The sequence below is a fragment of the Leptolyngbya sp. CALU 1928 genome (assembly GCF_056784215.1).
The window spans coordinates 1902255-2132940 of sequence record NZ_JBXBCE010000001.1; the positions used below are offsets into that span (position 1 = coordinate 1902255).

Annotated in this window: 211 protein-coding genes, 3 tRNA genes and 2 riboswitches (2 of these 216 only partly in view); of the genes, 109 read left to right on the plus strand and 105 right to left on the minus strand. The window is 48.4% G+C overall.

What is annotated here, in order from left to right:
- Positions 1 to 184: the 5' end (the start) of an FAD-dependent hydroxylase gene (locus tag AC1S5B_RS08860; RefSeq protein WP_482035307.1), read on the minus strand. It extends 1124 nt beyond the left edge of the window; only the first 184 of its 1308 coding nucleotides appear in the window; its start codon is at positions 182 to 184; its stop codon lies beyond the left edge, outside the window.
- 227 nt (positions 185 to 411) lie between these two features.
- Between AC1S5B_RS08860 and AC1S5B_RS08865 the strand changes: the two genes are divergently transcribed.
- Positions 412 to 855: a hypothetical protein gene (locus AC1S5B_RS08865; protein ID WP_482035308.1), complete on the plus strand. Its 444-nt coding sequence runs from the start codon at positions 412 to 414 to the stop codon at positions 853 to 855.
- 229 nt (positions 856 to 1084) lie between these two features.
- On the opposite strand, the gene asnS is transcribed toward AC1S5B_RS08865, so the two are convergent.
- Together asnS and AC1S5B_RS08875 are read right to left on the minus strand one after the other, a co-directional pair.
- Positions 1085 to 2473 carry an asparagine--tRNA ligase gene (gene asnS / locus AC1S5B_RS08870; RefSeq protein WP_482035309.1) on the minus strand — a complete coding sequence of 463 codons (1389 nt, stop codon included), beginning with the start codon at positions 2471 to 2473 and terminating at the stop codon, positions 1085 to 1087.
- A gap of 355 nt (positions 2474 to 2828) precedes the next feature.
- On the minus strand, positions 2829 to 4388 hold the full coding sequence (locus AC1S5B_RS08875) for a hypothetical protein (RefSeq protein ID WP_482035310.1): 1560 nt from the start codon (positions 4386 to 4388) through the stop codon (positions 2829 to 2831).
- Positions 4389 to 4522: 134 nt separating this feature from the next.
- Between AC1S5B_RS08875 and ccmP the strand changes: the two genes are divergently transcribed.
- Both ccmP and AC1S5B_RS08885 read left to right on the plus strand, forming a co-directional pair.
- On the plus strand, positions 4523 to 5161 hold the full coding sequence (gene ccmP / locus AC1S5B_RS08880; protein WP_482035311.1) for a beta-carboxysome protein CcmP: 639 nt from the start codon (positions 4523 to 4525) through the stop codon (positions 5159 to 5161).
- A gap of 67 nt (positions 5162 to 5228) precedes the next feature.
- Entirely contained in the window at positions 5229 to 6035 is an 807-nt protein-coding gene (locus AC1S5B_RS08885) for a pentapeptide repeat-containing protein (RefSeq protein WP_482035312.1), read from the plus strand.
- A gap of 17 nt (positions 6036 to 6052) precedes the next feature.
- On the opposite strand, the gene AC1S5B_RS08890 is transcribed toward AC1S5B_RS08885, so the two are convergent.
- Positions 6053 to 6796: an SAM-dependent methyltransferase gene (locus AC1S5B_RS08890; RefSeq protein WP_482035313.1), complete on the minus strand. Its 744-nt coding sequence runs from the start codon at positions 6794 to 6796 to the stop codon at positions 6053 to 6055.
- A gap of 82 nt (positions 6797 to 6878) precedes the next feature.
- Positions 6879 to 8009 carry an iron-containing redox enzyme family protein gene (locus AC1S5B_RS08895; RefSeq protein ID WP_482035314.1) on the minus strand — a complete coding sequence of 377 codons (1131 nt, stop codon included), beginning with the start codon at positions 8007 to 8009 and terminating at the stop codon, positions 6879 to 6881.
- A gap of 147 nt (positions 8010 to 8156) precedes the next feature.
- Here AC1S5B_RS08895 and AC1S5B_RS08900 point away from each other — a divergent pair, with 147 nt between their 5' ends.
- The gene (locus tag AC1S5B_RS08900; protein ID WP_482035315.1) at positions 8157 to 10145 is read left to right on the plus strand and encodes a glycoside hydrolase family 10-like protein; all 1989 of its coding nucleotides are present in this window, start codon (positions 8157 to 8159) and stop codon (positions 10143 to 10145) included.
- 64 nt (positions 10146 to 10209) lie between these two features.
- Here AC1S5B_RS08900 and AC1S5B_RS08905 read toward each other — a convergent pair whose 3' ends face one another.
- Positions 10210 to 11118 (minus strand): AAA family ATPase, encoded by a 909-nt coding sequence (locus tag AC1S5B_RS08905; protein ID WP_482035316.1) that lies wholly within the window; start codon positions 11116 to 11118, stop codon positions 10210 to 10212.
- 559 nt (positions 11119 to 11677) lie between these two features.
- On the opposite strand from AC1S5B_RS08905, the gene AC1S5B_RS08910 reads away from it, so the two are divergent.
- From AC1S5B_RS08910 to AC1S5B_RS08925, 4 genes are all read left to right on the plus strand, one after another.
- Positions 11678 to 12856 (plus strand): response regulator, encoded by a 1179-nt coding sequence (locus AC1S5B_RS08910; RefSeq protein WP_482035317.1) that lies wholly within the window; start codon positions 11678 to 11680, stop codon positions 12854 to 12856.
- Positions 12857 to 12940: 84 nt separating this feature from the next.
- The gene (locus tag AC1S5B_RS08915) at positions 12941 to 14761 is read left to right on the plus strand and encodes an ABC transporter ATP-binding protein (RefSeq protein WP_482035318.1); all 1821 of its coding nucleotides are present in this window, start codon (positions 12941 to 12943) and stop codon (positions 14759 to 14761) included.
- Between the two features lie 188 nt (positions 14762 to 14949).
- The gene (locus AC1S5B_RS08920; RefSeq protein ID WP_482035319.1) at positions 14950 to 15195 is read left to right on the plus strand and encodes a DUF1902 domain-containing protein; all 246 of its coding nucleotides are present in this window, start codon (positions 14950 to 14952) and stop codon (positions 15193 to 15195) included.
- A complete protein-coding gene (locus tag AC1S5B_RS08925; protein ID WP_482035320.1) occupies positions 15196 to 15393 on the plus strand; it encodes a type II toxin-antitoxin system HicA family toxin in 198 nt (65 codons plus the stop codon).
- Between the two features lie 174 nt (positions 15394 to 15567).
- Here the strand turns inward: AC1S5B_RS08925 and AC1S5B_RS08930 are convergent, their stop codons facing one another.
- Positions 15568 to 16524 carry a pentapeptide repeat-containing protein gene (locus AC1S5B_RS08930; protein WP_482035321.1) on the minus strand — a complete coding sequence of 319 codons (957 nt, stop codon included), beginning with the start codon at positions 16522 to 16524 and terminating at the stop codon, positions 15568 to 15570.
- A gap of 189 nt (positions 16525 to 16713) precedes the next feature.
- Between AC1S5B_RS08930 and AC1S5B_RS08935 the strand changes: the two genes are divergently transcribed.
- Positions 16714 to 17430 carry a potassium channel family protein gene (locus AC1S5B_RS08935; RefSeq protein ID WP_482035322.1) on the plus strand — a complete coding sequence of 239 codons (717 nt, stop codon included), beginning with the start codon at positions 16714 to 16716 and terminating at the stop codon, positions 17428 to 17430.
- Here AC1S5B_RS08935 and AC1S5B_RS08940 read toward each other — a convergent pair.
- From AC1S5B_RS08940 to AC1S5B_RS08965, 6 genes are all read right to left on the minus strand, one after another.
- Positions 17387 to 19000 carry a cation:proton antiporter gene (locus AC1S5B_RS08940; RefSeq protein WP_482035323.1) on the minus strand — a complete coding sequence of 538 codons (1614 nt, stop codon included), beginning with the start codon at positions 18998 to 19000 and terminating at the stop codon, positions 17387 to 17389. The two genes, AC1S5B_RS08935 and AC1S5B_RS08940, sit on opposite strands and share 44 nt — an antisense overlap.
- Positions 19001 to 19567: 567 nt before the next feature.
- Entirely contained in the window at positions 19568 to 20329 is a 762-nt protein-coding gene (locus tag AC1S5B_RS08945) for a sterol desaturase family protein (RefSeq protein WP_482035324.1), read from the minus strand.
- Positions 20330 to 20362: 33 nt separating this feature from the next.
- Positions 20363 to 20485 (minus strand): NACHT C-terminal helical domain 2-containing protein, encoded by a 123-nt coding sequence (locus AC1S5B_RS08950; protein WP_482035325.1) that lies wholly within the window; start codon positions 20483 to 20485, stop codon positions 20363 to 20365.
- A gap of 387 nt (positions 20486 to 20872) precedes the next feature.
- The gene (locus AC1S5B_RS08955; protein ID WP_482035326.1) at positions 20873 to 21778 is read right to left on the minus strand and encodes a DMT family transporter; all 906 of its coding nucleotides are present in this window, start codon (positions 21776 to 21778) and stop codon (positions 20873 to 20875) included.
- Positions 21779 to 21878: 100 nt separating this feature from the next.
- Entirely contained in the window at positions 21879 to 22496 is a 618-nt protein-coding gene (locus AC1S5B_RS08960) for a CHRD domain-containing protein (protein WP_482035327.1), read from the minus strand.
- A 109-nt stretch (positions 22497 to 22605) separates the two neighbouring features.
- On the minus strand, positions 22606 to 23517 hold the full coding sequence (locus tag AC1S5B_RS08965; RefSeq protein ID WP_482035328.1) for a branched-chain amino acid transaminase: 912 nt from the start codon (positions 23515 to 23517) through the stop codon (positions 22606 to 22608).
- Between the two features lie 153 nt (positions 23518 to 23670).
- Here AC1S5B_RS08965 and AC1S5B_RS08970 point away from each other — a divergent pair, with 153 nt between their 5' ends.
- Positions 23671 to 23964, plus strand: a complete 294-nt coding sequence (locus AC1S5B_RS08970; protein WP_482035329.1) for a hypothetical protein — start codon at positions 23671 to 23673, stop codon at positions 23962 to 23964.
- 141 nt (positions 23965 to 24105) lie between these two features.
- Here the strand turns inward: AC1S5B_RS08970 and AC1S5B_RS08975 are convergent, their stop codons facing one another.
- From AC1S5B_RS08975 to AC1S5B_RS08990, 4 genes are read right to left on the minus strand one after another with little or no spacing between them, the layout of a single operon-like run.
- The gene (locus AC1S5B_RS08975; RefSeq protein WP_482035330.1) at positions 24106 to 24690 is read right to left on the minus strand and encodes a Uma2 family endonuclease; all 585 of its coding nucleotides are present in this window, start codon (positions 24688 to 24690) and stop codon (positions 24106 to 24108) included.
- Positions 24659 to 25840 (minus strand): 7,8-didemethyl-8-hydroxy-5-deazariboflavin synthase subunit CofH, encoded by a 1182-nt coding sequence (gene cofH / locus AC1S5B_RS08980; RefSeq protein WP_482035331.1) that lies wholly within the window; start codon positions 25838 to 25840, stop codon positions 24659 to 24661. The genes AC1S5B_RS08975 and cofH overlap by 32 nt, the downstream gene beginning before the upstream one ends.
- Positions 25841 to 25883: 43 nt before the next feature.
- Positions 25884 to 26639, minus strand: a complete 756-nt coding sequence (locus AC1S5B_RS08985; protein WP_482035332.1) for a circadian clock KaiB family protein — start codon at positions 26637 to 26639, stop codon at positions 25884 to 25886.
- Positions 26640 to 26671: 32 nt separating this feature from the next.
- On the minus strand, positions 26672 to 28027 hold the full coding sequence (locus AC1S5B_RS08990) for a type IV pilus twitching motility protein PilT (protein ID WP_482035333.1): 1356 nt from the start codon (positions 28025 to 28027) through the stop codon (positions 26672 to 26674).
- Between the two features lie 435 nt (positions 28028 to 28462).
- Here AC1S5B_RS08990 and AC1S5B_RS08995 point away from each other — a divergent pair, with 435 nt between their 5' ends.
- Positions 28463 to 28681: a hypothetical protein gene (locus tag AC1S5B_RS08995; protein WP_482035334.1), complete on the plus strand. Its 219-nt coding sequence runs from the start codon at positions 28463 to 28465 to the stop codon at positions 28679 to 28681.
- 25 nt (positions 28682 to 28706) lie between these two features.
- On the opposite strand, the gene ctpC is transcribed toward AC1S5B_RS08995, so the two are convergent.
- Positions 28707 to 30095, minus strand: coding sequence for a carboxyl-terminal processing protease CtpC (gene ctpC / locus AC1S5B_RS09000; protein ID WP_482035335.1), 1389 nt, complete (start codon positions 30093 to 30095; stop codon positions 28707 to 28709).
- Between the two features lie 79 nt (positions 30096 to 30174).
- The gene (ispG, locus tag AC1S5B_RS09005; RefSeq protein WP_482035336.1) at positions 30175 to 31398 is read right to left on the minus strand and encodes a (E)-4-hydroxy-3-methylbut-2-enyl-diphosphate synthase; all 1224 of its coding nucleotides are present in this window, start codon (positions 31396 to 31398) and stop codon (positions 30175 to 30177) included.
- Positions 31399 to 31826: 428 nt separating this feature from the next.
- Between ispG and AC1S5B_RS09010 the strand changes: the two genes are divergently transcribed.
- The 5 genes from AC1S5B_RS09010 to AC1S5B_RS09030 all read left to right on the plus strand — a co-directional run bounded on the left by AC1S5B_RS09010 (position 31827) and on the right by AC1S5B_RS09030 (position 38133).
- The gene (locus tag AC1S5B_RS09010) at positions 31827 to 34157 is read left to right on the plus strand and encodes a SpoIIE family protein phosphatase (protein ID WP_482035337.1); all 2331 of its coding nucleotides are present in this window, start codon (positions 31827 to 31829) and stop codon (positions 34155 to 34157) included.
- Positions 34158 to 34392: 235 nt separating this feature from the next.
- The gene (locus AC1S5B_RS09015) at positions 34393 to 35220 is read left to right on the plus strand and encodes a diguanylate cyclase (RefSeq protein ID WP_482035338.1); all 828 of its coding nucleotides are present in this window, start codon (positions 34393 to 34395) and stop codon (positions 35218 to 35220) included.
- Between the two features lie 114 nt (positions 35221 to 35334).
- A complete protein-coding gene (locus AC1S5B_RS09020; protein WP_482035339.1) occupies positions 35335 to 35922 on the plus strand; it encodes a slr1658 family protein in 588 nt (195 codons plus the stop codon).
- Positions 35923 to 35973: 51 nt separating this feature from the next.
- Positions 35974 to 36315: a slr1659 superfamily regulator gene (locus tag AC1S5B_RS09025; protein ID WP_482035340.1), complete on the plus strand. Its 342-nt coding sequence runs from the start codon at positions 35974 to 35976 to the stop codon at positions 36313 to 36315.
- Between the two features lie 6 nt (positions 36316 to 36321).
- A complete protein-coding gene (locus AC1S5B_RS09030) occupies positions 36322 to 38133 on the plus strand; it encodes an adenylate/guanylate cyclase domain-containing protein (RefSeq protein ID WP_482035341.1) in 1812 nt (603 codons plus the stop codon).
- A 132-nt stretch (positions 38134 to 38265) separates the two neighbouring features.
- Here the strand turns inward: AC1S5B_RS09030 and AC1S5B_RS09035 are convergent, their stop codons facing one another.
- From AC1S5B_RS09035 to AC1S5B_RS09060, 6 genes are all read right to left on the minus strand, one after another.
- Positions 38266 to 41106 carry a M16 family metallopeptidase gene (locus tag AC1S5B_RS09035; protein WP_482035342.1) on the minus strand — a complete coding sequence of 947 codons (2841 nt, stop codon included), beginning with the start codon at positions 41104 to 41106 and terminating at the stop codon, positions 38266 to 38268.
- Between the two features lie 66 nt (positions 41107 to 41172).
- Positions 41173 to 41943, minus strand: a complete 771-nt coding sequence (locus tag AC1S5B_RS09040; protein ID WP_482035343.1) for an energy-coupling factor ABC transporter ATP-binding protein — start codon at positions 41941 to 41943, stop codon at positions 41173 to 41175.
- Positions 41944 to 41964: 21 nt separating this feature from the next.
- Positions 41965 to 42744 (minus strand): cobalt ECF transporter T component CbiQ, encoded by a 780-nt coding sequence (gene cbiQ / locus AC1S5B_RS09045; RefSeq protein WP_482035344.1) that lies wholly within the window; start codon positions 42742 to 42744, stop codon positions 41965 to 41967.
- Between the two features lie 18 nt (positions 42745 to 42762).
- Positions 42763 to 43119 (minus strand): PDGLE domain-containing protein, encoded by a 357-nt coding sequence (locus AC1S5B_RS09050; protein ID WP_482035345.1) that lies wholly within the window; start codon positions 43117 to 43119, stop codon positions 42763 to 42765.
- 53 nt (positions 43120 to 43172) lie between these two features.
- Positions 43173 to 43916: an energy-coupling factor ABC transporter permease gene (locus tag AC1S5B_RS09055; protein WP_482035346.1), complete on the minus strand. Its 744-nt coding sequence runs from the start codon at positions 43914 to 43916 to the stop codon at positions 43173 to 43175.
- Positions 43917 to 44779: 863 nt separating this feature from the next.
- On the minus strand, positions 44780 to 44977 hold the full coding sequence (locus AC1S5B_RS09060) for a hypothetical protein (protein WP_482035347.1): 198 nt from the start codon (positions 44975 to 44977) through the stop codon (positions 44780 to 44782).
- A 27-nt stretch (positions 44978 to 45004) separates the two neighbouring features.
- On the opposite strand from AC1S5B_RS09060, the gene AC1S5B_RS09065 reads away from it, so the two are divergent.
- From AC1S5B_RS09065 to AC1S5B_RS09095, 7 genes are all read left to right on the plus strand, one after another.
- The gene (locus AC1S5B_RS09065; protein WP_482035348.1) at positions 45005 to 46528 is read left to right on the plus strand and encodes a serine/threonine protein kinase; all 1524 of its coding nucleotides are present in this window, start codon (positions 45005 to 45007) and stop codon (positions 46526 to 46528) included.
- A 44-nt stretch (positions 46529 to 46572) separates the two neighbouring features.
- Positions 46573 to 46899, plus strand: coding sequence for a DUF6825 family protein (locus AC1S5B_RS09070; protein ID WP_482035349.1), 327 nt, complete (start codon positions 46573 to 46575; stop codon positions 46897 to 46899).
- A 57-nt stretch (positions 46900 to 46956) separates the two neighbouring features.
- The gene (locus AC1S5B_RS09075; protein ID WP_482035350.1) at positions 46957 to 48972 is read left to right on the plus strand and encodes an ABC1 kinase family protein; all 2016 of its coding nucleotides are present in this window, start codon (positions 46957 to 46959) and stop codon (positions 48970 to 48972) included.
- Between the two features lie 51 nt (positions 48973 to 49023).
- A complete protein-coding gene (locus tag AC1S5B_RS09080; RefSeq protein ID WP_482035351.1) occupies positions 49024 to 49755 on the plus strand; it encodes a Stp1/IreP family PP2C-type Ser/Thr phosphatase in 732 nt (243 codons plus the stop codon).
- A gap of 83 nt (positions 49756 to 49838) precedes the next feature.
- Positions 49839 to 49912, plus strand: a tRNA-Arg gene (locus AC1S5B_RS09085).
- 325 nt (positions 49913 to 50237) lie between these two features.
- Positions 50238 to 52487 (plus strand): NACHT domain-containing protein, encoded by a 2250-nt coding sequence (locus AC1S5B_RS09090; RefSeq protein WP_482035352.1) that lies wholly within the window; start codon positions 50238 to 50240, stop codon positions 52485 to 52487.
- A gap of 469 nt (positions 52488 to 52956) precedes the next feature.
- Complete coding sequence (locus tag AC1S5B_RS09095) at positions 52957 to 53277, plus strand: hypothetical protein (RefSeq protein ID WP_482035353.1); 321 nt, start codon at positions 52957 to 52959, stop codon at positions 53275 to 53277.
- A gap of 55 nt (positions 53278 to 53332) precedes the next feature.
- Here AC1S5B_RS09095 and clpB read toward each other — a convergent pair whose 3' ends face one another.
- The 6 genes from clpB to AC1S5B_RS09125 all read right to left on the minus strand — a co-directional run bounded on the left by clpB (position 53333) and on the right by AC1S5B_RS09125 (position 60329).
- Positions 53333 to 55969 (minus strand): ATP-dependent chaperone ClpB, encoded by a 2637-nt coding sequence (clpB, locus tag AC1S5B_RS09100; RefSeq protein ID WP_482035354.1) that lies wholly within the window; start codon positions 55967 to 55969, stop codon positions 53333 to 53335.
- Positions 55970 to 56242: 273 nt separating this feature from the next.
- On the minus strand, positions 56243 to 56983 hold the full coding sequence (locus tag AC1S5B_RS09105) for a sugar transferase (RefSeq protein WP_482035355.1): 741 nt from the start codon (positions 56981 to 56983) through the stop codon (positions 56243 to 56245).
- Positions 56984 to 57355: 372 nt separating this feature from the next.
- The gene (rdgB, locus tag AC1S5B_RS09110; protein WP_482035356.1) at positions 57356 to 57940 is read right to left on the minus strand and encodes an RdgB/HAM1 family non-canonical purine NTP pyrophosphatase; all 585 of its coding nucleotides are present in this window, start codon (positions 57938 to 57940) and stop codon (positions 57356 to 57358) included.
- A gap of 49 nt (positions 57941 to 57989) precedes the next feature.
- Positions 57990 to 58694 carry a GDSL-type esterase/lipase family protein gene (locus AC1S5B_RS09115; protein WP_482035357.1) on the minus strand — a complete coding sequence of 235 codons (705 nt, stop codon included), beginning with the start codon at positions 58692 to 58694 and terminating at the stop codon, positions 57990 to 57992.
- A 149-nt stretch (positions 58695 to 58843) separates the two neighbouring features.
- Entirely contained in the window at positions 58844 to 59818 is a 975-nt protein-coding gene (locus tag AC1S5B_RS09120) for a cytochrome c biogenesis CcdA family protein (protein WP_482035358.1), read from the minus strand.
- 31 nt (positions 59819 to 59849) lie between these two features.
- Positions 59850 to 60329 (minus strand): hypothetical protein, encoded by a 480-nt coding sequence (locus AC1S5B_RS09125; protein ID WP_482035359.1) that lies wholly within the window; start codon positions 60327 to 60329, stop codon positions 59850 to 59852.
- Between the two features lie 248 nt (positions 60330 to 60577).
- Here AC1S5B_RS09125 and bchD point away from each other — a divergent pair, with 248 nt between their 5' ends.
- Positions 60578 to 62707 (plus strand): magnesium chelatase ATPase subunit D, encoded by a 2130-nt coding sequence (bchD, locus tag AC1S5B_RS09130; protein WP_482035360.1) that lies wholly within the window; start codon positions 60578 to 60580, stop codon positions 62705 to 62707.
- Between the two features lie 2 nt (positions 62708 to 62709).
- On the opposite strand, the gene AC1S5B_RS09135 is transcribed toward bchD, so the two are convergent.
- From AC1S5B_RS09135 to AC1S5B_RS09145, 3 genes are all read right to left on the minus strand, one after another.
- A complete protein-coding gene (locus AC1S5B_RS09135; RefSeq protein WP_482035361.1) occupies positions 62710 to 63957 on the minus strand; it encodes a glycosyltransferase in 1248 nt (415 codons plus the stop codon).
- A 158-nt stretch (positions 63958 to 64115) separates the two neighbouring features.
- Entirely contained in the window at positions 64116 to 65111 is a 996-nt protein-coding gene (locus tag AC1S5B_RS09140) for a pentapeptide repeat-containing protein (RefSeq protein WP_482035362.1), read from the minus strand.
- A 59-nt stretch (positions 65112 to 65170) separates the two neighbouring features.
- Entirely contained in the window at positions 65171 to 67396 is a 2226-nt protein-coding gene (locus tag AC1S5B_RS09145; RefSeq protein WP_482035363.1) for an adenylate/guanylate cyclase domain-containing protein, read from the minus strand.
- A 589-nt stretch (positions 67397 to 67985) separates the two neighbouring features.
- Here AC1S5B_RS09145 and crtO point away from each other — a divergent pair.
- Both crtO and AC1S5B_RS09155 read left to right on the plus strand, forming a co-directional pair.
- Entirely contained in the window at positions 67986 to 69683 is a 1698-nt protein-coding gene (crtO, locus tag AC1S5B_RS09150) for a beta-carotene ketolase CrtO (RefSeq protein WP_482035364.1), read from the plus strand.
- A 1-nt stretch (position 69684) separates the two neighbouring features.
- Complete coding sequence (locus tag AC1S5B_RS09155; protein ID WP_482035365.1) at positions 69685 to 70824, plus strand: saccharopine dehydrogenase family protein; 1140 nt, start codon at positions 69685 to 69687, stop codon at positions 70822 to 70824.
- Positions 70825 to 70874: 50 nt separating this feature from the next.
- On the opposite strand, the gene AC1S5B_RS09160 is transcribed toward AC1S5B_RS09155, so the two are convergent.
- The 4 genes from AC1S5B_RS09160 to AC1S5B_RS09175 form a co-directional block, all read right to left on the minus strand.
- A complete protein-coding gene (locus tag AC1S5B_RS09160) occupies positions 70875 to 71573 on the minus strand; it encodes a GGDEF domain-containing protein (protein WP_482035366.1) in 699 nt (232 codons plus the stop codon).
- 12 nt (positions 71574 to 71585) lie between these two features.
- Positions 71586 to 72665 carry an ISAs1 family transposase gene (locus tag AC1S5B_RS09165; protein WP_482033858.1) on the minus strand — a complete coding sequence of 360 codons (1080 nt, stop codon included), beginning with the start codon at positions 72663 to 72665 and terminating at the stop codon, positions 71586 to 71588.
- 55 nt (positions 72666 to 72720) lie between these two features.
- Entirely contained in the window at positions 72721 to 73047 is a 327-nt protein-coding gene (locus AC1S5B_RS09170; protein WP_482035367.1) for a PleD family two-component system response regulator, read from the minus strand.
- A gap of 610 nt (positions 73048 to 73657) precedes the next feature.
- Positions 73658 to 73810: a hypothetical protein gene (locus AC1S5B_RS09175; RefSeq protein WP_482035368.1), complete on the minus strand. Its 153-nt coding sequence runs from the start codon at positions 73808 to 73810 to the stop codon at positions 73658 to 73660.
- Positions 73811 to 73824: 14 nt separating this feature from the next.
- On the opposite strand from AC1S5B_RS09175, the gene AC1S5B_RS09180 reads away from it, so the two are divergent.
- The 4 genes from AC1S5B_RS09180 (at position 73825) to AC1S5B_RS09195 (ending at position 78344) form a co-directional block, all read left to right on the plus strand.
- Positions 73825 to 75180 (plus strand): serine hydrolase, encoded by a 1356-nt coding sequence (locus AC1S5B_RS09180; protein WP_482035369.1) that lies wholly within the window; start codon positions 73825 to 73827, stop codon positions 75178 to 75180.
- Positions 75181 to 75216: 36 nt separating this feature from the next.
- Positions 75217 to 75366 carry a hypothetical protein gene (locus AC1S5B_RS09185; RefSeq protein WP_482035370.1) on the plus strand — a complete coding sequence of 50 codons (150 nt, stop codon included), beginning with the start codon at positions 75217 to 75219 and terminating at the stop codon, positions 75364 to 75366.
- Between the two features lie 92 nt (positions 75367 to 75458).
- Positions 75459 to 77318 carry a beta-ketoacyl-ACP synthase III gene (locus AC1S5B_RS09190; RefSeq protein ID WP_482035371.1) on the plus strand — a complete coding sequence of 620 codons (1860 nt, stop codon included), beginning with the start codon at positions 75459 to 75461 and terminating at the stop codon, positions 77316 to 77318.
- Between the two features lie 84 nt (positions 77319 to 77402).
- On the plus strand, positions 77403 to 78344 hold the full coding sequence (locus AC1S5B_RS09195) for a DUF6999 family protein (RefSeq protein ID WP_482035372.1): 942 nt from the start codon (positions 77403 to 77405) through the stop codon (positions 78342 to 78344).
- Here AC1S5B_RS09195 and dacB read toward each other — a convergent pair.
- On the minus strand, positions 78318 to 79835 hold the full coding sequence (gene dacB, locus AC1S5B_RS09200; RefSeq protein ID WP_482035373.1) for a D-alanyl-D-alanine carboxypeptidase/D-alanyl-D-alanine endopeptidase: 1518 nt from the start codon (positions 79833 to 79835) through the stop codon (positions 78318 to 78320). The two genes, AC1S5B_RS09195 and dacB, sit on opposite strands and share 27 nt — an antisense overlap.
- Positions 79836 to 80130: 295 nt before the next feature.
- On the opposite strand from dacB, the gene AC1S5B_RS09205 reads away from it, so the two are divergent.
- The 3 genes from AC1S5B_RS09205 (at position 80131) to sixA (ending at position 82808) form a co-directional block, all read left to right on the plus strand.
- A complete protein-coding gene (locus tag AC1S5B_RS09205; RefSeq protein ID WP_482035374.1) occupies positions 80131 to 80628 on the plus strand; it encodes an HNH endonuclease in 498 nt (165 codons plus the stop codon).
- A gap of 280 nt (positions 80629 to 80908) precedes the next feature.
- Positions 80909 to 82201, plus strand: coding sequence for a DHH family phosphoesterase (locus AC1S5B_RS09210; protein WP_482035375.1), 1293 nt, complete (start codon positions 80909 to 80911; stop codon positions 82199 to 82201).
- A gap of 103 nt (positions 82202 to 82304) precedes the next feature.
- Complete coding sequence (sixA, locus tag AC1S5B_RS09215) at positions 82305 to 82808, plus strand: phosphohistidine phosphatase SixA (protein ID WP_482035376.1); 504 nt, start codon at positions 82305 to 82307, stop codon at positions 82806 to 82808.
- A gap of 14 nt (positions 82809 to 82822) precedes the next feature.
- Here the strand turns inward: sixA and AC1S5B_RS09220 are convergent, their stop codons facing one another.
- The 4 genes from AC1S5B_RS09220 to AC1S5B_RS09235 all read right to left on the minus strand — a co-directional run bounded on the left by AC1S5B_RS09220 (position 82823) and on the right by AC1S5B_RS09235 (position 87035).
- Complete coding sequence (locus tag AC1S5B_RS09220) at positions 82823 to 83776, minus strand: HetZ-related protein 2 (RefSeq protein ID WP_482035377.1); 954 nt, start codon at positions 83774 to 83776, stop codon at positions 82823 to 82825.
- A gap of 365 nt (positions 83777 to 84141) precedes the next feature.
- A complete protein-coding gene (gene thiC, locus AC1S5B_RS09225) occupies positions 84142 to 85515 on the minus strand; it encodes a phosphomethylpyrimidine synthase (RefSeq protein WP_482035378.1) in 1374 nt (457 codons plus the stop codon).
- Between the two features lie 8 nt (positions 85516 to 85523).
- Positions 85524 to 85620, minus strand: a riboswitch (TPP riboswitch).
- Positions 85621 to 85708: 88 nt separating this feature from the next.
- The gene (locus AC1S5B_RS09230) at positions 85709 to 86158 is read right to left on the minus strand and encodes a hypothetical protein (RefSeq protein WP_482035379.1); all 450 of its coding nucleotides are present in this window, start codon (positions 86156 to 86158) and stop codon (positions 85709 to 85711) included.
- A gap of 376 nt (positions 86159 to 86534) precedes the next feature.
- Positions 86535 to 87035, minus strand: a complete 501-nt coding sequence (locus AC1S5B_RS09235) for a photosystem I reaction center subunit XI (protein ID WP_482035380.1) — start codon at positions 87033 to 87035, stop codon at positions 86535 to 86537.
- Between the two features lie 508 nt (positions 87036 to 87543).
- Between AC1S5B_RS09235 and AC1S5B_RS09240 the strand changes: the two genes are divergently transcribed.
- Positions 87544 to 88116: a sigma-70 family RNA polymerase sigma factor gene (locus tag AC1S5B_RS09240; protein ID WP_482035381.1), complete on the plus strand. Its 573-nt coding sequence runs from the start codon at positions 87544 to 87546 to the stop codon at positions 88114 to 88116.
- A 55-nt stretch (positions 88117 to 88171) separates the two neighbouring features.
- Positions 88172 to 88822 carry a cupin domain-containing protein gene (locus AC1S5B_RS09245; protein WP_482035382.1) on the plus strand — a complete coding sequence of 217 codons (651 nt, stop codon included), beginning with the start codon at positions 88172 to 88174 and terminating at the stop codon, positions 88820 to 88822.
- A 77-nt stretch (positions 88823 to 88899) separates the two neighbouring features.
- Here the strand turns inward: AC1S5B_RS09245 and AC1S5B_RS09250 are convergent, their stop codons facing one another.
- Both AC1S5B_RS09250 and ispD read right to left on the minus strand, forming a co-directional pair.
- Positions 88900 to 90108, minus strand: a complete 1209-nt coding sequence (locus AC1S5B_RS09250) for an alpha/beta fold hydrolase (protein ID WP_482035383.1) — start codon at positions 90106 to 90108, stop codon at positions 88900 to 88902.
- Between the two features lie 85 nt (positions 90109 to 90193).
- Entirely contained in the window at positions 90194 to 90889 is a 696-nt protein-coding gene (ispD, locus tag AC1S5B_RS09255) for a 2-C-methyl-D-erythritol 4-phosphate cytidylyltransferase (RefSeq protein ID WP_482035384.1), read from the minus strand.
- Between the two features lie 167 nt (positions 90890 to 91056).
- Between ispD and AC1S5B_RS09260 the strand changes: the two genes are divergently transcribed.
- On the plus strand, positions 91057 to 92025 hold the full coding sequence (locus AC1S5B_RS09260; RefSeq protein WP_482035385.1) for a glycosyltransferase family 9 protein: 969 nt from the start codon (positions 91057 to 91059) through the stop codon (positions 92023 to 92025).
- A gap of 34 nt (positions 92026 to 92059) precedes the next feature.
- On the opposite strand, the gene AC1S5B_RS09265 is transcribed toward AC1S5B_RS09260, so the two are convergent.
- A complete protein-coding gene (locus tag AC1S5B_RS09265; protein ID WP_482035386.1) occupies positions 92060 to 92758 on the minus strand; it encodes a DNA alkylation repair protein in 699 nt (232 codons plus the stop codon).
- 188 nt (positions 92759 to 92946) lie between these two features.
- Between AC1S5B_RS09265 and AC1S5B_RS09270 the strand changes: the two genes are divergently transcribed.
- Positions 92947 to 93906, plus strand: coding sequence for a hypothetical protein (locus AC1S5B_RS09270; RefSeq protein WP_482035387.1), 960 nt, complete (start codon positions 92947 to 92949; stop codon positions 93904 to 93906).
- Here the strand turns inward: AC1S5B_RS09270 and folB are convergent.
- The gene (gene folB, locus AC1S5B_RS09275) at positions 93903 to 94280 is read right to left on the minus strand and encodes a dihydroneopterin aldolase (RefSeq protein ID WP_482035388.1); all 378 of its coding nucleotides are present in this window, start codon (positions 94278 to 94280) and stop codon (positions 93903 to 93905) included. The genes AC1S5B_RS09270 and folB overlap by 4 nt on opposite strands.
- Positions 94281 to 94357: 77 nt before the next feature.
- Between folB and AC1S5B_RS09280 the strand changes: the two genes are divergently transcribed.
- From AC1S5B_RS09280 to AC1S5B_RS09290, 3 genes are all read left to right on the plus strand, one after another.
- Positions 94358 to 94429 (plus strand) — tRNA-Gly (locus tag AC1S5B_RS09280).
- A gap of 271 nt (positions 94430 to 94700) precedes the next feature.
- Positions 94701 to 95108, plus strand: coding sequence for a hypothetical protein (locus AC1S5B_RS09285; protein WP_482035389.1), 408 nt, complete (start codon positions 94701 to 94703; stop codon positions 95106 to 95108).
- A 4-nt stretch (positions 95109 to 95112) separates the two neighbouring features.
- A complete protein-coding gene (locus AC1S5B_RS09290; RefSeq protein ID WP_482035390.1) occupies positions 95113 to 96378 on the plus strand; it encodes a glutamate-5-semialdehyde dehydrogenase in 1266 nt (421 codons plus the stop codon).
- A gap of 207 nt (positions 96379 to 96585) precedes the next feature.
- Here the strand turns inward: AC1S5B_RS09290 and AC1S5B_RS09295 are convergent, their stop codons facing one another.
- Positions 96586 to 97404: an acyl-CoA desaturase gene (locus AC1S5B_RS09295; RefSeq protein WP_482035391.1), complete on the minus strand. Its 819-nt coding sequence runs from the start codon at positions 97402 to 97404 to the stop codon at positions 96586 to 96588.
- Positions 97405 to 97543: 139 nt separating this feature from the next.
- On the opposite strand from AC1S5B_RS09295, the gene AC1S5B_RS09300 reads away from it, so the two are divergent.
- A complete protein-coding gene (locus AC1S5B_RS09300; RefSeq protein ID WP_482035392.1) occupies positions 97544 to 98773 on the plus strand; it encodes a methionine gamma-lyase family protein in 1230 nt (409 codons plus the stop codon).
- A gap of 6 nt (positions 98774 to 98779) precedes the next feature.
- Here the strand turns inward: AC1S5B_RS09300 and AC1S5B_RS09305 are convergent, their stop codons facing one another.
- Both AC1S5B_RS09305 and AC1S5B_RS09310 read right to left on the minus strand, forming a co-directional pair.
- Positions 98780 to 99634, minus strand: coding sequence for a hypothetical protein (locus AC1S5B_RS09305; protein WP_482035393.1), 855 nt, complete (start codon positions 99632 to 99634; stop codon positions 98780 to 98782).
- 60 nt (positions 99635 to 99694) lie between these two features.
- A complete protein-coding gene (locus tag AC1S5B_RS09310; protein WP_482035394.1) occupies positions 99695 to 100996 on the minus strand; it encodes an ATP synthase subunit B family protein in 1302 nt (433 codons plus the stop codon).
- A 303-nt stretch (positions 100997 to 101299) separates the two neighbouring features.
- Here AC1S5B_RS09310 and AC1S5B_RS09315 point away from each other — a divergent pair, with 303 nt between their 5' ends.
- From AC1S5B_RS09315 to AC1S5B_RS09325, 3 genes are all read left to right on the plus strand, one after another.
- The gene (locus AC1S5B_RS09315; protein ID WP_482035395.1) at positions 101300 to 101821 is read left to right on the plus strand and encodes a photosystem I assembly protein Ycf3; all 522 of its coding nucleotides are present in this window, start codon (positions 101300 to 101302) and stop codon (positions 101819 to 101821) included.
- 134 nt (positions 101822 to 101955) lie between these two features.
- Positions 101956 to 102246: an Asp-tRNA(Asn)/Glu-tRNA(Gln) amidotransferase subunit GatC gene (gene gatC, locus AC1S5B_RS09320; RefSeq protein ID WP_482035396.1), complete on the plus strand. Its 291-nt coding sequence runs from the start codon at positions 101956 to 101958 to the stop codon at positions 102244 to 102246.
- Positions 102247 to 102454: 208 nt separating this feature from the next.
- Entirely contained in the window at positions 102455 to 103480 is a 1026-nt protein-coding gene (locus AC1S5B_RS09325; protein WP_482035397.1) for a hypothetical protein, read from the plus strand.
- Positions 103481 to 103531: 51 nt separating this feature from the next.
- Here the strand turns inward: AC1S5B_RS09325 and AC1S5B_RS09330 are convergent, their stop codons facing one another.
- Entirely contained in the window at positions 103532 to 105031 is a 1500-nt protein-coding gene (locus AC1S5B_RS09330; RefSeq protein WP_482035398.1) for a sensor histidine kinase, read from the minus strand.
- Positions 105032 to 105410: 379 nt separating this feature from the next.
- On the opposite strand from AC1S5B_RS09330, the gene pilM reads away from it, so the two are divergent.
- Genes pilM through AC1S5B_RS09350 form a run of 4 tightly spaced genes read left to right on the plus strand, consistent with a single transcriptional unit; the run spans position 105411 to position 110649 of the window.
- On the plus strand, positions 105411 to 106526 hold the full coding sequence (pilM, locus tag AC1S5B_RS09335) for a type IV pilus assembly protein PilM (protein ID WP_482035399.1): 1116 nt from the start codon (positions 105411 to 105413) through the stop codon (positions 106524 to 106526).
- A gap of 1 nt (position 106527) precedes the next feature.
- Entirely contained in the window at positions 106528 to 107388 is an 861-nt protein-coding gene (locus AC1S5B_RS09340) for a PilN domain-containing protein (RefSeq protein ID WP_482035400.1), read from the plus strand.
- Positions 107385 to 108248: a hypothetical protein gene (locus tag AC1S5B_RS09345; RefSeq protein WP_482035401.1), complete on the plus strand. Its 864-nt coding sequence runs from the start codon at positions 107385 to 107387 to the stop codon at positions 108246 to 108248. The genes AC1S5B_RS09340 and AC1S5B_RS09345 overlap by 4 nt, the downstream gene beginning before the upstream one ends.
- Positions 108249 to 108282: 34 nt before the next feature.
- On the plus strand, positions 108283 to 110649 hold the full coding sequence (locus tag AC1S5B_RS09350; RefSeq protein WP_482035402.1) for a secretin N-terminal domain-containing protein: 2367 nt from the start codon (positions 108283 to 108285) through the stop codon (positions 110647 to 110649).
- Between the two features lie 56 nt (positions 110650 to 110705).
- Here AC1S5B_RS09350 and AC1S5B_RS09355 read toward each other — a convergent pair whose 3' ends face one another.
- The 3 genes from AC1S5B_RS09355 to rimO all read right to left on the minus strand — a co-directional run bounded on the left by AC1S5B_RS09355 (position 110706) and on the right by rimO (position 114522).
- Positions 110706 to 111461: a 3'-5' exonuclease gene (locus AC1S5B_RS09355; RefSeq protein ID WP_482035403.1), complete on the minus strand. Its 756-nt coding sequence runs from the start codon at positions 111459 to 111461 to the stop codon at positions 110706 to 110708.
- Between the two features lie 133 nt (positions 111462 to 111594).
- A complete protein-coding gene (locus tag AC1S5B_RS09360; protein WP_482035404.1) occupies positions 111595 to 113055 on the minus strand; it encodes a DEAD/DEAH box helicase in 1461 nt (486 codons plus the stop codon).
- 111 nt (positions 113056 to 113166) lie between these two features.
- Positions 113167 to 114522, minus strand: a complete 1356-nt coding sequence (gene rimO / locus AC1S5B_RS09365) for a 30S ribosomal protein S12 methylthiotransferase RimO (protein ID WP_482035405.1) — start codon at positions 114520 to 114522, stop codon at positions 113167 to 113169.
- A gap of 412 nt (positions 114523 to 114934) precedes the next feature.
- Here rimO and btpA point away from each other — a divergent pair, with 412 nt between their 5' ends.
- From btpA to AC1S5B_RS09380, 3 genes are all read left to right on the plus strand, one after another.
- Entirely contained in the window at positions 114935 to 115804 is an 870-nt protein-coding gene (btpA, locus tag AC1S5B_RS09370; protein WP_482035406.1) for a photosystem I biogenesis protein BtpA, read from the plus strand.
- A 26-nt stretch (positions 115805 to 115830) separates the two neighbouring features.
- Positions 115831 to 116253, plus strand: a complete 423-nt coding sequence (locus tag AC1S5B_RS09375; RefSeq protein ID WP_482035407.1) for a glutaredoxin family protein — start codon at positions 115831 to 115833, stop codon at positions 116251 to 116253.
- Positions 116254 to 116401: 148 nt separating this feature from the next.
- On the plus strand, positions 116402 to 117379 hold the full coding sequence (locus AC1S5B_RS09380; RefSeq protein WP_482035408.1) for a vitamin K epoxide reductase family protein: 978 nt from the start codon (positions 116402 to 116404) through the stop codon (positions 117377 to 117379).
- A gap of 22 nt (positions 117380 to 117401) precedes the next feature.
- Here the strand turns inward: AC1S5B_RS09380 and rnhA are convergent, their stop codons facing one another.
- The 5 genes from rnhA to AC1S5B_RS09405 all read right to left on the minus strand — a co-directional run bounded on the left by rnhA (position 117402) and on the right by AC1S5B_RS09405 (position 122913).
- Complete coding sequence (gene rnhA, locus AC1S5B_RS09385) at positions 117402 to 118283, minus strand: ribonuclease HI (RefSeq protein WP_482035409.1); 882 nt, start codon at positions 118281 to 118283, stop codon at positions 117402 to 117404.
- A 19-nt stretch (positions 118284 to 118302) separates the two neighbouring features.
- Entirely contained in the window at positions 118303 to 119691 is a 1389-nt protein-coding gene (locus tag AC1S5B_RS09390) for a cytochrome c biogenesis protein (protein ID WP_482035410.1), read from the minus strand.
- Between the two features lie 56 nt (positions 119692 to 119747).
- On the minus strand, positions 119748 to 120482 hold the full coding sequence (locus AC1S5B_RS09395; protein WP_482035411.1) for a cytochrome c biogenesis protein CcdA: 735 nt from the start codon (positions 120480 to 120482) through the stop codon (positions 119748 to 119750).
- A gap of 105 nt (positions 120483 to 120587) precedes the next feature.
- A complete protein-coding gene (locus tag AC1S5B_RS09400) occupies positions 120588 to 121838 on the minus strand; it encodes an FtsW/RodA/SpoVE family cell cycle protein (protein ID WP_482035412.1) in 1251 nt (416 codons plus the stop codon).
- 202 nt (positions 121839 to 122040) lie between these two features.
- A complete protein-coding gene (locus AC1S5B_RS09405; RefSeq protein WP_482035413.1) occupies positions 122041 to 122913 on the minus strand; it encodes a 6-carboxytetrahydropterin synthase in 873 nt (290 codons plus the stop codon).
- 195 nt (positions 122914 to 123108) lie between these two features.
- Here AC1S5B_RS09405 and AC1S5B_RS09410 point away from each other — a divergent pair, with 195 nt between their 5' ends.
- Positions 123109 to 123963, plus strand: coding sequence for a TPM domain-containing protein (locus AC1S5B_RS09410; RefSeq protein ID WP_482035414.1), 855 nt, complete (start codon positions 123109 to 123111; stop codon positions 123961 to 123963).
- Positions 123964 to 124005: 42 nt separating this feature from the next.
- Positions 124006 to 124659 (plus strand): precorrin-8X methylmutase, encoded by a 654-nt coding sequence (locus tag AC1S5B_RS09415; RefSeq protein ID WP_482035415.1) that lies wholly within the window; start codon positions 124006 to 124008, stop codon positions 124657 to 124659.
- Between the two features lie 7 nt (positions 124660 to 124666).
- On the opposite strand, the gene AC1S5B_RS09420 is transcribed toward AC1S5B_RS09415, so the two are convergent.
- The 13 genes from AC1S5B_RS09420 to AC1S5B_RS09480 form a co-directional block, all read right to left on the minus strand.
- Positions 124667 to 125536 carry a phosphate ABC transporter permease gene (locus AC1S5B_RS09420; RefSeq protein WP_482035416.1) on the minus strand — a complete coding sequence of 290 codons (870 nt, stop codon included), beginning with the start codon at positions 125534 to 125536 and terminating at the stop codon, positions 124667 to 124669.
- 572 nt (positions 125537 to 126108) lie between these two features.
- Entirely contained in the window at positions 126109 to 126930 is an 822-nt protein-coding gene (dapB, locus tag AC1S5B_RS09425) for a 4-hydroxy-tetrahydrodipicolinate reductase (protein ID WP_482035417.1), read from the minus strand.
- Positions 126931 to 127030: 100 nt separating this feature from the next.
- Complete coding sequence (locus tag AC1S5B_RS09430) at positions 127031 to 128479, minus strand: sensor histidine kinase (RefSeq protein ID WP_482035418.1); 1449 nt, start codon at positions 128477 to 128479, stop codon at positions 127031 to 127033.
- 122 nt (positions 128480 to 128601) lie between these two features.
- Positions 128602 to 129987: a protein kinase domain-containing protein gene (locus AC1S5B_RS09435; protein WP_482035419.1), complete on the minus strand. Its 1386-nt coding sequence runs from the start codon at positions 129985 to 129987 to the stop codon at positions 128602 to 128604.
- 271 nt (positions 129988 to 130258) lie between these two features.
- Positions 130259 to 131041 carry an FHA domain-containing protein gene (locus AC1S5B_RS09440; protein WP_482036614.1) on the minus strand — a complete coding sequence of 261 codons (783 nt, stop codon included), beginning with the start codon at positions 131039 to 131041 and terminating at the stop codon, positions 130259 to 130261.
- A gap of 116 nt (positions 131042 to 131157) precedes the next feature.
- Positions 131158 to 131904: a 6-phosphogluconolactonase gene (gene pgl, locus AC1S5B_RS09445; RefSeq protein WP_482035420.1), complete on the minus strand. Its 747-nt coding sequence runs from the start codon at positions 131902 to 131904 to the stop codon at positions 131158 to 131160.
- Between the two features lie 51 nt (positions 131905 to 131955).
- Positions 131956 to 132405: a hypothetical protein gene (locus AC1S5B_RS09450; protein ID WP_482035421.1), complete on the minus strand. Its 450-nt coding sequence runs from the start codon at positions 132403 to 132405 to the stop codon at positions 131956 to 131958.
- A complete protein-coding gene (locus AC1S5B_RS09455; protein WP_482035422.1) occupies positions 132380 to 133633 on the minus strand; it encodes an urease accessory protein UreH domain-containing protein in 1254 nt (417 codons plus the stop codon). The genes AC1S5B_RS09450 and AC1S5B_RS09455 overlap by 26 nt, the downstream gene beginning before the upstream one ends.
- Before the next feature lie 122 nt (positions 133634 to 133755).
- On the minus strand, positions 133756 to 135390 hold the full coding sequence (gene ftsY, locus AC1S5B_RS09460; protein WP_482035423.1) for a signal recognition particle-docking protein FtsY: 1635 nt from the start codon (positions 135388 to 135390) through the stop codon (positions 133756 to 133758).
- A 45-nt stretch (positions 135391 to 135435) separates the two neighbouring features.
- Positions 135436 to 136074 (minus strand): transcription antitermination factor NusB, encoded by a 639-nt coding sequence (nusB, locus tag AC1S5B_RS09465; RefSeq protein WP_482035424.1) that lies wholly within the window; start codon positions 136072 to 136074, stop codon positions 135436 to 135438.
- Between the two features lie 83 nt (positions 136075 to 136157).
- On the minus strand, positions 136158 to 136898 hold the full coding sequence (locus AC1S5B_RS09470; RefSeq protein ID WP_482035425.1) for a DUF502 domain-containing protein: 741 nt from the start codon (positions 136896 to 136898) through the stop codon (positions 136158 to 136160).
- Between the two features lie 290 nt (positions 136899 to 137188).
- Positions 137189 to 137410 carry a hypothetical protein gene (locus tag AC1S5B_RS09475; RefSeq protein ID WP_482035426.1) on the minus strand — a complete coding sequence of 74 codons (222 nt, stop codon included), beginning with the start codon at positions 137408 to 137410 and terminating at the stop codon, positions 137189 to 137191.
- On the minus strand, positions 137407 to 139191 hold the full coding sequence (locus tag AC1S5B_RS09480; protein WP_482035427.1) for a S8 family peptidase: 1785 nt from the start codon (positions 139189 to 139191) through the stop codon (positions 137407 to 137409). The genes AC1S5B_RS09475 and AC1S5B_RS09480 overlap by 4 nt, the downstream gene beginning before the upstream one ends.
- A 303-nt stretch (positions 139192 to 139494) precedes the next feature.
- Here AC1S5B_RS09480 and AC1S5B_RS09485 point away from each other — a divergent pair, with 303 nt between their 5' ends.
- Entirely contained in the window at positions 139495 to 139911 is a 417-nt protein-coding gene (locus tag AC1S5B_RS09485; RefSeq protein WP_482035428.1) for a hypothetical protein, read from the plus strand.
- Here the strand turns inward: AC1S5B_RS09485 and AC1S5B_RS09490 are convergent.
- Both AC1S5B_RS09490 and AC1S5B_RS09495 read right to left on the minus strand, forming a co-directional pair.
- Positions 139894 to 140481 carry a hypothetical protein gene (locus tag AC1S5B_RS09490; RefSeq protein ID WP_482035429.1) on the minus strand — a complete coding sequence of 196 codons (588 nt, stop codon included), beginning with the start codon at positions 140479 to 140481 and terminating at the stop codon, positions 139894 to 139896. The two genes, AC1S5B_RS09485 and AC1S5B_RS09490, sit on opposite strands and share 18 nt — an antisense overlap.
- Before the next feature lie 128 nt (positions 140482 to 140609).
- Positions 140610 to 141301, minus strand: a protein-coding gene (locus AC1S5B_RS09495) for an IS1 family transposase (RefSeq protein WP_482035430.1) whose coding sequence is annotated in 2 segments (ribosomal slippage) — positions 140610 to 140980 and positions 140980 to 141301 — 693 coding nt in all. Because the reading frame shifts where the segments join, the coding sequence is not laid out codon by codon here.
- Positions 141302 to 141494: 193 nt separating this feature from the next.
- Here AC1S5B_RS09495 and AC1S5B_RS09500 point away from each other — a divergent pair.
- Positions 141495 to 143918 carry a hypothetical protein gene (locus AC1S5B_RS09500; protein ID WP_482035431.1) on the plus strand — a complete coding sequence of 808 codons (2424 nt, stop codon included), beginning with the start codon at positions 141495 to 141497 and terminating at the stop codon, positions 143916 to 143918.
- Between the two features lie 67 nt (positions 143919 to 143985).
- Here AC1S5B_RS09500 and AC1S5B_RS09505 read toward each other — a convergent pair whose 3' ends face one another.
- Complete coding sequence (locus tag AC1S5B_RS09505; protein ID WP_482035432.1) at positions 143986 to 146091, minus strand: S8 family serine peptidase; 2106 nt, start codon at positions 146089 to 146091, stop codon at positions 143986 to 143988.
- Positions 146092 to 146325: 234 nt separating this feature from the next.
- On the opposite strand from AC1S5B_RS09505, the gene AC1S5B_RS09510 reads away from it, so the two are divergent.
- The 3 genes from AC1S5B_RS09510 (at position 146326) to grxD (ending at position 147740) form a co-directional block, all read left to right on the plus strand.
- Positions 146326 to 146949 carry a hypothetical protein gene (locus tag AC1S5B_RS09510; RefSeq protein ID WP_482035433.1) on the plus strand — a complete coding sequence of 208 codons (624 nt, stop codon included), beginning with the start codon at positions 146326 to 146328 and terminating at the stop codon, positions 146947 to 146949.
- A 150-nt stretch (positions 146950 to 147099) separates the two neighbouring features.
- Complete coding sequence (locus AC1S5B_RS09515) at positions 147100 to 147354, plus strand: BolA family protein (RefSeq protein ID WP_482035434.1); 255 nt, start codon at positions 147100 to 147102, stop codon at positions 147352 to 147354.
- 62 nt (positions 147355 to 147416) lie between these two features.
- A complete protein-coding gene (grxD, locus tag AC1S5B_RS09520) occupies positions 147417 to 147740 on the plus strand; it encodes a Grx4 family monothiol glutaredoxin (RefSeq protein WP_482035435.1) in 324 nt (107 codons plus the stop codon).
- Positions 147741 to 147834: 94 nt separating this feature from the next.
- Here the strand turns inward: grxD and AC1S5B_RS09525 are convergent, their stop codons facing one another.
- Positions 147835 to 148083, minus strand: a complete 249-nt coding sequence (locus AC1S5B_RS09525) for a DUF6761 family protein (RefSeq protein ID WP_482035436.1) — start codon at positions 148081 to 148083, stop codon at positions 147835 to 147837.
- Between the two features lie 279 nt (positions 148084 to 148362).
- Between AC1S5B_RS09525 and AC1S5B_RS09530 the strand changes: the two genes are divergently transcribed.
- Positions 148363 to 149142, plus strand: a complete 780-nt coding sequence (locus tag AC1S5B_RS09530) for a response regulator transcription factor (RefSeq protein WP_482035437.1) — start codon at positions 148363 to 148365, stop codon at positions 149140 to 149142.
- A 78-nt stretch (positions 149143 to 149220) separates the two neighbouring features.
- Here AC1S5B_RS09530 and proB read toward each other — a convergent pair whose 3' ends face one another.
- Both proB and ndhM read right to left on the minus strand, forming a co-directional pair.
- On the minus strand, positions 149221 to 150339 hold the full coding sequence (proB, locus tag AC1S5B_RS09535; RefSeq protein WP_482035438.1) for a glutamate 5-kinase: 1119 nt from the start codon (positions 150337 to 150339) through the stop codon (positions 149221 to 149223).
- A gap of 265 nt (positions 150340 to 150604) precedes the next feature.
- Positions 150605 to 150946, minus strand: coding sequence for an NAD(P)H-quinone oxidoreductase subunit M (ndhM, locus tag AC1S5B_RS09540; protein WP_482035439.1), 342 nt, complete (start codon positions 150944 to 150946; stop codon positions 150605 to 150607).
- 182 nt (positions 150947 to 151128) lie between these two features.
- Between ndhM and coaE the strand changes: the two genes are divergently transcribed.
- From coaE to recN, 3 genes are all read left to right on the plus strand, one after another.
- Entirely contained in the window at positions 151129 to 151785 is a 657-nt protein-coding gene (coaE, locus tag AC1S5B_RS09545) for a dephospho-CoA kinase (RefSeq protein ID WP_482035440.1), read from the plus strand.
- Positions 151786 to 151864: 79 nt separating this feature from the next.
- Complete coding sequence (locus tag AC1S5B_RS09550; RefSeq protein ID WP_482035441.1) at positions 151865 to 152548, plus strand: DUF1345 domain-containing protein; 684 nt, start codon at positions 151865 to 151867, stop codon at positions 152546 to 152548.
- A gap of 179 nt (positions 152549 to 152727) precedes the next feature.
- Positions 152728 to 154662 (plus strand): DNA repair protein RecN, encoded by a 1935-nt coding sequence (gene recN / locus AC1S5B_RS09555; RefSeq protein WP_482035442.1) that lies wholly within the window; start codon positions 152728 to 152730, stop codon positions 154660 to 154662.
- A 335-nt stretch (positions 154663 to 154997) separates the two neighbouring features.
- On the opposite strand, the gene AC1S5B_RS09560 is transcribed toward recN, so the two are convergent.
- Positions 154998 to 155669, minus strand: coding sequence for a glutathione S-transferase family protein (locus tag AC1S5B_RS09560; RefSeq protein WP_482035443.1), 672 nt, complete (start codon positions 155667 to 155669; stop codon positions 154998 to 155000).
- Between the two features lie 257 nt (positions 155670 to 155926).
- Here AC1S5B_RS09560 and AC1S5B_RS09565 point away from each other — a divergent pair, with 257 nt between their 5' ends.
- The gene (locus AC1S5B_RS09565; protein ID WP_482035444.1) at positions 155927 to 156376 is read left to right on the plus strand and encodes a peroxiredoxin; all 450 of its coding nucleotides are present in this window, start codon (positions 155927 to 155929) and stop codon (positions 156374 to 156376) included.
- Positions 156377 to 156488: 112 nt separating this feature from the next.
- Here the strand turns inward: AC1S5B_RS09565 and AC1S5B_RS09570 are convergent, their stop codons facing one another.
- The 3 genes from AC1S5B_RS09570 to AC1S5B_RS09580 form a co-directional block, all read right to left on the minus strand.
- Positions 156489 to 159038: a cyclic nucleotide-binding domain-containing protein gene (locus tag AC1S5B_RS09570; RefSeq protein WP_482035445.1), complete on the minus strand. Its 2550-nt coding sequence runs from the start codon at positions 159036 to 159038 to the stop codon at positions 156489 to 156491.
- Between the two features lie 210 nt (positions 159039 to 159248).
- Positions 159249 to 159656 carry a hypothetical protein gene (locus AC1S5B_RS09575; RefSeq protein ID WP_482035446.1) on the minus strand — a complete coding sequence of 136 codons (408 nt, stop codon included), beginning with the start codon at positions 159654 to 159656 and terminating at the stop codon, positions 159249 to 159251.
- 160 nt (positions 159657 to 159816) lie between these two features.
- Positions 159817 to 161004 carry a glycosyltransferase family 4 protein gene (locus AC1S5B_RS09580; RefSeq protein WP_482035447.1) on the minus strand — a complete coding sequence of 396 codons (1188 nt, stop codon included), beginning with the start codon at positions 161002 to 161004 and terminating at the stop codon, positions 159817 to 159819.
- A 209-nt stretch (positions 161005 to 161213) separates the two neighbouring features.
- Here AC1S5B_RS09580 and AC1S5B_RS09585 point away from each other — a divergent pair, with 209 nt between their 5' ends.
- The 3 genes from AC1S5B_RS09585 to codA are packed head-to-tail and all read left to right on the plus strand — an operon-like array spanning position 161214 to position 164171.
- Complete coding sequence (locus AC1S5B_RS09585) at positions 161214 to 162293, plus strand: universal stress protein (RefSeq protein ID WP_482035448.1); 1080 nt, start codon at positions 161214 to 161216, stop codon at positions 162291 to 162293.
- Between the two features lie 28 nt (positions 162294 to 162321).
- The gene (locus AC1S5B_RS09590; protein WP_482035449.1) at positions 162322 to 162912 is read left to right on the plus strand and encodes a CpcT/CpeT family chromophore lyase; all 591 of its coding nucleotides are present in this window, start codon (positions 162322 to 162324) and stop codon (positions 162910 to 162912) included.
- Positions 162913 to 162914: 2 nt separating this feature from the next.
- Positions 162915 to 164171, plus strand: coding sequence for a cytosine deaminase (codA, locus tag AC1S5B_RS09595; protein ID WP_482035450.1), 1257 nt, complete (start codon positions 162915 to 162917; stop codon positions 164169 to 164171).
- Between the two features lie 6 nt (positions 164172 to 164177).
- Here codA and AC1S5B_RS09600 read toward each other — a convergent pair whose 3' ends face one another.
- Complete coding sequence (locus AC1S5B_RS09600; protein ID WP_482035451.1) at positions 164178 to 164564, minus strand: type II toxin-antitoxin system VapC family toxin; 387 nt, start codon at positions 164562 to 164564, stop codon at positions 164178 to 164180.
- Complete coding sequence (locus AC1S5B_RS09605; protein WP_482035452.1) at positions 164561 to 164791, minus strand: type II toxin-antitoxin system Phd/YefM family antitoxin; 231 nt, start codon at positions 164789 to 164791, stop codon at positions 164561 to 164563. The genes AC1S5B_RS09600 and AC1S5B_RS09605 overlap by 4 nt, the downstream gene beginning before the upstream one ends.
- A 218-nt stretch (positions 164792 to 165009) precedes the next feature.
- Between AC1S5B_RS09605 and AC1S5B_RS09610 the strand changes: the two genes are divergently transcribed.
- Both AC1S5B_RS09610 and AC1S5B_RS09615 read left to right on the plus strand, forming a co-directional pair.
- Entirely contained in the window at positions 165010 to 166167 is a 1158-nt protein-coding gene (locus AC1S5B_RS09610; RefSeq protein ID WP_482035453.1) for a hypothetical protein, read from the plus strand.
- Positions 166168 to 166583: 416 nt separating this feature from the next.
- Positions 166584 to 167054 carry a hypothetical protein gene (locus tag AC1S5B_RS09615; RefSeq protein WP_482035454.1) on the plus strand — a complete coding sequence of 157 codons (471 nt, stop codon included), beginning with the start codon at positions 166584 to 166586 and terminating at the stop codon, positions 167052 to 167054.
- Positions 167055 to 167228: 174 nt separating this feature from the next.
- Here AC1S5B_RS09615 and rsgA read toward each other — a convergent pair whose 3' ends face one another.
- The 5 genes from rsgA to grpE all read right to left on the minus strand — a co-directional run bounded on the left by rsgA (position 167229) and on the right by grpE (position 172825).
- Positions 167229 to 168380: a small ribosomal subunit biogenesis GTPase RsgA gene (rsgA, locus tag AC1S5B_RS09620; RefSeq protein WP_482035455.1), complete on the minus strand. Its 1152-nt coding sequence runs from the start codon at positions 168378 to 168380 to the stop codon at positions 167229 to 167231.
- A gap of 3 nt (positions 168381 to 168383) precedes the next feature.
- Positions 168384 to 168650: a sulfurtransferase TusA family protein gene (locus tag AC1S5B_RS09625; RefSeq protein ID WP_482035456.1), complete on the minus strand. Its 267-nt coding sequence runs from the start codon at positions 168648 to 168650 to the stop codon at positions 168384 to 168386.
- Positions 168647 to 169789: a molecular chaperone DnaJ gene (gene dnaJ, locus AC1S5B_RS09630; RefSeq protein ID WP_482035457.1), complete on the minus strand. Its 1143-nt coding sequence runs from the start codon at positions 169787 to 169789 to the stop codon at positions 168647 to 168649. Before dnaJ ends, AC1S5B_RS09625 begins: the two co-directional genes overlap by 4 nt.
- 208 nt (positions 169790 to 169997) lie before the next feature.
- Positions 169998 to 171953, minus strand: a complete 1956-nt coding sequence (gene dnaK / locus AC1S5B_RS09635) for a molecular chaperone DnaK (protein WP_482035458.1) — start codon at positions 171951 to 171953, stop codon at positions 169998 to 170000.
- A gap of 149 nt (positions 171954 to 172102) precedes the next feature.
- Positions 172103 to 172825, minus strand: a complete 723-nt coding sequence (grpE, locus tag AC1S5B_RS09640; protein WP_482035459.1) for a nucleotide exchange factor GrpE — start codon at positions 172823 to 172825, stop codon at positions 172103 to 172105.
- 505 nt (positions 172826 to 173330) lie between these two features.
- Here grpE and AC1S5B_RS09645 point away from each other — a divergent pair.
- The 4 genes from AC1S5B_RS09645 to AC1S5B_RS09660 all read left to right on the plus strand — a co-directional run bounded on the left by AC1S5B_RS09645 (position 173331) and on the right by AC1S5B_RS09660 (position 178554).
- The gene (locus AC1S5B_RS09645) at positions 173331 to 175334 is read left to right on the plus strand and encodes a GspE/PulE family protein (protein ID WP_482035460.1); all 2004 of its coding nucleotides are present in this window, start codon (positions 173331 to 173333) and stop codon (positions 175332 to 175334) included.
- A 150-nt stretch (positions 175335 to 175484) separates the two neighbouring features.
- Positions 175485 to 176594 (plus strand): type IV pilus twitching motility protein PilT, encoded by a 1110-nt coding sequence (locus AC1S5B_RS09650; protein WP_482035461.1) that lies wholly within the window; start codon positions 175485 to 175487, stop codon positions 176592 to 176594.
- Positions 176595 to 176701: 107 nt separating this feature from the next.
- Positions 176702 to 177925, plus strand: coding sequence for a type II secretion system F family protein (locus tag AC1S5B_RS09655; RefSeq protein ID WP_482035462.1), 1224 nt, complete (start codon positions 176702 to 176704; stop codon positions 177923 to 177925).
- A gap of 11 nt (positions 177926 to 177936) precedes the next feature.
- Positions 177937 to 178554, plus strand: coding sequence for a hypothetical protein (locus tag AC1S5B_RS09660; protein WP_482035463.1), 618 nt, complete (start codon positions 177937 to 177939; stop codon positions 178552 to 178554).
- A 43-nt stretch (positions 178555 to 178597) separates the two neighbouring features.
- Here AC1S5B_RS09660 and AC1S5B_RS09665 read toward each other — a convergent pair whose 3' ends face one another.
- Complete coding sequence (locus AC1S5B_RS09665; protein ID WP_482035464.1) at positions 178598 to 181102, minus strand: CHASE2 domain-containing protein; 2505 nt, start codon at positions 181100 to 181102, stop codon at positions 178598 to 178600.
- Positions 181103 to 181866: 764 nt separating this feature from the next.
- Between AC1S5B_RS09665 and labA the strand changes: the two genes are divergently transcribed.
- From labA to AC1S5B_RS09680, 3 genes are all read left to right on the plus strand, one after another.
- On the plus strand, positions 181867 to 182385 hold the full coding sequence (labA, locus tag AC1S5B_RS09670) for a low amplitude/bright protein LabA (RefSeq protein WP_482035465.1): 519 nt from the start codon (positions 181867 to 181869) through the stop codon (positions 182383 to 182385).
- Between the two features lie 207 nt (positions 182386 to 182592).
- Positions 182593 to 184245, plus strand: coding sequence for a 2-isopropylmalate synthase (locus AC1S5B_RS09675; protein ID WP_482035466.1), 1653 nt, complete (start codon positions 182593 to 182595; stop codon positions 184243 to 184245).
- An 80-nt stretch (positions 184246 to 184325) separates the two neighbouring features.
- Positions 184326 to 184748, plus strand: coding sequence for a hypothetical protein (locus AC1S5B_RS09680; RefSeq protein WP_482035467.1), 423 nt, complete (start codon positions 184326 to 184328; stop codon positions 184746 to 184748).
- A 5-nt stretch (positions 184749 to 184753) separates the two neighbouring features.
- Here AC1S5B_RS09680 and AC1S5B_RS09685 read toward each other — a convergent pair whose 3' ends face one another.
- Both AC1S5B_RS09685 and AC1S5B_RS09690 read right to left on the minus strand, forming a co-directional pair.
- Entirely contained in the window at positions 184754 to 185026 is a 273-nt protein-coding gene (locus AC1S5B_RS09685; RefSeq protein WP_482035468.1) for a hypothetical protein, read from the minus strand.
- A 66-nt stretch (positions 185027 to 185092) separates the two neighbouring features.
- The gene (locus AC1S5B_RS09690; RefSeq protein WP_482035469.1) at positions 185093 to 186280 is read right to left on the minus strand and encodes a SpoIID/LytB domain-containing protein; all 1188 of its coding nucleotides are present in this window, start codon (positions 186278 to 186280) and stop codon (positions 185093 to 185095) included.
- A gap of 485 nt (positions 186281 to 186765) precedes the next feature.
- Here AC1S5B_RS09690 and AC1S5B_RS09695 point away from each other — a divergent pair, with 485 nt between their 5' ends.
- The gene (locus AC1S5B_RS09695; protein WP_482035470.1) at positions 186766 to 187725 is read left to right on the plus strand and encodes a ribonuclease Z; all 960 of its coding nucleotides are present in this window, start codon (positions 186766 to 186768) and stop codon (positions 187723 to 187725) included.
- A 272-nt stretch (positions 187726 to 187997) separates the two neighbouring features.
- Here the strand turns inward: AC1S5B_RS09695 and AC1S5B_RS09700 are convergent, their stop codons facing one another.
- Positions 187998 to 188852, minus strand: a complete 855-nt coding sequence (locus AC1S5B_RS09700) for an SDR family oxidoreductase (RefSeq protein WP_482035471.1) — start codon at positions 188850 to 188852, stop codon at positions 187998 to 188000.
- A gap of 71 nt (positions 188853 to 188923) precedes the next feature.
- Here AC1S5B_RS09700 and AC1S5B_RS09705 point away from each other — a divergent pair, with 71 nt between their 5' ends.
- The 5 genes from AC1S5B_RS09705 (at position 188924) to AC1S5B_RS09725 (ending at position 192497) form a co-directional block, all read left to right on the plus strand.
- Positions 188924 to 189277, plus strand: coding sequence for a MerR family transcriptional regulator (locus AC1S5B_RS09705; RefSeq protein WP_482035472.1), 354 nt, complete (start codon positions 188924 to 188926; stop codon positions 189275 to 189277).
- A 222-nt stretch (positions 189278 to 189499) separates the two neighbouring features.
- Entirely contained in the window at positions 189500 to 190096 is a 597-nt protein-coding gene (locus AC1S5B_RS09710) for a Crp/Fnr family transcriptional regulator (protein WP_482035473.1), read from the plus strand.
- 67 nt (positions 190097 to 190163) lie between these two features.
- Positions 190164 to 190889, plus strand: a complete 726-nt coding sequence (locus tag AC1S5B_RS09715; RefSeq protein ID WP_482035474.1) for an SDR family oxidoreductase — start codon at positions 190164 to 190166, stop codon at positions 190887 to 190889.
- Positions 190890 to 190915: 26 nt separating this feature from the next.
- Positions 190916 to 192136 (plus strand): MFS transporter, encoded by a 1221-nt coding sequence (locus tag AC1S5B_RS09720; RefSeq protein ID WP_482035475.1) that lies wholly within the window; start codon positions 190916 to 190918, stop codon positions 192134 to 192136.
- Positions 192137 to 192368: 232 nt separating this feature from the next.
- A complete protein-coding gene (locus AC1S5B_RS09725; protein WP_482035476.1) occupies positions 192369 to 192497 on the plus strand; it encodes a hypothetical protein in 129 nt (42 codons plus the stop codon).
- Here AC1S5B_RS09725 and cobU read toward each other — a convergent pair.
- On the minus strand, positions 192484 to 193038 hold the full coding sequence (cobU, locus tag AC1S5B_RS09730) for a bifunctional adenosylcobinamide kinase/adenosylcobinamide-phosphate guanylyltransferase (protein ID WP_482035477.1): 555 nt from the start codon (positions 193036 to 193038) through the stop codon (positions 192484 to 192486). The genes AC1S5B_RS09725 and cobU overlap by 14 nt on opposite strands.
- A 123-nt stretch (positions 193039 to 193161) precedes the next feature.
- On the opposite strand from cobU, the gene AC1S5B_RS09735 reads away from it, so the two are divergent.
- Both AC1S5B_RS09735 and AC1S5B_RS09740 read left to right on the plus strand, forming a co-directional pair.
- On the plus strand, positions 193162 to 193734 hold the full coding sequence (locus tag AC1S5B_RS09735; protein WP_482035478.1) for a hypothetical protein: 573 nt from the start codon (positions 193162 to 193164) through the stop codon (positions 193732 to 193734).
- Between the two features lie 68 nt (positions 193735 to 193802).
- Complete coding sequence (locus tag AC1S5B_RS09740) at positions 193803 to 195302, plus strand: type IV pilus twitching motility protein PilT (RefSeq protein ID WP_482035479.1); 1500 nt, start codon at positions 193803 to 193805, stop codon at positions 195300 to 195302.
- A 110-nt stretch (positions 195303 to 195412) separates the two neighbouring features.
- Here the strand turns inward: AC1S5B_RS09740 and AC1S5B_RS09745 are convergent, their stop codons facing one another.
- Genes AC1S5B_RS09745 through AC1S5B_RS09760 form a run of 4 tightly spaced genes read right to left on the minus strand, consistent with a single transcriptional unit; the run spans position 195413 to position 199898 of the window.
- The gene (locus AC1S5B_RS09745) at positions 195413 to 197872 is read right to left on the minus strand and encodes a single-stranded-DNA-specific exonuclease RecJ (RefSeq protein ID WP_482035480.1); all 2460 of its coding nucleotides are present in this window, start codon (positions 197870 to 197872) and stop codon (positions 195413 to 195415) included.
- 2 nt (positions 197873 to 197874) lie between these two features.
- Entirely contained in the window at positions 197875 to 198465 is a 591-nt protein-coding gene (locus tag AC1S5B_RS09750) for a GNAT family N-acetyltransferase (protein ID WP_482035481.1), read from the minus strand.
- Between the two features lie 12 nt (positions 198466 to 198477).
- Entirely contained in the window at positions 198478 to 199323 is an 846-nt protein-coding gene (locus tag AC1S5B_RS09755) for a PD-(D/E)XK nuclease family protein (protein WP_482035482.1), read from the minus strand.
- Entirely contained in the window at positions 199320 to 199898 is a 579-nt protein-coding gene (locus AC1S5B_RS09760; protein WP_482035483.1) for a PAP/fibrillin family protein, read from the minus strand. Before AC1S5B_RS09760 ends, AC1S5B_RS09755 begins: the two co-directional genes overlap by 4 nt.
- 209 nt (positions 199899 to 200107) lie before the next feature.
- Here AC1S5B_RS09760 and AC1S5B_RS09765 point away from each other — a divergent pair, with 209 nt between their 5' ends.
- The 4 genes from AC1S5B_RS09765 (at position 200108) to AC1S5B_RS09780 (ending at position 203447) form a co-directional block, all read left to right on the plus strand.
- Positions 200108 to 200347 carry a DUF3134 domain-containing protein gene (locus AC1S5B_RS09765; protein ID WP_482035484.1) on the plus strand — a complete coding sequence of 80 codons (240 nt, stop codon included), beginning with the start codon at positions 200108 to 200110 and terminating at the stop codon, positions 200345 to 200347.
- A 124-nt stretch (positions 200348 to 200471) separates the two neighbouring features.
- Positions 200472 to 201563, plus strand: coding sequence for a phospho-N-acetylmuramoyl-pentapeptide-transferase (gene mraY / locus AC1S5B_RS09770; RefSeq protein ID WP_482035485.1), 1092 nt, complete (start codon positions 200472 to 200474; stop codon positions 201561 to 201563).
- Between the two features lie 287 nt (positions 201564 to 201850).
- Positions 201851 to 201942 (plus strand) — tRNA-Ser (locus tag AC1S5B_RS09775).
- Between the two features lie 176 nt (positions 201943 to 202118).
- A complete protein-coding gene (locus AC1S5B_RS09780) occupies positions 202119 to 203447 on the plus strand; it encodes an ABC transporter substrate-binding protein (protein WP_482035486.1) in 1329 nt (442 codons plus the stop codon).
- Positions 203448 to 203461: 14 nt separating this feature from the next.
- On the opposite strand, the gene AC1S5B_RS09785 is transcribed toward AC1S5B_RS09780, so the two are convergent.
- On the minus strand, positions 203462 to 204223 hold the full coding sequence (locus tag AC1S5B_RS09785) for a hypothetical protein (RefSeq protein WP_482035487.1): 762 nt from the start codon (positions 204221 to 204223) through the stop codon (positions 203462 to 203464).
- 1063 nt (positions 204224 to 205286) lie between these two features.
- On the opposite strand from AC1S5B_RS09785, the gene AC1S5B_RS09790 reads away from it, so the two are divergent.
- Positions 205287 to 205736, plus strand: a complete 450-nt coding sequence (locus AC1S5B_RS09790; RefSeq protein WP_482035488.1) for a MarR family winged helix-turn-helix transcriptional regulator — start codon at positions 205287 to 205289, stop codon at positions 205734 to 205736.
- Positions 205737 to 205745: 9 nt separating this feature from the next.
- Complete coding sequence (locus tag AC1S5B_RS09795) at positions 205746 to 207251, plus strand: sterol desaturase family protein (protein WP_482035489.1); 1506 nt, start codon at positions 205746 to 205748, stop codon at positions 207249 to 207251.
- 255 nt (positions 207252 to 207506) lie between these two features.
- On the opposite strand, the gene leuB is transcribed toward AC1S5B_RS09795, so the two are convergent.
- Positions 207507 to 208598, minus strand: coding sequence for a 3-isopropylmalate dehydrogenase (gene leuB / locus AC1S5B_RS09800; protein ID WP_482035490.1), 1092 nt, complete (start codon positions 208596 to 208598; stop codon positions 207507 to 207509).
- A gap of 128 nt (positions 208599 to 208726) precedes the next feature.
- Positions 208727 to 208933: riboswitch (cobalamin riboswitch) on the plus strand.
- Between the two features lie 63 nt (positions 208934 to 208996).
- Here leuB and AC1S5B_RS09805 point away from each other — a divergent pair.
- From AC1S5B_RS09805 to AC1S5B_RS09840, 8 genes are read left to right on the plus strand one after another with little or no spacing between them, the layout of a single operon-like run.
- Entirely contained in the window at positions 208997 to 209728 is a 732-nt protein-coding gene (locus AC1S5B_RS09805) for an energy-coupling factor ABC transporter permease (RefSeq protein ID WP_482035491.1), read from the plus strand.
- Positions 209721 to 210017 carry an energy-coupling factor ABC transporter substrate-binding protein gene (locus AC1S5B_RS09810; protein ID WP_482035492.1) on the plus strand — a complete coding sequence of 99 codons (297 nt, stop codon included), beginning with the start codon at positions 209721 to 209723 and terminating at the stop codon, positions 210015 to 210017. Before AC1S5B_RS09805 ends, AC1S5B_RS09810 begins: the two co-directional genes overlap by 8 nt.
- A gap of 35 nt (positions 210018 to 210052) precedes the next feature.
- Positions 210053 to 211111, plus strand: coding sequence for a cobalamin biosynthesis protein CobW (cobW, locus tag AC1S5B_RS09815; protein WP_482035493.1), 1059 nt, complete (start codon positions 210053 to 210055; stop codon positions 211109 to 211111).
- Positions 211108 to 211545, plus strand: coding sequence for a DUF1636 family protein (locus AC1S5B_RS09820; RefSeq protein ID WP_482035494.1), 438 nt, complete (start codon positions 211108 to 211110; stop codon positions 211543 to 211545). Before cobW ends, AC1S5B_RS09820 begins: the two co-directional genes overlap by 4 nt.
- Positions 211529 to 212002, plus strand: coding sequence for a hypothetical protein (locus tag AC1S5B_RS09825; RefSeq protein ID WP_482035495.1), 474 nt, complete (start codon positions 211529 to 211531; stop codon positions 212000 to 212002). Before AC1S5B_RS09820 ends, AC1S5B_RS09825 begins: the two co-directional genes overlap by 17 nt.
- A gap of 13 nt (positions 212003 to 212015) precedes the next feature.
- Positions 212016 to 212876: an SAM-dependent methyltransferase gene (locus AC1S5B_RS09830; protein ID WP_482035496.1), complete on the plus strand. Its 861-nt coding sequence runs from the start codon at positions 212016 to 212018 to the stop codon at positions 212874 to 212876.
- Between the two features lie 31 nt (positions 212877 to 212907).
- Entirely contained in the window at positions 212908 to 213720 is an 813-nt protein-coding gene (gene cbiQ, locus AC1S5B_RS09835) for a cobalt ECF transporter T component CbiQ (RefSeq protein ID WP_482035497.1), read from the plus strand.
- 17 nt (positions 213721 to 213737) lie between these two features.
- Complete coding sequence (locus AC1S5B_RS09840) at positions 213738 to 214586, plus strand: energy-coupling factor ABC transporter ATP-binding protein (protein ID WP_482035498.1); 849 nt, start codon at positions 213738 to 213740, stop codon at positions 214584 to 214586.
- 48 nt (positions 214587 to 214634) lie between these two features.
- Here AC1S5B_RS09840 and AC1S5B_RS09845 read toward each other — a convergent pair whose 3' ends face one another.
- Positions 214635 to 215690, minus strand: a complete 1056-nt coding sequence (locus AC1S5B_RS09845; protein WP_482035499.1) for a squalene/phytoene synthase family protein — start codon at positions 215688 to 215690, stop codon at positions 214635 to 214637.
- Between the two features lie 322 nt (positions 215691 to 216012).
- On the opposite strand from AC1S5B_RS09845, the gene accD reads away from it, so the two are divergent.
- From accD to petJ, 5 genes are all read left to right on the plus strand, one after another.
- Positions 216013 to 216936, plus strand: coding sequence for an acetyl-CoA carboxylase, carboxyltransferase subunit beta (gene accD, locus AC1S5B_RS09850; RefSeq protein ID WP_482035500.1), 924 nt, complete (start codon positions 216013 to 216015; stop codon positions 216934 to 216936).
- A 363-nt stretch (positions 216937 to 217299) separates the two neighbouring features.
- Complete coding sequence (gene psbV / locus AC1S5B_RS09855; RefSeq protein WP_482035501.1) at positions 217300 to 217791, plus strand: photosystem II cytochrome c-550; 492 nt, start codon at positions 217300 to 217302, stop codon at positions 217789 to 217791.
- A gap of 26 nt (positions 217792 to 217817) precedes the next feature.
- On the plus strand, positions 217818 to 218318 hold the full coding sequence (gene psbV2, locus AC1S5B_RS09860) for a photosystem II cytochrome PsbV2 (protein WP_482035502.1): 501 nt from the start codon (positions 217818 to 217820) through the stop codon (positions 218316 to 218318).
- Positions 218319 to 218408: 90 nt separating this feature from the next.
- Positions 218409 to 218828 carry a plastocyanin gene (petE, locus tag AC1S5B_RS09865; protein WP_482035503.1) on the plus strand — a complete coding sequence of 140 codons (420 nt, stop codon included), beginning with the start codon at positions 218409 to 218411 and terminating at the stop codon, positions 218826 to 218828.
- A gap of 167 nt (positions 218829 to 218995) precedes the next feature.
- Positions 218996 to 219325, plus strand: coding sequence for a cytochrome c6 PetJ (gene petJ, locus AC1S5B_RS09870; protein WP_482035504.1), 330 nt, complete (start codon positions 218996 to 218998; stop codon positions 219323 to 219325).
- 67 nt (positions 219326 to 219392) lie between these two features.
- On the opposite strand, the gene AC1S5B_RS09875 is transcribed toward petJ, so the two are convergent.
- The 3 genes from AC1S5B_RS09875 to hetZ all read right to left on the minus strand — a co-directional run bounded on the left by AC1S5B_RS09875 (position 219393) and on the right by hetZ (position 224018).
- Positions 219393 to 221648 (minus strand): transglutaminase TgpA family protein, encoded by a 2256-nt coding sequence (locus AC1S5B_RS09875; protein ID WP_482035505.1) that lies wholly within the window; start codon positions 221646 to 221648, stop codon positions 219393 to 219395.
- Positions 221649 to 221745: 97 nt separating this feature from the next.
- Complete coding sequence (locus tag AC1S5B_RS09880) at positions 221746 to 222669, minus strand: PatU (protein ID WP_482035506.1); 924 nt, start codon at positions 222667 to 222669, stop codon at positions 221746 to 221748.
- 197 nt (positions 222670 to 222866) lie between these two features.
- Positions 222867 to 224018: a heterocyst differentiation protein HetZ gene (gene hetZ / locus AC1S5B_RS09885; RefSeq protein WP_482035507.1), complete on the minus strand. Its 1152-nt coding sequence runs from the start codon at positions 224016 to 224018 to the stop codon at positions 222867 to 222869.
- Between the two features lie 223 nt (positions 224019 to 224241).
- Between hetZ and AC1S5B_RS09890 the strand changes: the two genes are divergently transcribed.
- The 5 genes from AC1S5B_RS09890 (at position 224242) to AC1S5B_RS09910 (ending at position 228439) form a co-directional block, all read left to right on the plus strand.
- Positions 224242 to 224724, plus strand: coding sequence for a hypothetical protein (locus AC1S5B_RS09890; RefSeq protein ID WP_482035508.1), 483 nt, complete (start codon positions 224242 to 224244; stop codon positions 224722 to 224724).
- 227 nt (positions 224725 to 224951) lie between these two features.
- Positions 224952 to 225317: a slr0373 family blue light stress response protein gene (locus tag AC1S5B_RS09895; RefSeq protein ID WP_482035509.1), complete on the plus strand. Its 366-nt coding sequence runs from the start codon at positions 224952 to 224954 to the stop codon at positions 225315 to 225317.
- 87 nt (positions 225318 to 225404) lie between these two features.
- On the plus strand, positions 225405 to 226916 hold the full coding sequence (gene ycf46, locus AC1S5B_RS09900) for a stress-responsive protein Ycf46 (RefSeq protein ID WP_482035510.1): 1512 nt from the start codon (positions 225405 to 225407) through the stop codon (positions 226914 to 226916).
- 144 nt (positions 226917 to 227060) lie between these two features.
- Positions 227061 to 227414 carry a DUF1257 domain-containing protein gene (locus AC1S5B_RS09905; protein WP_482035511.1) on the plus strand — a complete coding sequence of 118 codons (354 nt, stop codon included), beginning with the start codon at positions 227061 to 227063 and terminating at the stop codon, positions 227412 to 227414.
- Between the two features lie 419 nt (positions 227415 to 227833).
- Positions 227834 to 228439: a GNAT family N-acetyltransferase gene (locus AC1S5B_RS09910; protein ID WP_482035512.1), complete on the plus strand. Its 606-nt coding sequence runs from the start codon at positions 227834 to 227836 to the stop codon at positions 228437 to 228439.
- Between the two features lie 8 nt (positions 228440 to 228447).
- Here AC1S5B_RS09910 and AC1S5B_RS09915 read toward each other — a convergent pair whose 3' ends face one another.
- On the minus strand, positions 228448 to 228801 hold the full coding sequence (locus AC1S5B_RS09915) for a phage holin family protein (RefSeq protein ID WP_482035513.1): 354 nt from the start codon (positions 228799 to 228801) through the stop codon (positions 228448 to 228450).
- Between the two features lie 181 nt (positions 228802 to 228982).
- Between AC1S5B_RS09915 and AC1S5B_RS09920 the strand changes: the two genes are divergently transcribed.
- Together AC1S5B_RS09920 and AC1S5B_RS09925 are read left to right on the plus strand one after the other, a co-directional pair.
- Positions 228983 to 229717, plus strand: coding sequence for a phosphoadenylyl-sulfate reductase (locus AC1S5B_RS09920; RefSeq protein ID WP_482035514.1), 735 nt, complete (start codon positions 228983 to 228985; stop codon positions 229715 to 229717).
- A gap of 541 nt (positions 229718 to 230258) precedes the next feature.
- A protein-coding gene (locus AC1S5B_RS09925; protein WP_482035515.1) for a pentapeptide repeat-containing protein crosses the window boundary here: on the plus strand, positions 230259 to 230686 show its 5' portion. Its footprint extends 7 nt past the window's final position; only the first 428 of its 435 coding nucleotides appear in the window; the start codon lies at positions 230259 to 230261; its stop codon lies off the right edge, out of view.

The window sequence follows — 230686 nt, forward strand, 5'->3', positions numbered from 1 at the left end:
CTCGCAAACCAGACTCTTTGAGCGCACAGGCAAAGGTTAGCCCAACAATGCCACCCCCGACGATCGCCACATCATAGTCCAGTTTTTTAGATTGCGTCTTAGATTCTTCAGTAGCGGCTTGCTGAAGTGGTTGCCGAGAATAATTTTGCTCTAAAGCAGGAGTCGAATACAAATCAAACGTCATATTTAAATAAACGTATCGTTATTTGAAGATCTGTTTACCCCTATTGTCACCTTTACTCCTCAATGGATGCAAGCGATCGCGGCTCAAAATTCAATCTATCAAACTGATGAATTCTTCTGACAGTTTGTGATGAATCAATTTCTACCTTTTCTATCTATAGGGCGATTTAACTACATAGCTAAATGCAGTAAAAATGAGATTGCTAAAGCTTACGGAGATTACATCTCATGACATTGAACTTATTTTCAAAACAATTATCTCGTGTAGGTCGTTGGCTGACTACCACGCTTTTATGTGTGTCCGCGATCGCCTTTATCTGGCAGGGTGCATTCTCCTCCAGTATGGCTGCCATGGCGAACCCCGCTACCAATTTGATTGCGTCACGCGATGCTGGCGATCAGATTCAGCATAAGGCTAGCAAAGACGCTAGCAACGCTAAAGGCTTTATTGAAGACACCAAAAATAAGGTTGAGCAAACTGCCAAGAACAATGCTGCAAAAGTTGACAATGCAACTGATGGCGGCAACTTTTTAGAGCGCAAAGCCAAGAAAGACGCGGGTCGAATTGAGAAAAGAGCCGAGGAAGATGCTGATCGGACTCAGAAAGCGGTAGACAACACCAAGAATGCGGTTGAGCGCACAGTTGATAGCATCAAGGATGCTATCAACTAAACAATTTAGGGATGACAAAGGGCTGAGTTCTTCAAAATGTTGAATTCAAACGCTCTCAGCAGTCTGTCTTAGCACGAATAAATGCCCTGACATAACGGCTGCTGCTTATTTATATCAGGGCATTTGATTATGTTTACTGATTTACTCGCCTAGGCAGTCAGGCAGACGCATTTCAGTTGTTGTGACGCGGGAACCGCTATCGGCAACGTTTAATCAACCCGCAGATTTTCTAAAATTCGACTTCTTGGGGGGCGCGGGGGAAGGGGATCACGTCGCGGATGTTGCCCATGCCGGTCATGAATTGCACCAATCGCTCAAAGCCTAGCCCAAAGCCTGCGTGAGGCACAGTGCCATAGCGTCGCAGATCGAGATACCACCAGTAATCGGCAAGGTCGAGTCCTTGGGCGGTAATCCGTTGCTCTAAAACATCTAGCCGTTCTTCCCGTTGAGAGCCGCCGATAATTTCGCCAATTTTGGGAAACACAATATCCATTGCCCGGACAGTATTGCCATCGTCGTTCATCCGCATGTAAAAGGCTTTGATCTTAGCGGGATAGTCGGTGATGATCGTGGGCTTTTTGAAGTGGTCTTCTGCTAAGTAGCGCTCGTGTTCCGACTGGAGATCCAAGCCCCATTCCACTGGATATTCAAAGGTTTTCTTGGATTTTTCGAGGAGGGCGATCGCGTCCGTATAAGTAATCTGTGCAAACTCATTATTGATAATGTTGTCTGCTGTCGCCAAAATCGAATCATCAATCCGCTGATTGAAAAACTCCATGTCTTCCGCGCAGTTCTCCATTACATATTTAAATACATACTTGAGAAAAGCTTCTGCCAGTTCCATATCGCCATCCAAATCGCAAAATGCCATCTCTGGTTCCACCATCCAAAACTCTGCCAAATGGCGAGACGTGTTGGAATTTTCAGCCCGAAACGTAGGACCAAACGTGTAGACATTGCTGAACGCCATTGCCATAATTTCAGCTTCAAGCTGTCCGCTGACGGTGAGGTAGGCGTGTTTACCGAAAAAATCTTTGCCAAAATCCACCTGTTTATCATCCGTCAATGGCACTTTGTTGAGATCAAAGCCCGTAACGGTGAACATTTCCCCCGCTCCTTCGCAATCACTGGCGCTGATGATTGGCGTATGTACCCAGAGAAACCCACGTTCTTGAAAGAACTGATGAATCGCCGTTGCCGCTGCATTTCGCACTCGAAACACTGCGCCTATGGTGTTTGTGCGACCGCGCAAGTGTCCAATGTCTCGCAAAAATTCAAACGAGTGCCGCTTTTTTTGCAGGGGATAGGTTTCTGCGTCGGCTTCGCCATAAACCGTAACCGTCTCGGCTTTCAATTCAATCCGTTGTCCTTTTGCGGGAGACTCTACCAACGTGCCGGAGATTTCCACGGATGCCCCGGTGCTAAGCCGTTTGATCGTGGCTGCATAATCCAGTAGACCTTGGCTAATCACCGTTTGCAGCCCTGCCATAGAAGAGCCGTCATTCACTTCCACAAAACTGAATTCTTTCTGTTCGCGCTTGGTACGAACCCAGCCTTTAATAGTGACGGTTTCGGTGGGCTGTCCGTGGCGGAGGATGTCGGCAATACGGCGAGTCATAGGGACGGAGGGGTGAGGGCGGAATGAGAATACCTGTTTTCAGGTTGAACTGAGTGTAGCAAAGTGGAGGCTTTGAGGCAGAATTTCTAGTCTTTAAAGAACTTGGAGTTTTTGCGGATGAGCGATCGCTCTAATAACGATCGAGCCGTCCGGCTACGCTGCTCAGGATATGGATACACTGCGAATCATGCGGCGTGAGCAGCGAATTCATCGCAAGGTTGCATTCTTAAAACGCGCTTGTCGCCAAAAATAGAGTGTAGGAGCCAATCGCTTACGGTTGAGGCAACTGGTCAAATGAGATCGGTCTTGCGCCCACATTTTCTCATAAACTTCTCATAAACCCAAAACTATATTTCTATCGCTTGGGAACCAGTTTCAGTAAGCCATTCCATAGCAGGCGAACAAATTCCTCGATCCATAAGAAACAGAGATCCAGTAGGCGCATAATTTGCTCTAGAAGGCTTGGCTCATAGCCCACTAGCGTGACTTCAGTATCGATGATTTCTGGAAGGGGATTGTCTAAACTAGCCGCTATGTCTGGCGATCGCTCTCTTTTGAGGATTCGTTGATCTGGTTTCTCAGAAATCACCTGAGTTGCGTTAGGCAGTGTGGTGGTTAGTTCAGGATTGAGCGATCGCTGAGGACGGCGAATGACCGAGATTAAAGCAACCGTAATGCGATTCGTGAAACGTTCGCGAAGCGTCTCCGTGGCTTCTGCTTCCCGCAGGGTAGGAGCATCTTTACGGGAATCATAAAGTTGAGTGAAATTAATCTGAGGTGCAGACGGCAATAGCTGAGGTGAAGTATCCGCTAGATCTGCTTCCTTAAATAGGTTGGTGGCGATCGCCACAGAACCCTGCTGCATCCATGCCATTAATTGATAAAACGGGCGCACACCGGGGAAGACTGGACTCTTAGCACTGGGCGATCGCACGACATCAAGCTGAGCCGCAGCATAGCGCAATCGTAAATAGCGGCAATAGTGGGCAACTTCCCAGATAATCCGCTGCTGCAAAATCAGTTGTTGGTCAGCATTCAAAATATCCAGAATCTCATTGCGATTGGTCACCAATACCAGCGATCGCGCCTCCAGTTGGGTGGCGACTCCACGAATAAAAATGGAGGACAGGGCAGATGGGTTTGGATCTACTTTTAACGACGGTAAGTGGCTAGATAAATCAATTTCTGTCAAGTAATCGCGCACTGCTAGCATTGACTGCCGCACCGGGGCATCCACAGCCAAGGAAACTGAGTCAGACGCAGGCAAGGCATAGGTGGCTGCTGGGCGCATATCGAGCAATCGCCGCGCTCCTTGCAATGCTCCAATCACTCGATCGAACAATCTTTTAGGACGACGCAATCGCCCGGAAGCTGCCATTTCCCAACTAATCCGCTGTGCTAATTCATGTTGCTGCTGTGGGTTTAATACGTCCAATATTTGATTAAATTGAGTCACTAATACTAAGGTTTGGGTTTCCACTAGACACGCGATCGCCCGTACCCGCGTTTGTGGCTCCAGTCCAATGGGTAATCGTTCTGGCAAAGAAAAACTCTCTACTGTCTGAAAAACTTGTTGTAAAGCAGTTTCCCCTGTGATCGGCGGTGAGGATGATTGCAGCGGAATTTCAATCTTATCAAGACGATCATCGGACAGCAAGGATAGATCAGGTTGGATTGCCTGACCCAGCGATTCCCGTAGGGATTGTTTCACGAATCGCGCCGATTGAAACAGGGCATACACTGGATAAACCAAAATTTGGGTACTCCAACTGGCAGCGACCTGCAACTGGCGTATCGTTTGCTGACGGCGATCGAGCCAGTGGCGTGTTTGGCGCAACAGCTTCCGAAAAACCTGACTTTGATACGGATCAGATGGCATGGCAGGTGTGGCGATCGCCCAGTTCCCAAGTGGCAAACGTTCAGCGGGTTCGTGGAGATTCAGCAATCCAGCTAAACTTCTCCCATAGTAAAACCTAACGTGATCTTTCGTAGCGATCGGCAAACTCAACACCGTATACTAGATGAGTTTACCCGGACTGATTAAAACCCTTGGGCGTTGACCTGCGTAGCTACGTTTATATTGATCGGCTGCAAGCTCAGCACGCCGCTTATCTAGGAACCGTCTCGATTGGGTTTCTTCCCCTCCCAGGGGATGCTTCCCTCTGGATCGAAATTTCTCCCGGCATCGAAATTAACCGGATTACCGATGTGGCGCTGAAATCGGCGGTGGTGCGTCCCGGTGTCCTGATGGTAGAACGTCTCTATGGTTTACTGGAGCTTCATTCTACTAATCAAGGAGAACTCCAGGCAGCCGGTAAAGCCATTTTGGATACCTTAGAAGTGCGCCGCCAAGATTGCCTCAAGCCGCGTGTGCTTTCTAGCCAAATCATTCGCAATATTGACCCCCACCACGCTCAACTGATTAACCGTACCCGCCGTGGACAGATGATCATGTCTGGGCAAACGCTGTATGTTTTTGAAGTGGAACCCGCAGCCTGGGCAGCATTGGCAGCCAATGAAGCGGAAAAAGCGGCGTTTATCAACATTTTGCAAGTGTCAGCGATCGGCAGCTTTGGGCGATTGTATTTGGGTGGAGAAGAACGGGATATTTTGGCGGCTTCCCACGCCGTGCTGTCGGCGATCGAAAGTGTGGCTGGGCGATCGCCCGATGCTGGACGATTGGAATAATTGGGCGGCATTCAGTGCAAAAATAGAGTAAAAGGGCGCTTTCCGATGGATAAAGGGCAAAACGCGGATGGCGGACGTTAGATATTTAAACCAGCTAAAGCAGCAGTTGGTATCGCTGCGGCGCACCGGGCATGACCCTGTTGCGAGTGATGGGAAATGCGGTAGTGGCACCGACTGGGGGCGATCGCCCTGGCTTGATTTTTCCAGAGTGGATCTCAGTCATGCTGAATTAATCGATGCCAATCTCAGCCACGCCAACTTTAGCTATGCCAATCTCAGCCATGCCAACCTAATTGGAACGAACCTGACCCAAGCAAATCTGCGCGGAGCCGACCTCAGCCACGCCAACTTAATTGGCACCGAGCTACACCAAGCCGATCTGCGCGATGTCGATCTGACTGGGGCACACCTGCGACGCACTAATCTGAGCCGAGCGCTGCTGCTGGGTGCCGATCTCGGAAATGCCAATCTTAGCGACGCAAATTTACACCAAGTAGAACTGGGTTACATTCACTTTTATCAAGCAATTCTGCACCGGGCTACTCTCACTCAGGCTCATTTGTGTGGTGCCTATCTATTTGGGGCAGATCTTAGCGGCGCGAATTTGGCAGGCGCAGATTTGCGCTGGGCGAATTTACGGAAGGTGAATTTGGCAGACGCAAACCTACAAGGAGCGAACTTGAAAGGAGCGAATTTGAGTGGTGCTTGCTTGCTTCATGCCAACTTGGAAGCCGCCAACTTGCAGCAAGCAATTTTTACTCATGCCGTCCTTACCCATGCCAACTTGCATTGGGCAAACGTAGACAATTGCTACTTTCATCCAGCGGCAGTGCAAGGGGTAATCTGGGGCGATCGCCCTCCTTTATTCCGCTAGATGCTGTTCAGTCACCTCTATAAAGCAGTCACCACTCGAACCAGTTCGCTCGACAAATCTACAGTGGTTAGCTCCCGTTTTCTAAATAGCACGCCTGCCAAAAAGTAAGTGTTGTCCGAATAAAACGCTTGATGGTTTTTGCGTAGTTCGGCAATATGGTTTTTCACTTTCGGCTCAGAACTGTAGTAGCCAAATTGCAGCGGGGTCACCATAAAATCTTCAACGCTATAGCCATGCTTTAAGCCCTGCTCGATCGTTCCCACCGGATTAGAATAGCCAGACACCAACACCATGACATTGGGATAGTCGAGCGTTAACAACAAATTGGTAATGCTGGCACCATCGAAGCCCCCATATAACAAAGGCATATAAATATCTTTATCGGGTGCGGGTAGATAGGGAGGATTGGCAATTAGATACTGGGCTGTGGGTCTGGGAGCCTCAAAAAATGACCCATTGTGAATGAAATATTGATGATCGAGTTCATAATCTTCAATTCTGGACTGAGCCACTTGACAAGCTGAGGGATTCAGATCATACCCATGAACTTTACCTACAAAGCTCGTTCTCACTAGAGAATTAATGACCGGGGTGCCATCGCCACAGCCAAACTCAACGATCGTGTCGGTATCGTTGCAGTGATTAAAAACGAGTCGTTCTAGACAATGGGAATAGAAATGAGATTCTTCAGGACAGAAGAAGACTTCTTTTTCAGAAACCGATTTCTTTGTGGAGTGCGATCGCAGTAAAATTCCAGTCAAGGTGATACCCTCACTTTGCGTGTAGTGTGTTAATAAGAAAAATCAAGAGCAGATACACTGTCTATCCAATTAACCAATTCAGCTATTTGATTGAAATCACGGGTAAGGGTTGGGTGTATTCACCTTGGCGAATCACTTGCACAACCGCTTCACTGGCGCGATCGCCCATTAGTTTTTCCTGGTCATACCCCAAGATCATCTGCCACGCTTCAGCCGCATACATTTCCGTTAAAGGTAGCGTCACGTTTTGCACCATCCAGCGCCCATGGCGCTCGTCTTCTTTTACGTGCAAATCCCAGTAGCCCATTGCCGCATCTGAGAGTTGGAGCCGTTGGGCGGCTGCAAGATAGGTGCGATAAGCTGCGGGTCCCGCCACCTCAAAGTAAGCGAGTCCTCCGTTGTATCGCAGAAAATAACGCTTACATTCCGTCAGTAAAAAGTTGTGGTTGATGCTTGCCAACACTTCCCAAGGCACCAAGTCGAAGTAGGCTTCTGGTTGGGTGCTGAGTCCTAGTTCGGTCAGCATTTGGGCAAAAAAGGTGGAGTGCTTGCGAGAAAGCCGACCGTTGCCATATTCTTCCAGGAGAACCTTAGTCAGCGTCGCTTGCACTTCGTTGGCAGCACCGCCCAAGATGCGAGATAAACGGCTGGCTTCAATCAATCCGTCGAAGGAGGCGATCGCGAGTAAATATCGGTAGCCCTCCAATGACATTTCCTGACGCATATAGCGAGCATCCGTTGATAGAGGCGGTTCCAGATCAGCCGCAAAGCGATCGAGAAGTGCCTGCTTTACATCTAGTTGTTTGTAAGCTTCTAGATCAAAATTGTCGAGTTCCCACTGCTGCCAAACGGTCTCAATTTGATCGCGAATTTTGTGTAGGTAGGGCGATCGCTCATTGGCATAGTTTCGCAAATCGTCATACCAAAAAAGATTGAGCCGATTGATGCGATACAAAACTCGCTGAATAAAACGATGCTCTACCTCAGACTCTTCGCCAGTTTCATAGGCGGCGGCTAATGCATCGGACAGAGCAGTTTCAAAAATATTCACTGCCGAGGAATAATTATGTAGATTTTTGTCTAGGTCTTCAGCTTGAATCAGTTTACTAAAGGCTTGTTCTGCTTCATAGTAGGAATCATTTTTTAGGTGAGTTTCCAAAGGTTGAGGAATAACTCGCTCCTTTTCCAACAGAGTCACTAAGCTACCTTGCATAGATTTCTTTTATTATTTGTGTTTTCTTTTACATTTTCATTAATCCTCTTACTAAAATACATCTTCCCAAGAGAGAAATCGCTCAATCTAAAGATATAAATGAAAGCTTCATATTTGGTCTACTAAATTAGCGTGGGTGTTGGCGGTATGACTTCGTTTTCAGTAAAATTCCCAGATATTCAAACGCATTGGGCGCGATCGTTTATTGAAGGGTTGGCGCAACGGGGAATTGTGCGGGGGTTTCCAGATGGCAGTTTTCGACCAGAGCAAGCGGTCAGTCGGGCAGAGTTCGCGATCGTGTTGCAAACGGCTTTTCCGCAGTCTCCAAAGATTCGCTCCTACAGTCCATTTTTGGATGTGCCAGCCAGCTATTGGGCAGTGGGTGCCATTCGTTGGGCGTATGAAACGGGGTTTATGAGTGGCTATCCCGGACGATTGTTTCGCCCCACCGAAGCGATCGCGCGATCGCAAACCTTAGCAGCATTGATGGGTGGCTTAAAGCTATCGACGACTATTGCCGTGCCGCTGGCATCGCTTTATGAAGATGCATCCCAAATTCCAGCCTATGCCATGAATCCGATCGCCGCAGCAACAGTGAATAGCATTGTGGTCAACTATCCCTCTCTGCGCCGATTGCGCCCGACTCAACCCACCACCCGCGCTGAAATGGCGGCGTTTGTTTATCAATGTTTGGTGGCATTGCAGCAGGCTCCTGCGATCGCCTCTAGTGCGATCGTGCGCTGGCAGCCGAGTCAAACGGTGCAGGTGAGTCATCCCCGCGAGTTTCGTGCCGCCTGGGTCACCTCCGTTTGGAACAAGGATTTTCCATCTGAGCCGGGGCTGACCCCACAGCAACAGCAGGCTGAATTCATTGCCCTGGTCGATCGCCTCCAGGCAATGAACTTTAACGCGGTGATTCTTCAGGTGCGTCCCGAAGGCGATGCCCTCTATCGATCGTCCTTGGAACCTTGGAGTCATTGGCTGACGGTCACCCAAGGCAAAGCGCCTAATCCGATGTATGACCCGTTGGAATTTGCGATCGCCCAGTGCCACCAACGCAACATCGAACTTCATGCCTGGTTCAATCCCTACCGCGCCCGTAGCTCTCGCCAGACCGTCAATGCGTCTCCCCATCTTGCCATAACCAACCCAGAGGTCGTGTATACCTGGGGAAATCAGCTTTGGATGAACCCAGGCGCGAAAGTGGTGCAAGACCGCACCTACAACGTCATTTTGGATGTGGTGAAGCGCTACGACGTAGATGGCATTCACCTGGATGATTATTTTTATCCCTACCCGATCGCAGGGCAAACCTTTCCCGATGACAAAACCTATCAAGCCTATCGTCAGGCGGGGGGCACCTTGACACTGGCAGATTGGCGCAGAGACAACGTGAATCGCTTGGTTCAGCGATTGGCGAGTGGCATTCGCGCTGCCAAACCGAGCGTCAAATTTGGCATTAGTCCCTTTGGCATCTATCGTCCAGGTCAGCCGCCCTCTATTAAAGGACTAGATGCCTACGAACAGTTGTATGCCGACTCGCTCAAGTGGTTGCAGCAGGGCTGGATGGATTATTTGTCGCCTCAGCTTTATTGGCGAATTGATGCCCCCAATCAAAGCTATCCGGTGCTGTTGAACTGGTGGGCAGACAATAATCCCAAACGGCGCCACCTCTATCCCGGCAATAACTTGGCGCAATTGGACGGCAAAGCTTGGGAACTGGCAGAAATCGATCGCCAAATCGAAATCACTCGACAGCTAGCGCCAAAATTCGTACTCGGCAATCTCTTTTTCAGCATGGATGCCATCACCCAAAATCGTCAAGGCGTGGGCGATCGCTTCCGCACTACCACCTATCGCACCCCCGCCCTTGCCCCCACCATCCCTTGGCTGACCACATCCGCCCCAACCTTACCCACCGGACTCAAAGCCGCTGCTGGCAAGCTCACCTGGAATCCGGCAACCCCAGACCTGCGATCGTGGACGCTCTATCAAAAAACGGGCAACCAGTGGATACTCAAACAAATCTTGCCAGCCAATGTCAGAGAAGCGATCGCCCCACCCGGAACCTATGCCCTCAGCGCCGTCAACAGACTTGCCGTAGAGAGCGCCGCCGTTGTGATTGCAATAACATAGGGTGGAGGAGTTTTGAATTGTGAAACCTGAAACCTGAAATCCGAAGCCTGAAACCCGAAACCTGCTAAGGAATTGCCACCGAGTTCAACAAGCGATCGACGATCGCCCTTGCCCTGCGTCCTCCCGCTGGAATCATCCGATGCGCCAGCACATGGGGTGCGAGATATTTCACGTCGTCGGGAATGGCGTAGTCGCGATCGTCCAAAAATGCCAATGCCTGTGCTGTACGCTGTAGAGTAATCGTGCCTCTAGGGCTTACTCCTAGAGTAATCTCCTCATCTTCACGGGTTGCCCGTACCAGGTTCAAAATGTACTGCTGCAAAGAGGCTTCTACCTTCACTTGGGCACTCAATCGCTGTAGCTCCTTCACCTCATCTAGCGAAATGCAGGGCTGTAACTCTTTTGAGATAGCTCCTATTTGAAGTCGCTCCAGCATTTGCAGTTCTTCTGTTTCAGAAGGATAGCCTAACGACAACGACAGGGCGAAGCGATCCATTTGTGCTTCAGGTAAGGGAAAGGTGCCCTGATATTCCACTGGGTTTTGGGTGGCAATCACAAAGAATGGGGCAGGAACCAGCCGTGAGTTGCCATCTACTGTCACCTGTTGCTCTTCCATCACTTCCAACAGCGCCGACTGAGTGCGGGGCGTGGCTCGGTTGATTTCATCGGCAAGTACCACATTGGCAAAGACTGGACCTGGTAAAAATTCAAACTCGCCCGTTCTGGGATTCCAAATGTTGGTTCCGGTAATGTCGGTAGGTAGCAAGTCAGGCGTACATTGAATCCGCTGAAACTTGCCATCAATCGATCGCGCCAGGGATTTTGCCAATAACGTTTTACCCACGCCAGGAACGTCTTCTAGGAGCGTATGACCGCCAGAAAGCAGCGCCACCAGCACTAACCGAATGGCATCGGACTTGCCAACAATCGCTTGACCCAGGTTTTCGGTTAATCGCTCAATCCGATCTCTCATGCCATCTCCGCTCGTTACAGAAAAGTAAATCTCTTTTATAGTGTGCCCTTCGTTGCGGCGAAATAACTGAATTTATAAGCACTAATTGATCCATTAAAAGGTTAGAAGAAATGGCTGCATCCCAGTGATACAAAATTGCCCTCATCCCCTCTTCTCGCCATGGAGAAGGGAAATTAGATTCAAAGCCCTTGTCCTTCTCTGGGAGAGGAATTTAGGGTAAGGGCTACAAAATTGGGATGCACTCGAAGAAAGGGCTGCTGTACAAGCTAAGGATGAATAGAATGTTCTTTAGAAAACTGGGAACTCTTAAGACAAGAGTACGAGAAGAATGAGACCTGGCAAACTAAGCAGGGGTTATGCATAACCCCTTTGATGTAGAGTTTAAGCCTCTTGCTCAAGCCGAGAACTTCAAATTATTCATCGATTTAAGTAAGCTCTAACCATGCTAAACAACGAAATTAGATAGGGTTAGACAAACCGATTAACCAATCAATGGATCAGTCCTATTGAATTGCGATCGCAGCAAATTTAGTTATCCAATCATTAGGTGTCTCTAGGAATGTCATCTCTTTCAAGTGCCTACGTGAATACTGCCCGCACTCTTGCCTCCATCAGCCAGCAACGCGCCACTGGAGAGTTGCAGCTTGGAAATGATCAACAGTTTTGGAGACTCTATTTTTTCCATGGTCGATTGGTTTATGCAACTGGCAGCCTCCATCAAGTGCGGCGCTGGCGGCGATCGATGAAACAGCAATGCCCCGACTACGTGACCAGTCAGATGCCAACGGGTGAACCTTGGGAATATCAATTGCTGAGCCAAAGTGTTGCCCAAAATCAGTTGAGTATGCAGCAGGCACAAGGGGTGATCAAGATCAGCTTAGAGGAAGTGCTGTTTGCCTGGGTAAGCAATCCAGCATTAGCGGCTGAGTGGTCGGCAGTGCAGCGATTTGTGCTGAAGGATAATTCGGCGTTGGGGCTGTTGCTCTCTTCAACAGATGTGGAAAGGGTGCTTCAGCGATCGCGGCAGCTTTGGAAAAGTTGGAAATCATTCGAGTTAGAGTCGCTCAGTCCCTATCGATCGCCCATATTAAAGACCGTTTCTTCAGAGTTATCGAATGCGGCGACATTGCCGACTAATCTACGCCCATTTTTGACCGGACGATACACGCTGTGGGATATTGCCTGCCATGCCCGCCGCCCTGTGACCACCATTACTCGGTTTTTGCTGCCGTGGGTTCAACGAGGGGCGATCGCCCTAGAAGAAGTCGCTGATTTACCCCACCCATTTACTCAACTGCAAAAAAAAGTAGCAACGAGTCAGGCTGTCCGCCCGTTAATTGCCTGTGTAGATGACAGCCCCACTGTGGGGCAATTTCTCGCTAATATTTTGGAACCCGCTGGCTATCGAGTGGTAAAAATCCAGGAGCCTTTATCCGGTATTGGCATCTTGAGTAAAACTAAACCTGATTTAATTTTTCTAGATTTGGTCATGCCCAATGCCAACGGCTATGACCTATGTGCTTTCCTCCGCAAAACGCCTGTTTTTCAAAATACGCCGATTATTATCTTGACCAGCCAAAGTGGTTTTATCGATCGCACCCGTGCAAAATTAGCAGGAGCATCAGATTTTTTGACCAAGCCCCCTGAACCCCAAGCCTTGTTGAGTCTTGTGCGGCAGCATTTGCAATCAGTCATGTCTGACCCTGAAAGAGTTGCCTGTCAATGTTGGGAAGATTAGAAAAAGTGCATTCACCCCTGCCACTTCTCTCAAAAGGTTACAGTGAGGAAGGAATTTTTCTATAGCATCCTGCTGATTTGCCCAATGACTGCTCCACTTCAAACCAAGGGTTCTACCTACCGCGTAAAACGGGAAACGGATTGGCGACTCTTAAAAAGCCTGATTCCCTACGCCTTACAAAATCGTCGGACGCTTCTATTTTCGCTGGTGTTGCTGGTGCCTGCCTCTATTGCCGGAGCGATTCAGCCGATTTTGGTAGGAGATGCCATTTCACTGGTGAGACAGGAACCGACTTGGCTAAAGTTTTTGCAAACGGTGCCGCTGACAACGGGCATCAATATTTTGTCAGGGTTGCTGTTGGTGACCTTGGTGGCGCGCGTGTTTTTGGATGCGTGGCAGGGCTTTTTGGTGCAGCAGGTTGGGCAAAGCATTACAGCAAATATTCGGACGGATTTGTTTTTTCATGTCACGTCTCTGGCAATGCGCTTTTTTGATCGCACTCCGGTCGGGCGACTGATTACCCGCTTGACCAGTGATGTGGAGTCGTTGGGGGATGTGTTTTCGACTGGGGCGATCGGGATTGTTGGCGATTTATTCTCCATCCTAGTGATTGCCGTCCTCATGTTTTTGTTGCAGTGGCAGTTAGCGTTGCTGTTAGTGATCATGCTGATTCCGGTGACGGCGCTGATTATCTATTTTCAGCAGCAGTTTCGCAAAGCCAACTACCGCGCCCGTGAAGAAATCTCTGCGCTCAACTCCATGCTGCAAGAAAATATTGTGGGCATTGGAGTGGTGCAGCTATTTCGCCGCGAAGAATTTAACTCCCAACTTTTTCGCCAAATCAATCTGAAATACATCAAAGAAGTCGATAAGACTATCTTTCATGATTCGGCGATTTCGGCAACGTTGGAGTGGATTTCCCTGGTGGCGATCGCTGGGGTGCTGTGGGTCGGTAGTTTGCTAATCATGGGCAACCAATTGAGCTTGGGCGCTCTCACGGCATTCATTTTGTATGCCCAGCGCTTATTTGATCCATTGCGTCAGTTTGCTGAGAAATTCACGGCGATTCAAGCAGGATTGACAGCGATCGAACGGGTCAACGACATCATGAGCGAACCCATCGAGATTCGGGATATTGCCAACCCCAAAACCTTATATGCCCATCCTGATGCTGAAACGGGCAAGATTCAGTTTGATCAAGTCTGGTTTGGCTATAAACCAGAAGATCCCGTTCTCAAAGACCTAAATTTCACGATTCATCCCGGTGAAAAAGTTGCCCTAGTGGGTCCAACGGGTGCCGGGAAAAGCTCCATTATTCGATTGCTAACCCGCTTATATGAAGCAGATAAAGGTCAGATCTTGGTGGATGGCATTGATGTGCGCGAGTTGCCTCAAACCGAACTGCGGCGACACATGGGCGTGATTTTGCAGGATGGGTTTGTCTTTGCTGGCGATGTCAAAAGCAACATTACTCTGGGTGAAACCTATTCGTTTGAAGAAATTCAGGCAGCCGCGCAAAATACCAATGTCGATCGCCTGATTGAACAACTCCCCCAAGGATACGATACGCCACTGCGGGAACGAGGTACTAATCTATCCGCTGGGCAAAAACAACTGCTGGCGTTTGCTCGTGCTGCCATCCGCGATCCTAAAATTTTGGTGCTAGATGAAGCCACCGCCAGCCTGGATGTGGGCACAGAGGCATTGGTGCAAGATGCGCTAGATCGATTACTCACCGGGCGCACGGCAATCATCATCGCTCACCGCCTCAGCACCATTCGCAAGTGCGATCGCATTCTCGTACTCAAACGGGGACAACTGGTTGAATCTGGCAGCCACGAAGAACTCCTCGCCCAAAACGGACTTTACGCCAGCCTCTATTACCTGCAAATGCTGGAATCTTAGCATCGCTTCCATAGTAGTACAGTGAATCAAACGGCAACTGCTGTTCTAGAATCCACTCGACGAGGCGATCGCGCTTCAATCACACAATCCGCAAATTACAGGCAGCACTGAGGTGAGCCATGCTTTAAAGTGGAGGAGCAATACGTGCGATCGCACAGGCTAATGCCAACTCTCAAGTGGAGACAGGTATGGAATCGGCAGTTTATCAAGTCAGTGCCTTGTGGGATGAAGCAGCAGCAGTCTGGGTAGCAACCAGTGAGGATGTTCCAGGCTTGGCAACCGAAGCTGACACCATTGAAGCTCTGAGCCAGAAATTGCGGAATCTGGTGCCTGACCTGCTGTTGAGCAATCATATCATCTCTGCTGATTACACAGGGGCGATCGCGGTTCATTTGACTAGCCACCGCCAAGAGTTGATCGAGGTTGCATCTTAAATGGCTACATCCTTAACTCCTGCGCTCAAGAAACTGCTTTTGGAGGCAAATTGTGTTCTTGAAAGGCAAGGCAAAGGAGATCATGAAATCTGGTATAGCCCCATAACGGATCGGCGATTTGTTGTAGATGGTTCAATTAAATCACGTCATACCGCAAACGCAGTTCTCAAGCAGGCAGGATTGCTAAAAGCCTTTTAGCCATAGCTCAACGCCCTTCCTCGTTGGCACTCCTCCGTCTGTAAATGTTTAGATAATTACGTTTGGATCGGAAGCCATAGCTGACGTGCGTAGGTCGTTCATGAAGTGTCTAGGAGCAGCGATCGCTGTTCTAAAATCTACTCCACAAGATCATTACTCTTCAACCTCCTTTTCCTAATCATGCACCGTGCCATCGGGCAAAATTGCCTCTCTCAAACAGGCTCCCGTCAAATTAACGCCATTAACCTTCGCCCCTTTTAAATTCGCGCGGTGCAAGTTTGCCTCGGTCAAATTGGCTAAGTTTAAATTAGCGCCCTGCAAATTAACATCTCGCAAGTTTGCCCGACTGAGATTTGCCGAGTGGAGATTTGCATCGGTTAAATCTGCCAAGCTCAATGTCGCTTCCCGCAGATCCGCTTCCCGCAGATTCGCCTCTACTAAACTAGCTTTATAAAAATTGGCTCCAATCAAGGTCGCATTGACTAACGTTGTTCGATGCAGGCTTGCCCCCATCAGGTTTGCCATACATAGGTTTGCTGAATTCAAACTGGCTCCGCGCAAATTCGCCGCATAAAGAGTTGCTCCTACTAGATTTGCCATACAAAGATTCGCCATGCCAAGGTTTGCCAGACTAAGATTTGCCTCTCGTAAATTTGCCATACTGAAGTCTGCTTCACGCAAATCAGCTTTATAGAGACTGGCTTCCCATAAATTCGCTTTGTGCAAAATTGCGGTGTATAGAATTGCTCCTTCTAGTAAAGCGGTACATAGATTTGCCTCCCGCAGATTTGCCATGCTGAGATCCACTTGGCTAAGGTCAGCTTCCCTTAGATCGGCTTTGTAGAGATTGGCTTCTCGCAGGTTTGCCTTATATAAAACTGCTGTGTATAGAGTTGCCCTTTCCAATACTGCAATTCCTAGATTGGCTCCCTCTAGGTTTGCCATGCTGAGATCGCCCTGACTAAAGCTGACCTCGCGCAAATCAGCCTTGTAAAGATTGATCTCTCTTAAATTTGTATGTTTAAGATTCGCTCCTTCAAGATTGGGAGTGATTTTTGGATTGTCTTGCGACCACTCGTTCCAGGTTGCCACGCCTTGCTTCACCATTGCAAGGTGCCCCTCATTTGCCATCTGGTCACCCCTAGTTGCTGTATGAAACAGTCATAGTTTTGCAGAAGCTACTTACACTCAGTGTTCCCAGTAGGTATAGAATCGGAACCAGTCGTTTTGCATATTCGTCGCTCCTTTTCCAATCCCAAGCTATTCAATGGGTCTATCGTGATAAGTCTGTAATGTTCGTTTTTGGAGTGACAGACAGTCATGTATGTATTAATTGGGGGTGCCGGAATGATGGGGCTGGGGTTAGCGCAGCAGTTATTAGACCTGGGTCATACGATCGCCATTGTTGACGCAGATCCGCTAGCCTGTCGCTTTGCCCGTGAAAAAATTGGCGTGATGGCATTTGAGGGTAGTGCAGTCAGCACAACGGTTCTGCTGGAAGCGGGCATTAGACAGTCAAATGCAGTGATTGCGGCACTGAGGGATGATGCCTTGAATTTGGCATTGATCACCCTGTCTAGAAGCTATGGCATTTCCCATATTGTGGTGAGGATGCGCGATCGCGAATTCCTAGAAGCCTATCGTCTTGCCGGAGCCAGCCATATCATCAGTACGATCGATTTGGCAGTCACCACCATGGCGAATGCGATCGAATATCCTCAAGTCGAGTCGATGATGCATTTTGAGCAAGGACAAGTGGAGGTCTTAAAGCTGCCTGTTACAGGCGATTGTTATGTGGCAGGTCGCACGGTTGCCCACATTGCTCAAGACCCGCGCTTTCCCACGGGTTCGCTGATTATTGGGTATCAATGCCATGCCTGTGCAAATTTGGAGATTCCCAACGGCAATACGGTGCTTGAAGCAGGCTCTACCATCCTAGTCGTCACCCGTCCAGAGCTAGTGCATCCCATGATTGATTACCTCGGCATTCAGGCTAGTCATCTTCCAACGTTAGAAGTTTCTCATCCAACTCCTTGATGTAAGGCTGAACCAAGTCTTCTGGGACGATTCGCTTGCGGAGTGCATCGCTAACAGCGCCCTTTTCGGCTAAGAGTAAGCGCCGTTGAATCGCATCCAGCCCCCTGCGATCGCCCTCCAACTGACCTGCCCGATGTTGATTGTAGCGATCTCGCAGTACCCGCTCAGACTGGGCAACTCGCGCTTGATAGGATGCCCACAACTCCTCATAAACCGCCTTCGGCAACACCCCTGATTTCAGCAAACTATCCAGTTCATCTTGAGCCGCTTTAGACCCAATTAACTGAATCTGTAACTGCCCAATTTCCTGCATGGCATCAGAAACCCGGCTGATTTTGAGCCGCTTGACCAGCCAAGGTAGGCTTAATCCTTGTCCGACTAGGGAAAATAAAACGGCACCGAAAACCAGGGCAATGATGGTGTCCCGTCCCGGCATTGTCAGCGGAATACTGAGCGCCAATGCCATTGAAAGTGAACCTTTGATGTTTCCCAGAAACAGAACATGCTGCCAGCGCAGGGGAATTGGGCGATCGAACCAGCGCAGTCCCGCCAACAACAAATAGACCGAGAGAATCCGTCCCAGTTGATACGCCAGAATCACCAACAGAATAGATGGCAGAATACTCCAGAGGGTCGCTGGGTCAATTTCAATGCCAATCAGCAGGAAAATGAAGGTATTCACCCCAAAACCAGCGTATTCCCAAAAACTCAACAAAGTAATTTGATCTGAGGCAGACGAACTGCGAGATAGCCCAAGAGTGCCAAAAATTAGCCCAGTAATCACGACCGCTACCGCACCTGATACCCCCAAAAATTGACCGATCTGAAACGTTCCTAATGCCAAGGCAACGGTTAGCAAGAGACTGCTCAACGGATCATTCAATCGAATAAATATCGGCAGGCTTAAGTAGCCTAGGATGACCCCCACGAGTCCTCCACCCAAGGTGACCACGAGCAGTTCCTTTACGCCTTGTGCAACCGTGAGAGACCCGGTGGTATACACGACTAAAACTAAATTGAATAAAACAAGGGCAGCCGCATCGTTAAACAGCGTTTCTCCTTCCACAATGGTGGACAACCGGGAAGGCACTCGGATCTCCTTAAAAACCGCAATCATTGAAACAGTGTCGGTGTTTGCCAAAATGACTCCGATCAGCAAAGCCGGAATCCAGGGTAGCCCTAGTCCAAATTTAACCAGAACGGCGATGATTACTGAGGAAAAAATAGAGCCGGGACCTGCCAAAAGCGCGATCGGCTTAACAGTGCTGCGGAGACGGCTGATATCTGTATTGATCGCAGCTTCAAAAATCAGAATGGGTAAAAAAAGATTTAAGACTAAGGAGGGGTCTAACCCAATTTGACGGGACAAAACATCCGTGATGGGCAGTCCTGCCAGAACCAATCCTGTGACATAGGGAATTTGCAGTCGTTGCGTGATCAGTGCGACCGCTGTGGCAATCAGCAGCAGAATGATTAGGATAATCACCAGTTCAGAAATGTTTCCTGCCGTTGGGCTGGTTGCCGCAGGATTGCTGCCCAACGGGGGCTGTTGCGCTACGATCCATTCCATTTGCGATCGCCTCCCATACACTCACTTTGCTCCTTTGAGGCTATACCCATTTGACAAACCTTCAACCTTTTAGAAGCTTTTCTGCCCCTCTAACTATGAAATGCTGTGCTTTAAGCCATCAATGCTAGGGGTGCTTTAGCCCATCCAGAGGATATGACTCGGCTGGATGGGCAGCCACTCGATCTGACAAGCGTTGATCGCCATAGTGCCGAATATTGGGTGCGGCATCCACAAGGTCACTACTGCTGGGTGCATGATTAAGGGATTGTTGGTAAAGATGAGATAGGTCAGCCCATTAAAGCTGGTGACAGCACACTGATATCAGCGATCGCATTTATGTTAGACATTACCCAACCAAAGCAAACAGAACTAGCATTGCGCCAAAGTGAAGAGCATTATCGATATCTAGCAGAGGCGATTCCTCGCCAGTTCGCTAGATGAAGATCGAGAGCAAGCACTGGCTGCGGGCTTTCAATTGCACATCTCCAAGTCCGTAAAACCGGGCTACCTAGTCGCTTTGATCACAAGATTGATACAGAAGTAGTCTAGCTGCTGAGGGGGCAAGACTTAACGGTCATCAAATTTTGTTTCATAGTTGGGGTCTTGAGTTCCGAGGAGCGTGTCCCAAAACGTAAAATACAGCCCATAATGCACGCTGTACTTGAGATGATGAATGGAATGATGGGCAGGACCAATGAACCATTTGCCTAGCCAATGATGCGGAAACCACGGGGGTAGACGATCGATGCCTAAGTGATTCAACACTGCCCAAACGGTCATTGTCGTTAGCACTGCGATCAAAGTGATGAAATGCAGCGGCATGATAAATACGATGCCGACCAAAAAGAGCGATTGAACGATCGCCTCCAGTGGGTCAAAGGCAAACGATGTCCAAGGTGTGGGATAGCGCGATCGGTGATGTCCCTGATGCAACCACGGAAAGAGTGATACGTGATGAAACAAGCGGTGAGTGAAGTAAAAATAGGCATCTTGGAGAACTAGCACAGTCACATAGCTAACTCCTAAATACCACAGCCCAAACTCTTGAGCGTGGCTATACAACCGGGTCATACCCTCACCATAGGCAGACATGATGAATGCTGCTGCCAAGGCAAACACTCCCGCCGAGAAGACCGAAAGTTGAATATCTGATTGAATCGATCGCCAAGAGGGAGCTTGATGTCGTCCCGTAAGTTTCACAGTAGGATTCACAAGCGACTGACTGGAGGATGCATAAAAGCACCAATACAATCCCCCTGCCACTAGAAAATATCGCACTAGAATAATTCCAAAAAAAGCGATGCCATAAAATCCAAATGAGTGAGCCACTATCAATTTAAACCCCTTGCCATGCCTGATCCTCTAGTTCTGATTGAGGGAGCAGCAACGTGGCTTCAATAGCTCACCGAATTGCTGCCATACTTCGCAGTTACCATTCAAGCAATTTATCAGAAGTTGATTGATATCGTAGTAGCGATGCAACATTTACTGTAGATCAGATATTTACTGTAGATTCAGATATAGATCAGAACTAAACTGCCAGGATTGATGAATGTTGCGATAACGGGCGATCGTAGTCTTCAAAAGATAAGGAGTTTGTTAAATAAGCGAAGTCGTCAATCGCATAAACTTGACTTTGCCGACTGAATGCCAACAAAAAACCGACAGTTTCGTAAAAAACTTGCCGGCTGGTCGTGTGTTCCCTGTTGATGACTCGGCTTTAAAAGTTGAGTCTTCATCAGTATGTCTTTGGAAGTAGGAAGGGAAAGCGATCGTGATCATCGACCTGTGTGATCATTGTCACAGCCTAGATTAAACGGATGGCAGACAACTATCAAAAATTGCGGCTACTCCACTAATCAATCTGGCACTTTAGCCATTATCAGCCACCGCGATCGCAACTCCTGCTAATAATACGAGTGCCCCAGATAACATGACAGTACTAGGGATTTCTGCAAACAGCCAATAGCCTAAAATGCTGGCGAAAATAGGCTCTAGCAGAATGATCAGGGCGAGTGAAGTCGGTGAAATCCAGCGAACAGACCAGTTAAAGCTCGTATGCCCAATGACCTGCGGCAAAAGCGCCATCAAAGTCAGATACCCATAAACGGCTGGCGGATAGTTTGTATATTGATACCCAAGGATGAGCGGCAAGGGCAACAGAGCGATCGCGGCAGTCGTGTAGGCAACTGCCACATAGCCACCCAACCCAAAACCATGGCTCTGTGCTTCTCGCCCTAGCAAAATATAGCCACTCACCGCCCAGGCACCTACCAACGCCAAGCCATTTCCCAGTAAGGGCTGGGGCGCGAAACCGCTCGTTGTATCACCAAAGCAGATCAGCAACCCTCCAATCAGGGCAATGCCAATGCCTAAAAGAATTTGACGGTTAGGTTTTTCGTTGAACCAAAGCCACGACAGGAGAGCTACCCAAATCGGATTGGTGGTGACGATCGCTGTGGATGCGGCGATGGAAGTATAGGACAACGAGGTGATCCAGGCGGCAAAGTGAAGGGCAAGGATCAGTCCAGCGGCGATCGCACAGTACCAAGCAGTTTTATTCGGTTTAGTTGCCCTGATGCTGCGCCAAGTGGGAAGCACCATCAAAGACGCGATCGCCATCCGGGATGCCGCCATGACTAAACTAAAGCCCACCCCGCTCAAATTGGCAGCCGCGATCGTCAAGCGCACCAATACGGCTGAGGTGGAAACTGCCACGACCCCAATCGTTAAAATCAAGCCAATCTGCCAGCGAGAGGGCGCATTCGGTGGCTGCATTCCAAAACTCTATGTCAGGATAAAATATCGCGTTTTGTGTGACAGTCTCCTCCCTCAATCCCTCTCTCAGAGCAGAAAAGAACTTTTGAGAGTGCGATCGCTAGGCTGGCTTGAAGATACCGCGCAGTTCCCCAGCGCGATTTTTTTGGGTATGCAGGTCAACATATAGCATTCCAGATGATAAAGCTTGCACCTGTTCCGGGGTTAAAGTGTATTCCCCGCCAAACTTACCCGATAAACCGTCTGCCATGGGTTCAACCATTAGCGCATATTGAAACGGACCATTTTTGGCAGAATCGCCTTGGTGAATGTGGATACCAGAGGTGATTTTGGGATTGGGCGGGTTGAGTGGATCGGTGGCATAGTCTCGCAGGGGACTGGTTAGCCGTTGAAAGCTCCCCCGAACGACCAAGCGATCGCCCATCAACATCGCCCCCGCCGTTCCAGAGGCACCCGTGACGACCATTTTGGGCGCAACCTTCATCCCCGATAGCATGACTGAATATTTCATGGCGGGAGCTTTTGGCATGGCTCCCGATTCTGCCGCAAGTGCGATTTCTGCTTCCAGCAAATGAGTTGAAATGCTCTGCTCTACGGTATTTGATGAGTGGATAGAATTGAAAAAAGCTTGGCTAAGGGCAGGTAACGAGGTGCCCACCACAAACAGACAGGATATAAATCCTAAAATGAAACGTCGAAACAAGCGATTGGGTTGCATAAGTAGTATCTCCAAGATCCTCTGGGATTAGGTACGCACCCATTGACCTATTGGATCTTTCGCTGGTGAATTTTAAATCAAGCGCACCTTTAAAGTTTCAAACAAAGTTTTAAACCGGAATGGGGAAGACCCAATCGCGATATTTTTCATGGCGGTTTTCGGTGACAGCGGTGAGAATTTCCCGGAGTTGGAGCGTGATCGGGCGATCGCTGGGCAACTGATAATTCTCGATCCGCTTGACGGGGGCAATTTTCGCTGCCGTTCCGCAGAGAAACACCTCATCGGCAATCAGCAACTCAGAGCGATCGACGGGGCGCTCTTGAATCGGAATCCCCAAATCTCTGGCAATGGTCAACACACTATCGCGGGTGATGCCTTCCAAAATATCTTGCTCAAACCCCGGTGTGATCAAGGTGCCGTTTCGCAGTAGGAAAATATTCATACCGGAAGCCTCACAAACTTTCCCTTGAGTATTCATCAAAATCGCTTCATCAAACCCCGATTCGATCGCTTCTGTTTTGGCAAGGGAAGAGGTAATGTATGCCGCGCTAATTTTGCCGCGTAGGGGAAGGCTACGGTCTTCTTGCCGACACCAGGAGCTAATTCGACAGGTCACGCCTTCGGGAGAAAGGTAATCTGCGAGTTCTAGCCCATACACCAAAAAATCTTTTTCAATATTATGCAGCCGAGGCGCAATCCCTAAGCCAGAAGTGTAGACAAAAGGACGAATATAAAACGAAACAGTGGGCTTATTTTTTTGGACAAAATCGGTGATGGTTTGCTGAATCTTGTCGGCAGGCAGATCAAAGTGCAGCAGCTTAGCGCTAGAACTCAATCGTTGGCAATGGCGATCGAACCGAAACAGCAAAATTTGATTGGGGTTTTGAGGATCAGGAATGCCGCGCATCCCGCCAAAGGCTCCAGTGCCGTAGTGCAAAGCATGAGTGGCGATCGAAATCGTCGCATCTTGAAAGGGCAAAAATCGATTTTGCAGGTAGGCAATGGGGAGAAACTTTTCCATAAAGCAGGCGGAGAAATGAACAGTGGAGGAGCGGCAAGATGCGGATCGTCAGTAATCAGCGATCGCGGCGTAACCCTAAGGTTAACATTCAACTTGTCCTCAAACGTTTAGGATTTTGCTTGAGCGTATACTGGGCTTTGAGCAACTATTTTTATGACCTCCACTCCCGAAACGATCTCGACGTTTGTTCAGTTTTGCCATCAGCACATCAAAGGTGACGAGAAAGGAGAAGCTCAGGTGTTTCTTGATTGCTTCTTTCGGGCGTTTGGACATGAATGGGCGATCGAAGCGGGTGCCACCTATGAAAAACGAGTGAAAAAGGGCAGCATGCAGGCTTACGGCTTCAGCGACACTGCCGACCTCCTCGAAAAACTACTCGCCTTAAACCCAGAGCTTGCCGCCAAAGAACAGTGCGGCGAACCGGTTGTCGGGTGTTGGACACCTTAGTCAACCAGCGATCGCTCGGCTAAAATCAAATCACTCCCCATCTTGCAACCTGCTCACCATGAACTTCACCCCCAACCCGCAACAAGCGATAAAGGTTGCCTCGTGGGTAATGGGGGCTGTGAATGGTGGTGATCGCTGTTTCTATTTCCCTGCCAAAACTTGAGCCGCTGTGAGTTGCAAGTTGGGGAATATTTTTGACTGAAGCAAGTCATTTTCTCTAAACTCTATTGAGTTATATAACCCTTGATCGAGTTCAGAGATGATTACCTTATGCTGCAACGGATCAGCAATCCAGTATTCTGGAATGTCTAGCACTGCATACTCAGCAAGCTTGGCTCGATAGTCTTGATCTTTGGTCGATTGACTCACCACTTCAACGACGAGTAAAGGCGGCGATTCGTTCAAATTAATTACGGCTTCTCGATTTTCCAGTGCTTCCCATTGCGCTATGGGGATCACAGTAATATCTGGAATCCGAACGGTATCCCAGCGCGACCCGCGAGGAGAGCGGATACCCACCAGTCCGGGTAGCACAATCCAAGCCGCCTCTATCGCTGCCATTTCAGCATCAAAGGATTTCACTAAAAAATGAATGATGCTGCCATGTTTCCCAGTTCCCATACTCATTTGCACCAGCGCCCCATCCACCAACTCGTAGCGAATATCTGTGCCATCGGCATAGGTTAAATAGTCCTCAAAGGTGAGCCGCTGAGTAGCAATTGTCATGGTTCCCCTTGCTTGCTAAATGAATCGGTTGATAAAGGGTGTCTCGTTGCTGATGGGGTCTGCCAAGAGAGGCGATCGCGTCCTGCAACTCTGCAACCTCTAAGCAAGTGCCACCTTGAGCGCCTGCCATGGTGGTGATGTGTTCTTCCATCAAAGTGCCGCCCAAGTCATTGCAACCCCACTGTAAGGCTTCCACTGCTCCAGCCAAACCCAGTTTGACCCAGCTTGGCTGATGGTTGACGATCCATTTGCCGAAAAACAGCCGAGCCACGGCAGTTAGATGAAGCGTGTCAGATAAGACTGGCTGATCGCGCCCAACCCGGCGACGGAGTGGTTTAGGGGCAGATTGACCTACGAAAGGCAGCAGGATGAATTCTGTAATCTGAGCGGGATAGTGGTTTTGGATGGCAGTTTGTTGCAGCGATCGCACTTGCTCGAAATGGCGAATCTGCTGGGCTGGGGTTTCAATGTGACCCGACAGCATCGTGCTGGTGGTGGTCATTCCCACACGGTGCGCGGTGCCCACGATTTCTAACCAAGTCGCGCTATTGGTTTTTTCAGGACAAAGAACTCTCCGCACGTCATCATCTAGCACTTCCGCCGCTGTTCCCGGCATGGAACCGACTCCCGCATCCTGCAACGCGCCAATCACTTGGGCATAACTGAGTCCATCTTCCCGCGCAATAAATTGAACTTCTTGGGGTGAAAAAGCGTGAAGATGCAGGCTCGGAAACTGGGTTTTAATAGCAGAAATCATCTGAGTGTAGTAACCCAGGGAGGTTCCGTTTACCTTCGCTTTTAGGTTCAAGCCGCCCTGCATACAAATCTCTGTGGCTCCGCGCTCAACCCCGTCTGCTGCTTTTGCCAAAAGTTGCTCTAAATCTAGCCAAAAAGCGCCCGCTTCTGCTTCATCTCGCCGAAACGCGCAAAAGCTACAGTGTTGTTCGCAGATGTTGGTGAAGTTGAGGTTGCGATTCACCACATAGGTGACTGTTTCCCCGACGAGCGTTTGGCGGAGTTGATCAGCAGCATCTCGAATTTGTAGCAATTCGGCAGGCGATCGCGCATTCAATAACGCAACCCCATCGCTCACCGACAAATCCTGTCCTAGCAGGGCGCGTTCCAAAATCGACTTGATCGTTTCAGTCATCACAATGGGTTCAGCCAGCAATATCCATCTAGCCTAACGCAGCTTATTCTTCTGGGAGGTGAAGCATTCCTAAAAGCTGATCGGCATGATCTAGATTGCCCACAATACGGCGAGCCGGCAAAGGCCACGCTCTCAACAAGGTTGGAGTGGCGGTCACATGGTCGATTTCTGCCTGTTCTGGATGTTGAGTCACATCAATGATTTTTAGGGTGTAGGGTTGATTCAGCGATCGCTCTAGCAAGGCATGAATTTTCTGCAATGTCCGCTCTGTTGCCATACTGTGCCCCGATACAAACAGCCTCAGCACACAACCTTGGGGTTTGGGCGATGTCTGCTGCTTGGTCGCTTCTAGCTTGAATAACGGAACCGTTGGAGTATTAGCGACTGTGCGCTCATATTGCACGACGAGATCGTGAGATTCCCAGAGTTGCGGAAAGCGATCTCGATAGGTCATTAGCACCATCGGATCGGAAACCTCTGAGCGTAGGGGTGAAACCTGCCAGGTCAGATTTTGAAAGCCAAATACCGCATTGAGCAGTGATTGATAGCGGAAAACGAAGGGTGAAACTTCTGCAATTTGTTTCAACTCTTGCGTGTGTGGATCAAAAAACTGATCCACGGTTGCCCCATAGCAAGGCACCAAAAAATGAGGCGGTTCAGACAATCCCAAAAGATTTTGCAGCATTCCACAAAGATGCACATGCCAACGCATCTGCTTTTGCGGATCGATACAGTAAATCAGATCCCCACCGGGAGTAAACAAGGCAATGCCCTTGAATACTTCCGGCGGTTGGTTCAAGGATGTGCTTAAAAGTTTATTCAAATCTCAAGCTATACGCGCCCCCGCAGCATTTGAGCCATTTCATTCGGTTTCTGCGACATTTCTAAGGCTGTTTCTTCGGTAATCATTCCTGCCTCATAAAGCTTGTAGAGCGATTGATTCATATTACACATGCCATCAAAGGTGCAGCGTGGGATCAATTGTTCAACTTCATCCAAGTCACCTCGACGGATGTAATCTTTGATCGCATCCGTGTTAATCAAAATATCGTGGAAGGCGGCGCGTTTGCCATCGGTTGTGCGGCATAACCCTTGAGCAATGACTGCCACCATGGATTCTGCGATCGACACTCGAATGGGTTCTTGTTGATCAGGTTCATAAAGCTGAAGAATCCGTTCGATAGTTTTAACGGCGCTGTTGGTGTGCAGTGTGCCCATAACCAAGTGCCCCGTTTGCGCGGCTTTGAGGGCAGTGTTGACGGTTTCGCGATCGCGCATTTCTCCCACGAGAATTACATCTGGATCTTCCCGCAGCGCGGCTTTCAACGCATTATCAAATTGGTGGGTGTGAATGCCCACTTCGCGATGTTTGATTAAGGCTTTTTTGCTGCGATGGACAAACTCAATCGGATCTTCAATCGTAATAATGTGTTTGGGCATCTCCTTGTTCATATAGTCCACCATTGCTGCCATGGTGGTGGACTTCCCCGATCCTGTGGGTCCAGTAATTAAGATCAAGCCTTTGTGATAGTGACAAATATCTTTGAAAATCGGTGGCAAATTCAATTGCTCAATCGTCAGAATTTTCATGGGGATCAGCCGCATTACCATGGCAGGTCCATGGAGGGAGCCGAAAATGTTAATCCGCACCCGCGCAAAGTCATATTGAGTCGCACCATCAAACTCTAGCTTTTCCTCAAACCGATGAATTTCTGCATCGCTGAGAATTTCTTGCAGCCAGCTATAAAAGGTATCGCGATCGGTTTCGGGCCACTCTGTATGATCCATTTCACCCCGGTTGCGGTAGCGTGGCACCTCACCCACACCCACATGAACGTCGGAATATCCTTTGTCGAAAGCAGTACGCACTAATTCGGCAAGGGTTGGCGAACCACCCGTGGGGGGGCGACGAGCAGGCGCAGGTGCGGCAGTAGAACGGTGTCCTGCGACAGGAGGCGCTTGAGGCGGAGAAGATGAAATGACTGTGGCTGCTCCGCCGAGAGCAGGAGCAGGAACCTGCGTTGAAACAATAGTTGCAGCCCCCGCAGCAGGAGAAACCATCGTTGGGGAATTCATTTGCTGTGTAGCCGCAACCGTAGCTCCATTATTCATCGCTCTTGGCGGTGGTGGAGCAGGAGGAACCCGCGGTGGTGGTGGTGGTGCAGGTTGACGCTGGGGTTCTGTCATAAAGTTACTCTCTCAAGGGCTTTAGTGGTACAAGCCTAAGCGGCTCGTTGTGAGATTGGCGCGTAAAATCAGTGCAACGTTTTTACTAAATCTTGGCTTGTGACCATTGCTGTCTGCAATGTAACAGCCTTCACTATTTTATTCAGAACTTTTTAGATGTTTTACGCAGAACATAGAGAATTTAAGTTTGTTTATTTGTACAAGCGCTAAAACAATTTGAGTCAGTCTTGTAGTTCACCGCTTGTTAAAATACATTGCCTAAAATGACTATCGACTATAAGATTGCCCATTTCTTAGCGATCGCTACCAATCGTGATGTCCACTTTAAAGACAAATTTTGTAAAAATTGGTTGTATACCCAGGAAAGCCTACAACAATAGCCAGGAATGATAAACACAAGGATACTTTTATCAACCCAATTGAGGAGTGTAGACAATGAGTGAGGTTGACCAGTGGTTTATTGTGAAGCAAGCAAATGGGCAATGTGCGATCGCTCCTGTCATTAGCACTGATAAGCCTGATGATAGTTCAGCCAAATCTGAATCACCAGAGCCATCAGAGGCAATCGAGCAATGGGGACCATTTGCCTCGCAATCAGAAGCGATCGCACGACGAGTCGGATTGATTAGAGCAGGTAAATGTCAACCGGCTTGAGTGAGGATATTTAACTGGGGTTTAACTAAGGCTTTGTTTCTGCCCGTGGAGATTGGAGCCGAAATGCCTGAATCTTCTCTCCCAAAACTTCCAGCGCTTTGGCGAACTGAGGATCTGCCATCGTCCCAACTTTGTCACGGTTTGCAGATAGCTCTTTTCCTTGAGCCTCAGTGAGTTTAATCTCCACATCTGGATCGATACCATGTTTATTGATATCCCGTCCGTTGGGCGTATAGTACTTGGCGATCGTCACCGCTAGACCACTGTCTTTACCCACTTGCCGGACAGACTGCACCAACCCTTTACCAAAGGTTTTCGTGCCAATCAACACCGCCCGACGGTTATCTTGCAGCGCACCAGACAGAATTTCACTGGCACTGGCTGAGCCACCATCGACCAAAACCACTAAAGGCTTGTTGGTCTTAAATTTTGCTCTATTGGCTTGTTCTCTATCCTGCTCACCCGTGCGACTTTTTGTTGAGACGATCGCGCCCTTTTCTAGCCACATCTGGGCAATGTCAACGCTGGTATAGAGCAGTCCTCCTGGATTGCCCCGCAGATCTAAAACATATCCTGCAACTTGCTGCTTTTCTAGCTTAGCGATCGCCTTTTCCATATCTGCTGGAGCGTTTGCGCTGAATTGCGCTAGTCGAATGTAGCCCACCTTGCCTTGAGGAGAGGGCACTTCACTCGACTTCACGGCATGAATTTCGATCCGGGCGCGTTTGATTGCATAATCTTTTTGCTCAGTGCCGCGCAGAATGGTGAGCTTCACTGGGGTGCCTACAGGTCCTCGAATTAGCGTCACCGCTTTATTGACATCCATCCCTTCGGTGCTTTTGCCATCAATTTTGAGGATGATATCCTTCGACAAAATGCCAGCCGTGAATGCAGGAGAATCTTCAATCGGCGCAATCACCGTTAATTTCTTCGTTTTTTCGTCTGCTGCGAGTTGAATGCCCACCCCGGTGAGTTCACCAGAGGTATCAATTTTCATGTTCCTAAATTCTTGCGGATCCATGAAGCGTGTGTAAGGATCTCCTATTTTCTTCACCATCTCGCGGATGGCTTTATAGGCTTCTTCATTGGTCTTGTAGGGACGCTTCAGATAGTCATTTCGCACCTTTTTCCAATCGACTTGGTTAAACGTGCCGTCTACATAGGTGCGATCAATAATTTGCCAGACTTCATCTACCAATTCTTTAGGACTTTGGTTGAAAAACGATTGCAACGACAGCATTGACATGGGCTGAAGCGCAGCGTCTTTGTCTGCATCAGCAACTTGCTGCCTAGAATCATCACTCTGCAACAACGCCTGTCCTTTGAAAAAGTGCAATCCGGTGCCTGCGATCGCGGCAGTGGAAACGGTTAGTGCGGCAGCACCAAGGACAAGCCCACGTTTTGTAATTGCCATGTTGATAAGCCTAGGAGTTGACTATGAAAATTACGCCCAATCTAGCACAGGCAAACAGTCTTCATCAGCGCCCAAAGGATCATGGCTCAACCCAACGCCCATCCGTTTTAATAAGATTTATCAACTCTTCAACGCCATCGGCTTCTGGAACCCGCTTAATCTCTTCTCGCCCTCGATAAAGCGAAATGTAACCGGCTTGCTTGCCTACATAGCCATAATCTGCGTCTGCCATTTCTCCAGGACCGTTGACAATGCAGCCCATCACGGCAATGTCCAACCCGGTCAAATGATTTGTGGCATCTCGCACCTTGTGTAGCACTTCTTCAAGGTTAAAGAGCGTGCGTCCGCAAGAGGGGCAGGCAACATATTCCACCATGGTTTTCCGCAGCCCTAGGGACTGCAAAATGCTGTAGCACACGGGGATTTCTTTCTCCGGCGCTTCAGTCAAAGATACCCGAATGGTGTCGCCTAGTCCTTCGGCTAACAGAGTGGCAATACCTGCCGTCGATTTAATCCGTCCATATTCGCCGTCTCCCGCCTCAGTGACCCCCAAATGCAGGGGATATTCCATCCCTAGGGCATCCATGCGCTCAGCCATGAGGCGGTACGCTGCCAGCATGACAGGCACCCGCGAGGCTTTCATAGAAATGACAATATTGTGGAAATTGAGTGATTCACAAATCCGAATAAACTCTAGAGCAGATTCCACCATGCCTTCTGGAGTGTCGCCATAGGTGAACAGCATCCGCTCTGCCAAGGAGCCGTGGTTGACTCCAATCCGCATGGCTTTGCCTTGATCCCGCAGGGAAACGACCAACGGTTCTAGGGTTTCACGAATTTTGTCGCCAATGTCGCCAAACTCGGAGTCTGTATATTCGGTGCGATCGCTCTTTGGCTTTTCAAAGACGTATAACCCCGGATTAATCCGGACTTTATCAACGTGTTTCGCCACTTCTAGGGCGATTTTCATGCCGTTGTGGTGGACATCGGCAACCAAGGGCACAGATTGGTAGGTTGCAATCAGCTTTTGTTTAATTTCTGCAAGGGCGATCGCGTGTGCCATGCTGGGAACCGTCACCCGCACAATTTCACAGCCAATTTCATGTAAACGGCGTATGCCAGCCACCGACCCGGCAATATCCAGGGTGTCTTCATTAATCATGGATTGAACCACCACCGGATTGCTACCGCCAATGGTGATGTCACCAACCTGGACAGGGCGAGTTTTGCGGCGATGAATGGTGCCATCCGTTGGGTAGCGAGAAGTAACGGTAGAGGTAAGAGGGTTGGGTAACGTTTGCATATGTAAACTGCTATTTGCTCTCTGCGGCTAGAGAAGGGGGCTAGGGTCAATATAAGTAGGTCTCTGCTTCCCAGATTGCCATAGATAGGTCATTTTGCGGCAGGATAATGGGTTAAATTGCAGCACCATTCAATTTGAGTCAATCGCGGTGTCTTCCCGCTCAACTGCCACACACCTACACAAAGCCTAGGGACAGGAGTATTTGAGCGTGTCTTGAGCAATATTTTTAGTATTTCTCTTTATATCAAATATTCCCGTGTTATCCAGATTGCGATTATTTCAGGCGTATCTTAAAACATGGAGATGTCACGTTGGCTCTTTAACTTAAGGACTCTATCGTAACCATAGACCAAAGCTATCAAAAAATGGTTTGCAAAGTCCTTCTTTAAAAGTGCTGAAGCCTTTTCCCAAGGAGCGGTAATTTTATTATGAAACTTGTCAAGCCGGGTCGCAATCTGATGAATCATCTGAACTATCCTCAGAAATTTGCGCTGATCAGTAGCTTCTTTGCGTTGCCCATTATTTTATTAACCTATTTATTGTTTTCTGAGTTTCAAAGCAAAGTTGATTTTACTCAAAAGGAATTACATGGAACTCAGTATCTACGACCCCTTCGCCGCTTACTAGAAAATACATTAAAAGCCGACATTGCCAACGATCGCACCAAAGATACAAACGAAATATCTAATCAAATCACTAAATTTAAATCACAAATAGCTTTAGATATTAATGAATTAAAGCAACTTGATCAAAAATTTGGAAATGATTTAGGAACGACTAGTCTACTTGAAAATATTCAAAATTCTAGTGAGCAACTTGATAACCAGGTCAATTTGAATTCACAATCTGCCAGCACAAATTATCAACAACTGCTTTATCAACTTGAAGATTTATGGCTTCAAGTTGGTGATCGATCTAACCTGATTCTTGATCCTGACTTAGACACCTACTATTTGATGGATGCGGCACTTTTAAATCTGCCAGAAATTCAAAAAAATTTAGCAAAAATCCAAACGATTAGCGGAAAAGAATCTACAAAAAAACCGATTAGCCCTTTAGCTCAGGCACAACTGATTACTTTAAAAGACAAACTAAAACAACTCAATACCCATTTGAGTGGAAAAATGACGATCGCTCTTAACAATAACCCATCGGGAAACCTGCGCCCTATACTGCTAAATCGCTTGCAGCAAATTAACCGAACGATTGAGCAACTGACCAAGCAAATGAATACTCTAAGCGTAGATTCACGATCGCTTCAAACCATAACTTACTCTGATCTCTCGGCAAAAAGCTTGCAGCAAAGCTTTATTTTATGGGATGAAACAGTTCAGGAACTAGATTTTCTTTTGCAAAAGCGAATTGATGGCTTTGTTCATAAGCAGCGATGGACTACGGTATTTATTCTGATTGTTTTAGCGATCGCGGCTTATTTATTTATCTGCTTTTATCACGGCATGATGCAGGTCGTTTCTAGCCTTAAAACTGCATCTCAACGAATGGTAGATGGCAACCTGACAGAGGCAGTTACTCTGGAAAGTAAAGATGAATTAGTAGAAGTGGTGCGATCGTTCAACACCGTAGCAGATGTGGTGCGAGAAGCCGAAGCCAAATATCGCAGCATCTTTGAAAATTCAGTGGAAGGGATTTTTCAAACTACGTCCGATGGCACCTATTTAATTGCGAATCCCATGTTGGCAAAAATTTATGGATACACTACCGTTGAAGAGTTAACTGATGGCTTGACGGATATTAGTAATCAACTTTATGTCGATCGCGATCGCCGCAGCGAGTTTGCTCAACTCATTGAACAGGACGGTAAAGTATCGGGCTTTGAATCGCAAATCTATCGCAAAGACGGCAGCATTATTTGGATTTCTGAATCTGCTAGAGCGATTTATGACGCTCATAAAAATATTACAGGCTACGAAGGCACCGTAGAAGATATTTCTCGCCGCAAACAGGCAGAGATAGAAGTGATGCAGTTGACCCAACAGCTTCAGGACGAAAACTTGCGAATGGGTGCGGAACTGAATGTGACGCGCCGCCTACAAAAAATGTTGATGCCAGCCGAAGCCGAATTGGACGCGATCATTGGTCTAGAAATTGCTGGTTTTATGGAGCCTGCGGCAGAAGTGGGCGGCGACTATTATGATGTGATTCAACACAATGGCAAAGTTAGCATCAGCATTGGCGATGTGACTGGGCACGGGTTAGAAAGCGGCATGGTGATGATCATGGCGCAGATGGCGGTACGAACTCTGTTAGTGAATGGAGAAACCAATTCGGCGAAGTTTCTCAATTCTGTCAATCGAGCGCTCTATGAAAATACGAAACGAATGCGATCGTGCAAAAATATGTCGCTTGCTTTGTTGGAATATAAAGCCGGAGATCTATATCTGACTGGGCAACATGAAGAGTTAATTGTGGTGCGCCAAGATGGGCAGCTAGAACATATTGATACGCTCGATCTAGGGTTTCCTTTAGCGCTAGAGGCAGACATTAGCCCGTTTATTGCTGAGGTTAAAGTCCATCTTCATTCAGGTGATATTGCAGTGCTTTATACCGATGGTATCTCTGAAGCCATGAATACTCAAAACAGTCAGTATGGTTTAGAAAAAATGTATGAGGTACTCAAGCAACATCGCGATCGCTCTGCTCAAGAAATTCGGCAAGCTGTGATCGCCGATCTGATGAAGCACATCGGCAACCAGAAAGTGTTCGACGATATCACGTTACTCGTGATGAAGCAAAAGTAATTTGCCGTAAGATATAGCTCTCAGCGGTGTAGATCAAAGATGAACCTTTGCCTGAAATGACTACCGGTTTTTAGGAAACTGAAGGGAAGTCTTCCCGACTCCAAGTTAGGCATTGTCGATTTTTTTCATATAAGTTAGTGGTAGTCACCCTAAGCCTACATCTTCAACTGAGTTCCGCTGCATGTCTGAATCCTGTCAATCGTTTCAATCTTCAGCAAGTGAAGTTTCACATCTTATGGAGCAAATTCAACATCTTCGTGAAGAGGTTGAGCGATTGAAGCGTGAACGCGAAGATCTTCATATTGCGCTCTCTACAACCGCTGAGCATGGAGATTGTATTGAAGCCCAACTGCAAGAGGCAAATCAGCAGCTTAAGGTTGAAGTTGAAGTGCGTCGCCGTACAGAAATGACACTGAAAACATTGATGGAAGCAATTTCTAAACGAAAAGCTGATTTAGAAATTGTGGTGCAAACCATTATGGAACATGGCGACATTATGGATACTCAATGGTCGCTGAAACTGTTGGAGATGAATAAAATTGCGAGTATTGACGGGCTAACTCAAATTCCTAATCGTCGCCGCTTTGATGAACACCTAGAGATTCAATGGAAGCAAATGACGCGGGAGCGATCGCCCATTTGTCTTGTCCTGTTTGATATAGACTTGTTTAAGCAATTTAACGATACCTATGGTCATTTAGCCGGAGACGATTGCTTGAAACAAGTTGCCCAAGTGCTAGACGGCTGCGTTCATCGCCCTAGTGATCTAATTGCCCGCTATGGTGGCGAAGAATTTGCCGCCATCTTGCCGCAAACGACCCTTGTAGGAGCAATGGAAGTTGCCCAACGAGTACAAACTGAGATTGCAAACCTGAAAATTCTTCATGAAAAGTCCTCCGTTGGCGATTACCTGACCCTGAGCATTGGCATTGCTAGCAGTATTCCCACTTCAGAACAATCTTTTAGTAACCTTTTAGACGAAGCTGACCAATACCTTTACCTAGCGAAACAACAAGGGCGCGATCGCATCGTTTTCAGTTCAACTGCAACGCTAAGAAAATAAATCATTTCTTCTTGGCAATTGGGACACTCTATTAGGTCAGCAATTTCCTGTTAAAGTTTCCAGATTTTGCTCTTTCTAGACTCCCTACTCTGTCACACTCGATTAAGGTTAGCCATGACTCAAACCAGTGTTATTCAAACCTTTGGGGATTTCATTCAGGCTCCTTCCTCTCAGGAATATCTCACGCTCAACTTCTCCCCTAGTGCTGCCGCCCGAAAACGACGTTGGGGCAACTATGGTTTATCTGCCGATTTTTTGGGAGATTACTTTGCTGCATTTTTCCCAGGAGACGAGTTGCCAGACAGCAAGATTAATCAGCGAGATACGGTAAAAGCGGCTGTTAGCTACACCGCAAATGAACTGCTAGAGAATGCCGTAAAGTACAATGATGACTCGACTGGTTTATCAGTCAGCATTTCACTACATTTGTATGAGCGGCGAATTATTTTTCATGTGGTCAACTTTGCCAATTTAGCGATCGCGCAGAAGTATCAAGCCTTTGTTGAAGTTTTGTTAGCCTCCGATTTAGACGAGTTTTATATGACTCAACTAGAAAAGACAGCCATGGGCGGCGGTGGTTCTAGCATGGGGATTTTAACCATGATGAATGATTACTCTGCTCAATTTGGGTGGCAATTTCAAACGCTTGAATCAATGCCAAATGTGGTTAAAGTTGACGTGATGGTGTACTTGGATGTTTAAACAATTGTCAAGCTTTGCGAGATATTTTAGACGAAATGGGGAGTGGCTCCTGTGCACATAAAGACAGACGATTACACCATTCGGTATGAGCCAGAAGTTGCTACCGCGTTCTTTCAGGGCTTGCTGCGGTTAGACGGGATGGAAGCCTACCAACCTGTGATGGATATTTTGCTGAATGCCATTGAATCATCCCCTATCTTCACGATCAACTTGCGTGAACTGGAATTTCTAAATAGTTCCGGAATAAGTATGTTGTCCATGTTTGTAGTAAAAGCGCGCGACAAGGGCACCGTGAATTTGGTTTTTCAAGGATCAGAAAAAATTCTTTGGCAAACCAAATCGCTGAAAAACTTGCAGCGACTGATGCCCAGTCTAAAACTTGAATTTGAATAGAATGTGATGGCAGAAGCAGTTCCAGTTGAGAGCCAGCATAACTTAACCTTGGCAGAGGTCGAACACCTTCGGCTTGAAGTGGCGCGGCTCCAACGTGCGAACGGTGACCTAGAAATTGCTATACAAACGATTACCGAACACGGGGATGCTATAGAAGCGGAGCTTCATCAGACAAATCAGCAACTTCAAACAGAAATCGCTGAGCGCAGGCTAGCGCAATCTACTCTCCAAAGCATTTTAGAAACCGTTGCTAGAGACAAAGCCGACCTAGAACTGATGCTGAAGGCGACGGCTGAACATGGCGATACAGTGGAGTATCAGCTTTACACCCAAGCGGTGGAAACCATGCGTCAAAGCGAGGAGCTATTTCGGGCGATTTCGGAATCCACTCCGATTTTGATGATCTTGACCCAAACGCTGGATGGGGCGATCGTTTATGCCAATTCTATCTCTAGCCAACGGTTTGGCATTGATCCCCAGGCTTTAACAGGGCACCACTTAAAGGAATTTTTCGCCAATCCCAATGATTCTGAAATGCTTTGGGCGCTGTTTGAGCAGCAGGGCAGCGTTCGCAATTATGAGATGGAAATTCGGACGATCGCAGAGGAGCGAATTTGGGTTTCTACTTCGGTGCATTCCATGATGTTGGCAGGGCAACAAACCCTGCTGACTACGCTTTATGACATTAGCGATCGCAAACAAGCCGAGGAGGCTCTGCACCAATCTCAAGCTCAACTGCGGCAGCAAGCACAAGAACTGGAACAGCGTGTGGAGCAACGCACCGCTGAACTAGCCGCTGCCGAAGAAAAATATCGTAAAATTTTTGAAGATGCGGCAGAAGGCATTTTTCAAACGACTGTGGCTGGGCAATATCTCAACGTTAATCCCGCCCTTGCCGAAATGTATGGCTACGACTCACCAGCCGATCTGATCGCTAGCATTACCGATATTGGCGCACAGTTGTATGTGCAGCCACGCCGACGGGAGGAGTTGCTTGCCTTTGTGCGCCAGCTTGAATTTGTGACGGTGTTTGAGTCAGAGATATACCGAAAAGATGGCAGTATTATTTGGATTTCCGAGAATATGCACGCCGTTCGAGATCATGACGGTAGGTTGCTTCACTATGAGGGCAGTGTGCGCGACATTACCGAGCGTAAGTCCACTGAAGATGAACTGCATAAACAGCGGATAAAGTCCGAGCGACTGTTGCTCAATGTGTTGCCTCAAGCCATTGCCGAGCGCCTCAAACGCGGACAAAAAGTGATCGCGGATAGTTTTACGGAAGCCACCGTATTGTTTGCCGATTTAGTGGGCTTTACTGAACTCTCGACCCGCATTTCACCCACTGAACTGGTGAAGTTACTGAACAGTGTTTTCTCTAAGTTTGATCAACTGGCAGATCATCACGGGTTGGAAAAAATTAAAACCATTGGCGATGCTTATATGGTGGTTGCTGGGTTGCCGCTCCCCAGAGCCGATCATGTGAGGGCGATCGCAGATATTGCGATCGACATGCAGCATGAAATTAGCAAAATCAAGGTTCATGATGATCGTCCCCTGAGCCTGCGGATTGGGATTCATACAGGACCTGTCGTGGCTGGAGTGATTGGGATTCGGCGGTTTACCTATGATCTCTGGGGAGATACTGTCAACGTGGCTAGTCGCATGGAGTCGCAAGGCGAACCCGAACGGATTCAAGTTACAGAAGCCGTTTACAACCGTTTAAAGAATGGCTACGACTTTGAGCCACGGGGATCGGTCGCCATTAAAGGAAAAGGCGACATGATGACCTATTGGCTATTAGGCAAGAAGGGCTAGGAATAGGTGTCGGGTATCGGGTGTTGGGTGCCAGGGAGCAGGGGGTAGAGACTAAACATCAGCCTACTCTCAAATCTGACACCTTCTTATTCGTATCTGAGACCTGAAACCCGACCCCTGACACCTTCTACCTTACTTTTGGGATGTTGAAACATTCGGTCCAGCTGTCACAATCACCAAGCGATCGGGCTGTAAAACCTCCTGAATCAAAGCATTCACTTGAGCGGGTGTAATCGCGTTGATAGTATCGGTATAGGTGCGAATGGCGCTGAGCGGCAATCCATAAACGGCATTGGAGAGAATAGTGGATGCCAAACTATCGGGCGAAGATAACTCCACAGGATAGGCACTGGTGAGCGATCGCTTGGCGTTGGCGATCTCCGCATCGGTGACTCCCTCTTTGCGGATTTGCTGAAGCAGGCTAATGGTGCTGGCGATCGCCCGATCCGCATCTTCGGGGGCAGTCTGCATGGAAATCAGGAACGGTCCAGGAGTTTGCCCTGCTTGAAAGCCGCTGTAAATGCCATAGGTCAAGCCTTGGCGATCGCGAATTTCGGTGCCCAACCGACTGGAAAGCGTATCGCCACCCAAAATTTGGTTGAACACTAAAGCCGTATAGTAGCGAGGATCTTTGCGATCGATCGCGTTGTAGCCCATGTAGGTCATGGACTGAGTTTTTCCCGGCAAGGTGGGCGTTAAGCGCACTGTTTTACTCGGCAGAGGCACCACTGGAAACGTCAGTTGAGCAATATTGCCCGCACTGTCCCAATTACCCAATTCACGTCCCAGTAAAGCGCGTACCGCTACGGGATCAAAATCTCCTACAACCGTCAGCACGGTGGCATCGGGACGGTAATACTGCTGATGAAAACGCACCACATCCTCGCGGGTAATTGCCTGCAAACTGGCGGCGGTCGGAAAAGTATGAAACGGGTGATTGACGGGATAGATCGCTTGCTGAAACGTGCGTCGTGCTAAACGAGCGGGAGTATCCAGTTCTAGCTTCAGTCCGCTGAGGGCGCGTTGGCGACTGAGTTCCAGTTCGTTTTTGGGGAAACTGGCATTTTTCAGCACATCCGCTGTCACCTGGATCAACGTCGGCAAATCGGCAGAGAGAGCTTCTCCGCCAATGGAAACCCCTTCTCGACTGGCACTGAAGCCCAAACTAGCCCCGCGATTTTCTAGGGTTTTGGCGATCGCTAGGGCATCTTGGGTTTGGGTGCCATTCATCAAGTTGTTGGCGGTCAAGGTTGCCAAACCAGCCGTGGCAGTCTGATCCCGAACAGTGCCAGCGGCAACATGTCCACTCAGGGTTACAGTTGGGGTGCTGCGATCTCGCACCAACAGCACTTGCAATCCATTTTTTAAGGTCAGCTTTTCGGGCAGCGCTTGATCTTGCGGTTGAGTGGTAGTTCTGCTGGGCGGCAAATATTTCGCGACTTCAGCAGGATCGACGGGCGCACCGGGGCTAAATTTCTCGGAGGTTTGGGAGAAATTATCAGGGCTGCTGCCCGGTTTGCCATCGGCAGTGGTCGGCTGAAAAAATCCTACAGTGCGGCTTGCAGGTGCTAGATAGGTCTGGGCAACGCGCTGCACATCGGCAGGGGTAACTAGGGCGATCGCGGCAAGTAGCTGATCCGTAAAGCGATAGTCGCCCGTGGAAACTTGATTGTCGCCTAGCAAAATTGCCTGACTGGAAATGTCCCGATTTCGCAACACCAGCGAAGCTTTCAACTGAGCCTTTGCCCGCGTCAGTTCTTCTTGAGTTACGCCTTTGTCCCGCAAATCGATCAGCACCTGCTGCAACACGAGATCGATCACCTGCAACTCTTTCCCTGGCGCTGCCGTAGCCGACAGTTCATACCAACCGCCAGAAATTAAATTAGCCGCGCCGCCGCCTGCATCGCTTGCTAATCCGGTTTCTACCAATGCCTGATAGATCCGAGAACTCCGTCCCCCAGTGAGAATGTAATCCATCACCTGAATCGCAGGCACATCGGGATGCTTGGTGTCAGGCAAAGGATAGACGACGTTGAGTAAAGCCGCGCTTCCAGGCTCCTTCAAAATAATTGGTGCTGATGCAGGTGCAGGTTGCATCGTGGCTTTGGCAGACAGCGGCTCTTTTGGCAGAGGCGCGATCGCTTTAGAAATCTTGCCAAAACTCTCTTCCACTTTTTTTAGCAAGGCATCGGTTTGAAAGTCGCCCACTACTACCAATGTGGCGTTATCAGGACGATAAAAATTGTTGTAGTAGTACCGCACCTGATCGACGGTGAATTTTTCCACATCCGCTTTAGTGCCGCCCACGGGTAAGCCATAGGGGCTGGTGGGAAACGCCGATCGCATCACTGCGCGACCCAAGCGATAGCTGGGATTGTTTTCATAGCCTTGCAGTTCCGAAATCACCACCCGCTTTTCACTAGCAAGCTCTTTTTCGCTAATGATGGAGTTTTTCATGCGATCGGCTTCCAAAACCAGCAGCGCCTCCAATTTATCCCGTTCAACGGTGCCAAAGTAAGCGGTCATGTCATAGCTGGTGAAGGCATTGGAGTCGCTGCCTAAAGCGCTGAAGAACCGCCCAAACTGAATCGGGCGCGACTGGGTGCCCTTAAACATCAGGTGTTCTAGCTGGTGAGCAATGCCGTTTACTCCAGGAGATTCGTTGCGTGATCCCACCCGATACCACACCTGCACAGACACAACCGGTGCCGTGCGAACTTCCTTCATCAGCACCGTTAAGCCATTCTCTAAAACCGTTTTGCGAACGCCAGCCGTTAAGGATAGGTCAGTATTGGTCGCTTTGGTATCAGGTTGCGTTGAGCGAGGTTGGGAGATAGCAGGCGACTGAGCGACTTGAGATGGTCGATCGGAGACAACCGATTGAGCGATTTCCGAAGAGGCAGGCGATCCAGCGAAGAGAGCGATCGCCAAACACCCGACAAACAACAGGCTGAGGAAGCGGTAACGGCGCATAGGGGGGGGTATAAGAAGAAAGAAGAAGGAAAAAAGAAGAAAGAAAGCTAAATACTCAAAACTTTCCTAAGCGGCTGGAGCATGATCCAGTAAACAATAGGGACGGCTGTAGCTGAGCGGCATTTCTAGAGCGTATTTGTCTAGAAGATCCGCATTGCTCATAATTTGTTCCGTCTGACCATCGTAAACAATTTGACCGTGGTTTAGCACAATTGTCCGATCGCAGAGTTCCAATGCCAAATCTAAATCATGGGTGGCAATCAGTTGAGTCAAGGGCAAACTATCGAGCAAGTGGATCAGTTGCCGCCGAGCACGAGGATCTAACTGAGCCGAGGGTTCATCCAGGATCAAAATTTGCGGCTGCATTGCTAGCACACCCGCGATCGCTACTCGCTTTTTTTCCCCGCCGGATAGATTGTTCGCACTGCGCCCACTGTATTTTTCAGGATCTAGCCCGACCGACTGCATAGCAAGGACGGCTCGGTCTACCAAACATCCACCGCGCAAACCCTGATTCATCGGTCCAAAGGTGATGTCTTCCCAAACCGTGGGCATAAACAGTTGATCATCTGGGTTTTGGAAGACTAAGCCGACAAAATTACGAATCTTGGTGAGAGTTTGAGGTGCTATCTCCAGCTCTCCCACGACAACCGTTCCCTGCTGCGGAATAATCAGCCCGTTGAAATGTTGCAGCAGAGTGGATTTACCCGACCCGTTGGCTCCCACAAGGGCAACGCGCTCCGTGGCATGAATCGATAAATCGATCTGATGCAGCGCTTTGGTGCCATCGGGGTAGGCATAGCTGAGGTTTTCAATCGTAATTGGGTTGTGATGCATGGTTTAGGAGAATCGCGATCGCTAACGACCTTGGATATAAAACAGTTGACCCATGATCGCCAGTGACGCAACCACCGTGATTGCCGCTCCATCTCGCCAACAGCCTTTGGGGATCTCGGCTTGAGGAACCAGCCCCGTATAGCCTCGCGCCAACATTGCCTGATGCACCCGCTCGCCGCGATCGTAGGTGCGAATAAACAACGACCCCACCATATTGCCAATGACCTGGCGCTGAGATTTGCGGCTGTTCATTAAATTCCGCGATAACGCCGCCCGCCGCATCGATTGAAACTCGTCGGTTAACACGGCAATGTAGCGATACATGGATGCCATGATCGCTACAAGTAGCGGTGGCACTCGTAAGGTTGAGATCGCGTGTAGTAATGCCGGAATGGGCGTAGTCAAAATCAAAATGTTTACCATTGTTAAGGAAAGTAACATTTTGAATGCCACACTGCCAAGCGTAGTCAGCCCAACCGTGGTGACTTGGAACCAACCCCATTGCCATACCACCTCGCCACTGCGTTGAAACAGCGTTCCCAGCAGCACCACTCCAATAAAGATAAACTCTACCCCGACTCGCTTTGCCAAGGCGCTAAACGTGACTTGGCTGAGGATCACCAACGTCACGATTCCAAGACCATAAAGACTCCAAGTTTTCCACTGACCATTGGGGGTAAGGGCGATCGCAAACACCATTAAAACTGTACATAATACTCGTGTAGACGGAATTAAATTATGCCAAGGCGATCGCCGGTTACTGTCCACATCCAACCGTAATGCACCAATATGCAGCAGCATAGGTTATTCTCTTGCCGCCTATTCGGGAGAAATGTGGTCATCTTCCGGGGGAACGCCTGAGTTCCGCACCACTAGCTTGCCGACACCCCAAGCGATGCCGAATGTGGCTAACGTGCCAATAATCCCGGCGAGAGGCGTTGCTATCCCTTCAGGCACACCCCGCACCGCATATTCTTCAAATACTTGATAAAACGGTAATTGTTGCGCTGGAGTTTCTGACGCTGCTTTCGTATCAAACTTATGGTCTTGAGCAACCCGATCTAGCCCATCTGGATTTTGACTGGCAAACGGCGATAAAAACGTCGCGATCGCCAGTGCAATTCCTAGACCAATCAATGCAAACGTCGCATTTCTATTGCGAGATGAATTAGACACTCTATCAATCCTCTTTCAACGGTTGGCTTGAATTTTTGATTCCTGATCACTCTCTAAAATCGCGATGCCATTGGACGATTGGCGATCGCCTTCTTGGGCGCTTTATAAATTAAATCGGGGCGAGTTCGGTAAATAAATCCAAGAGCAACGACCGTGATCAGTGCTTCACCAATCCCAATCAGCACGTGCCAAAACGTCATAGCGGGCAGCGCTACACCCAGCGGCACCGTTTCGGACAACGCCAGTGCAAAGGCACAAACCACAGCCGCAGTTACAACACTTGCCCAGGAAGCAACAGCAGCACCCGTTCCGATTCCCCGCCAACTGTTCCAGCCCAGCGCTTTACGGATGGCGGCATACAAGTAGTACCCCCCGAAGGTGCCAATTAATCCCATTAGAAAGATATTGAACCCCAGTGCCGTGATACCGCCATCTTGAAACAAAAACGACTGCACAATAAACACGACTGCCATGACTAAAGAACCAGCCCAGGGACCCAGCAATACTCCTGCTAAAGTGCCACCCAGCAGATGCCCAGAAGTGCCGCCGGGAATTGGAAAGTTAATCATCTGCGCCGCAAAAATAAATGCCGCACAAACCCCCATTAATGGCACCGTGCGCTCTTGATATTCAGATTGGGCACGCTTTAAGCAAATCGCAATCAGGGCGATCGCCACTACCCACCCCAGAAGTGTGATCGGCAGACTCAAAAAACCATCGGGAACATGCAACGCTAAAGGCAACATCCTACTTCCCGACTGAACAGAACTTATACCCGTCAGCAACAATTCAGCCATACCCAATCCTTAATCACCTTAAGCTGTCGAATTCAATCTATGCCTTGTAGGAGTTACATAACCGACATCTACAAATGATTCAATCCCCTGGCGGGGGATCTTTGCCCGATTTAAGCTCAATTTAAGGTGATTTTAGAAAAAATGCTGTTGTGAACAAAATAAGGATTGGATAAAAGACCCAATCAAGCGTAAGCGTTCTAGTTCAAAAGCTGCAACAAGGAGTTAACTTTTGAAAGATAGCTAAAACAACTGCAACACACTTCCCAGGTTATGAAACGTCGCTACATTGACTACAAAGTCACTCCTGTCCTATGTGAAAGCGTGATAGGAGACATTTATGATGCGGAAACTACATGAGAACGATGTTTATAGTTGTAGCAGCCATCAATTCGGTAGCTTTCGATACCAATTTAATAATCTTTTAAAGTAACTGTAGGGACTGGAATAAATACACACCCAAGTTATTAGGGTGGGTTTTGCAAAATTAATACTATTGTTGAGCGTTGCTTTTAAAAACTGTAAAAACTGTAATTTGTGATTTCAAGCATCAAGGCTTTTAGAATGATCAATCATGTAGGGCTGCCCAAACAGAATCCAGTCTCAACAGCCCCCTCGTATCTCTTGCCAATTTCTGGGAAAGATAATTCTCAGTTTCGTCTTTTTATGCAAACGACTGCCGCACTCTTCGGTTTTTTATTGTTGATTTCTTGCTTCTCTTGGGTTCCTACTCCCACGATTAACTCACAAACTCCTTCTGCTCAAACATCGGCGCTTCCTCATCCCAGCAATTGAAGGATTTAAGCAGCGCTCATTTTTTGCTGGAAACTCTCCAGATCAAAAAATTGGGGGATGACGGTACCAGTTCACTGACCCAAATTGATAGCCGCTCTCGCGTGGTTGTGGTTGAACCGACTTCTAGGAGATAAGGGTTCAGAAAAAACAATTCGGCAGCAGTTCCAGAATCTAACAACGGTTGTGGGGATCGCTGTTTCTTGGGGCGATCGCGATTCATCGAAGACTTTACCGGAAAGATTGAGTCCAGCGCAATCAAAGGTTAGCATGGAAAAACTTATTAATTATCCGTGTCCATGTCTCTGACTATTGGAAATACGCTCCATCATGGAAAATATCTGATCAGTCACGGTTTGGGGCAAACTGACCTGGGTGCCACCTTTCAAGGAATGCAGGTTCAGCAAAACCGACCCGTCATTCTTAAGATTTTGCAGCCCAACCCTAATTTAGGCGTAGACGTTACTCAGTTAAAGCAGCGTTTTTTCGATCAGGTTCAGAAACTCGCTCAATGTAAGCATCCTGGGTTAGTGCGGCTGATTGATTCGTTTGAAGAAGAGGAGGGGGCGATCGCGGTCTTAGACTATACCCCAGGGCAAACGTTGCTGGAAGTAGTGCATACCCAAGGCAAATTAGCAGAATCTCAGGCAGTTCACTATATTCAGCAGGTGGGTTCAGCCTTAACGGAACTGCATAATAAAGGGCTAATTCATCGTAGTGTTTCGCCCAAAAATGTGATTCATCCGATGGAGTCCAACATTGTTGTATTAGTGAATATTGGGCTGCTGGATGCAACAGTGTTGGGAATTGCGGCTGACAAGATTCAGTTGCCAGTGAGCGAGTATGCGGCGATCGAACAATATCAAGCTCAGTCAGCCCAAACACCTGCAACTGATGTTTATGCGTTGGCAGGTACACTCTACTTTTTGCTGACTGGATATGCACCGTTGGCAGCGCCCCTGCGCCATCGATCGCCTCTGCCAGCCCCTCGTCAGCTATGTCCCCAACTCACTGCTACAGTAGAATCTGCTATCTTGCACGGATTGGAGCTAAATGCCAATTCTCGCCCTCAGGCGATCGCGGAGTGGCTAGCGTTATTACCTGCGATCGGTAGCACTGGCGATCAGAGTTCTCCCACTGCCTTGGATACTGCTAGCAAGTCTACGGTGCCTCCAGCCGCTGTCGTAGCGTCCTTGGAACAGCCCCTCTTATCCGCAAAATCTGCCTCCTTGCCAACCAAACGATTTACTTCTGAACCCAATCAAAGCATGATCCCTTCGTCGCTGCCATTGAAAAATACATTTCCTAAAACGTTACTGGCAACTGCGGCGATCGCGGCGGCGGTCGGGTTAGGAGCCGGATTAACCTTACGAACGATGGCAACTTCCACAGGTCCAGGCACCTCGATTTTTCATACTGAGCAAGCCTTTCCACCATTTGAAAATTGGCCCGGTGCAGTCTCTCCAGTCGCTCCTTCTAGTTCCTATTCAACTCCAACGGTTGAAGCCCCTAGCCAACAGAAAGAGTCAAATTACCGCAATCAATCTCCTCCGGCTATCAGACAGCCTGCTGTTGAAGCCGAAGCTAGCCCCAAGCCACCCGTTGAAGCTCCGGCACCTGTAGAGGTGAGTCCTCCAGAAGCTGTAACAAATCCTGCGCCCAGCACGATCGCGCCGACCCCTAATTCACCCGCTCCTCCAGAGCCAGAACCGCTTCCCGCAGCGATTCCGCCTCCGGCTCCTGTTGAAGCTCAACCCGAACCCGAACCTGCTCCACCGCCTTCAACGGTTGCACCGACCTCTGGCGAGGTGCAGCGGCAATAGAGTAACCACGCTATAATTCAAGCGGAGCGTATAGGAATTTTCCGATGAGTAACCCCATTGTTCATGCCTTTTTTGTGGGCAGAGCGCTAGCAGATACCTTGTATGATCACGCAGAACTTGCCTTTACGGATGCCTTAAGTGAGTTAGGTAAGCTGGATGCAGAACTTCGAGAAAACTTACGCACTTTGAGCGATCGCGTAGTTGAACGAGCCGCCCAAGAAGAAGCGGCAGCGACCCAAGGGCGGACAAGCCAATCTCCTGCTGCATCGCCTTTCCAATCTGATGATTTGCAAACCGTGATTGATGAACTGCGGGCAGAAGTAGCGCGGTTGCGCTCTGAACTGAAGCAATATCGCAGCCGAACTTCATAACCATGTTTGTGTATCCTTTGATCGCATCCAAGATATTAGCCTAGGGATAAGAATCGAGTGTCTGTTTTTCCTCACGACTCCAACCTGTCTAAGCAGCCGCTTGAGCCAAAGCCTGAAAGCGGTAGGACTCTCGCTCATTCGGACGATCTATTCCCTGCTAACGATCAGACCAGGCAAGATCCTAAAAATGGGAAATTTCCTAAATCGGCTGCGGATTTAGCGGACACCGACTCTGTGCCTGCTAATGGTGCTGATGCTCATGGGAACATTCGCGATCATGTTGAGCTTCCACTGACTGATCAAGATGAATATCTAAATCAGGAACGCTTATCGCAGAGAATAGTGACCGCTTTTGAGCAATCGCCCCCGTTAAAGAATCGCATCAAAGAAAAATCCTACGGGGACAAAGCCTATCGCTGGAATCGTACTAACTACTCACGGCAGCGGCGCTTTGTAGATATTTGGGGTTTTGTGCTAACGCTATTGTATTCTCAATGGCTGTATGGCAAGCCGTGGAGCTATCCCGGCGGCATGACCGATGCTAAGCGATCGCAGAGACGGCGATCGCAAGCGGTTTGGATGCGAGACACCCTGCTAGATTTAGGTCCTACTTTCATTAAAGTGGGTCAGCTTTTTTCCACTCGTGCCGACTTGTTCCCGACAGAATACGTTGAAGAACTATCCAAACTGCAAGACCGAGTGCCTGCTTTTAGTTTTGAGCAAGCAAAAAACTTGATCGAGCAAGACTTGGGCAAATCTTTACAAGAGCTTTATCTCAGCTTTGATCCAATCCCGCTTGCGGCTGCCAGTTTGGGGCAAGTTCATCGAGCCACCTTGCACTCTGGTGAAGATGTGGTCGTCAAGGTGCAGCGTCCTGGATTAATTAAACTTTTTCAAATCGATCTGGCTATTCTCAAAGGGATTGCCCGCTATTTTCAAAAGCATCCCAAGTGGGGACCTGGACGCGACTGGCTGGGTATTTACGACGAATGCTGCAAGATTTTGTATGAAGAAATCGACTATCTGAACGAAGGGCGAAATGCTGACACCTTCCGCCGCAACTTTCGCGGTGAAGATTGGGTAATGGTGCCGCGTGTCTATTGGCGTTACGCCTCTCCGCGTGTGTTGACGCTGGAATATTTGCCGGGGATTAAGATTAGTCACTACGAAGCCCTAGAAGCCGCCGGACTTGATCGCAGTCGGCTGGCTGAACTGGGTGCAAGAGCCTACTTAATGCAGCTTCTGAACGATGGCTTTTTCCATGCCGATCCCCATCCCGGTAACCTTGCAGTCAGCCCAGATGGATCGCTCATTTTTTATGACTTTGGCATGATGGGGCAGGTGAAGCTTGTCACCCGTGAAAAGTTGGTGGATACTTTCTTTGGTGTGGCGCAAAAAGACGGCGATCGCGTCATGGCTTCTCTTATTGATCTGGGCGCTCTAACTCCCACAAGTGACATGGGGCCTGTGCGCCGCTCGATCCAGTTTATGCTGGATAATTTCATGGATAAGCCCTTTGAAAACCAATCCGTAGGAGCCATTAGCGATGATTTATACGAAATCGCCTATGGTCAGCCCTTTCGCTTTCCAGCAACGTTCACCTTTGTCATGCGCGCCTTCTCAACGTTGGAAGGAGTTGGCAAGGGACTAGATCCTGAATTTAACTTTATGGAGGTTGCAAAGCCTTTTGCACTAAAGATTATGGCAGATGGAAATCCCACAACTGATGCGAACAACATTTTAGGAGAATTGAGCCGCCAAGCCTCCCAAATTAGCAATACTGCCCTAGGATTGCCCCGACGAATTGAAGATACCTTAGATAAGTTAGAGCGCGGAGATATTCGAGTTCGGACGCGATCACTAGAAACCGAGCGTATTTTACGCCGCCTGAGCGGTGTAAATATGGGTACAAACTACACACTATTGGTGTGCGCGTTTACATTGTCGGCTACGATGCTATTAGTCAGTGGTTATGGGTGGCTAGCACTCGCTGCTGCTGCTGCCGCTTCTTTCGCAGGGTTTACTCTCATCCGCTTAATGATTCGCATTGATCGCAGCGATCGTATGCCATGATCGTTTTAAGATATGTTCCTTTATCCATGTTGACCATCTAACAACCACCCTATGAAGCCTCTGTCTACCGGCTTAACAGATGTCGGCGTTGTCCGCAGAGTCAACCAGGACGATTATTATATCGATCCTGAAGGTCGCTTTTTTATTGTGGCAGACGGCATGGGAGGACACGCAGGCGGTGAAGAAGCTAGCCGTCTTGCGACCCAAACCATTCAGGCATATTTAGAAAACTACTGGCACACGGCTGAATCCTCAAAGACCATTCTAGAACAGGCGCTGCTAGAGGCAAACCAGGCAATTATCAATGATCAGCAACAGCACCCCGATCGGGGCGACATGGGCACCACTGTTGTTGTATTGCTCTTTCGTGACGAGCAGCCTTTATGCGCCCACATTGGTGATTCGCGGCTTTATCGATTACGTGGTGCCAAACTCGATCAGATTACTGAAGACCATACCTGGGTTGCTCTTGCCATTCGAATGGGTGAAATTTCGCCCGATCAAGGGAGAGTTCACCCATGGCGACATGTGTTAGCTCAATGCTTAGGACGGGAAGATTTACGCCAAATTGATATTCAGCCAGTGCAAATACAACCCAGCGATCGCCTGTTGCTGTGCAGCGATGGACTTACGGAAGAACTGTCTGATCAAGTGATTGCCTCCCAGCTAAAATCCATTCGGGTTTGCGAGAAAGCTGCCGCCGCCCTAATCAACGCGGCAAAAGAGCATGGAGGCCGCGATAATATTACGGTCATAGTGTTAACTATTGATGGATCCGGATAAAGTGATCCATCCAAACTTTATCAATAATGGTCACAGTGCCCCAAGGCTTTCAAGGCTCCTGCTATGATTGATCGAAGTCAATTGGGGTTGTAGCTCAGCAGGATAGAGCGGTCGCCTCCTAAGCGACAGGTCGCGCGTTCGAATCGCGCCAGTCCCGTAAAAAAAGTTCAAAATCCTTGGAAAGTTTGTTTTCCCAGGATTTTATGTTGTCCTTATCACACTCACCGTCTCCAGCACAGAATCAGGCAGCGTTTGATTTCGCTAAATTTGGGCAAATATTTAAGTTAATATCAAGTGTGTTTTCCAGATTTTGTATAACTTACTCTAAAGAGGGAGCCATTAATCCAAAAAAAAGCTTTAAAGTCTCAGATATATAAGAATGTTTGATTTATTCAGCTTTACCCTAAGAGGTTGACCTCATCGCTAAGCGATCGCTTCAGATATCACCTACTGAGATTCAACAAGCAAAACGAGCTTTTGTCTTGAAGGGATGGACTCAGGAAAACTTAGCGGCAGAGGTGAACTTGAAAACACGCCAACCGATTTGGCGGTTTTTTACTGGGCAACCTGTTGAGCGCCAGGTTTTTTTAGACATTTGTTCGGTACTAGATTTGGATTGGCGTGAGATCGTCATTGATCCTCCCGCAGAATTTCCTGAATTGGGGGGAGCAGTTCGCGCACCCTTGCCTGATCTGGATGCCCTAGTGCAAGAGGTGCGATCGCAGCGCTGGGACAAAATTCAAGACCAGTGCGGCACTTTGCAACTGTTAGACATCAGCCATCCCGTCAGCTTGGATGATATCTACATTGATGTCAATATTCTGGAAACCATTGCCAGTCAACAGCAGTTAGAGCTTGCGAATCTACAAAATCTTGAACCAGAGGATTTCGATCGCGTAGGCTTGGGTGACATTGACCAAGCCCAAGTGCTAGGGGTAACCGCCGTAGAAAACTACTCCAAGGTCAGGGTGCTAGGCAAACCAGGTTCTGGCAAAACCACTTTCTTGCAATATCTTGCCGTTCAGTGCAATCAAGCAGAGTGGGAAGCAGAGCGAGTCGCCATCTTTGTCACACTGCGGCATTTTGTTGAAGACTCCAGAGTTAGCGGCGAATTTAGCTTGTTAAACTACTTGCGTCAAGAGTTTCTCACGGATGGCATTGCTGACCCCTCTGCGATCGAGACGCTGTTGCAAGCGGGGCGGGTATTGCTATTGCTAGATGGCATTGATGAAGTACTGCATGACGAAAGCATTGTAGTCCTCAAAGAAATTCGCCGATTTTCAGATAAATATCATAAGAATCGGTTTGTAGCGACCTGCCGTACCGCCGCTCGAAAGCTCAGTTTACGCGGGTTTACCGATGTGGAGGTGGCTCCATTTACCCAGGCGCAAATTGTGGCATTTGCCCAAAAATGGTTTGTGGCGTTTACTAAAACGACTGCTTCGGCAGGAGGGGAGCAGTCTGATCAGTTTATTGAAAGGCTGGACTTGCCGGAAAACTGGCAGTTTCGCCAACTAGTGGTGACTCCTCTGTTTTTGCATATGGCGTGTTGGGTGTTTCAGGGTGAGAGCAGATTTCCGACAAAGCGAACCGATTTTTATAAAGAAGGGTTAGATTTGCTGCTGGGCAAATGGGATGAAGCGAGAGGAGTGGAACGAGATGAGATCTACCAAGGGTTTCGCTTGCCCCAAAAGCTGAAAATGCTGAGTCAGATTGCGGCAGCCACCTTTGAGCAGGGACAATACTTTTTTGAGCAACGGACGCTTGAGCAATACATTGAGGACTATATTCGGCATCTGCCCAATGCTTCGACCGATGCCGAGGAACTGCAAGTCGAAAGTGAAGCGGTGCTACAGGCGATCGAGTCGCAACATGGATTAATTGTCGAACGGGCGCGGGGAATTTTCTCATTCTCCTATCTGGCATTTCAAGAATATTTCACGGCACGCAACATTGTTGCCAGTCACAACCTCCAAGCGCTAGAGCAGGCACTGGGCGGGTTGGTTAGCCATATCACCGACCCCCACTGGCGAGAAGTGTTTTTGTTAACGGCGACGATGCTGCGGAGTGCCGATTCATTAATGCAGTTGATGAAGCAGCAGATTGATGCCTTGGTTGTTCAAGATCCTTATTTACAGGAGTTTTTGCAATGGGCAAGTCAAAAATCGCAGATGCTTCCTACCGAGACAAAAGATGCCACGGCTCGCGCCTTTTACCTAGCACTGGCTCGAACGCCCTACATGGCATCCGATTTTGCGCTTGCCTGCACCCTCGACCAGGGGATGTTTTTGGATATTGCCTTGGATGATGTGTTGCAAGCCTGCGCGATCGCCCAAAGCCCAGACTTTGCCTACGCTCATCTATGTAGCAATGCCCTCAGCAATATTTTAGGCATTGTGCTGGATGCGGGCTTGCACAAATCGCTGCAACAACTCCAAAATGAATTCCCAAATATTGATCAGAATCAGGAACGGTTTCAGGCATGGTGGCAGGAGCATCATGCCGCTTGGGTAGACCGCCTCAAGAGTGAGATCAATAGCTATCGGCAGATTCACCAGCACTGGCAGTTTAGCCCAGAGCAAGAGCAAGTGCTGCAACGCTACTATGCTGCCAATCAACTGCTGCTCGATTGTTTGCATAGCAACAGTGAAGTGACGGCGGCGGTTCGGCAGGAAATTGAAGCGAGTTTATTGCTGTCTCAAGGGGAAATTGAAGCCAGGGAATGGCAATAAATCCATAAATCTATCTTTAGAGAGATTTCTATCAAAAGACCCAACTTTGCGACCTCAGCCTATACAAATCAACCACGAATTCAAACATGGGAGCGTTAGGGTATTAGAACATCCTCGCTAGACCGCTCGGTGAAAGCCTTTCAGAAAAAGTTAATCGTGGCGGGAGTAGTTCGGATTTTAATATGACTACTTTACTGAATTATCCAATACCGATGTCAAGGCATCTCAAACTCGATCGCAGCCACCAGTTAAGCGCTACAACGACGATCGCTCACTCCATGAACACCCGACACACTTGCCCATGCTGTTCTAGGACTTTACTGCGTCACATGCGCTTGGGTGGGATTTACTGGCGCTGTGATCATTGTCATGAGGAGATGCCCATTTTATAAGTCAAAGGCGACGTTTGCAGCGATCGCCCTTTGGTTATCCACCGTCTTACATCAATGGTCTTAAATTAGAGGTCAACATGTCCCAAGGATTAGTCAATCTAACGTTGCCAACAGTTCTTCAAGAGATTGAATATGTCTTAGAGGAATACCCTGAACATCCATATCAAACCGCTTTTTTACTGCCTGAACTGCGCCAAAAGCTGATCGCCCACATTCTCAGTAATGTCCCTAACCGCTACGCTGTCGAAGAGAGACAGGAATCATTTAATAGCCCTAAAGCTCACGATTCTTCTCCTTTACAAGAGCGGCTCCGCATGGAAATGATCATTCGCGCTGGTATTTTGCATATCCTCCGTGAAAACGCCGATTGGATCAGTCGTCATCTTCCTAAAATATAAATCGAGCGATCGCCCCATTTCTGAAACGATCGCTCCTTCATCAAGTTAATCGATTTTACTGAGTCGTCAATACTTCAGATGGGAGACGCTGGAAGGAAAGGCGTTCGTTTTCGCCCACATCTACAAAGATAGTGTCGCCGTTATGGAAATCGCCCCGCAGGATGGATTTGGCGATCGCGGTTTCCAGTTCCTTCTGAATGGCACGTTTGAGTGGACGAGCGCCATACACGGGGTCGTAGCCCACTTCGGCAATGAAATCGATCGCCGCATCGGTCAGCTTCAGAGACATTTTGCGATCTGCTAAGCGTTTTTCTAAACGTAACGTTTGCAGCTTGACGATATTCCGCAGTTCAGATTTTTGCAGCCCATGGAAGATGATAAACTCATCCACCCGGTTGAGGAATTCAGGGCGAAACTGCGATCGCATCGCTTCAACTACGCGGCTCCGCATTTCCTCATACTGATCTTCATCGCCTGCCACATCCAGAATGTACTGCGACCCGATGTTGCTGGTCATGATAATGATCGTGTTTTTGAAATCCACCGTGTGACCTTGGGCATCAGTAATGCGCCCGTCGTCTAGCACTTGCAGCAGAATGTTGAACACATCCGGGTGAGCTTTTTCGATTTCATCAAATAGAACGACCGCATAAGGGCGACGACGGATCGCTTCCGTCAGTTGCCCGCCTTCGTCATAGCCCACATAGCCAGGAGGCGCACCAATCAAGCGAGAGACGGCGTGCTTTTCCATGTATTCGGACATGTCAATCCGAACCATTGCCTCTTCTGTATCGAACAGGTAGGCAGCCAAAGCTTTTGCCAGTTCGGTTTTGCCTACACCCGTAGGACCTAAGAAAATAAAGCTAGCAATAGGACGGTTTGGGTCGGCGAGTCCGGCACGCGATCGCTGAATTGAATCGGCAACCGCAGTCACAGCTTCATCCTGACCAATCACCCGCTGATGCAGTTCGTCTTCTAAGTGCAGCAACTTCTGCATTTCTGATTCCACCAGCTTGCTGATCGGAATCCCCGTCCATTTAGAAATGATTTCAGCAATATCCGCTTCGGTGACTTCTTCTCGCAACAGAGACTTACTGCTGGTTTGCGCTTCATTAAATTGGTCTTGTGCTTTCTGAAACTGCTCTTGAAAATAGGGCAATCGACCGTATTCAATTTCAGACGCGCGGTTCAGGCTATAGTTTTGACTTTGAGGATTTTTAACTTGCTCAAGCTCGGTCTTGAGCTGGTCAATTTCTTCACGCAGCTTTTGAATTTGATCGCTCACTTCTTTTTCTGCCTGCCACTGGGCATTGAGCATATGTTGCTCTTCCTTCAAATTAGCGAGTTCTTTCTCTAAGCGTTGTCGCCGATCGAGTGATCCGTAGTCGATTGCGCCTTTAAGCGACAGGATTTCCATCTCCAGTTGCGTGATACGACGATCAATCGTCTCCATCTCTTCTGGCTTCGAGGTTTTCTCCATTTTCAGCTTAGCTGCCGCCTCGTCTACCAAATCGATCGCCTTATCAGGCAGAAAGCGATCGCTGATGTAGCGAGTAGAAAGCACCGCAGCAGCAACTAGGGCATTATCTGCAATAGTGACGCTGTGATGTGTTTCATAGCGCTCCTTCAAGCCCCGCAGAATGGAAATGGTATCTTCTACCGTGGGCTGATCGATGAACACCTGCTGAAAGCGGCGCTCTAATGCGGCATCTTTTTCAATATATTTGCGATACTCATCCAGGGTCGTCGCACCAATACAGCGCAGTTCGCCCCTTGCCAGCATGGGTTTCAGCAGATTTCCCGCATCCATCGCGCCCTGAGTTGCGCCGGCACCCACAACGGTATGAATTTCATCAATGAATAAGATGATGTGTCCTTGCGCTTCGGTGACTTCCTTGAGGACAGCTTTTAACCGTTCTTCAAACTCGCCGCGATACTTCGCACCTGCTATAAGAGAACCCATATCAAGAGAGATCAGCTTGCGATCTTTGAGAGATTCTGGCACTTCAGCTTTGATAATTCGTTGGGCAAGTCCTTCGGCGATCGCAGTTTTGCCCACACCGGGTTCCCCAATCAACACCGGATTGTTCTTTGTGCGGCGTGAGAGAATCTGAATCGTGCGACGAATTTCGTCATCTCGCCCAATCACCGGATCAAGTTTGCCCTGCCTTGCCATTTCTGTTAGGTCGCGCCCATATTTTTCTAGGGCTTCATACTTGCCTTCGGGGTTGCGGTCGGTCACTTTTTGGCTGCCTCGGATTTGGTCAATCGCTTGCTTGAGCTTGGTTTCATCGAGCTTGAATTCTGTAAATAGTGCTTTACCATAGCGATCGTCTTTAGCAAAACCCAGCAAAATATGCTCGATTGAAATCACTTCGTCGCCATACTGCTTCCGGTGATTGTCAGCGCGATCGAAGAGGGTATCTAGACTTCGCCCTAAATAAACACTGCCGCCTGCGCCCGAAATTTTGGGCTGTTTGCGGATAAAATCTTCCGTGCGATCGCGCACCTGCGACACAGGCACATTCAACTTGTTGAACACACTACTGGCAAGCCCATCTTGCTCTAATAGCGCTTTCATCAAATGCTCCGATTCAATTTGCTGCTGCTGCGCTTGTTTGGCAACATCAGGCGTGTGGGCGATCGCTTCCCACGCTTTCTCTGTAAATTGATTGGGGTCGGTTGGTTGCATAGGCTCCCCTTAGATAAAAATATAAATAAAATCGTCTTCTCTATTGTAAGGATAGGATCGCGATCGCCCGGATCGGTCTTCACACCACTCAATACGGGTATTTACCGCCTTTGATAGTAAAAAACACGATACTGACCCATCAGCATCTGCGATCGCCCAACAAAAATCCCCTTAAACAGTCTAGCGATCAACTGTCTAAGAGGATTTGCATTCACTTGAGTATTCAAAATTTAGAAACTGAATCATGCATAGCAATCCATAATCATCTGATTTCTAGCAAGCACCACTCCGCTTAGTTAGAATCATGAGAATAGTTTTATAGATTAGAACCAAATCATAGAAACGATGCCATTGAGCTTGATAGCGCAGATCAAGCTGAACAATATCTTCAAAATCCTTGACCAAAGACCGACCACTCACCTGCCATTCTCCTGTCAGACCAGGCTTAACATTCAAACGCTGCCAATGGTGGGTACTATACCTGGCAACTTCATCAGACGTGGGGGGGCGGGTTCCAACCAAGCTCATATCACCTTTCAGCACATTCCAAAATTGAGGAAATTCATCCAGGCTAGTTTTTCGCAAAAAGCGCCCTACTCGTGTAATGCGCGGATCATTTGTGTTCTTAAAAATTAATCCTTTCGCCTCATTTGTTATTTGGGCTTTCAACTCCTCTGCGTTTTCCACCATCGAGCGAAACTTGTAAATGCGGAACGACTGCCCCATTAAGCCATAGCGTTCTTGAGAATAAAGAATGGCACCGGGACTATCAAGTCTAATAGCCAAGGCGATCGGAAAAAAGATAAGCCCAAAAATGGCTAGCCCAATCAGACTTCCAACAATATCAATGAATCGTTTAAACAAACAAGACACTGAGCGATGGGGAATTCTTGGTTCAAGGGAGGTAAAGCTACAAGGCGTTAAATCATTCTTTGGTAGTGCAGACTGCATGGCTTCTAGTTTCGCTTTTAAGTGAATCACGCGAGTACCGTATAAATACGGAGTGTGCTTCACAACAATATAAGGGAATTTCCAAACTAGCAATATGCTCAGTTGGAACACTATTCCAATCTTCTTGAAAACTTTATATTTCTTACGGTTTGTGAAGAAATGATGAAATGATCGCAGTCGCCTAAGCAGACAAGTCCTTTGAAAGCCTAACTAGAGAGCATTTCAGGGTTTCTCGTAGAATTACACAGCCAAATAATCTCTAATTATCAAAAAATCAATAAAAGTGAATTTATATTTCTTAAGGTTTTTCGCCTGACGAAATAAGTCATGTACCTAAAGAGATACTTATATCGGTTAATACGTAGAACTGTACTTTACACAACATTTGTGGAAAAGTAGGTTTTTAACGCTCGTTCAAAACTTAGCTGCATTAGCTCAACTTTTTCGGCTTGTCAGGGTTGAAAGCTGCGGGATCAGTTGCTGGAAAGCTTTACCACGATGACTGATCGATCGCTTCAGTTCAAGGGGCATCTCGGCAAAGGTTAGCTGATGTTCGGGACTGTAGAAAACGGGATCATAACCAAAGCCGCCGCTTCCTTGTGGAGCCTGAAGAATTTCACCCGGACAAAACCCCTCGGCTTGCAGGGCAATCGTGCCATCGGGTCGTGAGATTGCGATCTCGCACACAAACCGCGCGGCTCGATTCCCTTCACCGTCTAATTCTTTGAGCAATCGGGCAATGCAAGCATCATCATTGTCAGCATAGCGAGCCGAGAAAATACCCGGTGCGCCTCCCAAAGCTTCCACTTCTAGCCCCGAATCATCGGCGATCGCCCATTCCCTGGTTGCCAGTGCCACTTGAGATGCTTTTAGGCAAGCATTTTCGGCGAAAGTTGTCCCTGTTTCCTCGACTTCCAGATCGGCTGGTTTTAAGCGTAGATCCCAGCCTAAATCGGCAAGATGGGCTTGCATTTCCTTGACTTTGCCTGGATTTCCGGTTGCAACTACCAAAGCGGTCATCCAAAATTCCTTTTTCTCACGGAGATTAGTGAATGGTTCCTTGTCAAAATTAAGCTAGAACGGGAGCGATCGCAGACATTTTTTCGTGAAAAGCTTGCCAGTCTAAAACCTGGTCGAGTAAAGTCTCGTATCCCATACTATTAGGATGAAGTCCATCTTTCATCCTGCGATCGCTACCCCACCGGCTTCCCTGGGATTGCCACTCCGAAAACACATCCAGGTAAGGAATCTGCCTCGCTTCACAAGCTAACCGTGTCGCCTCTTTATACCGAAACTGATCCGCGTGATTGTAATAGAGACAGTCCAAAAACGGCATTTTCGATTCATCCACAGGCACCATCCCGACAAATAATACAGGGCATAGCTGCACGGCTTGATTTAACAGTTGCTCCATTTCACTACAAAAAAGATTGAAGTCTGTAAAGTTCCGTCCATCGGGACGGGAGAGTCGTGCCGAATCATTGGTGCCCACAGATAAAATCAGCAGATCAGGCACTCGATTACGCAATTCGCCCCGCAGCCGAAATTCACTTTCTAAACGGATAGCAACCTGTTGTACCCCATCCCCACGTACACCTAGATTGTATAAGGCGTGTCCTGAACTGCCATGAATCATCCAACTACGTCGCAGCCGTTCAATCCATCCCCCCCCTGCCGGATCGCCAAACCCATAAATGATGCTGTCTCCAACTGCAATAATCTTTAGAGGGCGCGTTGATTGAGTTTGGAGAGCCAGAGATTTGAAAATCTGCATTGAGTGTTTCAGTGTTTGGAACTCAGTAGATCAAGCGTTTAAGTTAACAAAACTGTATCATCGGTTGAAGAACTTTGCAAAGCTTGACAAATAGATGTTCCGATATATGCGCCTTAACAAATTGCGGCGCGATAAATCTCCGGTAGGGACTAAGCCCAAGTGGCGATGATCCACTGGCTGCCATTAATCAGGTAAAACATACCGACCATCAGCAAGGCAACACTGGCAAGCCGAATGATGGTGTTGGAGTGGAGCAATAAGGTACGGGTTTGCTTGGCGAGTCCGGTGAATAAGCTAGCCAGAAAAATAATGGCGGTGTAGCCAAACGCATAGCTAATCATGGCGAGGGTGCTTTGCCATTGTGAACCAGTGGCGGCGGCGGCGGTGAGGACTGAAATCATAATTGGGCTGGTGCAGGGAGAACTGACGAGAGCGAAGGTAACTCCAACCCCATAAGGACCTGTGAGAAAGGAGATGATGACCGATTGCAGCCGTGATTCTGGGAGGGAGCGTTTTATGAATCGCCGAGACATTTTCTCTCTAGAAGGAACGGCATTGGTTCCCATGCTAGTCGATGCAGGGAAGCGGTTTAGCTTCAATCGGGGAATTTGCACAACGCCAACTAGGCTTAACCCCATCAGCACAATAATTGCGCCGACAGCGACCTGAATATAGCCTCGAAATTGAATCAGAATTAGCCCTGCTGCTGAGGAAAATAGCCCCAGCAAACTGAGAACAGTGACGACCCCTAATACGAAGGAGCCTGCCTTAAAAAAAGCATCGCGGCGGGAGGTGATTTCGCGGGTACCAATGTAGCTCAGGTTGACCGGCAACAGGGACAAAATGCAGGGGGAAATGCTGGCAACTAGCCCACCCAAAAACGCGAACCCCATCAGCGCTAATGGGTTATTAATCTGATATTGATGTTGAGTAAACCACTGGTCATAGCGATCGCCAATCCAAAACGCAAACTGCTGAAGCGATTGATAGACTGAGCTTTGGATGACTCCATCTAGGAGTAATGCGAAAGCGATCGCGCCCCCAAACAGGATGATCAGTAAGAGTAGATGCTTGGAGTGGGAAATTGAGTGATTGGGTAACTTGGACAGCTTGACACGCGCCATAACAATTTAGTCTGCAAACCGCAACAACACATTACTTTTCAAACTGTTGAGGGCTTTGATAGCCAGAAAGCGCTGCTAATTCTTCCAGCGATCGCATTCCCCGATAAAGCTGTCCATTCAGTTGCCAGGTGGGATAACTGCTGACCTGCGCCTGAATACACTGCTCTGGGTGGGCGTTGTCTCCCTTCGGATCACACTCTACCACTTGCAATTTAGCTACGGCTGAGCCAAACAATGCCTGTTGTCGCTGACAATAAGGACACCAATAGGTTGTATAAAGCTTCGCGCCTTGCTGATTAAGATGATCGGCAAGGGCAATCGTAGCAGGGGAAGTCGGTGCAGCCGTTGCCGAGTCACTCGTTATGGAGGTACGCCGAGGAGTGCAGCCCGATCCTGCCAGCAGTATGGCGATCGCCAGTATTGCCCCCAACCGCGATTCCCATCGCGATCGCTTCGCAACTCGCAGTTTCCGGTTCAGCACCCCTACCCATTGAATTCTCTTAGCGCTCATGCAACTATCTTTTATTCTAATCAGCAGCAAACCCAAAGCTCACTTTAATTACAGCCCTCTCTAGTTTCATTCTAGTTATGCCCATAAAACAGTGATTCTCCTCACTCACTAGTCAATTTCTTGAATTTATCAAATTCTCATTCTTAATATTCTCTATCAATTAGCTTCTGATTCTTCCCCACCAAGGGCTTATGGCATCACAATCTATTGGTATGCTGGAGATTGGCAGCCTATTCTAAAAGGTATTCATGTCTGTTCTTAGCCCTGCAATCACCGCTTTTCCCCTTGCTGCTGTCGTTGGGCAAGACGCTATCAAGACAGCGTTGCTTTTGGCAGCGATCGATCCCGGTTTGGGTGGTGTAGTCATTGCTGGACGGCGCGGCACTGCAAAATCCGTTATGGCACGCGCCCTCCATGCCTTGTTGCCCCCGATCGAGATTGTGCAAAACTCGCTCAACTGCAACCCCGATCTGCCCGATGAATGGGATGATGGCGCGATCGAGGGAGAAATGGCGAGGGGCGAGCAACGAGGAGAAGATAATTTGCCAAACTCCGCACTCCCCACTCAAATTATTCCCACGCCGTTTATCCAAATTCCTTTAGGCATCACCGAGGATCGGCTGCTGGGGTCGGTGGATGTGGCGCAGTCGATTAAGCGCGGCGAGACGGTGTTTCAGCCGGGATTACTGGCAGAGTCGCACCGGGGCGTGCTGTATGTGGATGAGATCAATTTGCTGGATGACCAGATTTCTAATCTGCTACTATCGGTGCTAACGGATGGCTGGAATCAGATTGAGCGGGAGGGCATTAGCTTTCGGCATCCCTGTAAGCCGCTGCTGATTGCCACCTATAACCCAGAAGAAGGGGATTTGCGCGAGCATTTGCTGGATAGAATCGCGATCGCCCTGTCTGCAGATGGAGTATTGGATCTCAGCGATCGCGTCTTGGCAGTGGATCAGGCAACCGAGTATGCCAACAATACCCAAGCGTTTTTGAGCCAATATACCGACGATCTCGATTCCCTGCGAACCCAGATTATTTTGGCGCGGGAATGGCTCAAAGACGTGCGGATTCAGCCGGAGCAAATTGAATATTTAGTCATGGAAGCTCTGCGGGGTGGAGTCCAAGGACATCGAGCCGAACTGTTTGCCGTGCGTGTTGCCAAAGCCCATGCGGCACTGGAAGGGCGCACCGATGTCAGCGCTGAAGATTTGCGTCGTGCTGTAGAACTGGTGATCGTTCCGCGATCAACGATCGTGCAAACCCCACCCGAAGACGCACCGCCACCACCGCCACCACCACCATCACCACAGGATCAGTCGGAGCAAGAGCAAGAAGAGGAAGAGAGCCAAGAAGACGAGGAAAATGAAGAAGACAAAGACAACGAAGACGATCAAGAGCCAGAGGAACCCAATAGCGTCCCGCAAGAATTTGTATTTGATCCAGAAGGGGTAATTCTAGATCCAGAAGTGCTTTATTTTGCCCAGATGGCAACCAAGCGCGGTAAGTCAGGGAGCCGCACCATCATTTTTTCGGACGATCGCGGTCGCTATATCAAACCCGTGTTGCCCAAAGGTCAGGTACGCCGCATTGCCGTAGATGCCACCCTCCGAGCCGCTGCACCTTACCAAAAATCGCGTCGCCAACGCAGTCGGGACGCACAAGTCAGGAATGAAGATCTGAACCTCGTACCCCGCACCGCGTATTCTGCACCCCAAAAACGAGTGTTTGTCGAACAAGCCGACATTCGCGCCAAACGACTTGCCCGCAAAGCCGGGGCATTGGTGGTGTTTGTGGTGGATGCCTCTGGTTCGATGGCGTTGAACCGGATGAACTCGGCAAAGGGAGCCGTGTTGCGATTGCTGACGGAAGCTTACCAAAATCGTGATCAGGTGTCTCTGATTCCGTTTCGGGGCGAACAAGCAGAGGTGTTGCTACCTCCCACGCGATCGATTGAAGCGGCAAAACGGAGGTTGGATCGCATGGCGTGTGGCGGCGGATCACCGTTGGCGCATGGACTGACCCAAGCGGTTCGAGTCGGCATGAACGCGCAGCAATCGGGCGATATTGGGCAGGTGGTAATTGTGGCGATTACGGATGGGCGCGGCAATATTCCCTTGGCACGATCGCTAGGAGAACCGATGGAGGAAGGCGAAAAGCCCGACATCAAAGCAGAACTGCTGAATATTGCGGGAAAAATTCGAGCGATCGGGTTTCAGCTACTCGTGATCGACACAGAAAATAAGTTCATTTCTACGGGATTCGCCAAAGAACTTGCAAAGAGTGCCGGAGGCAAGTACTATCACCTGCCCAAGGCAACCGATCAAGCGATCGCGTCTATGGCAAGAAACGCCATTTCAGATATGAAATCTCGCTAGAGTTACTTCACTTGAGTCACGCGCCAGCTTAACTTCAGGTTGATCCAAAAGTTCCACAGGGTAACCAAGGCGATCGCCATGAGTTTCCCGACATAGGGATTAACGTGCAGCCAATTCACGAACAGATTTAGCAGCAGCACATTCAAAATCAGCCCCATGGTGCAAACGATATTGAATTTCAAAAATCGCTTAATCACTAAGCGTTTCTGCGGCTGCTGTTGAGCGAGATCGCCAAACGTCCAGCGATCGTTCCAAATAAAGTTATTTAGAATGGCAAGTTCTGCCGCGAAAATCGCGCTGCGAGTTAGCCCAAAGCCCAGTACCCCAAACAGCAAGTAAAACGTCGTCATATCTACGGCTAATCCACTCAGCCCCACCACGCCAAACTTGAGGAAACGCTCCACCGGAAAATTGAGCTTGCGACCCAGCCGACCCAGCCGACCGGAAGAAATTCGCAACCTCAGCAAATGCTGTAAATAATCAAAATACTGTTTCCAGGTGACTTTGCTTTCCCCCGCTTCGCGCTCTTGAAACACGTAACCCACTTCCGCAATGTCTTCGATCGCGCCCCGTCCCAACACCTCAATCAAAATTTTGTAACCCACTGGATCAAGCGTTTCTCCAGCGATCGCGCCCCGTCGCACCAGAAAATAGCCGCTCATCGGATCAGAAACCCGACTAATCACCCGTGGCAACAGCACCAACCCCAGCAGTTGCGCCCCACGAGATAAAAATCGGCGACTCGCGCTCCAGCTACTCACCCCGCCCCCATCCACATGTCGGCTAGCAACCGCAAGATCGGCTCCCTGTTCTATTGCCGCCAGCAGTTGCAGCAGCGCTTCTGGCGGATGTTGTAAATCCCCGTCAATCACACCCAAAATTTCGCCTTGGGCTGCTTGCCATCCCCGAATTACCGCCGTAGACAAGCCGCGCTCGTGCTGACGACGCATGACCCGCAGATTGGGATACTCTGCAATCAGCGATTCCGCTTGTTCCCAAGTGTGGTCAGGACTATCATCATCCACGATGATTAGCTCGTAGGCATTCGGCAACGCTTCATCTAAAAGATCGCTTAGCCGCTGCACGATCGCCTGGATATTACTGCCTTCGTTGTAGGTTGGCACCACTAGCGAGAACAGCACTGGATACGAAGGCGCTAGTTCGCGATCGCCAAAGCAAAGCGGCTTTCTAGATACTTGCAGCGCCCCGGTAGGGGTAGATAGTAAATGGTGCTGTTGCGATGTGAACATCAAGGAAACATAAAGTTCGCGCTTGTGCAGTTTACAACAAGATCGCTAGACCTGTGTTGTGCGATCGCCTGAAAAAATTGTTCTTGCTAAGCACAAACAGCTACAACCGTTGAAAACCCTAGACAATCTTATATGCGTTAGAGTTCTCGTTCTTGAGATCACTCGTGATTTGAGCCATCGGGCATCGTTGCCCCGCGTAAAATAGCGCCCGTGAGGTTGGCGCTACTCAGTTCCGCTTTTGCCAAGTTCGCATCCGTTAGGTTTGCCCCCCGCAAATCGGCTCTACCCAAATAGGCTTCGATAAACGTTGTGTCCCTAAGATTGACCCCGCGCAGGTCGGCACGGCTGAGATCGGCTCGGTTAAAGCGCGATCGCTGCATGGTGGCTTGAGTGCATTTTACCTTTGCCAAGATTGCCGCCGTTAAATTGGCATCATTTAAGTTGCATCTTGTCAGATCTGATTCCGTTAGGTTTGCTCGTTCTAACTTGGCGTTGACTAGCACCGCTTGTCGAAAGCTCGTTTCTACTAGGATGGCATCCGTCAAAAATGTGCCTTTTAGCTCCGCGCCATCTAACACAGCCCCGGTTAAATTGACCTCTCGTAAACTTGCCTCACTCAAGTTTGCCTCGCTCAAATTTGCCTTGCTCAAGTCGGCACCCGTTAAATTTGCACCGCGCAGATCAGCATTGCGGAGATCGGCACCCCGAAGATTTGCGCCGTCATAGCAGCGCTTCTCATAGCGAAGATTGGCTCCCCGCAGGCACGCACCCCGTAAGCAGGCACCGCTTAAATTAACGTTGCGGAGATCGGCGCTAATCAGGTTGGCATCTAATAAATTTGCTAATGCGATATCTGCCCCGCGCAAATCGGCAGCATAAAGAATTGCGCCGTGCAAATCGGTGTCTCGCAAGTTCGTTGAGAGCAAGTTTGCCTGACTCAAATTGGCACCACACAAGCGCGCGCCCGATAGATTAGCGCGGCTAAGATTTGCCCGATTCAGATATGCCAACACAAAGCTAGCGCCCCTTAGGTCGCAGTTTGTGAAGTTCACTCCAATCAGATCGGCACTATCTAAATCTACGCCGCATAGATTTTCTCCTTGAAAGTCTGTAGTACCGGAATCATAGCGCTGTAGTAATTCACTGGCATCCATGGAAATCAACCGGGTTTATCCTTTCGTAATCCAGTGTGGCAGCAGATGGGCAAGAACTCCTACTCCTGAGCATTAAAGATGCCTGTTTTTTCTGACTGATCATCGGCAGTGGGCAGCAACCGAGTTGAGTTATTCCACGCTTCGGAAGCGTCGGGCGATCGCCTCGATGGAGATAACTGTTGAGTTTGTTCAAACTCAGCGTCTGGCATGGTTGAGCCTTGGGTCGATTCCTCAAAATCATCCAGAGTAATCCGGGTCGCTTGTTCAGCATTCCCAAAAATAGATGCAGGACTACCGTGTAAATACAAAGTTCGTACACATTTAATAATCGTATCGGCAGCTTGCACTCCTTCTTCGGGTTCCGGCAGTCGTCGGGCTGTACGATACAACACTGCTTCTAAATCAGTATAGGTTTGAAAATTTTGCACTAACTCTCGCAGCAACCCATCCAACTCATACACTTTTAGATCCCGCCAGTCTTCTTGACTAAAGGTAAAGTCAGAATGAAGCGTGGAAAAGACCAGGATTTTTGCTCGAAGCGGATTGGTGTACTTCAAAATGCCTAATCGCACATCGAACAGGCTAGCGACCGATTTCACAGGTGGGGCTGAATCGGCAGAAGGAACTTCTGGGATAACTGCGGAAGAGATGGGCTGAGGATTAGCAGGCGATCGCTCTCGGACGGCTGATTCGGCATACATCAAACCCAAATTGTTAATGAGTTCCTTGGCAACTAGCCTATACTCCGCCTGCTTACTGAGCGTTTTCGCAACTGCCTCTAACTCTGTTTGTAAACGCTGAATGGTGGGAGCTAGTGTATGCAATTCCTTCAGTAGCGCTACTGTATCAAAGGCTGCTAGCTGCCCAGGATCGCTAATCCATTGATTTTTACAAACATAGATAATCAGCTTCTTAAAGCGAAAGAGATAAGAGCTTTGCTCAATCTGATGAGCCACGTCGCGGTACGAAAAATTTTTAGGCGTAGCAGAATTTTTAGGCGTAGCAGTAGATTGAGGTGCCGATGTCTGGGTGCTTTCAACAACAGATGACTGAAGCTCAGGATAAAGCGGTAGAAAGTAAGTGACTAAACTTTTGCTAACTACTTCATACTCCACCGATTTGTTCAGCGTTTGCACAAACTGGGCTAGGGTTTCCTGAAGTTGGTTTCCGTCTACTGTCACGCTGTGTATTTCTTGCACCAGAAGGGCAGTATCCACTTGGGTTAGCCGAGTTAAGTCACTTTCCCATTGGCGGCGGCAAATATAAAAAAGTAGCTTTTTCAGCCGAATTGGATCATTACTGCGATCGATGCTGCGAGCAACTTGCTGATAAATTGGCTCCACTTCGCTACGCTGAGGCAATGCCGCAATGGGCGTAAACAGCAGTCTGGTTTGATCCGAGACAACTTCAGCCTGAGACGATGCTCCCGAATTTGGTTGAGTGGGGCAATAGAATCGATTTGCCTCACCTAGCAGTTCTTTGGCAACGAGCGCATACTCCGTTTGTTTGCTCAGGGTTCTAATCGCGGTTTCGAGCCGTTGGCTTAATTGCTCAATGTTAGAAGCAAGCCCTAAAAATTCTTGAAATAACCCTTTCAGGTGAATGGCATCGAGCTTGATGGTGTCAGTTTCCCAACGATTTTTGCAAACGTAATACAGCAGTTTTTTGATCCGCACCAAACTGGGGCTTTGGGCAAGCTTTTTCGCCGCGTCGTCGTATGGGTCTTCGATCTCGTCTTCTGGGGTTACCAGAATTTTGTAGGCGGGCACCACCTCGCGAATGTTTTTGAGTTCACGGGGTCCCAAATACTGAGTATCAAACTGGAGTCCGTGCTTGGCGACCTCATAAACAGTTTGGGAAATGCAAATTCCACCGGGGTCAGCTTCCGTTTGCAATCGGGCTGCGATATTCACCCCATTCCCCATAACATCCGTTTCAGTGATGTACATATCGGCGAGATGAATGCCGATTCGGTGCATCAAATAGTCTTTGGGCGGCAGAAGAGTAGCGGTTCCCCTGATCGCCTCTTGGGTCGCGATCGCACATTCTACTGCTTTGACGGCACTCGAAAAACACATCAGCAGCCCATCGCCTGTAGTCTTTAAGACGCGTCCTTCAAACTGCCCACAGAGTCGCGTCATGAGTGCCAAATCACGCCGAATCAGGTCTAGAGTATGCTCTTCATCCACCGACATCCTGGCACTAAAGCCGACGCAATCCGTAAACACCACGGTTGCTAACGTGCGGTGCCCCTTGAGGTCTGCTGTCAGGATCTCGTCTTCCATGAGGGTTATCACCGGCAAAGAATTTTCAAGCTACAAAAAATTAATACAGGAAACAATTAATGCAGGAAACACAGTGGGCAAAACTTGGAAATGGTCAAAGCGACAGATCAAAGCGAAAACCAACGACTTTACTGACTTTCTTAGGTGCCTATTTTGACCTTGGCAACTGGGTAGGAGCGATCGCCGAGATGACGATAGAAAGCAGGTTTAGACTAACTTAGATTGGACAAGAGTTCAAATGCTTTATACTCCCACTCAATAGATAATCTTAATTCTTCTCTTATTAGAGTGCCCTAGTTGCCTCAGTTTCGCACGACTCTACAAAAATCAACCTTTAAACCAAGAACATGCTGCCTGATTGATAAAAACGGTATGGATTGCTATTACAGCTAACGTTCACAATTTGCTTTTTATGCCGTTGGGGTGAATACTCTGGATAAATTATTTGTAAAGTGTTCTATAGATGGCTGGTTTACTGTGATTTGCCCTAGCGACTCCATCGCCTGTCACACCGCTATTTGAGTTGCTAATTTCAGCAGCTAATTTCAGCAGCAATTTAACCGTTGAATCTTGTTTGGAGCGAGTTCTAATGCAATCAACGAAACAAACCTATGATGTGTTGGTGATTGGGGCGGGTCACAATGGATTGGTTTGTGCTGCCTATTTGTTGAAAGCAGGCTATAAGGTGCTGCTGTTGGAACGGCGTTCCGTCCCTGGAGGAGCCGCCACAACGGAGGAGGCTATGCCGGAAGAAGCTCCTGGGTTTAAGTTCAATTTGTGTGCGATCGACCACGAATTTATTCATTTGGCTCCGGTGATAGAAGAGTTGGAACTGACAAAATACGGGCTGGAGTATTTGTTTTGTGATCCGGTGGTGTTCTGCCCTCATCCGGATGGTAAATATTTTTTAGGGCATCGATCGCTGGAAAAAACCTGTGCCGAGATTGCCCGTTACAGTCCGCGTGATGCTCAGAAGTATGCTGAGTTTACCGAATATTGGCAGCGGGTGATTCACGCCATGACTCCGATGTTTAATGCGCCGCCGCGATCGCTAATCGACATTGCTGGCAACTACGATCCAGATAAGATTAAAGATCTAATGTCGGTCATTGGTTCAACCAATAAAGCCTTGGATTTTGTGCGAACCATGCTGTCTAGCGCTGAAGATTTGCTAAGTGAATGGTTCGACTCAGAATTTTTGAAGGCTCCGCTTGCCCGTCTGGCTGCCGAGATGGGCGTGCCTCCCTCCCAAAAAAACCTGGGCATCGGCACCATTATGATGGCGCTGCGGCACAATCCGGGAATGGCACGACCCAAAGGCGGCACGGGTGCGTTAACCCAAGCCTTGGTCAAACTGGTGCAGGCATTAGGCGGCGAGATTTTGACCGAGCAGATTGTGAAACAGGTGTTGGTGGACGATGGACGGGCGATCGGGGTGCGGACAACTACCGGGCAGGAATATCGGGCTGAAAAGGGTGTCATTTCCAATATTGATGCCCAGCGGTTATTCTCACTGATTGATCGCAGTAATGTGGATGCGGCTGATCCGAACTTGGGGGAACGGCTGGAACGGCGCATTGTCAACAACAACGAAACCATTCTGAAAGTGGATTTGGCAATGTCGGAGCCGCTCAAATTTGAACGCTACAACCATCAAGATGAGTATCTGATCGGTTCTGTGCTGATTGCTGACTCCGTGCGCCATGTGGAAATTGCCCACAGCGATCCGGCGATGGGGCGAATTCCTGATGCTGACCCGTCGCTGTATGTGGTGCAGCCCACGATGTTGGACCCGACCATGGCTCCCGCTGGAATGCACACGGTTTGGATTGAATTCTTTGCGCCTTACAATATTGCTGGATTGGAAGGAACGGGCGATCGCGGCACCGGCTGGACGGATGACCTGAAACATCAGGTTGCTGATCGCGTGGTTGATAAGCTGGCGGAGTATGCCCCCAACGTCAAAACCGCGACGATTGCCCGTCGAGTGGAAAGCCCCGCCGAACTGGGCGATCGCCTAGGATCGCGTAAAGGAAACTACTATCACATTGATATGACCCTGGAACAAATGGTCTTTTTCCGTCCCTTGCCAGAAATTGCCAACTACAAAACTCCGATCAACGGGCTGTATCTCACGGGGGCAGGCACTCATCCGGGCGGTTCCATATCGGGAATGCCGGGACGCAATTGTGCGCGGGTGTTTTTGCATACGCAGCAACCGATCGCCCAAGCGTTCAAAGATGCCAAAAACTCTTTAGCGTCAGTCGCTAAACATATGATGGGGTGATATGAACGCACAGGTTTTGATTTTGGGAGGCAGTGGGCGGATTGGCAGCAGCGTCGCGGCGGATCTACTCGCGTTTACGTCGGCAGAAATCGTGATCGCAGGACGCAATTCGACTCTAGGGAAAAAAGTCTGCGATCGCTTGGGATCACGCGGGCAGTTTTTGTCGCTAGATCTCAGCGACAGCGAAGGATTGACCCAAGCAATTTCCCAAGCCGATTTAGTGATTCACTGTGCTGGCCCGTTTCACTACCGCGATACCCAAGTGCTAGAAATCTGCATCCAGCATGGGGTGAACTATCTCGATGTCAGCGATCATCCCTCGTTTACCCGCAAAGCGATGAGTTGGAGCGCCGCCGCAGAAACCGCAGGCATGACCGCGATTGTCAACACAGGCATTTTTCCAGGTATTTCCAACAGCATGGTGCGGCAAGACGTGGAGCAGTTGGACGAAGCGGAGATGATTCACCTGAGCTATGCCGTTGCTGGGTCGGGGGGGGCTGGTGTAACGGTGATGCGAACTACCTTTCTGGGACTGCAAAAGCCGTTTCAAGCCTGGATAGATGGCGCGTGGAAGACGGTGAAACCCTACAGTGATCGCGAAACCATTGAATTTCCTGCGCCCTATGGACGCACAGGCGTTTACTGGTTTGACATGCCCGAAACCTTTACGCTGTCCAGCACCTTCCCCGTCAAAACCGTAATCACCAAGTTTGGCACCCTCCCCGATTTCTACAATCATCTCACTTGGAGCGTTGCCCGATGGTGGCATCCCTGGCTGCTAAAACAAACGCCTGTGATTGAATTTTTGTCCCAGGTAAGCCACTTTATGACCGATGTCACCGATAACTTTAGCGGCATTGGGGTCGCCATTCGCTCTGAGGTCACTGGAACAAAAGACGGCAAAGCCACTCAAGTTTGCTCTACGCTGACGCACCCCAACACCGCGATCGCGGCAGGATGTGGCACCGGTAGTCTTGCCGAATTGCTGCTATCCAAGCAACTCAACAAACCAGGTGTATGGGTCGTGGAACAAGCCCTACCAACTGATTTATTTCAACAAACTCTACAAAAACGCGGCATCCAAACTCAGCAGTCTATTGGAGAAAAGGCGAGGGATATAAAGGTAAAAGGTAAAAGGTAAAGAACAAAACTCAAAATATTTTTTACCTTCGCACTCAAAACTCAAAACTCCTAATCCTCCTCCGTCGTGATTTCTAGGCTGCTGACCACCCGATTTCGTCCCGTAGATTTGGCTCTCAACAGGTTTTGGTCTGCCCGTTTGAGCAAACTCACCCCTCGCCCATCATCCGTGCTTTTCAGGGTGGCAGTTCCGGCGCTGATGGTAATTGTTAGGTCAAGTCCTTCATCGATTGTGAAAGATTGTTCGCCAATTAAGCGGCACAGGCGACGAGCCACCAAATCGGCTTCACTTTCATCAGTGTTGCTAAGGATAATCACAAATTCTTCGCCGCCATAGCGAAATAGAGTATCGCGAAATCTGAGATTGTGGCGTAAACGGCTAGAAACCAGTTGCAAGGCGCGATCGCCAATGGGATGACCGTAGGTATCGTTAATCCGCTTGAAGTAGTCTATGTCTAACATGACTAAGCTAAGGGATTCCGATCGCGTTTGAGCATTCTGAATTTGCCTTGGCAGTTCCCAATCTAGGGCGCGGCGATTATTCAGTTCGGTAAGGGGATCAGATAGCGCGATCGCTGACAAAATGTCGTTGGTTCGCATTAGCTCACGATGGGTTTTGACTGCTCGTACCCCAGCTAAAATTTGCGATCGTAATAAGCGATCTTGCTTTGCGGTTTCATCTGGTTTTAATACTTCACCTTGAGCATCCTTTTGAGGAAGCCATAGATAGCCATCGCCTCCCCCTTCCAAAGCAGGGCTGATTCATTGGCAGAAGGAAAATAGGCGAGGGATATCATGAGCAACCTGTCGAATCGCCTGAGTCAAAGAGTCAAACCCATGCTGCCGGAAGAGATTAAGGGCAAAGGTTCGCACAATTGCCATATTAATCAAAGCGTGACCCTCACACAGTGGAGTCGTATCTTCTTGAAAGACCACATCTTTACACCAGTGGAGGCGATTCTCAATGTGCCAATGCTGCCGGATACGACGGGCAAACTCGGCGGCATCGGTTGCCAGCGAACTGATATAAAACACCGTCTGTGAAACGGGTATGCCTGCTCTTAGTCCGGTGCGTTCGACCCGAATCACTCGTTTAAGAGCGACCCAACTTGGGTCAATGGTGGCACTTGGCTCCAATACACACACACGGCGTTGGGTTGAGCGATTGCGCGTCCGCTCTGAGTCCACGTGACAACTGAGGGGAGACGAGTGTTCAAACTGCTGCTGGATTTGGGCTAATAATTTGGGTTGATTCCCTTTGATGGCAATTAAGTAGTGGTTCTGACTGGCTATAATTTGCTGAACTGTTTTTTTTTTGGCGTGCAGGGCATCAAAACTAAAACACACCCCTTGCAACTGAAGGTGCTCCAACAAGGTTTGTACCGTTACAATTTCACTACTCGTTTTGTTGTGCATGGATTGCACCCCAACGACCAGTCCCAGTCGAGTGCTGACCACCGACACCACACTGACAAAATCTTGATACGCCTGGTCGTAATCTCTCAGACTGACTCGGATGCTCTTGCCGTCAACGGCACAAGCGGCTTGCTCTTCCAGCTCAACCGTTTCCTGTGCCCATTGATTGAAAACCTCGGTTAACGCCTCAAAGTCCACTCGCACCAAAGCGCGGCGAATCGTCGAGTAGCAGGGTAACCGCTCATAGGGCACTTCGAGTACCCCTAACAATTGGGTTTGATGGCGCTCCACAAAGCACGCGATCGCTCGATACCCCACACACCCGCTCATCGTTGCCATCAGTACCAGCAACAAAATCACCCACAATGGATACTGGGGTTGGGTTCGATAGTCTCGTACTTGTTTGAGAGCATCAATCAGGCTCATGGCTAGCTAGGGGTGAAAGAGCATCACCCATTATCATTTTTCTACCACTGATGAACTAGCCCTGCCCTTCCAAAGCCTCAGTTCGAGCTTCCATCTCCCAGGTTTGCTTCAGGTCAGGCTCCAACATTTGAGTCGGAATTTCTAGTAATAAGCAATAAATCCATGCAAGTTTTGCCTGCCCTTTAATCTCATAACAAAGTTCAAGGCTGCCGGGTTGATTTGCCTGCAAAATAATCAAGTCAGGTTGTTGCGCTTGAATCAGTGGCACGGCTTCACTAGGACGCGACGCAACTTCCACCGTACAGTTCAGCAAATTATGAATTCGATCGAGAAGTGTTGCCAGAAAGTCATCACCTCCAACCAACAGAATTGAAGCGTCCATCAATGTTAGTAGCCCAATCTGACAATGCAGGTCATGATTTCAATAAAGTATCGAATCTCATAGTCGGTAAATGCACTTAGCGATGGAAAAATGGGCGCAAGTGCTATCAGCAATAGAAAAAGTTGGTGACTAAATATACTGATACTTTCAGTATCTACACGACCTATTCTTTCTTTTTCTGAACAGTACTGAGAAAAATTGAATATAGCAGAGAGTAGGAGTCAAAGGCAGTGAACCTAGGGTAAGACATGCATTATGTCATTCAGATCCTATTTTTGGGCAAACGTAATTGTTTTAATCGACCTTAAAGAGTTCATGGGCTGGTGTTTTAGAAGTTTGCCAAACAAACATATGCCATATTAATCCGCTAAATGAATTTACTTTTAATGTGTTAAGTGCTGAACAGCTAAAATGACCTCGCAAGGCTTTATGTTTTATTGGCAACTCAGTAGGATGAGATGCTAGATAAGATATGCCTTTATTTATCTCTCAGCAATAGTTAAAAGTTACTAGATTCATTGAACTAGAGCACCACCATTTACCGTAAAGGGGTGCTGCCCTAATTAAAACCGTGCGTTTGCGGGAATAGCTCCGGTTATACTGCGATACTTTACCGGGATTGGAACAAATCAAGGGCGAAAAGCGACTGGTAGGCAGGTTTATATCTGTAATCTGCTGCGATCGCAATTGCGATCGCGTTGAATACACTGCCTTGTTTTTTAGGTCTGTTCGTGTTGAATCCGGCATAATCTTTTGCAACCACTTCTAATTCTGCTTATGCGCCCTAACTCTAAGCTACCCTGGTTTCTCTCTAGTCTTGCTGGTTTTTTGCTGGTGCTTCCCAGTTCAGTTCAAGCGAACGGTCTGCAATCTTGGCGCTTCGATGTTCGCCAAAATCGGCTGGAGTTTTCTACAGAGGAAGGCGTACAGCCGATCGCCCAGCTAGTAGCTAACCCGACCCGTTTGGTGATTGATCTGCCGGGAACAAAGTTGAAGCGCCCCAAGGTGAGTGAGTCTTTTGCTGGAACGGTTCAAACGTTGCGAATAGGTCAGTTTGATGCTCAAACGACTCGTTTAGTGATTGAACTAGCTCCAGGCTATGCGCTAGATCCAGCCCAGGTGAAAGTGCGGGGGCAGTCGTCAACTCGCTGGTCGGTGCAGTTGCCAACTCCGCGCCTAGATGCCAGCGCTACTGTTGTTGTTCCGGCTCAACCCACAGGTATTGCTCAGTCGCCTGTCGCAACTATTCCTCAACCTACTTTTCCGGCAACGCTTGGGAGGGGAACTGCGCCCACCATTAATATGGATGGGTTGATTCCGGCAGGGCGATCGCTCAATTGGCTCCAGCAAAGATTGGCAAGCTTGCGATCGGGGGAATATGCCTCGCTCAAACCGGGCATGTTTTTTATGGATTTGGAGACTGGCAACTATGCAGAAGTGAATGGAGATAAAGTTTATCCCACTGCCAGCATCATCAAACTGCCCATTTTGATCGCCCTATTTCAAGAAGTAGACGCTGGCAAGATCAGCCTGAGCGAAACCTTGACCATGACTAGGGATGTAATTGTGGGTGGCTCTGGAGAAATTCAAGACCTGCCGCCCGGAACTAAGTTTAGCTTGCTGGACACCGCAACCAAGATGATTGTTACCAGTGACAATACCGCAACCAACATGATCATCAAGCGCATGGGCGGTATTCAAGTACTCAACACCCGATTTCGGAGTTGGGGTCTGCAAAAAACAGTCATGCGAAAAATGTTGCCCGATCTCAAAGGGACGAACACGACCACCGCTAGAGAGCTTGTTCAGTTGCTTGCCATGCTAGATAAGCAACAGTTGCTATCATCCCGCAGCCAAGGGCAAGTGATCGATATTTTGCAACGAGTGCGTAATCGGAGTTTGTTACCCGTTGGGTTGGGGCGTGGCGCGACGATCGCCCACAAAACAGGCGACATCGGCTTTGTTTTAGGGGATGCAGGCATCATCCAAATGCCCTCTGGCAAGCGCTATCTGGCTGCTGCTCTGGTAGAAAGTGCCTACAACGATCCGGGTGCGAGAGATTTTATTCAAGATGTTTCGCGGATTGTCTATACCTACTTGAGTCAACCAAACAGTGCAGCATTGGCTCCGTAGCAGCGATTTCGGGTTAGTCGTTCTAGGCTTGGTTTTGTGGTTCTTGTTTTGAGCGATCGCCGAATCGCCTTGAGTGGGTCTAGCAGCAGTATGTCGAACGGCATCCGTACAACGTTGCAATCTTTCGTTCGCATCTGCCAGAGTCATACCCTAAAAAGTAAGCCAAAAAGTCAGCCAATTATTTAGGGAGTCTTTGCCATGCTTTGGATAGGAACAAGAAACGTTCTCTTCCAATTCAAGCCTGTCACTCAAAACTCATCCTCACCCAAGGAGCCACAATGTACGGTGCTTTCATTAATAGCATTGGCAAATTCTTACCTGGAAATCCCATCAGCAATCATGAGATGGAAGACTATCTGGGCTTGGTGAACGATCGCCCCTCTAAAGTGAAAAGTCGGATTCTTAAAAGCAACGGAATTCAACAGCGATATTATGCATTGGATAAAAATCAAAAGACGACTTACTTGAATAGCCAAATGGCTGCTTATGCGGTGCAAGATGCGTTAGGAAAGTTAGATTTTTCTCCTGGCGAAATTGATTTGCTGTGTGCTGGAACCACTTGGGCAGATCTTTTAGTTCCCGGTTTTGCCAGTATGGTACATGGCGAGCTGCCTGAGTTTTCTCCAATTGAATTGAATACCAGCATGGGCGTTTGTTGCGCTGGAATTGGATCGCTGAAGTATGCTGCATCTCAAATCAAACTAGGGGAAAAAAGAAACGCGATCGCGGTTGCTTCCGAACTTCCTTCTCGTCTCTTCAAAAATACAAACTTTGAAGCAGAAACCAATATTAAAGCCGGAAAATCATTGGGATTTGACAGTGAATTTTTACGCTGGATGCTATCCGATGGAGCCGGAGCTTTCCTGATTCAAAATCATCCTAATCCAACTGGAATTAGTCTTAAAATTGAGTGGATTGAAATGGTATCCCATGCCAATGCATACCCGGTTTGTATGTATGCCGGAACCGACAATGAAACCGCACAAAAAAGTTGGACGGATTATTCTTCTTACACAGAAGCGACCCAAGTGGGAGCAATTAATCTGCGGCAAAATATTCGCCTGCTGGATAATGTCGTCAAACTGGGCGTAGAAGGTTGGCTAAAACTGATTGAATTGGGACGAGTCAAACCAGACGATATTGATTGGCTTTTGTGTCACTATTCGTCTCACTTCTTTAAAGGACAAATTGTGGAGCTTCTGGATAAAGCAGGCTGCATGATTCCTGAAGAAAAATGGTTTACGAATCTCTACACTCGTGGCAATACGGGTTGCGCGTCCATTTATCTGATGCTGGAAGAAATTTTTCACTCTGGCAACCTCAAGCCGGGACAAAAAATCTTTTGTTTTATCCCCGAAAGTGGCAGGTTTACCACGGCGTATATGTTGCTGACGGTGGTTGAAGCAGGGAATCGGGAACCGGGAATCGGGAATCGGGAAGAAATGAGAGAAACTGCGCTCGCTCCTCACCCCGCGCCTACCCTCGAAACCGCTTCTGCTTATTTGCTAAGGCAACTTGCCTTAGTGTGGTTAGAGTTTGAGCGCAAGTTGCGATCGCTACCCATGTTGCGCCGACTGCACCGGGGGGAATTTACCCTGGAGGATTACAAAGCGCTGCTGCGAAACTTGCGTCCTCAAGTGGTGGAAGGTGCCCGCTGGATAGCCCGTGCTGCTTCTAATATGAGTGATTTTCGATTGAGATCTACCTTTATTGGGCATGCTCAAGATGAGCACCGCGATTTTCAAATGTTGGAGCGAAACTATGTTTCTGTGGGTGGCGACTTGCAAGAAATTGTCGAAGCTGAAAAGAATTTGGGCAGTGAAGCACTGTCTGCGTTTATCTTCCATCAAGCCTCGCGAGAAAACCCTGTGGATTTGATTGGCAGCATGTTTATTATTGAAGGATTGGGCAATAATTTGGCGGCACAATGGGCAGCCCAAATTAAGCAAACATTGAACTTGAAAGATGAGCAGGTGTCGTTTTTGGCATACCACGGTGCCAACGATGAAGCCCATATCGGCAAGCTAAATGCCATTTTGAATGCGGAGTGGATGACGATGGAAATTGCTCAGCGAATTGTGAAAACGGCACAGGTGACGGCACGACTTTATCTGATGCAACTGGAAGAAATTCGATGATAGGACGGGCGCATCTAGGGTCGTAGGTAAAAGCAACATTACCATTTTTTGACTATGAATCCTTTCACTTAATTCACTAACTTTATGACAACGACTGACCTCGAACAAATCGCGTCTGTGGCAGCATCCGAACTACTCACTGATGCTCAGGTTTATACACCAGAACCCCGCGATCGCCGAAATCCTAATGCCTGGGATGCGCTGTATTTTGATACTGCCATTCCAGTTGACCCGATCGCCAAAGCCTACATGATTCGGGATTTGAGAAGCTGGACACGAGCCTATTTGCTGCTGCCGATTAAGCTAATTGCCAATATATTGTTGGCGCTGATCATGACGCTAAAACGGCTGCTACCCTTCCAGTTCAGCAATTATGTAGTCATGCATCGTTCCGCTGCTTGGTTCCTCAAGCACTTTGTTTCGCCAGAAGCTTGCTATCTGATCGTGCGGCATATTTGCTTAGGATCTAACATCGTTAATTTCTTAATTGAAAATGGACCTGATCCAGCGATCGAATCATCACAGCTTTATCCACGCACAGTAGAGGACTTAGCTGAGAATGCCTTTCTAGAGCACGATATAATTCTGTATAACTTCGTGCTGGACTACAGCAAAGCTCAGCGAGAAAATCCTAATTGGCTACAACAAGTGCATCACAATGGATTGAGTTATGAAAGCATTCAGCCGATTACTTTGAATATTGACTTGACTCGACGAAGCTGGCTGCAAGTATTAGATTTAGAATCCGCGATCGAGCTTTTCAAGGTGTTCTATTCACTTTGCTTAACGAGTGATGAATTTGAACGAGCAGTGTTGTCATTAGAGTTTGATGAAAACTTTGGTTGCTACATTAGTCAACTTGTAGGCGACTACAACTGGAATCATGTGATTGCAAATCGAAATCCTTTAGCGCCTGATAGCTCTTTTGGGTCAGCACGACGTTTGCTGATGCACGGCATCATTACAGAATATCTGCATCACTATTTAGAACTGCGAAAATTAGCACGATCGCAGCCGAGTCATTAACAAGACAATCTCATCAATGGCGGAGCGCACGGTATCGGTTGACGTGTTGTCATAGTTGGTGAGAATGCTAAACGCGATCGCTGGATAATTCAACGGAGTCAAGTAGCCCGATAAACTGGTGACTCCAGAAATGGTTCCCGTTTTTGCTTGCAGTCGCCCTTGGGCAGCCGTGCCGCGAAAACGATTTTTTAGCGTACCGCTTACTCCTGCAACGGGTAGAGAAGCCTGAAACACTTGGGCATTGGGCGATTGCGCCATGCCTTGCAGAGTCTTGGTCAATGCTTCAGCGCTGGCACGGTTGTTACTCGCCAACCCCGATCCATCCACCATCGTGTATTGCATGGGCGGCACTCCCACCGCGAACAAAATCGGTTTAATCGCCGTAATACCGCTAATTCTCGCATCCAGGTTGTCTGGGCTTTGGACTCTGCCTACTGTTTTCAGCAGCACTTCCGCGTAAATATTGTTGCTCTCTTGATTTGTTTCTTTCAGTAACTCTGCCAACGGGGGCGAGTCTAACGAAACGAGTTCGACTTCTCCAACAGGGGCAGGGGTGGCTCTCACCAAGGTGGATTGCACGACCGTAATTTTTGCTTGAGTCAATGCAGTACGGAATTTTTGGATTAAGTAATTTCCTGGATTAGCGATCGATGTGGCGACGGGTTCTGAGGCAGAGCCAGCCCGAAGTTGTCCCTCAATGTTGATGATCGGCTGAGTGCGATCGCGTGCGACATCCACGAATTCTGCTTGCCCTGAAGATACCGTGACCGATTGATTATTCAACCGCCAATCGGGAGTATCCGTGGGGTCATCCCACTGCACCCGTAGCGATCGCCCCACGGTTTGAGGAAATAACGTCAGCCCAATCCCATTTTGGTTCAACATCAAACTATTCACTGGCGCACCGAAACCTTGCAGCGTGTCGTCTATATCCCAATTAGGATTCGTGGCAGCACCCCGAAAGTAGGTATCATCGCCCACCAGCAGAGCAACCTGTCGAATGCCTCTTTGACTCAATCGCTGCGCCAACAGGTTCAGTTGCGATGTCTTCAAGCTAGGGTCACCTCGACCAATGATCCGCAACGTTGCCAGCGTTGAATTGGTGCTGTTGCCCGTAACCGAGGTGCGAATCTGGTAGGGTGCCCCTAGTTTTTGTAAGGCGGCGGCAGTGGTGAACAGTTTATTGTTGGAAGCAGGAGCCAGCAGCGTCGTAGCGTTTCGGGCATAGAGCGTTTTTCGAGTGGATGGTGGACTGAGGGTTTGCACTTGAACGCCCCAGCGCACAGCAGGTAAGCGACTGATAACTCGATTGATGTCAATGGGCAACTGAGACGCACACACCGAGGAAGCCGCAAGCCGTTGAGTAGGAACTACGATGTTTGCTTGAGTGGGTTGTGCGATCGCTGAAATCGAGAGCAGTGGTGATAGCCACACACTTACTAAAACTGTTGAGCAAACCGTTTTTATCTTCATGCGATCGCATTCCTTCACTTCACACTCCTCCTCATCGACTAGACCCTATCGTTAACTGAACTCTTGTTCCATCAGGTTATATCAAGTTGGGTGGTTGATTTAGTCATGGCTAATCCCCATTACTAATCCCCATTAAGATAGTCAGCCAAGTTTGTCACAGTGTAGTTGATAGGTCTACTGAGCAGATATTAGCAGTAGTCAAGTTTACTGAAGCTCAGCCCTTGAGTTTGAGGTTAAGAGCTATCTTGTTTTGCCCCTCATAAATCTTAGCTGTGTTAAGATCCATGAAAATCTTTCTAGCTACTGAATCCTGATGAGTAAGGTTCTGGTGCTTAATGCTTCCTACGAACCGCTAAACATTACTACTTGGCGCAGGGCGGTCGTGCTATTGCTTAAGGGCAAGGCGGAGCAAGTTGAACATAATGGTAAGTATATTTACTCCGGCTTCCCACTCCCTACGGTTATCCGGCTACGTCACTATGTTCGTGTGCCCTATAAAGAGATTCCGCTGACGCGCAAAAACCTACTGCATCGAGATACCTATTCTTGTCAGTATTGCAACTACACCGGGGATAACCTGACGCTGGATCATGTGATCCCGCGATCGCGAGGCGGTGGGGATACTTGGGAAAACATTGTAGCGGCTTGTGTGCGGTGTAATGTCAAAAAAGGAAATCGCACCCCGAAAGAAGCAAGTATGCCGCTCAATAGCGTACCTCAAAAGCCCTACAGTGGTCTTTATTTTGAAGTCACTAAGCATGTAAAAAATGGCTTAAACCAGGAGTGGCGTAAGTATGTGATTGGTCTGTAGTCTGTGGGAAAAGATTTTAAGGTCTTCAGTTTTTCGAGCGATCGCAGTTTAAGCGCTCCTAGCGATTCATTCGTTTCACAGGTTTACTGAGAAGTCATGATTACATAGCCTTTATTTAAAAGATTGCACTAAAGATTCATGTAGTTTTCACGCTTTTTTTGCGAAGATCGAAGTATTCAATGAAGCCCTGCATTTTTAGTTAATTAGCGATTACAACGATCGCATAGACATTTCTATTGCCATTGTCTAACTACCCTTTACCTTAAAAACCCCTAATTCTGTGACAATTCGCAAAATTATATCTAATAGTGTGTTGACCCCCTCGGAAGATGCCCAACCAACGATGGCTGAACGGCTTCCTGCTGTTTTAGATCCGGTAGAGCCACTGCTTAAATCGCTGCAAGATTCCCCTACCTATCGAACTCAGTCGCCTGCCTATGAAACACCGCGATCGCGGGAGCAACTCCAAAAAGTAGAACTGCTGCAACAATCCTTGGAACGCCATCAGGGAGAACGCCAGTTAATTGTGCTGCAAGATTTCCCCGATCCCGATGCGTTGTCTTCTGCCTGGACCTATAAACTGATTGCCCAGAAATATGACATTCAGTGCGATATGGTCTATGCCGGAACTTTGAGCCATCAAGAAAATATTGCCCTCGTCAAACTCACCAGCTTACCCGTGCAGCGCTGGGCGTTAAATACGCTCAAAAATCGCAACTTGGCAGCCTATCAAGGCTATGTTTTAATCGACAATCAGGGCACCACCAGCCAATTAACCCCGTCTTTAGAAGCCGCAGGGATTCCCGCCGTGGTTGTGATTGATCATCACAGCGCTCAGGGTGAGATTAAGGCAGAGTTTGTTGATATTCGCCCGTATACCCGCGCCACTGCCACAATTGTGACTCAATATTTGCAGGCGGGGCTGCTGAAGCTAGATAACAACTCTAGTGAGCATGTGAAATGTGCCACGGCGTTGATGCATGGGTTGCGATCGGATACCAATGCGCTCAGGCAAGCTCAAGAAGAAGATTTTTTAGCAGCGGCTTATCTGAGCCGATTTTATGACGCTCAATTGCTGAATGCGGTGTTGCAATCTTCCCGCTCGAAGCAAGTGATGGATGTAATTGAGCGATCGCTGAAAAATCGCGTCGTTCAAAACAACTTTTCCATTGCCGGAGTGGGCTATTTGCGGTACGACGATCGGGATGCCATTCCCCAAGCCGCAGACTTTTTAGTCACTGAAGAAAACGTGCATACCGCAGTTGTGTATGGCATTGTGCATGATGAAGATGAAGACCGGGAACTGGTGATCGGCTCTCTACGGACGAATAAAATTACGCTTGATCCCGATGAGTTTTTGAAGGAGGCTTTTGGGCATGATTCTCAAGGGCGCTTTTTTGGCGGTGGGCGATCGCAGGCAGGTGGTTTTGAAATTCCTCTTGGCTTTCTCTCTGGTTTTGCCGAAAGTGCCGACTACGCAAAAATGAAGTGGACTGTATACGATACTCAAGTGAAACAAAAACTGCTGCGCTTGATTAATCCCGATCAACACTATCGCAACGGCATGAGCTAGGGTTTCTTTAAAAAGTTTTGAGGGGATCGAAGATCTTCAAATTCGACTCAACCTCAAAATTCAATTCCAATAAACTCCCTAGATTTGAACAACCCTCCTAATCATGATTGAACTCTATTTAATTCGCCATGGGTTAGCTGGCGAATCTGGCACCTATACCAACGATGATGAGCGACCTCTAACGGAAGATGGCAAAAAAAAGACTCGTTTAGTTGCTAAGCGGCTAATGGACTTAGGGTTACAGTTCGATCTAGTCCTTACGAGTCCGTTAGTCCGTGCCAAACAAACCGCAGATATTTTGGTAGATGTTGGCTTAAGCGCTCACTTACAGCAAGTCAGTTATTTGGCTTCTGGAACCATTACACCCTGGCTAGATTGGCTAGCAGATTGGCAACCTAAAGAATCCAACAATCAAGAGCGATTGGCACTAGTTGGACATGAACCAAGCCTTAGCACTTGGGCAGAGTTGCTAGCATGGGGTGAAGTGAAAGGCGCAGTTGAACTGAAAAAAGCGGGAGTGATTGGTCTTTCCTTGCCTGAAACTGGATCTCCCATTGGGCGGAGTACTCTATTTTGGCTTACGCCGCCTCGGTTTTTGTTGGGCTAGGGACAAAGAGAGGCTTAGGGCACCTCTTTGTTGCCTAGCCAAGAGGACACTAGATCCGCTTGGTTTTTTACAGCAAAGACTTTGGTGGCGTGATAGCTAATTTTTTCTCGGAGGCGGTAGATTTGCTTCACATTCAGGTCTAATGCTTTGGCGATCGCTTCTTGAGATTGTCCCTGTAAATAAAGCCGGAGCCACGCGATCGCGTTGGGGTCTATCTGCTTTTCTTGCAAATATGCCTCAAATCGGCACTGAACTGCATTGCGGGTTTCTTGTTGCTCTTGCAGGGCTTGGGCTTCTTGATATTCTGCAACGGCACGAGAATCGAGCAGACTCACTGAGCCTTCTGTTTCATCGGGTGCAATCTCATGAGACACAAGCCGAATAAAATCATTCGCTGGAACTTGGGTCATGCCGCCTTTTTGGGTGCGCCGCAGATAGTTAACAAAGCGATAGCAGAGCAGCGGTTGGTTGCGAATTGGACGCAGACAATATTCTTCGACGCTTGCCAACAGTAAGGCATTTCTCAGGCGCGTGTCTTGGGTGCATTGAGCAATCCAAGTGGCTTGCTGTTGCATATAGCGATCGCCTTGCAATAGTTCTTGGATGACCTCTTCTAGCACGTCTACCACGCTGCGCTGGCGATCACGAGAAAGGGCAATCCAAGTGCGAATCTTATTGCGAACTAGGAATAGGTTGCTGAGACGTTGAATCAGCCCTTTATACGCGCGCACTGGTGAAACATCAAGATAGCGCTGTCGTAAAATGCGGTAGCGATAGTCCATTGCTTGTTCTGCAATGTGCCGTTGGGTTGGAGTGAAGTCATTTAAGCGGGCAGGATTTTCTCCAATCAGCCAATAGGCAATGCTGTCCCGATTGGTAGAGCTTTGTCCGGGTAACTCTGTCTCCAATCGCGATCGCCAGGTTTCTAAAAATTCTTCAGCGAGTGTCATTTCGTCAGCTAACATCATAACGTTGCTGTCCTTCGGCTCTAAATTACCCTCGTCTATAGAGTTTGCCCTACAACCCGATTCAACACACTCACCCGCACGGGTAAAATTGATGAACGGTAGAGCAGAACCGTGAACAGCAAACTGTTGCTTATTTGGGATAGATTACTTTTGGGTTCGGCAGGTTAGCCAATAAAAGATGATCTCAAGTTGCATTGTACTCACATACTCGACATCCTGATTAACCATTGCTGGCTTTAAAGTTGTTGGCTTTAGATACCTCTGCTGAATAACAAGATAGGAGAGGCTTGGTAAGGTGTTTCAACCTAGGGCGATCACTCCCATGAAACAGCGATCGCCCTTAGCTGCCATTTAAATTAAACCTGCTAAATCTGGGCTACAGGCTCTTTTGCTAGGAACTTTTCCAACTCCGTCAAGGCATCCGCATCCACCTTCGTTTGCATCGGGCAGAATTTCGGACCACACATCGAGCAAAACTCCGCCGTTTTATAGATATCGGCTGGCAATGTCTCATCGTGATACTCCTTCGCACGCTCTGGGTCAAGCGATAGCTCAAACTGACGATTCCAGTCGAAGTTATAGCGAGCCGCAGACAGCTCATCATCGCGATCGCGTGCCCCCGGTCGATGACGGGCAATATCCGCCGCATGAGCCGCAATCTTGTAAGCAATCAGCCCGTTCCGCACATCCTCTGCATTGGGCAGACCCAAATGCTCTTTCGGAGTGACATAGCACAGCATCGCTGTCCCATACCAACCCGCCATTGCCGCCCCGATCGCGCTGGTGATGTGGTCATAACCGGGCGCAATATCCGTCACCAACGGACCCAGCACATAGAACGGTGCTTCCGAGCATTCCTCCATCTGCTTCCGCACATTAAACTCAATTTGATCCATTGGCACATGACCTGGACCTTCCACCATCACCTGCACATCGTGTTCCCAGGCTTTGCGAGTTAATTGCCCTAAGGTTTTCAGTTCGGCTAACTGCGCTTCATCCGATGCATCATGCTGACACCCCGGACGCAGGGAATCCCCCAAGCTGAATGACACATCGTACTTTTTGAAAATCTCAATGATGTCATTAAAGTGCGTATACAGAGGGTTTTGCTTATGGTGGTGCAGCATCCAACGGGCTAAAATTCCGCCACCACGAGAGACAATCCCGGTGATGCGATTGCGGACTAAGGGCAAATGCTCAATCAAAATGCCCGCGTGAATGGTTTGATAATCCACGCCTTGCTGAGCATGTTTTTCGATTATGTGGAGAAAATCATCTGCGGTTAGGGTTTCAATGTTGCCGTGAACGCTTTCCAACGCCTGATAAATCGGCACTGTGCCAATCGGAACGGAAGACGCATTGATAATTGTGGTGCGAATTTCATCCAGGTTGCCGCCGCCCGTAGATAAATCCATCACCGTGTCAGCACCATACTTGATGGCAAGATGCAGTTTTGCCACTTCTTCATCCATATTGGACGAATTAGGAGATGCACCTAAGTTAGCATTTACCTTACATTTGGACGCAATCCCGATCGCCATCGGTTCCAAGTTAGGGTGGTTGATGTTGGCGGGAATAATCATCCGTCCCCGCGCCACTTCCGCCCGAATCAGTTCCGCCGGAAGTTTTTCCCGCTGGGCAACGTAGTTCATTTCTTCTGTAATCACGCCCTGCCGCGCATAGTGCATCTGAGATACGTTGCTATGCCCATGCCGTTTAGCGATCCAATCTGTCCGCATATTTCAGTTCCTTTAAATAACAGCTTCCCTCCGCCGGTATAACCCGGTCTCAGGTTCTCAGGGTGTATTCTCAGCCTGAACACTCAGGCACCCCTAGCGTTGATGGATAAAGCATATCACTCATATTTATACGAATGGGCAAGGTTCCAAAAGGTTGAAGATTTGCGGATAACCCTCTTACCAAACGTCGGTTTTATTTAGTTGCCATTCCTAAACGGTATTCTGCAACGACTTCCTCTACGGTCGGGTTTGCTTTACCTTTGGCGTTGATGAATACAACCGGAGCATCGCCTTTCATTAAGCGATCCATTTGCTCCATGGCTCCAAAGATATCTTCTGTGGAATCAGAATTCATTGAAATAGACTCGGTTCGTCGATAGGGAATATTGAGCTTTGCTAAACTGCTGGCTAAGGTTCGCGCTCGAATTCCTTCAGGACGATCGCACTCAGGACCCACAATCAACACTTCACGAGCGATCGCGCCATCGGGCATAGCTGTTGTGACAAAACCCGTTTGATTTTTCGGTTGGATAGCCGTTATTGTGCGGCTCTGGGATTTGGCATAAACCACTGCCCCGATGATGGCAGCTTGTGCTGCGATCGCCAGCCCTATAAATACTGAGATTTGAGTTGATCCTTTCATAATCATTTTGATGAAAACAACGTGGTTCCATGCTACTTAGCGCAAAGATGCAACAGTGCGATCGTCATCACAGATCTTGCTTCCTTCGCAATAAGTCCAATCTCCTAAACCATCGTCAAATCTTCATCTAAAAATTCGTATGAATCGACTGCTTGTGCTAGCAGTGCTTGACGATACCATTCTCGCGTTTTAGAACAATTGTCAACAATCCACACTCTGTATAGTGCAGCATTGCGCTTCATCCTGACCCCATAAAAGTTTCTCAAAGTCCCTCTCTTGCTCTGGGAGAGGGATTTAGGGCGTAGCTTGCTTCCCGCAGGGTGGGCAACAAAAGTGGGATGCACTCAGAACCAATTTCCTCATCCAGTCTGTTTTATTACCAAAAAGCTGTGAGTAAAAAATAAGCGGCTACCGCACTCCCAACTCCGCCTATCAGAAACCCAGTCCCATATTTAGTCCATCCTGCGGATGTTTTGAACTCTTCGGGCGGTTGTGGAGTCGTCAATGTCAATGTTGGGGCAGGTGGTTTGCTGGCTCCATATAAAAGAATAAGAATCGTTGAAATAATCAATAGTCCAATTCCAGAAGCTAATCCAGCGAGATTAGCACTGGGCGTATTTCGTAAAGGACCCAGCTTTGCGAAAGGAACGATGATCCATAATCCATGGGCAATACCAGCCTCTACTCCCCGCCGAAAAACACTGATTCCTTTACGATAAGCAGGAAAGTTATTCAGTAATGCCTTACTTAACGCTGACGAATTGATCGGCGTTTCTAGATTTGCACTATAGATATCATCCACTGGATGAATCACAGTTCGATTTCTGGGATCGCCAGGATTGGTGTTCGAGCGAGTAACCGCATCACTAATCGTCATCTTTTTTCCTCAAAAAATATATTAGGTACAACAGCTATCTACGATATCCAGCGTGTAGCGATGCATGTACACAAAAGTAAACAAGATTTTTGTATCAAACATCATTCCTGCGATAGAAGGTGAGTCACAGACTACTGATCAAACAAGGGTTTACGGAGAAATAGATCAGGAAAAACTTTCCTATCCTAAATCCATCTGGGGCATGATGACGTGTATCTACTTAAATTGACTGGAAAGATGCATTCCCGCAGTCAATTGACACTATTTAACTATCTGGGTAACTGCACGGAATCTCCATAGAACCTTTAGAGCGAAAGAGGCTGCTGTCTTTGACAATTAACCCTTTTTCTCACCTAAATCAACCCTTTAAACTGTTTAATCGGAGGGTCGCGTATGGTTAAATGACACTTATGTTGATTTCAAAAAAGTACGGCGATAACCAGTGCCTACTTGTTTGATTCACCATAAATTAATTAACTCCGCGAACTTAGAGAAAGACTTTTCCTCAATGGCAACCCAGCCAGTTTTTGATGAATCCTTCATCCTTGCCCGAATTGCTCAACAGGATGAAACAGCGCTTTCTCAGTTGTACGATCGCTACGCTCGTGTGATTTATTCCGTTGCCTTCAAAAGCCTAGGCTCCGTTGAAGAATCCGAAGAAGTAGTTTTAGATGTGTTTTCCCAAGTTTGGCGAATTGCCAAGCGTTATGATACTCAGAAAGGGCGTGTGGATACGTGGCTATTTATGTTGGCTCGCAGCCGCATTTTAGATCGCCTCCGGGTGATTCAGCGATCCACAAAACTCCCCACGACTTCTGTAGATGCCGTAGAGATCCAAATTGCTGGATCGAGCGTAGATCCAATTGAAGATGCTCTGATCTCTGAACGCCAAACTCAAGTGTTAGCCGCTCTCAAAACTTTACCTCCAGAGCAGCGTTTGGTTCTAGAGTTGGCATATTACAAAGGCATGACTCAAAGTGAGATTGCGGCTCAAACTGGATTTTCCTTGGGAACCGTCAAAACTCGTGTCCGTTTAGGATTAAACAAACTGCGAATCGCTCTTGGCAGTTGGGAACTTTAACCCGTAGTGGATGAACCCCACAATGTATATATTTATTGTTTAGTAGTCATGTGTGATGGATGAACACCGCTGTTTTTGTGAATTGGCTCCGCTGTATGCATTAGGCTTACTGAATCAGGACGATCGCGCTTGGGTTGAAGCGCAAATCGTTGTAGAGCCAGATCTGGCAACAGAACTGACAGAAATCGAAGCGATCGTAGCAGCGATACCCTATGGCAATTCACAAGTGCCAATGTCTGCCAATTTGAAAGAACGCCTATTTCAGCGAATTGGACGGGCTGTTCCCATCACCCAACCTACTCCAGAACCGACATCCGCATTTCCGGCTCTGGTTGCCCGCTTGCTCGAACGCAGTGCCACCTCGCTGATTAATCGCAGTGAAGTTCGCCACCAAGCCATTAAATGGGAACGCTACAAAGTTCCCGGTGTCACCATTGCGCGGCTACATATCGATCTGGTTAAACGCGAGGCGGTTGGGCTGTTTCGGGCAGAACCTGGAGTCCGCTATCCCTTGCACCATCACGCCGATGTAGAAGAAATCTTTATGCTGCAAGGCGATTTGATCATAGGAAACAAAGTCTATGGCAGTGGAGACTACATTCGCTCAGTTCCCAGCAGTATCCATGCCCCTGAAACCCACGGCGGCTGCATGTTCTTCTTCCGCACTTCTCTACATGATGAAATTTTGGCAGAAGCTCAAGTGTGACAAGGTGTGTTTCGACTTCGCTCAACTCACACTATCTCCTACAGAGGCGCTACACGAACAAAACTCCCCCGCGATCGCTACTTTCTCATCGTCCATGCTAAAAAGCGTTCGGTGTAATACAGTGCTAGTTGATTGCTGATACCGCTAGGCAAGGCATCAAAGGCATGTTCCGCCCAAGGAATTTCGAGAAAGGTTGCGGTGTTGCCCGATAGTTGCAGTTGTTCGGATAGGTAACGCCCAAATTTTGATTGGACAATGTGATCGCGTCCACCGTAAACCAGCAGAGTGGGTGGAAGACTGGAACGCACGAAGTTGATTGGGGAAGCGGCTTGGTATAAGGCAGGAAATTGGTCAGGGGTGCCGCCCAAAAATGCATTTAACGTTTTTTTGGAATCGATTGGATCGGGATTGGGCGGATCGAAATAGCCTTTGGCTAAATCTACAGGACCGTAGTAATTCACGACAGCCCGAAAAGTTGTCACATTAGGGGATACATCAGATAAAGCTTTGGCAGGATATGCCGCCAGCATCGCCAGATGGGCCCCCGCCGATCGCCCCATGATTGCCATCCGGTTTAGATCAATTTCATAGTTGGCGGCATTTTGACGAATAAACTCCAGCGCCGATCGCACATCTTCAATCTGGGCAGGAAATGGATACTGGGGTGCAAATCGATAGGAGATCGCAACGACAGTGTAGCCTTTCCCTGCTAAATAGCGACTGACCGAGGCATTGTCGCGGGGGCTGCCTCGTTGCCATGCTCCCCCATGGATCATTACGACCGTGGGATGTTGCCCCACTTGCATAGGACGATAGAGATCTAGCTTTAAGGGGATGCGATCGGCGGCAGCAAATTGGATGTCAGCATCGTAGCGCACTGGGGCAAGCGGAATTCCGGTAAAAAAGGTTTGCCATGAAAAGGGCTGAGATCGACCATTGGCAAGTTTAATTGTTTCCGGCGGCACACCCAGCGATCGCTTCATCTCTGCGGCAAACTGCTGATGAGTGGCAGGCAGTTGCAGCAGTGGGAGAGCGCTTAATACCAATGCCGCTACACTCATACTCAAAATTACGAACGCCAGTGATTTTTGCTGGAATCGCCAAAAGAATAGTGCCAAGAAGGCGATCGCGCCATTACCCAACAACAACCCTGGACTCAGTTCCGGCGCACCTACCGATAAGGGATAAAAGGGAAAGGTGGGAGCAGTAGTGATAATCCAAATGCTTAAAAATAGCCCAGTGATACTAGAGAATAAAAGTAAAAGTGGCAATAAAGCTCGAATCACTATGATGAATTCTTTGAAGAAAGGGTTGAATCTGCATCGAGTGTCTGGGCATTGTGCGGCTTCAAGAACAGGGCACTTGGAGCCGTTAAGCGCTGTCCTTAGCTCGCTGCCGTAAGATGAATTCGGCGATCGCCAAATCCATTATCGTCGTCACTTTCAAGTTGGTTTCCTCACCGGGCACAATTTTGACCGGAAAGCCGCACTGCTCAAACAGCATGGCATCATCGGTCACCTGCCAGCCTTTTTCCTCGCCCTCTTGGTGGCAGCGAATGAGTGCTTCAACCTGGAAGCCTTGGGGAGTTTGGGCTGCCCATAGGTTACGGCGATCGGGGGTTGCAGTAATCACTTGGCTAGTCGGCTCCACAATTTTGATGGTGTCTTTCACCGGAACTGCCGCAATTAAGCCGGGGCAGGTGAGCAAGGCTTCAGCACAGCGATCAAACAAAGCAGGCGTAACCAAACAACGTGCGCCATCGTGAATTAGCACCCGTTCAGCCACCGCAGGTAATCCTTTCAACCCACAAAAAACGGATTCTTGCCGAGTGTCGCCGCCCGGAATCAGATGAACCATTTTACTCATGCCAACCCCAGTGATGATGTCCTTAAAGTCTGGAAAGTCATCGGGTTGACCCACTACGCCAATCCACCGAATCGAGCGAGACGATTTGGCGGCAAGCAGCGTCCAGGCAATTAACGGCTTTCCAAAAACGGGTAACAGGAGCTTATTGCGATCGCTCCCCATGCGGCGACCCGATCCTGCGGCTGGAATAAGTAGGTACATGTTGCACCTCCGCGAGACAAATTCTTTCTATTATCGCTAATCAGTCCACTTTGGGGCAGAGGGTCGGTAAAGTCGAGAAAAAGCAAAAGGTGAATCTAGGGGACAAATGGTTTATTCTTTAGCGGTTACCTTCTAGAATAAGAGCGAATTTAGCGTAAAGAAACATTATGCGAATCCTAGCCCTGGTTCCTGGTGGAATTGGCGATCAAATCCTATTTTTTCCAACCCTGGATGACCTAAAGCAGACCTATCCTGAAGCGGAAATTGATGTCGTAGTTGAACCACGAGCCGCTGCGGCGTACCGGGTTAGCAAGTCTATCCATTCTGTAATCCCATTTGACTTTAAAGGACGAAATAGTCTGGCAGACTATGGTAATTTATTGGGCACTTTGCGCGATCGCGAATATAAAGTCGCGCTGGCATTAGGGCAAAAATGGACAGTTGGTTTCCTACTGTGGCTGACGGGTGTTCCCGTTCGCGTGGGATATTCTGGGGATGGAAATCGGTTTTTGACCCATCCAGTCCCGTTGAATAAAAACCAATATGCCGCTGCCATGTATCACGACCTCTTAAAGGGGTTGAACATCACCACTCCCTGCCCTGATTTGGCGGTGAGTGTGCCCGCGAGTGATTTAGATTGGGCAGATGCCGAACGTTACCGTCTGGGTATTGGCAACGGGGGCTATATTTTGATTCACGGCGGCTCTAGCCAACTTGCCAAAGAAAAAGGGATTGATAAGATTTATCCGGTAGAAAACTGGCAGGGCATTATCCAGGAGTTTGTTCAGCGCCAGCCCGATCTCCCGCTCGTCGTGGTGCAAGGTCCAGATGACGAGGAGTTTGTCACCACCTTGGTGCGGGCAAATCTCAGCCTCAAAGTCACGACACCGGGCGACATCGGCAAACTAACCGCAATGATTGCGGGGGCTAGCCTGATGCTGTGTACCGACAGCGCCCCCATGCACTTAGCCGTTGCGGTGAAAACCTATATGATGGCAATGTTTGGACCTACGGAACCAAAGTTGTTGCTGCCTCCCAGCGATCGCTTTATTGGAATTAAATCCCTCAACGGCAAAATGTCAGATATTGATCCTACAACGGTCTTAGAAAAAATCTGGGCAGGACAACCCGCCTAAGCTGGACGAGGTTTCACACGTCAGCAGAAATCTTCTAAAGATGCCGCCAGTCAACAGGTAGGTGCTTGAGCGCTTCTCGCTTGCTTAAATTAGATAGGGTTTGATGATGGGCGCGAACGTAGGTTAGCACCGCCTTCTCATCCGTTTTGGCATATTCCCGCAGTGCCCACCCGATCGCTTTTTGAATAAAAAACTCTTTGGATGATCCATTCAAGGTGCAGTAATTAAACAATCGCTCTCGATCAGTGTGTTGCTTAAAACTCAACTGGTGCAAAATGGCTACTCGGCGTAGCCATCGGTTTTCATGGGTAATGTATGCGTCAAGTTCAGCGCTCAAGGAAAACCGTTGAACTAGGTTGCCTACCACTTTAATCGCCAGCGGATCGATCGTATCCCACCACGATTTCGTAGTCACGAATTGCTCAATGGTCGTCAACGCCGATGCAGACAAGAGATCGCCGTATTGCACCAAAAACTGAATGGCGCAGTATTGATATTCCCGTTGCTCTTGCTGCCATAGCAATTCTGCGACTTGGCACACCGATCCTTCCGTCATTAATGGGGCCACTTTCAAGAAAATTGCCTTACTAACCTGATTTTGTTCTGGGGATTGAATGCCCCAAAACGGAAATTGGTTTTTCATATACGCCGCCATCGCGATCGCCTTTTCTGGATTTTGGCGCAGTTCAAATTGTGTCGTGATCCAAGCCACCCACTCAACCGGGGTTGTCATATCGCCTCAAGGACTGCCATCGACCAAAGCTTATCAATTTTTCCAGCCGTGCGATCGCGCGGTTTATCATTAAAAGTCCGTCATTAAAAAACGATGCGTTGCAAAGGTTTACCGTAATCAAGGCGCGATCGCTCGTATCCTAACTTTTAGAATCATCTCTCCAAAAAAATTAAGTAGAGGCTTCTAAAATGCCAACAGACTACGTGCTATTTATTCATGGAGTGAATACTCGCAGCGAAAAAAGCTTTCGTCAAGATGCCGAGCTTCTATTCAAGCGCATTCAATCATCGGTTAGCAATTCATCTAGGACATTAGAGCCGATCTACCTGTTCTGGGGAAATGTGAGCGAAGAGGCGACGGGTTTATTACTAGAAGGGCTGCAAGCTTCACCCAAATGGTCTGATTTTTGGTTTCAAAAACTGCGAACTCAACAGATTTTGCCCTTTGTTGGCGATGCGGCTTTATACCTCAGTCGTCATGTGAGCGCGAAGCTGGTTCGAAAAATTAGTGATCAAGCGCTGGAACAAATTGGGCTGACTTTAGACGAGCTAAAATCGCCTCCTGAGGGTCGCAAATTGCAGGGCGATCGTATTCATCTAGTCACCCATAGCTGGGGCACTGTGATCTTATTTGATATTTTGTTTGCGCCCCGTTGGGAAGCGGCTGAAGTGGAACCTGAAACCCGACAAAATATTGAAAATATTCGCACGGGCTTTTTTGGGTTGGGCTTTCAAGAAAATCAACAGTTCGGCATTCCAGTCGCTAGCATTCATACAATGGGTTCGCCAATCTCCTTATTCAGCCTGATTAATGCCTCTGGCGGTCGCAGTTTTAACCTCACACCCAAGTTGAAAGAATTGCTGGAGTCGCTTTATACGCAAAGACAGAGCAACCCCTTACCTTGGCGTAACTATGCCCACCCCGGCGATCCGATCGCCTATCCGCTAGCAGGGCTTTTGCCAATCTTGCTAGAAGGCGCGAAAGATACGGTGCGAATTGAAGATATTGTGATTCCTGCTAATTTTTTAATGAAGCCTTTTAGTCAAACGATGCTGCCGCTGATTAATGGCGGCGATGCCCACGGCAGCTATTGGAAAAGTAAAGAAGTGGCAGCCGCGATCGCCCAAACCATCCAAACTTCTAGCTAAGAATCTAATGACTTGCGTGTGATTTCAACCGTCACCTGACCGCTGAAGTGTGGAATAGGCGGAGTTAGTTTGGTCAGTGCGATGGTGACTTGGTGAATGGCAATTTTAGCGGGGCTAGTCTGTAAGATAGCCTCTGCGATCGCACTTGCCAGTTTTTCTAGCAAGGCAAACTTGGACGTTTGAATCAAATGCTGCACTGTTTCAACCACTGAGCAGTAGTTAAGGGTGTCCTCTAAGCGATCGCTCTGTCCGGCGGTTGCCAGATCGAGCATCAGCGTTATGTTTACCTCAAACCACTGCCCTAGAATCTGTTCTTCTGGCAGTGCGCCAACATAACCATAGCCACGAATGCCTGTGAGACGAATAATATCCATGAAAAAATTTAGAAACTATTAGATTGGGGTTGACAGAAAGCGTAGTTAAATGCGAATCTATTGATCGGCTGAATTATGCGGGTGTGGCTCAGTGGTAGAGCGCAACCTTGCCAAGGTTGATGTCACGAGTTCGAATCTCGTCACCCGCTTTTACCACAAAATCTTTTACTAAAGATTTATCATAAGCTCTAGTGGCTTAACCCACTGGGCATCTGCGATCGTGAGTTTATCAAAGCCCTGCCGACTTTAGGGCTAGAGTGATAAGATTCCAATAATTAACAATCGTTGCGCTTACCAGTAATCCGTAGCAAATCCTATTATTCCTGAGGAAATAGAAAAGCTTGATTACGAAAGCTTGCCTCAGCGGGTAGGTAGCCATTCTTAGCCAAAAAACTAGCAACTTCAGTCCTGGTTCTGCCTGTGCAACCGCAAAAATCCCAGAAGATTGATTTAAACCAAGAATATCCCTGTCCTTGTCGTCGTAAAGGTCAATTGGCTCCGATCGCTCTAACCGAAGCTTTTGGGTGTAATCGTTGCCAGCAAATCTTTGTGGTGGATGAAACTGGACAAGTATTGGAACATCTAGCCAGTAGTTATCCCTATAAGAAAGCTTGGCGATGGAACGGGCATCAGTGGCATATTGCCAATCCCAATTTTAGAGACAATTACTTGCCGATCGCCCTGGGCATCGTCTTTATCATGCTGGTGATCTGGCTACCCCTGGCACTTAACGCTAAGCCAGCCTCCCATAGTGCGGTTTTGGTGATTGGTATTATGCTGCTAGCACTGCTTCCAGCCTTAATGGTCTTACTGGCATATAGACGGTAACCCGATGACGACGGATTTTCTTGGTCTCACTTCTGATCCAATTGCGGCTGTCCAAGCTGCCCATCGAGCTTCGATTCATTTATCTACTACGAGAGGAGTGCTGCGGAGTCAGGCGGTTTATGCCATGGCAGAAGCCCTAAAACAAGCTCAAAATGACATTCTTGAAGCGAATACTTTAGACCTAGAAGCCAGCCGAGAAATGGCGGTGCCTGACCTGATTTTAGAATGGCTGAAACTTACCCCTGAGCGTCTGCAAACGGCGGTTCAACTTCTTAAACGGCTTAGTGAGCTACCCGACCCGATTGGGCGCGTGATGGATGCGGCATACCAAATTGATCATTGCCAGATCTATTCGCAACTGATGCCCTTAGGCGTAATCGCCATGATTTATGAGGCGTTTCCAGAGTTGGCGGCAGTAGCAGCGGGGTTGTGCATCAAAACGGGCAATAGTTTGGTTCTGAAGGGAGGCAGCGAAGCAAGCCACTCTAATGCCGCGATCGCCCAAGCGCTTTGGTCAGCGATTGAGAAAGTAGGCTTACCGGAAGGATGTCTTCAAGCCATAACATCCGACCACAGCACTTTAGTCCGGGATCTGATTGTTCAGGATCAATATTTAAACTTAATTATTCCTTACGGTCGTCCTAGCCTGGTACAGCAGATTGTCCGACAGGCAACGGCTCCTGTCTTAAAATCTGCCATGGGCAACTGTTATTTGTATTGGTCGCCTTCCGGCGGGTTAGAAGCGGTTCGCTGGATGATTTTAGACAGCCACCAAAGCGAACCTGACCCCGTGAATGCGATCGAAAAAGTCTTGATTCATCCCAGCCAAAATCCTTCCTCGCTTTTAATGTTGTGGGATAGGCTGCGGGAAAAAGGGTTTGAGTTGCGCGGAGATGCCATCTTATCAGCCGAGTTTCCCGATTTGCGGCTAGCAGAAGAGGGAGAATGGCGACAAGCCTATCTAGCAAAGGTAATTGCTTTTAAGCTTGTTTCTAGCCTAGATGAGGCGATCGCCTGGATCAACTTAAACAGCAGCGGACATGCCGATTGTTTAGTCACCGAATCCTATCCAGAAAGTCGCCAATTTGCTCTAGGAATTAACAGCGCCTCTACTTACATCAATGCATCCCCCCGATTTTCCCGCAATCCTAAGCGAGGAGATTCCATTTTTCTAGGCATGTCTAACCAAAAAGGACACCGCCGTGGTCCCATTAGCCTAGAGACACTCACGACGGTGAAGCACATTATTCAAGGGACAGGGCAATTCTGAACCCCATAGTTGCAGATCGAGTTAAAGCAGTTTTCGCTTGCCAAAACTCCACTCTGGTTTTCTCAGAGCAATGTTCCAAATAGCTGCTGCATTAATCCCAAAACACCCTAAAACGCAATAGAGACGCAAAATTCTGCGTCTCTACCAGCCAATCTAGAACACTACCGAAACCTAGCCCCTGAAACCTGAAACCTGAAACCTAAGAAGTTAATCTTTGCCCACCAATTTAACCTTGCTTGCTAACCCTACCGACTGCAAAAATTGAATAGTCATCCAGGTCATATCAATTTCCCACCACTGCAACCCATGACGAGCCGAATGTTGATAGGCGTGATGGTTGTTGTGCCAGCCTTCTCCATAAGTTAGCAGCGCAACCCACCAGCAATTGCGAGAATTGTCATTGGATTCATGACTTTGGTAGCCAAACATGTGAGTGGCGCTGTTCACTAGCCAAGTGCAGTGGAAAACCGCGATCAGGCGAACAAACACGCCCCATACTACAAACGGCCATCCCCCGATCGCATATAGCAATACTCCCAGCGCAATCTGAAGCGGAATAAAGTACTTGTTAAAAAACTGATAGACCGGATCATCGTTGATATCTTTTGTGAACCGGGGCACCTGATCACGCATGGGAATATCAAATAGCATCCAGCCCATGTGGCTCCACCAAAAGCCGCGTTTCGAGTCATGGGGATCTTGGTCATGATCGGAATGGAGATGGTGAAAACGATGCATTCCGACCCATTCAGTCACACCGCCCTGGCAGGATAAAGTGCCACATAGAACCAGGAAATATTCAACCAGTTTAGGCGTTTGGAAACTGCGGTGAGTGACGAGGCGATGGAACCCCAGGGTAATTCCTAAGCCGCCAGTCACCCAATGTAGGAAAATCGCGACTCCTACGGCTGCCCAGCTAAAGTTGCTTGGCAACAAGGCAAACAGTGCACCACCATGCACAATCACCATAAATAAAACTACCGGCAAATCTAACTTAAGTGGTTTGTTTGAAGTTGCAACAGTCATGCATTCGTCCTAAATGAGAAGTACAATGCCAAATTGGCGCGAAACTAGACGCTCGTTCTAGAGATCTCATCGCGGAGATGGGTAGATTCGCTACCTCAGCACAAGGCGTTGAGAATTATTTTGGAGAAACAAGCGGAAAATGAACAGCCCAATTCTTTTAAAGGAAGCAGAACACGCACTATCCCTGATTTTTTCTGGTATTGACACACAGGTCAAGGAAAACCTGAAACGTCTACTAGCAGCCTTTCGCCAGCACCGAGTTGGGGCGCACCACTTTTCTGGAGTGACAGGGTATGGACATAGCGATTTAGGGAGGGAAGTGCTGGATCGGGTATTTGCTCAAGTGATGGGGGCAGAGGCGGCTGCGGTACGGGTTCAATTTGTGTCTGGGACTCACGCGATCGCCTGTGCGTTGTATGGCGTGCTTCGTCCAGGAGACGAAATGCTTGCCGTGGCGGGTGCCCCTTACGACACGTTAGAAGAAGTGATTGGTCTACGGGGGCATCAGCAGGGTTCCTTAGCAGAGTTTGGGATTGACTATCGCCAGCTAGATCTCACCGTAACAGGCGAGATTGACTGGAAAACACTAGCTCATGCTATCAAATCAGAGACGCGCCTGGTGTTGATTCAGCGATCCTGTGGATATTCTTGGCGATCGAGTTTGGCGATCGCGGATATTGAAAAAATTGTTCAAATTGTCAAACAGCAGAACCCAAACACGATTTGTTTTGTGGATAACTGCTATGGCGAGTTTGTTGAGTCGCGTGAACCGACGAGTGTGGGTGCAGATTTGATGGCAGGGTCACTGATCAAAAATCCAGGCGGTACGATTGTGACCGCAGGCGGCTATGTCGCCGGACGAGCAGATCTAGTAGAAATGGCAACCTGTCGGCTGACGGCTCCGGGGATTGGCAGTTCAGGCGGTGCCACCTTTGACCAAAATCGGCTGTTGTTTCAAGGGCTGTTTCTCGCCCCGCAAATGGTGGGAGAAGCGATGAAGGGCAACCATTTAACCGCTTATGTGTTTGACCAATTGGGATATCCAGTCAACCCATTGCCCATGGCTCCCCGCCGGGATGTGATCCAAGCAGTCCAGTTGGGTTCACCGGATAAACTCATTGCTTTTTGCCGTGCGGTTCAGCAACAGTCACCCATTGGTTCCTATCTTGACCCGATGCCAGCCCCAATGCCGGGGTATGCAAGCGAGTTAGTCATGGCAGGCGGCACGTTTATTGATGGCAGCACCTCTGAGCTTTCAGCAGATGGACCCTTGCGATCGCCCTACACGGTTTTTTGCCAAGGAGGAACCCATTGGACTCATGTGGCGATCGCATTGGAAGCTGCCATTGACGCGATCGCGGCTATCTAACTAGCTTTAGCTTTCAGGCTTCCCAGACTCAGGTGTCTTTATCTTCTTAATAGGGGCAGCAGGACCTTTCACCACCGGAGCGCCTCCCAGTTCTGGAACCTCCTCAATGGGTTCAGACATTGGTTCAGATATGACTTCAGCAACTGTTTCAGGCAAAGATGCTTCAAGCGGAGCGATCGCCCCATCAGCAGCAGTTTCAGCCGGAATGGGAGCAGCTTCTGCCACAGGAGCCACAGCTTCTGGAACGGATTCCACAGGTTCAGATACGACTTCAGCGACTTCAGCCGATTCTTCAACTGCAATTGCAGGCTCAGTCACTTCTGCTTCAGCCCCAGCTTCCGCTGCTTCTAGGGCTTCTGCCTCAGCTTTTGCCGCCGCTTCCTCAGCAGCAAGTTTCGCCGCCGCTTCTGCTTCTGCCTTTGCCGCCGCTTCTGCCTCAGCTTTGGCAGCCGCTTCTATGGCTGCGGCTTCTTCTGCTTCAATCTCCGCTTTAGATTTGACTCTAGGGGGTTTGGGTCCTCTCATCAAAGCCACATTGGCAGGAGGTTTGAACTCTTCCTTGCGATCGCCGCCTCTGCCACCCTTGCCTTTGCGATCGCGGTCTCTGTCACCACTGGGACGATCCTCACTTCGGCTCGGACGGTCTTTATCGCGATTTGGACGACCTACACTGGGACGATCTACGCTAGGACGATCTTCAGTCGGGAGGTCTCCAGTCGGACGATCGCCAACCGGACGATCTTGACTCCGAACTGGACGTGGACGATCTTCCCGCTGTCCAGACGGCTGGACAGGTAAAGTCTCTCCTTCCGAGGCAACTTTTTCTATGCGCTCAGATTTTTTGATCGGACGTTCTACCATTGTTAAATTCTGTTAATGCATCTGTATCCTACCGTGATCAGTGAGCCAATAGCACACCGATCACCCCTGTTCCAAACGGCGTTGCCATTCTGCATCAATCTTGTCAGTCTGCTCAATTTCCTGCTCAATCAAATCTTGTTCCGTGGTGTATGCCAAGTTATCCGTAGTAACAACCGTTTCCGCCGCAAATTGCTGAGCATAAAGTATCTTTTTCTGCAAATCTTGATCTGCTTCATTCAGAAAAACGGCTCGCTCTTGTCGGGCTTGATTCCGACTTTCCACTTTACGGTTGCGCCACTGAATCCAAAAATAGCGTAAAAGCGGAATTGCCAAAAATGCCGATCCATAGCCTAATAGAACCCAAAAAATCGCCTGCACAAAGGCAACTAAACCGCCCATTTGTGCCGCAACAACGCCGCCTGCTAAAAGGTTTCCTAACGCTAGGGCACCTATTAAATTGACCGCCCCTAACCCGATCGCCAGCGTAATTTGCCCACCACTTGCCTGACTAAATCGCCAGGGCAACTCTCTCAAATAAGCCGCGATCGGCTGTAAACGCTGTTCAATCGCGCTCGTTTGTAGTTCAGGAAAATGGTAGACTAAGCCCCCCTCTGGGCTAACTTCCGGTCGTCCATTAAAGCGAGTCAACACAGGTAGCATATATTCTTCATACTCACGGGCATAGCCTTGACCCACCTCATCTAAGTAAGGTGCCAACTGCTCAGCAACGACGGCACCTTTTTGGTTGCGAATGGCAATTGCGATAGCCCTCCAACGCCGATCTTCCAAATCTGCATTCGGGTTGCCATCGCCAAACAAAAACGAAAATATTGCTTCTAAAAAGTTGAGAGAAGACTTTTCCCCACCGGAATCAGGGCGATGAGCGACACGGCGGCTTGAGTAATCAGGATAAAAAATCCACCAGATATCAGGACCAAACCCAATAGACGGCATCCTAATTCCGCTGTCAGAATCGTTATCGTCATTCGTTGCCGCACTCAGCGAAATGGTAATCAGCAAAATTGATAAGAAAATCAGGAGGATGGACGCAACCAGCAAAATGCCGAAAGAGATCCGAATCAGGTAAAACAGAACCCGCCAAATCTTTTCCCACCACTCTTCAAGCTGAAGCCGAAAATATTTGTTTCGCAAGATGGAGCGGAACTCTGGCGGAAAAAGATAGACTACATCGCCAGACTCAGCCACCTGAAGATGTCCGCTAACTTGTGATGCCAACGCCAACAAGCCTTGCTCTGCGATCGCCACCTCTAACCCAGCTTGAGCCGCCACATCACCCACAGTGACGCGGTAGTCCAATCGTTCTACAGCTTGCATAATATCTGGGTTTGGAGTCATGGACATCGTTCCACTGCTTTGCTTGAGATGGTGATCTTGTAATCTATCTACAGTATAGAAATTCTGTATAAGGCTGGGGAGGGAGAGAAAACCGTCGTGGCGATCCAAGAGTTAGGAAATTAGGGGGCTGGAATTAGAAAATAATCGGCTCCTTGCCTTCAATCCCCGACACCCGAAACCGGATACCTGACATCCTTCTTAACGCTTTTTGCCTATATTTTTGCTTCAAGAGGACGTTAAACTAGAGAGCGTCTTGCGATCGCACCCCACTAGATCAGCAGATTAGCCGACCTTACTCTCTTTTGCTTTATGCCCAGAACCCAACGTAACGACAACTTCATCGACAAAAGTTTTACGGTCATGGCAGACCTGATTTTGAAGCTACTGCCTGCGACCAGAAAAGAAAAGATAGCGTTTGCCTATTATCGGGATGGTATGTCTGCCCAAGCCGATGGAGAGTATGCTGAGGCGCTTGAAAACTACCACGAAGCTCTCAAGCTGGAGGAAGACGACAACGATCGCAGCTATATTCTTTACAATATTGGGCTGATCCATGCCAGCAATGGCGAACATGATCGAGCGCTCGATTATTACTTTCAATCGATCGAGATTAATCCTCGAATGCCCCAAACATTGAACAATGTTGCCGTTATCTTTCACTACAAAGGGGAACGGGCAGAAGAAGAAGGGAAAGAAGAAGAAGCAGAAGAATGGTTTGACCAAGCGGCTGACTACTGGAAACGCGCCATCCGTAATGCTCCGAACAACTATATTGAAGCCCAAAACTGGATGAAGACGACCGGAAGATCACAAATTGACGTGTTCTTCTAACTCAAATTGCCCTCACCCTAAATTCCTCTCTTCGGGAGAGTTCTTTGAAATCACTCCTTTCTCCCTTAGGGCGAAGGGTTGAAAACAAGGCTCTTCTCTCTTCTTTTTTCTGTCTCCTCTAATTCTTTCTACTCATGATTGATCGCGAACAAGTTCATAAAGTTGCCCACCTAGCTCGATTAGAATTATCGACGGCTGAAGAAGAAATGTTCACCACGCAGTTGAACGGTATTTTGGATTATTTTGAGCAGTTGAGCGAACTGGATGTAACCAACATTGAGCCAACCTTTCGGGCGATCGACGCGAGTAACATCACCCGACCCGATGTGTTAGAAACTCACAGCGATCGCGAGGCTATTTTGGAGAGCGCCCCCGACCGCGATGGCGAATTCTTTAAAGTCCCTCAAATCATTGCGACTGATTAGGAAATAACGGTTAGTAAAATAGAAGGTGCCAGCTTCTGGACGAAAGATTCTCACACCTTGATCGCCTAAATCTTTACAAACCTCAGAGATCGATTTCCCAGGAATTGGAAAAGACTCGCTAAGATCCAGGAACAAATGTTTAGTTCTTCCCATAGGAAGAAGATCGTGGTGCGGAACTGCCTTTGTTTACCCCTGATTAAATCTGGCAATGAGACTTTCACTGTACTGTCCTTCCTGCAAACAACCGATCGCCGATTCGCATCGCAACGTCACTCCTATGCAGGTAACTTGTTTATCGTGTAGTCAGCGGTATGGAGTGGTGTATGGCAAGCTGTCTAAGCGCTCTTCAGTCACCGAGGCGCTCCTATATTTGACTTCCAAACTTCCTAGCTTTTACAAACGGCATTATACGTTCCAAATTACCACTGCCGATCGCACCCTAAAATGTCTCCAGTTTTCGGTTCCCGGTAAAAATGATGTGATTCCGGTTCATCGAGGGGATGTGGTGTCGGTGCTGTATACCATGCAGGGATATTTGATGAACCGATTGGTGGCGATCGCCAATCACACTACGGGCAAGAGCTATGTTTTACCCAATCCAGTTCCCGGCACTAATCAGCATGTCATTATCCTAATTACTCTGGTGACTGGATTAGTGCTGCTGTCTTTTCTCACCGGTGGCAACGTATTTTTTGCTGCTATTGTCAGCGCGATCGGCGTGTTGGCATACCTCAAGCTCACTCACAACGCCCAGTTGAGTAGCCCCCCATTAAATGCGACCCAAGCCGAAGGGCTACGCCTCATTGCCGATCAACGGTTGTTAGCGCAGCAGCGTAAATTAGAGCAGCGTGTCACTGAACTCACCCATGAATGTCAATCCAATCAACTACTCATTGATCAGATCAGCACATTGAAGCAAAAAATGGCACAGGTTGATCAAGCAATTTACTCAGCCCGAATTTATCGCGCCACGACGGCTGTTGATATCCTGAACAAGCAGATTTCCAATAATCAACGATTGATGCGGGAATATCAACACATGTTGAAAATGATTGAAATAGAAATCGACACATCTTGGATTGCCGACCAGCTACCCGATGCCGAAAACTTCACCCGCCGTATTTTAGAGCGCTTAGGCGAATTGAAAGACATTGAAGACCAAAATCAATCCTTAAAATTACAGCTTGCAGCCTACGAAGAAGTGAACCTGCTAGGGATTGAAAAATATGACTAATGGCAATCAAGAGGGCGAGGAGCAAACTTAAAATTCGACATTCGACATTCGTCAGTCTTTAATTGCTTCTTGGCGCAGTGGCAAGGTGACTTCAACCGTGGTTCCCTGGTTAGGGATGCTGGTGATATGAATCTGACCTTGATGGTTTTGGACGATCGCTTGAGCGATCGCCAATCCTAAGCCTGAACCTTTCGCAGAAGCTTGGCTGCGAGCCGGATCAACGCGATAGAAACGGTCAAACAACTGTGGCAAGGCTTCAGGCGGAATACCAATGCCCGTATCCGTAATCGCTACTTGTAGGAAAAAGTGATTCAATCGCCCAATTCGCTGGAGTTCTAAATTGACTTTGCCGTTGGCGGGTGTATATTTTACGGCGTTGCCAATCAGGTTGGTAAATAACCGAAACAGCCGATCGCGATCGCCTTGCACTACTGTCCAGCTTTTGTGAGGCAGTTGGGTCGAGATTGCGGTTGCTTGTTCGGTCATTGCCGAAAAAGGTGCGATTAAAGAGGTTGCTATTCCAGACTCTTTACCCGGTTCAACTCGCTGCACAGCGATCGCGATCTGCTTCTCCGCCGCCAAAATCTGCTGTTCTTCAATCACTTCTTTCAAAACTACTTCGAGATCGACCATTTGCCATCGGGCCTGAACACTGCCGCTATCTTGGCGTGCCAAAAATAGTAAGTCATCGACTAATCGCCCCAAACGTCGGGTCAATCGTTCTACGACTCGTAAATGATCTTGCTGTGTGGACAAGTCAGGTTCGGGATCGGCTAGTGCAACTTGAACATTGGTTTGAATCACGGCGATCGGGCTACGTAATTCGTGAGAAGCGTCGGCTGTAAATTGTTTGAGCCGTTGATAAGACTCGCGGATGGGCTGCATAGCTAGCTCTGATAAAAACCAGCCGATCGCGCCCACTGCGCCCACCATTAGCCCAATGCCCACTGCCAGATCGAAAAAGAACTCACGGCTAGGCTTGGTCACTTCAAACCAGGGATGGCTAACCCGCAGATAGCCTAGCAATTGCTGCCTTAACTCGACTCGTTGAGTCACCTGTCGCAAAACGAGCGGCTCGGATGGCAGCACGGGTGAAGTGGGCGGGGCGATTTTCCCAAGGAGTTGTAGGGGAGACTCCGCTGGCGTTTCATGAATCGCGGCGGATGACTTTTCTGAAAGAATTCTGACAGTCTCACCCTTGGAAGTAGACCTTAGCGGCACCCGTAGCGGCGCAGAAAGCGTTGACCAAAGCAGCTTTCCCGTGGGGCTAAACCATTCAATATCAATGCGATCGTCTTCTACAGAGGCAGCATTATCGCGAAAACTGGCTTCGATGTTGACCCGCAATTGCCCACCTTCCTCGTGCAGGGTGATCGGTTCAATCACCAGCGATCGCCGCACCACTTCCACCACATGGTTTAGCGTGTCATCAACCCGCTCAATTAGCGTACTGCGAACATAGAAAAACACACCACTGGCAAATAGAAGCAACAGCACCGCTGTAACCGCCGTATACCATAGTGCTAAGCGACGACGAGTAGCTTGAAACATCCTTAAAACTCGCAGTGAAACTCACAGCCTGTCCTTGCTAGTGTGACAGGTGGGTGATTAATCTAGCGCAGGGTTTAACGCAGGGTCGAAAAAATGTGTGCAATTCTCAAAATTGTGTGTACCATCGCTGATACAGGGAGTAATCAAATTTCTCGCTCAAATGCTTCAAATTTAAGAAACGCCTCTATAATTTCTTTCTGCGAGATTCAATCAGAAATTAGCTACTGATAAAAGGGATATAGAAATAAGTCATCTTTTTAATTAAAGTGCTCATTTCAATCAAAGTTGAGTACCATACATTAGTTCTTGAATCCCTTAGGTTATATTTACGAGCCGTGAATTATTTTCGTCCAAAACCTTTAGTTGAGCAGGCAACATTGTGGTTAAAGCCTTAACTAATTTACTGTCTAGAAAAACTAAGGGGATTGGTATCGAACTTGCCCCCGATCGCATTAATGTCGCTCAGCTACGGAAGCAGGGACAGGTGCTTAAGCTTGCGACTTTGGCTTCGGCTCCGGTTCCTGAAGGTATGTTTCAAGAGGGGCAGATTATGGACCCTCCAGGGATGGCAGAGCTACTGCAATCCATATTTGCAGAACATAAGATTAAGACAAAGCAAGTCACCACAGCGGTTATGGGTGGACGCGATACCGTTACCCGAATTATTCCGGTGCCTGCGGAGTTAGATGATAACGAACTGCGAGAGATGGTGCTAAACCAAGAAGCAGGTTTATACCTCCCGTTTCCGCGCGAAGAAGCGGATGTTGACTATCAAAAACTGGGGCTGTTTGTTGATGATGATGGCATTGAGAAATTTCAGGTTTTGCTGGTAGCAACTCGTAAAGAAATTACGGACGCTTACATTCGCACGTTTGAAGCAGCCGGATTAAAACTCAATGTTTTAGAAGTCGCAAGTTTTGCCTTAATTCGCACCATTCGTGAGCAACTACGGCAATTTTCTTCCCAAGAAGCCGTGGCGATCGTAGATATTGAGTTTGAGAGTACAGAAATTTCGATCGCCCAAGACGGGGTTCCTAAATTCTCTCGCACGGTTCCTATTGGCACCTACCAAATTCAAAGCGCTCTGTCTCGTGCTATGAATCTGCCCCCTTCTCGCACAACCGATTTATTGCAAGGGATGACCATTCCCATCGTGCCATCCGACACCATTGGCAGTACTGGAAAAATGGCTGGCACCAATCCAGGCTCGGCTGCCATGCTGCGAATTATTGGAGAGCTAGCTGATGAGCTACGGCGCTCAATCGATTTTTACTTAAATCAGGGGGAAAACTTGGAAGTAGCGCAGCTTTTGCTGGCAGGTCCAGGTGCCGCGATCGGACAGTTGGATGAATTTTTTGCCAGTCGGCTCAGCCTGCCTTGTACTCAGGTTGATCCCATTGCCGCATTAGATCTCGAAGTAGGCGAGGACATTCCTCCCACTCAAAGGGCAGGACTCAGCGTTGTGCTGGGCTTAGGATTGCGGGAGGTTTCGTAGTATGTACGGCTTAGACATCAATTTTTTAAAGGATCGTCCAGAATATCGATCAGAACCTTCTCCAAGTTCTCGACGGCGAAATTTAGGCACTCCTGAAAGTAAACGACCTCTTTGGATAGGGGCAGGGACAGGGTTAGCGTTGTTAGGACTGGCTGCCGGAGGATGGCTTTTTCTGCAATCCCAAAATCAGCAGCTTGAGCAGCGTCAAGCAGAGTTAGATGCTCAAATCAGCGCCATTCAGGCAGAGCAAGCAAAACTAGCTTCAGTTAAAGCTCAAACAGCCCAAGCAAAGACAGATACTGCTGCATTTGCAACGGTATTCAACACCATTAAGCCATGGTCGGCGACATTTGGAGATATTAGCGCCCGCACCCCACCCAAAGTCCGCATTCTCGACATTAAAGAGTTGACTGCGGCAGAAATTGCGGCGTTACCTCAGCCCAGTCCTGCTACACCCGCTGCCGCTGCCCCTGCCCCTAGCCCTGCCGCAGGCACCGCCCCGCCCCCGCCCCCGCCTCCTAGCGGCGTGATTCAAATTACGGGTTCAGCCACCAGTTTTAATGATGTCAATGATTTTTTGTTGATCTTGCAGCGGTCTAAATTTGTTAAACCCGACACCACTAAAATTCTGAGTGCAGCGTTGGGTGAACCCAAATTACCCCAAGCGGTTCAAGTGGGCGGATCAAATGCGGCGGCAGACAGAGACAAGGTAAAGTTGCCGGGTGAAGTTGGGTTTGTCATCCAAACTGAGCTAACGGATGTGCCTGCCTCGGAGCTACTCCAAGAGCTAGAAAGTAAAAAAGCGACTGGGCTAGTGACTCGAATTGAAGCGTTACGTCAGAAGGGGGTCGTTAAGCCATGAGTGCAGGTGGAGACTTTATTCCTGGCGATCAGCAGTTTGATGCCGAACCCGATTATCCGACGGTGTTTGGCATCCGGTTTACACCGATGGTTAGTGGCATTGCCCTTGCAGTGTTGGGCTTAATCGGTGCTGGAGCGTTGTTGTTCTATTTGGGTTTACCTGAATGGGAGCGGTATCAGCAATTGGATGCCAAAGTGAAACAAACCGAAAACGATATTCAGCAGCAGGCGGCTATTAAACAAGAGATAGACACTGCTAGGAAAGAGTTAGAAACGGCTCAGCGGCAGAGAGATGATGTCCTGACTCTATTTGCTAGCGAAGCCTCGTTAGATACGCTTTTGTTGGATCTCAATCGTCAAATTGATGCTCGCAATGTGGATTTAGGGAAGCGGCGATCGCAAAAACTAGCGCTTTGTTCGCCGACTATCCAGCAAAACATTCGTGAGTTTGAGGATAAGTACGGGGATCTCGCTGCCAAAGCTGAATTGAGAGGCTTTACGCCCAACAAGGATCGCACGGGCGTGATTACAGATAGTTCTTACGGTACTGAGGTGAATGGCAAGTTGAAACGCCAAGTTGCTTCAGTAGAGTTATCCGGCAACTATGAACAGACGGCTGCCATTTTGCAAAGTATCGAACGACTTCAGCCTTTGCTGGTGATTCGAGAACTGACCTCAAGCCTCAGCGACAAATCAAAAAACACGACGGTTTATACCGGCACCGGAGACTTTACTCGATTATCACCCTGTCAGCCAGATCCTAAAATTACGACGAAATTTCAGCTAGAGGCATTGCTGCCATTAAAACCCAATGAAGTGGTGAAGGCTGCTCCAGCAGTGCCGCCTGCCCCGACAAAGTGATGTCCGACGCTTATTTATGATGTGAGGAGGAACCGTGAAACCGGATCAGGGATTAACTCAAGTTTTGATGACCAGTGTGTTGAGCAGTGCTGCAATGGTGGCAATGGCTCAGCCTGTTTTTGCGGCGGCTCAGGTGACTGCGGTGCAGATATCGCCTACCGCCAAGGGCGCGACACTCGTATTACGCACCAATGGCAGCGATCGCCCCCAGGTATTTTCAGTCAATCGCGGTCGCACTTGGACAGCAGATTTAATTAACACGCAGCTTGCCATGCCAGGAGGACGTTTTAAGCAGGCAAACCCTGCGCCTGGAATTTCGATGGTAACCGTTGCCCCCCTCGATCGCACTAGCGTTCGGGTCACCGTCACCAGTAGCGGATCTGCCGTAGCCGGACAAGTCACCCGCAATCAAGGTGCCCTTCTGTTTAGCATGACCGCCACCCCCGCCAAAGCAACCAAGGTCGCACCAAGCAAGAAACCTGTCACCATCGCCGCGAAGCCCGCCAATGCGTCCCTTCGTAGCGCTCAACCCGGAAACGCGCTGCCTCCTTTGCCTGCGCCCTCATTCCAAGCGCCCCTGCCCACGGTTCAACCGTTAACCGTTCCTGCGCCTCAAACGTTCACGCCAACCCAGCAGCCTCTCGCCCAACTACCGCCTGCATCCGTTACTCCTCCCGGTCAATCGCAACCAAACCAAAGCCCACTGCCTGCGTTTCAAGGGGGTGCTCCCTTAGTGCCCAATCCCCAAATCAAAGTAGATGGTGCCGCCTATCAACAACCGCCAGCAGTGCCGCCGTTTGCGCCTAACTCGTTCCCCAGAGCGATCGCCCCCCCCGTGGGCGACATCGCCGTTGGGCAAGTGGACTCTTCCGCATCGTCAATTGACTTAGGCACCAGTGAGCGTGTACCCCGGCTAGTTTTAAGGGATGCTTCTGCCCGTGAAGCCCTCTCTCTCCTTGCTCGTTCCGTCGGCTTAAACATTGCTTATGTCCCCCCACAGCCTCTTGGAGGAACGGCTCAAACAACTTTACCCGTAGTACAGGATAGTGTCGGCCCCAAAATCACCCTGGATATTGAAAACGAGCCTGTTCAGAATGTTTTCAACTATATTTTGCAAGTCACTGGATTAGAAGCAAATCGGGTTGGACGCACCATTTTTATTAGTCCTCGTTTGCCAGATACCGCTCGTAGTTTAATTAGTAGAACACTTCGTTTAAATCAAGCTAATGCGGCGGCTGCCGCAGCTTATCTCAGTAGTTTAGGTGCATCTACATTACGGACAGTATCGATAACAAGGAGGCGAGTTACTGGTGAAGGTGCAAATGCTGAATCAGTGTCAGAAACAGATACAGAGATCCGTCCGCTTGAAGCTAAAGAGGGCACTGCTCCACTTCTCTTGCGGGGTATCACGGTTGCAACAGATGAACGCTTAAACTCCGTTACATTAGTTGGATCTCCTAGGAAGATAGAAATGGCAACTTCGTTGTTGACCCAATTAGATGCGCGTCGCCGTCAGGTTGCCATTAATGTTCGAGTGATTGATATCGACTTGATCGCCTTTAATCGAGTGGGTGCCAGCTTCTCCTTTGGAGTCAACGACTCGCAGTTTGTAAATACGGGTGGGATTGGCTTACTGAACTTTGGACGACAAACTCCCAGCTTTAATGGACTCAGTTCCACCCTGAACACGGGCAGCACCATTGGAGCCGCACCATCAATTTTTGGGGGCGCAATCGCAAATAATGCAGGCGGATTTACACGAAATTTCTTGCTGCAATTGCAGGCGGCTGTCACTGCGGGCAATGCTAAAATTCTGACCGATCCCACCCTAGTGGTGCAAGAAGGGCAGCAGGCGCAAGTCCAGCTAGCGCAGGAAGTCATCACCAACATTCGGCAACAGGTTACCGCTACTCAAAACTCCACCCAAATCACGGTTGAAGTTGAAAAAGCGCCTGCCGGGTTGACCTTGCCCGTTAGAATTGAAAAAATTGATGACAACGGATTTATTTCGTTCACGATCAATCCAGAGATTACTCGACCGGATCAAACGGTTAATATCTCCTTTACCAATCAGGGGCAAACTGTGACCAACCCTATCACCTTGTTAGCTAGGCGAAGTGTTAACTCAGGGCTGGTGCGGGTACGAGATGGGCAAACGCTGCTGCTGTCGGGCATTATTCAAGATGAAGACCGCGCCACTGTAACCAAGATTCCTATTTTGGGTGATATTCCTATTTTGGGAGCGCTCTTCCGCAGAACTGAAAAGCAGAACCAGCGGCGAGAGGTGATTGTGCTAGTCACCCCACGGATTTTGGATGACACCAACGCTAGTGCTTTTGGCTATGGCTACACGCCCAGTCGCGAAGTGCAAAGGATCATTGATTCTGGTAACAGCAACTAAACAGAACTAAGAGAGTTGGTTCTTGAGGCTGGGCGATCGCCCAGCCTTTTTTATGCTTAAAGATCTTGCAGTAATGAAAGTTGATTGGAACTTTGGCTGTCTCGAAACAGGTGTTCTACCTCTCCCCGCTGATACTGAGGAGTTTGATACTGTCCCACTAAACGCGGCTTAATGTTTGCTTGTTTGAGCGAATCACGCGCTTGTTGAGTAGATTCCCCTAAAATTGCAGCGGCATTTCGCAGGGATATCCATTGTTTGGCAAAGCGATCGAGCAATATGTCGTCTGATTCGGTTTGAATTTCTGTCAATAATAATTTTGCCAGTAGCCAACACGCCAAAGTATCTGCCTCGGCTCGATGAGAAGTTGCGATCGGAAAGTTAAAGTGCTGCACCAAATTGGGCAGACTGCGAGATGGCAAGTCAGGCAGCATCAGACGCGCCAAAATCACGGTGCAGAATTGTTCGGCAGTGGGGCGAGCAAAGCTTACACCTAAATGATGAAACTCTGACTGGAGGAAGCCATAGTCAAACGTGAGATTATGAGCCGTCAATGTACCTGTATTCAATAACGGCAAATAGTCCTGCCAAATATCTTTTGCGAAGGCTGCTTGATCCACCATGTCTTGAGAAATGCCTGTGAATCGAGTGATGCTGGCTGGCACAGGCACTTGTGGATTAATTAAGTGAGTCTGTTGGTGATGAATACCCGACTTTAAGCTAGCTTGTAAAACCGAAATTTCAATCACGCGGCTAGAGTTGGGATGATGTCCGGTGGTTTCTACGTCTACGACTGTTAAAACTTGTTGACTCATCCGACGGTAAAAAAGGAGTAACTCGGTTGATAACACAGTTTATGGGGGCTAAATATGGCTGACAATATCTAATCGAAAAAAGGCGCGAAATTTCGCGCCTCTTAAAGCTAATGACTCGATTCTGCGTTATCGCTTAGTTGTTGTTAGAGACTCCGTTAGACGAGGAGCGGTTAGAACTGGAAGCGGTTTGGCGCGGATTGCCGCCACTGGGTTTTGACCGTTTGACCAGCTTGGGCTTGGGTGACGAAGTTCTGTCGTCATCGTTGTAATCTCCACCCGCTTCTTGGGAAGAACGCATCCAAGCAGGTCTGATTTGGTCATACGCCATTTGCAACGCTGCCGCCGCGATCGCGTGAGGTTCGTATTCTTCCGAAAGCTGCGCCACAATTGGCAAGAACGATGCCATCCGTTCGCCAGCCAGCGCTTCTTTGAGGCTATCCTGTAGCTTTTCGATCTGGCGTGCTTCAATTTGGGCACGAGTCGGAATAGAAACGATCTCCAAGCGCTGGCGGACATGATTTTCAATGTCTCTCAGCTTGCGGCGATCCATGGAGTGAACCAAGGTTAGCGCCATGCCTTCCTTTCCGGCTCGTCCAGTCCGTCCAATTCGATGAACGTAGTTTTCGACGCTATCGGGCAGATCGTAGTTAATCACATGAGTCAAGTCATCCACATGAATTCCACGAGCGGCAATATCAGTTGCCACCACCCAACGCACTTGGCGCTGGCGGAACCGGAGCAATAGGCGCTCACGTTGAGATTGGCTCAAGTCACCATGATATTCATCGACACTGTGCCCTGCGGCTTGCAACTGACTAGTCAAGTCAGCCGCTGCTTTGCGGGTACGAACAAAGATCAAAGCAGAATCAGGATCTTCTAACTCAAGGATGGGCAAAAGCGCGCGGGGCTTTGTCCAACCGCGAGGAACCATGTAGGCAACTTGATTGATTCGGCTGGGAGCGGCTTTAGGTTGCTCGATCGTGATCGTGACGGGCGATCGCAAAAATTTAGCAACCAATTTGCGAACAGAGGGTTCCATCGTGGCAGAGAAAAACGCGGTTTGACGCTCAGTCGGCGCTTGATTCAGAATTTTTTCCACATCTTGAATAAAGCCCATGTTCAACATTTCATCGGCTTCATCCAACACTAACCACTGAACATTATTGAGCTTCAGGTCACCCCGGCTCAACAAATCAAGCACCCGACCTGGAGTTCCCACTACCATTTGGGCACCTCGTCTTAACCGGGAAATTTGGGGCTCAATCGCTTGCCCCCCATAGATAGAAACGATTTTTAAGCGGCGATCGTCATTAAAATCGCGGATTGCCTGACAAACCTGCATTGCTAGCTCACGAGTCGGAGTTAGAACCAGTGCCTGTACGACAGGGGCCGTCACATCGATCCGCTCTAGGATCGGTAAGGAAAAAGCCGCCGTCTTTCCGGTGCCTGTTTGCGCTTGACCCACCACATCACGACCCGCAAGCAAATGGGGGATCGCTTCCGCTTGGATCGGAGTAGGGGCAGTGAATCCTAAGGACTCCAGAAAACGGACGCGGGCATCAGACAGACCAAGGCTGTTAAACGAAAGGGTCATTGAATCTCCTGTAAATATCAGAAATAAGATGGGATCAAAAGGCTTAAGTATTGGGAAAAGAACCCAACAAAGCCGCAACTCTAAAAAGAGTTGCTCTTGAAATGCAGCGATTTATGGGATGGCTAAAGGTTGATGGTTAAATAAATCTGCTGCGGTTGCGATACGACCATATAGGTCATATTCACTGGCATGGTCGATGGCGACTGGCACCAAAGACCCTAAACTCGCTTCACCAGAAACGTATACTAAGCCATCAACCTCTGGCGAGAAACGAGATGAGCGACCGAGCAATTCCCCAGTTTCAGGGTTTTCCTGCTCAATCAACACATTGACAACCTTGCCAATTTCCTGGCGATTCTTTTTAAGAGAAATCGGCTGCTGAACCTGCATTAAGGTCTGACGGCGCTGGTTCATCACAGCTTGAGGAACTTGGTTTGGAAGATTGTAGGCTGGAGTTCCCTCCTCCGGGGAAAACGTAAATACGCCCACATGATCAAATTCATGTCTTTGAACAAACTGTAGTAAATGTTCAAAATGTTCATCTGTTTCGCCCGGAAACCCCACAATAAAAGTGGTTCGCAAAACAGAGTTAGAAACGGATTCTTTAATCCGATTAATGATTTCATCATTGACTTGCCCTTGCCAGGGACGATTCATCGATCGCAGCATCTCAGGGTGAGAGTGTTGCAGCGGCAAATCCATGTATGGCAAAACATTGGGCGTTTCTTGGATCGCGGCAATCACGTCGGGTGTTAATCCAGTTGGATAAGCATAGTGAATCCGAATCCAGGGAACCTCGACTTTGCCCAGCGCCCGTAAAAGCTCGGCTAGCTTGGGTTTGCCATAGATGTCGATGCCATAGTTTGTCGTGATTTGGGAGATTAAGATTAGCTCTTGCACCCCTTCTGAGGCTAACCGCTCAGCTTCAGCCACGATGGACTCGATGGTGCGCGATCGCTGGTTTCCACGCAAGTGAGGAATAATGCAGAAAGCGCAGCGATAGTCGCAGCCCTCCGCTACCCGTAGATAGGCAACTCCCTCTGTCGTTGTGCGATAGCGGGGAGTATTTTCGTCGGCGATGTAGGTGGGCTGCGAAGAGATCTCCGTGACCCGTTCTCCGGTTTCAGTCCGCTGGATTACGTCAACAATTTTGTGGTAGTCGCCTGTCCCCACTAAGGCAACGGCTTCGGGCAGTTCGCCCAGCAACTCTTCTTTAAAGTGCTGCGCCATGCAGCCAGTGATCACAATTTTTTTATCTGCTTCAGCAAGTTCAACTAGGGTGCGAACTGATTCTTCGCGAGCCGATTGAATGAAGCTACAGGTGTTGACAATCACGTAGTCTGCCAGCTCTTCGTTTGCGTCTACTGAGTAGCCCGCTTGAACGAGTAAACCCAGCATATGCTCAGTGTCAATCCGGTTTTTCTCACAGCCTAGATGTGAGACAGCAATAGTTGGCTTAGTGCCCATGAAGCTAGTAGTAGTCCTATGAAAGAGGTGTCAGTCGTCGTACTTTAGCGATCGCGTCGCGACGGACTTATCCCCTCGCATCAAACTTATTAGCATCAGCTATTCAGTTTCTGAGTGCAATCGCTCAGATTATGTTCAGTTTATATGGTAACTCGAAATCGGAAATATTACGATATTTTACAGGATAGGGTTTTGATCTGGAATTAGCAAGGGGGAATTCAATTCATTTAGGCGAGAGCGATGATTTACTGTAAGGATCGTTCCAGTGAAACGTTATTATTTGGATAGCGCAGTCGCTAGCAAAGAGAAAAATGAATGACAGAGTAGACCTTGTATTACACAAGTATTTCTCTCCGGTCACTCAATTAACTCTTTTTAGTACTCTGTTGCAATTGACCTTTTTCAGATTCAGGTGAGTCCGATTTATAAACACGTGGACTTAATCCAAACGTTCAAAACCCCAAATCCAGTGATTGGCGTTGTCCATCTCCTGCCTTTGCCAACCTCACCTAAATGGGGCGGCAGCCTCAAAACGGTGATAGACCGCGCAGAACAAGAAGCAGTGGCTCTGGCATCGGGCGGAGTGGATGGCATTATTGTAGAAAATTTTTTCGATGCGCCATTTACTAGTGGACAGGTTGATCCAGCGGTCATCAGTGCCATGAGCCTGATTGTGCAGCGGTTGATGCATATGGTGACGCTGCCAATTGGTATTAATGTGCTGCGGAATGATGCTCGGAGTGCTTTGGCGATCGCCACCTGCACCAATGCTCAATTTATTCGGGTCAACGTCCTTACAGGAGTCATGGCAACTGACCAAGGCTTGATTGAAGGCTGTGCTTACGAGCTATTGCGCTATCGTCGAGAACTGGGCAGTGATGTCAAAATCTTTGCGGATGTATTAGTGAAACATGCCCGTCCCCTGAGTTCTCCAAACCTGACCGTTGCGGTGCAAGATACGATTGAACGGGGGCTTGCCGATGCGATTATTTTATCGGGTTGGGCAACGGGCAGTCCTCCTAGTTTGGAAGACTTGGAACTTGCTAAAGCCGCCGCGAATCATACTCCTGTATTCATTGGAAGTGGCGCAGATTGTGAGAATGTAGCTAGTTTAATGCAAGCGGCTGATGGCGTGATTACCTGTAGTTCGCTGAAGCGCCATGGTCGTCGCGATCAACCGATTGATCCAATTCGGGTGAATCGATTTGTAGAGGCAGTGCGGCGGGGAATGCCAGTTGAGGCGATACCTCAATCTCTTCCGTCTGTGCGGTTGCACTCCTGAATACTTGTATTTTTAAGGAAGCTTGGATGAATCGTCAAATTTACGCGATCGCTCTATTGGGGCTTTCCATCAGCACAGCACTGATAATTGTTCGCCCAGCGGCGATCAGTGCCAAACCCAGACCCGCCGACGTTACCGTCAGCGTTGCCGATAGCAAAGCGTTAACAGAGTTAGCCCTGCACTTGAAGAAGATTAATGCCAAGATGTACGGAGCCTATTGGTGCCCACACTGTACGCATCAAAAAGAAATGTTTGGCAAGTCTGCCATTCAATTCATCAACTATATTGAATGCGATCCCCGTGGTGCAAATGCCAAGCCCAGCCTCTGTAAAGCCGCCAAGGTAACCGGATACCCGACTTGGGAAATCAATGGGAAGCAATACGTGGGGGTGCAATCTTTAGAAGAATTAGCAAAATCGTCTGGCTATAAAGGTTCCACCAAGTTTTAGGCACGTCTCAGGGGGCAGGTTTTAGGGGTGAGGATAAGAAGTACAGCGTAAGGGAAATTGTTCCTTGAACACAAACGGGAACAGAATGGGGCAAAATAAAGACGAGATTGCTATAGATGGATTCTGGTTAATTGTATGGGGTTGAGCTATGTCTAGTCTTGTGGGTCGTCGTCGTAATGCTCCGTGGATTCATCGCTGGTCACGCCAAATAATTGGGGCGATCGCGATTCTTGGCGCAATCAATACGGCATACATCACCATCACCAAACTCTCAAAGACCGTTGCCGCTTGCCCTACTAGTGGCTGCGAACGAGTCTTAGACAGCCCCTATGCTACGGTATTTGGATTGCCTCTGGCTCTATTCGGCTTAGCTGCCTATGCGGCAATGGCAGTTTTTGCGCTAGCTCCTTTAGCCGTAAATCCTGAGAAAAACCGGAAACTGCGAACCACTCTAAACGACATCACTTGGCGGCTACTGTTCATTGGCGCAACTGCCATGACGGTTTTTAGTGGTTACCTGATGTACATCATGGGGTCACAGTTCGTTTCAAAATTTGGCGCAGGCGGGATTTGCTACTATTGCATCGCCTCTGCGCTGTTTGCCCTTAGCATGTTTGTCTTGACTTTGATTGGGCGCGATTGGGATGATGTCGGTCAACTAGTGATAACGGGGATCATCACGTTGATGGTCACCTTAGTTACGACTCTGCTGATTTACGCCAATCTTCCATCTGCTGCTTCGCCTTCAGCAACGGGCGGCAATACAGGACCCGCGGTTGTCAACACATCCTCCCCGGCAGAGATTGAATTGGCAAAGCACTTGAAGCAGATTGGGGCAAAAATGTATGGAGCCTATTGGTGCCCTCATTGCCATGATCAAAAAGAACTGTTTGGCAAAGAAGCCGCTGCGATCTATCCCTACGTAGAGTGTGCGCCAGATGGAGTAAATTCCAAAACAGAAGTCTGTCAAGAGATGGCACCCAAAATTGAGAAGCAAACAGGGCAAAGTTTTGGCTTTCCGACTTGGGAAGTTAAGGGTCAGTATTTGACAGGCACTCAGCAGTTGACTGATTTGGCAACCAAGTCAGGCTATCAAGGACCGCGCAACTTTAAGAATGGAGTCTAGTTTCTCTAGTCCATTCAGATCGTTAGTCAATGCGCCGTTCTAGCTGCCACAGGATTTGGTTCCCTTCGCGGCGAACGCGGGAGACTGCCCAGTTACGCCAGACCCAGTTATCTCCACGGCTGGTGACAGCGCTGGCGTTGACATCCATTAAATCTGCCAGTTCAGAACTGGTGATTAGATACCCCTTTTCGGCAATTTCATCGGCAATCCGTAGGGCTTCAACAGTGTCACGCAGTTGAGCGACTTTAACCTCACGGGGAGCGCCATCAACCGTATCTGGCGTGAAAGAGGGCTGTAGGTCTGTCATCGGTTCAAGAGTTGCAACGGTGAGCGTAGAATCGGATTGTATAGTGTTTAACTTCAAGGCGGCTGACTCAAGTGGAACTGATTTGAGAGGAGTTTTTGTAGGCAGAGGTTCGGTTTTGTTAGGAGTGATTATCTGACTGGTTTGAACTTGAGTCAGCTTAGGGTTTTTTCCAAGACTGAAGGCACGGGCGATCGCGTCACAGCGTTCATTCCCTTCATTGCCCGCATGAGCACGCACATAGCGCCATTGCACTTGGGTAGAATTTAGCAGATCTAATTCTTGCCACAGGTCTTTGTTGACCACATCTTTGCCCGTGGAGGTTTTCCAGCCCTTTTTTTTCCAGCCTTTAATCCACTCAGTAATTCCTTTTCTGACATATTCGCTATCGGTATACAGTTCGATCGCATCTGTGGGGTGATCAGTGAGAAACTTGAGTGCTGCGATCGCGGCTTGCATTTCCATCCGGTTATTGGTAGTTTGCCGATCTGCGCCACCCAGTTCGTGGCGAGAGCCATCCTTGAAATAAACGACTACGCCCCAACCGCCTGGTCCCGGATTGCCACTACACGCGCCATCTGTATAAATACTTTGAATCATTATTTATCTGTTACAACAATCAAGATACTAGGCTTAGAGCCGGTTCATCAGTCTGCTCTAGCTGATCCAAAATGGCAATCACTTCTCGTTCAAAGGTGACTTGGGCGCGGTTTGTGGTGCCGCCTACATAGCATTCTCCGCTGATTTGCAATGCCCAGATTTGAGAATGGGAGACATAGCTCATGATCACGCCTGCCATTAACAACGCAAACCCAGCATAAACTAAGGGAATTCCTGGATCAGCTTTAATTTGTAGCCCGGTGCTGCCGACTAATTCCAGAATTTTTAGGGTGACTCCATTCACTTCAGTGCCCATTCCTGCTCTTGCCGTGGAAATGAGCTTGCCGTCGTTGCCATAGATAATCAGAGTGCCTTGGAGGTCTTTAGCGATTAGCGAGACTCCTTCACTGAGATCTGGCTTTGTAGGAATCCAGGTGCCCCAGAGTTGTCCCTTGCCGCCTGTATCGAGTTGTGCCATGGGCAGTTGAAAAATCGGGCTGTTGTTCAGGCGCACCCGCACCGACGCGATCGACCAAGATGCCTGATACAACGTGACTCCTTTATAGGTCAGCGGTTCATTCACATGGATCGTCTTCCGTTTCACCTCTTCACCTTGGCTATTTAAGATAGACATATCAGAGTAAAACTGATCGATATTGCCATCAGGGGTGTAGTCGATCCAGAAACGATTCACTTTAACTGACCAATCCTTGGGGATTTGAGGCGTTGCCCACGGTCCAGCGTCCGTAATATTTTGAATTTGAAATGTGTTGCCGCTGGGGATCATTTCCTGAGCAATGAATCCGGTTAGCGCACCCATGATGCCGCCTAACAAAATAATCAGAATGCCAATGTGGACAATGATGGGACCGACTCGCCCCACTAGCCCTTTGTGAGCATACAGAGAATCTCCTTGGCGAAAAATGCGATAGCGACGACTTGCCAACAGCGGCGCGAGATCATCCAGCGATCGCTGAGGTAAAGTAGCACTCAAGGCGAATTTTTGAAACTGGCGGGGTTGCGTATAAAAATTCCAGGTGCGAGAAAACCAGCGGAGGGACGGAATTTGTCGTTTGAAAGTGCAAGCCGTCAGGCTAGAGCCAAATAGCACCAGTAATCCCAGAAACCACCAAGTGCGATAGACATGATCGAGTCCCAAGGTGAGCAACACTTTCCAGGTGAGAAACCCAAAAAGGGCAGGCTGTTCGGGATAGTTTGCCTGATAAAACGCGATCGACTGACCCTGTTCTATGACTGTGCCGGAGATACTGAATAGGGCAATTAGCAATAGTAGGGCGATCGCCAACCTCAGATCTGCCAAAAATGGCACCAGTTCGCGCTTAAAAAAAGTTTGGGGAGCGGCAGTAATCGTAGAAAATTTTGATAAAAAAGTATCTTTTGCAGTCATTGCCCTATTGCCTTTAAACAATTGCCTCATTTTTGAATGAAGCCTCAATTCAAAATCTAAAAACTGGTGACTCTAAATAACAGCGAGAACACCCCAAAAATAACAAGCAAAAGACCACTCGCTGGCGTAATCCAGCCCGACCAGCGACGCAGTTCCAACAATTTTTTAATCGAAGCGGTAAACGTGCCTGCCAAAATTAGCGGAGTCACATAGCCCGCCGTATATGCCAGCAGCAAGAGGCTGCCTAACACAGGATCTTTTGTGGTAGAAATCCAGGCGAGCAGCGTGGCTAGAACAGGCGTGCTGCAAGGAGAGGCAACTAACCCAAAGGTGACCCCAATTAGGTAAGATTTTGCACTAGTGGGTAATTCTTGCGAAAACCAATCCATTCCGCCCCAAGATGGCAATCTGAAAGGCAACGCTTCCAGCAGATTTAAACCCATCAAAATTGCGATCGCGCTCACTATAATCGGCAAACCTAAGCCAATTTGCCCATAGATTTTCCCTACTACGGCTGCCAGAATTCCCAACCCAGCCAAAGTGGTTGCTAACCCTAGGGCAAACCAAGTCGATTGTGCCGCCGCTTGCAGTCGGGTTTTGGCTTCGTAGCCGCCAATATAGCCAATCGTAATCGGCAGCATTGACAGCATACAGGGTGTCAGACTGGTCAATAAACCCGCTAAAAAAATGATCCCTACGCTGACGGGAGTCAGATGGGCAAGTTGATTGGATACCAGCGTATTGGCAAACTGAGCCAATTGATATAGTTGGGTCTGGAAGGCTTCAAACATTCTTTCTAGGGCGATCGCGCTTTTCAACTACGCCTATTCAAACTACAAGCGTTCGTTCAAATACTTCTCTATCTTAATCTGCTTAATGCGTTGTACCGAGGGACATCAAGTTGCCCGACGAGGAATCTTAGGAGTGCGGAGCGATGTTTGGAGCGATCGTTGCCCAACTCGGGATCTTAGAGGAACAGGCTGACGATTATTACGGTGATCATCCAAGCGCACCACTTTTGCCTCCCCACTTTCTCGCGCCACCCGAATCAGCAACCCGGCTGCAATCAAACTGGATATCATCGAACTGCCACCATAACTGAGCAATGGAAACGGCAATCCCGTCGTCGGTAGCACACCCGTCGCCACACCGATATTTAACAACGATTGCCCAATTAACAACACCATAATTCCGATCGCCACCAACCGATGAACCGTCGTACTCGCCTTCAGCGCCACTCTCAACGCCAACGTGGCATACACCGCCAGCATCACCAACAGCATTAAGCACCCTACAAAGCCAAATTCTTCTGCAAAAACCGCAAAGATAAAATCAGTATATTGAATGGGCAGATAAAATAACTTCTGCTGAGATAACCCAAATCCAGTTCCCCAGGCATTGCCCGAAGCCACTGCCAAAATACTTTGAATTAGCTGATAGCCGTCCCCATGGGGGTCAGCCCAAGGATTCAAAAATGAAAGAATCCGCCGCAACTGATAGGAACGCAAACTCACACTCAACGCCACAATTAACAAGCCGGCAAGTGCAGTTCCACCCAATTGCACATAGGGCAAACCCGCCCCCAAAGCAACCAACCACAGCATCATGCCGCAGAGAGCCGCCGTACTTAAATTTGGCTGGAGCAATACACCCGCCACAACTAATAGGAAAATTCCTAGCCAAGTGATCCGCATAGACCACCGTAGCCGATCCCACTGAGAAAAAACTCGCGCACTTTGTAGTACCAGAAAAGGCTTAATCAGTTCTGAGGGCTGTAGGGGAAAGGGCCCAATGAATAGCCAGCGAGATGAGCCATTCACAAGAATCCCTACTCCTGGAATCAGGGTCACTAAGATTAGCCCCAAAACGAGCAGCAAGACCCAATCAGCAACCCCAATAATGAAGCGAATTGGAGTGTGGACTAAAAGATTAAAGCCGACCAAGCCAATCAAAACCCAAATTATTTGGAGTTTAAAGTAATATAGCCCGTCTCCCTGTTCCGCATCTCCAACGGCATAAGAAGCCGAAAACACCATTGCTAAGCCAATGAACAGCCATACGAACGTTAACCAGCGAAGCAATCGTGCTTCTAAAGCCCAATCTTTGGCAGCCGTATCAAAAAATGGAATCAGGTGACGTAAGTTCACAAGCTTCTCAATGAAAATTATTGGAGGATAACGAGCAGGCTCTTGGGCTGAGTTTAATCTTTCAGCCGCTTATCAGGTGACCAGTCTAGGGCAGTCTTGGCAATCAGGCAAGACTTGTAGCTAAATTTAGCGTGTTGTAAGCCCCATTAAGCCAAAGGACGCTGAATCCAGCGCCCTTTCAAAAAATATTTACTGAGTTAAGTTAAACCTGAGCCAACGCAGGTTCTTGTTGGCGATTTAGGTGCCGAGATTCTTGAGGTTCCGCACCGTAAACTTCGCAAGAATTGTTGGGGCTTTCAATTAACTTGACTTTATATAGCTGTGCGCCGATTTGCTGGATGGGTGCTTGTAGTAAATCGCGGATATGAATAGCAATATTTTCTGCCGTAGGCACTACATTTTCAAAGTAGGCAACGTCTTTGTTTAGGAAAGTGTGATCAAACGGCTCTACTACAAAAGTATCGATCGCGGCTTGAAAATCAACCAAATCAGCAATCATGCCAGTGCGCGGATCGAGGGTTCCTTTGATCGTTACTTCCAAGTGGTAGTTGTGCCCATGTCCATTGGGTCGGGCGCACTTGCCGTAAATTTCGGAGTTTTCTTCAAAACTCAGATCAGGACGAGCCAAGCGGTGAGCCGCGCTGAAATGAGTACTAATAGTTAGGTAAGCTTCCATATCGTCTCCGTAATAATCTGCCCAAAGTTCGGGATGTTCAAATAGCTGAATGCGGACGAGTGGAAGATGGGGGGCAAGCCGTTGCCAAATTACGCGCGCGATATTTTCGGTTGTGGGCAGCGTTTGCCCAAATTCTTCCCAGGCATCGTTTAGATAGGAAAAATCAAGCTGGCTGGTAATCTCGCGCTTGATAATGTGTTTTACGTCTGAAAGATTTAGCACCATGCCGTACTCGTCCAAGTCGCCCAGCATGGAGACAAACAAAACATAATTGTGTCCATGTCCTGGAAAACGGGTGCAGGCACCAAATCGAGTCAGATTTTCTGCTTCGCTGAATTCTGGCAACCAATAGCGATGGCTGGCAGAAAATTGGGCGCGCCGATTAATCGTACATTTCATAAATTCCGTGCCAGAGCAGCTTAGGAAACTGTAAACAAGATGCAAAGTTTTGCGAAGCACCCTATTCTCAGGATAACCAACATTGACGGCGATCGCGGGATATTCTTAGTATTAGAATATGATGAACAAGTGTTAAGAAACTTTTTCATTGAACTTTTTTAGATGCTTTTCCCACTGCTTATCCCAGCGTTACCCATGGCTCAATTTGAACTGATTACAGGGATGCGATTCTTTTGCCGCTTCTCTCAGAAATGGCTGGCTTACCTATTTGCTGGCTTAGCGGCATTCTCGATCTGGCTAAACCCTGTGGGTTTGTTTGCAAATTCTGCTGCATACGCTTTCAACAATCCAGACTTGTTGCCAAAGAATGATACCGCCGTAATCGATCTGGCAAAGTTTTTGAACAGTGACCAAGAAGCGACTTTGGCGAAAGATCTAGAGCAGTTTCAAGAAACGACTGGCTGGAAACTGAAAGTCTTGACCCAGTTCGATCGCACTCCTGGAACCGCCGTGAAAGAATATTGGGGGCTGGATGATCACAGCGTTTTGCTGGTGGCTGATCCCAGAGGCGGCAATATTCTGAACTTCAGCGTTGGGGATGATTTTTATCCACTGATGCCGCGTGTGTTTTGGATTGAACTGCAAACTCGCTTTGGCAATCAATTCTATGTGCGTGAGAATGGGGAAGATCAGGCAATATTGGGGGCGATCGCATCGATCAAAACCTGCATTTTGCAAGGGGGCTGTCAAGTCGTTCCAGGTTTACCTAAGGAACAGTGGATTTTGACTCTAATCACCTCAATTCTGGGTGGAGTCATCTGCGGTTTTGCTGCCCATCCTCGCAAGGAAGGGCAGGGGTTTTCCTGGCAGTGGGCGCTAATCTTTTCGCCACTCTGGGGTATTTTGTTTATTGCGTTTGGTATCGCTCCCGTCGTCACCCGCACATCCGATTGGTTGCCCCTGTTTCGCAATGTGGCAGGCTTTTTGATTGGCGCACTGGTGGCATTTTTAGCCCCATTGTTAAATCGTTCTTCCCCATCTGAAACATAATCGCCTATCCTGTTTCTAGTCTCTTCGGCGTTTTGTCGATTGGTGAATGAGTCTAAAGGCAAAACCATGGAATGGCATGTGACGGACGCACAAAGCTTAGCGTTGATTGACCGCGAAGTTGGAGAGCATACATTTTCGCCAGCGGAGTATGAGATTGTTCGTCGGGTAATTTACGCCACGGCAGATTTCGATTACCAATCGCTGATTCGATTTTCAGAGGTCGCCTTACAGTCGGGCGCAGCAGCATTAGCGGCTCGAACTACAATTGTGGTCGATGTGCCCATGGTTCAAGTAGCGATCGCGTCTACCATTCAGCATACTTTCGCCAATCCGGTCTATTGCAGCATGGATGCCTTAACCCGTCCGCAAAAGGAGAAAACCCGCGCCGCTTGGGGGATTGAAACCTTGGCACGCCGCTATCCTGAAGGAATATTTGTGATTGGGCAATCTCAGACCGCACTCACAGCGATCGCAGAACTGATTGAAACCGAAGACATTCGACCCGCGCTGGTGATTGGCACCCCGGCGGGTTTCGTTGGGGCAGATGTGGCAAAAGATCGGTTAGCCGATTCACTCGTGCCCTATATTACTATCGTCGGACGAAAAGGCAGCCCCGTTGTGGCAGCGGCAATTGTCAATGGTTTAGTCGATTTAGCATGGCAAGCTTATGGACAGGAACAGCTAGGCGTGAGTTGATTGAGAACTACCAATCATTATTCGTGGAGCGACGCGATCGCCGTTTTTGAGACGGGGCTGACTGATAATCCGAGACCGCTTGTGTGCTGCGTCTGCGGCGATCTGGTGCATCCTCGCCTCGGCTGCGTGTAAGTGCGCCACCCCTAGAATTTGCACTCTTTGGAGTTCGCTTAGAGCGAATAGGCTCAGTTTCCGCCGGATCTGCCATCTCAGGATATGCCGCCTCAGGAAATTGAGTACTGAGCCGACGACTGACATCAATAAAGGCATCCTGCTGTAAGTAGGGATAGTCACTAACCCAAAGATTATGATCTGGAATGTAAATATCAGTTGTTTGGGCAATCCGTCCCAGATCTCCCCGATTTGACAGCACCAGCATTTCTGCCACATCACCCAAATCTATCGCTCGGTGATAGCGCTTGAGTGGAACCTGCAATTGAGCCGTAAAGCCTGTTTCATCCCCTACTTCTAAATTCAAACAGCGCTCCCGATTTTCCACAACCACTAACTCACCCCGATTGTTGACGTTTTCTTCAGTGCCAATCAGTTCTTCTGTCAAAAATATGTCTGTCACCCGACCCTGCCAAAAGCCAGCATATCCAAATCGGCGATACTCCATATTGCGAACGCTTGCCCATAGAACGGGTGCCCAAATCCAATACAGTCCAACGGTTAACCCAACAAATAATAAGATGCCATCGGGGATCACCCCAAAAAATAGCACCCGAATGAAAACGAGCGCAAACATGCCTACGACTGAAATCAGCACCCGTTTCAAGAAGTCGCGTGGCTTGCCCCAAAAATAAGCATATTGCCCTCCTGTCGCAACCAGTGGAATCAGGCTTTCAAACGTTTTTCGGGTAAGAGGAACTAACATAGGACGGATCAACTGCTTAAGTCATTGCTACGAGACTAACACTTGTCGGTTCGTCTGGAGGAGGATGACATACGGAGTGCTGAACTTACGCTGGTGCTTACGAGGTTTGTTGAAGCAGCTACAAAGTGCCGCTGTAATCTCTAGGGTAATGAATTTGCCGAAGATGGCTTTAAGGTAAATCTACGCAAGATCCTTACCTAGGTCTAGGTCAAATCGGATAAAACATTAGAAACTATGCGGATGGATTTAGGACAGATATGCTGCAAAATTAAAGGGACATCTGAGGAACGTGATTCGGAAGAGCTAAGTAACTAGGGGGCAACTATGTTGGCTTAGTTCTTTCAGTTAGAAAAGCGTTTTACAGGTAGACAGCCTGACCCTGGGGGCTTTTAAGGGTCAGGCAATTTTCTTCTAATGCCCTAAGTCGGCACTACGACTTCACAAAAGTAATTTGCTGGTCTACCAAATTATTCATTGCTTTAGTTGAGATCGCGGTGATCGACTTCAGCCAACTGGTTGATCAAAATCACAGCCGAAAAGTTATGTTTTGCGTGGAACCCTGGACACTCGCTTTACAGAATTTTTTCTAGACCATAAACCAACGATTTCAACTGCATCACTTTACGGATAGCCAGCAGAACCCCCGGCATGTAGCAAGCGCGATCGCTCGTATCGTGCCGCAGTGTATAGATCTGACCCGGTGCGCCAAAAATAACTTCCTGATGGGCAATCAATCCAGGTAGGCGAATGCTATGAATCCGAATGCCATCTTCGGTGAGGCTACCGCGCGCACCTGCAAGTTTTTCTGTTTCTTCCACGCTAGATGGATTAAAGGGCTTGCCGATTTCTCCTAACAGTTCAGCCGTTTGCAGCGCGGTTCCACTGGGAGCATCTGCTTTTTGATTATGGTGTAGCTCAATGATTTCCACGTGGTCAAAATGCTGAGAGGCTTGAATCGCCGCCTGTTGCAACAAAACCATACCAATAGAGAAATTAGGAATCAGCAGACAGCCCATGCTCGCTTTATCCGCAAACTCCGTTAAGTTGGCAATTTGAGCAGGGCTAAGCCCAGTGGTGCCCACCACCGGACGCACTCCATAGGCGATCGCGATCTGAATATTTTCATACACTGAGTCGGGATGGGTAAAATCCACCATCACCGCAGGCTGCTTCTCTTGAGAAACAAATGCCAGCATAGGCTGGAAGTCGGTGGTGATAGGAACTTCCAACGTGCCACAGCCTGCAAGCTCTCCGGCATCCTGCCCCAAATACTCAAGGCTGCGATCGACGGCTCCCATGAGGGTCATATCGTCTGCTTGGGCGATCGCTTTCACGACTTCACGCCCCATTTTACCCGCCGCACCATTCACTAACACTGGGATCGGGTCTGACATTGCTAAATACCTGGAAATTAATGACCTTGGTATTCTAAAAGATAAGAGCGAAGAAAGAAGAGAGAAAAGGGAGGGAAGAGAGGCGAGAAAAAGCTAAAGCCTAGGAAAGCGGTAGTAAAATCTCGAATTCGGTGCCGCTGCCGTGGATTGGGGTATCTGGGGTAGCCTGATGAATGGGTGAGTTGCCTAAGTGTTTGGTGCAAGAGTCGCCCAAGGTTGCCCCCCGCGATCGCACCCACAATTTGCCGCCGTGCTTGGCGGTGACAATTTGATAGCTGACGGCAAGGCTAGTTTCTTTTTCTGCCCGTTTTTTGACGGAGAATGATTCTAAAATCTCCTGCTGTGCTTCTTCCGATAAGCCTGGTCCATTATCGGCGATACAAATTAACACCCATCGTGCCGAAGGGCGATCGCCCATTGCTAAGGAGCAAACTTGAGTGGTGATTTGAATGATGGGTTTAGCAGCAGCAGCAGCATTTGGCGGAGCATGGCGCGATCGAAATTCTTGATCAAGCTCTTGGCTAACTGCTTGGTTCATCAAGGTATCTAAACAGCGGCTTAAAATATTCATAAAAACTTGCTGTAACTGCCCAGGAAAACACAATACGGGCGGCAATTGACCATACTGACGAATCACTTGAATCTCGCTGGTTAATCGGCTTTTGAGCAGCAACAAAATCCCATCGATTGCTTCATGCAAATCGATAGGTTTCGGGTAAATCTCATCAATATGGCAGAAGTTTTGCAGGCTGGATGCTAGTTTAGACAAACGTTCTGCTCCTGTTTTAACGCTGGCGATCGCTCTGGGCAGATCTTGGCGCGAATACTCAACATCCAGATCGGTTTTTAGCTGCTCAATTTCTGCGGAAGGGACAGATAAATGCTGTTCATAAACGTCCAGCAAGGTGAGTAAATCGTTGCTATAGCTGGCAATATGGCTGAGATTGCCCCAAATAAAGCTCACTGGATCGAGAATTTCATGGGCAACCCCATCGACCAGTCGCCCTAAACTTGCCATTTTGTTGTTTTGGATCATTTGCGCCTGAATGCGTTCATAGCGCACTTGGGTTTCAATGCCGCGAATTTGCCAGTGGGCGATGTTCAGTTCGTGGATATCTAACAGATAGTAGATCTGATCGTCTTGAACAATCACGGGTTCACCTAATAAGTCGGGCGATCGCCGCAAAGCCTGCTGAGCCGCAACCAAAATCGGCGTAGTTCCCGATAGCACTAACAAATCACATCGAGCATAGCTGTAGAGTACCTGAAGCGACTCTGCCAAAAAAATATCCAACCCATGGGGACGAATCAAATACTCTAATAATCGCTGCCGCGACAACATGCCCGCATAGACGCTTTGGTTCACTAGAATTGCACCCGGCAGGAACGGATGATGCTCAAAAACCTGGGCGAGTTGCCATCCTGAACACCCGTTCTCAATTTCAAATCGATGCAAAGGCAAGTCTTGTAGCGTAGACTCCAAGTGCAGAGCCTGACCACTCCCTTCGGATAATGTTGGAGTCAGCGATTGGCAGGATTGACGTGACACAAGCAAGATGACCTGGATATAAGATCGCTTAAAGAAGCTGATCTTATCAGACTGCCCAAATTATCCACTTTTATAGCAAATCTCTAATCAGAGAAATTTTTCCGGAAAAATTGGCTCGCATCCTAAACCCCAATGGGTACCAGTTCTTGCAAGGCTTTAACCAACTCTATAGTGGAAAGATAGCGCTCATCTGGCGCAGGATTGGTGAGCTTCCGCAAAATTGGCACCAGTTCAGTATCAATTCCTGGTACATACTCTGGATAAAATCGATACCCCTGTTCGCGCTGAGTATAGAAAGTGCTGGGAGGTTTTCCGGTGAGTAAATACACTAAGGTTGGAGCAAGCGCATATAAATCGGATGCAATAAACGCTTGCCCTTGCTGTTGTTCGGGGGCGGAATATCCCGCAAAGTCTGGCTGAATTGCCATTTTTAGGCTTCTACAGGGGTAGAGACCGACTAGGGCGATGTCTGAATTGGCGGAAGCGCGGCGTAGAAAATTTTCAGGGCGAATATCTTGATGAATTAGGAGCGGTGTTTGCTGATGTAAATACTCTAAGGCGTGGCAAGCTTGAAGAATCCAGGCGATCGCCTGTTGCAAAGAACTTGTGCCAGTGGTCGCAATCACTTGCTGTAACGACTGCCCATACAATGGCTGCATGACTAAGTAAGGTTGCCCACCTGCAACAAAAACATCAATAAAACGAGGCAGCATGGGGTGGTTAATCTTAAGAAGTTGCTCAGCTTCTTGCTCAAACAACTCTATGGCTTCGGCATGGCTAGCCCATTCAGGATTTAGAGTCCGCAGCATCAAGGTTTGCCCATCCTGCCAAACTAATTGGGTAATGCCTAAGCGATCGTGTTCCAATACTTTCACGACATGATAATCCCCAATCACGCCTAAGGTGTTAAGCGGTTTGCCACAATCGAGACAAAACAAGCGTTCGGTGCCGATATAGCGCTGGCAGCAGTTTGAAAGAATTAGCTTATCGCCAGAATCAGGTACGGCATAACTTGCCTCATCCACGTCTACGATTGTTTGAACATGAGTACCCTGCTGATTAGAAGTCTGAGCAGTGGAGTTGCCACTATTGGTTTTAAGTTCTTGGTTAGGAATTGAGGCTAACGCAGGGCTGGGTGCAGAAATTTGTACATTGGATGCCGCAGATGTGGGGTGTCGGGTGCGTTGACCCACGGTTTTCTCACCTGGTTCTGGGTGAGCCGTATCCGCACCTTTTACGCCAAGATGAATTTGAACATTGGGTCCCGATCGCGCTAGACGAATAATTACACCGTCTTCAACCGGAACTTTCGTAATCCGCCGTCCTTCAAGGTATGTGCCGTTTGCCCCTAGGTTGACAATTTCCCAGCCGGTTTCTCCTTGGCAAATTTCAACGTGATGCCGAGAGACAACGGCGCTATATAAAATGACATGGTTATCGGTAGAGCGTCCAATCCGAACAACAGACTCGTGTTCAAAGATCCAGCTTTGAACGGGCACGGACTGCATGGGATGCAACAAGGTCAGGGTAATCACGCTGGCAGGTAGAGCCGAAAATTTGTGCTGTGAACTGCGATTCTGATGCCAGAAAGTTGTTTCTATCCTACGGTGCTTTGGCAGTCGTTGAATAAAGAACTTTGCTCAAAGGCGATAGGACGAACCAGAATGAATTGCACACAGTGTATGGAGACTTTAGAGTGAGTGTTGACGATTTTTAGCAGTCTTTCAGGAAATTTAAAAGAGTCTTCGTCATCTAACGTAACTCAATTTTGAGAGGAATCTACGAAAGTTGGAAGAGAAATGTCACTTTGTCGCCTTTACCTAACCCAATGCGATCGCCGGGTCTTAATCGATGTCGATTCCCTAGGGCTAAGGGCAAATTGTTGATGTAAGTCCCGTTGGAGCTACCCACATCCTCAATGTAATAACTATCTCCTTCTAGACGAATGTCTGCATGAATCCGCGAAACGACTTCAGAATTGGGAAAGCCAGACACGTCAATATCAGGTGGGATGCGATCGTTGGGCTTGCCAAGATGAATCACCATCAGACCTTGGGGTAGCTCAGCAGCCGTATTGGTTTGGACATGCAGAAGCTTTGCAGTCTGTTTTTGCAGTTGGGTACTGGTTTCACTGGACACCGCAGCAGGATTATCACCCGCCGTGGCAGCTTGCTCAACTAGTTCAACTGGCTCAACAGATGCAACTGCCACAGGTGGCACAACCAAGGCAGGCAGCGGTTCAATTGGCTCAACTAAAACGCTAGGCACAAAGGTTAAAGGGTGTTGGGCAGGCGAGTCAGGAACACTTAGCTCAGGAACACTTGCCGGAGTTTCTGAGAGCGCCAGAGCCTCTGGTAAAGATACGTTATCGGGTTCAACAGATGCAGAGGTGACTCCAGCGGCACGCAGATTAAACCCACACTGACCGCAAAAGCTCGCATCAGATTGGACGATCGCGCCACAATTTGGGCAAGCAGCAGTAGCAGGTAGGGGTGTATAGCAAGCTTCGCACTGCACTGCACCATCAGGATTGGGATGATTGCAATTTGGACAAACAATCATAGGAATTTCATAGTTCTCAGGACTATCATATTCGCGATCGCGGCAATTGGGTACATGAAGAGGTTCCAGGGGTCGGGTTTCAGGGTGGAGACTCGCCATGCGCTATTCGCCATTCGTCATTCTTCCCCGGCGGCTTGATCGAGCAGCCACCAAAGTTCGCCTTGGGGTTGAATCAATCGGGCGGGATAGAGGGTGTCGTCGTCTTCGGAAGCAAAAATATGGTCTAGGGCGGGGCGTTTGCTGGCTCCAGCAACGAGGAAGAGAATGGCGTGAGCCTGGTTGATTAGGGGTGCGGTGAAGGTAATGCGGGGTTGTCCATCTTTGTTGCCGACGGTGATTAGGCGATCGCTGACCTGCAAGGCATCGGTATGGGGAAACAGAGAGGCAGTGTGTCCATCATCGCCAATGCCTAAGAGAATAATGTCAAAGGCTGGGAAGGTGCCGTCGGAGATCTGGAAAAAGGCTTGCAGTTCGGCTTCGTGTTGGGCGGCGGCATCGGCTGGGTCGGTTGCGCTGGTGGGCATGGGGTGAATGTTGGCGGCTGGCAATGGCACTTTATCGAGCCATGCATGACGCGCCATCCCCTGATTACTGTCGGGGTGGTCGGCAGGAACGTAGCGCTCGTCGCCCCAAAACACATGAATTTTGTCCCAGGGGAGATCCTGCTCTGCCAGTTTTTCATAGAGGGGCTTGGGGGTGCTGCCGCCTGCGAGAGCGATGGTGGCAAGTCCCCGCTGGGCGATCGCGGCTTCAATTTTGGCGAGTACAATTTCTAGCGATCGCTCGATCAAGGCACTTTTGTCTGGCAACACTTCCACAATCGTTTGCATGGTTTCCACTTCCATCACAACTCTCAAAATCATAAGCGCTAAGGACTAAGCAGATGCCAAATCATTTGCCTTATTTGTGGATGCTTAGCCTTTAACAGTGACTTGATAAGATAAACTGAATGGCTGAAAGTTAGCCCCTGATTTTGCCGTTCCGGTTAGTTTCAGTTCATACAGTCCCGCTTTTGGAAACGTGATAGTCGCTGCGGGAACGCCTTTATACCGTTCTACGTTCAGCTTATTCAACGTTGGCTTCATTACTGGAGGAGTTTTTCCTGCTTTGTAAGGAACCGGATAAACGGCAAGTTGACAGTTGCACTGAGCGAGGGGAATCACTTTTCCACCGCGACGGGTCAGCGCGAACCAAGCCGTGGAGGGTTTTCCAGCGGCGGGATTGTGGTTAGGTTCAATATGGAATGTTGCTGCGACATCCCCTGCTTTTGAGGTTTCTATTTCATGGGCTACCACAGGCACAACCAGCAGCAGGGGGGGCAGCAATGTCCCCAGAACTTTACTTCGATTTGAGAACAGGCGCATAAAATCGCTCCAATGATAACAGTGACCAAATCCAACGTTGGCGAACCAACAAAACGAACAAAGTTAAGCTTGTCAACAAAAGTGTTGATGTGACTTGACTACCAGACACTTCCAGGGCACCGAAGTAGTGAGAGCCGAGCCATAAAGTATGCCCGACTCCTAAAACTAAGGCTGGAATGTTAAGCAGATGAATCCATCGCCAGTAATGTCCTAGTGTGCGGACTGCGCGATCGCAGCTTGTGATAGCGGCAGGAGTCATCAACGCCAAGGCGATCGCTCCTGCCCACAACGCAGCTTGTTGCTCTGGCAGCATAAACGCGATCGCGTCCATGTTCCAGTTGAGATTGTGCTGAACCATGTGTAGGGTATGGGCAACGGCAAGGGCAAAGGCACCCACACCCAACGCGCGACGATATTTGAGCGGAGCAGCCCAGAGCCGACTAATCGGACGGGCAACTAGCGCCAGCATTAAAAGAAGCAAGGCTCCATGCCCGGTGTAGTCTTCCATTTCGCCCGTTCGGAGCAAGATCAGCGACCCGATCGCGATCGTCACCCAACCACCCAAGCGAAACAGTTGACTGCGGCGATCAGCACTCAGCAATGAGGCAGATACGCCGATTCCGACCATGGAGGGCAGGGTTCCCAGTCCAAATGCCAGCATCGTCACCATGCCATGCCAGAGGCTGCCCGTTTCGGCGGCTTTAATTTGGGCAGTGTATAAAAAGCCGCAGGGAATCAAGCCCCAGGTTAGTCCTAATAACAGTGGAGTCCACCAACGGGAGTGGAAAGAGAGCTTCATCATCCCGCTGTTCAGAGTTTGATGGAGTTTTCCTTGGGTCAAGGGGTGCAGCAACGGAATTTTAGGCAGCAGGTTGGGTTGAACTTGAACTAGACCCATCCAAATCAGCAAAATCCCTGTGAAAATTGCCAGTCCTCGCCGCAAGCCACTTTCAATTCCAGCCAGTTGTCCGCCTGCGATTAGGACTGACCCCAGCGCTCCAATTCCTGCGCCGATCGCCGCATAGCTGACAATTCGACCCACGTTCAGGAGTCCGTGAAAGTAGAGCGATTGTTGCCAAGTTGGAGCGGCAGAACTTTTTTGCGAGAGTGAAAATGCGATCGTTAAGGGACCGCACATACCCACACAGTGACCAAAACTGCCGAGAAACCCCAAAACCATAATCAACAGCAGATCCACTCGGTTTCCTACCTTCGTTGACTGCTTCAACAATCAGAAAAAGCTTCAAGAACATCCCAACATAAATGGTGTGAGGAGAGTTGTCAAAAGACAGTCGGTCAAACCAGTAAATAATATTTAGTCAGAGTGCGTTGAGCGGAGTCGAAACGCCCCTACCCGTTTAATAAGGCTTCCACGAATTCGTAGCTGGAGAAGGGGCGCAGGTCTTCAATGCCTTCACCAGCACCAATAAAGCGAATGGGTAAGCCGAGTTGCTGGACGATCGCCAGAGCAATCCCACCTTTTGCGGTGCCATCTAGTTTGGTCAATACTACGCCGCTGAGTTTTGCTGCTTCTGAAAATACCTCTGCTTGTCGTAAACCGTTTTGTCCAAGGGTAGCATCTAGCACGAGCAGGGATTCTACGGTAGCATCGGGCGCTTTTTTGTCGATAATCCGACGCACCTTACTGAGTTCATCCATCAGGTTCTTTTTGTTTTGCAGCCGTCCAGCCGTATCAATCAGGAGTAAATCGCTGCCTCGCGATTGGGCGGCGGTGATGGCATCGAAAACTACCGCTGCCGGATCGGTGTTTTTGCCGGGATTGGCGATTACCTCTACACCACTGCGAGATCCCCAGACTTTGACTTGCTCGACGGCAGCAGCCCGGAAGGTATCGGCGGCACCAATCAGGCATTTGTAGCCCGATTTTTGGGCAATGTGCGCCAGTTTACCAATGGTGGTAGTTTTTCCAGCCCCGTTCACGCCCGTCATTAGCCAAATATTGAGCGTGTCGGGTTTGGGCGCAAAAGTGGCGCTAACAGTGTTCCCTAGGGGGCGATCGAGCATGTCGCGCAGAATTTCTTTGAGATAGGTAATAGCAGCATCAGGAGGTAACACTTCGGCTTTTAAGCGCTGTTGCAGGGCGGCGATAATGGCATCAGTGGCGGCTACACCCACATCGGCTTGCAGTAGTGCTGACTCGATTTCGATGACGGCATCTTGAGTCAAGGGACCTTGCCCAACGATCGCCCGGAGTTGATTCACCAGTCCGCGCCGAGTTTTATCCAGTCCTTGCCGCAGTTTGTTCAGCCAGGTAATTTCTTCAATAGAAATATCATCAGCGCTGCGACCCTGAGACGCGAGAATTTCGGCAGACCAAATGAAGCCTTCGTCGAGGGTGAGGTCGGGTGGGGAAGTAGAGGGAATGGAGGATGGAGAGGCAGAGGGAGCAGAGGGAGTAGAGGTAGAGGAAGTGGAGGGAGTAAGCTCAGAGGCGGGAATTGCAGTTTCCCGGAGTTTTTCGAGTCGGGCTTGGCGCTCGGCTTCGGCGGCTGCCCAAAACGGTAGAGGAGTCGTGGGTTCTGGTGTAGATTCAGCCGGAATGGAGACATCCAGTTCTGGAGTGTCTACTTCGCCAGCGGGTTCGGATTCCGCAACGGGTTCGGATGGCCCTACAGATTCAACAGATTCAGACTCAGCAACGAGTTCAGATTCAGCGATCGCTACAGATTCAACGGGTTCATTAGCGGGGGGCTGAGGGCGATCGCTCTCTGGTTGGTCTATTTCAGGCGAATCAACTTTTTCAGCGGTATCGGGTTCCGCGATCGCCGGAGCTACCTCTGCTTGGGCGGCTTCTTGCTGACGTTTGCGAATATTTTCGTAGGCAATTTTTGCCCACTTCAATTGGTCTTCAGCAGGGGCAACAGTTTCAGGCTCAGACTCAGGCTGAGCGGGTTGAACTTCCGCCGGAGCAGCGGGTTTGGGTTCCTGATTGTCGTGGCGGCGGCGAAACCAATCAAACGTCATTGCCCTTTCCTTAAACTGATTGCAACAAGAAACACAGATCGAACTCTAGCTGTTTTGGGGAGACTTGCTTTCGACTCGGACGCGATCAACGACGCGACGCAGCACTCCATTAATAAATCGATGCCCATCTTCGCTGCTGTAACGTTTTGCCAGTTCTACTGCTTCATTGATGGCGATTCGCTGAGGAACCGCTAAATACAGAATTTCGGCAACGGCAATCTTGAGGATGTCGCGATCGATGGTTGCCAGCCTGCCCAACTGCCAATCGACCAATGCCTCCGTCAGCAGTTGGTCGATTTCTGAGCGATTTGCCTTAGTTGTTTGGATGATCTCTAGGGCATAAGCACGGACATCATGCTGATTAGCAAGCTGCACCATTTCGGGAAGCTCGATCGCCGCGCCTAAGCGATTGATTGCAGTTTGAGTGAGCGTGAGCGCCTCCGTTACCATGGCATGGGCACTAGCCACATCCGTTGCACGAGTTTCGCTGTTCAGCAGTCGCGTATTGCTTTGCTGCAATTCTGCCGAGGCAGTTTCTAGGGCATCTTGCACTTCGGATGTTAAGGTGCGGACGGCTGCCACTACGACATTGTGCAAAGGCTGCGCCTCTAGATTTTCCTGAGTGGCAGGCAACTGACTAATACTCAGCAGGGCTAATTCCCGCGCAATTCTACGAGCTTGCATGATGGCATCCAAAAAAAAGACTGGCTTCAGGTTTGAATCCCAGCCCAGTCATCTTAACAAGGTTTAGCGGATGTTTGATCGGCTTAGTTATCCTCAAGGGCGATCGCCTGTCGATTCAGTTCCATCAAGGAATCCAAAGAAGGACGACTAGCAGGCGGTAATGAGTTAGAGGCCGTCATCTCTGGGCTAACAATGCCGCCAGAAATAATCACTTTAAAGGCATCTTCAATGGGCATCGATAGGTCGATGACTTCACTTTCGGGTACGATGGCATACCATCCTGTGGCAGGGTTTGGAGTCGTGGGGATAAAAATGCTCAGCATTGATCGAGGAAAATGAGATTGCACTTCCCCGCTGATTACGCCCGTGACAAATCCCAACGACCAAATACCGGGACGAGGATATTCTACTAACACCACCCGGCGAAATCGATCGCCTGAATCCTTTAAAAGAGTTTCTAGTAATTGCTTAAGCGTTTTGTAGACGGCTCCCGCTAGCGGAATTGCCTGCACCATTTGCTCTCCCATGTCGAGCAGCCAACGTCCGGCAATATTGCGTGCCATCAAGCCAATCAACAAAATGGAAGACAGGGGAACTGCCAACCCTAGCAACAGATTTAAGACATTGACGAGTGAGGGATTCAGTCCATCAAACGGATTAATTTGACTGGGAATGCGTGTCAGAAACCCAATCACCCAGCTTGCGATCGCGAAAGTCAACCAAATCGTAGTCGCCAGCGGAATAATCACCAGCAACCCGGCAATCAGGTCGTTCTTCAAATCCTGTTTTAAGCGTTGGAGGACAGGGAGCCTACTCTCTTTCATGAATGCAAGAACCCGGTGTGTAATCCGTTTTTTTATCTAGGAAGCTATCAGAAGCTATTAGTGTTTCAATCGCATAACTCGCAGCAATGAAAGCAGATAGCCTCGATACTACTTAACTTTACAGCTTAAGACTTATAAACGAAACAAGTAAAGAAATGTTTCATGATCTCAGTTTAAGGAACATCAACACCAAATGCCGCACGAGCAAGACAATCACACCGCTCCCATTACGCTTTGATGCAGGTCACTCTCAAATTATGAGCGATCGCCTTATTTTCTAGACACAACTCTTAATCGACTACTTCAAAACTGGCGACTTCCAACACGGGACCGATCATGGCGATCGTCATCACATCCTCGCGGATTTGACCCGACACTTTCACTTTGAGTCCAGCTTTTTGCAAATCCGCCGGAGCTTTGTGCAATTCATAGGTTTCTTTGCTGCTGACTAACGCCCAAGCGCCCATGCCAAAGCCTTTGCGCTCAATTGTGCCTTCTACTTGAATGCTCATGCGATCCGTCCTTCTGGTTTAACAACAAGCCGTACCAACGCGAAACAAAGCATCGCATTCACGCCTAGGAATAATCGTGCCGTAATGCCATCGCCCAACCACATGAGCGCAGGGGTCGTGATCGCCGCGATCGCTAAAAACACTGCCATGCCGATCGCGCTACCGATCGCAAACCCTTTCCAGGTGCGATGTCCCAACAGCAGCAGCACCAACCCCAGCGGGATCAAAATGCTAGCAAAAAAGGGATTGAGTCCACTGCTCAATTGAACCGCACTGCCCATCTCCGCCAGGGAACTTCCCATGAGACGAAAGGGCCACTGGGGCGCATCAAATAAATAAATCCCGCGCAGGAAAAAGATCCCCGTACTGCCCATGACTAAGCCAGAGGACAGCGACCAGGTCCAGGCAAAGGGAAAGTAGATTTTCAGTAACCACGCCAGCAGATAGGAGCCTAGCACCATCGCCAGTTTAGGTCCCAGGGAAATTACGCCGCCATCGATCCAGAAGCGCGGATTGAGGTAGCCATTATCTCGCAGCCAGCGGAAGAAATCTTGGAAGGAAATTTTGCCTTGGGCTGCCAGCTTGACGGCGGCAGCGGCATCCAGTTTACCCGCCCCAAAGTGATTCATGTTGTCGTCTTGAACAACTAGCGCTGACTGCTTGATGACTTCTTCAATTTCATCGGGATTGGTCACCCCAGCGGCTTTAATTAACGCCACCACCCCGGATACGTGAGGAGCGGCCATGCTGGTTCCCTGAAAGGCTTCAAACACTGATTCTCCCGTTTGGGGATTGAGCGTATTTTGCAAAATGCCGCCCGTTTTGTCTTCCCCATTAATCAAGCCACCTGGAGCCGAAATATCAATTCCAGCGCCATAGTTGGAATAGGGGGCTTTGCTGCCTGCGGAGTCTAGGGCAGACACGCCTATCACATGAGGATACCGAGCTGGATATTCAGCGGCATTGCGTCCTGCATTGCCAGCCGCCGCGACAATCACCACGCCTTTACTGTGGGCATAGTCGATCGCCTCTTTCATCAACTGGCTTTCACCGCCACCGCCCAAACTCATGTTAATCACATCGGCTTTTTGATCCGCCGCAAACCGAATCGCTTCCGCAATATCGGCAACCGTACCGCCGCCTTCTGCACTTAAAACCTTGAGTGGCATCAAATTCGCTTCATAGGCAATTCCAGCAACGCCAAACTTGTTATTAGTGGCTTGGGCGATCGTCCCTGCCACATGAGTACCGTGCCCGTTATCGTCTCGAACGCTGGTGCGATCATTCACAAAGTCGTAGCCGCTCACAAAGTTGGTATCCAACAAATCGGGCACTTGACTAATACCCGTATCAATCACGGCAACCGTAATGCCTTTCCCTTTTGTTTGATCCCAGGCTGGCTCTACGTTAATGCTCCGCATATTCCACTGTTTGCCATACTCTGGGTCGTTGGGCACGGCATAGGTACGGTAAAGATAGTCTGGTTCAATAAATTCTGTGTACTTGCGGAGGTCAGAGTTTCTGAGCGTGTCGAGCAGCTTTTTATCTCCGGGCATGATGAAGACATGGTCTGCTAAAGAAAATTCGCTGTTGTAGCGGGGAGAAGCACTATAGGTTTGGGCGATCGCATCAATTTGGCTCTCAATTTGCGCCGCTCCCACATCCTCCCGAAAGTCTAGAATGATGGAATTGTAGTTGCCCTCAACGGCTAACCCTGGAAAGGTGGTCAGCGCCCAGCCCAATCCCACAAGAAACAAAACCACCAGCAACAACTTCTTCATGCCATCCGCCTAGTCAAGACTGGTTACTACCTTAGCTCACCTCTATTAAAAGTGGCAGAGAACTATATTGCGATCGTTACAAGGGAAGAGCAAAGGCAAGAGGCGAGGGGTGAGGGGCGAAGGGCGAGTAGAAAAAGGGTTCATAGCATTGTCTGAACCTGTAGGCTTAGAAAAGCAGCAATTTGTCTGTTATGGCTGTCCTATTCTGTTGGGACACTTTTAAATAATTACTGACAAGTAGACACTGAACAGTTTTGAATTTTGAATTCAAAACTTAAAACTCAAAACTTTTCTTCTCCCCTTATGGAACGTGGTCTTTTTTGGTTATCGTTGCTGGCAGTGTTTGTTGGACTGGCGTGGGCTGGTCGGAAAGAATTTCAGAAGGTCGAGGCGTATCGGCTGTGGGCAGAGCAGTTTGAACGGGCGAAGTATGACCTTTATGCGGTGATTGGGCAACAGGGCGATGAGTTAACCTGGGGCACTCCCACGTCTCAAGGCATCGTGGATACAAAAACGTTTTCCCTAAAGCAGGTGCAGTCGATTCAACTGTTGGTAAATGGGAAAGCAGCCGATTGGGAGAATCCACCTGCCAAGGGACGCGCTGAATTGGAGTTTTCTTATACCAACAATGCAGATTCTATCCGCATTCCCTTTACAGAACCGCCCCTTGCCGCCCAATGGGGTCAGTTTTTGGATAAGAAATTAAAGATTAGAGATTGAAGAAAATAGCTTGTCGAATTCATCCGGCAGAAGATTTTGGGCTATTAATTCTTTTTCTACAGCATGTTTAATAAACGCTTGATGGTTTTCCATTTCTATCAACACTGCGTATACATCAACTGAGTAACGAGTCTTGATGAACCTATCTGTGCATGTTCCCGCTTTTGGTGCTGTATTCAGCGTTTTTTCTAAGGCACTTTTCTCAGAAGTGTGTCCATTACTAACTTGGGTGGAAGAAATTTCAGTTGAACGGATAGGATTGCACTCAAAGTCTCGACCCGATACATAATCAAGGAAATCAGAATTTAATTCACTCTGAGTCCGTGCTAAGCGTTCGAGGAGAATCTCTTTTTGGGATTTCATCTCAGCAATTTGCTTTTTAGCTTTTGAAAAAGTTTGTCTTAAGTTAGCTAACTGTTGTGATGAAGCTGCATTCTGACTAGAACTTGGTTGCAGTTTTTCTATTCTAGTAATTGCCTGCCCTAAACTAAGCGCACCTTGTGACACCCGCGTTATTTCTTTATCAATGCTTTCTATAAGGTTTTGGATAGATTCTTGGGGAGTAGGCATCTTAGTTCTCTACTTGGCATCACTAACTCTAATATTGCTTAAGTTGATCACACAGATGGCATCTGAGATTGTGATAAATTCCCAGAAAAAATATAGCGCAATCTGGCGTTGCTGAACATAGGGATGAATCAGGTAGGGATGGGCACATCTCCAAATATCAGGTAATGCAGTAACAAACGAATCGAATGTTTCAGCATTGGTACGGATTTAGAATAACAGAGGGTCTTCCGATGCAGGCGTGCTAAATAATTGCGTAATCGGGTGTTTTCTCCTTCCACTCGTGTCATATAAGTCTTACTGACAATCTGGTCGCCATCGGGAATAAAGCAGGGATAGACCGACCAACCGTCGGTGATGTAGAAATAACACTGCCAGGTCTCCACAATTGCCCATAACGGGGCAAAAGTCTTGGCACTGTGGTCGCCTAACACCCAACCTAAAATCCCTGGTTTGAAGTGGTCAACCGCCGTCCACAGCCAGATCTTGTTTTTTTTGAGTGGACAAAGGTTTCGAGTTCGTCCAATTCTCCCACCTCTGGAGTGGTCTGCGGGTCGTAGGCATCTGGTAGCAGTTCTCCCACCTGTCTAACCCAAGTGATCACAGTGGTGTGATGCACTCCTTTGACCCGCTCAATGGCGCGAAATCCCATGCCGTTGACATACATTTTTAAGCACTCCCGCTTGACAGCATCGCTGTACCCTCGCAAAGCAATGTAGTCGTCGATGAATTGGCGACCACAATCCACACAGATGTGATTTTGTTTACCTCTGCGATGACCGTTCTTGCAAATATGCGTAGACTTGCACTCAGGACATTGCATTCAAATTGACCTCAATCCATCCCACTATTATGCAACGCCCGCAATCTTTTGGATAAACTTTGAGCAAATTTTGAGCTTCAAATCCTGATGCAAGAGCCAAGGCTCTACAAAGGCTTGCTCAACGTTTTGTGAGGGGGCGTGACATTGGGGCTGATTGCCGCTACATTGGGGCGCATTCGCTTACCTCTATGCTATGAGTCGTCGGTTATCGAGTTCCGTGCCAAATCGTCCATCTAATCGTCCAAAAGCTGGGGTGAATCACAGTCACGCTGCAACGCCAGTGGTGCCTTTAGCGCGATCGCCCGCTCCAACTACCCAACTATCAACAAAACCGCGATCGCTTGTCCCAAAAAAGAGTGTTCATCCAAAACCGAAAGTAAACGGGTTACGGGTTGCGGGTGCGATCGCGCTCATCATCCTACTTTCTGGTGGATTTGCGGGGTGTGGCTGGCTGGCGCTGCAACTGATCGTCAACCCACAAGCATCGGGCTGGGTGAATCAGTGGTTTCCTGGGTGGTTGCCGTTGCGAGGAGCAGAACAACCGCCTAAAACCCTTCAGGCGATTCGGGCAGAACTCCGCAGGCAGGGGAAAACGACCGGAGAATTGCTGGAACTGGGTCAAAATGTCAGCTTTATGGATGACAGAACGACCGTATCCGATCTGCTGTTGCCTGTGCTAGAACAGCGCTCCAACTGCCAGACCGATTGTGATCAAATTGTAGAATTGCGGCTGTATCAAACGGCGACGGATCGTAAAACTGCGACCAATGAATCGCTATATTCTTTAGTCGATCAGCTTGCGATCGCGGGACCCGAAGAATCCTTTGCGATCGCACCCTTAGTCGATGCCAAGTCAGATAATCAAGGCTCTAGTCGAGCATTGCCGCTAACCAGCGTGACGCGATATGACTTGCCATCGGCGCAAGGGGTTTGGCTAAATCTTGGCGGAAAGCGCGATCGCGGCAATGAAACCCTTGCCTATGGGCAAATTATTCACTACAATCCCAGTCGTTTTCACCTTAGTAAAAAGTTGCAATGGACAAGCCCCACGGGGGAACCCCCGATTTGGAAAGAAGTGACTGACGGCGGCAGCCCCGAACTGATTATTAATCACACCATTGGCATGGAGCCACAGTTTGAGATTTATCAAATTAAACCGCTCAACTTTTTGCCTAGCCCCGTTCAGTTAGAACCGATTTCTCTGAGTGAGTCAGTTCTGCCCCAATCTGCTTATCAATCGGCGTTACTGTTGGCACGGGGAGGGCTGTGGTCAACCAGTCTCAAATGGCTGGAGTCGCTTAAAAGAAAATTGCCTGCTAAAGACTGGTCTAGCACGGCGCAAGCTCAGTTAAATTTAATTCGTTGGCACGCTCAGGTGACCCAAGGGCAGGCAGAGAGTTCCTGGGCAAGCCCCAGTCAGCAGGTCTTGGCAAATCTGATCGATGGGCGGTGGGAACGGGCATTACAGGTGTTTCAATCGTCGGTTGTTGCCAGCCATGAAACGGCAGATGTGCTAAAAGCGGACGGGGGTAGGCTGGAAAATCGGATCAAAGCGTTTGGGCAAACGGGATCGGACAAATTAGAGGTGAGGGCATGGGGTGCGTTGTTGCTCACGGCGCAAAAAGGACAGCCTGCCGCGATCGCCTGGTTGAAAAAGCAACCCAAGGTGACTGCTGCGGAAATTGCCAAAATTACCGCATTGACGAAACGGCTTGATCCCGCGTTTACGGACACTACGCTAAACAGCAACTCTAGCCGAATGATTGGCACGGTTCAGCCCCTTGCTCAGATCAATCCAGCAGACTGGTTGTTTTCCTCCGGCAAGAAACCGCTTCAAGCCGATCAGCAAACCTGGTATCAAGTGAGTGTCACGGCTTTTCATAATGGCGATCGCTGGCAGACCGATACATTCTCCAACTTGCCCACTGCGGCGATCTCACTTTGGAATCGGTTAGGATTGGACACCGCTCCTACCGTGCAAATAGTGACATGGCAACCCAACGGGGAAGCCCAAACGCTATTAGCAACTATCCAAGCTGTTCGATTAAAAGGCGATCGCTTAGAACTGCTCGTCTCTGGCAACGCCTTGATAGGCACGGAAAACCCGGCTTCTCATGCCCTCGCCATCACAGAATCAGCCCTGCAATGGCTCAGCCCAGATGTGGTTTCTCTGGGCGACTGGATGCAGCAGCAGCCAAAATGGACGGCAAAAGCGATTCCAGCACTGACGCAAGAATTGCAGCAGGCGATCGCCCTCCCCAACGGGGCAGATCTAGAGCCACTCGCCAGTCCTTGGACAATCCAACTTGCCAATCTGACAGGCGGTAGCCAACCCGATGTCATCCTCACTCTCCAGCCCGACGACTTAAATGCACTCCTCTCCCCAACGCGATCGCTCAAAGCAGCACAGACTCAACCCAAAACCCTAATTTTCTCTAGCTCTGGCAAACTGCTATATAGTGAAATTTCTGCGGAAAAAGGACAACAGTATCGAGCGATCGCGGATTTAGGGAACCCCTTACCTGCCTTAGTTGTTGACTCGCCCACCCAATACAAACTGTTGCAGTGGTCAACCCAGCACCAGCAATTCAGCTTGAAATCGAACCACAACAGATAATTTTCTAGAAACTACGATATGTCTTTGTCTAAAAACGTCTCGATAGCTCGAAATATTTTCTACAAAATTATAATCCCAGCGTTAATTGCCAGTTTTTGAGAGTGCCAATATCGCCTAAAGCCGCATCCACCACTTTAAGCTGCCAGTTGCCTTGTGCCGATTGACCCACAAATCTCGCTAGGGCTGGAGTGGATTGGGGAGAATAGGTTGCTTGCCAAGAGGTTCTGCGCCCTAATGTTCGAGCTTGCAACAGCACGGATTGTTTAGAAGGGGCGATTAAGCTGATTTCTAGATCCCCTAAAAAGCTATGTTCCAGTTCTAAATTAATTTGAATGGTGCGAACGGAGCCAGTTTCTGTGACTTGAATGGAACTGGTGATGCCTTGAGGATTGTTATCGGGGATTGCCAAACTGGCGGAATTGGCTAGCTGAATTTGACGAGAAGGGGCGATCGCCGGAACTCTTCGCTGGAGGGCTGCCTGCGTCGCCTTAAATGCATTCACCTTGCCGTAACCGAACCAATCACAGCGCCCCCCTACTTCATAGGTGCCTTTCCGCAACCCAAACTGTGGATCTGGATTTGGGTCAACGATTTTATCGGCGGTTTGCTGCAACACTTGCCTAACTTCCAGCGCCGTCAGATCTGGATTGGCAGATAGCACAAGCGCCGCCACCCCTGCCACTACCGGACAAGCGCTAGAGGTGCCGCCAAAGTCGGAGGTGAAATCAGTGGGGTCATAGCCCGGTTGCCCTACGCGATCGGTGGTGACTACACCCAATCCCAATAGATCTTCCCGCACAGCAGGCGGCGTATACACATATCCGACTCCCTGCAACCCAAACCCCGGTGGTGCATTGTTGCTAGGGGCGCAGACCGAAATCTCTCGTCCCCAGTTGCTATAGGCAGCCTTGCGGTTCAAACTGGTGGAAGCCGCCACTGCAATCACATCGGGATGAATCGCAAATCCGGTTAGCCAGTTGGTTGATCCCTTTAAGGCGTTGTTGGGCCATCCCTGCTCATTCACCGCGCCATTGACGGGGCGGTTGGCATTGCCGGCGGCAAACACAATTACACAACCCTTGCCATTTCGCCCTTCACTCGCCGCACGAGATAGGGCATTCCGCTGCCGCAGGGATAACGGAAAATACACTGCCGAAGGTCCCCAACTGCAAGAAATGACCGAAGCCCCTTTAATCATTGCCCAATCAAATAACGCTTCGACGGATTCATCATCCAAAAAGCCACTGGTGCGGAGGGGCATCAAGGCACAGCCCGGAGCAACACCTACCGCCCCTTTCCCGTTTTCTTCAGCAACCGAAACACCTGCACAAGCCGTACCATGATTGTCGTCGGGTTCACCGGGCATGGGCAAAAAATCATTGTCCTTAAAATCTCGTGGGGCAACGATTTTCCCCACGCCTTGAAAATCGGGATGGTTCAAATCAACCGAATCATCCATGATGGCAACCACCACCGATCGCACTCCTCTCGTCACATCCCAAGCTTGTTCTACAAAGATATGAGAATTGGGTGCCAAATCAGCGCCGCCACTATGATTTAAGTGCCACTGTTTAGAGTAGATCGGATCTTTTGGACGATAGAGAGACTGGGACTTGACCACAATATTGGGTTCAGCAACTAAAACCTCCGATCGCTGCATGAGGCGATTGGTAACCTTCACAGGGTTTTCCTGGGCAGCAGTGGTGACTTGAAAAACAAACGTATTGGGAATCCCCACAACAGGTTTTACTTGCTGCAATCCACTATCAGCCGCAATTTGGGCGATCGCCTCTGGACTAACTTCGGGCGCAAACTGCACCGTTATTTGATCCGTCATGTAAACCCGCGATGTGGGGTCATCTTTAAATTGATAGACATGACTGGCGTAGTCTACCTGATTCGACTCGCGCACCTGCTGCATCACCTGATCGCGCTGACCTGGCTCCACCACAATTTCTGTGAGTTGCTGAGGAGCCTGTTGTGTACTTAATTCAGCAGGCATGGGTTTGACCAAATCCACCATGGCTGCCTGATCCGCCGCTTTCACCGTAAAGCGATCGCTCACCTTTTCAATCAGTAATTCTTCGCCGCCCCGCTGAAGCACCTGACCCATACTTGCCTCTGACATTGATTGGCTAGAAGAGTCAGGTTGCAAGGGAGTTTGGTTGGTCATAGAAGCACCTCAAAACAGTGGCTACACAGTGCAAATGGACTGAATTTTGTGAGCGTGATTGGCAGAAAAAGCGCGATCGCATCTCCAGACTACTCCAAGTTTTTCTCAAAAGACCTCGCGCTTGAAATTCACCGGGATATAAAGTATCAAGATAGGTACTTCGACGCATGACAAGTTGCAGTGGTACTATACAGAAGTTCAAGTAACTCCCGTTTCCTTTAGCAACGTTGCCTCATGAAATTCTCTGGAATGCGTCGTTTTCTTTACGTTACTAGTTTGGCATCCTTGTCGATTCTGGTCGCTTCCAGCGCCTTTAAGCCCGAAACGTTATCGGCGCAGGAATTGCCAACGGGTCCAAACCAGGCAAAACCTATTGATCCAAATGCTCCCAACGTTGTTAGCCCTACTAGCCAAGAAACTGGGATTCTCAGTTTGCAAGGCGGCACAAAGTTGATGCAAGAAGCAAACAGTGCCGTTTCTTCCCAAAATTATCCTCTAGCATTGAAAAAATTTCAGGAAGCCCGTCAAGTTTTCAACCAACTCTCCAATTTCTATCAAGAACTTGCCGGAAGTTTTTCTGGAATTGACAATCGGATTGCGGATGGGCATCGCCGCAAAGCCTTAGAAACCGCTGAAATGCGGGATAACTCAACCTATCAACTAGCCTTAGTGCATCGCGCTCAAAACCAGTCTGAATTAGCGGTTCCTCTGCTAGTGCAAATCATTCGGAGCCAACAACCTACGCGCGATTTAGGTAAAAAAGCTTATCAGCAGCTTTTTGAGCTTGGCTTTGTAGATTCTCCCTTCCCTCGACCCAGTGCCGATAGCGCTGTCCCGTCTCCCACTTCTGCCAAATAACTCGGTCAAACACCAAGTTGCTTTCAATTCGTATTTTTTGCTTCGTAGCGTTCAGTTGTGAAAGATGTCAAGTGGAACTCTAAGCAAACCCATAGATCAGTTTCAAATCGTTAAACTAAGTTGAGTTACTCAACAAGATAAGGAGGGTCAATGGTTAGCCCCGATCAGGTTGAAGCCATGATTAAGATTGAGATACCCGATGCTCAGGTTCAGGTTTTGACAAACGATGGCGAACACTACGAAGTGATTGTAGTCTCTCCAGTTTTTGAGGGAAAGCGATTAGTTCAACAGCATCAGCTTGTCTACCATGCGATTCAAACTGAAATGTTAACTGGAGCGATTCATGCAATGGCGGTTAAAACCTACACCCCTCAAGCCTGGGAATCTTCTAAGCAAGCTGTTTAGCTTAGTAGAGCCTTCAGTATTCAGCGTTCAATTAGTTCATAGCCCATTACTTAAGTAAACTTATGACTCCAGAGACTAAAGCACGGATTGAAAGCTTGATCCAAGACAACAAGGTGATGGTTTTTATGAAGGGGAATAAATTGATGCCCCAGTGTGGTTTTTCCAATAATGTTGTTCAAATTCTCAACGTTCTAGGCGTTCCGTTTGAAACAGTAGATGTTTTAGCAGATCCTGAAATTCGTGATGGGATTAAAGCATTTTCTAGCTGGCCTACCATTCCTCAAGTGTATGTAAATGGGGAGTTTGTGGGTGGCTCAGATATATTGATTGAGCTTTACCAGAAGGGTGAATTGCAGCAGATAGTAGAAGTTGCTATGGCATCGTAGCGATCGCGCTTGAAAGATGGCGATCGCCATTTACAGTCCATACAGATCTAAAAATCCCCTTTGTTTCGTTCAACAGAGGGGATTTTTGCTCTATTTAGTAGTAACCACGCTCAACTTCCGGCTCTGGTTTTTCAAAGTTAGAGACATCGTAGAGATAGCGAGTAACTTCTTCTTCCAAACGATGAATTAGATAGGCTTCAAGACTATTAGCTTGCCTTAGTGCAGCAAGGTAACCATCAATATACATTCGCAGATCATCAAATCGATAGCCTCGACTCCATAAGTCAACCAGATCGTCGGTTAACCGTTGGTAGTAACGAATTGTTAGAGTATCTTGCAGCATAGTAGGGTGTGAAAAGCGCCTTTGCTAAGAACAGTGGATTGCTGTCTTTCCACTAAACAAGATTAGGCTGATGCACGAAATGTGATTGCCAAGTCTAGTCTAATGAACCTATCTTAACTTTAATGAAGCGGATTCTAGTAGCTTTTTAGTCAGCCGTTAGAAAGATTTTAAATGTCACAGCCAATAGAAAGGCTGATCTTCTTGAGTAACGGTGATTACAAATATGAGCGGTGGTCTCTGTTACATTGAAAACACAAATCGGAAGGAAGTCAAGCCTGAGTGGTAGCTTTTTGTATCCAGATTGTTGAAGGAAATCCCCACTTGCGATCGCTGCTGGGGTGGCATTTGCAGCAGACTGGTTCAACAGTTTACCAATCTGCTGATATTCGCCAAGGAATGGACGTGTTCCAGCATCGTCAGCCGGGATTGGTGATTTTAGATTCTGAGTTGCCGGATGGAAACGGGGTTGAGTTTTGTCGGTGGTTAAGGCAGCAACAGTCCTTAATTTTGATGTTATCTGCCCGCAATACTGAAGCCGATATTGTGGAAGGACTACGGGCAGGTGCAGATGATTATTTGACTAAACCCTTTGGAATGCAAGAGTTCTTGGCACGAGTGGAGGCTCTAACCCGTCGTCGAGTGGCAATGCCACCGCCTATTTCCTTAGACTGTGGCGACTTGAAAATTGATCTAGTTCATCGTCGCGTTCGATTTAGAGACGAGTTAATCGATCTGACTCCTCAAGAGTTTAGCCTTTTATATGTGTTAGCCCAGGCGGAAGGTCTGCCGCTGAGCCGCTCAGAATTACTCCGTCGAGCTTGGCCCGATGCCATTGACAATCCGCGCACAGTTGACACCCATGTACTGTCACTGCGAAAAAAGGTGGAAACTGATCCACGCCAGCCTAGCTTAATTCAGACGGTTCGGAATGTTGGCTATCGCCTAAATTTGGAAAGTTTAACTCCCAGTATGCCGACTTCTGCCAATGATTACTCCAGCACTCGGCGTAAGTCATTGGTGCAGTCTTCTGCCCAACGAATGGCGGTGGGCGATTTATAAAACGCTAGAGAAGCTTTTCAAAACAGGACTCTTTGGAAGCATTGCGCTCCTTAAAGAACCCATTGTTGCGACCCTATTCTATGCTTCATGCATTAGTGCCAGGTTATCTCGATGAACGATGGTTTCTGGGCAGGAGTATCCTAAAATCTGCTGAATTTCATCAGATTGGTGCCCTTGAATTTTTTTCAGTTCTGTACTTCTATAGTTCACGATTCCACGGGCAAATTCTTCACCGGAACGATCGCACAAAGCGATCGCATCTTGGCTTTCAAACTCACCTTCCACGCAAATAATTCCGGCGGCAAGCAATGACCTGCCCGCATAACGAATTGCCTGCACTGCGCCTTCATCTAAAAAAAGCTTGCCCATAGGCACTAATCCATGGGCAATCCAGCGTTTACGAGCATTGGCAGGGCGGGGTTGGGGTTCAAACTGGGTGCCAAGCGCTTCACCTTGCAAGATCTTTTCAATATTTTGAGTTGCCCGCCCATCCGTGATCACCGTTCGCACGCCTGCCCCTGTAGCAATGTGGGCTGCTGAAATTTTGGTCATCATGCCGCCGGTGCCCCAATTGGAGCCGCGATCGCCAATCTGCACCTGTAAATCCTTAAGATCATCCAGTCGATGCACCACCGAAATGGGTATCGCATCAGGATTACTGCGGGGATCAGCAGAATACAAGCGATCCACATCAGTCAATAAAAATAGCCAATCTGCCTTCACTAAACTCGCTACGAGTGCCGACAACGTATCATTATCCCCAAATTTAAGCTCATCGACTGCTACCGTGTCGTTTTCATTCACGATCGGAATTACGCCTAGCTGCAATAGTTCTTGAAAGGTTTGCTCCACATTGATATAGCTGCTGCGCTGCACCAAATCACCACGAGTCAGCAATACTTGGGCGATCGGCTGTTGCAATACGCTGAATAAATCATCGTATACACGGATTAAACGACCTTGTCCAACGGCTGCGACTGCCTGTTTTAGGGTAATACTCCGGGGACGTTCTGTTAACCCTAACCGGGCACAGCCGACCCCAACCGCTCCTGAAGATACCAAAACAACGCGATGTCCTTGATGGCGCAGCCGACTCAGAGTTTCAACCAAGGTTGCAATAGTTGACAATGCCAAACTGCCCGTTTCTGGCTGAGTCAAGCTGGAAGTGCCAATTTTAACCACAATAGTTTGAGACATGAAGCAGCCCAAAAAGACGAGAAGCTTACTTGAACCACTGCCACGGCTAAAGCGCGTGGGATTTAGGACTCAAACAGAGATAACAGTCAACGCTTGGCTGATATCCCCGAATCCTAGAGTTGTGCCCCCGACCATTTTGTATAGTCTTATCTGACTTTTTTTGGTGATGGTTGAAGAGTCGTTGGGATGCCTTCTCAATCCGTTCCCAATCTTGTACGGCTTGTTTTCTCACTTCTATGATTTGTAGGAAATCTTTCAAAGAAAGCTATTCTTCACTGGCGACGACCTGCGGCAAGCCCATGCTGTAGTTCATCACGCGAGATTCCAAGTTGTAAGAAATTTCGCCCTTTTGCAGGAGCGATCGCACAAAGTGTTCCAAATCTGAGCCAATGCGACGGATATTATAGTCTGTGAGATCAGCGCCACTATAAGCTTCTACGCCTTCATCAAACTTACGGTACACCTGCTGCAACGTATCTTCACTCCAGTTAAACTCGTTATCTGGATCAACATCCAGCGTCAATACGTTTTCGCTAGGAACCAGTTCATTATTCTCAACGGTGGCAGTGAAGATATGAATATGGCGGGTTGTAGACTTTAACAGCATGGGCAGGCTCAGACTGAACAGTTCAAGATTACGCTTTTATTGTAGAAGTAATTCCGTCATATTTAGCACCATGGCAACATGATAGATTTCTTTAGGAACGATAAAGAATGCCCAATTGTTATGCAGGATAGTCTCAGTAGACCTGTATCAATTTCGCTAGATATCTGCACTGCTTTCGACTTATGACAACCAATCTCGCTGACCAAACCAGTTCCTCACTACGCATCATTGGATTGACTGGAGGAATTGCAATGGGAAAAACCCTGGTTTCCGAGTATTTAGCCACTCAATATAAGCTGCCCATTTTAGATGCTGATATTTATGCGAGGGAAGCCGTCTTGCCAGATAGTTTGGTGCTGCAAGGCATTGTGGATCGATATGGTTCTGGTGTGCTTTTGCCCGATCGCAGCTTAAACCGTCAGCGACTCGGAGAGATTATTTTTAGCAGTCCGGCGGAACGGCTCTGGGTCGAGCAATGCATTCACCCCTATGTGCGCGATCGCTTTGTGAAAGCGATTAGCGATCCCCCCTTAAATGATCCGCAGCAATATCCAATTGTGGTGATGGTGGTGCCGCTATTGTTTGAAGCACGCATGACCGATTTGGTGACTGAAACCTGGGTCGTTACTTGCTCAGAAGCGCAGCAAATTGAACGGTTGATCAACCGCGATCGCCTCACTCTAGAACAAGCCCAAGCCCGAATTAACAGCCAGATGGAAATTACAAAGAAAAAGATTCAGGCAACCGTGGTGCTGGACAACTCCTCGACTCCAGAAGCCTTATATCGCCAAGTTGATCGCCATATTGCTCAACGGGCTAATGCAAGCGGGCGGAGATAAACGCTCGCTGCGTCAAAAAAATTGATTCTCGCAACTTGAACGACAGCCTCTAAAATCACTAATCTGAAATCAAACGCTGATGGTGCGCTCAAAACTGACGACATTTCACAATACAAAACTTCGATTGCTTTTGGCAGTGCTGACCACCGCGATCGCGGTGGTTTTGCTTCCAGAGTGGCTATCTCTACCCATTCGCTTGCTTACGGCGTGGACTGCTGGGATGATTTGCTTGCTGGCACTCACATGGTGGGTGATGCTACGATCGACTCCTGACAGAATGCGAAAAGTTGCTCAACAGCAAGATGTCAGCCGTTGGGTGATCTCCATTGTCCTGACGACCGCCGCGTGCGTCAGTGTTCTCGCGATCGCTCTCCTACTGCAAGAAGGCAAACAAACCTCATCCATCCTGTTTGCACTGTATCTAGCACTCTCGTTGATCACTATTCTCAGCGCTTGGATGCTGGTACATACTATCTTTGCGCTGCACTATGCCCATGGCTATTACCGCGATGGTAGCCAATCATTGCAAGCGGCAAAAGCAGAAGAACTAGACTTTCCGGGTGAAGCTGATCCAGACTATTGGGATTTTCTCTACTTTTCATTTGTGATTGGCATGACCAGCCAGGTTTCGGATGTGGAAATTATTTCGCGATCGCTCCGCAAGCTCGCCCTACTCCACAGCATTCTCTCCTTCTTTTTCAACACAATGGTTTTGGCGATGAGCATCAACATTGTTGCCAGCTTAATTCAGGGAGGCAAATAAAGGAAGCAAGGGTCAGTCACTCAGCCTCACTCAATACCATAGATCCTTTGGTTCTATTTTTCTTCTTTTCCCCGTTTGTGTTGCAAGGTCGATAGGATGGAATAGGATTTTGGCATAGTCTTATTTACAGTACGCCTGATCGCCGTTTTTTCTTTCACCTTCTTTGTTGATAAGTATCCATGCTGCTGTTTCTGCGAATTGAAAATTTTGCCCTAGTGGATCGCTTGGAGTGGGAGTTGGGCGCGGGGTTAACCGTACTGACGGGTGAAACGGGCGCGGGCAAATCCATCATTTTGGATGCGATCGACGCGGTGTTGGGCGGCAAGGTGACTAGTCGCGCCGTGCGAACCGGTGCAGAACGGGCGCTGGTGGAAGCTACCTTTCGGTTAGAACCAGAGTTAAGCGACTGGTTAAAGGAGCAAAATAGTGATTGGGCATCAGGAGACGCGGCAGCAGAAACGCTGGTTTGTAGCCGAGAAATTGTGGCGAGTGGGAGCAGTCAGCGTAGCAAGTCGCGGGTGAATGGGGTGCTGGTCAACAAACAGCAGATGGAACACTTGCGCGATCGCTTAGTGGAACTGACCGCCCAAGGACAAACCGTGCAGCTTGGGCAACCAGGACTACAGCGAGATTGGCTCGACAGCTACGGCGGGGATGCTTTACTGAAAACTCGCGATCGCGTGGGCGTTGCTTTTCGTCTCTACCAGCAAGCGGTGCAGGCATTGGAAAACCGTCGTCGTGCCGAACGGGAGCGTTTGCAACAATTAGACTTATTTGACTATCAACTGCGGGAACTAAACGCGGCAAACCTGACCGAACCAGAGGAACTAGAGCAACTAGAGCAAGAAGCCAAACGCCTTAGCCATAGTGTAGAACTCCAGCAGCAAAGCTATTTGGTCTACCAAACCCTCTATCAAAGTGACACTGATACATCTGCGTGCGTTGATCTGCTAGGTCGTGCTGAAAAAAACCTGACGGACATGGTGGAAATCGATACCGAGTTGCAGCCGATTTTGGAACTGGTAACGGGGGCATTTGCCATGGTAGAAGAAGCGGCACGGGAAATTAATGCCTATGGTGAAAACATTGAAGCCGATCCCCAACGGCTGAGCGATGTGCAAGATCGCACCTCTGAACTGAAGCAAGTCTGCCGCAAGTATGGACCTACGCTGGCAGACGCAATTGATTTGCGCGATCGCCTGCAAACTGAACTCCTCGAACTCACGGGCGGCGGACAATCGGCAGCAGACCTAGAGCAAGCAGTCCAAGATACCCAGCAAACCTTAGAAACGCGCTGTGCCGAGCTAACCCACCTCCGCCAAACTGCCGCCAAAGATCTCGAAAGCCGCCTGATTGGGGAACTAAAGCCTTTGGCAATGGAAAAGGTGCAATTTCAGGTCGGCATCGTAGCGATCGCGCCAACTGCCCTAGGAGCCGATCAAATCACCTATTTATTCAGCCCCAATCCAGGGGAACCGCTGCAACGCTTGACTGAGACTGCCTCTGGTGGCGAAATGAGCCGTTTTCTGCTGGCACTACAAGCAAGTTTCTCCCAAGTTGATCCCGTGGGAACGCTGGTGTTTGATGAAATTGATGTGGGCGTGTCTGGACGGGTCAGCCAAGCGATCGCCGAAAAACTGTTTCAGCTTAGCCAACATCACCAAGTCCTTTGCGTCACTCACCAGCCCATTGTTGCCGCCATGGCAGATCATCATTTTCGAGTCAGCAAACAAATCATCGAATCCAGTGAATCGACGGACGATTTGACCTTTAATAATGGCGCAACCAAACCAGGCAAATCTAAACGAGGCAGCAAAAGCAAAGCAGAGACACTCAACGCCACGCCTGCTCAGCCCATATCCCCTACTTCTGCTGATGCCGTTCGGACTGTTGTGCGGATTATGCCCCTCTCCAACGAAGACCGCAAACAAGAACTTGCCCAACTCGCAGGCGGTCAATCAGCGCAAGAAGTGATCGCTTTTGCAGAATCCTTGCTCACCCAGGCTGCTGTTATTCGACAGGCTCAGGTGGAAAGAGGAGACAAAAAGGCGATCGCGCCTGAAAAATTAACCAAAGCCAAAACCAGCCGCAAAAAAGCAATTCAAGAAGTTTAAACCTTACCCGTTCAGGTTCATAAAGCATTATTCATGCTCATTGAGTACTCTTCCTAGAGTGTGCTTAAACCAACATATGCCAAGAAAAGAAATCCCTAACAGTGCTATCGAGTCAGTTGCTAAACCTATTAATCCGTAGATATCTTCTTGAGAACCAGTAAAAGACTTAATTACTTGCAAATCCCAAGATGCAAGTGAATAAATTTAGATGAAAGAATTTAGTTTTGTGTTTTATGCTACAGAGATAATTTTGGAGCGTGTCGTTTTGTCGCACAACTTTACTAGATGTAGAGTGCTTGGGTGAGCGATCGCCCTAACACACAAATTATCCAGTTTCAACTCGCAAGCTGATATACGCCACCTCTTTCGATCGCCCGTTGATATGCTGGACGAGCATGGATACGTTTGAGGAAGTCTATTAATTTGGGTCGGCTGGCATCTAAACCCGATCGCGCCATTGCCACCTCAATCGGAAAACTCATCTGGATATCGGCGGCTGTGAACTCATTCCCCACAAACCACAGGTTTTTCTCAAGTTCTGCTTCTAGATAATTGAGGTGCTGCGTAATCTGAGGGTCGATGAAGGAACTCTTGGTTCGATTGCTAATGAGCCGTGCAACGGGTTTAACAAAAAATGGTAGAGGTTCTTGCTCGATGCGATCGAAAACTAGCTTTAACAACAGGGGCGGCATGGCGGAACCTTCGGCATAATGCAGCCAATAGATATATCGCAAACGCTCTGGGGTATCGAGCGCAGGTGAAAATCGTCCGTCCCCATAGCGATCGACCAAATATTCAATAATGGCTCCAGATTCCGCCACCGTCAGCGCCCCGTCGGTAATCACAGGGGATTTGCCGAGGGGATGCACTTGCCGCAGCGACGCGGGTGCCAGCATTGTTTTGGGGTCGCGATCGTAGTGCTTGATGTCATATTCCATCCCTAGTTCTTCTAGCAGCCAAAGCACACGTTGAGAGCGGGAATTATTTAAGTGGTGGACAGTAATCATCAGAGGGATCTCTCAGTGCTGGATTTGTTGTTACTTGCCAAAATGTTTGGACTTTTTTTAACCCCAATGCATTGAAGCAGCCTTTCTATGATGCTAAAAACTCTGTAATTATTCCTCTATCAAATGCCGGAGATTGCATTGCTTGAGCAATTTCATCGCTATTTCGCGATCGCGTTCTCAAGTTTTAGCGATCGCGCTTTAGACCTCCATCAATGTTACAATCTGCGACGTTCTCACACGGGAAAGGATTTCACTCCATGCCACTTTCAATTGGCGATACTGCTCCAAGTTTTACGGTCAACGATACCAATGGCAAGCCTATTTCTCTATCTGACTATACTGGCAAGCCTGTTGTGATTTACTTTTATCCGAAAGATGACACTCCGGGCTGCACCAAAGAGGCTTGCAGCTTTCGCGATAATTACCAGCAATATCTCAGTAAAGGCATCGCCGTGCTAGGTGTAAGTATGGATGGCGAAGCGTCTCACCACGCCTTTACCGAAAAGTTCAGCTTGCCGTTTCCGCTGCTGTCTGATGTTGATGGAACCGTGACTCAAGCCTATGATGTGCAGGGCGAAAAGAACGGGATGCGCTATGCCACCCGCGTTACTTATGTGATTGGTGCAGATGGCAAAATTAGTCAGGTTTACACCTCGGTGAATACCGAAACTCATGCAACCGACATTTTGAGCGCGATCGCATCTTAGGATCTAGAACAAAATAACTTGGCTAGACATCAAGCCGCTTGTCTAGCCAAGGGTTGGGTTTTGAGGGTTTATTGTTGTCTAAAAATGGGGCGGGTCAGAGTGATAAAACGGGCTACCAGCCAATGATGATCTGCCATAAACTCGCCGCGATCGCCCCTGTTGCCAAATGTTGCGGGAGCAGTTTCCAAAAAGATTGACGGGCAATTTTTTGGGTAAGTACCACACTCAACAAAAATGCTGCCAGTAACGTCACCGCTTGTAAAAATGCAATCACGGCTGGATGAGCCACGAAAATAGGAAGACTTGCGGTGCCCAATCCAAAGGTAGCGAAGGCGACAGGGACGACCCTTCCCGCCTCGGATAGCCCTAGCTGCAAGTAGTGAGCGATATTGGCTCCTAAAACAACAGGCAAGTAGCCATAGGCAAGTTCTAAAAAAGGGCGGGGTTTAACAGTGCGAGTTGCCAGACGCATTAATTGATGGGCGGCTAGGGCGATCGCTCCAGGAATCAGCAACGCCAGCACCGATGCGCCAGTGTGCCAGCCGAACTGATCGAGATGCAGCGATCGCCCCAAGATTGTTTCGATTTCTGGTAAACGGTGTAAAAATACTGCGCCAAATAGGAGAAACAGCAGGCAAACTTCGGCATAAGCGGGCGTGTGAGTTGTCCATAGCTCAATGCCGGGTGGACGCAGATTTAGCTCCACTGACCGATGGGGGCAGGCTTTGAGGCAGGTCATACACAGCACACAATTCCGATTATCTTCAAGCTGAGCCGGGTGAGAATACAGCGGGCACCCGTTGGTTTCTTGCCCTTCGCCTTTCTCTGGTCCGCCTTTATAGCATTGATAGGTAGTGCAACTGGCAGAACAAATGCCCTGCTGTGCCCGTAATTCTGTCATAGATAGCTTGGCAAACAATCCATTCATCCCTCCAATCGGGCACAAATAGCGACACCAAAACCGCCGCTCAAATAGGAGAGAAAAGGTGACCGCGCCTGCCGTAATCAACAGCAGCAAGCATCCAGACAGATACGCAGTGTTTTCTAGATCCCACAGTTCTTCCCACAGCAAAATTAGGGTGAACATGCCAAACATAAACCAGCCGCCCCACCGCTCTGCTTCCTGGCGTGACCAAGGCAAGAGTTTACGGGGATAGAGCCACAGAGACAGCTTTTGCGCTACTTCACCATAAATCATGAACGGGCACACCGAACACCACAGGCGACCGACGAAGGGAAAAGCGACCAAAATGCCCAGCCACCACCATGCCCAAAAGATATTCAGGGCAATGTTTTGATCGCGGCTTTGAGGACCGAACATTAGCAGTGCCACGACGATCGCAAACGCGCCGAAGGTAAAGCCATAATTGAGGCGATCAGGAAACCAGGGACTCCGCAAAAATTGCCGTAACTGCGGCGAACCATTCAGCAGGTTGAGACGAAACCGCTTGCTTTTAGGACTGGTTGCCCAAAACACCTCCTCCGTTAGCTCATTGCTGCCGTTCAGTTGAATCACCGCGCGTTCCACCATCGCTTCCAGTTCTGCCAAATTGCCCGGAAAGTCGTAGCCTTGGAGTCGGCGAATCGCTTCAGGAGTGAGGGTGGGCTTAGAAACGCTCCGCGCTCGACACAATAAGCTGAGGTAATACTCCACCTGAGCAATGATGTCCGCTTTACGCACTCGCAGCGGTGACAGCTTAATCACATGTCCTACCAAGCCTTTACGCTTCAACGTCGGCAATACTCGCTCTGAAGTCATCAAGATTCTGGCTTCACAACGTAAGGGTGCAGGCGGGGCTTCTCCTTCGCGGGCAATGGGAGTGTATTCGCCCGTTTCTAGGAGGGTCACCAGTTTTTTTTGCAGTTCCAGGTTCAAATCTTGCAGGTTGTTGAGCATGAGGGAACCCGTGCCCAGCCATTCCAACAGTCCAGGTTTACCACCAACCCGCCCAAACAGGTCTGCGCCACTGGCTTGCAGCATATCGCAATTAACTTTAATCAGCGGTTGATGGCGATCGCTCGACCCAAAGTGGATCAGTGCCGCCGTGTTGTCTTTTTCTAATCCCGGTTCCCCAAAAACTAGCACTGAGTCACGATCTCCCGATGCTTTGCGAATTTCCTGGCGATGGCGCACTGCATAACGACTAGTGCCAACAATGCCGCGTTTCACTTTTGGAACTAAATAAGGGCGCAGCGCAGCTTGGCGTTCTCGTTCATAGATTAGCTGAGTCGAAACCTGGTCAAGGGCGATCGCGAGTTGGCGGGAAAACGTTTGAGAAATTTCAGGATACTGCTGAACCAGTTGCAGAAAATCTTGTCGTGGAATTTTCCAAAGCACACAGTCAGATAGGGTGATTACCGTTTGCTCGGAAGGTTGATCCAACAGCAACTCTTTCAAGGGAAACGCAGAACCCGGTAACAAACTGACGGTGTTGGCAACGACGGTTTTACTGGTGCGATAGCTTTCTAATCGCCCCGATCGCAGAATATAAAAGTCAGTGGGGGGAGTATCTTCCAAAATCAGGCGGCGATTTTCCTGCACGGTTTCTACTTGAATCACCGCCGCGATCGCGTTTAGCACATCGTCTGCTAAAGATTCAAATAAGGTATTGTCCCGTAGCCAACGAACTTGTTCCCCTTCCATTAGCCGACCTTTCGCCACTGTGGGATATTTTCATTCAGCAATGTTGCAGCACACCTAATCAGAGATTCTGTGTTTTGCGATCGCTCATTCTATTGAACCGCTGATACAAACAAAAACCTCTCGCTATTTTCTAATCTTGACAATAGAGCATCAAGAATCAGAACAGCGAGAGGTTGATTTCAAATTTTTAACTAGCAACTCAGCGATCGCTAGCAATCAAACGATGGCTTAAGGAGCATACACAGCACGACCGTTTGCATTAAGCACGATAGCGCCTGCATCACCATTGATCACAAAAGGAACTGCATCGCTACCCACCATACGGACAAGCTTAGGACGAGCAAACAGAGCTTTTTGAATTTCTGCGCCCCAAACCTTAATATCGCTACCAATGCCATTTGCGTCAGTGATAGGAGTATCAGACGTGATGGTGTCGTTCTTAACAATCTGAACGTCGATGGGCAAGGTGAAAGCAGCAGGATGAACCGGAGGGGTAGGCAAAGTGTGGGAAGGGGTGCCAACAAACGTTTCTCTAGGCAGTACGGGGGTCACTGCCTTAGGAACTGCAACCGCAGGTAATGCAACGCTTGCAATCAGTCCAGCGGTGCCCAGTACTAACAAATTTCTCATATTCATGTGGATCAACTCCTCGCAAAAATCTTAATTACAATCGAAAAATAGACGCATTGTCTAGTTTTTGCTTAATCGCTCTCTTATTTCTACACTGTTTTTCGCTTATGGGCTAGACCCTCTTGCCACAAATCTGATAAATCACGTAAATCACGCTAAAAAAGCCTTACCAATCTACCTGCGCCCGTTCGTGAAGAATTCGCCCATATACTGCATCTGTTTGCTGCGCTAACTTAGCCCAGGCAAACCGCCGATCCAAATCCTCATAAGCATTGTCGGTAAGCCAGTCCGCATACTCTGGATTTCGCAAGACTTCTAAAATCCCTAGCGCTAGGGATTGGGGGTCGTTGGTATAGGTGACCTGCCCCGTCTTTCCGTGGCGGACAATTTCTGGAAATCCGCCCGTATCCGACACGACCACAGGGACCCGAGCCGCAAAATTTTCTAGTACGACAATGCCAAAGGGTTCATACAAGCTGGGAAAAACCGCACAATCTGCCACCATCCGAAACTTGTTTAAGTCTTCGTCAGACATAAATCCGGTGAAGTAGCACTGATGCCAAATGCCACTATCTGCTGCTTGACGTTTAAAGTCATCCACATTGCCACTGCCAATCAGCACAAATTTCACTTGATCGCCCAATACCCGGTTGACCATAGGAATGGCATTTAGTAAGACGGAAACTCCCTTTTCATAGGTCATCCGCCCCACATAGTAGACTATCTTTTCGTGATCTGCTGCAAAAGAGCGGCGAAATTCTTGTCTATCAAAACCCTGGGTATATCGCTTGCTTTCCAAGTGAATACCGTTATAAACCACATCCACTTTGTCCCAAGGAACGCCTAGCGCTCGTTCTACCTCCAACCGCATGTAGTTGGTGCAGACGATTACTCGCCAAGCTTCGTGGGCAAGATAAGCTTCCTTGCGGTTGATATACCGCTGTTGCTCCGAATGAATCCCGTTACAGCGTCCATATTCCGTGGCATGGATGGTTGCAACGAGGGGCAGTTTGAAGGTGTGTTTGAGCGCGATCGCGGCATCTGCAACTAGCCAATCATGGGCATGAATCAGGTCAAATGCACCTTCTTCCAACAGCAATTTGCCGCCATGGTGCCCCATGCTCTCATTCATGTTGGCAACCCAGTGGAAAAAGTCATGGCTAGGAGCCACGGCAACCCGATGGATATAAATGCCATCCACAATTTCATATCGGGGAGCCTGACCAAACTCAATCGTGATCAGATGAACTTCGTGACCCCGCTTTACTATCTCTGGGTAAAGCTCTGCCACGTGTCGAGCAATTCCCCCGACAAGCCGAGGCGGAAATTCCCAGGCGAGTATTAGAACCTTCATCACCACCTATCTGGACGTTGGACTTATCTTACTCAAATTTCCCTTTCTGATTCACTCTCTGTATTGTTTGTCACATTCAGCAGGTTTCAGATGTCGGATGTCGGGTTTCAGGTGCTGGGTATTGCAACCTGGAACCTGTTTCCTGGAACCTGACACCTGCCCCTATCCCTTACTATAGAGTCAGAGCTTGAACACAGGTAATGATCCAAGTGACCTCTCCAGTTTTATCTCCACCGCTGCTATTGGCAACGGATGGCTCACCGAGCGCGAGGTTGGCACAGCAAGTGATGCGGTTGGTTGCGCCTGTGTTTTTAGACTATGACGATGGAGATGGGCGATCGCTATTGACTGCTCTAACCATTTCACCCCGATCTTCGAGCCGTTCCAAGCGTCTGCTAGGAAAAAAAGTTACGCATCCTAGGAGTTCTGAGGATTTATCAGCGGTCGTACCCAGTACGACAAAATTAGATGAATTTATTCCTTCCTTAGAAAGCCTCACTGCGTTGATTCGTCCTGATTTTTCAGCAAGTTTTTCGTTGGCGCTAGAGATTCGTCAAGGCAAACCTGCCACAGAGATTTTGAACTATGCGCGGACGGTTAACGCGGGTCTGATTGCAGTGGGGCATCGTGGGGCTGAAAGCACGCGAGAACTGCTGTTGGGGAGTGTGGCAGCCGCGATCGCCCGTTATGCTCCTTGTAGTGTGCTGATTGCTCGTCAGACTGCATCGCCTAGAGAAGGGTTGCATCATAGAGAAGGGTTACGTCATGCGATGGTGATGGTGGATGGGTCAGTGGCGGCACAACAGGCGATCGCGGCAGTTCGCCAACTGATCCCCATCGGCATCCAGCAGATTACGCTGATTCATGTTCAAATCCCAGTGAATTCCAATTACTTGATTGGGCCTTTCGTATCGCCTAATCCCAGTTGGCAATTGAGCCAATCGCTTCAAGATGCCCAACAGGAAGAAGGCAAAGAGGTTCTCCAGCAGGCAAAAGCCGCCCTTTCTCTGCCAAATATTGACGTGCAGACTCGACTGCAATCCGGTGATCCCGGTCCCACGATCTGTCATTTAGCTCAAGAACTTAATGTGGATCTGTTAGTTTTGGGGTGTGATCTCCGGCGGAGAACGCTGCGATCGCCGTTGCAAGCTTTTCGGAATACTCGCCAGGGATCTGAACCTCCACGTCCGGCGCTACGAAATACTCGCCTGAGTGTTACTGAAGATTACGCGATTCATTACGCACCTTGTCCAGTATTACTGTGTCGGCGATCGCTCCCTTTAGAATAAGAGCATTCTTAGTTCTTTGTTGATCCCCATGACTCATTCTACCGATGTAAAAACCCTGGCAAGCTTAATGGCAGCCGACTTCAGCAACCAAGCGCAGGCATTTGAAAATCCTCCCTTTTTTGCCCACATTCGCGTTTGTATCCGCCCCCTACCATTAGAGCTACTCTCTGGAATCAGTTTGTTTCTAGAACAAGCCTATGATTACGCCCTAAACCAGCCCTATCGACTCCGCATTTTGAAGCTGATTGCCCAAGCGGATCACATCGAAATCGAACACTACACGCTGCGAGATGGGCAGGATTTTTTTGGCGCATCCCGTGACCTAAATCGACTGCAAACCCTACCCGCTGAACGATTGGAGATGATGCCGGGATGTAATATGCGGGTGGAATGGACGGGGCATAGCTTCAAAGGGCAAGTTCAACCCGGCAAAGCCTGCATTGTCGTGCGGGATGGAAAAACGACTTATCTAGATAACGAGTTTGAAATTGACAGCGAAAAATTCATGAGCCACGATCGCGGGCGTGATCCCGAAACGGATGAACATGTGTGGGGATCGATCGCAGGTCCCTTTGAGTTCGTCCGGTGGGCAAGTTTTGCGAATGAAGTAAAAGGATAGTCATGTACGATTTGCTGCTGCGCCAGTGTCGCTTATTGCAAGCGGATGGAGTCATTACAGAGGTGGATATTGCCATTGAAAACGGCATAATCGTGGCGATCGCGCCTCAACTTCCCACTACCGCTAAACTCGTCCTGGAAATTCAACATCAACTCGTCAGTCCGCCGTTTGTTGAATCCCATGTCCACCTAGACTCAGCGCTCACCGTGGGGCAACCTCAATGGAATCAAAGCGGCACTTTGTTTGAAGGCATCGAAATTTGGCGAGAGCGCAAACAAACCCTTTCCCTGGACGATGTGAAAAATCGGGCGATCGCGACCCTGAAGCAACAGGCAACTCAAGGCGTACTATTCGTTCGCAGTCATGCTGATGTCAGTGAAACCAGCTTGACTGCCCTCCAAGCCCTCTTGGAAGTACGAGAGGACGTAAAAGACTGGATTACCCTGCAAGTTGTGGCATTTCCCCAAGATGGCATCTACGGCAATCCTCAAAATGAACGCTTGATGGAGCAGGCGATGGAAATGGGTGCCGATGCGGTGGGAGGAATTCCCCATTACGAAATCACCCGTGAGGATGGAGTCAAATCGGTTCATCGCATTTTTGAACTAGCGGAACGGTACGATCGCTTAATTGACATCCACTGCGATGAAATTGATGACGAGCAGTCTCGATTTTTGGAAGTCGTCGTCGCCTGTGCCATTCGCAGCGGATTGGGATCACGAGTCACCGCCAGCCACACCACTGCCTTTGGCTCTTACAACAACGCCTATGCCTTCAAGCTGTTAGGCAGTCTGCGCCGCACCCCAATTAATTTCATCGCCAATCCTTTGATTAATATCACCCTGCAAGGACGCGCCGATACCTATCCCAAGCGTCGAGGTGTCACCCGCGTCAAGGAACTCTGGCAACAGGGAACCAATGTTAGCTTTGGGCATGATTGTATTCAAGATCCCTGGTATCCCTTGGGCACAGGCAATATGCTGGAAGTTGCCTCCGTGGGGCTACATATTTGCCAAATGACGGGCAAGGCTGAAATCGATGCCTGCTACAACATGGTCACCTGGAATGGGGCAACCACACTCAACTTACAAGACCACTATGGGATTGAAGTCGGCAAACCCGCTAACCTAATTGTGCTGGATGCTTGCGATCGCTATGATGCCATTCGTCGCCGCGCGATCGCCCAATACGTCATTTCTCAGGGCAAACTGCTAGCCCATACGGAACTTCCACATACTAACTGGCACAGAGCTTGCTGACGGTATTTACCAATAACGACTGACTGCATACTTGTCTAGTACTGCATCTACGCTAATGATCGGAATCTTTTCTGTGAGCGCTTGGGCAACCAAAAGCCGATCAAAGGGGTCTTTATGATGGAATGGCAGAGTCACGATCGCGGCTGCATGAGCAACTTTAATCGGTAATATTTCCAATTGATTAACCTGGATTTGACGCTCTATCCATGGTTCAAAATTTCCAGGAATTTGATATTTACCAATACTAACCTTGATAGCAATTTCCCAATAGGAAGCAGGGCTGAGCAAAATGTCATTGAGGGGATCGACAATCAAATCACAGGCGACTTGGCTAAGGGTGCGATCGTTGAGTACAAACCAGAGAAATGCCTGAGTATCGAGCAGAACCTTCATGGAATGTAATCGCGAAAGTCTTCTAAGTGGGTTTCGTCTTCAGACAGGATGGTGAGGGTTCCAATCGCGCTACCGGGCTGTCGAGGCTGTCGGAGTGGTTGAAGTTCGGCAATCAGTCTGGCGACGGTGCGGTCGCCAGAAAAAATCTGCACTTCTTCACCAGGTTGCAGACTGGCAATTAGTTCAGGTAACCGAAGTTGAGCTTCTGTTAATGGAATCCGTGTCATTGTCTTGTGCTGCTATGCGATCTCGCTTGCTTCATTTTACAAGTATCTAGAAGTGCGATCGCTATGATGCCAGCCGTCGCCGCGCGATCGCAAGGATACAAACAATGACAACGGATGCGCCCAATAAAACCTAAGTGGCAGATCAGTTTTACAGCCCTTGAATTTGTACTCATTTTGAGTATAATAGTTCAAAGTGAGTATACAAAAAAGAGGTTGTTATGATGGCACTTTCACGCCCTCGCTTACAGGTTGTCCAGAGTGACGAGATTGCCAAGGCAATTGAGACAATTCGCAAACACCGTCCCGGACTCATCAATGATTCGATGGTAGTCACATCCGCCTTGGTGGAACATGCACTGGCTCTAGAGTCAGACAAACCCCGACAAGCCACCTATCAAACCCCCTATGGCATGACGATCGTGAAAACAGGTAGTGTAACCTCAGAAACCGGAATCTTCCAGTTTCTAATTCAGAACCTCAACCACATCGCCGCCATTTTCGCGCACATTGACAATGAAGATGATGAGTTCATGGAGTACATTTCACGGGGGCAGAAGCCTGTCTATACCTTTGTTTTGAAGGGGAAAGGATTTACTGATTTTGAATTTATCCATGTCGCAACGAGTGGGTCATTCTTTGAGGAGTGCTTGACGCTGCTTATATTAGATTTCAAACAGCATCGCGACGATATTCGCTTTAATGTGATTCGCGCTAAGTTTGAGGAGAGATGGGGACAAAAAGCGGTTGGTGATTATGTTCCATCCCTTGATGAAATGGCTAGAGTGTTTTTTCAGGATCAAAGCTACTTATTTGGCGGCGGGGGCGGGGAAACTTCATGTACCTGGGATTTAGACTGGGAAGCTGATACCACTCCATATAAAGGATTTGATATGGAGGATACACGGTATGTTGACTATTCTCATGCACTCGTGGGATTGAAACCGTCTTCCCTTGGAACAGAAAAATATGGTGTAGAAGGCTTAGTCCGTTCTGGAGTGCTAGCTGTTGATCGCGATTTACTCCATCATCGGTATCGGTGTTTGTGTGATGGATGGACAGAGGAACAACAAGATCTAGACCTTTACGAATTGGGGTACATATTCAGTCAGCACTTTGGATATAAAGCTATTTTTGCACCTGCAAGATTTCTGAGCGAGATCGCTAGTAGCACGATCAAGAGTTCACCTAATGCGACTGTGTATGTTGAGAAGGGTAAGCGGATCGAAGTATTGCCGATGAAGTGGGAGAATTCATGGTTTACTTGTCATGTTGACGGGAAAGCCAGCAATCGTGGCTGGAGTCTTTTAAAGAATGACCCTGACCCTTTTAGACTCTACGATATGAATGATTTTTTCCCTGACCATTTAAAGCGGTAGAAGCAAAAGAAAAAGAACCCCAAACAATAATCGGCGGAACACTATTTCACTTTAAACACGAGCAAATAGGACTCAGGTTGCTCCCTCACCACTCAATCCAGTTCGTCGTCTTGCAGGATTTGAAGTTGATGTTGCTGGGTTCGGCGAGAAATCTGGCGATATTTTTTGGGTTCTAGTTTGGGTTCATAGGTTAGATTGCCCCGGTAATGATTTTTGAGCTTGAGGTTATTTTCTGCGCGTCCTTGTCGATCGCAGGCTTGGTGAGGGGCGATCGCAACCCATAACCCAATTGCTACAGGTATGAATTGTTGAACCTTTGTTGAATAGTTTTGGCTGCCGAAACTGTAACCAAGCCAACGACATCTAATATCTTGGTTAAAGTGAAAATGTCAGTTTAGGATTTGTAGCAGAACACGATGGTGAAATGCGATCGCTCCTTTGAGCCTATGCTGTTCCATCTCAAAGATTTTTTGATGACTGCTGTCATCTTGCTGTCAGGAAGTTTGGCAGGGTGTAGCCCCTCCCTTCCCGACCAGTCTGCTGTAATGACCTTTAATCAAGTCGTTGCTCAGCACATTCAGGAACACTCTGAATTTGGATATTCTGAGGCAGAGATTTACCTCACGATTCTGTCCAATATTCCCGATGAAGTAGTGTATAAGTTTGGCGATCGCACCTGCGAAACGCTACGTCGCGGCGGTAGCAGCAAACAAATTGCAGATACAATTCAATCCCAGTTTCCCCGTGATGATGAGCGTATGACCTATATGCATATCGCGCAAGTGGCTAAGGAGAATCTCTGCCCGGAAAGCAGCTTTCCCGTAAAGGATTGGCAGCGAACGCTGTTCTTCTGGAAAGAGCGTTTGAATGGGGGGCAACCGCTCTAGGAATTAAATCAAAGATTAGCCCATGGTCTTGCAACCCTTGATTGATTTGAATATGAAGCCAGCTAACCACTGAATACATAAAATTTTTCTTGATAGTGTCCAAATTCAGGCATTACCAAAAAAATTTTCGGATGATATCGCTGACATGGAACATTATCAAGAAACAGTCTGTACTCAATCCAGTTCATCGTCTTGCAAGATTTGAAGCTGATGTTGCTGGGTTCGGCGAGAAATTTGGCGATATTTTTTGGGTTCTAGTTTGGGTTCATAGGTTAGATTGCCCCGGTGATGGTTTTTGAGCTTAAGATTATTTTCTGCGCGTCCTTGTCGATCGCAGGCTTGGTGATGGGCGATCGCTTCTTGCAGCATCACTAAATAAATCTCATAGCGCTCCCAGTTTCCTCGCACGGCGCAATCTGGCTCATCTTGGTGCAGGCAATCGCTGAATTGGCAAGAGGCATCTGCTAGCCGCTGTCGTGCTTCTGGAAAGTAATTAGCTAAATCTTTTGGGTGGCAATCGAGGTCAGGCTGGTTAAAGCCGGGAGTATCTGCCAATAGCCCACCTGCTGGCAGGTCAAACAGTTCGATGTGGCGGGTTGTATGCCGTCCTCGTGCTAGCTTACCGGACACCTCACTGACCCGCAGTTGGACTAGAGGAATCAGATAATTGATCAAGCTGGATTTGCCGACTCCAGAAGGACCCGCTACAACGGTTATGCGATCGCTGAGCTGGTTCAACAAGGCTGTTAAGCCTGTCTGTTGACGCAAGCTAATAAATGTTGGCTGATAGCCCCATTCTTGGATTCGTTGATCCCAGTGGGTTTGCTCCTCTGCACTGACTAGATCAGTTTTGCTAAAGCACAAACAAATGGGCAACTGGCTAGATTCTGCTTTGACCAAAAACCGAGTGAGCTGATGAGGATCAAGGGGCGGTTCTGCCATGGCAAACACCAGCAGAATTTGATCAGCATTCGCAATCGGAGGGCGATCGAGTTCAGATTTGCGGGGTAAAACGGCGCTGATGGCACCCCGTCCGCCTTGCCAATCGGGCTCTACAATCTCTACGCGATCGCCGACCATCACCCGCTGACCCAATTTTTTTAAGCGCGATCGACGAGTACACAAAAGCGTATCGGGAATAGGTTCCAGGTTCTGGGGATCAGTCGGCAGGTTGTTAAGCTGTTTCTCTATTTCCTGATTTGCTGCATTCTGCCTAGAATTTAGCTTGACCTGATAGTAGTTTGCTTGCACCGCTACAACCGTTCCCCAAAGACCCTCAGACGGGCAATCTGGCAGGGTTGACGAATTCTGCAAATCAGAACTCATAGTTCAACTAGGGCTGTTTGCCAAAGGACGACGAACCCTTAATGCAAAATAGTCTGTTCGATTTTCAACTTGTTCAATCAAATAGCCTTCCATCGCAAGGCTATCAGGCACTTGCTCAACGGGTTCACCGGGATCAAGCCAAACTTCCAGCACGGCACCTGGAGCCAATTGCTCTAACCGTAGTTTGGTACGCACAAAGTTAATTGGGCAAGGCGTTCCTCGTAAATCCATTTGGGCATCGGGTTGAATCATCGGATTCAGGTTGTTCATGAACCAAACACCTTGCCGATAAAGCCTTCAATCCCGCCTTTTTCGGTGCGATCGCCCCGAATCTTTGCCAATTTTTCCAACAATTCCCGCTCTTCAGGCGCAATTTTGGTGGGGATGTCAATCGACACGGTGATCAAATGGTCTCCCCGGCTGACTGAATTACCCAAACGGGGAACTCCTTTACCATCAAGCTTTAGCACCGTTCCAGATTGAGTTCCGGCTGGAATCACTAATTCCTGTAGCTTATCTTGCTTATCATCGAGCGTATTCACTTCAACGCGTGAGCCTAAAATCGCTTGAATGTAACTAATTTTTAGCTCAGATAAGAGATTAATCCCTTCTCGGCGGAACTCAGCATCTTCAGCGACAAACAGATAAACGTATAAATCGCCGGGAGGTCCATTCCGCATTCCCGAATCGCCCTCTCCTGTCACCCGAAGGCGCGTGCCATTGTCTACTCCGGCTGGAATAGTGATTTTTAACTTTTTAGTTTCTTGGCGCTGTCCTCGTCCACCACAGGTTTCGCACTTTTCCTCAATCATTTGCCCAGACCCATTGCAGGTAGGGCAAACAGAGACTTGAGTAAAGCTACCGAAGGGAGTACGGGCAGCCCGGCGGACTTGCCCTGCCCCATTGCAGGTTGAGCAGGTTTTGGGACGAGTTCCCGGCTTTGCACCCGTCCCATCACAGGTATTGCAACCTTCTAGATGGCTAATACGAATTTCCTTTTCGCCACCAAAAATGGCATCTCGGAAATCTAATTTTAAATCTAGCCGGAGATCATCACCGCGAGCGGGACCTCTTTGACGAGTACTGGTTTGAGTGCCGCTTGCGCCCCCAAATCCACTGAAAAAGCTTTCAAAAATATCGGCTGCAAATCCACCGAAGTCACCAAAATCTTGCGCTCCGGCGGCTCCAGCACTCACGCCTTGTTCGCCATAGCGATCGTATCGCGATCGCAGTTCTGGCTCAGAGAGGACTTCGTATGCCCGATTAATTTCCTTAAAGCGCTCTTCGGCTCCAGGTTCTTTGTTGACATCAGGATGGTATTTTCGGGCTAAACGGCGATAGGCACGCTTAAGCTCTTCTTTATCTGCTTCGCGAGAAATACCAAGGGTTTCATAGTAATCACCAGCCATAGCACGTTGATTTAAGGAGTAGAGGAATTAGGCGTTTTAAGTTTAAGTTCGGTATGAATAGGAAGTTAATCAAAAACAAGGTGATATGAGCAACTTGCTTTCTTGTACCCTACTTCCTTTTACCTTAGCGAATAATCTTCCAGCTTAAGTAAGAAATTTAGTTTAGGCGATCGCTCATTGCAGTGAAGTTTTGTTTTCCACTTATAATCTAGTCAACCGCTTCATAATCTGCGGTCATTGTGGCATCGTCTTCAAAGCTAAATTCATCATCGCTAGGAATATGTGAGTTTAAATCGTACTCAACTGTGGCATCTTGGGTTCCGGTAGAGGTAAAGTCGTCGGTAGAAGCAGGGGCTGTGCGGGCATAAACTGAAGCACCCACGGATAGTAAGATTTGCTGAAGTGCATCTAGTCGCTGCTGCATATCATCAACCGTAATGTTTGGAGTCGCGATCGCCACTTTTAGCTCCTCAACTCGCTGCTCTCCTTGCCCCTTTAGCTCCTCACTAATCCACTCACTATTATCTCGCAGGGTCGTTTCATAGCTATAGAACAGGGTATCTGCCTGATTTTTGAGATCCACTAGCTGCTTCCTAGCCGAATCATCATCCGCATAGACCTCAGCTTCTTGACGCATCCGTTCAATTTCGGTGCCGCTCAAGCCCCCCGTGTTAGAGATGGAGATACTTTGTTCTCGACCGGTGCCTTTGTCACGAGCCGATATTTTAAGGATGCCATTCGCATCAATATCAAAAGCCACCTCTATCTGAGGCACCCCACGAGGAGCGGGTGGAATGCCAGTGAGTTGAAACTTGCCCAAGCTTTTATTGTCTTTCGCCATCGCCCGCTCCCCTTGAAGCGCATGAATTTCGACGGAAGTTTGTCCATCGGTTGCGGTAGAAAAAACTTGAGTTTTGCTTGTAGGAACCGTTGTGTTGCGCTCAATAATTTTTGTGAACACTTCACCTAAGGTTTCAATTCCTAGAGAAAGAGGAGTCACATCGAGCAGCAACAAATCTTTAACTTCGCCGCCTAAAACTCCTGCCTGAATTGCAGCACCTAGGGCGACGGCTTCGTCGGGGTTAACCGAGCGATCAGGGGCTTTGTCATTGAAGTATTTACGAATGGCATCTTGGACTGCCGGAATACGGGTGGAGCCGCCGACGAGGATGATGCGATCGATCGCATCAATGCTTAAGTCTGAATCTTTAATCGCTTGTTCAGTGGGCTGGATGGTGCCTTCGACTAACTGACTGGCAAGCTCTTCAAATTTAGCGCGAGTTAGCTCCGTTTCTAAATGTTTAGGACCTGTTTCATCAGCCGTGATAAAAGGCAGATTAATAGAGGTAGCTTTGGTGCTAGAAAGCTCAATCTTGGCTTTCTCTGCTGCTTCCCTTAGCCGTTGCAGCGCCATCTTATCCACAGATAGATCGATGCTTTCCTGTGATCTGAAATCTTCAATCATCCAGCGGACGATCGCATCATCAAAATCATCCCCCCCCAAATGGTTATTTCCCGAAGTTGCCTTAACTTCAAACACGCCATCGCCCATCTGCAAAATAGAGACATCAAAGGTGCCGCCGCCTAAGTCAAAGACCAAAACGCACTGATCTTGGTCTTGCTTATCCATGCCATAGGCAAGCGCCGCCGCAGTTGGCTCGTTGATGATTCGCAGAACTTCCAGCCCGGCGATAGTTCCAGCATCTTTAGTGGCTTGTCGCTGGGCATCGCTGAAGTAGGCGGGAACCGTAATTACAGCCTGCGTGACTTCTTCACCTAAGTAATTTTCTGCATCTTGTTTCAGCTTCTGCAAAATCATTGCAGAAATTTCTTGGGGAGTATACGATCTGCCTCGAATTTGGACATCGACCGTGTCATCTTTGCCTCGCACGCAGTTATAGGGAACCCGCGATCGCTCTTGTTCCGTTTCCTCCCACCGCCGCCCAATAAACCGCTTAATGCTAAAAACCGTATTTTCAGCGTTTGTTACGGCTTGACGCTTGGCGAGTTGCCCCACTAATCGCTCACCAGCCTTACCAAACCCCACCATACTTGGAGTGGTTCGCCCTCCCTCAGAGTTAGAAATTACAACAGGCTGACCGCCTTCTAAGACAGCAACACAGCTATTTGTCGTACCTAGGTCGATCCCAATGACTTTTCCCATGGTTGGCGGCAGTAAAGGTACATGCGGTGAATATGAAAATTGGCTAAGCAGTAGGGTTCTAATATTGCCTAACGTTAACTGTTTAGTCTTCTTAACGCCAAACTCAACTTTTTAAGGATTCTCCCCGCTAGAGTCCGTGTCAAAAGCGCCTAGCTCTCCGAATTATTGGAGTTAGTTTCCTCCGAGAGTATCACGGGTTCCAAAGGAGCGGCAACTTTCACCAGCGCGTGGCGTAACACGCGATCGCCAATTAAGTAACCCCGCTGGAGTTCTTCCATCACGATTCCTTCTGGATATTCATCCGTAGCTTGCCGCATCACTGCTTCATGCAAGGTCGGATCAAATTCCACGCCCTGCGCCCGCATCGGCGCAACCCCTACACGCTTCAAGCAATCTACCAGTTGCTTATAAACGCTTTGATAGCTCTTATGAATCGTTGTTTCTGGCTCAGTTTGGGGTTTGATTTGCGATCGCGCCCGTTCAAAATTATCCACAACTGGCAGCATTTCAATAATCGTCGAGCATTTTACCTGCTGCTCAAACTCTTCCTTCTCGCGTTGGGTACGCTTCCGGTAGTTATCAAAATCTGCGGCAATTCTCATATATTGCCCAGTACGGTCTTCTAGCTGAGCCTTTAGTGCTTGAACCTCACCTTGGAGCGCTGCAAGCCGTGCTAAAGACTCCCCATCTTCGAGCGCGTTAACCTTCGCTCCTGCCTCAGCACTCTCAGAATCGGGTTGATCCCCAAAATTAATCGGTACTCCTTCTAACTCTGCGTCCTCAGGTGCCCCCTCCGGCGATACACCTAAACCCTCAGCCGAACTGGCTACAGGCTTTTCCATCTCCTCGATCTGATTTTCTTCTTCCATCATTGTGGGCTTTCCAATTGCGATGAAGACGTTGTCTTGCGATTATCCCTGATTCTAAATCCTAGCCCGTGCGTAAATCTAGCAGACCTCAAAAAAGACTCTAGACGAGCCTGCCCTAATACGTACCGTTTGGACTCATCTAAGATAATCGAATTTTTTGTAAAAATACTGTTTCACTGCAATTTAGGTAACGAAACTTTCGATTTTCAAATATTTCAGAGATGAGTCACTTCTAACCAAAACAGCTAAGAACGTGAGATATTCTTGAGCCGAAAAATTTGTTCTTATGCAGATCATCACAAAATCAGACGAAAACCTGACGAACACAGCCGCAAAAGTTATTATCTGAGAATCAAGGTTAGTCAAAAGCCTTGATCCCGCGCCCAGCAACTTACAGAGGCTGCTGAATCACAGGTTAAGTTTATTCAGTTCGTTTATCTGTGTTCTTTGATCGTTTGTATTCGATAGTTTTGGGAATACCTTATAAAGAGTTCATCTTCCATAGGCTATGACTCACTCCTCTTCTTCACGTCGAGCGCTCGTTGTCCAAAATAACTTTTCACCGTTTGGAAATAAGCTGGTTCAGTCTGGGTATGTCAATGATGACCAGATGAAAAAAGCCTTGGTAGACAGCCGCAAGTCTGGCAGGTCTTTACTGGATGTTTTGGAATCCCTGACTGGGCAACAACTTCCACCCGATCTGATTCGGCAGTATAAAAAGCAGCAGCTTTTCGAGCTAAAGATCCTATATGGAGTCGAGTCGCTTGATCCAGAAATTAATCAAATTCCAACAGGGCAGATTGGGGATCTGATTGGCACTTTAATTCCCGTTGACATGTGCCGCGCCCGCAAATTGATTCCTTTGTCTAAGGGTGAAGAGGCAGAAAAGCCCTACATCCTGGTGGCAATGGTGAATCCAGATGATTTGACTGCCCAAGATGATTTGAATCGGGTGCTGCGCCCTAAAGGTTTAGCGCTTCAGCGTTTGGTGATTACCAATGAAGATTACCAACGTCTGATTTCTAGCTATTTGGATGAACAGGTTGAAAAGCAGAAAAAGATTGAAGAAGGGCAAAAGGTTGACATCGAAGGCGATCTAGAAGACTTGGGCTACATGGATCTGCAAGACGCTCAGGCGGAAGCAGAAGCGGATCTAAATGTTGCCGATGCGGAAGCCGCTCCGGTGATTGCTTTGGCAAACAAAATTATGATTAAAGCGCTGCAAGAAGGCGTATCAGATATTCATATTGAGCCGCAGGAAGAGTTTTTGAGGGTGCGCTTTAGGCGGGATGGGGTGCTGCGTGAAGCCTTTGATAAGCCGTTTCCTAAGAAAATTGTTCCGGCAGTAACGGCTCGCTTCAAAATCATGGCTGATTTAGATATTGCTGAGCGTAGATTACCTCAAGATGGTCGGATTCGGCGGCGCTATGACAATCGCAATATTGACTTTCGGGTGAGTACTCTGCCGAGTAAGCACGGTGAAAAAGTTGTGTTACGGATTTTGGATAATTCCGATACGCAATTGGGTCTGGTTAAGCTGATTAGCGATCCAGAGACACTGAAAACTGTTCAGGGCATGGTGTCGAAGCCATTTGGGTTGATTTTAGTTACGGGACCCACTGGCTCTGGTAAAACAACGACTCTTTACTCAGCACTGTCTGAACGCAATGATCCGGGGGTCAATATCAGCACAGCGGAAGACCCGATTGAATATACGATGGCGGGGTTAACTCAGGTGCAGGTGATTCGCGAGAAGGGCATGGATTTTGCGATGATCCTGCGGGCATTCTTGCGACAAGATCCTGATGTGATTCTGGTGGGCGAGACGCGCGATCGCGAAACTGCAAAGGCGGCGATCGAAGCGGCTTTAACCGGGCACCTCGTTTTAACCACGCTCCACACTAATGATGCGGCTGGCGCGATCGCTCGACTCGATGAAATGGGCGTTGAACCCTTCATGGTGTCTGGCGCACTGCTCGGAGTTGTTGCTCAGCGGTTAGTGCAGCGGGTATGTAGTGAGTGCCGAATTCCCTACACTCCTAGCCGAGACGAACTCGCTCGATTTGGCTTAACCAGTTCTGGGGATAGTGAACTGACTTTATATAAAGCCAACACGCTGCAACCTCAAGAAGTTCAAGAAGCCAGCACAAAAGGACAGTTGTGTCAGAAATGTCACGGGGTCGGGTACAAAGGACGATGCGGGGTTTATGAAGTCATGCGGGTCACCGAGCGAGTTCAAGCCTTGATTAACCAAGGTGCGCCCACAAGTACCCTCAAAGAAGTAGCGGTAGAGGAAGGCATGACAACCTTACTAGCCTACAGCTTAAATCTGGTGCGGCAAGGGGAAACAACTCTAGAAGAAATCGAACGGGTGACTTTCACGGATTCTGGATTGGAATCAGAACTGAAAACCAAACGGAAGAGTTCTTTGAGTTGCCGCACCTGTAGCGCAGAACTGAAGCAAGAATGGCTAGATTGTCCCTATTGTCTCACTCCGCGCTTCCAAGAGTAACGATGAAGGCTTGATCAAAATTGTGGGTATTCTAAAAACCTGTCATGCCTGATCCATCATCAAACATCGTGCCTAGCAGATTAAGCTGCGCGATCGCCAATACCCTCACAGACAATCTGTAAAACATCATCCGCGAGAAGGAGTAGCCTGATGGAATTAATGATTGAAGACTTGATGGAACAGCTAGTCGAAATGGGCGGCTCTGACCTGCACCTCACGGCTGGACTGCCCCCCTACTTCCGAATTAGTGGTCACCTCCAGCCCATCGGCGATCAAGCCCTCACTGCTGAAGAATGCCAACGGCTCATTTTCAGTATGCTCAACAACACCCAGCGAAAAAACCTTGAACAAAACTGGGAACTCGATTGCTCCTACGGCGTTAGAGGGCTTGCCCGCTTTCGAGTCAACGTTTACAAAGACCGAGGCACCTATGCTGCTTGCCTTCGTGCCCTCAGTTCCAAAATTCCCAACTTTGACAAACTAGGGCTGCCTGACGTAGTGCGAGAAATGGCAGAAAAACCGAGAGGACTGATTTTGGTGACCGGTCCCACTGGGTCGGGCAAAACGACGACCCTCGCTGCCATGATTGATCTGATCAATCGCACCCGCGCCGAACACATTCTCACCATCGAAGACCCAATCGAATTTGTTTACGAACCGATTAAAAGTTTGATTCACCAACGTCAGCTTGGAGAAGATACTAAAAGCTTTGCCAATGCCCTCAAAGCCGCCCTACGGGAAGATCCAGACATCGTTCTTGTGGGCGAAATGCGCGACTTAGAAACGATTTCTCTGGCGATCAGTGCCGCAGAAACAGGTCACCTTGTTTTTGGCACCTTACACACCAGTTCTGCCTCACAGACCGTTGATCGGATCATTGACGTATTCCCTGCTGACAAGCAAACCCAGGTAAGAGTACAGCTTTCTAACTCTTTGGTTGCTGTTTTTAGCCAAACCCTAGTCCCTAAAAAGAATCCTAAACCCAATGAATATGGTCGAGTCATGGCACAGGAGATTATGATTATTACCCCAGCCATTTCCAACCTAATTCGAGAAGGAAAAACGGCTCAAATTTACTCTGCAATTCAAACGGGCGGCAAATTGGGGATGCAAACCCTAGAAACAGTACTAGCAAATCAGTACAAACAGAATCTTATTACTTTTGAAGCCGCAATGTCTAAAACGTCTCGCCCCGACGAACTGCAACGACTCATTGGAAACTCCCCGGCTCCTGCTCAAGCGGGTGCTGGACGACGCTAAGCAAACTATGCCGCTTAAAATGAGGATTTAATCAAGCTATCTCATGCAAAAGCGGCATAATAGCACTGTAATCCACCCATCTCGTCAAACCTCACAGGTACTTAGCTATGCCGACTTTTGTTGCTCGTGTTCAAGACGGTAGCGGCAGCCGAACAGAAAGAATTGTCGCCGAGTCTCTTCGAGAAGCACGGGCTTCTTTTAGGGAAAGAGGGTTGCTAGTTAAAGAACTCAAGCAGCAGGAAAGACTGTCCTTTAACTTTAGCCTCAAGAGTCTAAGTGACTCAATGGCTAAGGTGACCATTAAAGATAAGGCGGTGTTTTCTCGGCAGTTCGCGGCGTTAGTCAACGCGGGCGTGGCAATGGTCAGAGGGCTAGGCGTTTTATCGGAGCAATGCGAAAACCCAAAGTTAAAAAGAGCGCTGTTGGGGGTGAGTGCTGATGTGCAGCAGGGTGTGAGTCTATCGGAATCGATGCGTAAATATCCTGAGTGTTTTGATAATTTGTACGTCGCGATGATTCAGGCGGGAGAAGTGGGTGGGGTTTTAGATGAAGTGCTTAATCGTTTAGCAAAACTTCTAGAAGATGTAGCTCGTTTGCAGAACCAAATTAAAGCGGCATTGTCCTATCCAGTCACGGTAGGCTCGTTGGCAATTTTGATCTTTTTTGGCATGGTGCGCTTCTTGCTGCCGATTTTTGCCACGATTTTTAAGGACATTGGGGTTGAGTTGCCAGCCTTTACCCAGGCGATGATGAATATTAGCGATTTTGTGCAGAATATTTTCAACGTTGCAATGACGATCGCAGTAGTGGCAGGGCTAGTGTTTGCTTACAAGCAGTATTACAAAACGCGAGTGGGCAAAGAAACCGTTGATCGCATGATGTTGAAGATGCCTTTATTTGGAGACTTAATCCAAAAAAGTGCAACCGCCCGTTTTTGCCGTACTTTTGGAGCGCTGACTCGTTCTGGGGTGCCCATTCTGACTTGTCTTGAAATTGTGCGTGACACGGCAGGTAACCAGATTATTGCCAACGCAGTTGATGAGGCTCGTCGTGAAATTCAAACCGGGGGCATGATTAGTATTGCCTTGCAGAAAGAACAAGTTTTCCCCCTAATGGCAATTCAAATGATTAGCATTGGGGAAGAAACAGGAGAACTAGATAAGATGCTGTCTAAAGTTGCCGACTTTTATGAGGATGAAGTGGAGCAGGCAGTAAAAGCTTTAACCAGCATTATGGAACCCATCATGATTGTGCTGTTGGGCGGTATGGTGGGGTCAATTTTGTTGGCGATGTACTTACCCATGTTTGCCGTGTTTGAGAAGTTGGGTTAATAGCGATCGCGATGATGATGACTCAAAAAGTTTTCTATGAAGACGCGCTGGCGGAATATAGCGATGCGACAGCCGCGATCGCCCTATTGAAGCAATATCGCCCCTACTTGGAAATGATCCCCAGTATGCGCCGCCCCGACGAAAGCTTGATCACAATCCCTCTGCCAATTGTTCGACTCCGAGGCGCGATCGCCTCATCTAGCGGAGTCAATACGGTAGGACAAGCCGGGGAAACGCTTTGCCTACCTTGCGATATTGCCATTCTAATGTGCGATCCAGAATGGAAGATCAAAACAGGCGTAGAGATTTTTGTGTTTATCCATCGCCCAGAGGAAGACTTTTCCGATTTGTTGGGACGCTGGCGACATACCCAAGTTTACCTAAGCCAAGGCTATGAGTGGAATATGCCCTTTCGCTATCGCCACATTCTGAGCGAAGGAGCAGATAGCACTTACCCACTGTTTGTAATTTGTGAAGCCACCCCGGAGCGAATTAAGCGAGGCTTGAAGGGAGCCTATCTACCGTTTATTACTCGCCCTGAACCCGATGGGGCGATCGCAGAAGAACTAGGAGAACTTTCGCAAGCAGAAGCCCTGTGGATGGATGATCAAGACACCTTGCAGGATTAAACCAACCTGCCATTGCTATCCCTAGATAGCTTAAACAATTCTTTTAGCTATTTAGGGATTCGATATCAACTGATTCAATATCAACGTCAGGGTCAGGAGATGGAGAATCAGCGCTAAAAAGTTCTGGCCACGCTTTTGTTGCTTCTAGAGAAGGGGGTTCCGTTCCATCCTCTAGGGGTGCGATAGAAAGCTCAGCAGAGTTTGTCTGTTCCCATACCTTCCTAGTCTGCTTGAAAAGTGGCTTTACGTCTGCTAATACTTCAGTTGCTGATTGATATCGATCGGTGTGATTGTAGCGCACCATCGTATCTAGAATCGCGGCAAAAGCATAACTCACCTGAACATTCTCTCTCCAATAAAATTCGTTGGTATCACGATCTCGCGTTTGATTCAATTCTCTAGCAGACATTCCAGTCAGCGCCAAGATGCCAACAATGCCAACTGAATAAATATCGCTGCTAAAGCGAGGCTGACCCAGCGCTTGTTCGGGTGCCATAAACCCATCAGTGCCAATAGCAACAGTCACTTTATCGCCAGATTGAGTATCGCCTACTTGCTCAATTTGCTGAGCAATTTCTTTGACTGCGCCAAAGTCAATTAAAACAAGTTTTTTGTCATGTTGTCGGCGGATAATATTAGCAGGTTTGATATCTCGATGAATCACATCGTGCCCGTGAATAAACTCTAGAACGTTCAGCAGATCTTGCACGATATAAATAACTTTCCATTCGGGCAGTCGCCCTGATGAAAGGCTTTTATATAGTTCCTTGTGGAGGGAGTTACCCTCAATAAATTCCTGCACTAGGTAAAGTTGATCTTCTCGATACGCGAGTAGCTGCGGAATCTGGTCGTGTTTTCCTAGTAACTCCAGCGTTCGAGCTTCCCGTGCAAATAATGTTTCTGCCAGTTGTAAAGCATTCGGTCTTGTATTGACAGGGCGTAACTGTTTGACTACACACAGCGGGTTACCCGGTCGTTGAGTATCTCGTGCTTTGTACGTTTTACCAAATCCGCCTGAGCCAAGCTCGTCTAACACTTCGTATCGCCCATCCAGCTTTCTGCCGATGATATCTTGGTTATGTTCATCAATAACGTTTTGCCAATCGCTGTCTCCACTAGCGCGAATAAAATTTTGTACCTCTAGAGATGCGCCGTGTTGCTGAAGAGCTTGGCGACGTTGTTGCTCAATAATCTGCCGTTGCTGCTCAGCACGCTGTTGTTGCAGTTTCTCATTTCTGATGCCTACGATTAAGTAGGAGACTCCGCTGAGGACGATCGCCATGGCTGGCATTGCGGTTGGCAAAATCAATCGTGCCGCCACAAATGTGCTGTAGCTGATGGTCACCCAACCTAAAGCCAGAGCGATCGCGATCGCAAAGCGGCGTAGGGGATCAATCTTGCGATTATGGCTTTGTAGATACCCTGCAAATAACACCAGCAAGGCTACAAAAACACCTTGGGCTGGTAGATTGGGGAGCGCCGATGAAATGGAGCGGTTTTCTAGCAGCGTCGCGATCGCATTGGCGTTAATCTCCACTCCTGGCATTTGACCAAAAGGAGTCGGATGAATATCTTGGTAAAGTGCGGCTGTGGGACCAATTAATACAATCTTCCCTTTAAAGGTTTGGTTACGGCGGTGATTCTTCCAAGTTTCCGGGTCTAGCAATTCCCAAAAGGGAATCTGAGTAAAAGTTTCCGCAGGTCCATAAAAAAAGATATTTTCGCCCCTCGGTGTCTGATAAGGAATTTTACCGGCATCGAGGGCTGCTTGGGCAAATGTCGAATACTGACTTGCCATCTGCGAAAAAATCTTAGCACCTTGGAAATCACCTTCTCGTATTAAGGTGCGCTCAACTCGTCTAGGGTACTCACTGGCAAACGCATGAATTTCGTCATTGACTTCAAGTGGGTAGTTAATCGATCCCATTGATCCAGGCTGGGTCTGAAACATTTCCTGAGGTGAGGTAATCTGATGCGTCAGTCCAGCTTTTGAGCCGATATCGTCATATTTAATCGGTAAGGTGATGCGTCCGGCATGGCGCTGCAAGGTTTTTTGAAACCGCAAATCCTCTTGGGGATAACTACTGGGAGCATCAAAAATCAGATCTACCGCAACAGATTTTGCGCCAGCGCTCATTATGCGATCAATCACTTGGGCATAAGCTGACCGCTTCCAAGGAGAGGTCGTCAATGGCTCTAGGTAAACATACTTTTTGGGATCGGCTGTATAAAAACTCTTTGCCTGAGAATTAGAAGATTCATCCATTGCGACAATGACGACTTCGCTAGGCGGAACAACAGCGCCACGAACCTTAAAAAACTGAGATTGCACCTGTGGGTCGAGTTTTTTCGAGTTGAACTCAACGAATAAGCCTGAAGCCACGGCGCAGACAATCAGCAGCCCATGCCCCACGTTGGTAGCATCCCAAAGGTTAATCTGCCGCCATGTAGAAAAATGATTGCGAACAAAATTTCGCCAATAATGCTTAAACTCTGTTGGATCAGCAATCAGCGTTTCTGTTTGAGGATGGGATGATTCGGGCGGCATAGTTAAAACTCACGCGAGGGGCTGCCATGCTTAGACTGTTAGGAGAGCGTCAATCGGGCAGGAGTAAAGTGGCAATACTGCGATCGCAATTCCAAATTAACCGATCCTCCTAAGTACTACTCTTGTCTTGCATCCTTCACCTACTCTATGGAAACGGTTTGAAAGCACCCTTTATTTCTAGCCGCTCTTTAGATCCTTCACCCTCACCCTGGAGCCTATACTATTAGAGCCTATACACAGACGACTCGCTAGCTCTTCTCTTAAATTGTTTAAAGTAGTAAAAGGGCTATCACAATTCGATATTGCTGATTTACCTCGCTTTTATTAGTGAAATTAACCAGCAAGAATTTATTTTCGCGATCGCGACACACTTCTCTAAATTTAATCGGTAGAATCTTTAGTAATCGTTGAAACTTTCTAGCTGATACTTATACTCGATCGAAAGCGATCAGTTTGTTTTTACAAATCAAACTAATTTGAATTTCCTGAGGAAATAATCATACGTTAGATTCTATGGAACAAGTACTATTTAATGAGATGACTTATTTAATGTTATGACTTGCAATTAAAGATGATTCAATAATGCTGACTCCTTAGAGGCTGGAGCGAAGCATTCTCGGTTAGTTTAGTTACAAAGTACACATTCTTTAGTTCTTGCAGGTATGAATTGACTCTACAAGTTGCTATTGTGCGATTATGGTCACTCTAAATTAACTTGTTACAATTAGTTATTAAAATATTTAACCTCTAGGTTTCGATTTTTTATGCAGTATTCGATGAACCGTCTCTCTGTTTTTGTAGACGGCAACAATATGTTTTATGCTCAGCAAAAGAATGGGTGGTTCTTTGATCCAAAACGCGTTTTAGAATACTTTACTCGTGAAGCCGACACCGTTCTAATTAATGCATTTTGGTATACAGGGCTTAAAGATTTGCAGGATCAGCGAGGGTTCCGCGATGCCCTAATTAGCCTGGGTTATACCGTTAGAACCAAGATTTTGAAAGAGTATTACGATGATAGTTCGGGTCGCTACTCGCAAAAAGCAAACCTGGATATTGAAATCGTGGTGGATATGTTCAATACCGTTGATCAATACGATCGCGTGATTTTGTTTAGCGGCGATGGCGATTTTGAGCGGGCGATCGAATTACTGCGCGGCAAAAGCACCCACATCATCGTAGTTTCCACGGAAGGAATGATTGCTCGTGAACTTCGTAACGCCACTGATCATTACATTGACTTAAACGATATCCGCAAAGAAATTGAAAAAACTGATTACTAAAAAGTGTGTTTATTTAACTTAAAAATGGGTCTTGGAGCCATCGGTATTGCAAGCAAATTATTTGCTTTTGACCGCCAAAAAATCCAAGGGAAATTTCTGATTGATTGAGACTATGATAAAAATCGTTGAATTATTTCCAACCTGTCTAAAACAAGCGGTAGGCTAGTAACCAGAACTATTATTCTGTATGGAATTCTTGTCTAACTTATGAACACTCAGCCTCAGTCCGACCGGATTATCATCTTTGACACCACACTTCGGGATGGCGAACAGTCTCCCGGTGCAACGCTCAACGTGGACGAGAAGCTGGCGATCGCACGGCAACTGGCGAGGCTGGGCGTGGATGTGATCGAAGCCGGGTTTCCCTACTCTAGCCCTGGCGATTTTGAAGCGGTTCAAAAAATTGCTCAAACGGTTGGCATGCCCGATGGTCCAATTATTTGCGGGTTGGCGCGTGCCAATCAACCGGATATCAAAGCCGCCGCAGAAGCAGTAAAACCTGCGGCACATCACCGGATTCATACCTTTATTGCCACCTCTGATATTCACTTGGAATATAAGCTGCGGAAAACCCGCGCTGAAGTGAAAGCGATCGCCGCAGATATGGTTGCCTACGCAAAATCTTTCGTCAACGATGTCGAATTTTCCCCTGAAGATGCCGGACGCAGCGATCCCGACTTTCTTTATGAAGTCCTAGAACAAGCGATCGCCGCCGGTGCCACCACTATCAACATTCCCGACACGGTGGGCTACACCACCCCCACAGAATTCGGTGCGCTGATTCGCGGCATTAAGGAAAACGTTCCTAACATTGACCAGGCGATTATTTCCGTCCATGGGCACAACGATTTAGGCTTAGCCGTTGCCAACTTCCTAGAAGCGGTGAAAAACGGTGCCCGCCAATTGGAATGCACCATCAACGGCATCGGCGAACGGGCGGGAAATGCCGCCTTGGAAGAATTGGTCATGGCGCTACATGTAAGGCGACAGTACTTCAACCCGTTCTTGGGTCGCCCCGCTGCTTCAGAAGCACCCCTGACGAAAATTGACACACGCCAACTCTATAAAACATCCCGGTTGGTTTCTACGCTAACGGGAATGTTGGTGCAGCCGAATAAGGCGATCGTCGGTGCCAATGCGTTTGCCCATGAGTCGGGGATTCATCAGGATGGCGTGTTGAAAAACAAGCTGACCTACGAGATTATGGATGCTCAGTCGATTGGCTTAACCGATAACCAAATTGTCTTGGGTAAGTTGTCGGGTCGCAATGCCTTTCGGACTCGGTTGAAAGAATTGGGGTTTGAACTGACCGATCAAGATCTCAATAAAGCTTTTGTGCGCTTTAAGGAATTGGCGGACAAGAAAAAGGACATCACCGATTGGGATCTAGAGGCAATTGTCCATGATGAAACTCAGCAAGCACCGGATTTATTTCGGTTGGAGCGAGTCCAAGTATCCTGCGGCGACCATGCCTCGCCCACGGCGACTGTGACGCTGAGAATGCCGGATGGTCAAGAGCGAACGGATGCCGCGATCGGAACGGGACCTGTGGATGCCATTTATAAGGCAATTAATCGCGTGGTGACGGTGCCGAATGAATTGATTGAGTTTTCGGTGCAGTCGGTCACTGCCGGGATTGACGCGATCGGAGAGGTGACAATTCGCCTCCGCAATGGCGATCGCATTTTCTCTGGGCACTCCGCCAACACCGATATTGTGGTTGCCTCAGCCCAAGCCTATGTCAACGCGCTCAATCGCTTGTTCGCCGCTCTGCAACAAGAAGAACCGATTTCGGCGCAGAAAAGCGAAATTCTTGCAGAGTCAGTCAAGGTTGCGGAAACCATTTCCGCACAGAGCTAGCTCAATTTTCACAGTGAGCGTTTAGGTTAATGCTCACTGTGACGCATAAAACTGATCCGTTTTGGCAAAGGTTGAAATAGATGGGAGATCCAATCGAGCAGTTTAAGCGCTTACCTTGGCGATCGCTCGCTCAAGCCGCCATTGTGGTGGTTTTGTTCGTGACACTGCTGGAGTTTGGCATTGCTTTTGGGCTGCAATTTCCAGAGGTCAGCGTCGCTTTACAGCTATTGTTTAATCCACCCTTGGGCTTGCTGACGGAATGCGCGATCGCCTTTGGGTTAGGGGCGCTATCTGTGATTGCCCTAGAACGCATCGATCGTTCCAGTATTCGTGCTGGTAGTCTCTGGGGATTGGTGCTTTGCATCGTGATCGCCTTTTTAATTAAAGGCTGGTTACCCATTGGCAATGCCTTGTTTAGAGTCGAGCAACTTCAGATTGGTGGATTACTGGTCGGCATCTTTTGGCAAGGTCGTCCCTATTGGCGATCGTTTAAGCAGTGGTAATCGCTTTAAGGCGAGCCTTCGTCCGGTTGCTCAAACGCATTGACTAATCGCTCTAAGTGATTGGTTAACCGATCCAATCGTTTTAACGACTCCTCTTGCACTTCAGCCAGCGTTTGCACCGTGTCACTCAGGGCGAAAATCTGGTAGCCCTGCTGCTGCACTTGATTTGCCAAAGAATCCACCCGTTCCGACAATCGATCAACCGTTTCTACGGTCGCCAAAATGGCTTCCCCAATTTGCTGAACGATCGCCTCTAACTGAACTTCTTGCTCGTCCACCTCACACTCTCGCTGCTAAAACAGTTCACCTAACTTTGCTACAGCATCCCTAAAAGTTGAAGCCCTTTACTTGGGGTCAATTTTGGCAAGGATTGTATTTTTGTAATAGTGCAGAACGATTTGTTGATAGCCAACTCCGCGCTGTGCCAAATTATGAGCGCCCCACTGGCTCATTCCCAGCCCATGACCATAGCCTCCGCCTTTCACTTTGAAGGTGGCGATCGCCTGCTGTTTCCCTTTGCCAGATGCATCATTGTACTCTGGTAGCACTTTAAACTTTGTGCTTTTCAGATCTAGGGCATTTCGTAAAGCGTCTCCTGTCATTGTGCGAGTTCCGCCATCGCCCACAATCCGCATAGTCCTTACCCGTCCATGGGGTGTGCTTTTCTCCGGCTCCATGGAAATAATATTGCCGACTCCAGTAATCCGGGCACTCAGTTCGCTGCGAGAAAAGGTTTTTACCCATTCAAATTCTGGGGACCCTTGGTCAAAATCTGGAACTGCTTTGAGGTAAGGCAAGGGTCGTGTCCAAACATTTTCGACGTTTTCGGTATGCCCGCCGGATGCCGAGTGAAACACCGCTTCAATAATTTTTCCTTGATGGATCAGCACCTGTCCGGCTGTAGCATTCACCGCTGCTTGCGTAGAACCCGTTTCATCTAAAATGCCTTTATACACTTGCCATCTAGTCGTAGTGCCGACATCATATAGGCTATTTGTAGTACTCTGCCGCTGATATAAGGCATAGGATCGAGCAACCACTGCTTGAGCTTTCAACGCTTCCATTGGCCAAGAGGGAAATATTTCTCCGCCCAAAACGCTGTAAAGATATTGTTCCAAATCCACATAGTTGATGGCGGTTAAACCCTTAGCCGTGGGAACAACACGGGTTCTGCCGCGATACCAGCGATCGCCAATAAACACATACCCCCCTCCTGTCGGCTCAATCCAAATTTGGGTCGATTGCCAGCGATCTACCTTAACTTTGCCATTGTTGGGTTGAGCGACAAATGCATTCATCGCCGCAATTTCGCCCAAGTCACGCCCAGCGCTGTCTCGCACCAGTGCCCGCGTAGAACTGCCCACCGTCACTTGAGAGACTGATTCTTCAACGCCAACCCGCATCTCAATGGCTTGGGCAGGAGTGGCGATCGCCACACAGCAGACCGCAGAAAACCACCAAGACTGCTTACCAAACTGAATCAGCGCGTCTTTATAAAATAGAAAAGTTTGGGAAAAACCCGTTAGCTGCATCTGTCTGAATCTCCTATCCCATGAATTGGCTGCCTGTGTTGCTTAAACCGATAAAACCCAAACCACACGCTACACTCAATCAACTGTTACTCAAAGTTTGCTTTGTAAAAAGGTCTAAATGAAACTCAGCCCAAAACTCTCTTCAAGCTTTTTCACTCACCCTTTACGGCAACGTTGCTTAATGTAGCTCAATTTCTTTACACAGGAGCCTCTTTGTTCACCGGACGATTTGGCTTTTCGGACTCACTAGGGCTGGACTAATTCGCTAGATGTACAGCGACACTTCAAAGATAGGGGTTGAAGTCACCTTATTTAGCGTCTCCAAATGCTTTGTGAAATTTCTTGAAGCTTTTAAGGAATAGTCTCAATGGGCATGGCGTAGTTTCATCTAGATAGCGGAGACGTAAATTAGGTTGATTTGCTCCCAACCCCTGCAAAAATGTCACTATATATTTAGGTCGGCATTGAATTAGGAACGAGGCTCAGTGCAGATTACTTTTCTTGGAACCAGTTCTGGAGTGCCGACACGCAGCCGCAATGTGTCAAGTGTTGGGCTGCGCTTACCACAACGGGCAGAATTATGGCTGTTTGACTGTGGCGAAGGCACCCAGCATCAGGTGCTTCGCAGTGAGCTAAAAGTCAGCCAATTGACTCGGATCTTTGTGACTCACATGCACGGCGATCATATTTTTGGGTTGATGGGTTTATTGGCAAGCTGTGGTTTGGCTGGAAATGTGGAACACGTTGATATCTATGGACCTCCCGATTTAGAGGACTATCTCAAAGCCTGCCGCCGCTATTCCCAAACTCATTTTTCTTATCCAGTGAAGGTGCATACCGTCAGTCCTGGCGTGGTTTATGAAGATGCAGAGTATACGGTCAGTTGCGAATTACTCAAGCATCGGGTGCCTGCTTTTGGCTATCGAGTGACTGAAAAAGATCGGACGGGGGCGTTTGATGTGGAAAAAGCAGCGGCGCTAGGCATTCCATCGGGTCCGCTTTACGGCAAACTGAAGCGGGGAGAAGAGATTGTGTTGCCAGATGGCAGGCGAGTCGATGGATCAGATTTTTGTGGTCCGCCTCTGATCGGGCGCAAGCTGGTGTATTGCACGGACACGGTTTTTTGTGAATCCGCGATCGCGTTGGCGCAAGATGCGGATGTGCTGATCCATGAGGCAACCTTTGCTCATCAAGATGCTGAGCTTGCGTATCAGCGATTGCATTCCACTTCAACAATGGCGGCACAGGTGGCGTTAGCAGCCCAAGTACAGCAATTAATTATCACTCACCTCAGCCCCCGGTATGCTCCAGGCAATTCGATTGAACCCAAAGATCTGTTGATGGAAGCGCGATCGATTTTTCCAAACACAGAAATGGCAGCAGATTTTTTGACGGTCAACATTCCTCGGCGAGAACCTACGTTGGTGTCGGCAGGAAAAAGCTAGAAGTAACACGCGGATAGGAGTGGGGCGATCGCTGAGCCATACACATCTGAAGATATGCGGAAAAATTCTGCCTATCCTCCCAAACGGCATACTATACGAAAAGATTCCGTCTATCTACCTGATTAGGGGTGTTATACAGAAATTTTCTGCCTATTTACCCATTTTGGGGCGTTATACGGAAAGTTTCTCTCTAATAATAGTTAGCCTGCTGAGTTATCCGTAAGGACGTTTTTTTGGAAGCATTCTGGCGGTTCTAAAAACGGTTTGAGAAATTATTGTTTTGGTAATAGACCAAGGTTTCTACCAATAAGTTTATCTAGCCATCGATCTGGCAGTACCAGAGGTAGAATCCAATTGGGGACTGGATCAGGAACAATCGCGTAACGAGCTTTTGGCTTTTGAAGCTCAAATACCTTTCTAATGAATCGTCCAACTTCCTCTGAAGAGTATCCTGACTTGCCAAGACCAGTAATGTATCGCTGAAATGCCTGTAAGGGCTTTGCATATTCTGTTACAGCATATTGACTCATATCTTGAGCCGATTCCTTGTCCCAAATGGGCGTATTCACTGCTCCAGGTGCAATAATAACGACATCAATATCGTGAAGTTGCAGTTCTCGCCTCAGACTGTGAGACATTCCCTCGATCGCGTGTTTGCTCCCGGCATATGCCCCAATGAAAGGGGCTGCAATCTTTCCCCCAACAGAGCTAATGTTGACAATTTTCCCAGGTTTTGAGGTTGAGGACTGTCTAACTTTCAACAGGGGTAAGAATGCTTGTACCACTGCAATGGGAGCAATCACATTCACCTCAAATTGCCAACGAATCTCATCGATGGGTTGATAAATAAGTGGACCGCTTGTCGCGATTCCAGCATTGTTGACGATTCCAGCCAATCCCCTATGCCCAACTGTCGATGTGACCTGTTCAGCCACGTTGCTTAAGGCACTTGAGTCGGTCACATCAAATTGTAGTGGAGTAAAGTTAGCACCAATTTCAGCCTTTAGTCGTCTAGCATCCTCTTCCTTCCGAACACTTCCAAAAACTTGATAGCCACAACTTGCAAATTCCTTTGCTGTGGCATATCCAATACCCGAGGAAACCCCAGTGACTAAAATCGCTTCCATCTTGCCCTCTTTCAACTTGTAAATCAGGTCTAAATCACTGTAAACTATGGACTATACTCCAGGGTCAAGCGATGACTATGCTGATCAGCGAGCTGGCAAAGAAATCTGGTTTACCGATTGATACCATCCGCTTCTATGAGAAGAAGGGCTTGATTGATTCTGAGCTAATCCAACGAAGAAGCAACAACTATCGAGAGTATGCAGAGATCAGTGTAGAAAGGTTAATGCTGATTCAGCAAGCCAAGCGTTTAGGGTTCACGCTAACAGAAATTCAGGAATGGATTAAAGACTTTGAAAGTGACCAAATTACAGTTGACCAGAAACAGATCATTTTGGGTCAAAAGCTTGAACAGATTGAGGAAAGGATTAAGGAACTCAAAGAGATGAAGAGCTATCTTTCTAAAAAACTGGCTGGTTTACATTAATGAAAGTGTTGTTGTGCAGCGAGGGCAGGCTAACAATCCCGTTGCACACCGACCGTACCAGGTTGGTTGGTGAATCCAAAAGTTTACTAGCGGCAGGTGAACGGGGTCGTTGTGCCGCTTCCATCTCTCATCGTTCGTTGCTTGAGGTTGGTTTGTCAGATCAAGATGACCTCTGTGTAGCATTGCAATTATGATCGGCAGAAATAACAGAGGCATAGCGTTTTGAACATTCTGCCCCAAGAACGGACTCAACTTGGTGTGATTCTGCGATCGCTGATTACCTTGTCAGAAGATGAAGCAATGAAAGCGGCAAACTTATTTCAAGCTTGCAGTTTGCAGCGAAGTGAGTTCTTGGTTCGAGCAGGGGATGTGCCAAAAACGATCGGGGTCGTAATATCTGGAATCCTGCGCTTATACTATGTTGATCGCGAGGGTAATGAATATACAAAATCCTTTTGTGCTGAAAATGGTTTTGTTGCAGCTTATAGCGCGTTGTTATTGGAACAGCCTTCGCGACTTTTTATTCAAGCACTAGAGGATGCAAAGCTTTTGACGGTTGACTATGCAACGTATCGATCGCTGGCTGAAAGCCACCCTTGCTGGCAAGTTCTTAATTGCAAAATTGCTGAAAATTTATTCATTAAAAAGGAAAAGCGGGAAAGTGCGTTGCTTTTAGATGATGCAAAAACTCGTTATCTGAATTTTCAAGCCGAATACCCCGGCTTAGAAACTCGCCTCAAGCAGCATCATATCGCGTCTTACCTCGGCATCACCCCTGTTACCCTCAGTCGGATTCGCACCCAGTTGAAGTTGCATTAACTTATGTTAATGAATGCCCGCAAGCTTCAATCTAGGATGGCTTTATCCTCAAAGACTGGAGAAGCAGGTGAACACAACTCACAATACTGTTTTGATTACAGGTGGCACTTCTGGCATTGGTTTCGCCCTCGCTCAACGGTTTCTGCATCAAGGAAATGATGTAATTGTGACAGGCACAAATGCCCAAAAAGCTGAAGCAGTAAAGCATCAGTTACCCGCGATCACGGTCGAACTTGCTGATATGCGCGATCGCCCAGCCCTCGAAAAGCTCGTCTATCGCTATCCTGATGTCAACATTTTGGTCAATAACGCGGGTATTCAATGTAACTATGACTTTGCTGACCCAGCGATCGCCGTTGAACAAATTGAAGTTGAACTCAATATCAATTTGCTCAGTCCGCTTTATCTAACAAAACTATTACTGCCACAGCTTCTCAAGCATCCCAAAGCTGCCATTATCAATGTCTCATCAGGATTGGGGATTGTGCCAAAACAAAGTGCCCCAGTTTATTGCGCGAGTAAAGCAGCCCTTCACAGTTTTACGAAAGCCCTCCGATGGCAGCTCGAAGCAACCTCTGTTCGTGTCTTTGAGATCATTCCGCCAATTGTCGATACTGCCATGACGCAAGGACGTGGGCGCGGCAAGATTACGCCAGAGGCATTAGTGGAAGAATTCTGGCATAACTTTAGCCGAGATCGATTTGAGATAAGAATTGGTAAAACCAAACTCCTGTTTGCGCTTCAGCGTCTGATGCCATCATTGGCGGAACGTATCATGCGCCGTGGACTCTGACAAAATAACACCAATGGAAATTGTTAATGAATCGAAGATTTCAGAGGTTACACCTCAAATCGTTCGTGCTATTTGCCGCCTTTCTAATTCAATTTAGTTATGGAGTGATCAATCCAATCATGCCTATCCTGGTTGGGCGATACGATGGCGGCGCGCTAGAAATAGGATTGCTCTATTCAGTTTTATGGTCTGCTCAATTTTTGACGGTTCCGGGTTTGGGCGCACTGAGCGATCGCTACGGGCGACGACCCATTTTACTGCTCTGCTTGATGGGTGGGAGCATTGGGTTTCTCGTGTTGAGTATCAGTCATGCTTTATGGATGATGTTTGTAGGATTGGCAATCTTCGGTTTATTTGATGGTGTACCCGGTACAGTGTTTGCTTCCGTTGCGGATATCACCCAGCCTACCGCTCGAACTCGTTCTTTTGCCATCGTTAATGCAGCGATCGCATTAGGTTTTATTTTCGGTCCAATTACGGGTGCACGATTAGTACAGCAAAGTTCAGTTACACCTCTTTATGTCGTATTCATCCTATTGAGCTTGGCGCTAGTTTGGGGCTATGTTGCTATGTCTGAGACGCTGCCGGAAAAGCGGAGTTCTGCATCGTTCAGCGTCACTTCTCTCAATCCATTCGCTCAACTATTCGCTGTCTTTCAATTTTCTCAGTTACGCTGGCTATTATTGAGCTACCTAGTTCTAGTGATGATGCCCTTTGCACTGGTTTCCAATTTGCCTATCTTGAGTCGTGATCTCTTTGGTTGGACACCTGCTCAAGTTGCACCTTTGTTTGCGATTTTTGGAGTTGTGAATCTCCTAGATCAACTTATCTTCTTGCGGTGGTTGTTACGGCGTTTTAGGGAAGCTCATCTTGCAATGATTGGATCATTTTTAGCAGGTTTAGCCTTCTTGGTGTTTGCACTTGTTCCTCTCAGTGGGATAGCTGCTTTACTATACATAGCAGTCTTTCTATTTGCACTGGGTCAGCCTTTAGCCGTTACCGCGATCGCAGGTTTAACGTCTCGATTTGTGGGTGGAGACATTCAAGGTTCTGTGCAAGGTGGGCTTCAAGCACTACAGGCATTAGGAGGAATTGTGGCTCCCTTGTGGGTCAGTTTCCTTTACATTAGAATGAACGCCTCTACACCTTATTGGCTAGGAATGGGATTGCTGCTCCTGAGTGGATTTTTCACGACGCTGGCGATTCCCCAGTTACGCGATGTTAGCGATGACGAGAAATCTGCATAGTCGTGTATGCCATGGCACAACAATTTGGTTGGAGCGAAGCAGACAAAGAATTAAACCTAGCTGCTGTTAACGAGGGGCTACTGGTTGAGAATCCAAACCACTATCCGTAAGGCACAACAACAACCCTAGTGCAGCGGACAACTGAAAGCTCCTGGCGTTGAGTGTCAGGCTACGAGTCGCCGCTGACTGTGAACGTTATCTCGTCAGACCCCAAAACAAGGTTAGGTTCTAGATGAGTTTGCCTTGGGAACGGCGGAGAGTATGGGGCAAGTTTGAAGAGTCGGGAGTGTTAGCGGTTGGCAAGATTTGGCGGGCGATCGCGAACTTACGCCAATCACATCTGGATATTAATATGGGCTGATGTCTTTTAACGGGGTGCCTAGCTGACTCAAGTTCAAGGCATAGCCAGCAGTGACCAAGTAGACCGTATCGGCTATCGCCCCGATTTGGCGGGTGAGATGACCTAAGCGATCGCGAAAGGCGCGCCCTAAGGGATAGGCAGGCACCACACCCCAACCCGTTTCTTCGGCAACTAAAATGACTGTGTTATGAGTTGATTGAAGGCTAACGAGCAGAGTTTGCACTGTTTTTTCCCAGTCATTCTCAGATTCTTCTAAACAGTTGGTTAACCAAGTCCCTAAAGAATCGACCAATAGGCAATGGGCATGGGGGGCAGTGTCAATCGCAGTAGCCAAGTGGCGCGGCACGGCTTGGATGATCCAGTTTTTGGGACGGCGATCACGATGACGTTGAACTCTCGATTGCCACTCCAAATCGGTAGGATCAAGTTGAGAGGTTGCCACATAAATCACCGGATCACCGACCTGCGCCGCTAAGTTTTCTGCCCATTCACTCTTGCCCGAACGGCTCGGTCCAGTGACCAAAACGAGATGTCTTGACATAAAACTCTTTAAAAGTGTTGAAAATTGTACATGACCAAGCTGCAAATCTCTGATTCGAGTGTTTACTATAGACGGGTGGTTTAAAAGTTGCCGTTAGTTTCGGAAGTAGGAGAGTAGGTTGTGATGAAACCAGATCTGAAACGAATAGAAGCTGCTCTTGATCAAATGGATATTCACACAATAGAACAATCTCTGAGGGTTGAACCTTGGACTACGGAAGCCGATTCCTCTTTGCCATTTCGCTCAGCCCATTACGATAGCGAGATCGGGGAGACTGTTTCCCTGCCCTTTACCTCATCTTCCTTAGTAGCGCCTGCCTGGAATTTGCCAGTCAATGTTTCTCTGGCAGTCAGCTTGCTGCAAGAAATGCAAACAACCGTAGGAGGCTGGCAAGCAGTTCTACAAACCATGACTCAACAAATGCAGGCAATCTATGCCGAAGGTCCCATGATCGATGGCTGGCTGGAAACGGAGGAAAATAGCGGGGGCTATCGACTCTGTGGGCAGAGCGAAGCAGGAGAGTCTTGGAGTCGTCATTGTCCGGTGGAACAGATGCCCGATGTGAGTTTGGCGATCGCTCGATATCAACGTTTTCAACAAACTTTAAGTCGTAAACGCACGTTAGAGATCCGTCTGACTCAATTAACTGAAGCCTTAATCGAGCTGCATGGACAAGGACTTGATGCAGCACCGTGATCGATCACACCATTTCACCTGCTAAAAAATCGCCTTCTCTCGTTCCTGCTTCTCACGCCCCGAACACCATGACTGCCATTCAAGTTTCTGCTGATCCTCAGCTTAATGCGCCCGCTTCTATCCGGCAGATTATCCAAGATGCCTGCGATCGCGCGGCTTCTGTGCTTTACCTGCAAATTGGTCGCCCGCCGTTTTATCGCATCGGCGGCGAAATGCAGCCCCAGGGTCATTTTTCTACAGTCACCGCTGATTTGTTTCAGCACTATCTCCAAGAAGTGCTTTCGTCCCAACAAATTCAGCATTATGCTAGTACCCGCAAGCTCGATAGCGATGTGCGAATTCAGGGATTTATGCAAGGGCGAATCGTCTGTGCGCCCACGGCTCAAGGCACTGATTCCATTCGGCTCTATAGCATTGCTTTAGATGAACCCGATGCAGACGTTCTGAAACACGGCACTGTACGCGGCATGGTGGAAGATGCCTTCAAGCAAAAGGCTTCAGATATTCACCTGCAAGTCGGCGAGGCACCCCGATTTCGGATTCAGGGGAAAATGGTTCTTCAGGCATCCTATGGGCGGGTGACGATCGCCCAGTTTGATGATTTTTTAGAGGAACTGCTCACTCCAGCCCAGCGCGAAAAGTTTCAAGTTTCTCAAGAGTTAGATACCGCCGTTTTGTATGACGGGTTAGTGCGGTGTCGAGTCAACTGCGCTCAGTCGATGATGGGTGGCTCCATGGTGCTGCGGCTAATTTCATTGAATGTGCCGACTCTGAAAAAGCTGAATTTGCCTGCCGTGCTGGGCTATTTAGCCGAAGAACGGCAGGGTTTAGTGTTGATTACGGGAGCCGTTAACTCTGGCAAATCGACCTCCTTGGCTGCAATGCTGCGGCATGTGAATGACTCCCATCCTCGGAAGATTGTCACGATTGAAGATCCGATTGAGTATGTGCATACGTCAAATCAGGCGTTGTTTACCCAGCGAGAAGTAGGGCTGCATACGCAAGAATTTAAAGATGCACTGCGGGCAGCGTTGCGCCAAGATCCAGACATTATTTTGATTGGTGAAATGCGCGATCGCGAAACTGTAGACACCGCCATCCGCGCTTCCTTAACCGGGCACCTAGTTTTGGGCACCCTGCACACCAAAGGAGCCGTGAACGCCTTCAAGCGCCTGCTGAACTTTTATAGCCCCGAAGAACAAGAAACCGTTCGTACTCAAATCGTGGATGCGCTCAAAGCGGTGATTGCCCAATCCCTAGTGCCTACTACCCAAGGGGGACGCACTGCCGCCCTGGAAATTATGGTCAACACATTAACCATTCGTGACTATTTGCTCAAAGGCAATTTTGATGATATCAATTTGCTGATGGAAGAAGGGGTGGATAGTAGCCAAACCCTTAACCAGGCATTGTATGACCTGCATGAAGCAGGCACAATCAATACAGTGGATGCGCTATCGGCATCCCTGGCTCCCGATGACCTCGCCTACATGTTAAAGAACTTTGTTCGTCGTTCCAGCCGCTCAGGGTTAATGACAACCGATTACAACAATCGTTCGGCTTCGTAGAAGAAGTTTGGGGTTCGGTGTTCAGAGTGTAGAGTTTGGGGTTCGGAGTTGCTTTTGTCCCCTCCTTCACTCCTTCACTCCTTAACCTCTCCACCCCTTCACTCCTCATTTCATCCTTGTAAAACTAAGGCGCGAATCACGGCGATCGGAACTTGAGAGAAGTATTGACGGCGAAATTGATCTTCTTTGACTGCATTGAAGAAGTTTTGCACCGCTTCGGTTAGGGCTGGGGTGGCTTCGGTTGGCACGATTCCTGTATGGACTGTTTCACGAATCGCATCACCGCTGATGGCAAAGGCTTGATCGTGATGTTGAACTTCAAAATTGAGCAAGGTTAAGGTTTTGAAGCCAAGGTGTAAGGCGCGATCGCTCAGTTCCAATTTGTCTAGTAATTGCTGACGGGTTGCAGTCTTTCCGGTGCGGCTGAGGTATTTGGCAATGCCGACCAGGGTTTGCCAGATATCCATGGGCGGTTGGGGTGTGGGTAGGGTATAGGCGATCGCCAGCGATCGCTGTTCCTGTTGGGCACGTCGAAACCACCCCTGAAGTTCCGTCCAGCTAGTGGGAGCTTGCCGCAGCACTAAAGGGATTTTTTCGGTGATCTGCTGTTGCACATTAGCGGTAGTGATCGCCTGATCCAATCCCCGCCAATCCAACAGCCAATCCTCTTCCAGCATGGAATCTTGGGTCTGAATAGATTCCCGTGGGCGAATTGCCACAATCCGCACCTCATAGCGACGCTCATAGGTATTGCTGTCTAGCTCAACTACCAGATCACAGCGCCCTGGAGGAATTTCATCCCGGTAGTGTCCCCACCACACGCCCGGAAACGGCTGATCTGTGGAATCATCTCGCAGTTCAAACCCCGCTTTGATGTATTTCACCTTGCCGCCACGCCGATCTTTGATGTTTTTATTCCACACCTTTTCAAACCAGCAGTTTTGAATCAGCAGCTTTGGGCTAGGGTTGCCCATGCCGCACGGTTCCAGCAGTTTTAACTCTTGAAATAGATCTTTACCCAACTCAGCCACCGTCACGGTTAGATCGATGGCGAGAGGAGGCGCACCTGCCACTGCCTCCACCTGCCGCAACTCCTGATTAATCGCCTCGATAAACAGCGGCACATTCTCCACCGGCAAACTCAGCCCCGCCGCAAACGGATGTCCACCAAACCGATGCAGCAAATGCGCCTGCCCCTGCACCAGTTGATACAGATCAATGTTATTCACCGACCGAGCCGAACCACGGGCAAGGATTGACGAATTGCGAATTGCGAATTGCGGTTCTTCTAGTTGCTGCTCTTCTTGCCCTCTTTGCTCCCTCGCTCTTCCCTCCTGCTTTCCACTCGCCACTCGCCACTCGTCACTCGCCCTTTGTTCTGTGCTGAGCAAGATCGTGGGTCTACCGTACTCTTGGGCAATTTGTCCGGCGACGAGTCCCAATACGCCGAGGTGCCATTGCTCATCAGCAAGCACAATCACGCGGATGGTGGAAAGGTCGAGTTGGGCAAGCCGATCGCTGACTTGCTGCACCACTTCTTTTTGTAAGGCTTTGCGACGGGCGTTGGCGAGTTCGGTGGCTTCGGCAAGTTGGGTACAGAGGTGAACATCTTGGCTGGTCAGCAGTTCTACACAAAAATGAGCATCGCCTTGAATGCGGCTGACGGCATTGATCCGAGGACCCAACCCAAAGGAAATATCCGTGGGGCGATCGCCCGTGCGCTTACAAAATTCCAGCAATTTCGCCACACCGGGACGGGTCATGGTGATCGGATTACTCTGCTTCTGCAATTGTTCGATGCCCACCTGCGCTAAATACCGACAGTCGCCCTTCAGTTCCACTAAGTCAGCAATCAGCCCGAGCGCCACCAGATCCAACAGTTCAACTAAGGGCTTTTGCGGCACCTCCGGTAATGTTTCATATAGCGCTTCCACGAGCTTGTACGCAACCGCTACGCCCGACAAACTCGCCAACGGATGACTAGCTTCTAGGTAGCGTGGATTGATAATGGCGACAACCGGGGGGCGATCGCTCGGTAATGTGTGATGATCGGTGACAATCACGTCCATGCCAAACTCACGGGCGATCGCGATTTCTTCCAGATTTGTGCTGCCCGTATCGCAGGTCACGATCAGGCGACAGCCTTTGCTGTGCAAATACTCCAGCCCTTGCCGAGACAGCCCGTGAGATTCCGTCAGGCGATTGGGAATGTAGTAGAGCAATGTTTTCTGGGGCGTAAAAAATTGCCCCAACCCATCCCATAACACCGCTGTTGCAGTCATACCATCCGCATCAAAATCACCCCAAATCGCCACAGTTTCTTGCAACTGCCGCGCTTGCTGGAGTCGGGCGATCGCCCAGCGCATCTCCTCACCAAACGCAAATGGACTCGTCGGCACATACTCAGCCGGATTCAAATATCCTGCAAGCTGATCAACATCCTGAATCCCTCGCTGCCAAAGCACTTGGGCTAAGTATTCGCTACGCCCTTGAACAATCTGCTTGACCTGTGCCACAAACCCATCCGGCGGCGCAGACGTTTGAACTTGCCATTGAATAGATTCTGGCATCACTAAGATTTGGTGGAACGATGGGGGCGTTTCCAGACTTTGCGTTCTGCTTTTTCGCGTTCGTAGGCAATCAGCTTACCGTAATAGTCATGCTCACTCAGATCCATGGATAGGAAGACATGCTTGCGAATATTGCCGAACCCTTTACGGGTAAAAAAGTTGACGGCGGGAATATTTTCCGGGTCAGTGTCCATCATCATGAACCGGGCACCATCATCGATCATCCGCTCGACGAGCCTATCCATCAAGGTATCGGCAATTCCGCGCCGCTGAAAGGCAGAATTTACGCCGAGCCAGAGAATATAGCCGTAGGCAAGTGATGCTTTGGTGATAATGGTGCCTAGAATGAAGCCTGCAAGCTGGTCTTCGATTTCGGCAACGAGGCAATATTCTGGATCGGTGTTGTATAGCCCAATCACTTCCCATTGATCCCAAGTGCGGTAGATGTAGGGATAAAGATCGCTGGTGAAGAGGGTTTCGCCTAGGTGATAGACCGAGGCGATGTCGTCAATGTCCATGTCTCGCACCATACAGGGCAGAGGCTCATCGTCTCTCAGTTGATCAGTCATGGAGTTGGTAACTTTATGGGTCATGGTCGTTCAGGCTTAAAGAGGAATTTCTTGAATCGTTGCAATTTCAGGGAGGGTCAGTGGGTCGGATGGCTCAGAGCGTGATTGATTAGACTGGGCGAAATCGTTGCCAAAACAGCGTGACAAAAAGTTGCAGCGATCGCACTCTCGGTTGGCAACTCCTAACTGAGGCAGGTTTTCGCCAGCACTGTAGTGGTTCAGCCAATCGGTCAACTGCTGCAAAAGCTCAGTTAAGTCTTGGTGAGTGCGATCGTGTTTAGCGCGATCGTAGGAAAAACTCAGACTTTGGGGCGTAGCCGCATCCTGAGTTGCTTGAAAAAACCAATACACCATGGACAACTGCTCAGGCTCATAGACACTGGTTTCCGCTAGACCGTAGAGATACAAGCGGGTTTGCCAATTGGCTGCCAGATGACGGGCAGTTTGTGGACGAGGGTAGGTTTTCCAATCCAAAATTTTGGCATGGCGATCGCTCGATAACAGTAGGTCATAGCGCATTGTCAGCAGATATCCCTGAAATTCTAAAGTGCGCTCGTGTTCTGCTTGCTGAATGGGTGCATCGCTATCAGAAAGTGTCAAAATCTCAGGAGAGGCGGCTTCAAAAGCAGCAAACCATTGATTAAGCTGAGGATCGGCTTGGGTCAATGGCGCGATCGGCAAGCCAAGTTGCCACTGCTGTAATAACAAATGAAACTGCGCGCCTTGGGTTTGGCGTTCTTGCTGCTCGGTCGAGTTGGGAGAACTGAGTTGGTCGAGAAACATGTACTGAAATTTGCGCGGACAGGCAGCCAGCAGATTCAGATGTCCCTGAGATAACCGAATGGGCGACGACACAGGTGGAGGCAGCGCTAAAGGCATCATTTCGTTAGCACAAATACACTACCTTCATTGCCCCGTCCAATTCGCAAATTTTCATCTAAGTAGGTGATATCTAGCCAGCCGCTTTGGTCGCGATTGATGGTGAAATCGATCGCGGTAAACTTTTGACCCGCTTCTATCTGTTGAATAAAGGCGCTGGGCGACTGATACCCAATCAAGCGCTGCAATCCCACTATCGATCGCTCAAATTTTACATCCACCCGCCGCTCAGAAACGGGTTCAAATCGTGCCGATACGCTGACAATGCCCTCCGCTAACGGCACTCCCCCCACTTCGGCAATGTTATAGAGCTTTGCTTCTTTCACTCGAATGGATTGATAGACCCGCCCCAGATTAATCAGCGGAAATTGGTTGATGCCCAAAATTCCGCGACTGGTGGTGTAAAGTAACAGCCAATCGCCGTCTAAAAGGGCGGCGGCTTCCACGGGGCGGGGGGTGGGGTTGCGGTCTTCCAGTTGAGCAATATTTGCCAAAATTGCTTGCTTTTTGGTTTCCGTTGCCGATAAGCCTCGATTAGTGCCCGCGATCGCGTTTAAAAGTTCAGATTTACCCAGCATTTTATAAAATTCCCGTAATGAGAACAATAACCTTGTGGAATACTGATAGATGGGACAAAATCTTGCAATTTCATTGAAGAGTGATACACTCTTGGTGTCTTTTTCGCATTGGGTGTCTTCCTCAAGTGAAATAGCGCATTGGCTTGCTAGATTCAGCGTCCTTGCAATCTTCAGTATACTGATAGTCCTTTTCTAGATTAAATGAGTGTATGATCTATAATCCTTCTTTACATCAAGAACCTCGTAGCCAACGGGCACCGGTTTTACCTCAACGACAATCTTCTTCCATTCTGGGCTGGCTGGAAGCAAGCGGTCGCCTCTTAGCTCGTGAGAGTACCGACTTTGATTATGGCGACAATGAAGAGGAAATTAACGCGCTAATGGCAGGCGACGACAATACGAATGATTTTGATGATGATGACGATGAAGAACTGGAATTGGAAGATTAACGCTTGAATGAGAATTCAAGACTTTTTGAAAGTGATGGTGAGTTTTTACCCTTAAAGGTAGCGAACTTTTGCGGCTTTTAGTTTTGTCGATTGGTGCATGGTGTGTGGTGTGGAGTGAACGCTTGTGGATGCCAAAGTAGTCTATAGACCGCTTTTTCGATTATCTGGAACGCTACTATTGGGAGGGTTAACAGTCAGCCTGAGTGCAGCAGCATTGTATTTGGATTGGGCGGCAGGGCGATCGCCCTGGCAAATTCAGTCTTTGACCCTGCCTTTGTGGATCTGTGCCCTAGCAACCGCCGCCCTAGGATTTTCTGCCGTGCCGATGCTTCAGGCAATCAAAGCTGGACAAAGCATCCGCGAAGATGGACCCCAATCTCACCTGAAAAAAGCTGGCACCCCAACCATGGGTGGCATTTTCTTTATTCCAGTGGCGCTTTTGGCCGCGCTTGTGTGGTCAGAGTTTTCACCTGCTGTGGTGGCAGTGGTGACGCTGACGTTTTCTTACGCATTTATCGGCTGGCTGGATGATTGGCAAATCATTCGACATCAATCTAACAAGGGCATTTCTCCCCGTCTGAAGCTGGCTATGCAAATAGGCTTTGGTGGGGCGTTTTGTGTGTGGGCATCCCTGACGCAACCCGCAAGTATTGCCAATCTGACCTTACCATTTGGTAATTTCTTGCCTTTAGGCTTGCTAATGGTGCCGCTGGGTTGGTTTGCCCTGGTTGCTGAAAGCAATGCGACCAACTTGACCGATGGACTGGATGGTCTGGCAGCAGGAACGGTGGCGATCGCACTCTTGGCTTTAGGCGCACTGGTTTCTGATACTCCCGACTTGATGATATTTTGCGCTTGTCTCAGTGGCGCTTGTTTAGGATTTTTAGCCCACAACCGCAATCCTGCCCGTGTGTTTATGGGCGACACAGGCTCCTTAGCATTGGGTGGCGCTTTAGCAGCCGTGGCAGTTCTCAGCGGCAATCTGTTGGCACTATTCATTTTAGGTGGCTTGTTTCTCGTAGAAACCCTGTCAGTGATTGCTCAGGTGAGCTACTTTAAGGCAACAAAAGGATCAGATGGGATTGGCAAACGCTTATTTAAAATGTCGCCTTACCACAACCACTTAGAGCTTTCAGGGTGGGCTGAAACCCACATTGTTGGCATCTTTTATCTAGTGGGTGGATTATTAGCTTGTCTAACATTGGCAATTTTTTGACGGTTTGCTAGAAAATCAAATCAAGCAAGGGACATACTCCTTGCCCCTCTGTGGCTAGGCTTTGGGGCTTGCAATCCGAACCTGGCATTCGGGAGCAAATATGCTTCTATACCCCGTCCCCTTGGGGCAGGAGTCTTGATTGATGGCGAGGAGCAGGGACGATTCCCCTATGGAGGCTGTGGAAAACTGCGCTAACATTTCACGAACCCCGCTCCTTTTTGACATAAAGCATCTATGACCTCTCAAAATTGAGATCAAAATCTGCTAATATTGTTTTTCAAGTAGTTGGAGAGATGGCTGAGTGGTCGAAAGCGGCAGATTGCTAATCTGTTGTACGAATCGTAAGACCGTACCGAGGGTTCGAATCCCTCTCTCTCCGTTGACAAGCCACACTAGATGGATGAGGGGCAATCTTTTGGGGTTGCCCTTTCTAATACTTTCCCAAATTCAACAACGCTCAATCTATTTTCGTTTTCCTTAATAACTTTTAGAAAAAAATCGTTCATTTCTCGATATTCTGAATGGACACGGAACCCTGAGGAGTTTGGTATTGCAATGAGTAAATTGGCATCAACACATCGCTTCAACCTTCGGAAAGCCATCACTCTGGCAACGGTCACCTTGGCGACTGGCATGATCACGGCTGCTTGCCAAGAGCAAACCCCTCCGTCCGGATCTCAAACTGGCTCAACCACTACTCCCTCAACCGCAGCCGCAGCCTTGAAAATTGGCTCTCTCTTGCCTGCCACGGGCGATTTATCCTCTGTAGGGCAACCGATGTTGGCAGCAGTCCCTTTGCTGGTTGATACCGTTAATCAATGTGGCGGTGTGAATGGAGCCGCGATCGCCCTTGTGCCCAACACCGATGATCAAACTGATCCTACCGCTGGCGCAGATGGCATGACTAAACTAGCGGAAGTCGATAAGGTGGCTGGAGTCGTGGGTTCCTTTGCCAGTGGGGTATCTTCTGCCGCCGTACCGATCGCAGTTCGCAACAAGGTGATGCTGATCTCTCCGGGCAGCACCAGCCCTGTGTTTACAGATCGCGCTAAAAAGGGTGACTTTCAAGGGTTTTGGGCGCGCACGGCACCACCCGACACCTACCAAGCCCAAGCATTAGCAAAATTGGCGTTTGATAAGGGAGTTAAAAAAGTTGCCACGGTAGTGATTAACAATGATTATGGCGTGGGCTTTGAGAAGGAATTTGTGGTGGCATTCAAAAAGTTAGGCGGCACGATCACCAACGAAGCCAAGCCCACCCGCTACGATCCCAAAGCCACCACCTTTGAAACAGAAGTGCAAGCAGCCTTTGGCGGTAAACCGCAAGCAGTCGCCGCGATCGCCTACGCTGAAACTGGTGCTCTGCTGCTCAAAACCGCTTACGAGCAAGGCTTAAGCAAAGGCGTACAGATTTTGCTGACAGACGGCTCCAAATCCGACCAGTTTCCGGAGCAAGTCGGCAAAACCAGCGACGGCAAATTTATTTTGGCGGGAGCCTTGGGTACTGTGCCCGGTGCGGATGGCAAAGCCTTAGATCAGTTTGTCAAACTGTGGCAAGCAAAATTCAATAGACCTCCTGTGGAATATGCTGCCCAAGCCTGGGATGCAGCAGCACTGCTGGCGCTTTCTGCCCAAGCTGCCCAAGCAAATACAGGAGAAGGTATTAAAAGTAAGCTGCGGGAAGTTGCCAATGCACCCGGTGTAGAAGTGTCTGATGTCTGCGAAGCCTTGAAGTTACTCAAAGAAGGCAAAGATATTAATTATCAAGGGGCAAGCGGCAACGTGGATGTAGATGAAAACGGCGATGTCATTGGCGTATATGACGTGTGGCAGGTGGCAGATGACGGCAAACTCAAAACCGTCGGCAAAGTGAAGCCTCAGTAATGTGTTGAACTAGCCTAGCGACCAAAAGTGTAGGCAATTCCAAACAATATACCGACATCCAGACCACCGGCGGGTGCGAAGTTAGCAGCGGCGGTTGCAGTCAGGCGATCGGTGATTGGAAAATCTAGTCCACCTGTCACGATAAAATCAACTGCCTCATTCCGGGTTGAAATGGAAATTCCAGCCCCAACATAGGGATTAAATTGAATCGCCCCGGCGGACACAAGCGGAAAATCGTAGGTGATCGGCACCAGAAACGTGACTGCATCTGTCACAAATATCCCTGGGCGAACAGAGGCAAAATCGGTCAGGGCAACTTTACTAAAAGCAGCAAAGCTCGTATTCCCGATCGCCGTATCGCCTGTCACTCCGATATTGACTCCTGCTCCCACATAGCTGCGTCCATTTAAACTCAGCTTTCTGGGAGCCACTGCCGCCTGTTCTGTTGCAGGGGGTGTCTGAGTCAATATAGGTGCCTGAGTAACCTCCAAAGGTGATTGAGGGGCGAGGGTTGTAGCAGAAGTTGAAGTCGTTCCTGGAATGGGAATTGATAGATCATTAGTATTAAAATCATTGAACTCAAGCGGAGTTTCTGCCTGCGGTGCAACTGATGAACTTGACGGGGCGGCATCGAGCGCTAATTGAGATATTTCACCGATTTCAGCAGGCGATGGATTAGCAGGGTCGCTAGCGGATGCAACCTGTCCGGATGTTTGCAAGCAAAATGCCGTTGAGGCAGCAAGTATAAGAATATGTTGAGCTAAGCAAAATCTCACGGTATGAACTCCTCAATGTAAGACGGTTAGAGTTACGGATATAATGTTGGTCTAACAGCTTAGGACAGTCCTGCTGAAGCAAGCCTACAACAGTCTAAATCGGCTTTCTGACAGCGGTTGCTACACTACATATGGCAACCGTAGTAACTGGACAAACGGGTATTTATCCTTGCGTTAAATTGATTAGTAAATCAATCTCTCGAAAAGCTACCGTTTATTCAAGAGCAAATTTAGTTTCACCAAGACACTTTATTAGCCGATTCCAGAATATTAGTTGAACCGAGTAAACTTCACCTCTGTCGGGAGAAGTAGCGATCGCCACTCCCATTAAGCCGAGATCAAGCAGATCGTCAAAGTCTACCCGTCAGTTTGGATAGGCACTTGCTTTTATGAATATGCCACCGATTTATACCCCTCTGAGTTTTAAACGGGTTTAGTACACTTGCCCTTGACTGATTGGGATTGACTATTTGTTTTAACGGAAAAAGTTCACCCGCCGCTATCTGATGGCAACTACTTGCTTATGCATTATGGCGGTCGGGTGCAAGCCTTGTTAGGCATCATTGTGCATTTCAGCCGCAAGCAAAAATTGTACGCTCCGGAAATTCTTTCGCTTCCCAATGCTTACGGATTTTAGTTGCCGCTCTAGCAAACCGCTGATTTTCATCGTCGCCATGCATCGCCTCAACAAAGGTGACATCTCCTGATTACTTAGCGACGCGCAAGATGCCTCGATTTTGACCAATACGGGTCGAACGGCTTCGGAATCTTGGGTCTAGCTCATAGATACCAGAAACAAACGCATATTCTACCGATGCACTGGTTTCGGAGATCTTTTCGATGTCGATGCACATCCAATCAACGGTTCGCATTTTTTCCATGATGTATGAATGACACCTAACGACAAAGATAAGCGGCGACAAGAAAGCTAGAGATGAAGTACAAAAGCCCTACTCGCCGCTTCATCGCAGTTTTAGACCCTATCTCAGCGCAAACAACAACGTTCGAGAGCAAGTCTTGACCAATTAAAGTAAACTAGTTTATATTAAACGAGGAGACGATCATGGATATCGATCAACTATTCGTAAACGCGCCCAACCCGGAGGATTTTGCTGGGTTTCTGATTTGGCAGTTGTCAAACAAATGGGAAAAGTACGTCAATCAACAGCTCAAGGAGTTCAATACCAGCCAGGGAGAGTGTTTTCATCTCATCTCGATCTTGCAATTATCCGCAAGACTAAGTGAGGTCACTCAAGTTGATGTTGCTCGGGTGACGGGAGGGTCAATGATGAATTCCTCCAAGATATTGAAAAGCCTAGAGAAGAAGAAGTGGATAACGCGCCAAACGGCTTCCGACCCACGGGCTAAAAAAGTTGAGATAACCGAGGCAGGCATAGCTATCGCAAAAGATACGGCTATGGTGCTCGGAAAAGCCAATGAGATTTTTTTCGGTGTAAATCATACCGAAAAACTGATTACTACGCTTCAAGAAATCAACCGAAATCACTCATAAATAACTAACATGAACTCACAGCAAATTCATCAATTTCTTGAATCTATTATTCAGAGCTTTTTCCAGTCGTTTGTATCTCAAATGCTGGTGATAACGATTGTTTACTTCCTTGTCTGGAAAATCTTTGCGCCTAAGTTTAAGCGTTTCCGCATTCAACCCGTTAAACGCGCTGGCTCAGTGCAAATTCGGCAAGAAATCAAAAACAGCGTAATTGTAGTATTGGCAGGTTTGTTCACAACTCCCATTGTGCTTATATTGCAGCAAATGGGTTACACCAAAATCTATACTGATCCTAGCCAGTACGGGCTTGAATATCTAATTTTTAATGTGGTGATACTGTGGCTCATCGGCGATGCTTGGTTTTATTTTGCCCATAGAGGGCTTCACCAGCCAGCACTTTACAGGTATATTCATGCGGTTCATCATCAAAGCTTAGATGTCACTCCTTACACCACGCTGTCGTTTCACTTCCTGGAACCTTTAATTCTTTCAGGCTGGATTTATATTGCGATTTTCCTGTTTCCGGTCAGCGTTGTAGCCATTGGAATCAATCAGGTTGTAGGGTTGCTAAATAATATCAAATCCCATCTTGGGTATGAATTTTATCCAAAGTTTTTTGATAGAACACCCCTTAAATATTTGGTTAACAGTACACACCACAATCAGCACCATACGAAGTACAACGGCAATTATGGGCTGTCTCTAAGATTCTGGGATCTTGTTTTCGGTACAGAGTTTGATGATTATGACCGGACTGTAAGCCAAGTAAAGAACCGTAGAAATCCGGTAAGAATCGTTGACAATTCAATATATAGAACAATCAAGATCTCCAAAGTTGTACCTGAGACTCACGAAGCCACTTCAATTTATTTCGAGCCTGAAGACAAAAACTTCTATAACTACTTGCCAGGGCAACATATTAACCTCCGTATCAAAGTTGGAGGTAAGGTATATGAGCGCATTTTTTCCCTCAGCAGTTCTCCTGTAGTAGATAATTTTTTACGGATTACGGTAAAGCAGCATAGTGTGGTGACTACTTACCTGAGGAATGAAGCCAAAGTTGGTGATGAAATTCAGGCTTTGTATCCCTGGGGGCAATTTAATGTATGCCTCAATCCTGACAAAGCTAAAAATTATTTAATGATTGCTGGGGGTAGTGGTATTACACCGATTTATTCAATGGTTAGGTCGATTCTGGCAAAGGAAAAAGATAGTAGGGTAGTCCTACTTTATGCTAATAAAAGCACAGAGGGGTCGATCTTCTTCCAGGAAATTGAGGATCTTAGCAACAGATATGATAATTTTTCAGCTTTAGACTTTATCAGTGGTCAAAAACGCTTGGATAGAGACATTCTTGTTCAGTCTCTCCAAAGCCAGATAAATCCAGAAATATATATTTGTGGTCCTGCGGGGTTCAAAAGAACAATTAAAACCTATTTGAAAGATTTAAGAGTTAGTACAAAACGTTTACACGAAGAAGACTTCGCTAATGGATATGTGAGTTTTCTTAACTAATCCTTTCAGCAAGCCTTATTTGATTTCTATTGCCTACTAATTCTAAAGGCGGTTTTGATGTGGCGGCGATCGAAGACCACTATTAAATACCATTCTCATGGTTGGCTCTTAAATAGCTGACTTTAGTTGTACATCAAATTACGTTATACGTTAGCCCAAAATTTTCTGAATATCTTATTTATAGGGGCGATCGCCCGAAAGTTTCTGGATAACGCCGCCATGAAAAACCGACCTACAAATGGCAGAATGCAACCCTTACGGCAAGTCTGCTAATGCTCTAACTAAGGCTGCCCCCATTGCCTTGCAGCCCAGCAGGGTCATCCCTTCCGATATGATATCGCCCGTACGATAGCCCTGATCCAGCACCTTCATTACGGCTTGCTCAATGAGATCGGCTGCGGCAGGTTGATCTAGCCCATAGCGCAACATCATCGCCGCACTCAAGACTTGCGCCAAAGGATTTGCCTTATCTTGTCCGGCAATATCAGGGGCAGAGCCATGCACCGGTTCAAACAAACCTGGATTTGCAGCCCCCAAACTGGCAGACGGTAACATGCCGATGCTGCCCGTGAGCATGGCGGCTTCATCGGACAGAATATCGCCAAAGAGGTTGCCTGTAACGATGGTGTCGAACTGACGTGGATTGCGGACGAGTTGCATGGCGGCGTTGTCTACATACATATGAGACAGTTCTACATCGGGATAGTCGGCAGATAGGGCAGTGATGCGATCGCGCCAGAGTTGCGACACTTCCAGCACATTCGCCTTATCCACAGAACAAAGCCGCTTGTTGCGCTTCCGGGCTGCCTCAAACGCCACGCGCCCAATCCGGTCAATTTCCGACTCCGCATATGCCATGGTGTTTACGCCACGCTTTTCACCCGATTCCGTAGTAAACACGCCCTTGGGTTGTCCAAAGTAAATGCCACCCGTCAACTCCCGCACCACCATAATGTCTACGCCTTCCACCACTTCTCGCTTGAGGCTGGAAGCATCGATCAACTGGGGCAAAATTTTGGCAGGGCGCAGGTTGGCAAACAACCCCAGCGCTGATCGAATGCCGAGCAATCCAGTTTCAGGACGCAGATGTCGCGGCAATGTGTCGTATTTGGGGGCACCGATCGCCGCCAGCAACACCGCATCACTGGTTTTACAAGTTTCTACCGTGGCAATCGGCAGGGGTTCACCCGTCGCCTCTATAGCCGCCCCACCCAACAGCGCTTCCTCAAACTCAAAGCTCAGGTCTAGCTGGGTTCCCACCACCTGCATCACCTCCACGGCAACTGCCATAATTTCGGGACCAATGCCGTCACCAGGAAGTAGGGTAATGCGGTAGGGCTGAGTCATAGGGCGTTTGGATGGAAATATTTCACAGGCTATCCATCATAAGTCAAGACGGCATCCCAAACCAGCCGCCTCAACTTTAGATAAAAACTTTCTTGACGAAGATCTCCGAAATGCTGCTAATCCAGTAAGCTAAACGTTGACTGATCGGTTTCAACGGGAAACAGCCGTTGGAGGAAACAGGGAAAGCGCAGTGTAAATCTGCCACTGTCCCGCAACTGTAAAAGAAGGAATGAATTTTAAGTCTTGAATTTTGAGTCAGGCAATCCAACTCAAAACTAAGAACTCAAAACTCAAAACTCCTTAAGTCAGAACGCCTGCCGATAGTCACACTACACACCGTCTCATCTGCGAGGTACAGAGTGAAGGCATATCATCGAAAATGGGTCAGCCTGGGAAGCATGGCTGGCTTGACTTGTTATTTATTACTCGGCTCGGCAACTCCTGCCGCTGCCATGCATATTGCGGAGGGGTTTCTGCCCGTGCAGTGGGCGCTGTTTTGGTGGGCGGTGTCGCTGCCGTTTTTTGTGGTAGGGCTGCGATCGCTGACCCGTATTACCAAGGAATACCCTGAACTGAAGCTGCTGCTGGCGTTGGCAGGCGCATTCACCTTTGTCTTGTCGGCGCTCAAAATTCCATCGGTCACGGGCAGTTGTTCCCATCCCACAGGCACGGGCTTAGGTGCCATCCTATTCGGTCCGCTGATCATGACCGTGTTAGGGACGCTAGTGCTAATTTTTCAGGCTATTCTGCTGGCTCATGGTGGCGTGACGACCTTGGGCGCAAACGTTTTTTCGATGGCGATCGTCGGACCGCTAGTTGCCTTCGTTGTTTACAATCTGGTGATTAGAACTGGCAAGCAAAAACTAGCCGTTTTTCTCGCTGCAATGCTAGGAAATTTGCTCACCTATTTAACCACCGCTGTGCAATTAGCCTTGGCATTTCCGGCTGTTCAGGGCGGTTTTCTTGCCTCATTCGCTAAGTTTGTTGGCATCTTTGCCATCACCCAACTCCCCTTAGCCATCAGTGAAGGCTTACTGACAGTGCTGGTTTGGGGCTGGCTGCAAAAATATGGGCAACAGGAATTGCAAGCTCTCAACATCTTTGAAACAGGAGCCATCACTCATGAATAAATTGTCGAGTAGCTGGCTGCTGCTGTTGGGGGTAGTCATTTTGGCGCTAGGACCTCTTTTTGTGCTGCAAGGAAAAGAGTTTGGCGCAACCGATGGCAATAATACCGCCGCAATTCAGGAGATTCATCCAGACTACAAACCCTGGTTTAACCCTTTGATTAAAGATTCGGGTCCTGAAATTCAAACGTTTTTATTTGCAGCCCAGGCAGGAATTGGTGCCGGAATCGCGGGCTATGTTTTGGGCTTATACAAAGGGCGATCGCAAGCTCGTAAAAAAACTGATCCTTAGCTACAGCACTGCACATTTAATTTATAGAGAGTCTTATGGCTGCAAAAATTCCAGTAACCGTCATTACCGGATTTCTCGGTAGTGGCAAAACGACGCTAATCCGTCAGCAATTGCAAAACAATCAAGGTCGCCGCATCGCCGTATTGGTGAATGAGTTTGGCGAAATCGGCATTGATGGCGACTTGCTGCGATCGTGCCAAGTGTGTGATGAAGATGGCGAACCCAGTGCGACCAATATTGTGGAACTGAACAACGGTTGCCTGTGCTGCACCGTGCAAGAAGAGTTTTTGCCGACGATGCAAGAACTGTTGAAGCGGCGCGATCGCATCGACTGTATTTTGATTGAAACCTCTGGGTTAGCCTTGCCCAAGCCATTGATCCAAGCGTTTCGCTGGCAAGAAATTCGCACAGGCGCAACGGTGGATGCAGTGATCACGGTCGTGGATTGCGAAGCCGTGGCAACGGGCACCCTCGCCGCCGATCTGGGGGCATTAAACGAGCAGCGCCTAGCCGACCCTAATCTAGATCACGAAACTCCCTTAGAAGAACTGTTTGAAGATCAGCTTGCCTGCGCCGATTTGGTGCTGCTGACTAAGAGCGATCGCGTCGATCTGCAAACCCAGACCCAGGTGAGAAACCGCGTTCAGCAAGAATTGCGAACTGGCGTGAAAATCATTGCTTGTCAAGATGGGCAGATTAGCGCCGACATCTTGCTGGGGTTTAACGCCGCCGTGGAAGACAACCTGGATGCCCGTCCTAGCCATCACGATACGGAAGAAGAGCATGAGCATGACGACACGATTACCTCAGTGCCCGTGATTTTTACCGCAGCAGTAGAGCCACAAGCCTTACTGCAAACTCTGAAGCAGTTAATTGCCGACCAGGAAATCTATCGGATTAAAGGCTTTGTCAATGTGGTTAACAAGCCGATGCGGATGGTGTTGCAGGGGGTGGGCGATCGCATTGAAACTTTTTATGACCGTCCTTGGCAACCCGATGAAATCCGTGAGACTCGACTGATCGTCATTGGTCAGGCGCTCGATCCCGCGCAAATTCTTGCAGCTATTCAACCTTTGTCCCCGATTGCATCATGAACCATCCCCACGCAATTTTTGTTTGCACAACCTGTGGCAAAAATCAGCACAGCGATCGCAAAAATGATCCCAGTGACGGCGATCGCCTGCTTGCCCAACTGCAAACCCTCCACCAAACTTCGTCACTACACTCAATCTCAATTCAGCCCGTGAAATGTATGGGCGTGTGTGAGCAAGACTGCGCGATCGCCCTCGTCTCTCCCGGCAAACGTACCTACCTGTTTGGTAACTTGCCCACGGATGCCGCCCGGATTGAATCCACTGCATCCGCCGTCCTGGATTGCGCCAGTCAATATCAGGCAAAAGCCGATGGTGCCCTTGCCTATGGCGATCGCCCAGAGCTTTTGAAAACGCGAGTGCTGGCACGGATTCCGCCTTTGCCGCTGACCACTTCCCAAGAGTTACCGGAGGAATCCTATGCGGCTAAAAGATAGCGTATGGCAAGGCAACTTTGGCTATTGGCAAACGGGCTATATTCACACCAACCTGCTGATGATTGGCTATCTTGCTTGGAGCGGCTTTCTCCAGTTTGGGCGCGGCTTTGTGGTGTGTACTGTGGATGAAGCAGCAATCGCCACCAACACCACCCCGCTGACTCTCAGTCCATTTACGGCTCAGTTTATTCCTGCCGCTCAGCTATGCGCTGTTTTATCGTTGGCAAGCATGACCGGAACGCTTCCCGCCTGCGAGCTAACCGAGATCCCTGCTTTGCAAAAACAGGCAAATGATTACGATCCAAACCGAGACGTTATGATTCTGTTAATTGCAAACGGTCGCATGGAGGCAAGCCTTTTACATAATTTGGCGATCGCCCCCCAAGACTGCCACCAGCAAGTGTGCGATCGCTGGGAAGAATTTCAACCCTGTTTAATGTCATCTCAGGAACCATGAGTTCATTGTCGTAATGCCACAACCTGCTATTCGTATTTCTAAACCAACCCGCTACCAAAACGCCGCGCTGAACTACTATCTCAGCCTCACCGATTCCCCCTATCTGCACTATGGCTATTGGGAAACTCCGCCAGAATCCCCTGAAGACCTGACCATTGCCAAACTCTGCCTTGCCCAAGCCGCCTACACTCAAAAATTGATGGCGTTGATTCCCGAAGGCACTCACTCAATCCTCGATGTGGGCTGTGGAACTGGAGGAAACGCCACCTATCTGCTCGATCGCGGCTTCACCGTCGAAGGACTCGCCCCCGATACTTTTCAACAAGAGCGATTTCTGGCTGCCACATCCGGCAGGGCACTGTTTCACCTGACCCGATTTGAAGACTTTAAAACCACCCACCCGTTTGATCTCGTGTTGATGAGCGAAAGTAGCCAATATATGAGCGCTCAAGACATTGCTCAAGGAGCAGCGCGGGGGCTGAAGCCGGGTGGCTATTTGCTGCTTGCCGACATGCTCCGCTCCGATGCGACTTACACCGAAGGCATTTTCTCCAATTGCCATGTGGTAGAAGATTTGCACCAAGCCCTGCTTCAGAATGGGTTCACTTTAGTAAAAATGGAAGATATTTCTACCCAAGCTGCCCCCACGATTGAGATTGGCATCGATGCCTTTCGCCGATTTGGAATTAGTACGGTGAAATATATTGCCGATGTGGTGCAAATTGCGGTTCCGCCCGTTTATAAATTGTTGCAGTGGGCATATAAACGCTGGCTGGAAAAACCCGTGGAGGAAGGGTTACAAGCAGGCGAAATTTTTAATCGACATTTGTGCTATCAGATGCAACTGTGGCAGTTATCGGCAAAAGATGGTTGACTCCTATGAGCTATATCTATGAGCTATATCTATGAGCCATATCATCGATAGTCTTGCCTATACGAATCGTCTGCGCGGGTTGCCGCCGATGCATAAGTTTGGGTTTGCGATCGCCCTATTGATTGGCTCCCTGATTGCTCCCCTCTTGGTGCAGGTGCTAATCAGTGTGTGGATAGCCCTATGGATAGTGGGCTACGCAGGCATTCCAGGAATGCTCTATCTGCGCCTGCTATCTTTGCCCCTAGGGTTTTGGCTGACCAGTTTGCCTGCCTTTGTGCTTAACGGAATCAGGCTAAATCATCAGCAAGCCCTGCAATGGGATGTTTGGCGAGGGTGGGGGATTCCTGTGGGGAGCTTTTATCTGTATATCAGTCAAACTGGGCTACATCAGGTCAGCTTGCTGCTGGCGCGAGCCTTGGCATCCACAAGCTGTCTATATTTCATTTTGCTGACGATTCCATTTACCGAAATCTTGCAAATTTTGCGACAATTGCGCTGTCCTCCACTGCTGACGGAACTGCTGATGCTGATGTATCGCTTTATCTTTAGTGTGCTGGCGATCGCCGATGAACTCTGGATTGCCCAAAATGCCCGGAGTGGTTACCGCACTTGGAAGCGAGGAATGCAAAGCTTGGGCATTTTGATTGGGCAGTTGCTGCAACGCACTCTCGAAAATTATCGCCAAGTCTCCCTCAGTCTGGCGGCGCGTGGCTTTACGGTCGATCTGCGCGTGTCTCATTCTCGGTCTTATCAACCATCGCGACGTTACACCTTAGAAGCGTTGTTTGGCGGTTCGGTTTTAGTCGCCCTCAGCCTGGTAAATTTCGGTCGGTCGGGAAGTTGAATTGCGTGGGTATGTCGATGTCTGAGTGGATGCTTGAATTTGAAAATGTTTCGTTCCGGTATCCTTGCAGTCCGCGATCGGCATTGGAAACACTGAACTTGAAAGTGCCTCAACAAAAACGCTGTGCGCTGATTGGACAAAACGGCTGTGGCAAAACCACTTTCTTTTTAATGGCAGCAGGATTATATCAGCCCCAGAGCGGCAAGGTTTACTGGCAAGGGCAACCAGTACGATACGATCGCCCCTTTCTTGCCCAACTCCGGCAACACCTGGGGCTAGTGTTTCAAAATCCAGATCATCAAGTGGTCGCTTCCACTGTGGAAGAGGATATTTCCTATGGGCTACACAATCTAGAGCGACCCGCCGCCGAAATTAATCAACGAGTGCAGCAGGCGATCGCCGATTTCGATCTGACCGATTTGGCTCATGAGCCGATTCATCACCTGAGTTTGGGACAAAAAAAACGTCTCTCCATTGCCGATGTCATGGTGCTGAATCCTAAGTTGCTGCTGCTGGACGAACCCACCGCCTACCTCGACCCCCGCCATACCCGTGACCTGCTTGCTCAACTCCAGCAAATTCATGCTGCAGGTACCACGATTCTTCTCGCCAGCCATGATCTCGATTTTGTCTATCGGTGGGCAGATTGGGTATTTGTGATGGATCAAGGGCATCTGGTTTTGGAAGGAACCCCGGATACTGTTTTTGCCCAACGAGAAACCTTAGAACATTTACAGCTTGGAGTTCCGCTCACGATTGAACTGTTGGAGCAACTCAAGGCGATCGCGACAGAAAATCAGGAAATCAGTTCTCAAACCTTCACCGATTGGCAGCAACAAGTTCTTCAAGCGCGTCGGCTAAGGTAAAGGCTTCATCGAAGGTCACATCCTAGACAGAAATAGCGATGCCTTAAGTCAGGCTGCATAAACCGCTTGCTCTAGCCGCATAAGTTGGCTAGGAGTAGATAAGGTTGGAATCCCTCGTGGGGAAATCTTAAGCGACAAGACGGGTTCTGCATGGTGGCGAACTTGGTTCAACATCATGGGTAAATCTGCCCGAACTTGCCGCCAGTAAACCTGAGAAAACTGAGTGTAATCAAACTGGCAACCCTGAAAGACGCGATCAATCCGTCGATAGCGATAGAGCGACCAATGACAAAGAATTTGCCATGAAGGATGCAAATCCTCAACGGTGACTAATTGACACGCTTTGCGGCGCAGTTCAGGTAAATACTCTTCTAGCCAAAATTGCATCATCTTGCGATAGCCAGGGTTTTTCATCGCTTGCTGTTGCAAAATTTCATCACGTCTCACTCTAAACCTCTCCAAAAGTTCACTCGGCAAATTGCAGATTCCCTGCTCTGCATCTTCGCGCAGATCACGCAGGTGGTTATAGAACTGATCTAACATGCCAAAATAGCTGGCGGCTTGATGATGGGTTTCCGAGAGAAAGGGTAAAACCTGGAAAAATGACCCTCCGAGGTCTGTTAGCATTTGCTCATAGTCTGCCATCGTATTGATGACTAAATCAGCGGCATGATAGTGCGCGATCGCCCGCACATATCGCTTCCAGGCAGTTAAAGATAATTGCGGTGAGGTTTGGTCACTCTGATCAAACCAGCAGGATTGCATCTTAGTCAGTAACTCATAATAGGCGCATCCCGGCTCGACCGTTCCCGTTGCAACTAAACGCCGCCAACCCCCTAAAAAACTTTGGAAGATAGAGGCTTTTTTGCACAAAAGTTCATTCTCTGCAAATCGATCAATCAATCGAATCCAGCGAATCCGCTCAACCCACTGAGCGCGAATTGGCTGATCTAGTTCCATCACCCAAGCAGCACTGTCCTCGTCCTTTAAAGCATCATCTGAAATCCCATAGTAATTAGATGAGCCAACTAAATCAGCAATCATTTCCGCTTGCAGGCGAATTGAATCCGTTAGAGGGCTGCACAGGGCTGTAGTATGTTTCATTGTCCGAAAACCAGTGGTAGATGTGCCTGAAGATGCTTGCTTTGCCTCAATTACCCGTTAGCGTTCCCAATCTTGGAGGAAACTAACGATCTTGCCGATTTCAGCGATCGCCTTTTGCTCTGCCTAAAAACTGAGACTTCTTTGAATAAGACCCAGAGAGGGGGGATCGAATTGGTATAATCAGTCCGCAACTAAACTATTGAGTGTGTCGTCTTGAGCATTAGGCTTAAGACATTATTGGTGAGTTGGCTGAGGCTGACCACAATAGAGCACCCCCCATCATTAGCAGGCTAGTCGCTCTTCGTGAGGAATATCCAAATCCATGTCTTTATTTGATTGGTTCGCAAATCGACAAAAATCCGGTCCTATCAGTAAAGATCGCCAAGAGCGAGAAATTGCAGATGGGCTTTGGTCAAAATGTGAAGCTTGCAGTGTTCTTACTTATACCAAAGATTTGCAAGCAAATCAGATGGTGTGTCCAGATTGTGGACACCATAACCGCGTTTTCAGCGATGAACGTATCCGTCAACTGATTGATGCTAATACGTGGATGCCGATCGATACGGGGTTGGTCGCTACCGATCCGCTCCAGTTTCGCGATCGCAAACCCTACAGCGATCGCCTGCGCGATATGCAAGAAAAAACCAAGCTAAACGATGCCGTTCAAACTGGAATTGGTCGGCTTGATGGCTTGCCCGTTGCTTTGGGAGTCATGGATTTTCGATTTATGGGCGGCAGCATGGGGTCAGTGGTGGGCGAAAAGCTGACTCGTCTAATTGAACGGGCGACTCGTGAGCGCCTGCCGACTATCATTGTGTGCGCGTCCGGCGGAGCCAGAATGCAAGAAGGAATGCTTAGCCTGATGCAGATGGCAAAAATTTCTGGCGCGCTCCATCGATTGCAGGCTGCACGATTGCTATATATTCCCGTACTGACTCACCCGACGACCGGCGGGGTTACGGCTAGTTTTGCCATGTTAGGTGACATTATTTTGGCAGAACCTAAAGCCACGATTGGGTTTGCGGGACGGCGAGTAGTGGAACAAACTCTACGCGAAAAACTTCCTGAGGATTTCCAAACGGCGGAATATCTACTCCAGCATGGGTTTGTCGATGCGATCGTGCTGCGGACTCAGCTTAAACTAACCTTAGCTCGGTTGATTCGGTTACACCAACCCAGCACTTCTACTCATCTGCCGATTCACTTAACAGAAACGCGATCGCTCACCATGACAATCCCCGACTAGGGAACTCTATTTCTGAATATCTGTTTCAGTCTTTGGGAAAGGGATCACTCAGTGGGATGATAGTTATATCAAAACAACTTAGTCTGCTTGCATAAGAAATATACGGCAAGTTTTGCAGACCACTTAATGACCTATCCAATAGAAAAAGTTTGCCTTTGGGCGATCGCTTTTTCTGGGGCATTTAGTAAGAAGCTTCCTACTCAAAATTCCCTAGCCTTTTTGGTTTTTTTGATAAACCTACCGAGCGTTGGGATTTGCCCGGAAGACTGTTGCAAAAGTCAGTTTTTGTAATTTCAAACACTTCTTATTAAATTTCACAGATAGTCATAGAACTCGTACACCCAAGCCACCCTAAGGAGAACCATGCTTAAAAGATACATTTGGCTCACCGTAGCCACTGTACTCTTTGCCTTTCAGGTCTTTGTTGGTAATGCGACCGCTGCTGAACTAGATGCAGCCATTCGCACCATTCCACAAAATGGAGACGGTGATAGTGTTACCCTCAGCCTGAAGCAAGTCAAAGAAGGAAAGCGTTTATTTCAATATGCCTGCGCTCAATGTCATGCAGGTGGAGTCACCAAGACCGACCCCAACGTTGGGCTAGATCCAGAAGCCTTATCCCTAGCGACCCCTCCCCGCAATAGCATCGATGCTCTAGTGGAGTATATGAAAGATCCAACTAGCTATGACGGAGTGGAATCGATCGCTGAAATTCATCCTAGTTTGAAAAGTAAGGATAATTTTCCCACCATGCGGAACCTCACTCAGGATGATTTAGTGGCGATCGCGGGTCACGTTTTGCTTCAGCCTAAAGTGGTTGGAGACAAATGGGGCGGCGGCAAAATCTATTACTAAATTACGACTTGTACTTAGGGGTTCTCATGCCGCATAAAAAGTTTTGGCTTCACCTGTTGGTTTGTATCTTTTCATTGTGCTTGCCAATGGTTACCATGAGCCTTCCTGCTTATGCAGCAGTTGACCCCTACATTACCCGCTTTTTAAAGGTCACCGAACCGATTCCGCTCAAAGTGGATTCCGCAGGAAACACCCGCCTCTTCTCTGCTGAAAACTTATCTGCTGGAAAAGCTCTATTCGGCAAAAATTGTTTGAATTGCCATGTGGGCGGAAACACTCTACCCGATCCAACCGTGCCGCTCTCTCTTGTCGCTTTACAAGGCGCAACCCCTAAACGCGATAACATCAACGCCCTGGTTACGTACCTCCGGCAGCCGATGACTTACGATGGCACAGAAGAAACCTTAGTCTGTCGGCAGGTTTCCGAGTCTTGGTTGCCAACGCCAATGGTTGAAAATATTGCGGGATTTATTTTAAGGGCGGCTCACAATGCGCCGGGTTGGGGTACGGAAACCTTCCAAAATTAGTCGGGATTCTCTTACGCTCTAAATGCGTTTTAGCTTCCCAGTTGTTTTAGAATCTAGGTTGTACGTATGCTGTAGATTGTTGAACACAATATGAAATCTATCACTTCATTTACAAAAAGCCTTTGTGTGGTCTGTGCCGCTTTTCTACTAACCCTAGGAAGCCTGTGTCTATCTGTGGCTCCCGCGGCGGCTGAAACGTTTACCGTCAAGATGGGTGCTGATAATGGCATGTTGTCATTTGTGCCTGCAAAAATTGATGTGCAACCCGGCGACACTGTGAAATGGGTCATTAACAAAGTGCCTCCTCACAACGTTGTCTTTGATGGCTCTACCATTCCGGGTGGCGATAAGGCGGTCGCTACTGCTTTATCCCATAAGAAGTTGGAAATGTCCCCTGGCACCAGCTTTGAAATCACTATTCCTGCTGATGCTCAACCGGGTGAGTATAGCTACTACTGTGAACCTCATCGGGGTGCTGGAATGGCGGGTAAGGTCGTTGTTGGCGGTTAGTTCGGATTTCTGAGCTTTGGCTGCTGTTTTGCTACCGTTGTTTGCTGTCCTCTTTATAACAGGGGTGTTTTTCTTCTCCTAGCCGCGATCGCGTTTTATCCGTTCTAAGGTAGTTCGTTCATCGCTTTAATATCGGTTCTCATTATCTGGCAGAGGAAAAAGCCCCTGTGAAAGCCCTGTTACTTGGTATTTATCTGACCATCTGGTTTGCCATTACTATTCCTTCTTCTGCATCAGCGGCAAATCTTGTAAATGGTGCTAAGTTGTTTAACGCCAATTGTTCAGCCTGTCATATGGGCGGAAACAACGTCATTATCTCAAGCAAGACCCTGAAAAAAGAAGCTCTAGATAAATATGGCATGACTTCTTTGGATGCGATTACAACCCAAGTAACAAAGGGTAGAAATGCAATGCCTTCTTTCAGAAGTCGATTAAGTGATGAGCAGATTGAGGATATTGCAAATTATGTGATCACTCAATCGCAAAAAGGTTGGTAGGTCTAATTGACCGAACACTTTATAAACCCCTAGGAGCTATCTTAGGGGTTTTTGTATAAACTACAAGTTAATTCGATGACCGCTTTTTCAGGCTTTTTAGCCGATCGCGCAGTTCTGGCAAGTCATCAGGCACTTGTCCCCCATAGCGCCAGCGCACATAGGCTTGAGAAATTGCTTCAATAGCTGCTACCTGATCAGCCGATTGCATTGGCACGGTAGCTCGCATAAATTCAAATGGAGTTTGAGCCGTTCGCTTCACTAAATGCTGCATCTTCAACCAATCCAGCATTTCTTGATAGAGGCGTTCTATGGGAGTGAGTTGAATTAAAAATCGCTGATATTGCCAACGTCTCCAACTCTGCCATAGCAGCCAACTAGCAAATCCACCCCCAACACCCAGGAGCAATAGGGTAAATAATCCTATCCACCCTTGATTAAATTGCCCAACTAGCCATGCGATCGCGCCAACTAAACTGCCGACAATGGCGCTAAATATCCCACCTAAAAAATTGGTCACTGGAGACGGCAGCCATCCAGCGATCCATTTCCAAAATTGTTGCAGCACCGTGAAAGTTTGATCTTCCTCAATCGATGGTGGAATCAGTTCATGCCCCGGAATGGGGTCAAAAGCAAACCAGCCATGTTTGGGAAAATATACTTCAGTCATGGCATAGGCATCTGTGTTGCGAACTTCATATAGACCCGTGAATGAATTAAATTCACCCGATCCATAGCCTGCCACTAATCGGGATGGAATCCCGACCGAGCGCAGCATGATCGTGAGCGCAGTGGAAAAATGGTCAGGATAGCCGCCCTTATATTTGAATAGAAAAGCCTCGACTAAATCTTCATTGGGATTGAGGTAAGGTAATTCTGGCTGCACGGAATAGCGCATCTTTAGAGCCTGAGCCAAAAATAAAGCCTTTTCGTAAGGGTTCGCCAGCGGGTTTGGAGAGGTCGCTAACAGCGCTTCTGTTTGCTTTCGTACTTTATCTTGAATGCGACTGGGCACTGTGAGATAGAAGTCTTGAATTTCTTGTCGATATTTTGTGGGGGCTTTTCCTAGACGAGTGCGATCGCGATAGGGCACCTCCGAAATTACGGTATAGGTTAAGCCCTCTGGCAGGATTAACGGCGAGCGTATCCCTCCTTCAGCGTCGATCGCAACTTGAGTTGTTGGAAAGAAAAGCTCCTTGGGTTGGGTCAATGTCGGGATCAGGTTAGGGACTTCTGAAACAACCGTATAAGTCTGAATGACCTCTTGCACTTTATTGATGGTAATCGGTCGGGGCAAAAAGAACTGATAAGACCAGGCGGGTCGTGCAAGTGTTTTTGTCTCGCTATTTCGGGATACTTCCCAGCCTTGTCCTAAATATTGATCAAATGCCAACACTCGCCAAAAACCTTCTGCTTGCGATCTCACCCGCATGACAATTTGCGGCTTCATCTCCCCCCGGAGATTTTGATTCATCCGCGTGTTAAACCCATAGTAAAAGGTGTCATCCACTTCACCAGGACTCAATCCCTTACCCGATTGAAGATTGTTGCCCCCTGCCTTGCCATTCCGCACATACCCTGGATTAATCACCTGCTGGTTATCATCAAACTGCTGATTTAAAGGCGCACTCACTGGAAAGGTGCGTAGCTGGTATCCGGGTAGGCGCGGCATAAACATAAAAATGGTTAGCCCTAACGCCAAAACCGCGCCCAAAAATAGCCCTAAACGGCGGACGGAAAGCCCTGGCTGCTTGAAGGGCGATCGCCGTATCTTGCTTGCTGTCAGATTAAGCCGCGAGCGATAATCGAGGACTAAAACAGGCAGGGCGATCGCCAAAAACGCCAGCAAAATCGCCCCAAACATCATCGTTTGGCTGAGCGTACTTGCAACCCCAATCAAAATCAGCCCAATCACCATGGAATAGCCTAAGTCTTGGCGGCGGGGCATATGAAAGCTGTGCAGCACCTGAAGCTGAATCAATAGCTCAGCCAAAATCAGACGAGTATCATTCAACTGCTGGCGCAATGCCCCAAAAAATAACGCCAGTGCCCCCAACATGCCGATCGCGATACAAAACTTGATCGCCACATTCGCCTTGCGTCGATGCAGCCAACTCCAGTAAGCGCCTGCAATACTGAGTGGAATTGCCCACAGGCTGGTTTGAGTTTCTGCTGCGACATCGGTGGCAATGATCCCGGCAACCACCATTGCCTGACTCAAAATCCGCAGCGAAATCGATTCTTCCGTTGCGGGTAAGGGCTGCATTTGAAGGCGGTGCAGGAGTCCGCCTAATAGAGGAAGCGATCGCAGTCGGCTAGTGGACATAGGAAAAACAGTTTCGTAATCTCAAGATGTATTTCCTATCCTACCCAATCGTTAGCCAGCAGCTTTAGATAGGGGGCAATCTTTGCGTCTCAAACTCCTATCCTTCAACGATTCGCACCACGAAAATAAGCGGTGTTTCATCATCACCATCCAAACACGCTTCCAGCGTGTAAACTTGTCCCACTTCAGGATCACAGAGTTCCACGCTGACGGAGCCAGGAGAGCGGCGCTCAGCGATCGATTGCAGCCCTGCCCCATTGATGGTTAAACGTCCACCGGTGGGTAGTTCTGCCTGAACACTTATCCTTGAATCTGTGGGATCAGGGTTATAAGTTGCTTTTAACCGTAATGTTCCTTGCTCCGTTTCCCACTGGCGCTCAGCGATCGCTTGGCTGGCAGACACCGTTAAGGTTAGCGTCACAATCATTTGCTGGGCTGCCAACAGCGACAACACCATTTGCTGGGCTGGAGCCGCTGCCTCATAGCTTTGAGGAAAATTAGCGTTTGCTGTTGCAATTGGAGCCGTTGCACCGGAGCGGGCGGGCGAGGCAACCACTAACCCTGCCAAATAATTAAGTGCCTGCCCTTCACCGGGAAATAGGTCTTCTACCGCCTGAACCAATTGCACCCCTTCACGGAGAGACGATTGCACCACTTGCTGGCATTGCTTAAGCAGGCGACCTAAGACTAGACCGGGAATATGTACAGGCAAGTTGAGCGTGCTTAACTGGCGATTCCAGATGCTAGGACTCGCATTCCCCTCCACCGATGCAGATGTTTCTGAGCCAAAATTCGTTTTGACTGAATCATAAGCCGTGTCAGCTTCATAGTCTTGAACAACAGACTCCCAAGGAAAGAGGGGAGGATTTTTTTGAATTTCGCTTTGCAGTCGATGTTTTAACAAGGCATGAAAACGGTCTTGCACAGCAGGTACATCTCCAAGTTCAAATAGTGGCTCTCTTTGGGAAGAGCATTTTGAATCGGTATAGCCAGAGACAGAAGAGGGATTATCTTGGGGCATAGGTAGACTTGATTGATCTAGCGGTGGTGTTCCTGTTGTCTCGCACCCTAATGACTGATTTGCTGCCTCAGCATCTACCAAAGTCGCTGTGGGGAGGAGACCCTGCAACAGCATTAGTATACGCCTCTGAATTTCTTCTGGGTCACGATTCATAGTACAAATTCCTATACAGGGGTTGAAAGGCGCTCTCCGGATAGTCATCGGTTTTGCATGTCCCAGAAATCATTCCGGATTTCCCAGGCTTGCTCCAATAGTTTGAACCATTGTTTTTGAACTTGAGTAATTGTCAAGCCGAGTGCTTGAGCGATCGCGGCATCGGTTAACTTTTGCTGCTTGAATGTTAATACTGCTGTCTGGGTTTCATCTAGCTGAGCTTGAAACACTTGCCATTGCTGGGGAGTTAAGCCTAAATTGCGATCGAGGTCAGCTTCTAACCATTGGTGAACCAATTCCCACCGATGAGACAGCGCAAATCGGATTAGATGATATTTGAATCGCTGCTGTAAATAATCTCGCTGGCGAGGGGTGAGTCTTAAAATATTCTCGATTTCACTGGTCGGCAGATCTTGCAGCCGTAATACGAAATAATCAGCGCAGTCATTTTGCTTACGCTCATCCAAATAACTAATCAACTCAGCAACAACGGTGTGACGTAAGGTATCTTCCACTGGTTCTGGCTCTTGGGCAACCATCTGCTCCCGCACCTGCTGCATTGAGGCAGCGTTCCAAGCACCATCTGCCTCGCCAGACATCCCCTCAGCGGCTTGTTCAATGTCTACTGGTGTTTCGGAGGGCTGCTGCTGCGAAAAAGTTTGCGCCCGAAGAATGATGAGCTGTTGACTACGATTGCCAGGGAGTGGGATACGGCGTTTCCCATAACGCTCTGTAAAAGCCATATACTCCGCTAGTTGGAGCGGTGCTTTAGGGGTATAGCTTGGGAGCAGTCGGGCTTCTCGCCGGAAGGCATTTAGCGCCTCCATATAAAAGCCTTGGAGAAAATCTTCGATTAACGGCAGACGGGCTTGATAGCTAAACTGAGTTTGAAGCGGAGTAATGTAGCGATACACCACTGCACTCAGGGTGCTATGAAGCTCAACTCGTCCCCGCCGAGACCCTAGTTTGGAATAGTGCAGACATTGCTGAAGACGGTGCTTGGCTAGGGTGAGTGCCCAAGATTCGGGGTCGCCAGAAGCTTGTATCCGCTTACTTTCAGTACAAATTCGGGTCACTTCTTCTGAAAGACGATCAGCCACATCTCGGCAATGCTGCTCAGAAGCGGTTGTTGATACTTTAAGTTCACTTAGCAGCAGTTGAAAGATTGACTCCACGCTTTGGCAGGTTTCTATCACAATATGTTCCAACGCCTAACGATAACAAACATCGAAATATCTTGCTCAATTTTGGCAACAATCACCAGTCAGCGTCTAGGGTGATTTTTGATAAACCCATTAAAAATAAGCAATGGTGGTGAATTGTTGAGAGAATTGGGCTAGATTCTCTCTCAATTTTTTCTGACCCGCTGAATGTTCAGGATTTTTGAGAAATTTAGCTCATGCATGATGGATACCTTCAATGAATCTAGATTTGGATGCACAACTTCAAGAACTGATTAATGATGCGCCCCAGGATGGGGTTACGCCTACTTTGATCGAGGCGATCGCGCCTGTCTTAAAGCAATTAGCGTTTCAACTGCGGCACCTAGAATATTACATTGCCCAAACCTTGGAGCAAAATTGGGCAGTGACTATGCTCAATCATGAAACTCAAAATGGCTTACAGAAACAGATTATTTACGCATTTCCAAATCTAAAGGATGTGTCTTCTGGACCCTATCCGATGAAAGATCCACAGATGATTGCCTTACCTATTCCCGTTATCCATATCCTGTTTCAAATTGTGGCAATGGAAACAGTGGATAGCGTTGTCTTCTTTGAGGTTCCTGGGAATACGATGGTAGGCACCGAAGTGAAAAGAACGGATTTGCAAGCCTTGATTCAAACTCAGCTAAGGCAGCAAATGCCTTCTTCAGACACTATACCGTCGGATATCGCTTAGATAAAAACTCGAACCTAAACAATCAGGCTTAATCAGCAAACCACTGGCGGCAAATTGGTTTAGGCGGCGATTGGGTAAGTCCCTCTGCTGCGATTTGGCTACGATCAAGCATGAACTTTGTAAATAAAAGTAACAAAATTGCCGTCATACCGTCTTTCTGTCTTGACAGTAGCCGACAGGATAGATATGCTTTCATTCATACCCGGGTTACCAAGACTGAGAGTGATATGCAGGACAAGCTAAAAGAGGATAAGCAAAAAGTTACGTTGTACTTACCCCCAGAGCTACACAGGCAGCTAAAGGTGAAAGCAGCGGTTGATGTGGAAACAATGACTGATCTTGCTCAAAGAGCGATCGCATTCTACTTACTAAACCCAGATGTTGTTGAAGGTTATGAAGATAGCTATGGTCAATCCCACCGAGTTTACGGCTGTCCAGAATGCTCTAGCCACTTAGTTTTACGCAATGGCGAGATGGTTTCTCTAAACACTCAGGTTGTGCAAGTTGTACAGGTTGGCCTTTCTTCAGATGGTTCGCAGGTCACAAACCCATCTCAAGGCGACGCTGAACTGGTTCCATTACTGGCTAAGTAAGTCCTTGTTTTTGAAAAGTTCCGCAACTGTACGCTAAATGGTTTGGATGGTTTTTCAGTCTGAGTTGTCTCTAATTGAGTTGATGATATGCAGGAAGAACTCAGCATCCTAATACAAGCTCAGTATCCTTTGATCTACCTGGTTACTTCCGAGGAAGAACGAGCAGAGCAAGCGATCGCAGCGATCGCCCAAGCAGGAAAGCCTCAGCGCCGTCTGTTTCTTTGGACTGTGACACATGGAATCGTTGAATACGGTCAACCTAGAAACGTCACTCAGCACAACACCGTTTCTCCAGAAGCGGCGATAGAGTGGGCAACTCGACAGCGTGATTCTGCAATCTTTGTGTTCAAAGATCTTCACCCTTTTGTAGACTCTCCAGCCGTGACTCGCTGGCTAAGAGATGCGATCGCTAGCTTTCGCGGATCTCAAAGAACCATTCTTCTGATGTCTCCAGTTCAGCAGATACCCATTGAACTTGAGAAGGAGGTAGCAGTCTTAGACTTTGCAATGCCAGATATGGCTGAGCTAAACCAAGTTCTCTCTCAACAGCTAGACCTAACGCGCAACCGACGAATTACCACTGAAACGCGGGAAAAGCTTCTGAAAGCAGCTTTGGGTCTTACTCGCGACGAAGCAGAAAAAGTCTATCGAAAAGCTCAAGTTACTGCCGGGCGTTTGACTGAGGAAGAAGTTGACATCGTTCTTTCCGAAAAGAAGCAACTCATTCGCCGTAACGGTATTCTTGAGTACATTGAAGAAGACGAAACCATTGAATCAGTTGGCGGTTTAGAAGAGCTAAAGCGCTGGTTGACTCAGCGTTCTAACGCCTTCACAGAGCGCGCAAGAGAGTATGGGCTGCCTCAACCAAAAGGAATGCTGATTCTTGGAGTGCCGGGATGTGGCAAATCCTTGATTGCCAAAACAACTTCTCGGCTTTGGGGATTGCCATTGATTCGGTTGGACATGGGTCGAGTGTATGATGGCTCGATGGTTGGGCGATCAGAAGCGAACCTGAGAAATGCTTTAAAAACTGCTGAGTCCATTTCACCTGCCATCCTGTTCATAGATGAATTAGACAAAGCTTTTGCTGGAACGTCTGGGTCTGCTGACTCTGACGGCGGCACTTCCAGCCGAATCTTCGGATCATTCTTAACTTGGATGCAAGAAAAAGATTCTCCTGTCTTTGTGATGGCAACCGCAAACCGAGTAGAGCGCTTGCCTGGAGAGTTTTTGCGGAAAGGGCGTTTCGATGAGCTGTTCTTTGTAGATTTACCTAATGCGGAAGAACGCAAAGATATTTTTAGAATTCATCTTTCTAAACGGAAGCGGGATATTACCCGGTTTGATTTAGACCAGTTGGCAAACGTAAGCGATGGTTTCTCTGGTGCAGAAATTGAGCAGGCACTTGTAGCAGCAATGTATGATGCCTTTGCTCAAGAGAGAGAGTTTACACAACTGGATATTATTGCAGCGGTCAAGGCAACTCAGCCTTTGTCTAAGACGATGAGTGAACAAGTGACGGCTCTGCGCGATTGGGCACGTCAACGAGCTAGACCTGCTGCAGCCTCTGTCGCTGAGTATCAGCGATTAGAGTTCTAAGCTTTCTTCCTGCTCCCAACAGGTCGAAAGGCTGGCGATAATTTCGCTAGCACAGTTAGTTAACACACCTGCTACTAATCCTAGGGTTAATAGCATTCACGAACCAAACGTTGTTCTTAACTCACTATCAGGAGAAAATCCCAAATGTCTCACTTTAGCACTCTGCGTACTAAGATCACTGATGCTGAAATTTTGAAGGCTTCTTTGCGCGATCTAGGCATTAGCGTTAAAACTGAAGCTGATGTTCGTGGCTACAATGGTCAGCGCGTGCGCTCTGACATTGTTGCAATCTTGGAAGGTGAATATGATCTAGGTTGGACTCGCAATACCGATGGTTCCTTTGATCTGATTGCCGATCTTTGGGGTGTTGCTAAGCGCCATAATCAAACTGAGTTGATCAATTCAATCAACCAGAAGTATGCCGTCAACAAGACTCTGGCAGAGGTTAAGCGCCCTGGCTTGCAAAATGCAAACGTCAAGCTAGTGCTGCAAAACTAGTCTCTCCACGCGTTCCCAAACTAGCGGGCTAGCCTTATAGGTTAGTCCGTTTTTTGTGTGGCGCATACTATTTTAGTCAGTTAAATGTTGACACAAATACATAACTTTTTGAGTGTCATTACCAGTCCAATGCGTGAAGTCCCTGTGTCTCAATCGGGGGATATGAGTACGTACCGAATTCATTCGGTCTTGAGGGTTTTAACTAGCTCTCTGGGCACCGACTTTTGAGGTCGGTGTGTTAGACGGGCTTCGCCTGCGATCGCTGTTTGATCTTGGAATCCCCGTTTTTTAAACGGAGAAGCATATCAATCCATCTTTAATTCCACACGTTGCCGCAATGGATTAGCATCATAGGGGGAAAGCTTCCAGTGTCTATGGCGCTGCTCTTTCTATTCACTGTCTACGCCCCCACTTCACTCATGTTTGATCCCCTTCCTCTGCCGCTCGACTGTGTTCTTCGCTCTGCCACGCCTGCCGATAAGCCAATGGTTCAAAGCTTATTGGAGCAGTTTCGGCGAGAGGTTTTGCCTTCTCTTTCTGATTCAGAACGGATTCTAAGAAGATTGGCGATCGCGGCTGGTATCTTGATTGGTGGCTACCTAGTGATTTCTTTAAAGCCGGGACAGACACTATTGCCCCTAGTAGGGTTTGCAGGAGCAGTGGGCATCAGCGTGGTGGCTGTTCAAATATTAACCTGGAATGAAGGCTGGGAGAACTTTTGGGTGATCGAGCAAAACGAGCGCTTGGTTGCCTGTGCCAAATTACGCTGCTACAGTCGCTATTCCGTGCTAAATGATCTATTTGTGGTGCCAGAACTCCGCGATCGCGGGCTAGGCTCCTATCTGATCAACACTTTAGGAAAAAAAGCTACAAAACCGCTCTACCTCACCTGCTTACCTTCCCTCGTGCAGTTCTACATGCGCTTGGGCTTTACGCCAATCTCGATTAATCATCTCTCCCCTCTACAGCAATTTGACCTTGGCATTCCCAATCAGATGACCGTGGTGCCATTGGTGATGAAGTAATCATCAGGTTAGGAAGGTTTGAGCGCTTGCAAGCTCCAATTGACCAGCCAAGAGACTATAGAAAGCACGATCGCGCCCACAAATGCCGGGAAAAAGCCGCTCACAGAAAGCCCTGGTGTGAGGGAAGCCACTAGCCAAAAAGCGATCGCGTTCACAACAAACAAAAACAAGCCCAATGTCAGAATCGTAAACGGTAAAGTGAACAGAATCAGCAAAGGACGCACTATCGCATTCACAAAGCCCAAAACTACGGCTCCAATTAACGCAGCGGTAAAACTATCGACCTTAAAACCAGGAACCAGTTGAGCCGTGAGAAACAGAGCTAGAGCCGCAGCAAGCCAAGTCAGAATAAAGTTAAGCATGGTTCTTTTCTCGTAATTATTATGCCGTCGCGTTTAATGAGATCATTCCAGTGTATCCAAGCATTGACCCAAAGGCTACGCTTGCAAAAGAGTTGTTTAGAGGATTGAGCTACAGCATCGGGGTAGACGCTTGATAGAATAGACTCTGCGTGAAACCGATCTTTTTAGAGAACACTGAATTATGGCGCAAACAATTGCCACACTCGATCTTCCCAGTTTGGCAGCAGAACTGGCTAGCCAAAGCCCCCAAAAAATTCTAGAGCGATCGCTAAACCTATTTGATAACATTGCGATTTCTTTCAGCGGTGCAGAAGATGTGGTGCTGATTGACATGGCGCACCGACTGAACAAAGCGGTTAAAGTTTTTAGCCTGGATACCGGGCGGCTTCATCCCGAAACCTATCAGTTCATTGACCGCGTTAGAAAGCACTATGGCATTGCGATCGACATTCTTTTTCCCGACTCCACTCAAGTCGAAGAGATGGTCACCGCCAAAGGACTATTCAGCTTTTATGAAGAGGGACACAATGAATGCTGCGGTATTCGTAAAGTTGCTCCCCTGCGCCGCAAACTGTCCACCCTAGATGCTTGGATTACGGGGCAACGACAAGATCAAAATCCTGCGACCCGTGGAAAAGTGCCGGTTGTCCAAGCAGATACTGCATTCTCGGTAGGAGATCGCACTCTAATAAAGTTCAATCCGCTTTCCAACTGGACTTCTGCCGATGTCTGGATGTATATTCGCTCCTACGAAGTTCCTTACAACTCCTTACACGATCGCGGCTTTGTCAGCATTGGCTGCGAACCCTGCACACGAGCTATTTTGCCCGGTCAGCACGAGCGGGAAGGGCGCTGGTGGTGGGAAGATGCAACCAAAAAAGAATGCGGTTTACACGCTATCAACCAACCTTCATAGGTTTCGGGGAGCAGATTTCAGGCTATGGCGTTCTAGCGTTGATTACCGCAAAACTCAAATATTGCCCAAGGTGACTTTGGGTAGCTTCTGCCAACAAGCGGATTTCATCACCATCGCGCTGCGACTTAAATCAAATACATCGCGTTCTATTGCTGTATTTATCGGAAACGGGAGCCTACCAGTTGGTTCCCCCAACATTTATCCAAAACGACAGTAGCCAATCAACGGTTCGGCTTTATCACCATCCTATGCCAGTTTGAAATTGAAACGCGACCGATGATTTTCTGAAAACGGCAATGCTTTTTTGTCTTACAACTCAAAGCTCAAAATGGTATTAGCCTCTTACTAGAATCGTCACCTGCATGTAAATTCATCCAACAGGCAGAGGGTTTTCTTCTTTAACCCTGCCATCCTAAACCTAGGAGTTTGCATAAAAAACTCCTTCGCGGTTGATGATCAATCATCTTGCGTTCAGCGTCCGAAATAGACGTAAAGCGTTGTGTAGTCATCAGCCCACTGCATCACCTTTTAGGAGGTATCTATGAAAACCGTTTTTCTTCCTGCGATCGCGCTCTTCACTACGATCGCGCTGCCACTGTCTGCCCATGCCGAAAATCTGGCTCATGTGAACCAACTATTAGAAACAGGAGCGTGTGTAGGCTGCAATCTGGCAGGAGCAAATCTGAAAGAGGCTCATCTGATTGGAGCAGATTTGAGAAACGCCAATTTGCAGGGTGCAATTTTGGTGAACTCTAACCTAGAAGGGGCTGACCTGACTGGAGCAAATTTAACAAATGCTGACCTGACTGGAGCCTTCGCTACAAACGCGATTTTAAATAACTCTGATATGACTGGCGTGAACTTGACCAATGTCCGCATGATCAATGCAGAAACCTTTGGCGCAACTCTGACAAATGTCAATATTGCTGGAGCCTCTGTCTATGGCAGTGGTATTGGTGTTGGCGGCGA

What these genes read in the sequence shown, in the direction of transcription:
- AC1S5B_RS08865 (WP_482035308.1), top strand. Translation starts at nt 412, where the DNA reads ATGACATTGAACTTATTTTCAAAACAATTATCTCGTGTAGGTCGTTGG.
- asnS (WP_482035309.1), bottom strand. Translation starts at nt 2,473, where the DNA reads ATGACTCGCCGTATTGCCGACATCCTCCGCCACGGACAGCCCACCGAA.
- AC1S5B_RS08885 (WP_482035312.1), top strand. Translation starts at nt 5,229, where the DNA reads ATGGCGGACGTTAGATATTTAAACCAGCTAAAGCAGCAGTTGGTATCG.
- AC1S5B_RS08895 (WP_482035314.1), bottom strand. Translation starts at nt 8,009, where the DNA reads ATGCAAGGTAGCTTAGTGACTCTGTTGGAAAAGGAGCGAGTTATTCCT.
- AC1S5B_RS08900 (WP_482035315.1), top strand. Translation starts at nt 8,157, where the DNA reads ATGACTTCGTTTTCAGTAAAATTCCCAGATATTCAAACGCATTGGGCG.
- AC1S5B_RS08905 (WP_482035316.1), bottom strand. Translation starts at nt 11,118, where the DNA reads ATGAGAGATCGGATTGAGCGATTAACCGAAAACCTGGGTCAAGCGATT.
- AC1S5B_RS08910 (WP_482035317.1), top strand. Translation starts at nt 11,678, where the DNA reads ATGTCATCTCTTTCAAGTGCCTACGTGAATACTGCCCGCACTCTTGCC.
- AC1S5B_RS08915 (WP_482035318.1), top strand. Translation starts at nt 12,941, where the DNA reads ATGACTGCTCCACTTCAAACCAAGGGTTCTACCTACCGCGTAAAACGG.
- AC1S5B_RS08920 (WP_482035319.1), top strand. Translation starts at nt 14,950, where the DNA reads ATGGAATCGGCAGTTTATCAAGTCAGTGCCTTGTGGGATGAAGCAGCA.
- AC1S5B_RS08925 (WP_482035320.1), top strand. Translation starts at nt 15,196, where the DNA reads ATGGCTACATCCTTAACTCCTGCGCTCAAGAAACTGCTTTTGGAGGCA.
- AC1S5B_RS08930 (WP_482035321.1), bottom strand. Translation starts at nt 16,524, where the DNA reads ATGGCAAATGAGGGGCACCTTGCAATGGTGAAGCAAGGCGTGGCAACC.
- AC1S5B_RS08935 (WP_482035322.1), top strand. Translation starts at nt 16,714, where the DNA reads ATGTATGTATTAATTGGGGGTGCCGGAATGATGGGGCTGGGGTTAGCG.
- AC1S5B_RS08940 (WP_482035323.1), bottom strand. Translation starts at nt 19,000, where the DNA reads ATGGAATGGATCGTAGCGCAACAGCCCCCGTTGGGCAGCAATCCTGCG.
- AC1S5B_RS08950 (WP_482035325.1), bottom strand. Translation starts at nt 20,485, where the DNA reads ATGTTGCATCGCTACTACGATATCAATCAACTTCTGATAAATTGCTTG.
- AC1S5B_RS08955 (WP_482035326.1), bottom strand. Translation starts at nt 21,778, where the DNA reads ATGCAGCCACCGAATGCGCCCTCTCGCTGGCAGATTGGCTTGATTTTA.
- AC1S5B_RS08960 (WP_482035327.1), bottom strand. Translation starts at nt 22,496, where the DNA reads ATGCAACCCAATCGCTTGTTTCGACGTTTCATTTTAGGATTTATATCC.
- AC1S5B_RS08965 (WP_482035328.1), bottom strand. Translation starts at nt 23,517, where the DNA reads ATGGAAAAGTTTCTCCCCATTGCCTACCTGCAAAATCGATTTTTGCCC.
- AC1S5B_RS08970 (WP_482035329.1), top strand. Translation starts at nt 23,671, where the DNA reads ATGACCTCCACTCCCGAAACGATCTCGACGTTTGTTCAGTTTTGCCAT.
- AC1S5B_RS08975 (WP_482035330.1), bottom strand. Translation starts at nt 24,690, where the DNA reads ATGACAATTGCTACTCAGCGGCTCACCTTTGAGGACTATTTAACCTAT.
- cofH (WP_482035331.1), bottom strand. Translation starts at nt 25,840, where the DNA reads ATGACTGAAACGATCAAGTCGATTTTGGAACGCGCCCTGCTAGGACAG.
- AC1S5B_RS08990 (WP_482035333.1), bottom strand. Translation starts at nt 28,027, where the DNA reads ATGACAGAACCCCAGCGTCAACCTGCACCACCACCACCACCGCGGGTT.
- AC1S5B_RS08995 (WP_482035334.1), top strand. Translation starts at nt 28,463, where the DNA reads ATGAGTGAGGTTGACCAGTGGTTTATTGTGAAGCAAGCAAATGGGCAA.
- ctpC (WP_482035335.1), bottom strand. Translation starts at nt 30,095, where the DNA reads ATGGCAATTACAAAACGTGGGCTTGTCCTTGGTGCTGCCGCACTAACC.
- ispG (WP_482035336.1), bottom strand. Translation starts at nt 31,398, where the DNA reads ATGCAAACGTTACCCAACCCTCTTACCTCTACCGTTACTTCTCGCTAC.
- AC1S5B_RS09010 (WP_482035337.1), top strand. Translation starts at nt 31,827, where the DNA reads ATGAAACTTGTCAAGCCGGGTCGCAATCTGATGAATCATCTGAACTAT.
- AC1S5B_RS09015 (WP_482035338.1), top strand. Translation starts at nt 34,393, where the DNA reads ATGGAGCAAATTCAACATCTTCGTGAAGAGGTTGAGCGATTGAAGCGT.
- AC1S5B_RS09020 (WP_482035339.1), top strand. Translation starts at nt 35,335, where the DNA reads ATGACTCAAACCAGTGTTATTCAAACCTTTGGGGATTTCATTCAGGCT.
- AC1S5B_RS09030 (WP_482035341.1), top strand. Translation starts at nt 36,322, where the DNA reads ATGGCAGAAGCAGTTCCAGTTGAGAGCCAGCATAACTTAACCTTGGCA.
- AC1S5B_RS09035 (WP_482035342.1), bottom strand. Translation starts at nt 41,106, where the DNA reads ATGCGCCGTTACCGCTTCCTCAGCCTGTTGTTTGTCGGGTGTTTGGCG.
- AC1S5B_RS09040 (WP_482035343.1), bottom strand. Translation starts at nt 41,943, where the DNA reads ATGCATCACAACCCAATTACGATTGAAAACCTCAGCTATGCCTACCCC.
- cbiQ (WP_482035344.1), bottom strand. Translation starts at nt 42,744, where the DNA reads ATGCTGCTGCATATTGGTGCATTACGGTTGGATGTGGACAGTAACCGG.
- AC1S5B_RS09055 (WP_482035346.1), bottom strand. Translation starts at nt 43,916, where the DNA reads ATGGCTGAATTGTTGCTGACGGGTATAAGTTCTGTTCAGTCGGGAAGT.
- AC1S5B_RS09060 (WP_482035347.1), bottom strand. Translation starts at nt 44,977, where the DNA reads ATGCTAACCTTTGATTGCGCTGGACTCAATCTTTCCGGTAAAGTCTTC.
- AC1S5B_RS09065 (WP_482035348.1), top strand. Translation starts at nt 45,005, where the DNA reads ATGTCTCTGACTATTGGAAATACGCTCCATCATGGAAAATATCTGATC.
- AC1S5B_RS09070 (WP_482035349.1), top strand. Translation starts at nt 46,573, where the DNA reads ATGAGTAACCCCATTGTTCATGCCTTTTTTGTGGGCAGAGCGCTAGCA.
- AC1S5B_RS09080 (WP_482035351.1), top strand. Translation starts at nt 49,024, where the DNA reads ATGAAGCCTCTGTCTACCGGCTTAACAGATGTCGGCGTTGTCCGCAGA.
- AC1S5B_RS09095 (WP_482035353.1), top strand. Translation starts at nt 52,957, where the DNA reads ATGTCCCAAGGATTAGTCAATCTAACGTTGCCAACAGTTCTTCAAGAG.
- clpB (WP_482035354.1), bottom strand. Translation starts at nt 55,969, where the DNA reads ATGCAACCAACCGACCCCAATCAATTTACAGAGAAAGCGTGGGAAGCG.
- rdgB (WP_482035356.1), bottom strand. Translation starts at nt 57,940, where the DNA reads ATGACCGCTTTGGTAGTTGCAACCGGAAATCCAGGCAAAGTCAAGGAA.
- AC1S5B_RS09115 (WP_482035357.1), bottom strand. Translation starts at nt 58,694, where the DNA reads ATGCAGATTTTCAAATCTCTGGCTCTCCAAACTCAATCAACGCGCCCT.
- AC1S5B_RS09120 (WP_482035358.1), bottom strand. Translation starts at nt 59,818, where the DNA reads ATGGCGCGTGTCAAGCTGTCCAAGTTACCCAATCACTCAATTTCCCAC.
- AC1S5B_RS09125 (WP_482035359.1), bottom strand. Translation starts at nt 60,329, where the DNA reads ATGAGCGCTAAGAGAATTCAATGGGTAGGGGTGCTGAACCGGAAACTG.
- bchD (WP_482035360.1), top strand. Translation starts at nt 60,578, where the DNA reads ATGTCTGTTCTTAGCCCTGCAATCACCGCTTTTCCCCTTGCTGCTGTC.
- AC1S5B_RS09135 (WP_482035361.1), bottom strand. Translation starts at nt 63,957, where the DNA reads ATGTTCACATCGCAACAGCACCATTTACTATCTACCCCTACCGGGGCG.
- AC1S5B_RS09140 (WP_482035362.1), bottom strand. Translation starts at nt 65,111, where the DNA reads ATGGATGCCAGTGAATTACTACAGCGCTATGATTCCGGTACTACAGAC.
- AC1S5B_RS09145 (WP_482035363.1), bottom strand. Translation starts at nt 67,396, where the DNA reads ATGGAAGACGAGATCCTGACAGCAGACCTCAAGGGGCACCGCACGTTA.
- crtO (WP_482035364.1), top strand. Translation starts at nt 67,986, where the DNA reads ATGCAATCAACGAAACAAACCTATGATGTGTTGGTGATTGGGGCGGGT.
- AC1S5B_RS09155 (WP_482035365.1), top strand. Translation starts at nt 69,685, where the DNA reads ATGAACGCACAGGTTTTGATTTTGGGAGGCAGTGGGCGGATTGGCAGC.
- AC1S5B_RS09165 (WP_482033858.1), bottom strand. Translation starts at nt 72,665, where the DNA reads ATGAGCCTGATTGATGCTCTCAAACAAGTACGAGACTATCGAACCCAA.
- AC1S5B_RS09170 (WP_482035367.1), bottom strand. Translation starts at nt 73,047, where the DNA reads ATGGACGCTTCAATTCTGTTGGTTGGAGGTGATGACTTTCTGGCAACA.
- AC1S5B_RS09180 (WP_482035369.1), top strand. Translation starts at nt 73,825, where the DNA reads ATGCGCCCTAACTCTAAGCTACCCTGGTTTCTCTCTAGTCTTGCTGGT.
- AC1S5B_RS09190 (WP_482035371.1), top strand. Translation starts at nt 75,459, where the DNA reads ATGTACGGTGCTTTCATTAATAGCATTGGCAAATTCTTACCTGGAAAT.
- AC1S5B_RS09195 (WP_482035372.1), top strand. Translation starts at nt 77,403, where the DNA reads ATGACAACGACTGACCTCGAACAAATCGCGTCTGTGGCAGCATCCGAA.
- AC1S5B_RS09205 (WP_482035374.1), top strand. Translation starts at nt 80,131, where the DNA reads ATGAGTAAGGTTCTGGTGCTTAATGCTTCCTACGAACCGCTAAACATT.
- sixA (WP_482035376.1), top strand. Translation starts at nt 82,305, where the DNA reads ATGATTGAACTCTATTTAATTCGCCATGGGTTAGCTGGCGAATCTGGC.
- AC1S5B_RS09220 (WP_482035377.1), bottom strand. Translation starts at nt 83,776, where the DNA reads ATGATGTTAGCTGACGAAATGACACTCGCTGAAGAATTTTTAGAAACC.
- thiC (WP_482035378.1), bottom strand. Translation starts at nt 85,515, where the DNA reads ATGCGGACAGATTGGATCGCTAAACGGCATGGGCATAGCAACGTATCT.
- AC1S5B_RS09230 (WP_482035379.1), bottom strand. Translation starts at nt 86,158, where the DNA reads ATGAAAGGATCAACTCAAATCTCAGTATTTATAGGGCTGGCGATCGCA.
- AC1S5B_RS09235 (WP_482035380.1), bottom strand. Translation starts at nt 87,035, where the DNA reads ATGACGATTAGTGATGCGGTTACTCGCTCGAACACCAATCCTGGCGAT.
- AC1S5B_RS09240 (WP_482035381.1), top strand. Translation starts at nt 87,544, where the DNA reads ATGGCAACCCAGCCAGTTTTTGATGAATCCTTCATCCTTGCCCGAATT.
- AC1S5B_RS09245 (WP_482035382.1), top strand. Translation starts at nt 88,172, where the DNA reads ATGGATGAACACCGCTGTTTTTGTGAATTGGCTCCGCTGTATGCATTA.
- ispD (WP_482035384.1), bottom strand. Translation starts at nt 90,889, where the DNA reads ATGTACCTACTTATTCCAGCCGCAGGATCGGGTCGCCGCATGGGGAGC.
- AC1S5B_RS09260 (WP_482035385.1), top strand. Translation starts at nt 91,057, where the DNA reads ATGCGAATCCTAGCCCTGGTTCCTGGTGGAATTGGCGATCAAATCCTA.
- AC1S5B_RS09265 (WP_482035386.1), bottom strand. Translation starts at nt 92,758, where the DNA reads ATGACAACCCCGGTTGAGTGGGTGGCTTGGATCACGACACAATTTGAA.
- AC1S5B_RS09270 (WP_482035387.1), top strand. Translation starts at nt 92,947, where the DNA reads ATGCCAACAGACTACGTGCTATTTATTCATGGAGTGAATACTCGCAGC.
- folB (WP_482035388.1), bottom strand. Translation starts at nt 94,280, where the DNA reads ATGGATATTATTCGTCTCACAGGCATTCGTGGCTATGGTTATGTTGGC.
- AC1S5B_RS09290 (WP_482035390.1), top strand. Translation starts at nt 95,113, where the DNA reads ATGACGACGGATTTTCTTGGTCTCACTTCTGATCCAATTGCGGCTGTC.
- AC1S5B_RS09295 (WP_482035391.1), bottom strand. Translation starts at nt 97,404, where the DNA reads ATGACTGTTGCAACTTCAAACAAACCACTTAAGTTAGATTTGCCGGTA.
- AC1S5B_RS09300 (WP_482035392.1), top strand. Translation starts at nt 97,544, where the DNA reads ATGAACAGCCCAATTCTTTTAAAGGAAGCAGAACACGCACTATCCCTG.
- AC1S5B_RS09305 (WP_482035393.1), bottom strand. Translation starts at nt 99,634, where the DNA reads ATGGTAGAACGTCCGATCAAAAAATCTGAGCGCATAGAAAAAGTTGCC.
- AC1S5B_RS09310 (WP_482035394.1), bottom strand. Translation starts at nt 100,996, where the DNA reads ATGTCCATGACTCCAAACCCAGATATTATGCAAGCTGTAGAACGATTG.
- AC1S5B_RS09315 (WP_482035395.1), top strand. Translation starts at nt 101,300, where the DNA reads ATGCCCAGAACCCAACGTAACGACAACTTCATCGACAAAAGTTTTACG.
- gatC (WP_482035396.1), top strand. Translation starts at nt 101,956, where the DNA reads ATGATTGATCGCGAACAAGTTCATAAAGTTGCCCACCTAGCTCGATTA.
- AC1S5B_RS09325 (WP_482035397.1), top strand. Translation starts at nt 102,455, where the DNA reads ATGAGACTTTCACTGTACTGTCCTTCCTGCAAACAACCGATCGCCGAT.
- AC1S5B_RS09330 (WP_482035398.1), bottom strand. Translation starts at nt 105,031, where the DNA reads ATGTTTCAAGCTACTCGTCGTCGCTTAGCACTATGGTATACGGCGGTT.
- AC1S5B_RS09340 (WP_482035400.1), top strand. Translation starts at nt 106,528, where the DNA reads ATGTACGGCTTAGACATCAATTTTTTAAAGGATCGTCCAGAATATCGA.
- AC1S5B_RS09345 (WP_482035401.1), top strand. Translation starts at nt 107,385, where the DNA reads ATGAGTGCAGGTGGAGACTTTATTCCTGGCGATCAGCAGTTTGATGCC.
- AC1S5B_RS09355 (WP_482035403.1), bottom strand. Translation starts at nt 111,461, where the DNA reads ATGAGTCAACAAGTTTTAACAGTCGTAGACGTAGAAACCACCGGACAT.
- AC1S5B_RS09360 (WP_482035404.1), bottom strand. Translation starts at nt 113,055, where the DNA reads ATGACCCTTTCGTTTAACAGCCTTGGTCTGTCTGATGCCCGCGTCCGT.
- rimO (WP_482035405.1), bottom strand. Translation starts at nt 114,522, where the DNA reads ATGGGCACTAAGCCAACTATTGCTGTCTCACATCTAGGCTGTGAGAAA.
- AC1S5B_RS09375 (WP_482035407.1), top strand. Translation starts at nt 115,831, where the DNA reads ATGAATCGTCAAATTTACGCGATCGCTCTATTGGGGCTTTCCATCAGC.
- AC1S5B_RS09380 (WP_482035408.1), top strand. Translation starts at nt 116,402, where the DNA reads ATGTCTAGTCTTGTGGGTCGTCGTCGTAATGCTCCGTGGATTCATCGC.
- rnhA (WP_482035409.1), bottom strand. Translation starts at nt 118,283, where the DNA reads ATGATTCAAAGTATTTATACAGATGGCGCGTGTAGTGGCAATCCGGGA.
- AC1S5B_RS09390 (WP_482035410.1), bottom strand. Translation starts at nt 119,691, where the DNA reads ATGACTGCAAAAGATACTTTTTTATCAAAATTTTCTACGATTACTGCC.
- AC1S5B_RS09395 (WP_482035411.1), bottom strand. Translation starts at nt 120,482, where the DNA reads ATGTTTGAAGCCTTCCAGACCCAACTATATCAATTGGCTCAGTTTGCC.
- AC1S5B_RS09405 (WP_482035413.1), bottom strand. Translation starts at nt 122,913, where the DNA reads ATGAAATGTACGATTAATCGGCGCGCCCAATTTTCTGCCAGCCATCGC.
- AC1S5B_RS09410 (WP_482035414.1), top strand. Translation starts at nt 123,109, where the DNA reads ATGGCTCAATTTGAACTGATTACAGGGATGCGATTCTTTTGCCGCTTC.
- AC1S5B_RS09420 (WP_482035416.1), bottom strand. Translation starts at nt 125,536, where the DNA reads ATGTTAGTTCCTCTTACCCGAAAAACGTTTGAAAGCCTGATTCCACTG.
- dapB (WP_482035417.1), bottom strand. Translation starts at nt 126,930, where the DNA reads ATGTCAGACCCGATCCCAGTGTTAGTGAATGGTGCGGCGGGTAAAATG.
- AC1S5B_RS09435 (WP_482035419.1), bottom strand. Translation starts at nt 129,987, where the DNA reads ATGCAGTCCGTGCCCGTTCAAAGCTGGATCTTTGAACACGAGTCTGTT.
- AC1S5B_RS09440 (WP_482036614.1), bottom strand. Translation starts at nt 131,041, where the DNA reads ATGATTGTTTGTCCAAATTGCAATCATCCCAATCCTGATGGTGCAGTG.
- pgl (WP_482035420.1), bottom strand. Translation starts at nt 131,904, where the DNA reads ATGATTTTGAGAGTTGTGATGGAAGTGGAAACCATGCAAACGATTGTG.
- AC1S5B_RS09450 (WP_482035421.1), bottom strand. Translation starts at nt 132,405, where the DNA reads ATGCGCCTGTTCTCAAATCGAAGTAAAGTTCTGGGGACATTGCTGCCC.
- ftsY (WP_482035423.1), bottom strand. Translation starts at nt 135,390, where the DNA reads ATGACGTTTGATTGGTTTCGCCGCCGCCACGACAATCAGGAACCCAAA.
- nusB (WP_482035424.1), bottom strand. Translation starts at nt 136,074, where the DNA reads ATGCAAGCTCGTAGAATTGCGCGGGAATTAGCCCTGCTGAGTATTAGT.
- AC1S5B_RS09470 (WP_482035425.1), bottom strand. Translation starts at nt 136,898, where the DNA reads ATGAAAGAGAGTAGGCTCCCTGTCCTCCAACGCTTAAAACAGGATTTG.
- AC1S5B_RS09475 (WP_482035426.1), bottom strand. Translation starts at nt 137,410, where the DNA reads ATGAGCATTCAAGTAGAAGGCACAATTGAGCGCAAAGGCTTTGGCATG.
- AC1S5B_RS09480 (WP_482035427.1), bottom strand. Translation starts at nt 139,191, where the DNA reads ATGAAGAAGTTGTTGCTGGTGGTTTTGTTTCTTGTGGGATTGGGCTGG.
- AC1S5B_RS09485 (WP_482035428.1), top strand. Translation starts at nt 139,495, where the DNA reads ATGGAACGTGGTCTTTTTTGGTTATCGTTGCTGGCAGTGTTTGTTGGA.
- AC1S5B_RS09490 (WP_482035429.1), bottom strand. Translation starts at nt 140,481, where the DNA reads ATGCCTACTCCCCAAGAATCTATCCAAAACCTTATAGAAAGCATTGAT.
- AC1S5B_RS09500 (WP_482035431.1), top strand. Translation starts at nt 141,495, where the DNA reads ATGAGTCGTCGGTTATCGAGTTCCGTGCCAAATCGTCCATCTAATCGT.
- AC1S5B_RS09505 (WP_482035432.1), bottom strand. Translation starts at nt 146,091, where the DNA reads ATGACCAACCAAACTCCCTTGCAACCTGACTCTTCTAGCCAATCAATG.
- AC1S5B_RS09510 (WP_482035433.1), top strand. Translation starts at nt 146,326, where the DNA reads ATGAAATTCTCTGGAATGCGTCGTTTTCTTTACGTTACTAGTTTGGCA.
- AC1S5B_RS09515 (WP_482035434.1), top strand. Translation starts at nt 147,100, where the DNA reads ATGGTTAGCCCCGATCAGGTTGAAGCCATGATTAAGATTGAGATACCC.
- grxD (WP_482035435.1), top strand. Translation starts at nt 147,417, where the DNA reads ATGACTCCAGAGACTAAAGCACGGATTGAAAGCTTGATCCAAGACAAC.
- AC1S5B_RS09525 (WP_482035436.1), bottom strand. Translation starts at nt 148,083, where the DNA reads ATGCTGCAAGATACTCTAACAATTCGTTACTACCAACGGTTAACCGAC.
- proB (WP_482035438.1), bottom strand. Translation starts at nt 150,339, where the DNA reads ATGTCTCAAACTATTGTGGTTAAAATTGGCACTTCCAGCTTGACTCAG.
- ndhM (WP_482035439.1), bottom strand. Translation starts at nt 150,946, where the DNA reads ATGCTGTTAAAGTCTACAACCCGCCATATTCATATCTTCACTGCCACC.
- coaE (WP_482035440.1), top strand. Translation starts at nt 151,129, where the DNA reads ATGACAACCAATCTCGCTGACCAAACCAGTTCCTCACTACGCATCATT.
- AC1S5B_RS09550 (WP_482035441.1), top strand. Translation starts at nt 151,865, where the DNA reads ATGGTGCGCTCAAAACTGACGACATTTCACAATACAAAACTTCGATTG.
- recN (WP_482035442.1), top strand. Translation starts at nt 152,728, where the DNA reads ATGCTGCTGTTTCTGCGAATTGAAAATTTTGCCCTAGTGGATCGCTTG.
- AC1S5B_RS09560 (WP_482035443.1), bottom strand. Translation starts at nt 155,669, where the DNA reads ATGATTACTGTCCACCACTTAAATAATTCCCGCTCTCAACGTGTGCTT.
- AC1S5B_RS09565 (WP_482035444.1), top strand. Translation starts at nt 155,927, where the DNA reads ATGCCACTTTCAATTGGCGATACTGCTCCAAGTTTTACGGTCAACGAT.
- AC1S5B_RS09575 (WP_482035446.1), bottom strand. Translation starts at nt 159,656, where the DNA reads ATGAATATGAGAAATTTGTTAGTACTGGGCACCGCTGGACTGATTGCA.
- AC1S5B_RS09580 (WP_482035447.1), bottom strand. Translation starts at nt 161,004, where the DNA reads ATGAAGGTTCTAATACTCGCCTGGGAATTTCCGCCTCGGCTTGTCGGG.
- AC1S5B_RS09590 (WP_482035449.1), top strand. Translation starts at nt 162,322, where the DNA reads ATGACTCATTCTACCGATGTAAAAACCCTGGCAAGCTTAATGGCAGCC.
- codA (WP_482035450.1), top strand. Translation starts at nt 162,915, where the DNA reads ATGTACGATTTGCTGCTGCGCCAGTGTCGCTTATTGCAAGCGGATGGA.
- AC1S5B_RS09600 (WP_482035451.1), bottom strand. Translation starts at nt 164,564, where the DNA reads ATGAAGGTTCTGCTCGATACTCAGGCATTTCTCTGGTTTGTACTCAAC.
- AC1S5B_RS09605 (WP_482035452.1), bottom strand. Translation starts at nt 164,791, where the DNA reads ATGACACGGATTCCATTAACAGAAGCTCAACTTCGGTTACCTGAACTA.
- AC1S5B_RS09610 (WP_482035453.1), top strand. Translation starts at nt 165,010, where the DNA reads ATGATGGCACTTTCACGCCCTCGCTTACAGGTTGTCCAGAGTGACGAG.
- AC1S5B_RS09615 (WP_482035454.1), top strand. Translation starts at nt 166,584, where the DNA reads ATGGTGAAATGCGATCGCTCCTTTGAGCCTATGCTGTTCCATCTCAAA.
- rsgA (WP_482035455.1), bottom strand. Translation starts at nt 168,380, where the DNA reads ATGAGTTCTGATTTGCAGAATTCGTCAACCCTGCCAGATTGCCCGTCT.
- AC1S5B_RS09625 (WP_482035456.1), bottom strand. Translation starts at nt 168,650, where the DNA reads ATGAACAACCTGAATCCGATGATTCAACCCGATGCCCAAATGGATTTA.
- dnaJ (WP_482035457.1), bottom strand. Translation starts at nt 169,789, where the DNA reads ATGGCTGGTGATTACTATGAAACCCTTGGTATTTCTCGCGAAGCAGAT.
- dnaK (WP_482035458.1), bottom strand. Translation starts at nt 171,953, where the DNA reads ATGGGAAAAGTCATTGGGATCGACCTAGGTACGACAAATAGCTGTGTT.
- grpE (WP_482035459.1), bottom strand. Translation starts at nt 172,825, where the DNA reads ATGATGGAAGAAGAAAATCAGATCGAGGAGATGGAAAAGCCTGTAGCC.
- AC1S5B_RS09645 (WP_482035460.1), top strand. Translation starts at nt 173,331, where the DNA reads ATGACTCACTCCTCTTCTTCACGTCGAGCGCTCGTTGTCCAAAATAAC.
- AC1S5B_RS09650 (WP_482035461.1), top strand. Translation starts at nt 175,485, where the DNA reads ATGGAATTAATGATTGAAGACTTGATGGAACAGCTAGTCGAAATGGGC.
- AC1S5B_RS09655 (WP_482035462.1), top strand. Translation starts at nt 176,702, where the DNA reads ATGCCGACTTTTGTTGCTCGTGTTCAAGACGGTAGCGGCAGCCGAACA.
- AC1S5B_RS09660 (WP_482035463.1), top strand. Translation starts at nt 177,937, where the DNA reads ATGATGATGACTCAAAAAGTTTTCTATGAAGACGCGCTGGCGGAATAT.
- AC1S5B_RS09665 (WP_482035464.1), bottom strand. Translation starts at nt 181,102, where the DNA reads ATGCCGCCCGAATCATCCCATCCTCAAACAGAAACGCTGATTGCTGAT.
- labA (WP_482035465.1), top strand. Translation starts at nt 181,867, where the DNA reads ATGCAGTATTCGATGAACCGTCTCTCTGTTTTTGTAGACGGCAACAAT.
- AC1S5B_RS09675 (WP_482035466.1), top strand. Translation starts at nt 182,593, where the DNA reads ATGAACACTCAGCCTCAGTCCGACCGGATTATCATCTTTGACACCACA.
- AC1S5B_RS09680 (WP_482035467.1), top strand. Translation starts at nt 184,326, where the DNA reads ATGGGAGATCCAATCGAGCAGTTTAAGCGCTTACCTTGGCGATCGCTC.
- AC1S5B_RS09690 (WP_482035469.1), bottom strand. Translation starts at nt 186,280, where the DNA reads ATGCAGCTAACGGGTTTTTCCCAAACTTTTCTATTTTATAAAGACGCG.
- AC1S5B_RS09700 (WP_482035471.1), bottom strand. Translation starts at nt 188,852, where the DNA reads ATGGAAGCGATTTTAGTCACTGGGGTTTCCTCGGGTATTGGATATGCC.
- AC1S5B_RS09705 (WP_482035472.1), top strand. Translation starts at nt 188,924, where the DNA reads ATGACTATGCTGATCAGCGAGCTGGCAAAGAAATCTGGTTTACCGATT.
- AC1S5B_RS09720 (WP_482035475.1), top strand. Translation starts at nt 190,916, where the DNA reads ATGAATCGAAGATTTCAGAGGTTACACCTCAAATCGTTCGTGCTATTT.
- AC1S5B_RS09725 (WP_482035476.1), top strand. Translation starts at nt 192,369, where the DNA reads ATGAGTTTGCCTTGGGAACGGCGGAGAGTATGGGGCAAGTTTGAAGAG.
- cobU (WP_482035477.1), bottom strand. Translation starts at nt 193,038, where the DNA reads ATGTCAAGACATCTCGTTTTGGTCACTGGACCGAGCCGTTCGGGCAAG.
- AC1S5B_RS09735 (WP_482035478.1), top strand. Translation starts at nt 193,162, where the DNA reads ATGAAACCAGATCTGAAACGAATAGAAGCTGCTCTTGATCAAATGGAT.
- AC1S5B_RS09740 (WP_482035479.1), top strand. Translation starts at nt 193,803, where the DNA reads ATGACTGCCATTCAAGTTTCTGCTGATCCTCAGCTTAATGCGCCCGCT.
- AC1S5B_RS09745 (WP_482035480.1), bottom strand. Translation starts at nt 197,872, where the DNA reads ATGCCAGAATCTATTCAATGGCAAGTTCAAACGTCTGCGCCGCCGGAT.
- AC1S5B_RS09750 (WP_482035481.1), bottom strand. Translation starts at nt 198,465, where the DNA reads ATGACCCATAAAGTTACCAACTCCATGACTGATCAACTGAGAGACGAT.
- AC1S5B_RS09755 (WP_482035482.1), bottom strand. Translation starts at nt 199,323, where the DNA reads ATGATGCCTTTAGCGCTGCCTCCACCTGTGTCGTCGCCCATTCGGTTA.
- AC1S5B_RS09760 (WP_482035483.1), bottom strand. Translation starts at nt 199,898, where the DNA reads ATGCTGGGTAAATCTGAACTTTTAAACGCGATCGCGGGCACTAATCGA.
- AC1S5B_RS09765 (WP_482035484.1), top strand. Translation starts at nt 200,108, where the DNA reads ATGATCTATAATCCTTCTTTACATCAAGAACCTCGTAGCCAACGGGCA.
- AC1S5B_RS09780 (WP_482035486.1), top strand. Translation starts at nt 202,119, where the DNA reads ATGAGTAAATTGGCATCAACACATCGCTTCAACCTTCGGAAAGCCATC.
- AC1S5B_RS09790 (WP_482035488.1), top strand. Translation starts at nt 205,287, where the DNA reads ATGGATATCGATCAACTATTCGTAAACGCGCCCAACCCGGAGGATTTT.
- AC1S5B_RS09795 (WP_482035489.1), top strand. Translation starts at nt 205,746, where the DNA reads ATGAACTCACAGCAAATTCATCAATTTCTTGAATCTATTATTCAGAGC.
- leuB (WP_482035490.1), bottom strand. Translation starts at nt 208,598, where the DNA reads ATGACTCAGCCCTACCGCATTACCCTACTTCCTGGTGACGGCATTGGT.
- AC1S5B_RS09805 (WP_482035491.1), top strand. Translation starts at nt 208,997, where the DNA reads ATGGCTGGCTTGACTTGTTATTTATTACTCGGCTCGGCAACTCCTGCC.
- AC1S5B_RS09810 (WP_482035492.1), top strand. Translation starts at nt 209,721, where the DNA reads ATGAATAAATTGTCGAGTAGCTGGCTGCTGCTGTTGGGGGTAGTCATT.
- cobW (WP_482035493.1), top strand. Translation starts at nt 210,053, where the DNA reads ATGGCTGCAAAAATTCCAGTAACCGTCATTACCGGATTTCTCGGTAGT.
- AC1S5B_RS09820 (WP_482035494.1), top strand. Translation starts at nt 211,108, where the DNA reads ATGAACCATCCCCACGCAATTTTTGTTTGCACAACCTGTGGCAAAAAT.
- AC1S5B_RS09825 (WP_482035495.1), top strand. Translation starts at nt 211,529, where the DNA reads ATGCGGCTAAAAGATAGCGTATGGCAAGGCAACTTTGGCTATTGGCAA.
- AC1S5B_RS09830 (WP_482035496.1), top strand. Translation starts at nt 212,016, where the DNA reads ATGCCACAACCTGCTATTCGTATTTCTAAACCAACCCGCTACCAAAAC.
- cbiQ (WP_482035497.1), top strand. Translation starts at nt 212,908, where the DNA reads ATGAGCCATATCATCGATAGTCTTGCCTATACGAATCGTCTGCGCGGG.
- AC1S5B_RS09840 (WP_482035498.1), top strand. Translation starts at nt 213,738, where the DNA reads ATGTCTGAGTGGATGCTTGAATTTGAAAATGTTTCGTTCCGGTATCCT.
- AC1S5B_RS09845 (WP_482035499.1), bottom strand. Translation starts at nt 215,690, where the DNA reads ATGAAACATACTACAGCCCTGTGCAGCCCTCTAACGGATTCAATTCGC.
- accD (WP_482035500.1), top strand. Translation starts at nt 216,013, where the DNA reads ATGTCTTTATTTGATTGGTTCGCAAATCGACAAAAATCCGGTCCTATC.
- psbV (WP_482035501.1), top strand. Translation starts at nt 217,300, where the DNA reads ATGCTTAAAAGATACATTTGGCTCACCGTAGCCACTGTACTCTTTGCC.
- psbV2 (WP_482035502.1), top strand. Translation starts at nt 217,818, where the DNA reads ATGCCGCATAAAAAGTTTTGGCTTCACCTGTTGGTTTGTATCTTTTCA.
- petE (WP_482035503.1), top strand. Translation starts at nt 218,409, where the DNA reads ATGAAATCTATCACTTCATTTACAAAAAGCCTTTGTGTGGTCTGTGCC.
- AC1S5B_RS09875 (WP_482035505.1), bottom strand. Translation starts at nt 221,648, where the DNA reads ATGTCCACTAGCCGACTGCGATCGCTTCCTCTATTAGGCGGACTCCTG.
- AC1S5B_RS09880 (WP_482035506.1), bottom strand. Translation starts at nt 222,669, where the DNA reads ATGCCCCAAGATAATCCCTCTTCTGTCTCTGGCTATACCGATTCAAAA.
- AC1S5B_RS09890 (WP_482035508.1), top strand. Translation starts at nt 224,242, where the DNA reads ATGAATCTAGATTTGGATGCACAACTTCAAGAACTGATTAATGATGCG.
- AC1S5B_RS09895 (WP_482035509.1), top strand. Translation starts at nt 224,952, where the DNA reads ATGCAGGACAAGCTAAAAGAGGATAAGCAAAAAGTTACGTTGTACTTA.
- ycf46 (WP_482035510.1), top strand. Translation starts at nt 225,405, where the DNA reads ATGCAGGAAGAACTCAGCATCCTAATACAAGCTCAGTATCCTTTGATC.
- AC1S5B_RS09905 (WP_482035511.1), top strand. Translation starts at nt 227,061, where the DNA reads ATGTCTCACTTTAGCACTCTGCGTACTAAGATCACTGATGCTGAAATT.
- AC1S5B_RS09910 (WP_482035512.1), top strand. Translation starts at nt 227,834, where the DNA reads ATGTTTGATCCCCTTCCTCTGCCGCTCGACTGTGTTCTTCGCTCTGCC.
- AC1S5B_RS09915 (WP_482035513.1), bottom strand. Translation starts at nt 228,801, where the DNA reads ATGCTTAACTTTATTCTGACTTGGCTTGCTGCGGCTCTAGCTCTGTTT.
- AC1S5B_RS09920 (WP_482035514.1), top strand. Translation starts at nt 228,983, where the DNA reads ATGGCGCAAACAATTGCCACACTCGATCTTCCCAGTTTGGCAGCAGAA.